The following is a 230,686-nucleotide window of genomic DNA, read 5'->3' as shown; positions in this document are numbered from 1 at the left end:
AGTTTCCGCTTAGTTCAGCCGCGCGTAACAGCTCGATGTATAACTCATCAAAGTGATGATGAATTTGGAAAGCCAGTGGTAGTGGCGTACCTGACTCAATTCTTTGCTTGAGTTGCAGTATCAGCGCTTTCATCGCTGCGGAGCGCGGATTGTCGCTGACTAAACTCAGTGCTTGAATCAGCGGAACACCGGTGGTGAGCATGGTGGCTAATTGGCGTGTGAGTAGGGTGATATCCTGAGCTTTGATTCGGTGGCGTATCTGGTGCCACCATGAGAGTTTTTTTCTTGATAAGTGGGTCAGACGAATATTGCCTTGTTTGAGCTGGGTACGTGCTTCCGTTTCCGTGAGCGCCATGATCATGCCGGAGCATCGCTTGCCCTGATGATCGATACCTTGCCAATAAAAATAATTCATCTGCGTGGTTAGTGCTTTTGCCACTTTATTCCCTCCAACCGAGTTGCCTGTCGATCTCAGATATCGAGGTATCACCTGCAATGAGTCGATTTACTGCCGACTGTTTGAGTGTCACCATGCCGTTCTCGATGGCAGATTGTTGTATTGCGTGGGTAGAGGTTTGAGCCAATATTAGCGCTTTAAGATTGGCGCTAAGTGGCAGGACTTCAAATAAAGCAATCCGCCCGTTGTAACCGAGATTGCAGTGTTGGCAGCCTGTCGGCGCGGCTTGGTACAGCACAATATTGTCTGTCAGTTGATGTTGTTGGCGCTCTGCGTCCGTTGGGGAATAGCTTTGTTTGCACATTGGACAGAGTCGGCGCACTAACCTCTGAGCGATAACTAGAGACAGAGAGGAGGCGAGGTTATACGCCTTAACGCCCATGTTTTGCAGCCGGGTTAAAGTCTCTGCAGCAGAATTGGTATGCAAGGTAGATAAGACCAGATGCCCAGTTTGAGCGGCTTTTACCGCGATGTCAGCGGTTTCAAAATCACGAATCTCGCCAACCATGATCACATCAGGATCTTGGCGTAAGAAGCTCCTTAAAGCACAGGCAAAATCAAAGCCAATTTGTGGTTGGATCTGTACTTGATTGATTCCGGGTAAGTTGATCTCGACCGGATCCTCCGCAGTGGCAATATTGATATGTGGCGTGTTGATCTTTTTCAGCCCAGCGTAGAGAGATAGTGTTTTACCACTGCCGGTTGGACCGGTGATCACGACTAATCCTTGTGGTTGGTTGAGCGCATCGTTGTAGTGCTGCAACTGAACGGGATCGAAACCAAGTTGGTCGAGATCCAATTGCACAGAACTCGTACCTAATAAGCGCAGGACGATCTTTTCACCCCATAACGTTGGTAGGGTTGAGATACGGATATTGATCTGTTGTTGGTTGCTCAATGTCAGTTTTGTGCGCCCATCTTGTGGTAGCCGTCTTTCGGCGATATCGAGCTGCGCGAGGATCTTAACGCGAGCGGCTAAGCGGCGTCCCAATCGCACTGGCGGGCTGTGGGTTTCTAACAATATGCCATCGCAGCGAATTCGAATGCGAAAGGACTCCTCATAAGGCTCGAAGTGAATGTCCGATGCGCCTCGATTAATCGCGTCCAACAATACTTGATGGATATAGCGACTGACAGGGGCATCATCACCACTGACTTGTTCTGCATCATTCATTTCCTCTTGTGCAAGTTCGACCAGCGTCTCGAGTTCAAAACCCTCAATCTCTTTATAAGCAGAAACACTCTGTGCTTGCCTGCGCCCATAGAGGGAGTGAATAGCGGTTTTTATTGCCTCAATATCACTCAGTACTAGCTTGGTTTGCAGCCCCGTGGCAAAGCGAAAATCAGTCTCGATGGTTTCGCTGCTGGGGTCATAGACCGCAATGGTGAGTGTGCTGCTTTCTAATTTAATCGGTAGCGCTTGATAGAGCAGGATCAGCGTTCGTAAATTGAGCTTACGAGACAACGCAATATAGTTATCGTTGTCGAGTGGAGCCATTTCAAGTTGAAATAGACGAGATAGCAGCAGAGTCAGTGGCTGACTATCGAAAATGCGATTTTCAATTAACCATTCGCACGGTGATTTACTGGCGCTTTGTGTAAAAGCGGTCAGTTGCTTAGAGGAGAGATAACCTTCTCTAAGCAACAGTTCGAGTAGGGGAGCTTTCACAACGGCGCTATTCACAACGATGTTATTGATTACTGATATTGGGCACAGTTACTGGCATCGTCGACGATATCCCAGGTCATGACGCCGCCACTGACCACATTGGGCTGATAAGCAAAGGTGTTGGTGGTCGCCGAGTTATTATCACAATCAATGTCGGGATTGAGCGCAATCTTGCCGTCCGTCACCCCAGTGACTCGAGATGCGGCACTCGGTACTGGGGATGTGCCAGCGTCACAATTGTCGAGTGCACCGTTCTCTGCAAAACAGACGCCAACCGCAGTTTTATATGAACCGGCTTCTGCCAGTGTGGCGACCACATTGGATTTCACGGTGTAGTCTTTGTAAATTGGGATACCAATGGTTGCCAGTACAGCGATGATGGCGACCACTACCATCAATTCTATTAAGGTAAAACCGCGAGTGAATTTGTTAGCGGAGCGAGTCATAACGATTTCCTTCTCTTTATAGTATGAGGCTGATTAGCTTAGGCTTGGATTACGCGCGAGAGTAGGCTGACTTGGCAGAGTTCTGATTGGCGCGGCATGATTAGCCACTTTTGTTACAAAGGCGGTGATGAGTAGGATTGATGCGGCTCGGCAACTCTAAGCCAGTCTGTGATGGCATGAAAAAGCCGCATCATGGATGCGGCTAGAAATCGGTAATTTGAGCGAATATCTGAGCGAAATAGTTACAGTAACTTCTTCAAGCGGTAAAGTTCTTCCAAAGCTTGACGAGGAGTGAGGTCATCAGGGTCAATATTGGCTAGTGCTTCTTCTACTTCACTTGGTTCAGGGATCAAGCTCAGTTGATTAGCGATATCAACGGCTGTGCTGCGCGGTGCGTTATTTTCCGTCGCTAGGCTAAGCTGCTCAAGCTGAGTCAATTTTGCTCGTGCTTGCTTGATCACGGTTTTTGGTACACCGGCAAGACCGGCGACCGCAAGACCATAAGACTTACTCGCCGCGCCCTCTTGCACTGCGTGCATAAAGGCAATGCTGTCACCGTGCTCTACCGCGTCTAGGTGAACGTTCGCGAGATGATCAATTTGGCTAGGCAGTTCGGTTAGCTCAAAGTAGTGAGTGGCGAATAGCGTTAATGCGCCAATCTGTTTTGCTAACCATTCGGCACTTGCCCAAGCCAGTGACAGACCATCATAGGTACTGGTACCACGACCAATCTCATCCATCAGCACTAGGCTACGCTCGGTGGCGTTGTGCAGAATGTTGGCAGTTTCTGTCATCTCAACCATGAAGGTTGAACGACCTGAAGCTAAATCGTCCGATGCGCCGATACGAGTAAAGATGCGATCGATAGAGCCGATATGCGCCGCTTCTGCTGGAACATAAGAACCAATGTGTGCCATTAGGGCAATCAACGCGGTTTGACGCATGTAGGTCGATTTACCGCCCATGTTCGGACCGGTGATAATCAACATTTTACGCTGCGCATTGAGCTCAATTGGGTTAGCAATAAAAGGCTCATCCATGACTTGCTCAACCACAGGGTGTCGACCTGCTTGAATTGAAATACCTGGCTCTTGGCTTAGGGTTGGACGACAGTAATCTAAGCTATCGGCACGCTCGGCTAGGTTTTGTAATACGTCTAACTGCGATACTGCGGAGGCGAGATTTTGCATCTGTTCTAGATGCGGCAATAGCAAATCGAACAGCTCTTCCCACAGTTTCTTCTCGACTGAAAGCGCTTTAGATTTTGAGTTAAGCACTTTGTCTTCGTGTTCTTTTAGCTCAGGAATAATGTAGCGCTCGGCATTTTTTAATGTTTGACGACGGACATAGTGCGCAGGCACTAAGTGGCTTTGCCCTCGGCTCACCTGAATAAAGAAGCCATGTACGGCGTTATAGCCGACTTTAAGGGTGTCGATATCGTGGCGCTCGCGCTCTTCACGCTCCAGTTTTTCTAAATACTCAGTTGCGCCATCTGCAAGGTTACGCCATTCATCAAGCTCAGCGTTGTAGCCAGAGGCAATCACACCACCTTCACGGATCACCACTGGAGGGTTTTCTTTGATCGCGCGCTCAAGGAGATCACACACATATTCAATTGGTGCGGCGTATTGTGCCAACTTAGCGAGGTAAGGGTGGTGAAGCGATGACAATACATCAGCCAGTTCAGGCAGTTGCTGCATCGCATGGCGCAGGCGTGCCAAATCTCGCGGGCGTGCTGAACGCAGTGCTAAGCGCGCCAAAATACGTTCGATATCACCAATCTGTTTCAGAACTGGCTGTAAGTCGCAGAACACGCTTTGCTCTTTAATATCGGTAATCGCATCTAGGCGTTGGTTGAGTGTATCAATACAGCGCATTGGTTGATGCAACCAGCGTTTGAGCATTCGGCTACCCATAGGCGTTGCCGTTTTATCTAACACGTCCGCTAGGGTGTTATCCAAGCCGCCAGCAAGGTTTTGGGTAATTTCTAGGTTGCGACGAGTCGCCGCATCCAAAATTACCGAGTGATCTTGGCGATCAAACGTCAGTGAGCGGATATGCGGTAGCGCGGTACGCTGAGTATCTTTGACATATTGAATCAAGCAGCCCGCTGCACATAGCCCGAGCTTGGCATGTTCGACACCAAAACCAACTAGGTCACGGGTGCCAAATTGCTGATTAAGTTGTTGCTTAGCTGTGTCAATTTCGAACTCCCATACCGGGCGACGACGATTACCGCTGCGCGAGGACATCAGATGCACTGGTTCGAAATCTTCTGGAAATAGCAGCTCGCGCGGTGAAGTACGTTGCAGCTCAGCTGCCATTGCTTCTTCGCTTTCCGGTTCAGTCAGTTGGAAACGACCGGACGTAATATCTAATGTGGCGTAGCCGAACTTACCATTGTGGTGGTAAATCGCCGCAATCAGGTTATCAACACGTTCAGACAGCAGTGCTTCGTCGGTCACCGTACCTGGCGTAACAATACGCACTACTTTACGTTCAACCGGACCTTTGCTGGTGGCAGGGTCACCAATTTGCTCACAGATCGCGACCGATTCACCCAGTTGAACTAGCTTGGCTAAGTAGCCTTCTACCGCGTGGTAAGGCACACCCGCCATCGGGATTGGTTCGCCAGCTGATGAGCCGCGTTTCGTTAATGAGATATCGAGCAGTTGTGAAGCGCGTTTCGCGTCATCATAAAAAAGTTCATAGAAGTCACCCATACGATAAAACAGCAAGATATCAGGGTTTTCAGCTTTTAACTTTAGATACTGCTGCATCATTGGAGTGTGTTTTTGTTCGGCTTTCACGGCTAACTTCTTTCGTTTATGACAATTGCGGCTTAGGATACGTGAATCGATAACGGGCGAAAAGTCACATTGAGGATTTTGAACATGGAATCACATCAATTATTGAGCATTGAGCTTGGTAAGTTATTGCTGCAACACCAACAGGTTCTCGCCACAGCAGAATCCTGCACTGGCGGAGGGGTCTCTGTGTCTGTAACGGACATCGCAGGCAGTTCGGCATGGTTTGATCGCGCATTCGTTACTTACAGTAATGAAGCCAAGATGGAGATGTTAGAAGTTCAAGCCCAAACGTTGGAGACGCATGGTGCCGTGAGTGAGCCGACCGTGGTTGAAATGGTAAAAGGTGCGCTAAAAAACGCCAATGCGACGATTGCTGTTTCGATTAGTGGTATTGCTGGTCCTGGCGGTGGCAGTGATGAAAAACCAGTGGGTACGGTATGCTTTGGTTTTGCCGATCACACAGGTTGGTTGAAGGTGAGCACGGAGCATTTTTCTGGTGATAGGGCAGAGGTGCGCTCGCAAGCGGTTGACTTTGCGCTTAAAACCCTGTGTGACTATTTGAGTGAGAGATCATAGTTTCACTGTTTGAGGTTTAAAATCCTTGCCAGATCAGTACTCTATCGAGCGAGTGCAAAAAAAATCCATACAGGTATAGACACTGTATGAATCAACAGTATAATGGCACTCATAAATTGTTCAGCTGATACTGAACAGCACCAATCAGATTTTATATTCATCAGCCATGGTGGATAGTTTGGAGAAAGTGATGGACGAGAATAAACAGAAAGCCCTCGCCGCTGCGCTAGGTCAAATTGAAAAGCAATTCGGTAAAGGCTCTATTATGCGCCTTGGCGACAACCGCACAATGGATGTAGAAACCATTTCGACTGGTTCACTTTCTCTCGATATCGCACTCGGTGCTGGTGGTCTACCAATGGGTCGTATCGTAGAAATCTACGGTCCAGAATCTTCAGGTAAAACAACCCTAACTCTTGAACTGATTGCCGCTGCGCAACGTGAAGGTAAAACTTGTGCCTTTATTGATGCTGAGCACGCACTTGATCCTATCTATGCGAAGAAGCTAGGTGTTGATATTGATGCGCTATTGGTTTCTCAGCCAGACACAGGTGAGCAAGCGTTAGAAATCTGTGATGCATTAGCACGCTCAGGTGCAATTGACGTTCTAGTGGTTGACTCAGTAGCGGCACTAACACCAAAAGCTGAAATTGAAGGCGAGATGGGCGATAGCCACATGGGTCTTCAAGCGCGTATGCTATCGCAAGCAATGCGTAAGCTAACGGGTAACCTCAAGCAGTCTAACTGTATGTGTATCTTCATCAACCAAATTCGTATGAAGATTGGTGTAATGTTTGGTAACCCAGAAACCACAACGGGTGGTAACGCACTGAAGTTTTACGCGTCTGTTCGTCTTGATATCCGCCGTACTGGTTCTATCAAAGAAGGTGATGAAGTGGTGGGTAACGAAACCCGCATCAAAGTGGTGAAGAACAAGATTGCTGCACCATTTAAACAAGCAGAAACGCAGATCCTGTACGGTCAAGGCTTTAACCGTGAAGGTGAACTGATCGATCTAGGCGTGAAGCACAAGCTCGTAGAGAAAGCAGGTGCGTGGTACAGCTACAACGGCGATAAGATTGGTCAAGGTAAAGCAAACGCTTGTAAGTTCCTTAAAGAGAACCCAGAAGCGGCGCAAACCATCGACAGCAAGCTACGTGAAATGTTGCTATCACCAGCTCAACCAGAAGAGCCTGAAACGGGTGAAATGCCACAAGAAGAAGAGTTTTAATCTCTCTTTGGTCGCTGAGCTAAATTGAATCCACAGCCAAGCCTCGCATCATGCGGGGCTTTGTTTTATCTTGTCTTTCTATCTTTCTATCTTTCTATCTTTCTATCTTTCTATCTTTCTATCTTTCTATCTTTCTATCTTTCTTTCTCTTATTCTTTTTTCTCACTTCTCACTTCTCACTTCTCACTTCTCACTTCTCACTTCTCACTTCTCACTTCTCACTTCTCACTTCTCACTTCACCTTTATCTCTTCTCGCTTCACCTTTATCTCTTCTCGCTTCACCTTTATCTCTTCTCGGATGACTTGCAGGAAGAACGAGTCTTTTTAGGCTAGTAGCCACAGCCACAGCCACAGCCACAGCCACAGCCACAGCCACAGCCACAGCCACAGCTAAAATAGTACGCTGACTCTCTTGAGTGGATTGTTAGCTAGTTTGGCTATCGTTTTCTAATGGTGGGGCGGAGAACGGTTGCAGCCATTTCACCAATAGGACGATGAAAGCCTTTGTACTGCCCCTTTAGTGACGAAAGCCTGTGATGTTAGCTGGTGCTAGCTGATGGCTGAACTTTTTCTGAGAGGTCGACTCACTGAGAATAGAACCGATATTATTTATCTATTTTAAAATGTGATCTAGAGCACTTTAATATTATATCTATAAATAATGCCAGGTATATTTGTAGCCTCTAGATTGCGTTTATTAATTAAATTGTTTTGATTTTGCCTTTTAATTTAACCCTGATTATTTGTTGATCGATTTAATTTAATTGCCACAGATATTAATTGTAATCATCGCAGGCTGATATTAATTATTTTTGTTTAATTAATAAATAAATACACCATTATTATTAACAAATGGAGTAATAAAACTGGCTATAAAATTAAATTAAATTTATAAATGAGATCTGGTTCAAGTTTGATTTGATGATATTTTGGACTAACTGCACCAAAGCAACCATTATTTTGCACTTTTTTGGGGGCTTTAAAGCCCTTTAAACATTAAATTATCTGGTTGATGTTGTTGCTGTGGTGTAAATATTGGTGCTAATTACGCCGTTTTGGGCTCTAATTGCTTGTGTGTAAATAATTCCGTACAGTTAAATGTACGTATTAAAGTGTTAACTGAATCTCATAATGGGTAATGGCTAACAAAATAAATGGTCTTGTACAATACCGATCCATCAAATAAATCAGAAAAACAACGTCTATAATATCTTGTTTTGGCAATAAAGTTGCCGTTTAGTTTTTTATACGAGAGCTCCAATTTATACCGCTTGAACAGCTATTCCCTTAATCCGGAAAAAATATTCTAATGGCTTCGAAGTTTGGGGATACACCCAATTAAATAAAGAATATGACCATTAAATAAATTGGAGTAAGAAAATGGAAAAACGTTACCCTGCTGAACCGTTTCGCATTAAAACTATCGAAAACGTTTCAATGATTGGTCGCGAAGAGCGTGCTGAAAAAATGAAAGAAGCTGGTTACAACACGTTTCTTCTAAACAGTGCTGATGTTTACATCGACCTACTAACTGACTCAGGCACATCTGCAATGTCTGACAAGCAGTGGGCTGCTCTAATGACTGGTGACGAAGCATACGCTGGTTCTAAAGATTTCTACAAACTAGAAGAAGCTGTTCAACGTCTATACGGTTTCCCATACCTAATTCCTACTCACCAAGGTCGCGGTGCAGAGAACATCCTTTCTCAAATCGCAATTCCTAAAGACAAAGGTCAACAATGGGTTCTTGGTAACATGTACTTCACAACTACACGTTTCCACCAAGAGCACAACGGTGCTAAATTCATCGACATCATCCGCGATGAAGCACACGATGCAGCACTAGATGTACCATTTAAAGGCAACATCGACCTAGACAAACTACAATCTGCTATCGCTGAGAAAGGCGCAGAAAACATTGCTTACGTATGTCTAGCAATCACTGTAAACCTAGCAGGTGGTCAGCCAGTATCTATGGCTAACATGCGTGCAGTAAGCGAAATCTGTAAAGCTAACGGCATCAAAGTATTCTACGATGCAACTCGTTGTGCAGAAAACGCATACTACATCAAAGAGCAAGAAGAAGGTTACGCAGACAAGACTATCAAAGAGATCGTTATCGAGCAGTTCTCTTACGCAGATGGCGCAACAATGTCTTCTAAGAAAGACGGTCTTGCAAACATCGGTGGTTTCCTAGCACTACGTGACGAGCACCTATTCGAAGAATCTAAAGAACTAGTAGTAGTATACGAAGGTATGCCTTCATACGGCGGTCTAGCTGGTCGTGACATGGCAGCTCTAGCTGTTGGTCTAGAAGAAGCTCTAGAATTCCCATACCTTGACCACCGTATCAAGCAAATCCGTTACCTAGGTGACAAGCTACGTGCAGCTGGCGTTCCAATGATTGAACCAATCGGTGGTCACGCAGTATTCGTTGACGCACGTCGCTTCCTACCACACCTAGAACAAGATCAGTGTCCAGCGCAAACTCTAGCTGCGTCTGTATACATCGAGACAGGTGTACGTACAATGGAACGTGGTATCGTATCTGCTGGACGTAACCGTGAGACTGGCGACCACCACCGTCCAGCTCTAGAAACAATCCGTCTAACTATTCCACGTCGTGTTTACACTTACGCACACATGGATGCAGTAGCTGAAGGTATCATCGAGCTTTACAAAAACCGCGACCAAATCAAAGGTCTAAACTTTGTATATGAGCCTAAGCAACTACGCTTCTTCACTTCTCGTTTCGAGTACATTGAAGGTTAATAGTTAGCTGTTAGCTGAGTTACTAAGCCCCCTAATTTAGGGGGCTTTCTTCGTTTTAGCCTACCATGAACCAAAAGCTCAAGGTGGGATTCTTTCGGTTGTGTCACAGAGGAGGGTTTTAACCCTAACAGCTTGGTCTTATAGCCGTTTTTTTAGTAGCTATTGTTGAAACAGAAACCCTTAGCAGAGTCGGGCACATCGCTCGTCAATACCACCACGATTTAACTTCCCTCTTATACATACCAAACCATGCATCTTGAGGTGAGATGGGTATAGCATCTAGCACACGCTTATGTGTACAATACAGCAAAATTCTATCTCGACTATTTTCAGGAAGAGCTGCATGTACATGAGCACAGATGAGGTTCGTAACGCGTTCCTCAAGTTCTTTGAAAGCAAAGGACACCAAATCGTAGAAAGTTCATCGTTAGTACCGCATAACGACCCAACCCTGCTTTTCACTAACGCAGGTATGAACCAATTCAAGGATTGTTTCTTAGGTTTAGAAAAACGCGCCTACACACGAGCAACTACGGCCCAACGCTGTGTACGTGCTGGTGGTAAACACAATGACCTAGAAAACGTAGGTTTTACTGCACGTCACCACACATTCTTCGAAATGCTAGGTAACTTCAGCTTCGGTGATTACTTCAAAGAAGACGCGATTGCTTACGCATGGGAATTCCTGACTGAAACGCTACAACTACCAAAAGATCGTCTACTAGTAACGGTATACGAGACAGATGATGAAGCGTTTGATATCTGGAACCAAAAAATTGGTATCCCAGCTGATCGCATCGTACGTATCGGTGATAAAGAAGGCGGCAAAGCATACGAGTCAGATAACTTCTGGCAAATGGGTGACACAGGTCCTTGTGGTCCTTGTACTGAAATCTTCTACGATCACGGTGAACACATTTGGGGTGGTCGTCCTGGCTCTCCTGAAGAAGACGGTGACCGTTTTATCGAGATCTGGAACAACGTATTCATGCAGTTCAACCGTCATGCAGACGGCACAATGGAACCACTTCCAAAGCCATCTGTTGACACGGGTATGGGTATCGAGCGTATCTCTGCAATCATGCAAGGCGTTCACTCAAACTACGAAATCGATGTATTCCAAACACTGATTAAAGCAGCGGCTGAAGTGACAGGTTGTGAAGACCTATCTAACCAGTCTCTACGTGTAATTGCTGACCACATTCGTTCATGTTCATTCCTAATCGTTGATGGCGTTATGCCTTCAAACGAAGGTCGTGGTTACGTTTTACGTCGTATCATCCGTCGTGCAGTTCGTCACGGTAACAAAGTCGGTGCTCAAGGCGCATTCTTCCACAAGTTGGTTGGCGTATTGGCAGAGATCATGGGTACAGCAGGCGAAGAACTAAAACGTCAACAAGCGGTTGTTGAAAAAGTTCTACGTATCGAAGAAGAGAACTTCGGACGTACTCTTGAACGTGGCATGACAATTCTAAACGAAGCTTTAGATAACCTAGACGGTAAAGTACTAGACGGCGAAACCGTATTTAAACTTTACGACACTTACGGCTTCCCAGCTGACTTAACTAACGACGTAGCTCGTGAGCGTGATTTCGCGATCGACGAAGAAGGTTTTGAGAAAGCGATGGAAGAGCAACGTCAACGTGCTCGCGAAGCTGGTCAATTCGGTACTGACTACAATGCCGCAATCAAAACTGACGCACAAACTGAGTTCTGCGGTTACGCAGCGACAGAAGGTTCAAGTGCAGTAGCAGCAATGTTTGTTGAAGGCAACGAAGTTGAATCTCTATCAGCAGGTGATAAGGCGATCCTTATCCTTGAAGAAACCCCATTCTACGCTGAGTCAGGCGGTCAATGTGGTGATGCTGGTGTGATCAAAACTGAATCAGGTTTATTCAAAGTAGAAGATACACAGAAACTGGGTAATGCGATTGCACACCACGGTGAGCTGACTGAGGGCGTGATTGCGAAGGGCGACAAAGCACAAACTCTCGTTGATGCACTGCGCCGCGCAGCAATTACATTGAACCACTCTGCAACACACTTGCTACACGCAGCACTACGTAAAGTATTGGGTGAGCACGTAACGCAGAAAGGCTCTCTAGTGAAAGCTGAAAACCTACGTTTTGACTTCTCTCACCTAGAAGGTGTGACAGCGGCTGAGCTAAAAGAAGTTGAGCGTCTCGTGAACGCGCAAATTCGTCGTAACCACAACATCGAAACCAATATCATGGATATTGAGTCTGCGAAGCAGAAAGGTGCTATGGCACTATTCGGTGAGAAGTACGATGATGAAGTTCGCGTACTATCTATGGGTGATTTCTCAACTGAGCTATGTGGTGGTATCCACGCGTCTAACACTGGTGACATTGGTCTATTCAAGATTACGTCAGAAGGTGGTATCGCAGCAGGCATCCGTCGTATTGAAGCGGTAACGGGTGAAGCAGCGCTAGATGCAATTGAAGCTCAGCAAGATAAGTACGAAGCGAAGCTTTCAGATGCAGCGAACAAAGCGAAAGCGCTAGAGAAAGAAATTCAGCAGCTGAAAGACAAACTTGCCTCTCAAGCGAGTGCTAGCCTAACTAGCCAAGTAAAAGAGATTGCAGGTGTTAAAGTTCTGGTTTCTCAACTAGACGGCGCAGATAACAAAGCACTACGTGGTATGGTTGATGAGCTTAAGAACCAACTAGGTAGCGGCATTATCATGCTGGGCAACGTAGCGGAAGGCAAAGTAGGTCTAATCGCTGGCGTAACCAAAGATCTTACTGGCAAAGTGAAAGCGGGCGAACTGGTTAATATGGTTGCTCAGCAAGTTGGTGGTAAAGGTGGTGGTCGTCCAGATATGGCGCAAGCAGGTGGTACTGATGCATCAGCGCTACCAGCAGCGTTGGAGTCAGTAGAAGCTTGGATTGCTGAGCGTCTATAAGACTTCTCCATTAGAGTAATTTACGCTCAACCAGAAATGGTTGAGCGTTCTTTTTTATGCGAAGCAAACATATTCAACATGTTTGATTAGATTCATCCCGCTTAATAAGTAAATTGAGCGGCACAATGAGACTTGGTCTTAGGAAGGTGAAGACTGGTGAAAAAGCCTCTTATCGTGCAGAAATTTGGTGGTACATCGGTGGGTTCAATAGAAAGAATTCATCAAGTTGCACAGCACATTATTAACGCTAAAAATTCGGACAACCAAGTGGTTGTCGTGGTTTCAGCTATGTCTGGAGAGACGAATCGCTTAGTCGATTTAGCTCAACAAATTGATAGCGTACCCAATGCTCGTGAATTGGATGTATTGCTTTCTGCCGGCGAACAAGTGTCGATGGCTCTATTAGCAATGACCCTGAATAAGATGGGTTATCCCTCTCGCTCATTAACGGGTGCGCAAGCAAGAATAGTCACCGATGAGCAACACAATGACGCGACGATAAAGCAAATAGATGTTTCGCCAATTCTGAAGCTGTTAGAGCAAGACCAAATCGTGATTGTGGCTGGGTTTCAAGGTATTACCGAGAGTGGTGACATTACTACCTTAGGTCGTGGTGGCTCAGATACTACCGCCGTTGCACTTGCTGGCGCACTACAAGCGGACGAATGCCAAATCTTCACGGATGTGGATGGTATTTATACTTGTGACCCTCGTGTGGTTGAAAGTGCGCACAAACTTGAAGTGATTGATTTTCCCTCGATGGAAAGCATGGCTAGACATGGTGCGAAAGTATTGCATCTTCCTTCAGTGTTACATGCATGGGAAAACCAGGTTCCTTTGAGAGTCTTGTCGACTTTCGATGTCAATCAGGGTAGTTTGGTCAAAGGTGATGAATGTTTGCACTCTGTTTGTGGCTTAGCGATTCAACGCGATATGTGTTTGATTAAAGTCGCTAAACCTGTACTCATTAGCGTAGAGAAACAGTGCCAACTTATCGGAATTGACATTTGGGATGTGATTGAACACCCAGAATGGTTCGGTATTGTTGTCAAGCAAGACGCTTTCTCTAAACTAGAATTGGTCTTACAGGGAAAAGTAGCCGATCGTCATCAGATTAGCTTGCTGACCGCTGTTGGTGCTAATACGCAAGAGCTCGCTGAATCTTTGAATTCATTGCTTGCCGAACACAAGATATCTGCTATCCACCAGAAAAGTGATGAGAGGTCTTTAACGACCGCATTGTTACCAGAGTGTGTGAATAGTGCAGCGAATTTATTGCATCAAGCGTATATAATGCCGAGCAAAGCACACGATTGCCTACAAAAACATGCATATCTAGGCTAGATTCGAATAAGAATTGAGTTTACGAAAATATAACTTTTGTTGGATAATAGCTGTGTAGCAAGAAATTTTAAGAGATTACTCAAGGAGCACAGAATGCTAATTTTAACTCGCCGTGTTGGTGAAACTCTAATGATTGGTGATGAAGTTACAGTAACAGTACTAGGTGTGAAAGGTAACCAAGTACGTATCGGTGTTAATGCTCCGAAAGAAGTGTCTGTTCATCGCGAAGAAATCTACTTGCGCATTCAGGCAGAGAAAGGTAACGGTAACGTTGCATCAGGCAATTACTAATTGCTAAGAAAAAGCTGACTACGGGTCAGCTTTTTTTGTGGGTACAGAGCAAGGAAAACTCTCAAAAAAGTGTGAATAAACACCGCTTTGGTTAAATTGACAACGGTTGGCGAGATTTTTCTCAAATTTGCCAAGAAAGTGTTTGACATATTTTTGGTAAATCGTAATATGTGCCTCCGCAAGACGGTGAGGTGGCCGAGAGGCTGAAGGCGCTCCCCTGCTAAGGGAGTATACGGCTTGATACCGTATCGAGGGTTCGAATCCCTCCTTCACCGCCATTCTTGCTTCTTCTTTTTTAGAAGAATTGCTCTTCGGAGCATAGCTTTGAAACAAAGCAAATGCGCGCTCGTAGCTCAGCTGGATAGAGTACCTGGCTACGAACCAGGCGGTCAGAGGTTCGAATCCTCTCGAGCGCGCCATTCTCTACTTGTAGAGAATAATAAAAAAACGGTGAGGTGGCCGAGAGGCTGAAGGCGCTCCCCTGCTAAGGGAGTATACGGCTTGATACCGTATCGAGGGTTCGAATCCCTCCTTCACCGCCATTTTTATTGACCGGCAGGTCAATTTTTTTGTTTCAAAACTAATATTTTGTGATATGCTTCACAATCTGCGCGCTCGTAGCTCAGCTGGATAGAGTACCTGGCTACGAACCAGGCGGTCAGAGGTTCGAATCCTCTCGAGCGCGCCATTATTAAGGGCTTTAGTCCTGATAGTGATTTAATCATTATCGAAACCCGTGCGTCCTTAGCTCAGCTGGATAGAGTACCTGGCTACGAACCAGGCGGTCGGAGGTTCGAATCCTCCAGGACGCGCCACTTTTCTTTTGAAAGCTTATTTAAGTTTTTCAAACAAGAAAGAAAGGTCGTTGACCTGATGTCAATTAACTATAATTGATATCGAAAACATTGCGCGCTCGTAGCTCAGCTGGATAGAGTACCTGGCTACGAACCAGGCGGTCAGAGGTTCGAATCCTCTCGAGCGCGCCATTATTAAGGGCTTTAGTCCTGATAGTGATTTAATCATTATCGAAACCCGTGCGTCCTTAGCTCAGCTGGATAGAGTACCTGGCTACGAACCAGGCGGTCGGAGGTTCGAATCCTCCAGGACGCGCCACTCTCTAGGTCATAGACCTGATGTTGGTTAACTTAATCAATATCGAAAACATTGCGCGCTCGTAGCTCAGCTGGATAGAGTACCTGGCTACGAACCAGGCGGTCAGAGGTTCGAATCCTCTCGAGCGCGCCATTATTAAGGGCTTTAGTCCTGATAGTGATTTAATCATTATCAAAACCCGTGCGTCCTTAGCTCAGCTGGATAGAGTACCTGGCTACGAACCAGGCGGTCGGAGGTTCGAATCCTCCAGGACGCGCCACTATTTAGGTCATAGACCTGATGTTGGTTAACTTAATCAATATCGAAAATATTGCGCGCTCGTAGCTCAGCTGGATAGAGTACCTGGCTACGAACCAGGCGGTCAGAGGTTCGAATCCTCTCGAGCGCGCCATCATTGAAAGCCTCGCAGAAATGTGGGGTTTTTTTATTAACAATTATTTAGCATAATTGTTACCCTTCATATACAAAGCCTTGTTTTTTAAGCGCTATTTTCAGAACTTTTAAGCCTATCGCAGTAAAGTCCCTAAAGTTGGAATAACGTGGGATAAACGCTAGTTATTTGTGCTTTTCATATCGAATATTCCAGCTTTATGTGATTTGTGTGACGAATATTTCCCTAGAAATGTGCAATATCATAAAGTGTGCCTTAAACAAAATTGACAAAATTTAATCAATCGAGATAATCCTAGTCCTCTTGTCGGGATCATAGGAAGCATCCAACGGCAATATTAGTACTGTGAAGTACAGCCACGATTAAGTGATAAGTTTCACAAAGTAACAGCTTGATCGCTGAGCCAATTGTCAGGATGACAAAGAAAGGACGCAAAATGGACAATATTGGAAGCCAATTATTTGATGCTGCCACCCTGATGGTTACAGGGATGTCGGTAGTATTCATTTTCCTCACAATTCTTGTATACCTCGTTCGGTTGATGTCTCGGTTAGTGCCAGAGGAAGTGCCAGAGCCGATTGCTACCCCAGTACAAAATAAATCAGTTCAATCATCTTCTGCTGTCAGCCCGAAGGTCGTAGCGGCTATCTCTGCCGCGGTACATCAGTACCGTACCTCTGCAGCTAAATAGCAATTAAAGGATTAAAAGGAGTTAATGAGCATGTCTAAACCACTAGCTATCACCGATGTGGTACTTCGTGACGCCCATCAATCATTATTTGCCACGCGTATGCGTATCGAGGATATGTTACCGATCGCCGCAGAGCTGGATAAAATCGGTTACTGGTCTTTAGAAACTTGGGGTGGTGCGACTTTCGATTCGTGTATTCGCTTCTTGGGTGAGGATCCATGGGAGCGTTTACGTGAGCTGAAAAAAGCAATGCCAAATACGCCAATGCAAATGCTATTGCGCGGTCAGAACCTATTAGGTTACCGCCACTATGCTGACGATGTTGTCGAGAAATTTGTTGAGCGTGCCCATACTAACGGCATGGACGTTTTCCGTATCTTTGATGCGATGAATGACGTTCGCAACTTCCAAAAAGCGGTCAAAGCGACCGTAGATGTTGGCGCTCATGCACAAGGCACGCTGTCATACACAACTAGCCCGGTTCATAATGTGGATACTTGGGTGGATTTGGCGAAACGTCTTGAAGATCTGGGTTGTCACTCGCTATGTATTAAAGATATGGCGGGTCTGCTTAAGCCATATGAAGCTGAAGAGTTAGTTACTCGTATTAAAGCATCGTGTGATGTACCTCTTGCTCTGCATTGTCACGCGACAACCGGGCTTTCAACGGCGACTGCGGTTAAAGCGGTCGAAGCGGGGGTAGACATTCTCGATACCGCGATTTCATCAATGAGTTGTACTTACGGCCATACACCAACAGAAACAGTGGTGGCGATGCTACAAGGCACTGAACGCGATACCAATCTACAACTGGATCAACTCGAGCCAATTGCGGCTTACTTCCGTGAAGTGCGTAAGAAATACGCCAAATGGGAAGGTCAGTTAAAAGGTGTTGATTCACGTATTCTGATTGCTCAAGTCCCTGGTGGCATGCTGACCAACATGGAAGGTCAGCTAAAAGAGCAAGGCGCTGCGGATCGTATTGATGAAGTGCTAGAAGAGATCCCTCGTGTACGCCAAGATCTTGGCTTTATCCCTCTAGTGACGCCAACGTCACAGATCGTCGGTACACAAGCGGTGATCAACGTGCTAACAGGCGAGCGCTACAAGAGCATCACCAAAGAGACTGCGGGCGTGCTGAAAGGTGAATATGGCGCGGCACCAGCTGAAGTGAATGCTGAGTTGCAAGCGCGAGTGCTTGATGGTGCAGAACCGATTACTTGTCGTCCGGCGGATCTTCTCAAATCTGAATTAGATAAGCTAACAGATGATCTTCTAGCGAAAGCCAAAGAAGAGGGGATCTCTCTGGCTGAAGATACCGTGGATGATGTGCTGACGTATGCGTTGTTCCCACAAGTTGGTCTTAAGTTCCTTAAAAACCGTCATAACCCTGAAGCCTTTGAACCTGCACCAGGCAAAGAAGTACCTGCTCCTGTTGCTGCCCCAGCAGCAGCGCCTGTCGCCGGTGGTATCGAGACCTACAGTGTCAAAGTAGATGGTCAAGTTTATGATGTTGAAGTTGGTCCTCAAGGGCAATTGACTTCGGTTACGCCTGCCGCAGCGCAAGCCCCTGCTCCAGCAGCGGCGCCAGTCGCGTCTGGTAATGCTGAAGCGGTTCCAGCGCCATTGGCGGGTAACATCTTTAAAGTGAATGTCCAAAGTGGCTCTGAAGTCGCTGAGGGTGATGTGTTGTTGATCCTTGAAGCGATGAAGATGGAAACTGAAGTACGCGCAGCTCGTGGTGGTGTAGTTCAGGATCTTCACGTCAAAGAAGGTGATTCAGTCGTTGTTGGCGCTCCGCTATTAAGCCTTGCGTAAGGGAGTACCATGGAAGGATTACTAACTCTCTGGTCTGAGACTGGTATTGCTAATTTTGAGTTTGGTCAGCTGTGCATGATTGCCGTTGGTTGTACTCTGCTTTATTTAGCAATCCGTAAGGGCTTTGAACCGTTGTTGCTATTACCGATTGGTTTTGGTGCCATTTTGGCCAATATTCCAGTGGTTGGTTTAGCAAACAGCGCCGTCGTTAACGCAATTGCTGCAGGTGATATTAACCTACTGACTCAGTTTGCTTCAGTACTTGGTATTAATGATATCTCAGCAGAAGCGGTAAAAGCTGCCTACAAGATGGCTGAGCCAGAGCAATTGACCTTACTGGAGTCATTAGCAAGTAACGCGAAGTTCACCGATGGCACACTTTATACTTTCTATAAAGTGGCGGTAGCCTCTGGTATTGCTCCTCTGCTTATTTTCTTAGGTGTGGGCGCGATGACCGACTTTGGTGCGCTGATCGCTAACCCAAAAACCTTGTGGTTAGGGGCAGCGGCGCAGTTTGGTATCTTTGCGACACTGTTTGGTGCGATTCTATTGAACTACGTGCCTGGTATGGAATTCTCCATGCCAGATGCCGCTTCAATCGCGATCATTGGTGGTGCGGACGGTCCAACGGCTATCTTCTTAGCAAGTAAGTTGTCGCCTGATTTGCTTGGTGCGATTGCTGTTGCTGCATACAGCTACATGGCATTAGTACCAATTATTCAGCCGCCAATTATGAAAGCGTTAACCACACCGGAAGAGCGCAAGATCAAGATGGCTCAGTTACGTCATGTGGGTAAGACAGAGAAAATTCTGTTTCCGCTGTCTGTACTGATGATGGCTATTTTGTTCTTACCATCAGCAACGCCACTGGTTGGGATGTTCTGTTTGGGTAACTTGATGCGCGAAGCGGGCGTGGTTGATCGCCTTTCTAAAACGGCGCAGAACGAGCTTATCAATATTGTCACCATCTTCTTAGGTTTAAGTGTCGGCTCGAAGTTGCAAGCCGAGGAGTTCTTAAACTTAGAGACTCTAGGTATCCTCGCTTTAGGTGCGGTTGCGTTTAGTATCGGTACTGCGGGTGGTGTGTTGATGGCGAAGCTGTTGAATAAGTTCTCTAAAGAAGACATTAACCCACTGATTGGTGCCGCTGGTGTTTCAGCGGTCCCAATGGCAGCTCGAGTGGTAAACAAAGTCGGCTTAGAAGCCAATCCGCAAAACTTCCTGTTGATGCATGCAATGGGACCAAACGTAGCGGGCGTGCTGGGTTCGGCGGTCGCGGCGGGTATCTTGCTTGCCCTGGTAGGGTAGTGACAAAAGGTTTTGTCGTTGCCCTTCACACTTGAGTGAGAACTTGGTTAATTTGCAAACAAGTGGTTAACCTAGGCAAACAAAATGTTATATATTCAAAGGGATGCTTCGGCATCCCTTTTTTTACATCAATAAGGATTGGTTGATATGGAAAATAAACAAGTTGTCATCCCTCAATTTGGCGCACCAGAAGTACTCTCTATTCAGACGGTTCAAATACCTGAGGCTCAGCCTGGCTACGTGGTAGTGAAAGTGGCTTTTGCCGGCGTCAATCCGATTGATGTAAAAACGCGCGCCGGGCTAGGTTGGGCAGCCGCTGAGAATAAAGATAATCTGCCTTGGGTGCTGGGCTATGACATTGCCGGTTCAGTACACAGCGTTGGTGATGGCACCGACAAATTTGAAATCGGTGATAAAGTCGCAGGTTTTATTGGTTTTCCTTTGCAAGGTGGTGGCTATAGCCAGTATGTGGCGGTGCCAGAACAAGCACTAAGCCGGGTACCTGATGCGGTTACTTTGGAAGCTGCTGCAGCGTTGCCATTAGCCGGACAAACTGCGGTGCAAGCGTTAGACACCGTCTCGATTCAAGAGGGACAACGTGTACTGATCCTTGCGGGTGCTGGCGGTGTTGGGCATATTGCAGTGCAGCTTGCGGTCGCAGCCAAAGCCGAGGTATTTACTACTTGCAGTGAAAGCAATCTTGATTACCTAGCGACGCTTGGTGCTCATGCGGTGAATTACCATTTTGCTCCAGTCTCTGAGCGTGTCGAAGAAGCCGATGTGTTAGTCGATCTTGTGGGTGGAGAAGCGGCGCTTGATGCGTTGAAGTGCCTAAAAGATGGTGCGAGAGTGGTGACGGTGCCGACATTAAGTGCCGAGCTCATTTGTGAAAAAGCCAAACTGTTAGGTTTTGAAGCCACGGGGATGCTGGTTGACCCGAATCCTGAACAGCTAGATGCCATGCTCTACATGGTTAGCGTGGGTCTGCTTAAAACAGAAATTTATCAAGTCTACCCGATGGATCAGGTAGTGGACGCCCATAAGCAAATGGAAACAGGGCACACACGAGGAAAAATTTTGTTGGATATGCAATGCTAGAAACGTTCAATACTGCGTTTCAATCTTTCGCATTATGGTTTTCTGATTCTGCACTTTGGGTTCTTTTTTTCAGTGGTTTTCTTAGTGCAACCTTATTACCCGGCGGCTCAGAAGCAGGATTAATTGCTACTCTGAGCCTAGATCAATATTCTCCAGCTATGGTTATATTAGTCGCGACTCTTGGTAACACCTTGGGTGGGCTGACTAATTATTGGTTAGGACTATGGCTACCTAATCGAACTCAAAACGAAAAACATGGTCATAAAGCCATACAGTGGCTGCAAAAGTATGGCTACTGGACGTTGTTTTTTAGTTGGTTACCTGTCATTGGTGATCCTTTGTGTCTTGCAGCAGGTTGGCTTCGCATGAAATTTTGGCCGAGTTTTTGGCTAATTCTTATCGGTAAAGCCTTTCGTTATTCCTTACTTGCTGCCTTGTTTTACGGTCTTTTCTAAGGAAATACGATGAGAAAGTTTCTAATCGGTGCTGTTTCTCTTACCGCGTTATTCGGTTGCACCTCAAATCTCGATTATTCCGTACCGTTTTTTTCCTCTCTTCCTCAAGGCGTGACGTTAGTTGAAGAGGTGAATGCTGTCGCAGGTAAGGCGACCATCCCTTACAGTAAATATAAACTCGATAATGGCTTAACCGTTATTCTTTCGCCAGATCACTCCGATCCTCTGGTCCATGTTGATGTGACCTATCATGTTGGTTCCGCTCGTGAAGAAATCGGTAAATCAGGTTTTGCCCATTTCTTCGAACATATGATGTTCCAAGGCAGCGAGCATGTTGGCGATCAAGAACATTTTCGCTTGATCACTGAAGCGGGTGGCACGCTAAATGGCACCACTAACCGTGACCGAACCAATTATTTTGAGACGGTGCCGGCGAACCAGTTAGAAAAAATGCTGTGGCTAGAGTCAGACCGTATGGGCTTTTTGCTGGATGCGGTTTCACAACGTAAGTTTGAAGTTCAACGCGATACGGTGAAAAACGAGCGTGCGCAAAATTACGATAATCGCCCTTATGGTTTGATGTGGGAGAAAATGGGCGAAGCGATGTATCCAGAAGGTCATCCATATTCATGGCAAACCATAGGTTATGTTGAGGACTTAGATCGTGTTGATGTAAACGATCTCAAAGCGTTTTTCCTACGTTGGTATGGCCCTAATAATGCGGTATTGACTATTGGTGGCGATATTGATGTTGAGCAGACGCTCGAATGGGTGAATAAGTATTTTGGTTCGATTCCTCGCGGTCCAGAAGTTGAGCAGGCAGACAAACAACCTGCTGTGCTTACTCAAGATAAGTACATCACTTTAGAAGATCGCATCAGACAGCCAATGGTATTAGTCGGCTGGCCGACGCAGTACAGTGGTCATCAAGATGAAATGGCGCTAAACGCACTCGCTTCAACACTAGGTAGTGGCGCAAATTCGTTGTTGTACCAAAAATTAGTTAAGACGCAAAAAGCCGTCGATGCTGGCGCGTTTCAAGACTGCTCTGAATTAGCATGTAATTTCTATATCTATGCGATGGCACCATCGGGTGATAAAGGACAATTAAAGCCGCTGTATCAAGAGATGATGCAGATTTTAGCTGGATTTGAAAAACAAGGTATCAGCCAAGAGCGCTTGGATGAAATTACCGGAATGTCAGAGTCATCGGCGGTATTTGCACTGCAAAGCGTTAAAGGCAAAGTATCACAGCTAGCAGCTAACGAGACTTTTTTTGGTCAGCCAGATCGACTACAAACTCAGTTAGAGCGTATTCGCGCAGTGACACCTGAGTCGGTAATGGCAGCCTACAAGCAGTACATTAATGGTCATCACAAAGTGACATTAAGTGTTGTACCGAAAGGGCGGGTAGATTTGGCGGTTGCACCAAGCACGTTTACTACGCCACCTCGCACGTTGCCTGAATATCAAAAAGTTAATGAAAGTGACTTAGTCTATCGCCGTGCTACGGATGATTTCGACCGTTCGGTGATGCCACAAGTGGCAGAAGCTGTTAAAGCCGAAATGCCTAAGTTGTACCGAGTTTACTTTGATAATGGCGCAGAGCTGTTGGGTACCGTGAGCGATGAGACACCCACAGTCCAAATGGATATTCGTCTACCTGCCGGTGAGCGTTATGCCGCGAAAGATCAAGAAGGCATTGCAAATCTAACCGCGGCGATGATGCAAGAGGGAACACAAAAGTCGACTTTGGAAGAGCTGCAAGCGCGTTTGGATAAACTAGGTAGTAGTGTGGCTATCAATGCGGGTAACTATACAACAACTATCTCACTGGCGAGTTTAGAGAAGAACCTGCCGCAAACATTAGCTATCGTTAATGAAGTCCTATTTGAGCCTGCGTTTAAGCAACAAGATTTTGACCGAGTAAAGAAACAGATGCTTGAAGGGTTAGTTTATCAGCATCAGCAGCCTAGTTGGTTAGCTTCTCAAGCCACGCGTCAGGTGCTGTTTAGTGGCTCACTCTATCAGCGTCCGAGTGATGGTACCTATCAATCGGTTAGTCAATTAACGCTTGAAGATGTGAAACAATTCTACCGCCAGCATTACACGCCGCAAGGTGCGCAAATTGTCGTGGTGGGCGACTTGTCGAAAACTAATGTGATTTCACAGCTTAAGTTTATTGAGAGCTGGCATGGTGAAGCGGCTCCACTTTTGAGTCCTCAATTGGTTAAGCCTGTTGAAGGTCGTACGATTTATTTAGTCGACAAACCGGGAGCTCCGCAAAGTGTGGTGCGTATGGTACGTCAAGGTTTGCCGTTTGATGCGACAGGAGAAGTGTATCTCACTCAATTAGCTAATTTTAATCTGGCGGGTAATTTTAATAGCCGTCTGAACCAGAATTTGCGTGAGGATAAAGGTTATACCTATGGCGCGAGTGGCTACCTTGCTGCCAGTCGTGAGGTTGGTGCGGTGGTGTTCTCTGCTCAAGTGCGCGCGGACGCGACTCTGCCATCGATTGTTGAAATGGAAAAAGAGCTTCAGCAATTCAGCGAAAACGGGATGACAGATGAGGAGCTCAACTTTATGCGTCTGGCGGTTGGTCAACAAGATGCGCTTAAGTATGAAACACCATCACAGAAAACGCAGATGCTTGGTGGTATCTTAACCTTTAGCTTAGATGAGGATTATCTACAGCAGAGAAATGAAATTGTCGAAACGGTCAACAAGGATGTGCTAGATGCGTTGGCGAAGAAGTGGTTTAATCCAAAAGATTACCAAATTATTGTTGTTGGTGATGCTAAAAGGTTAAAGCCACAGCTGGAATCGTTACAGATTCCTATCAAAGAGCTTGAAATTGTCCAGTAAAGGACACATAAAGAGAGCATGTTGGTAGGGCGGATAATTCCGCCCTACAGTATGTATTGAGCCAGTTCTTGCTATATCAGACCTATTATATAGCTATGAACCACAGATTAAGGCGACTCCGTTTTGACAGATTTTGCTGCGCGTTTAGAGAAAGTTGCCCGCAACCCAGAAGTATTTAAGAATTTTGGTCGCGGTGTAGAACGAGAAACCCTGCGCTATAAACAAGGTGGTAAGCTGGCAACCACCCCGCACCCAAGTGGCTTGGGCTCTGCATATTCCAATAACTGGATTACTACCGACTTTGCCGAGTCGTTATTGGAATTTATCACTCCCGTGTCACAAGATATTGATACCTTGTTGGCTCAGTTAGAGGATATTCATCACTTCACTCAAACCAAATTAGACGGTGAAAAGATGTGGCCGCTATCGATGCCATGCTACGTCTCTGATGAAGACATCATTAACCTCGCTCAATATGGCACATCAAACTCAGGCAAAATGAAAACGCTTTACCGTGAAGGTCTTAAGCGTCGTTATGGAAGTCTGATGCAAATAATCTCGGGTGTGCATTTTAACTTCTCTTTCCCAGATCAGTTTTGGGACGCGCTACATGGCGAGCAGGATGAGGAGTCGCGTCAGGCAACGAAGTCTGATGGCTATTTTGCATTGATCCGTAACTACTATCGCTTTGGTTGGCTAATTCCATTCTTCTTTGGTGCTTCGCCTGCGTTGTGTTCATCGTTTATTCAAGGTCGTGAAACCAAGCTGCCGTTTGAGAATATTGGTCATACGCTTTACTTGCCGCAAGCGACATCTTTGCGTTTAAGTGATCTTGGCTACACCAGCAGTGAACAAAGCGTGCTTAAGATCGGTTTTAACAGCATTGAAGAGTACCTAGAAGGTTTAAACAGTGCGATTCGCCTACCATCTGCTGAGTTCGCCAAAATTGGGGTGAAAGTGGATGGCGAGTATCGTCAGCTAAACAGTAATGTGCTGCAAATCGAAAACGAACTGTACGCACCCATTCGCCCTAAACGAGTGACGCAAAAAGGTGAAAAACCATCTGAAGCTTTAACTCGTGGTGGCGTAGAGTACATCGAAGTTCGTTCATTGGATGTTAACCCGTACAGTGCCATCGGTATCGACAAAGACCAAGTTCGTTTCCTTGATTTGTTCCTGACTTGGGCTGCACTGAGCGACTCTGAGCCGATGGATTTCTGTGAGCAAGCATGCTGGCGTGAAAACTGGAATAAAGTGGTGCTCGACGGTCGTAAAGTGGGTCTAGAGCTGCAGATCGGCTGTAAAGGTGAAGTTTTGACGCTGCAAGAGTGGGCGAAGCGAGTGTTCGTAGAGCTTGGCCAAGTCGCAGAGAAGATGGACCAAGTTCTGGGCGGGAATGAATATCAAGCAGTTTGCGATAAACTGATGACTTGGATTGATAACCCGGAACTCACACTTTCTGGTCAAGTACTTGCGGATACTAAAGCTCATCAAGGGCTAGGTAATCTAGGGCGCACTTTAGGGCGTAAATACATTGAGCAGCATCTTGCGCACCAATATGTTGAATATTCACAAGCTAAGATGGAAGCCGAAGTGGCGCGTTCGATTGAGGCTCAAAAAGCGCAAGAAGAATCCGATACATTGAACTTTGATGATTTCTTAACTGACTATTTCTCTTACTTAAAACAATAATGATGACCAAAGAAAGGATTCTAAAGCTCGCTCTATTAATTAGCGCAGTCAGCTTGGCAGGCTGCGCTACTCCACCGCCAGCCAATCAAAGTAACTTGTGTTCGATTTTTCGTGAAAATCCGGACTGGTTTGATGATGCGGTTGATATGCAAGAAGAGTGGGGCACGCCAATCAATGTGGCAATGGCATTTGTAAAGCAAGAGAGTAGCTTCAGGCACGATGCTAGACCGCCGAAAGATTACCTGTTAGGTTTTATTCCATGGGGACGCGTGAGCAGTGCTTATGGTTATGCACAAGCGCAAGATCCTGCATGGGAAGACTTTCAAAAAGCGACCAATCACGGTGGTTCACGCACCAATTTTGATGATTCACTGATGTTTATTGGCTGGTATACCTCTGAGACGCAAAAGCAATTGGGCATCTCAAAGTGGGATCCATACAATCAATATTTGGCGTATCACGAAGGCCGAGGTGGGTATAAACGTAAAACCTACCAAGGTAAGCCTTCACTTATTCGCGTCGCGCGTAAAGTGGAGCAGCAAGCAAAGGATTATGGTTGGCAACTGAAACAGTGCCGCCAAGAGTTGGAAAATAATAGTAGCTGGTTTTTTTAACTAGCAGGAGAGGGACGATGCCATTACTAGATAGCTTTACCGTTGATCACACGCGCATGAATGCGCCAGCGGTACGTGTAGCAAAAACCATGACTACGCCTAAGGGTGACACCATTACTGTGTTTGATCTGCGTTTTACTGCACCGAACAAAGATATTTTGTCAGAAAAGGGAATTCATACTCTTGAGCACCTGTATGCTGGTTTTATGCGGAATCACTTAAATGGTGATAGCGTTGAGATCATTGATATTTCACCGATGGGTTGCCGTACTGGTTTCTACATGAGCTTGATTGGTGCACCTGATGAGCAGCAAGTAGCAAGTGCGTGGCTGACCGCAATGCAGGATGTATTGAAAGTGGAAGATCAAAATAAGATCCCTGAGCTAAATGAATACCAATGTGGTACCGCGGCAATGCATTCACTCGATGAAGCAAAGCAAATTGCTGAAGCGATCATCGCTGCGGGTATTTCGGTTAACAAAAACGATGAATTGGCGTTGCCAGAATCGATGCTTAACGAATTACGCGTTGATTGATCATTCGATGAAAACAAAAAGGAAGGCATCATGCCTTCCTTTTTTCGTTCTAGAGTTGGTCATTACTGCGCTTTAGGCAGTACCACGACTTGTGTTTTTGCCCAAATATCGTGGAAGCCACGTTTTTGGGGATCGAGTGGCACGGTAAAGTTAGCCAAACCAAAGCCAGAGGTTGCTAAGCGGATAAGTGCTTGCGTGACCGTGATGCGACCACCTTGTAGGTTACGTACTTGAATTTTCCATGCGCGCATGCCCAGTGTTTGTCCTGCACGTGTCCAGAAGAAGACAAAGAAGTAAACCCAGACGGCGGCTAAGTAGAAAGTGTACAGTGGGCTCCAAACTGGGTGGTTGGTGAGTAAATCGCTCACATCAACGTAAGGCGCGATATGGATAAGGTTCATTGCCATCAGTGCATGTAAAACGGCGATTACGATACCGGCTGCCATCATTTCAATCGCAATAATAATTAGGCTGTCATAAAACAGGGCACCGAGGCGGCGCATTAAGCCCGCTGGTGGAAGTGGCTGTTGGGTACTCATACTAGTCACTCAATTTGGAAAATAGGCGTCAGGATAATGTTTCACATCTTATGTGAAAAGAGAGCTTGCGCACAGGTTAATGTTTTATGGCGAAATAATCAGCAAACGATAGTGGTTTCAGTCTTTTGCACTTGCACGATACGCGTTGTTACGTATAATGCCAAACATCAAGAGGCGATAGCCTTAAGATGCCGGTATGGTGAAATTGGTATACACGACGGATTCAAAATCCGTTGCCTTCGGGCGTGGCGGTTCAAGTCCGCCTACCGGTACCATATTCAAATGACAAAGCCTCGACGAAAGTCGGGGCTTTGTTGTATCTGAGGTTTGTGAATTTAAAATCCAGCGTGGCGTGTCGAACGTGACCCCGGTAAGTCCACCACAGGTTCCATATTTAGAAAGGTCGCTTTTATAGCGACCTTTTGTCGTTTTGGGCATTTGAAAATTAGTGAAATTCAATATCCAGCGTGGCGTCAGGTGTGCCTGCCCAGTCAAGTCGCCTACCGGTACCATATTTAAATGACAAAGCCTCGACGAAAGTCGGGGCTTTGTTGTATCTGAGGTTTGTGAATTTGAAATCTAGCGTGGCGTGTCGAACGCGCCCCCGGTCAGTCCACCACAGGTACTATATTTAGAAAGGTCGCTTTTATAGCGACCTTTCGTCGTTTTAGGCATTTGAAAATTAGTGAAATTCAATATCCGGCGTGGCGTCAGGTGTGCCTGCCCAGTCAAGTCGCCTACCGGTACCATATTCAAATGACAAAGCCTCGACGAAAGTCGGGGCTTTGTTGTATCTGAGGTTTGTGAATTTGAAATCCAGCGTGGCGTGTCGAACGCGCCCCCGGTCAGTCCACCACAGGTACTATATTTAGAAAGGTCGCTTTTATAGCGACCTTTCGTCGTTTTAGGCATTTGAAAATTAGTGAAATTCAATATCCGGCGTGGCGTCAGGTGTGCCTGCCCAGTCAAGTCGCCTACCGGTACCATATTTAAACGATAAAACCTCAGGCTTTTAAGGGTTTTTGTTGTACCTGCTCGAATATAAAAAGCCCTTCGTTGTTTTTTTCCTTATAATCCAATCGGATGATATTGATGGCTAACAAGATATAGCCTTTAGCTGAGCACAAAATGAAAAGTAACAGAGCACTATTAACTAAATTTATCATATTGATTGGACTACTCAGTTTTGTCAGCGTGGTGGGGTATAACTTCATCACGGAAGGCATACAAGATGCGGTGATTTTCACTCCAGTGGTGGATGATTTTATGTGGGGAATTCTTTGTTCGCTTTTTGGCGTGGTTAGCTTTGCTATTGCATGGAAAAGCAAATCCGTGTCTGGAAAACTTTGGCATGCAGTGAAAGGTATTTTCTTTTTAGTCAGTGGTCTAGCCATGCTATTTAATGGTATACAGGCATTATCCTGAAAGGGCTAGGTGTCCTTCTATCTAACTGGCAGTGGCGTTGACGACCGTATTGCGTCCGTTCTTCTTGGCTTGGTAGAGCGCTTTATCGACTCTATCTAGATAGTAGAGAAAATCATCTTCTGGTCGCGGAGTATGGTAGAAAACGCCAATAGAGCAGGAGAGTTGAACTTGTTGCTGCTGAGATTGATCGAAAATCGTCAGTTGCTGTACGGCAAGGCGAGTTTGCTCTGCTAGCTTTAAACTTCTATCCACTGTCGCATTACGGCTGACGACCAGGAATTCTTCACCACCCATACGAAAGACCAGATCTTCACTTTGTCTGAAGATCGAGTTTAAGCTCTGCCCTACCTTGGCAATCGCCTCATCTCCTTTCAGATGACCAAATGAGTCATTGAGCTTTTTAAAATGGTCTAGATCGATCGAGATAAAACTCAACATTGATTGCTGCAATTTAGCTTGCTGCAGTTCATTTTCGATCATCAACATAAAGTGGCGGCGATTGTATAAACCAGAGAGTTCATCGGTAATCGACAGCTTTTGTAATTGATGGTTTAAGGCAAGCAGATCTTTTTCTGCTTTGATGCGGCGATGTTTCTCGCGGATAAGTTCAATCGCGTGAGAAGAGAGCTCTTCATACATATTTAAAACGGTGTCAATTAAGACACCGACAGAGCCTTTCATTTTGAGCTGAGCTCGCTCTTTGGCTTGTTCCAATGAGTAGTCGCTGCGTAGCTCATCAACCACTAAACTCATCTTTTTGTCATCATCGAGAATATGCAACGCTAGCCAGCGAATAAGAAATTGCAGGATGCTCTCGATGGTTTCTTGCCAACTGGCGGTTTCTGCATTCTGCTTGATTTGATTGATGTCTGGTAAAAAAGACTGGTGGGTTTTGACATGCTGATTTGCCCAGTCATCTTGCTGGAAATACTCTGCCCAAACTCGTTCTTCTTCTTCGAAGTGATACACAGTATAGGCAGCGAGCTCATCGAATACTTCAGCGACTTCAATGCGATTTTCATGGACTAAGGTATTGGCGAGTTTATTCACCAAGCGAAACAAAATTTTGTGCTGTTCATCGATGCTTTCGATGCCTGTTTCAAAATTAGTATTCCAAGGAAAAACGACGATTTCGTGCTGGGGCATAAGTAACACTGAGGCTAGAACAATTCTTGGTTGATGTTATCGAACGACGTAGTAAATAAAAAGGCTTTTGCTTTGTGTATTTGATCTTCTGCTAAAGTAGTAAGTACTAATGCGATTTTTTTGGCAGTTTAAATAGAACAAAGCCTCGACAGAGTCGAGGCTTTAGCGTTAATAGAGATGATTATTTGTAGATGCGGTCAAAACCTGCTTCTAGGTCTTCGATTAGGTCACCCACATTTTCTAGACCAACGTGGATACGAATCAACGTGCCTTCGAAGTCTACTGGATTCGCAGGGCGAATCGCATTTAGCTCTTCTGGTTGGTTGGCTAGAATCAGTGATTCGAAACCACCCCATGAGTAAGCCATAGAGAAGTGCTTAAAGTTATCTAAGTAAAGCTCTAGCTCTTGTTGCGATAGCTTCTTGTTGAGTACGAAGCTAAATAGACCGTTACAGCCTTTGAAGTCACGTACATAGAATTCGTGACCTTTACAGCTTGGTAGTGCTGGGTGGTTAACCACTGCTACTTCTGGGCGATCTGCTAGCCAACGAGCCACTTCGATACTTGCTTTCTCGTGTTGAGCAAGACGAATACCCATAGTACGTAGACCGCGAGAGGCAACGTAAGCAGTATCGGCATCCACCATTTGACCCATTAGGTAAGAGCGCTCTCTTAGGCGATCCCAGCAACGTTCGTTACTTACAGCTGTACCTAGCATCGCATCTGAGTGACCGATGATGTACTTAGTACCCGCTTGTATAGAGATATCGATGCCGTACTCAAGTGCTGGGAATAGGATACCCGCAGCCCAAGTGTTATCGATCATGATGATGATCTCTTCATTGATAGCGCGAATTGCTTTAACAATCCCTGGGATGTCTTGTACTTCCATCGTGATTGAGCTTGGTGACTCAAGGAAAACCACTTTGGTATTGTCTTGTACTAGCTCGGCAATTTTTTCGCCCACACTTGGGTCATAATAAGTAGTCGAAACGCCCATGTCTTTCAGTACGATGTTACAGAAATCTTGGGTTGGTTCGTACGCGGCACCCGTCATTAGTACGTGGTCGCCAGACTCAACGAAGGCTAGAATCGAGTTAGAAACAGCCGCTGCACCACATGGGTATAGGTAACAACCCGCGCCACCTTCTAGCTCACACATTGCATCTTGCAGAGCAAAGTGAGTAAGGGTGCCACGGCGACCGTAGAACAGTTCGCCTTTCGCACGGTTTGCCGTTGCGTGTTTCTTCTGTTGCACACTTTCAAATACAAGAGACGATGCACGTTGAATCACTGGGTTTACTGAACCTTGCAGAAAGCGTGGTTTACGACCTGCGGTTACTAATTTGGTTTCCATGTTTTTACTAGTCATAAGATAACTCTCTTTGTATTTATTATGCTAACTGCTGTTCTGTGTTTTGTTGTGTTTGTGCTTCTTTCTTGCCCATGAAACGCTCGACGATTTGCGTCGCGTTTAGGTCGTGAATCACGTTTAGTAGTGTTGCTGGTGCATCAGTGATGGTGCCGATTACTACCAACATTGGGATAACTTCTAGAGGTAGACCTAGTGTGGTTACGATGAAGATCTCACCTAGGAAAGCGCCACCCGGTACACCGCCTACGATGATTGCTGATAGAACCGCGATGATCATAGTGGTAACGAATACGTCGAATGTGAAAGGCATGCCTAGTACTGCGTAGATGAAGACAATCTTCAGTGCAGCAATCATCGCTACGCCACCTTTGTTTAGGTTAACCAGTAGCGGTAGACAGATATCCGCGATCTCTTCTTTGATACCCATGTTTTTCGCCGCGCGAATCGTTACCGGCAGCGTACCTAGAGAAGAGCATGTACCTAGTGCTGTGATTGAAGGCTCTGCAGCGTTTTTCCAGAAAGCTTTCACGCCTTTTACGCCACCACCGATGTATGAGTACACAACTGAGCCAATTACGAAGTAAATAGCGGCTGTTACGAAGAACAGGATAGATGCGCTAGCAAAAGTGCTCAGTAGTTCAGTGTCTTGCTCCGCCATAGTTGCTGCGAAGAATGCGCCAAGACCGAGTGGTGCACCTTTCATGATCAAACCAACGATGTTCATTACGACTTCGTTCGCGCTCTTTAGTAGCTCAGCGATCACTTTGCCACGCTCACCCGCTTGACCAATCGCAATACCGCCAAGAACCGACATGATGATTAGAGCAAGGATGTTTGATTTAGATAGCAGACCTACAAAGTCGTTAGTAGTGAACATGCTTACGAAGTCCATGCCACCTTGGCCGCCGGTGAACTTCTCGTTCAGGTCAATAACTACGCCCTGTGCAGGGTCGAAGATAGACGCAACACCGATGATGCCTAGAGCCGGGATTGCAGCCATAGTGATTGAAACAACCAATACTAGACCAAGCAGTTTGCCTAGTTTTTTAAGGTCAGTCATTTCAGCAATAGATGACATTACGCTAATGCCCACAAGAGGCACGATGATCATAAATAAAAGGTTTAAGAAAATTTGCCCGATCGGCTTAACTTTTAGCGCAAGTTCAGGAGATACGATACCAAGCGTCGCACCAGCAACAAGTGCAAGCAGCAAGACGATTGATGAGCGGTAGGGTTCTAATTTTTTCCACATAATTTTTTACTCATTTTGTTATAAGACTAAAATGGTTTAGTGACTACACTAAAATGGTATATTCACTAAACTAAATGAGCAAAGCATCAATATTCAATTAGTGATAGAACTCTAAATAAACCAGTAAAGCGTGATCGGGCTAACATTTAACCGTTCACAGCTTTAATTACGAGCATTAACCTTGCTCAAATATCAGACGATGGTTTTTAACATTGAATGAATATTGGTCATCGAACTTGCGAAAAAGCCGGATTGATTTCTGGGGGGATTGGGGATTGTCGCTGGTGGAGAAAAGCTATACATTGCCTGCGCGAAAGATATGCCTTGAACCGTGTGAGTTTAGGTCTTAGCAATGGCAGTGCTGGTGTAATATGGGATTTTTGCTCGAGGCAGACTCAATTTACTATATTGAAGTTACTCAGGTATGGACTTATATTACTGAAAATTAATAAAAAAGTGAGAGTCGATGAAGGATCTGGAAGAAATCAGCCATTTAATGGATACGCTCAACATTGTCGCAGACAAAATCTCAGCGTATGGCAAAGTCAGTCGACCATATGGAACGGAAGATAACTTACTGGTCCATGAAGTGCATATTGTTGATTACATTGGCAGACATGAAATTGTTACCGCTTCAGATATTGTCGCAGTAACCTATAAGACCAAAGGTGCGATTTCCCAGACGCTAAACAAATTAGCTGAATTGGGGCTGATTGATCGCATTGAGCATCCTAATGATAAACGTAAACAGCGCCTCGTATTGACTGAAAAAGGCTTAGTGGTTTATGACCACCATAGAGAAAAAGACTTAGTTGCTTACTCTCGTTATCAAGACCGATTGTGCAATGTCACTGATGATGATTTACGTAAAGCCAATGAGATCATTAAAACGATTTTTAAACTTTAGATGTCGGAAATTTAGGGCTGACAATACCTAATAAGACTTTTATTTTTAAGCAAAAAGGCACAGTTCACTGAACTGTGCCTTTTGTTTCTAAGCTATCGAGTGGTGGTGCGAATTAGCTGTGTGCGCCGTTCCACACGATATCACGGTAACGTATTGGGTTGGTATCGCCTTCAGTACTAAAGATCATCACAGTCGAGTCAGCACCAAGTCCTAACTGCTCAGCAAACGCTTTGCCTTCATCAGTGGTCATTAGTCGGTACAGAATACCCATTGTGATAGCGCCAGATTCGCCACTGATGACTGCTTGGTCACCTTTTAGAGGGTTACCTAGGATACGCATACCTAGTGCAGCAATGCTGTCATCAGCCGATACACAAGCGTCAGAGCAGTCGCGCAGGATTGGCCAAGTAACAGGGTTTGGCTCACCACAAGCAAGACCTGCCATGATAGACGTTAAGTCGCCTGTTACTGGCGTCATGTCGCCAGCATCGGCTGAACGGAAAATACAGTCAGCAGCACTTGGTTCACCGATGATCGCTTTGAAATTGTCAGCACCTAATGCATCAGCAAAGTAACCAAGAACCCCACCCGCCATTGCGCCCACGCCAGCCTGAAGCATGATGTGCGTTGGCGTCATATTGTCAGCTTGCGCTTGTTCAAGTGCTTCATCAGCCATTGTGATGTAGCCTTGTGAAATCCAAGTTGGGATAGTTTCATAGCCTTCCCATGCTGTATCTTGTACCAGTGTCCAGCCATTCTCATCTGCTGTTTGGCTTGCTAAACGCACGGTATCATCATAATTCACGTCAGTAACGATGCACTCTGCACCTAAGCCACGGATTCGTTCAACGCTTGCTTGAGGTGAACCTTTTGGCATGTATACCACTGCTTTTTGTCCCATTTCACGAGCTGCCCAAGCGACACCTGTGCCATGGTTGCCAGCCGTCGCGGTAGTGAATACGAGAGGCTTTGGTAGTTTTTCTGATACTGTTTTTAAGTCGATTTCGCTGATGTCCACGTTTAGGTGATCGGCGAGCAGGCGACCTAATGCGTAAGAGCCGCCAAGAACTTTAAACGCGTTGAGACCAAAGCGTTTTGATTCGTCTTTAACCAGAATAGCTTTTACACCTAAGTGTTGAGCTAATGTCGGCAGTGAAACTAGCGGTGTCGGTTGGTAACCGTCAATTTGTTGGTGGAAAGCGCGCGTTTGTTTAGCGGCTTGATGGGTAAATAAAGGGCTAGTTTCACCGTTGTAATTTGAGTTCAGAGATAGTTTCAACATGGCAGCTACTTAAATTAAATTGCGTGGAGGAAGGGCGATGCGATAGCAACCGCCCTGAGCATCATTATTTGATGTAAGCGATCGCTTCTACTTCAACGAGAGCATCTTTTGGCAGGCGACCTGCTTGGATGCAAGAGCGTGAAGGAGCGCAATCTGTACCAAATACTTCTGTGTACACTTCATTGAATGCAACGAAGTCTTCCATATCAGCTAAGAAGCAGGTTGTTTTTAGAACAGTATCAATACCTGCGCCACTTTGTTCAAGAATGGCTTTTAGGTTCGCGAGTGATTGACGAGCCTGCTCTTTAATACCGCCTTCAGGAAATGCCATCGTCTCTGGATCGAGAGGCAGTTGACCAGAAGTAAATACTAACTCTTTAAATGCTAGAGCTTGTGAGTATGGACCAATTGCTGCTGGAGCTGATTCTGTATGGATTTGAGTTTTCATCTGTTCTTTATTCCATTATTCCGATTTGTATTCACGAATGTATTTGTAAATCGCGTGACGTGTAATGCCAAGACGTTCAGAGACAAATGCAGTCGCCTCTTTCAGTTCAAAAATGCCGTTATCAAGTAAGATTTTGGTAATGGCTTTGTTTTTACCTTTTAAGTTAATCGTTGAATCTCGTTCAACGTCTTTGATGGCATGTTCGAGAGCGTGCTCTATGACTTCTGTCGGTGAAGAGCCAAAGTTCTCATGCATGCCAACCAAGGCAGTATCTGGCATTAGAGTTTTGATGATTTCTGGAAATGGATGCGAAAGATTCATATTGATACAGAACAAGCCAATTGGCTTATTGTTATCACCTGCCACAACACAAGTTGTTGATTTAAGCAGAGAGCCATCTTTGCTAGTCGTAAAGTAACTTTTTGGTGTGACCTCGCCAGTACTTTCAAATACCCCAAGCATTTTCAATCCCATATCGGTAATCGGTGAGCCGACTTCACGACCGGTGTGATGACCATTAACGATCTTCACAACAGATTGCTCGAAACTATCGAATGAGTGAATAACCACCTCGCAATGTGGACCGATAAAGTCGGCAATGGTATCAGCTAAGCGAAAGTAAGATTGCAAACGCTCTCTGTCACTTTCAGTGAACTCTACATTAAAAGATTGGTATTTGGTTGCATTCATTTCGGGACACTACAGTTAACTTTACTTTAATCCATTCTCCGATTTTTAGTCGAAAAAATCAACTAACTCCGCAGTTCAAGATTAACTTTATGTAACTATAAAAACATTACCGCTTCGCCATTTCAATAGTAAAGTTAACTATAGTTTACCAAATGTAGATCTAAAGCACATTTTTAGGCGAATAAAGTTCATTTTAGTGCACGATAGTTAACTCTATGGCTTGGGTCACATTTTTTAACTGTAATCTAGTTAATACTTCGCTCCATAACGTAAACATTATTGAACTTTAGAGAGCTGAACTTCTCTCCCTACAAAATGATAGAGGTCACTATGCAAAACTATTTAAACCGTGGTTTTGAACAATCTGAATTTGAAATGCGCACTCAGCGTGCCCAAAAAGTCATGCATGAGATGAAACTTGACGCGATGTTATTTACAACAGAGCCAAACGTTCGCTATTTCACAGGTTTCCACACACAGTTTTGGCACAGTCCAACTCGTCCTTGGTTCTTAATTGTTCCTGCAGAAGGCAAACCAATCGCCATCATTCCTGAAATCGGCGCAAGCGGTATGGCAGGTACTTGGATCGACACTATTATCACCTGGCCATCACCACGTCCTGAAGATGACGGTATCAGCCTAGTAGCAAGCGCATTAAATAGCCTTCCTTGTCGCCATGGTCGTGTTGGTGCAACTCTAGGTATTGAATCGCATCTACGTATGCCAACGAACAACTATCTAAAACTGACAACGCTAGTGAAAAAAGACTTCGTTGACTGCTCTCTTGCGATGCACGGTCTTCGCCAAATTAAGTCTCAAGCTGAAATCGAGAAGACTCGTGAAATCTGTCGTATTACCAATGTGGGCTTCAAACGTGTGCCTGAATATGCACGTGCAGGTATGACAGAACGCGAAATTTGTAAGCAATTCCGCATTGATATGCTGCTAGAAGGTGCTGATGAATGTCCTTACATCATTGCAGGCTCTGGTCCTGACGGTTATGACAGCATCATTATGGGACCTACCGATCGCGTGATTGAAGAAGGTGATGTGTTGATCATTGATACCGGTGCAGTGCGTGATGGTTACTTCTCCGACTTTGACCGTAACTGGGCATTTGGTCATGCGAGTGAGCAAACTAAAGCTGCATATCGTGCGACTTATGAGGCAACTACCGCTGGCTTTGAAGCTGCGAAACCTGGAGCGACAACCACTGATATCTACAACGCTATGTGGAAAGTACTAGAAGCAAATGGTGCTTTAGGTAATGACGTAGGTCGTCTAGGGCACGGTCTAGGTATGGAGCTAACAGAGCGTCCTTCAAACACCGCAACAGACAATACAGTGCTAGTACCAGGTATGGTCATGACACTGGAGCCAGGCATGGTTTACGCACCAGGTAAGTCAATGGTGCATGAAGAAAATATCGTAATCACAGAGAACGGTGCGGAATGGTTATCAGAGCGCGCCGAGCCAGAACTGATCATCATCGATTAAATAATCGCTTTATAACATTGACTAAGTTGGCTGCGCTCACCGCAGCCAGCATTTACAAAGGATTTAAACAATGAATATATCAAGTAAAGATACGTTTTTGGGGTGGGTAGCAGCGATATCTGTGGCAGTTATTTGGGGGGTAACAGGTGTAGTATCTAAGCCTCTTTCAATGGCTGTTGATCCAATGACTTTAGTGTTTTTCCGCTATGTAACAGCGGTGATTGGTCTTTCTATCATTTTCTTTTTTACTTCTCGTAGTGAAAGCTTAAGTGCCGATTTAGGTTCATCGTTAACTATCGATAAAAAAGATATTCTGAAAATTGCCTTGTGCGGTATTGTGGGGCAAGGTGTTTTCTCTCTATTTAACTTCTTGTCGTTGTCTCATATTGGTGCGACGGAGAATGGTGTAATTCAAGGTATGCAGCCGTTTGCGACGGTATTCTTTGGCATGATGTTTATGAATTTCCGCATGAACAAAATTCAATGGGCTGCATTTATTGTATCAGCGATCTGTATCTACGCGATGAGCGTTGGTCCAACTAACCAGATCGAAGGTGGTACGCCGATGTTGGGTTACATCTACGTAACGGTTTCTATGCTTTCTTTAGCTTGGACAGCGCACTTACGTGCTAGCCTTGCTGAAAAATATGGTTCAGTAGTATCAATGCTTTATCAATACATCTCTGTTGCAATCATGGGTTTTGTGGTTGTACTGATGATGGGATTAGACTTGAGCCAAATCTTTATTATTCTTGAAAGCCCACTACTAATTGCACTGCTTGTGTTCTTGGGTACAGGTATCTCAGGTGGTAGTTACTTAATTCAGCTTTACTCTTTCAAACGTATTGGCGTTGAAAAAGCAACAATGGCTTTAAACTTGATGCCATTGGTTGGTTACCTTGTTGCGGTACTAACGCTAGGTGAGCAAATGGCGATGGGTAAAACAATTATCGTATCTCTAATTGTGGTTGCTCTGTACGTATTTACTAAATACGAAACAAAAGAAGAAACCAAAAAAGAAACTGAACTAACAGCACAAAAAGCTTAAGTAAAAAAATATCCGGCGTCGGCATTAGGTTCGACGTCGGATGGAGTCTAATATGTCTATCGAACTTAAAGCCATTGAATGGCGTCATCACATTCATCAACATCCTGAATTTGGTACGGAAGAACACCAAACAGCCGAATTTGTTGCCACTAAGCTTGAAGAGTTTGGTATCGAAGTCCACCGCGGTATTGGTGGTACGGGTGTTGTTGGTATTCTAAAACGTGGTACAAGCGATCGTTCGATTGGTCTGCGTGCAGATATGGACGCACTGCACATTCAAGAAGAAAATACATTTTGCTATGCATCAGTAAATGAAGGAGCAATGCACGCTTGTGGTCACGATGGTCACACTGCAATGTTGCTAGGTGCCGCCCATGAACTGGCGACCAATGGTAATTTTGACGGTACGGTTTACTTTATTTTCCAGCCAGATGAAGAACGCGGTACTGGTGCGAAAGCAATGATTGCTGACGGTTTATTTACTCGCTGGAATATTGATGCTGTGTATGCAATGCACAACTTACCAGGTATTGAAGCTGGTCACTTTGTTACTCGTCCACATTCTATCATGGCGAGTGAGAGCAGCTTTGAAATTGAGGTAATTGCGACAGGTGGTCATGCGGCTATGCCTCATATGGGCACTGACCCAATCGTCGTGGGCGCGCAAATTGTTACCGCGATGCAGACGATTGTATCTCGTAATTTGAGTGCGATTGATGAAACAGCGGTTATCTCGGTTACTGAGTTCGCGACTAACGGTACCGTTAACGTAATTCCAACTAAAGTGACGATAAAAGGTGATACACGCAGTTTTACCGATGTGGCGTTACATAAGATTGAAAAGGCGATTGAGCGAATCGTCGCTGGTCAATGCATGTCTGCGGGTGTGGACTACACATACAAGTTCAACAACAGTTTCCTATCTACGATTAATACGCCTGATGAAGCCGCTTATGCAGTAGAAGCCGCGACTAAAGTGGTTGGTGCGGAGCGTGTAAATGGGGCATGTCAGCCATTTACGATTAGTGAGGACTTCTCATTTATGCTTCGTGAAGCGAAAGGTTGCTATATTCTTGTGGGGAATGGCGTCGGTGAGTGCGGTGGTACTGCATTGCATAAGCCTCACTATGATTTCAACGATAACATCATTAAAGATGGTATTGGTTTCTGGAAGACATTAGCTGAACAGCAATTGGCGAACTAATTAAACTTTATCGCTTGGCTTGTCATATATTAAGCAAGAAAACAAAGCCCTAAGAGTCCTATTAGGGCTTTTGACATTTTACACTGTCATTTGAAGTTTGATTTTCTGATAGAGCAATTCAGCCAGTTTATGGCTAGCTAGGTTACGGGCGATGATTTGGCTATCGAGTTTATTGGCTCTGACTACCGCTAACCAATCTTTAAGCATGGCATCAAAGCCTTTGCTTGTGAGCATCGGGGTCCAATCCTTTTGCACCAGTTTTAATTCCCTATCTTCGGACAATACAGTTCCAGTGACAAAAGAATCAAATTCGTAGGTTTTATTGACCAGGCACACCTGCAGTCGTTCGCTGGTGGTGCCGAATTGGCGGTTCATTGATGCTTGAAGAATGGTTTCGCCATGCTGCCATTGAACATCAAGGCGAGTGAGTTGTTGTCCATGCTTTTGATGCGTAACATGGAGTTCATCAAGGTCGGATTTTCCCCCCATATTGATGCTGTCTAAAGGATGGATAAAGTCATCAAAAATGAACGTTTTAAGATCGCCAGGTAATTGATAGCGATTTTTTTCCCAGCGAACGCTAAGAATGTCGCTGAGGTTACCTCGCTGTAGGGTTGGCAAGTGTTGATTGTACAGCGGGATATGACGGCGATTAAAACCCACATAAAGGGGCACCGTGTTACGCTCTGCTAGTTCATGCAAACGCTCAACATCTTGATAGTTATCAACCAGTGGTTTATCGACAAAAGTGGCGATTCCATGACTTAAGAAAAACGCGGCAATGTCATAGTGAGTGGCGGTCGCAGAATGGATCATGACCGCATCGATATTAAAGCTGAGCAACTGTTGATAATCGGTGGTGAAGTGTTGTATTCGGTATTGATTGACAAGAGTACTCAGTACTTGTTCATTGCGCGTGCATAGAATGATCTCAATATCTGCCATTTGAGCGATTACCGGCAAATACGCTTTGGTTGCGATATCACCTAATCCAATTAATGCCACTCTCATTCAATTTACCTCAAACTATAAATATCGGCGTTAGATCATGCCGATTCCTGTCATGGGTAACTCTCGAACTAGTCACAAATGAGCATTCGTCGGTTAAATATTTCGTTTATCTACGGGTTCTTCATCTCATATGTGTGCATTAAATTGCGTTTAATATTAATGATAGAAATGTAATTAGTAGCTTGTTGATATAGGTGTCATTAACTAGGGTTCTAATATGTGTTGTGATCTAGATCTCAAAAGTAATGAAAGCCATTTATCTACTCACCTTATTCTTTTTACTGCTTGCTCAGGGGTGCACTGGTGCAAATGGTTTGCTTGAATATGGGGACAACAAAACACCCGAGGTAAACTACTTGCCGTTTGGTATCCCCCTGCTGTTGGGTGGGCATGGAACGAGTGTTCCTCTGACTGAGAATGTGAGTATCACGGCGAAACACGTTGCACAACTTCATCCTAGTTTAGTCATCGCTCATCATCCTGATTGTGACTTATCACTGATTAAGCAAGATAATTCAGATAAGCCGCTTCCCACGCTAGGCATCATTTTTTCTTATCAGCCAGTCACTACCGTCGGTACCAATATGTGGGGTGAGTCACTTGTCGGTGAGGGAATTTACTATCGTGATATCTTTTTACCAGGACATGAATTGTTTGCTCGCTGTCCTGCCAGTTTAGTTGATGCGCCAGTTCAATCCGGAATGAGTGGTGGAGGGGTGTATAACGCCAATCGTGAATTAGTGGGTATCATCTCTGCTAAAGCGTATGAAGTTCAGCTTGCCGATGGCACTATAATTGAAACAGACCGAGTTTCACTGTTCGTTCCGCTTTTATTTGCCCGAGATTGGCTGGTAAAAAATCTGGATAGTTACTACGAGCAAAATCCACACTTGGATTCAGACATGCAAGCTGCTTTTTCTTCTGCGTTCAATATTGATTTGAGTCCCTTTAAACCTTCTGCTCTAAGCCCTGAATCTGAATGAAAAATAGGTAAAAGTCGCATTTTTCCTATGCAAATTAGCGCAACGTGATTTTATTGCCCAAGCTTTGATGATGTTATGTTTGCTCGGTAAATGAATAATGCGACGTGGTAGTACAGAAGGTTTTACTCTAATCGAACTCATTGTTGTTATTGTGATAGTGGCTATTGTCGCTTTAACCGCTGCGCCTCAGTTTCTGAGTTTTCAGTCTGATGCAAGAAGTAGTGCGATTAAGGGGTTAAGCTCTGCATTGCGCACAGGATCAGATTTTGTACACAGTAAAGCTGTTATAGAGAGGTTAGATAGTGGCTCTACAGAGATGGAAATTAATGGCAAGTTAATACGCCTTCGAGGCGGTTATCCTAGAGTGGCGGCAAATTGTAATCGCTTTACGGCTGATCTCGAATATTGGGTTGATTTGACGCTTTCTGCAACTTGTTTGGGGAGTGAAAGTGATCAGGCTGATTGGCATGGCGTTGTCTCGGCAAATCAGTTTCACTTCTTTCCTCAAGGCTACGATGATGTGTCGCAAAACTGCTTTGTCACTTATACCACCGCTTCACAGAGAATTGATGAAGATGGCGATGGTGATTTAGAGTGGGTTGATACGGACTCAGCAAATATTGAATATGAAACGAGCGGTTGCTAACAACCAAAAAATCCCCAAATCTATAACTTGTATTTGGGGATTCGGAGCAGCTTAATGCACCAACTATAGGGGGGAGTTAACGCATTGAGTCATAGTTTTTACTTATGCAAGTTCTGGCCAGTAACCTTTGTTAGCTTCGATCAGTGCATCGAGCACTTTACGAGCTTTCTTCGCATCACCTACCGTGCGGTTTAGTGTCAGCGCTTGTAGTGCTTTGGTGTATGAACCTTCAAACCAAGCTTCAACGGTTAGACGCTCGTAAGCAAATTGATTTTCGATCATGCCTTTATAGAAAGTAGGGATCTTACCTACACCGTATGGGCGCGGACCGTTGATGCCAAGCTCTGCTGTCACCTCAACCATCACATCATTGTCTAGGTTTGCCACTAGACCGTTGTTCTCAAGGATCACCACAAACTTACGCTTCTGGTTAAAGGCGATGGATTCTGCTACTTCAACGATCATATCGCCATGCGCATCGTTGTGAACCACGCTTGAGTTCTTGGTGGTACCATCGAGAACAGCTTGACGACACTCGTCAAATACACGCTTTTCACGACCGTTCATGACTTCGTTAGCACGGGTAAACTCAGGATCCAGTTTAGACAGTTTGTACTCTGGGTATAGGTAGTACTGTAGGTACGTGTTTGGCAGATAATCTGGGAAGTCACGTAGCATGTCTGCCACAGCTGCATAAGTATCTAACCAAGATTGATCGCGCTGCTCTGCATCCACAGGAATAAAACCATTCTCGGCGATGTAGGCTTTCAGTTTTGGCGCAAGATCTTCACCTTGCTGGTTGTAAAGGTGAGTGAACCAACCAAAGTGGTTTAGACCGAAGTACACAGGATCAAACTCATTTGGATCTACGTTAAGTAGGCGACCGTAAGAGCGAAGTAGGTTCACTGGTTGATCACAGATATTGAGAATGCGATCATCTTGTGGGAAGCGCTTTTTCAGTGCATCCGCGACGATTGCTGCTGGGTTGGTGTAGTTTAAGATCCAAGCCTGTGGTGAGCGTTCACGCACATCTTCAACCATTTGAATCATGTCGCCAATTGAGCGCATGCCGTAAGCGAAACCACCAGGACCACAAGTTTCCTGACCGATAATGCCTAAAGATAGTGGAATCTTTTCGTCTTTTTCACGCATTTCGTAGCCGCCAGTACGCATTTGGCACAGTACGAAATCGACATCTTTGTACGCAACATTGACATCAGTCGTGTACTCAAACTCAAGCTCTGGGTAATCCTCAGAGAAAAGTAGCTTGGCATATTCACCAATGGTTTCTTGACGCTCAGCATTCACATCAAACATCACTAAGCGGTTTAATGGGAAGGTGTCTTTACGTTTACATAGTGCTTTTAATAGACCTGGTGTCCAAGTTGAACCGCCACCGACAAGAACAATATTGAATGCTTTTTTCATCTTACTTCTACCTTAAATCAAATCTGGGAAATAGCCCCTGCCACGCAGGGGCGATAATTAAATGGATTAAATTGCGAGTGCTTTTTTTACATCGTTGGCGATGCTTTCTACTTGTGGACCGTAGATAACTTGTACATCCACATCGCTTGCTCGCTTAACGCCTGAGGCGCCAGTTGTTTTTAGAAAGTCATCTTTAACTTTGCTGATATCGTTCACTTTTACACGCAGACGAGTGAAGCAGTTATCAACCAGTTGAATGTTGCTTGAACCACCTAGACCTTCGATGATGCGGGTTGCTTGTTCTGATGCATTACCAACCACTTCCGTGCTGGTTTCTTCTTTTTCACGACCTGGTGTTGCGACATTGAAGCGCGTGATCACCGTGCGGAAAACGAAGTAGTAGATAGGGAAGTAACAAGCGCCGACGAGAACTGCGAACCACCATTGAGTTTGCGCACCACCAAGAACACCGAATACAAATAGGTCAATCACACCGCCTTGTACGTTACCGATCATTACGCCAAAGACATGCATCAAGGCGAAAGATAAACCTGTCATGATAGCGTGGAAGATAAACAGCAGTGGGCTGACAAAGATAAAGCTGAACTCGAGTGGTTCGGTGATACCTGTAGTGAAAGATGCGAGAGCGCCAGCAATCACAAGGGCTTTAACGCGAGTTTTGTGTTCATCGCGTGCACAGTGGTACATCGCAAGCGCCGCACCTGGTAGAGCGAACATCATCACAGGGATCTTGCCTTGTGCTAGGAAGCGAGTGGCTTCTTTGACAATTTCGTTGTCGATGCTACCAGGGTGAGTTAGGGCATAGTTAAAGATGCTCAATGCACCAACTACGCTTTCACCATCTACGTTGGCAATACCACCAATAGGCGTAAAGCGTACCGTTTCATTTAGAATGTGGTGTAAACCGGTTGGGATCAGTAAGCGCTCAGCGAAGGCAAATAGGAAAGTACCAAAACTGCCTGCTTGACCAATGAACTCACCAATTTTTGCAATTGCCGCACCAATGGTTGGCCAAATCAACGACATTGCCACACCAACAAGCGGCAGCACAACGACGGTAATGATCGGTACAAAACGGCGACCACCAAAGAAGTTAATCGCAGTTGGTAACACAATGGTGTAGAAACGGTTGTGCAGCGCCACAGTGACGAGACCTGCAATCACGCCACCGAGAACACTCATGTGGTAAGAAAAGATACCTAACGTGTTACCAAATTCAGCGGCAAACATCATTGCAGCCGTCTTATCCATACCTTGCGAAACAAGGTAAGCAACCGAGGTGGTTTCTGGGGTTAATCCCTGAGCAAGTAGTGAGTAGTTCACCCCCACGTGCATTGAGATAAAACCAATAATTGCCGCAAATGCAGCGGTTGGTTTCTCTTGTTTTGCTAGACCGATAGCAGCGGCCACAGCAAAGAAGAGTGGTAGGTTACCGAACAAAGAGCCAGCAACTTTACGGATAAACCCAAGAACCAATTGAACCGCTTCAAGCTGGTTGAATGATTGTCCTGTGATATTTGGGTTTTGTAGGGCGGCGGCTAAGCCTAGGAAAATACCCGCGGCGGCGATAACCGAAATCGGCATCATCAGCGCTTTTCCTAGGTCTTGCAGCTTAGAACCTAAGTGTTTCATCGAGTGATATCTCCATATCATCATTGTTATTATGGAAGCGATTAAAGAGCTTTTAGGTATAGTTGTCTATACAACTATACTTTTTGTGTGAGGTTAATCACTAACCAGTTATCATGCGGCATCAATCACGAAATCATTTAACTTTAATTAACATTCTCATTAATAAGGGTTGTATAGTTGTGTATTCAAGTGCTGCAAGATAGGATAAGCCGTCTACAAACAAGGGGTAACGCATGATAGACAAAGAATCTCATGTTCCTATCTATCTCCAAATAGAGCGCATTCTTACTCAGCAGATTGAACAAGGGATCTTGCATCCTGGTGACTCGATTCCATCGGAAACAGTTTTGGCTGAGCAATATCAAGTGTCACGAATGACCGCGCGCAAAGCGGTCGACTATTTGGTTCGTCAAGGTGTGGTGGAAAGACAGCGTGGACGCGGCACATTTATTTGTCAGCCAACCCAAGAGCTTAAGATGGCTTTACCACTGGATAAGCACTTAACCTCTAGTGAAGTTGCTACTTCGCTTAATTCACCCATTAGCAATAAACTGCTGCATCTCGAGAAGATGGAAGCGCCAGCTCATGTTGTTCAAGAACTGGGTTTAGAGCCTGGTAGTTTGGTTTGGTATATGAAGCGGCTGCGTTTGGTGGGGGAAATCCCGTTTGTGTTTGAATCTTCTTACATGCTCGCAGATCCGATGTTTGCCGATTTAGAGTCGCGTCACTTAAATAGCTCTAAATACAGTTACCTTGCCGAGAAAGGGCAAATGGTCGGTGGTAGTCAAAAACGTATTCGCGCCGAGTTGCCATCAGAAGAAGTCCGCATGTTATTGGGATTGAAACGCGATGAGCCAGTGCTGTGCGCCCACAGTATTGCGCGTCTAGAATCAGGACAAGCTTTCGAAGCTTCCGATATCTATTATAATCAAGAGCATTATACGTTTACTTTAGAAGCTACAAGGTAATGCATATCTACCTTAATTAAAGCGCTATTTGCTAGCGCTTTAATTTCTTAGTTAAATAAAAAGTAAAACCATATTTAGCTATCCAATAAATATCAAATTCCATTAATTATAATTTAATCATTAGCAAATGATTGTTATATCTGTTTATTGAAAAATAAATCCATACTGTTTCATAAATGACGCTCAATGTTCCAAAATGGGATTCTGTTCACGCTTCGTGCAACCGGTTGCGCTTTTTTGGCTGGTTGATTTTTGTTAAAGTTTTCACAGGTTGATAAATAACCAATAACGGAGCTGGGTGATGAAAAAAATTCTACTATGTTGTAGTGCAGGCATGTCTACGAGCATGCTAGTAAAGAAAATGGAGCAAGCAGCAGCAAATCGTGGTCTAGAGTGCCAAATTGAAGCGCTCGCTGTGAATGCTTTTGGCGAAGCTATTAAAGAGTACGACGTATGTTTACTTGGTCCACAAGTGCGTTTTCAACTGGATGAGTTGAAGAAAATCGCCGATGACCACGGTAAGAATATTGCGGCGATTAACCCACAAGATTATGGAATGATGAAAGGTGATGCTGTACTTGATCAAGCACTCGCACTGATTAATTAATTCATTTAAAAACTAAAAGATAAATATTAAACACATAAGTATTTGCGCCATATTTAATATGTATGGTGTAGGGCTTTGTTGTGCCAAAAAATAAGGATGGACACTATGAGTCTTTATGATTCAATATTAGGATTTGTCGAAAGGCATATAGCGCCTCTCGCGGTAAAAGTGGGTAACCAGCCCCATGTTCGAGCGATGCGTGATGGCTTCATTGTTGCGATGCCATTTATTATCGTTGGTAGTTTTATTTTGATTTTTGCGTTTCCTCCATTTGACCCTGACACGCAAAATGCGTTCGGTCGTGCATGGCTAGATTTTGCGTCTAATAATTTTGACGCGATTATGATGCCATTCAATATGTCGATGGGAATAATGACAATTTTCATCTCACTCGGCGTAGCCTATAGCTTAGCTAAGGCGTACAAGATGGATGGCATTACCAGTGCAGCATTATCATTGATGTGTTACCTGCTGGTGGCTGCACCGCTAAAAGATGGTGGTCTTCCTACTGGTCACATGGGAGGCACAGGTGTATTTACTGGCGTACTGTGTGGTTTCTTTGCGGTTGAACTCTACCGTTTCATGAAGAAGCACAACATCACGATTCGTATGCCGGAGCAAGTACCGCCAGCGATCGCTCGTTCTTTCGAAGTGTTACTCCCAGTATTGGCGGTATTCGTAACGCTTTACCCTCTAAGCTTATTTGTTCAAGCTGAGTTTGGTATGTTGATCCCAGATCTCATTCTTGAAGCATTCAAACCTTTAGTAAGCGCATCTAACTCTCTACCTGCAATCATTGGCGCACTGCTACTTTGTCAATTGCTTTGGTTTGCTGGTATTCACGGCGCGGCAATTGTCGTTGGTCTACTTTCGCCAGTATTCTTAACCAACATTGGCGTTAACACTGAAGCCTTTATCGCGGGTGAGCCAATTCCAAACGTATTTACGCAACCATTCTGGGATTTCTATATCTTCTTAGGTGGCTCAGGTGCAACTTTTGCTCTGGTATTGCTCATGGCATTTAGCCGCTCAGCTCACCTTAAGAGCATCGGTCGCATGAGTGTGGTTCCTGGCTTCTTCCAAATTAATGAGCCTGTAATTTTCGGTACACCTCTAGTATTAAACCCAACGTTATTCCTACCGTTTGTCTTGGTACCTATGATTAACGCCACTATTGCTTACTTCGCCGTGCATATGGGGCTAGTCGGTATGGGCGTCGCTACGACACCATGGACAACTCCAGCAATCATCGGTGCTTCTTGGGGTAGTGGTTGGACGTTTGCGCCAGTACTCCTAGTTATTGCCTTGATGATTCTCGATATCTTCTTATACCTACCATTCTTCAAAATGTTTGAGAAGCAGGTACTTGCAGAAGAGACTCCAACAGAAGACAAGCCCGCTGTTCAGCAAGCTTCAGGTCAAGGCGTAACCGCATAATTTGATTATTTTCAGTATTGTATTTTTCGGGAGGGAACATGGGTCAAGAAATGGTTGTGATGGAAATTATCTGTAATGCTGGTGAAGCACGAAGCCTATGTTACGAAGCGCTTAAGTTGGCTCGCCAAGATGATTTCGACCAAGCACAAGAGAAACTGGCACTCGGTAAAGAGTGTCTAAATAAGGCGCATTTGATGCAGACTCAGCTAATAGAGGCTGATGAAGGTCAAGGTAAAGTGCCAATGACTTTGGTGATGGTACATGCACAAGACCATCTCATGACAACCATTCTTGCTCATGAACTGGCGACGGAAATCGTCGCCTTACATCAGAAGTCTGTTGGATAGTGGAGTGGTAATATGGCAAGAGGTGCCCTTAAACTCGCCATCATTGGCGGTGGCAGTAGCTACACACCTGAGCTTATTGAAGGTGTAATTAAGCGCCGTGATTTTTTGCCGGTACGCGAGATTCACTTGGTGGATATCGATGCGGGTAAAGACAAGCTTGAGACAATTCATGCGTTAGCAACACGTATGGTTAACAAAGTGGGTGCTGACATAGAGATCAAAGCCAGTGTGGATCGCCGTGAGGCAATCAAAGACGCTGACTTTGTTATGACGCAGTTTCGCGTTGGTGGTTTAAAAGCGCGTGCAAGTGATGAACGCATCCCACTGAAATATGATGTGATTGGTCAGGAGACGACCGGACCGGGCGGTTTTGCTAAGGCACTGCGTACCATCCCGGTTATCCTAGATATTTGTAAAGATATTGAAGAGCTCGCGCCTAATGCTTGGATGTTGAACTTTACTAACCCTGCGGGGTTAGTTTCAGAGGCGGTGAATAAGCACACTAAAGTGAAAAGTATTGGCTTGTGTAATGTGCCAGTTTCAATGCGAATGATGGTGGCAGAAATGATGGCATGTGAGCCAGATGAGTTGCAGCTCGAATTTGCAGGACTTAACCACTTAGTATGGGTTCATAAGGCTTGGCTACATGGTGAAGATATTACTGAGACCGTGATTGAAAAGGTAGGTGATGGCGCCAACTTCAGTATGAAGAACATCTTTGAGGAGCCGTGGGATCCAAACTTCCTTAAAGCATTAGGTGCGATCCCTTGTCCTTACCACCGCTATTTCTATCAGACCGATGCTATGTTGGCGGAAGAGAAAGAGAGTGCAGCGGAAAAGGGCACACGAGCTGAACAAGTGATGGTAACGGAAGAGTCGTTATTTAAGCTTTACAAAGACGTCCATCTTGATGTGAAACCGAAAGAGCTTGAAGAACGTGGTGGTGCCTATTATTCGGATGCGTCGTTGAATTTGGTCGATGCGATTTACAACAATCGCAACGGTATCCATGTGGTGAATGTACCAAACAATGGTGCGATCAACACCTTACCGGATGATGCGGTGATTGAGTGTAGCGCGGTCGTCGGTAACTGGGGGGCTAAGCCAGTTGCGGTCGGTCAGCTATCTGCCAATGTGCTTGGTTTACTTCATCAAGTAAAAGCCTACGAGCAATTAGCCATCGAGGCGGCAGTGTTTGGTGATTACGATAAGGCGCTTATGGCACTAGCCAATAACCCGTTGGTACCGGACATTAAACGCGCGAAAGCGATCTTAAACGATATCTTACGCGAGAATGCCGAGTACTTGCCTCAATTCAAACTAACCACGCTTTAAAACCGTCGGTTAAATCGGAACTTAGCTGGGGAAAAGATGAAAGTAATTTTTAATGCAGACGACTTTGGTTTAACGGAAGGGGTGAACAACGGAATTGCCGCTGCCTTTCGTCAAGGCGTTGTACGTTCAACAACGTTTATGGTTGATATGCCTGGTGAGGCGCATGCGGTAAAGTTGGCTGCGAGCATGCCCGACCTGAAAGTGGGCTTACACCTGCGGTTCACGGCAGGTAAACCACTGACCAATCATAAATCATTGGTTGATGAGCGCGGTCTTTTCCCCGCTATTCCGGGATTCTGGCAAAAACAGGACTTTGATTTAGAAGAAGTCTATCAAGAAGTCGTGGCGCAAGTAGAGCATTACTTAGCGCTAGGATTAGAGCTAAGCCATATCGATGGTCATCACCATGCTCATACTCATCCACAAATAGCCCCCGTGGTAAACCAAGTTGCTCAGAAATATGGTGTACCCGTGCGAGGGGTTGGATTTGTGGATCGCCAAGAGGTAGGTGGTCGCTACCTTTTTAGCGAACGGTTCTATGACAACAAAATATCGCTAGCAGACGCTAAGCAATTAATGTTGGACTACGAACACGAGTGTGAAGTGCTGGAAGTCATGTGCCATCCAGCGATAGTGGATACTCAACTACGGTCGATGAGCAGCTACTTAGCTCAAAGGGAGCAGGAGTTAGAGACATTAACTTCGGCAGCATTTGTCGCTTTTTTGCGAGAGCGTGATATCCAAGTCACGGATTATTCCGCACTCGCTTATTTATAGCATTATCCCTGTGTATCATGAACTGTCAGTTTCATTTCCCCCTAACGTTTGGATACTGACAGTTTTTTTTATTTCTACTCAGCATTAATGAAGGTTATATGGCAAGGATAAAAGATGTCGCAGCGCTTGCTGGCGTGAATCGTTCTACGGTATCAAGAATCATTAATGGTGAAGGGAAGTTTAAAGAAGAGACGAGAAAGAAAGTTGAGCAAGCAATGGCAGAGCTTAACTATCGTCCCAGCGCGATCGCACGTTCTCTGGCGACCTCTTCTAGTAACATGATGGGCTTACTTGTTACGTATTATACCGGTGGTTTTTTCGGAGCTATGATGGAACAAGTGCAAAATGAGCTCGATCTGCATGCCAAATTTTTGATCACCGCACAAGGGCACCATTCCAAGGAAGGGGAGCGACATGCGGTGGAGCGTTTTCATGACCTTCGCTGTGATGGTTATATCTTGCATAGTCGCCACCTAAGCGATCAAGATTTGGTTGAACTGGCGAAGCAGCATCCCCCCTTTGTTCTGCTTGATCGTGTGGTGCCGACGTTAGAAGAACGCTGCATTCGGTTTAATCATCACACTGCCAGTACAATGGCGGTTAATCACTTACTTAAACAGAATCATAAACTCATAGGATGTATTACGGGTCCAACATGCCGTGAGAACAGTCTGCAACGCAAGCAAGGTTATCTTGATACCATGAAAGAGGCGGGGATCGACGTGTCTGAATCGTGGTGTGAAGAAGGAAATTATGGTTCACGCAGTGGCTATGAAGCGACAGAGAAGTTGCTCAGTCGACACCCGGAGCTGACCGCTATTTTCTCTTGCAGTGAGGAGATGACTGTGGGGGCAATGCAGTACCTGCATGAACATGGTTTACGCGTACCGAATGATATATCGATTGTTAGCTTTGATAGTGTGGAACGATGCAAAGAGCTTTATCCCGCAGTGACATCAGTCTGCTTCCCAATTCATGATATGGCTCAGTCTGCTGTACAAGTGCTAATGGATTTGATTTCGGGTAAGGCGACTCAAACCAATCACGAATTTACACCTCAATTGGTGGTTGGTAAGGCTGATCGGTACTTAGCTTAGGACTAAAGTCCTAATTACTTCTTTACATACTTAGCTATTCTAAAGAAAAACAATATCTTTAAGGGTAGCTATGTATCAATTAACTCCATATCTTTTCTTTGCTGGACGTTGTGAAGAAGCACTAGAGTTCTATTCACGTACTTTTGAAGGCGTGGTACTTACCAAACAATACTTTCGTGACGCTCCTCAAACCATAGAGGGTGCCAATCCTGATTGGGTGATGCATTCTGAAATAGAAGCCTTTGGTCTCAAGTTAATGCTCTCTGACGGCATGATTGTGAATGAAGTCGCCGGCAATAATGTGGCGTTATCATTGGTTATTGATAGTTTGGATGACCAAGCTCGTCTTTTTGATAAGCTTTCACACGGTGGACATATCATGATGCCGCTGGAAGATACATTTTGGGGTGCGCGATTCGGGAAAGTAGAGGATCAATTTGGTGTCCGTTGGATGCTGCATTGTAATCACTGATTTATTGGTTAATCGCTATAAGTGTCTCACTTATAAGAGAATGAGATGAATTCATTACGCCTTTAACCTAGAATGTGTCGCGTTTTTGGTGATTGGATTTTATAAACGTGGCAAGTATCAAGATAACCGTTGACCGTATCCAGCCGGGATTGCACGTACGTCTGCCGGTGAAATGGAACGATCACCCGTTCTTATTCAATAGCTTCAAAATTAAAAACCACGAACAGGTGCGCATTATTCGTCACTTGGGGCTTAAGTACGTCTATGTGAACATGCAGCAAAGCGATACTTCGCCTTTACCGATCGATGAAACGATTGAAGCGACAGACTCTAGCCTGAATGAAGCAATGGACAAACGTGCAAAGCAGTTATGGGAAGAAAAGCAACAGCGCATTGAACGTATGAGTGCTTACCGCCGACGAGTTATTGAGTGTGAAAAAGAGTTTGAGCGTTCGCTAGCACGCATGAGAGCGGTGATGACTAAAATTCGTAATCGCCCCGAGTTGGCGGTGAACGAAGCGACTTTATTAGTAGAAGATATCGTTGATAGATTACTTGCAAATGAAGATGTCACACTGCACATGATGAATGGCAAAAGTGAATTTGAAGATATTTACTTTCATTCATTGAACGTAGCTGTAGTCTCTATGTTGATTGGCAAAGCGAAAAAGCTCGATGCCGATAGTATTAAGCAGTTAGCTTTTGCCGCTTTGTTCCATGATATGGGTAAAGTAAAGATACCTACTGCCATCCTACGTAAAACGACCCCTCTTAATGAACCAGAGCAGAACTATTTAAAGCTGCACACTAAGTACGGTATCGACATCGCTAACAATATAGAAAGCTTTCCCGCTAGCGCGTTAAAAGTGATAGCCGATCATCATGAGTTACTTGATGGTTCAGGATACCCGTCTGGCTTAAAAGGCGATGAGATAGATCAGTTTACCCAGATAATCTCTGTTGCAAACGCGTATGACAATCTTTGTCATAACTCTATTACCGCCAAGCAGAAGATTCCTTACATCGCGCTTTCTTATCTATATAAGAACTGCAAGCATCTTTATAACAATGAGAACCTCGGTATTTTGATTAAGTTTATGGGCGTTTACCCACCAGGGACCGTGGTACAGCTATCTAATAATATGGTCGGGATGGTGATATCAGTAAACTCTGCGAATTTACTTAACCCTAATGTAATGGTGTATGACCCATCAGTGCCACGCACCCAGGCGCCGATCATCGACTTGGCGGAGAAAGATATAAAGATAGTGAGTGCCATTTTACCTAATAAATTGCCAGATAAAGTAAGAGAGTATCTCAATCCTCGCTCGAGAATTTCCTATTTCTTTGACTCTGACGATTAGTTATGCACATGCATTTGTGCATAACTGGTGTGTAACTTGAGGGTAGTTTGGGTGTAAATGACGAGCTGATTACTGATTGCGCAGTTAAGCAGTTTTTATGGAAAAAAATGCAATTTGGACTTGCGCAAAAAATTCAGCTCCCTATAATGCGCATCCACTGACAGGGCAGACGCCATAAGGCTTCAGCGATAGTCAGAGAGGTGTAAAGCTTCTGAGAAAATAAATTGAAAAAGTGTTTGACTCTTTCAATAGTCTCGTTAGAATTCACCTCCGCTTTGAGAAAGTCTCGAAGCATAGCTCTTTAACAATAAGAACCTATCAATCTGTGTGGGCACTCGTTGATGATAATCCAATTAGATACTTCGGTATCAAATTTGATTTCAATGAACTGAGTGACCAATTAAGACTTCGGTCTTAGCACAGTCAATTCATTATCGTTCTGTTGGAATGATAATAGCTTTAAAATTACATTAGTAGTTTTGAAGTCAGTATTCATTGAGTCACCAAAATCTTAAATTGAAGAGTTTGATCATGGCTCAGATTGAACGCTGGCGGCAGGCCTAACACATGCAAGTCGAGCGGCAGCGACAACATTGAACCTTCGGGGGATTTGTTGGGCGGCGAGCGGCGGACGGGTGAGTAATGCCTAGGAAATTGCCCTGATGTGGGGGATAACCATTGGAAACGATGGCTAATACCGCATGATGCCTACGGGCCAAAGAGGGGGACCTTCGGGCCTCTCGCGTCAGGATATGCCTAGGTGGGATTAGCTAGTTGGTGAGGTAAGGGCTCACCAAGGCGACGATCCCTAGCTGGTCTGAGAGGATGATCAGCCACACTGGAACTGAGACACGGTCCAGACTCCTACGGGAGGCAGCAGTGGGGAATATTGCACAATGGGCGCAAGCCTGATGCAGCCATGCCGCGTGTATGAAGAAGGCCTTCGGGTTGTAAAGTACTTTCAGTAGGGAGGAAGGTTCATGCGTTAATAGCGTATGGATTTGACGTTACCTACAGAAGAAGCACCGGCTAACTCCGTGCCAGCAGCCGCGGTAATACGGAGGGTGCGAGCGTTAATCGGAATTACTGGGCGTAAAGCGCATGCAGGTGGTTAGTTAAGTCAGATGTGAAAGCCCGGGGCTCAACCTCGGAATTGCATTTGAAACTGGCTGACTAGAGTACTGTAGAGGGGGGTAGAATTTCAGGTGTAGCGGTGAAATGCGTAGAGATCTGAAGGAATACCGGTGGCGAAGGCGGCCCCCTGGACAGATACTGACACTCAGATGCGAAAGCGTGGGGAGCAAACAGGATTAGATACCCTGGTAGTCCACGCCGTAAACGATGTCTACTTGGAGGTTGTGGCCTTGAGCCGTGGCTTTCGGAGCTAACGCGTTAAGTAGACCGCCTGGGGAGTACGGTCGCAAGATTAAAACTCAAATGAATTGACGGGGGCCCGCACAAGCGGTGGAGCATGTGGTTTAATTCGATGCAACGCGAAGAACCTTACCTACTCTTGACATCCATAGAACTTAGCAGAGATGCTTTGGTGCCTTCGGGAACTATGAGACAGGTGCTGCATGGCTGTCGTCAGCTCGTGTTGTGAAATGTTGGGTTAAGTCCCGCAACGAGCGCAACCCTTATCCTTGTTTGCCAGCGAGTAATGTCGGGAACTCCAGGGAGACTGCCGGTGATAAACCGGAGGAAGGTGGGGACGACGTCAAGTCATCATGGCCCTTACGAGTAGGGCTACACACGTGCTACAATGGCGTATACAGAGGGCTGCCAACCAGCGATGGTGAGCGAATCCCAAAAAGTACGTCGTAGTCCGGATTGGAGTCTGCAACTCGACTCCATGAAGTCGGAATCGCTAGTAATCGTGGATCAGAATGCCACGGTGAATACGTTCCCGGGCCTTGTACACACCGCCCGTCACACCATGGGAGTGGGCTGCAAAAGAAGTGGGTAGTTTAACCTTTCGGGGAGGACGCTCACCACTTTGTGGTTCATGACTGGGGTGAAGTCGTAACAAGGTAGCGCTAGGGGAACCTGGCGCTGGATCACCTCCTTATACGATGATTATTGCGATGAGTGTTCACACAGATTGATGGTTTTGAAGCGAACGCTTCGAGCTATTATTGCTCTTTAACAATTTGGAAAGCTGACAAAACAACAATTTATTGTTGTTTGTAAAGTTCTCAAAGTATTCATTTATTGAATACACAAAAACACATTCAAGTGTTCTTGGAATTTGAGTCCGGCAAAATCGAGTCTGCATCATGTATAAAAATTGCAGACAACTTTGGTGATTTGAACATCAACTCGAAACTCCTTCGGGTTGTATGGTTAAGTGACTAAGCGTACACGGTGGATGCCTTGGCAGTCAGAGGCGATGAAGGACGTATTAACTTGCGATAAGCCCAGATTAGGCAGTAAAAGCCACTTGAGTCTGGGATTTCCGAATGGGGAAACCCACTAGCATAAGCTAGTATCGCTACGTGAATACATAGCGTAGCGAGGCGAACCGGGGGAACTGAAACATCTAAGTACCCCGAGGAAAAGAAATCAACCGAGATTCCGAAAGTAGCGGCGAGCGAAATTGGACTAGCCCTTAAGCTTTACACGCGTTAGACGAACGGTCTGGAAAGTCCGACGATACAGGGTGATAGTCCCGTAGTTGACGATGTGTGTTCAGTGAAATCGAGTAGGGCGGGACACGTGTTATCCTGTCTGAATATGGGGGGACCATCCTCCAAGGCTAAATACTACTGACTGACCGATAGTGAACCAGTACCGTGAGGGAAAGGCGAAAAGAACCCCTGTGAGGGGAGTGAAATAGAACCTGAAACCGTGTACGTACAAGCAGTAGGAGCAGGCTTTGTCCTGTGACTGCGTACCTTTTGTATAATGGGTCAGCGACTTATATTCAGTGGCAAGGTTAACCATCTAGGGGAGCCGTAGGGAAACCGAGTCTTAACTGGGCGTTCAGTCTCTGGATATAGACCCGAAACCAGGTGATCTAGCCATGGGCAGGTTGAAGGTTGAGTAACATCAACTGGAGGACCGAACCGACTAATGTTGAAAAATTAGCGGATGACTTGTGGCTAGGGGTGAAAGGCCAATCAAACCTGGAGATAGCTGGTTCTCCCCGAAAGCTATTTAGGTAGCGCCTCGGACGAATACTACTGGGGGTAGAGCACTGTTAAGGCTAGGGGGTCATCCCGACTTACCAACCCTTTGCAAACTCCGAATACCAGTAAGTACTATCCGGGAGACACACGGCGGGTGCTAACGTCCGTCGTGGAGAGGGAAACAACCCAGACCGCCAGCTAAGGTCCCAAATTATTACTAAGTGGGAAACGATGTGGGAAGGCTTAGACAGCTAGGATGTTGGCTTAGAAGCAGCCATCATTTAAAGAAAGCGTAATAGCTCACTAGTCGAGTCGGCCTGCGCGGAAGATGTAACGGGGCTAAGTAATAAACCGAAGCTGCGGCAATGAAGTTTACTTCATTGGGTAGGGGAGCGTTCTGTAAGCCGTTGAAGGTGTGTTGTAAAGCATGCTGGAGGTATCAGAAGTGCGAATGCTGACATGAGTAACGATAAAGGGGGTGAAAAACCTCCTCGCCGGAAGACCAAGGGTTCCTGTCCAACGTTAATCGGGGCAGGGTAAGTCGACCCCTAAGGCGAGGCCGAAAGGCGTAGTCGATGGGAAACGGGTTAATATTCCCGTACTTCTTACAATTGCGATGGGGGGACGGAGAAGGCTAGGTGGGCCTGGCGACGGTTGTCCAGGTTCAAGTGCGTAGGCTGAGAAATTAGGTAAATCCGGTTTCTCTTAAGGCTGAGACACGACGTCGAGCTACTACGGTAGTGAAGTCATTGATGCCATGCTTCCAGGAAAAGCCTCTAAGCTTCAGATTGTAAGGAATCGTACCCCAAACCGACACAGGTGGTCGGGTAGAGAATACCAAGGCGCTTGAGAGAACTCGGGTGAAGGAACTAGGCAAAATGGTACCGTAACTTCGGGAGAAGGTACGCTCTTGACGGTGAAGTCCCTCGCGGATGGAGCTATTGAGAGTCGCAGATACCAGGTGGCTGCAACTGTTTATTAAAAACACAGCACTGTGCAAAATCGTAAGATGACGTATACGGTGTGACGCCTGCCCGGTGCCGGAAGGTTAATTGATGGGGTTAGACTTCGGTCGAAGCTCTTGATCGAAGCCCCGGTAAACGGCGGCCGTAACTATAACGGTCCTAAGGTAGCGAAATTCCTTGTCGGGTAAGTTCCGACCTGCACGAATGGCGTAATGATGGCCACGCTGTCTCCACCCGAGACTCAGTGAAATTGAAATCGCTGTGAAGATGCAGTGTACCCGCGGCTAGACGGAAAGACCCCGTGAACCTTTACTACAGCTTGGCACTGAACATTGACCCTACATGTGTAGGATAGGTGGGAGGCTTTGAAGCAAGTACGCCAGTATTTGTGGAGCCGTCCTTGAAATACCACCCTTGTAGTGTTGATGTTCTAACGTCGACCCCTAATCGGGGTTACGGACAGTGCCTGGTGGGTAGTTTGACTGGGGCGGTCTCCTCCCAAAGAGTAACGGAGGAGCACGAAGGTGGGCTAATCACGGTTGGACATCGTGAGGTTAGTGCAATGGCATAAGCCCGCTTAACTGCGAGAATGACGGTTCGAGCAGGTGCGAAAGCAGGTCATAGTGATCCGGTGGTTCTGAATGGAAGGGCCATCGCTCAACGGATAAAAGGTACTCCGGGGATAACAGGCTGATACCGCCCAAGAGTTCATATCGACGGCGGTGTTTGGCACCTCGATGTCGGCTCATCACATCCTGGGGCTGAAGTCGGTCCCAAGGGTATGGCTGTTCGCCATTTAAAGTGGTACGCGAGCTGGGTTTAGAACGTCGTGAGACAGTTCGGTCCCTATCTGCCGTGGGCGTTGGAGAATTGAAAGGGGCTGCTCCTAGTACGAGAGGACCGGAGTGGACGAACCTCTGGTGTTCGGGTTGTGTCGCCAGACGCATTGCCCGGTAGCTAAGTTCGGAATCGATAACCGCTGAAAGCATCTAAGCGGGAAGCGAGCCTTGAGATGAGTTCTCCCTGATACTTTAAGTATCCTAAAGGGTTGTCGGAGACTACGACGTTGATAGGTCAGGTGTGTAAGTGCTGTGAGGCATTGAGCTAACTGATACTAATTGCCCGTGAGGCTTAACCATACAACACCCAAGGGGTTTTGATGGACTCAAAGAAAGAACAAAACTTGATTGTGTAGAGAACACACTCTTTATATAAGAGAAATCAGCTTTCCAGATTAAAGAATTTTTCTCGATGGCCATAGCGCTTTGGACCCACCTGATTCCATGCCGAACTCAGAAGTGAAACGAAGTAGCGCCGATGGTAGTGTGGGGCTTCCCCATGTGAGAGTAGGACATCGCCAGGTAACATTTTAGAGCCCTGACCAATCGGTCGGGGCTTTTTTCGTTTCAGCGAGTTATAACTTGGAGAGGCAGTGTGTGTTTGCGAAACGTCGATGTGTCGAACCATCGAAGTGTCGAACCACGCATCGCCCATGCAAGAGTAGGACATCGCCAGGTAATATTTTAGAGCCCTGGACTAGGCGTCCCCACCATTCGGTCGGGGCTTTTTCGTTTCAGCGACTAACGTTTTTCGTTAAGTGACCAGTCATACTCATAGTCAATTTTGCTTGGTGCACTTTGAAGCTGTGGGCGATATTGCTCTAGATGTGCTCTTACCCCACCATCCACCGTAAAGTCTTCCGCAAACCAATCATAAATTGAAGAGACGATGAGTTTGTTACCTTCAATCTGCGCGCCTTTGTTACTGTTGATGAAGCTTATCGCCGCCTTTTCAAGTAACTGCTCAGTGTTGTTTGCACTAAACGCTTGTTGCTGAAGGTTCGGGCAACCTAGGCTGGCGCAGTTTACAGCGTAATGAGTGCGCGGATCTTGCCAGATTGGGCGCAGGATACGGTGTTCAATATCATTAAGTGTGATGGTTTTGCCGTTAATGGTAATGACCTCCTCATCCCATGGACCAAAACTAAACAAACCACCAAGCTTGGTAATCGATTTCACCGGATATTCTTCTAAGATAAGGTCGACAGTGATCGCATTGTAGAGGTTAACCCAATAGGCATACTGCTCGTCTTTGGAGTATTGCAGTGGATTGAGTTGTGCCATTTGGTTTAAGTAACCGTCCAGTTTGGCATCATCATCTTGTGAGACTGCTGAATAGGCAAACAGATTGTGTTCACCTTGTTTTGATATATAGCGATTTAGGATCTCTTGCCAAGCTTGATGGGAGATCTCCGCAGAATTGCTTTCATTGCTTTGCTGCCAATAACTCCAAAGTTTCGCCTCTGGCGCGGCGTAAAGTGGCAATGAAAATAGTGCAAGGGTAACAATAGCGAATCTAGCCATGGATATTACTCAATCTTTTGAACACGTTATCTATTAGACCTACACCAAGAAGTAAATATTTCAAATGACACAAAAAAGGTTGGCAACTGCCAACCTTTTTACGTTCCACTTAAGCTAAAAAGCTTGGAATGTTACTTTCGTACTCGGCGATTTTATCTTCGTGCTGCAAGGTCAGCCCGATGTTGTCTAAGCCATTTAGTAGGCAATGGCGACGGAAGCTATCGATTTCAAAGCGGTATTCTTTGCCATTTGCTCTTACTACATTGGCTTCAAGATCCACTTCTACTTGCGCGCCTTCGTTAGCATCAACAAATTGGAAGATTTCATCGACTTCTTGCTCAGTCAAGCGCACTGGTACCATTTGGTTGTTGATCGAGTTGCCGTAGAAGATATCGGCAAAGCTTGGCGCGATCATCGCTTTTATACCGTAATCAGCAAGTGCCCATGGCGCGTGTTCGCGCGAAGATCCACAGCCAAAGTTTTCACGTGCAAGCAGAATTGACGCGCCTTGATAGCGTGGTGCATTCATTACAAACTCAGAGTTTGGTTGCTCGCCTGCGTCATCAAGAAAGCGCCAGTCATGAAATAGGTGTTTGCCGAAACCTAAGCGTGATACTTTCTGGAGAAATTGCTTAGGAATAATCGCATCGGTATCAACGTTCGCTGCATCTAGAGGAACAACCAAGCCTGTGTGCTGTTTAAAACCTGACATGTTTGATTCTCCTTAGTCCAACTCACGAATATCAACAAAGTGACCAGCAATCGCCGCAGCCGCAGCCATAGCAGGGCTGACTAGATGGGTGCGACCATCACGACCTTGGCGACCTTCAAAGTTACGGTTTGAAGTTGAAGCGCAGCGCTCATGAGGTCCTAATCGGTCGTTATTCATTGCTAAACACATCGAGCATCCTGGCAGGCGCCATTCAAAACCCGCTTCTTTAAATATAGTATCTAGACCTTCCGCTTCTGCTTGTGCTTTGACTTGCTCTGAGCCAGGAACAATTAACGCTTGTACATGTGACGCGACTTTACGTCCTTTGGCGACAGCCGCAGCAGCACGCATATCTTCAATCCGTGAGTTGGTACAAGAGCCAACAAATACTTTATCAACCGAGTAGTCAGACAGTGACTTACCAGCTTCCAACCCCATGTACGCCAGCGCTTTCTCTGCCGAAGCTTTTTCAACCGGATCAGCGAAACTGGTCGGGGCTGGAATTGGTGCATCTACTGCGATTACTTGTCCTGGGTTAGTACCCCAAGTAACTTGCGGTTTGATATCTGCTGCTTGTAGGGTAACGACTGCATCAAACTCAGCATCATCGTCAGTACGTAGGGTTTGCCAGTATTCAACCGCCGCATCCCAATCGGCACCGGTTGGTGCAAACTTACGACCTTTGATGTATTCAAACGTAGTGTCATCTGGTGCGATAAGACCCGCTTTTGCACCTAACTCGATCGCCATGTTACATACGGTCATACGACCTTCCATGGTTAAGTCGCGGATGGCTTCACCGCAGAACTCAACCACATAGCCAGTACCGCCAGCGGCAGTGGTTTTACCGATTATGGCCAGTACGATGTCTTTGGCCGTGATCCCCGCTGCAACTTTACCTTGTACTTCGATCTTCATGGTTTTTGCACGAGCTTGTTTAAGCGTCTGAGTCGCCAGTACGTGTTCTACTTCTGAGGTACCGATACCAAACGCCAGTGAACCAAAGGCACCATGAGTGGCAGTGTGAGAGTCGCCGCAGACGATCGTCATACCTGGTAGGGTAATACCTAGCTCTGGTCCCATAACATGGACAATGCCCTGGTATTTGTGATTGATATCGTAAAGCGTAACCCCGAACTCTTCACAGTTTTTAGACAGCGTTTCCATCTGGATACGCGCCATTTCCCCTGAAGCATTAATATCTTTGGTTGTGGTTGATACGTTGTGGTCCATAGTGGCGAAGGTCTTGCTTACTTGACGTACTTTACGTCCTTTTTCGCGCAGCCCATCAAACGCTTGTGGTGATGTCACCTCATGGACTAAATGTCGGTCAATATACAAAATCGGGTTTTCACCCTCAGCTGCGACGGCAACGTGCGCGTCGTAGACTTTTTGATATAGCGTTTTACCCATACTCATTTACTTCCGTGTAATTATTATGAATTTAGAATGTAGCTTGCGATCTTATCGCCCATCTCTGAGGTCGATAGTGCTGGATTATTGCCAGCGAGATCAGCGGTCAGTTCACCTGCCGCTAGTGCTTTACTTACTGCCACTTCAATATCTTGCGCCGCCGCTTCTTCACCTAGGCTGTAACGTAGCATCAGTGCCGCTGATAGAATTTGCGCGACTGGGTTAGCGATATTTTTACCGGCGATATCCGGCGCGCTGCCGCCAGCTGGTTCATATAGACCGAACTTGCTTTCGTTTAGAGAGGCTGAAGGAAGCATCCCCATTGAGCCAGTGATCATTGCGCATTCATCGGAAATGATGTCACCGAAGATGTTTGAACATAGCATGACATCGAACTGTGCCGGATCTTTAATCAGCTGCATGGTGGCGTTATCGATGTACATGTGTGAAAGCTCGACATCAGGGTAATCTTTGGCGATCTCTTCCACCACTTCACGCCATAGAATGGAGCTTTGTAGTACGTTGGCTTTGTCTATAGAGCAGACTTTTTTATCGCGTAGACGGGCTGATTCAAAGGCGATCTTCGCAATGCGCTCAATCTCGAAACGGTGGTAAACCTCGGTATCGAAAGCTTTTTCGTTAGCGCCTTCACCTTCACGACCTTTAGGTTGACCAAAATAGATACCACCAGTCAGTTCGCGGACTACAACAATATCAAAACCACGTTCAGAGATGTCAGCACGCAAAGGCGAGAAAGCTTCCAGCCCTGAATGGATTTGTGCTGGGCGAAGGTTACAAAATAGTTGGAAGTGCTTACGCAGAGGTAACAGTGCGCCACGCTCAGGTTGATCGTTGGGTGGCAGGTGTTCCCATTTTGGACCGCCCACAGAACCAAACAGTACTGCATCAGCGGCTTCACAGGCGGCTACAGTGCTTTCTGGCAGTGGCGTACCATGGTTATCAATCGCGATGCCACCGACATCATGCGCATCGCGCTCAAATTGAATCGCATGTTTCTTTTCAATTGCATCAAGCACCTTGTTTGCTTGAGCCATTACTTCTGGTCCAATTCCATCGCCAGCGAGTACCGCGATTTTGTATGTCTTGTCTGTCATGGTCGTCCTTTAACTTTTTTGCGTTGTGCTGCTTTTTTAATTTATTCAAACGCCGCGACAGGCAGCGTTTGGTTGTCATCCTATACAGTGGCGATCTTCTTTTGCTTCATCTGCTCGATTTCATCAGCGCGGTGGATGCTATTAATTACGTGTAGCAATGCTTGTCCTGATGCTTCAACGATGTCGGTCGAGACGCCGGTACCATGGTACTTACGACCTTTATAGTTAGCGATGATGTCAGCTTGACCTAAACCATCTTCACCTTCGCCTTTGGCGGTTAGATCGAACTTATCCAAAACAATGTCGTAGCCCGTCACACGATAAATACATTGGTAAAGAGCATCGACTGGACCATTGCCCACGGCTGCTTCACTCTTCTCTGTATCACCACATTGGATCTTGATGCTGGTTGTCGCCATCACACTACCTGACTGGACGCTTAGGTAGTTTAATTTGTAGAAGTCGTCTTCTTCACGCAGGTTAGAGAAGTGCATTAGCGCTTCTAGGTCGTAGTCGAACACTTGCCCTTTACGGTCGGCTAGTTTCAAGAAATCTGCGTATAACGCATCTAAGTTATATTCGTCTTCTTTATAACCCATTGCATCCATATGGCTTTTCACTGCCGCACGGCCACTACGAGAGGTTAAGTTTAGCGCCTGATTTTTCAGACCAATCGACTCTGGCGTCATGATCTCGTAAGTGTTTTTGTTCTTTAACATGCCGTCTTGGTGGATACCGGAAGAGTGGCTAAATGCATTGGCGCCAACAATGGCTTTATTACTCTGGATCGGCATGTTGCATAGTTGGCTGACCAACTTGCTGGTGCGGTGGATTTCGTCGTGTTTAATTCCGGTATGTACACCAAGTAGCTCTTGGCGAGTTTTAAGGATCATTGCGATCTCTTCTAGCGAGCAGTTACCTGCGCGTTCACCAATACCATTAATGGTGCCTTCAATTTGGCGCGCGCCCGCTTGAACGGCTGCAATTGAGTTTGCAACCGACATACCTAAATCGTCATGACAGTGAACCGAGATGATGGCTTTATCGATATTGGGTACGCGGTTAAATAGCGTTTCGATAATGCCGCCAAATTCATTTGGTACGGTATAGCCTACTGTATCAGGAATGTTGACTGTGCTTGCGCCAGCATTGATTGCGGCTTCCACCATACGACACAGATTGTCGATCGGTGTGCGACCTGCATCTTCACAGGAGAACTCGACATCATCGGTGTATTGGCGCGCATGTTTTACCGCTTTAACGCCCATCTCTACCACATCATCGTAACTGCGGCGTAGCTTATCTTGCACATGAACGGTCGACGTGGAGATAAAGGTGTGAATACGGAAGGCTTCGGCAACTTTTAACGCCTCTGCTGCCGCATCAATATCTTTAGCGACCGCGCGAGATAGTGCGCAAACACGGCTATTTTTGATATTACGGGCAATGGTTTGCACCGATTCAAAATCCCCTGGGGACGATACTGGAAAGCCTGCTTCAATCACGTCTACGCCCAGACGTTCTAAAGCATAAGCAATTTGCAGTTTTTCTTTAACCGTCAAACTGGCTGACAATGCTTGTTCGCCATCACGCAATGTGGTGTCGAAGATAATGACCTGATCGTTCATAGCTGCTTCCTTATACGTCGTTTATCCGCTTGTTACGGGGATTTAAACGTTTACTTCCTGTATTTGAACATAAAAAAACCCGCAATTTGTTGCGGGTTTTGTGTAATTCGTTGTGGTTATTTCTCTTCCACAGCCTACCCGCGCGATTGGTTCACGATCAGGAGGAGGCTTAGCAGGATAGAGAAATGATTTGTCATTGTTAACTACTTCCTAAGAGAGTTAATGAATCCACATATTTAAGTTAATAGAATTAGTACCGTACTCAGCATGATGAGTCAACCGTAAATGGCAAAATTGGTCATTTTTTTTCCACTCCTCCGCGCAGTGCAACATTTCATTGCGATGAATCTACTCCACCTATATTGCTAATTATTTGTTTTATAAATGTATCGCAGCGAAATGGTGGCTTAGGACTAAGTCCGTATTAGTCGTGTCATGGTAATCACCATAAAGCTTCATGGTGTTGTCATTGTTCTCTTTTAGTTTTAAATCAGTGCTATCAGAGAGAGGATTGCGCATGCGTTCAATCGAACCAATTGCCAAATTAGATTTGGCGTTTTCACTTTTTTGTCTGCAAAATCGCTTTAGTTATCCCATTTCCCGCATTAGCCGAGCGGTATCTCATACCGGAGATGGTCACTTATACGTGGTCATTGCGCTCTTAGCTTGGTGGCTTGGTGGAGAGAACGGGCAGCTATTGCTATTGGCGGGGTTGATGGCTTTTAGTCTTGAACTGCCCATTTACTGGTTGAGTAAAAACTTATTTAAGCGTCGTCGACCGCAAGAACTGAGCGCTTTAATCCCATCATTCATTACCCCTTCCGATCGATACAGCTTACCCTCAGGACACACTGCTGCTGCGTTTTTGATGGCAACTCTACTGGGTTGTTTCTATCCAAGCCTGGCTGAACTGACCTTTATTTGGGCGAGTTTAATTGCCGTGTCGCGCATTTTACTTGGTGTTCATTTTTTAACGGATGTACTGCTGGGGGCGGTGCTTGGAGTGAGCTGTGCTAAGGCTGCACTGCAGTGGCTAGGAGTGTAATGAATGAAGATTTTATACGGCGTGCAAGGAACAGGAAATGGTCATATTGCTCGAGCAAGGGCGATGTGTTTGGCACTCAAACAAAGAGGCGTAGAGGTTGATTTTCTTTTTTCCGGTCGACAGGCAGATAAGTATTTTTCGATGCAAGAGTTTGGTGACTATCAAACTCGGCGAGGATTAACCTTTGCGACCGAAAAGGGCAAAGTCAGCTACCTTAAAACGGCACTCAACAACAGTCTTAGCGAGTTCTATCGCGAAGTAAAACAGCTCGATCTGTCTCAATACGATCTTATTCTCAACGATTTTGAGCCAGTATCGGCTTGGGCTGCAAGATGGCAAGGTAAACCCGTGATCAGTATCAGCCACCAGAACGCTTTCCGCTATTCGGTTCCTTTACATGGGGCGAGCTGGTTAGATAAATGTGTGATTCGCTACTTCGCGCCAAGTCAGCGTCATATCGGTTTGCACTGGTATCATTTTGACCAGCCAATCTTACCGCCAATTGTGCACACGACTCGAGAGTCGGTTGAGTCACAGCCTTATGTCTTAGTTTACCTACCTTTTGAAAGCTTGGATGACATCAGTGATTTGTTACTGCGTTTCTCTCGTCAATCCTTTGTTTGTTTTCATCCACAAATTATCGCTGCCAAGCAGATAGATAACATCCTATTTAATCCATTGAGCCTTGAAGGATTCCATCATTATCTCAACCGCTGCTCTGGCATCATCGCCAATGGTGGCTTTGAACTGCCATCAGAAGCACTGACATTAGGCAAAAAACTGTTGCTCAAACCGTTAACCGGGCAGTTTGAGCAACTCTCCAATGTGGCTACGTTAGAGACGCTCGGCTTGGCGACGAGCATGGAATACCTCGATGCGTCGGTTGTACGCGCATGGTTAGATGAAGCGCCAGGTGAGAGTGTCGATTATCCCGACGTTGCCACTGCGCTGGTGGAGTGGTTACTGCGAGGTGAGTGGGATGATACTGCGCAGTTGACTGAGCGATTGTGGGGTAAGGTCGACTTTCCAAGTTATGTTGCCAACGTTTAAGTGAGATAGTGAGCCTTGTGGCGTTGTTACAACTATTTCAAACTGTTACAGAGCTAATTTATTGCCTGAAAACCTCAATTTAGCTTTTTTTATCTTTAACTCAAGGTGCTGATAATAAAGGAGTTAAATTCATTTATACTAAAAAATTATGATTAGTTCTCAATCTATTTGCTTGTAAGTATTTAATTGGTCGATAGTTTCAATCGATAAGTAATTATCACAATAACGAATAACTACTTCTGTTGAATTTAGCCGAGAGTGTGGTTGATTTTTCTTGGCTGCTTAACCGCATAAATAATTGGGATACGATTGATGACTGACACCAAAGACCTAGTAAATCCTCACTTAACCAATCGCATGGAATCTGTGCTTCGTGGCGTAGATCTTAACTTGCTAACTGTGTTCGATGCCGTAATGCAAGAACAAAACATTACTCGTGCTGCGCATAACTTGGGCATGTCACAACCAGCGGTAAGTAATGCGGTAGCACGTTTAAAAGTGATGTTTAGTGACGAACTCTTTATTCGCCAAGGGCGCGGTATTCAGCCAACACAACGAGCAAGACAGCTGTTTGTTCCTATTCGCCAAGCGCTACAATTGATCCGTAATCAGTTGCCTACCGCTGACTTTGCACCAGAAACCTCTGAGCGCCAGTTTAATCTATCGCTATGCAGTCCTTGCGATATGCGTTTTGCACCGAAGATCATGGCGTATTTGCAGCAGGTTGCCCCAGAAGTAAAACTGCATGTTGACGCGCAGTTTGATGAACAGATTGTTGAGCGTATGCGTAACCAATCTTTAGACGCGGTGATCGATTACCGTAGCTACAATGAACAGGGTGTACACAACGTTGAACTGTTTAAAGATGAGTTAGTGGTCGTTGCGAGCCAATCTCACCCACGCGTGCAGCAAACTATCTCAGCACAAGCATTACTAAATGAACGTCATGCTAAGCTTTCGCAAGGACATGGTCAGCAGAGTATTTCTGAGCAAGCGTACCAAGGGGTTGATGTGGTTGCTTACTATGAAGGCGCGAGTTTAAGTAACTTACTGTATGTGGTTGGTCAGTCAGAATTAGTCGCGATTGCACCGCGTTGGATGGTTGAAAACGCAGCCAATAAAGAGCAACTGCAGATCTTAGCAACGCCTTTTGCTAACAAGACGATTAGCGGTTACCTAAGTTGGCATGAATCGAATGAAAAAGACCAAGGACATATTTGGTTACGAGATCGCTTAGCGGAAGTTTGCCGTGACGCTGAGTAATGGCGTTTTACGATACAAATTATTGAAATTTAATTGGTTATTCACTAAGCAATTCTTTGCCATTGGTTAAGATAGCCTTTGAAACAGTACATAAAAGCCTCGAACGCGTTCTCGCTTCGGGGCTTTTTTATATAAGTTTGATACGTGTCAGTTGCCTTTTTTTGCTTGAAATGTACACTGTGCGCGCAAAAAGCTTACAGGTGTAAGCTTAAAGGTAGAAAAGATGGCCAATTTAGATTTTCACATCGTTAAACGAATTCGCGAACAAATTGCTAAAGGCAAAGAGCGCACGGCGCTTAAGCACAAAGTTGATGGCTCATGGCAAAGCATCAGCTGGGCGCAATTTGGTCAGCAAGTGGATGCAATGTCACTTGCGCTATTGGCTCAAGGATTGAGAGTTCAAGACAAGATAGGGATCTTCTCTAATAACATGCCGCAGTGGACTATCGCTGATTTTGCTGCGATGCAGTTGCGTGGTGTTATCGTACCAATTTATCCAACCAACACGGCGGATCAGTCTGCATATATTTTGCAAAATGCGGATGTAAAAGTGCTGTTTGTTGGTGAGCAAGCTCAATTTGACGCTGCGGTTTCTATTTTTGAACAATGTGAACAACTGGAATTGGTTGTCGCGATGTCGGAAGGCATTGATATTGCGGAGCATGAATTTGCCATTACATGGAATGAGTTCATTGCGAAAGGCGATCAATCACATCAAGCTGAGCTTGATGAACGCTTAGAGCAGGCGCGCCTTGACGATCTTTTGACCCTAATTTATACCTCGGGTACAACTGGTCAACCGAAAGGTGTAATGCTGGATTACGCAAACATTGCCGCTCAGTTGCAAGGGCATGATGAAAGATTGAGTCTTTCTCAAGAAGACGTATCACTATGTTTCCTTCCGCTGTCACATGTATTTGAGCGTGCGTGGTCTTTCTACGTACTCTACAAAGGTGCAACGAACTGCTACCTGCAAGATACGATGCAAGTGCGTGATGCGTTAAGTGAAGTTCGCCCAACCGTAATGAGTGCGGTACCGCGTTTCTATGAGAAAATCTTCTCTGCGATCCACGAGAAAGTAGCTAAAGCGCCATTTATTCGCAAAGTGATGTTCACTTGGGCGGTCAATATGGGCGCTAAAATGGCAGTTTGTCATCAAGAAGGACGTAAGCCTTCATTGATGTTGAAGAAGTCTCACAAGCTGGCTGATAAATTGGTACTGTCTAAACTGCGTGCATTGCTGGGTGGACGTATTAACTTTATGCCGTGTGGTGGTGCAAAGCTGGATGAGACCATTGGTCGCTTTTTCCATGCGATTGGCATTAACGTGAAACTTGGCTATGGCATGACAGAGACCACGGCAACGGTGTCATGCTGGGATGACAAATGCTTCAACCCGGACTCAATTGGTATGTCTATGCCAGGTGCGCAAGTTAAGATCGGTGAGAATAACGAGATCTTGGTGCGTGGTCCGATGGTGATGCGTGGTTACTACAAGATGCCAAAAGAGACCGCGGAAACATTTGATGAACATGGTTTCTTGAAAACAGGCGATGCAGGTCATATCGATGAAAACGGTAACCTGTTCATTACTGACCGTATTAAAGAGTTGATGAAAACGTCAAACGGTAAGTACATTGCCCCTCAAGTCGTTGAAGGTGCGATTGGTAAAGACCACTTCATTGAGCAGATTGCCGTAATCGCGGATACACGTAAATTCGTGTCGGCGCTGATTGTGCCATGTTTTGATAGCTTGGAAGAGTACGCGAAAGAGCTAAACATCAAATACCATGACCGCGTTGAGCTGATTAAGCACAACCAAATCATCGAGATGTTGGAAAAACGTGTGAATGATCTCCAGCAAGAGTTGGCTAAGTTTGAGCAGGTGAAGAAGTTTAAACTGCTACCAAAAGCCTTTTCTATGGATGAAGGTGAGTTAACGCCGACACAAAAGCTGCGTCGTAAAGTTATTCACGATAAATATCACAATGAAATCGAAGAGATGTACAACGATAAGCACTCTGACAAGTAGATATTGATCGAGCGATTGAATATGAGAGATCCCCAGTTTTACTGGGGATTTTTTTTACGTGTCATTTATGGTGAATAAAAATTATCCACCTTTTTTTGTCTGTTTGACATCATTTGATGCTGGAGCATTACTTTGCTCATGGTGGTTGAGCTAAGAAGTGTCCTTTTTATAGCATTGTGTAGATTATGCGATAAAAGTCGCAATAGATTCCTTGAAAATAAAACGTTACATTTGTTGCCGTATCTTGTGTTTTGTTATGACTGAGCACAAGGCATAGAGAAGAAGTGGAAGTTTTTCTAATAGGCTAAAAGTAAGCCCTAGACTATGTGACAACTACCCAACCTATTGACCCAATGGGCTGGCGTAGAGAAGGAGAATAATATGGCAGCAATGTTGTCCGGTAACGAGATGGTAGTGCAATCTCTTATCGAAGAAGGCGTTGAACAAATTTTCGGTTATCCAGGCGGTTCTGTTTTGGATATCTATGATGCTCTTCATGCTAAAACCGACCAAATCAAACATGTCTTAGTTCGCCATGAGCAAGCCGCTACGCATATGGCAGATGGTTATGCGCGCGCTACGGGAAAACCGGGTGTGGTCTTGGTCTGTTCAGGTCCTGGTGCAACCAATACCATTACCGGTATCGCAACGGCATACATGGACTCGATCCCAATGATTGTCATTTCTGGTAACGTACCAAACAATCTGATTGGTAATGATGCGTTCCAAGAGTGTGATATTGTCGGTGTCTCTCGCCCAGTGGTAAAACACAGCTTTTTAGTAAAGAAAGCAGAAGACATTCCTGAAACGGTTAAAAAAGCCTTTTATATTGCTACCACAGGTCGTCCTGGTCCGGTTTTAATCGACCTGCCTAAAGACGTCATTAATCCGCAGTTTAAATTCCCTTATGAGTATCCAGCATCAGTCTCGATGCGCTCATACAAACCAACCACTACCGGTCACAAAGGTCAGATTAAAAAAGCACTTAAAGCGCTATTAGAAGCGAACAAGCCGGTACTTTATGTTGGTGGCGGCGCGGTGATCTCACAAGCGGATGCTCCGCTGTTGAAACTCGCGGAAACGCTGAACCTTCCGGTTGTCAGTACGCTAATGGGCTTGGGGGCATTCCCTGGAACGCATAAAAACTCGCTGGGGATGTTAGGTATGCATGGTACCTATGAAGCGAATATGGCGATGCATGATGCCGATCTTATTTTTGGTATTGGGGTGCGTTTTGATGACCGTACTACCAATAACCTAGAAAAGTACTGTCCGAACGCACGGGTGATGCACATTGATATCGATCCTTCGTCGATCTCGAAGAACGTCAAAGCGGATCTGCCAATTGTTGGCTCTGCCGACAAAGTACTCGAAGCGATGGTGAACTTGCTGGTGGAACAAGGTGGCAGCAATGATGAGCACGCGCTGAACTGCTGGTGGGATGAGATTCAAACTTGGCGTGATAAAGAGTGCCTGAGTTATGAAACATCCCCAGAGCGCATCAAGCCACAGCAAGTGATTGAAACTCTGCATAAGCTGACTAATGGTGATGCTTATGTTGCCTCGGATGTCGGTCAGCACCAGATGTTTGCTGCGCTTTACTACCCGTTCAATAAGCCACGTCGTTGGATTAACTCTGGTGGTCTCGGCACCATGGGCTTTGGTTTACCTGCGGGCATGGGGGTTAAGTTCGCCAAGCCTGATGAGGAAGTGGTAGTAGTGACGGGTGATGGCAGTATTCAAATGAATATTCAGGAGCTATCGACTGCCATGCAGTACGATATCCCAGTGAAAATTATCAACTTAAACAACCGCTTCCTAGGTATGGTGAAACAGTGGCAAGACATTATTTATCAAGGTCGCCATTCTAACTCTTACATGAGTTCAGTGCCTGATTTTGCCGCTATTGCTGAAGCGTATGGTCATGTAGGTATTCGTATCGAAACACCGGATCAACTTGAGTCTGGCTTAAAGCAAGCTCTTGAGATGAAAGATCGCTTGGTGTTTGTCGATATTAACGTCGATGAAACAGAGCATGTATACCCAATGCAAATTAAAGGCGAGGGTATGGATAAGATGTGGCTAAGCAAGACGGAGCGTACCTAACATGAGACATATCATTTCACTACTATTAGAAAACCAACCTGGTGCTTTGTCTCGTGTGGTTGGCTTGTTTTCACAACGTGGTTATAACATTGAATCGTTGACGGTTTCTCCAACTGATGATGAGACCTTATCGCGTTTGAATATTACCACCATCTCTGATGATCTAGAGCTAGAGCAGATCCAAAAGCAGCTGCATAAGTTGATTGATGTACTCAAAGTGCAAGAAGTGACAGAGCTTGAGCATATCGAGCGTGAACTTTTGATGGTGAAAGTGAAGGCGAGTGGTTTTGCTCGTGCAGAAGTGAAGCGCACTGCGGATATTTTCCGTGGTCAGATTGTTGATGTGACGGCTGCGCAATACACAGTGCAACTTACCGGTACGAGCGAAAAGCTTGATGCCTTTATTCAGGCGCTCTCGGAAGTGACTGAAGTGATTGAGGTTGCCCGTAGTGGTGTGGTTGGTATTGCTCGTGGTGAGCGAGCACTGAAACCGTAGTAACTCAATTCAACTCTCTGAAATTAAAGCGCTAAGTAATAATAAAAAACCACCGCACTAGGCGGTGGTTTTGTGTTTTAAAGCGTTTAGATGCAATTAGTGCAGAATACGTGCGCGAATTGTGCCTTCGATTCCTTTCAGCTTCTCTAAGGCTTCTTGTGAGCGCTCTGTTTCAACGTCAATAACCACATAACCAATGTCAGCCGCTGTTTGCAGGTATTGACCAGCAATGTTAATGCCCTCTTCAGCGAAGATAGTGTTAATTTGCGTCAAGATACCTGGGCGGTTTTGGTGAATGTGCAGTAGACGTGAACAGTCGCGGTGCTCAGGCAGTGCCACTTCTGGGAAGTTAACACTTGATAACGTTGAACCATTATCAGAGTACTTCGCGAGTTTGCCTGCCACTTCGACACCGATATTCTCTTGCGCTTCTTGAGTCGAACCGCCAACGTGTGGTGTGAGGATCACGTTGTCGTATTTTTGTAGTGGTGACTCAAATGGGTCCGCATTGGTTTTTGGTTCGGTTGGGAACACATCGATCGCGGCACCAGAAATATGACCCGCTTCAAGAGAGTGACATAGTGCTTCAATATCAACCACTGTACCGCGAGCGGCATTGATAAAGATTGCGCCTGGTTTCATGCGGGCAAACTCGTCAGCCCCCATCATGTTCTTGGTTTCCGGTGTTTCCGGTACGTGTAGTGAGATCACATCACACTTGTTCAGTAGTTCGCTCATTGTGGCGACTTGAGTAGCGTTACCCAGCGATAGTTTATTTTCGATGTCGTAGTAGTAAACGCGCATACCTAAGTTCTCGGCGATAATGCCAAGCTGAGTACCAATGTGACCGTAACCAATAATCCCTAGACGTTTGCCACGAGCTTCGTAAGAGTTATCGGCGCTTTTTTTCCAAATACCGCGATGAGCCAGTGCATTTTTCTCTGGGATACCACGTAGCAGCAGTAGGATTTGTCCAAGTACCAGTTCCGCGACACTGCGCGTATTAGAGAATGGGGCATTGAATACAGGAATACCGCGGACCGCCGCAGCATTAAGGTCAACTTGGTTGGTACCAATACAGAAACAGCCGATCGCCACTAATTTTTCTGCGGCATCAATCACTTGCTGAGATAGGTTGGTGCGTGAACGAATACCAATAAAGTGCGCATCTTTTACCGCTTCTAATAGTTCATCTTCTGCGAGTGAACCTTTGTGGTATTCAATATTGGTGTAACCTGCTGCTTGTAGAACTTCGACTGAAGATGGGTGCAGACCCTCTAAGAGCAGTATTTTAATTTTATCTTTTTCCAGTGAAACTTTGGCCATTATCTTCGTCCTTAAAATGGGGGAAAGGGGGCTTAACTGGCGCACATTGCATCAAAGAGATAAAAACAGACCATTCATTAACCTCTTATAAGGAGCGCAAACGTTTTCCTTGTGCGTCTTCTGCTCATTAAGTTAACAAAAAAATTTGGCTTTGGGTAAGAAAATTACGGAATAATGAATAATTTTTAGGCAAGAAAAATACAAAAGCGACCCAAATAAGGGTCGCTTGTAATGAAATAACAGAAACTCGAGTTAGTGATTGTGCGATAAGTGATGCACTATTGGCGTCCAATCGATATCACTGACTTTGACTATTATTCTTCGATTTTTGCACCGTTTGGAGTACCTGTGATTACCACATCCGCGCTGCGAGCTGCGAATAGACCAACAGTCACTACGCCAGGGATAGCGTTGATAGCACGTTCCATCTCTTTAGGATTGACGATCTGCATGTTGTGCACATCTAAGATCACGTTGCCGTTGTCAGTGATAACCCCTTCACGGTAAGCCGGATCACCACCCAGTTTTACAAGTTCACGCGCGACGTATGAACGTGCCATCGGAATAACTTCAACTGGAAGTGGGAATTGACCAAGGATATCAACCGCTTTCGTGTCGTCGACGATACAGATGAATTTTTCTGAAATTGCTGCCACGATCTTTTCACGTGTTAGTGCAGCACCGCCACCTTTGATCATATCGCGATGAGCATTGATTTCATCTGCGCCATCAACGTAGATATCGAGTTTGATTACGTCATTGCAATCAAACACTTCAATGCCTAGATCTTTTAGGCGTTGCGTTGATGCTTCTGAGCTTGATACCGCACCTTTGATGTCATCTTTAATTGAACCTAGTGCATCGATGAAGTGATTTACTGTCGAGCCAGTACCTACGCCTACAATACTGTCTTTCTCTACATACTTAAGCGCAGCCCAACCTGCTTCTTTTTTCATCTCATCTTGAGTCATGCTCATCTCCTAACTGGATGGATAGTTAACGTTTGCGCGGCGGATTATATACCCTCAGAGATGACTTTCCCAATGCCAAACTCTGCTTGGTGTCACTATTTTTGGTAGTGGTACATCCCAAGACTCAATGGGTAAACGACTGACATGCTGGCAGTCGTGCGCTAAGCCAATCGGTTTGGCGCCTTGTCCATGCTTAAACCACGCTTCCAAAGTTCGATCGTAATAGCCACCCCCCATGCCAAGACGATGTCCGGTCGAGTCGAAGGCAACCAATGGCGTACAAATCAGGTCGAGTTTGGTGAGTGGTTGAATCAGCGGTTGTTTGAGTTTCGGTTCAAGAATGCGGTATTGATTCAATACCATTTCAGTATCAGCTTGGTAATGGAGGAAAAGTAGGTGACCTTTAGAGAAAGGGTGAATCACGGGTAGATAAACTTGCTTGCCTTGTTGCCATAACCATTCAATCAGTGGCTGAGTATCCACTTCGCCATCGGCACTGAGATAGAGGGCGATATGGTGTGCATTGGTTAATTCTGGCAGAGTAGCAAACTGTTCGACCAGCTCAAGTCCAGATTGATATTGAAATTGTGGTGAGAGTTGTCGTCTGAGTTGGCGAATTTGCTGACGAAATTCTTGTCGTGAAAGATTCATGCAGATACCCAAGTTAGAAAGGGTATCGAAGGATACCCCAGAGTGCCGTTGGAGATTTAGACCCTTGAACCAGCTGGTTCAAGGCGGATCAGCAATGATGACCGTAGGCTTCTCGGTACATGCCGAGCTTGCTCAATAGCCTTCAAGTACTAACCCTTAAGGATTGCTTATCGGCTCAGGGACATAATCCCACTAACGTACACTCCAGGGTAAATCTGGATCTTGATTGTATCGCACTGAGTAAGTTTAGTCAGTAACTCTGCAATCAAGAGATATATTTTTAAGCTAAAGGTGACGGCTTTCCTGGCTGTACTTTACTTAGCGCATCATCAAGTGATGTTGAGAGTTTCTCCATTCTCTCATTGAGCTGTTGTTGCAACTCAAGTTGTTCATTGGTAGAGCTGTCGCGAGTTTCCAAATCATAGCAAAAGTTAAGCGCCGCGATGGTCAAAAGATGCACCTCGTTGGTCACTTTGGTTTTGTCGGTCATGTCTCTCAAACGATCATTCAGTCGTTTGGCAGCTTGAAGCAGCGCTTCTTCCTGACCCGCTGGGCAGTTAACTCTGGTTAACTTACCTAAAATTTCAACTTCTACCGCTTGGCTACTCATATCCACTCTACACTTAAATTAAGGTGATAATGCAGACCATCACCGAGGGGGAAACTATAGAAAAAGCGTTGTTAAGATTCAAGTCTTTCCCGTGCAACAAAGCCAAAACAAAGGGCGATCACACAGTAATTGGGCAAATTGTGTAAAAGGCGCTCATTATTCGCTGCTTGTACATTTTCGCTAATCCATCTAAGTGGTAGGATTAAGTATTATTTTGCAAAATTAGGTTTATCCATGAGTAACATCACCCTTCCAGATTACTTAACCTTCGCAACTGAATTGCAATCTGCGGGCTTAGCCGTTAATCCATCAGAATTGCATGGTCTACTGACAGGCATGTTAAGTGGCGGTTTGAGTTTAAGTGATAAAAGCTGGCAACCGCTGATTTTTGACTACACCAGTGAAGGTATGGGATGGCCGGATAAAGTATTGAAGCTTGCACAGCAGACTTTAGATGTGACGACCAAAGAGATCACCGGCACCGAGATGGAGTTGGGGTTACTTTTGCCGGATGAAGAGGCAAGTGCCACCCTGTTTGACTTGGCGGATGGCGTTGCTGACTGGGTAAATCATTTTATTTCAGGTCTGGGTTTAGTCGCTGCGGACTTAAAGAAAGCGTCGACTCAAGCGAAAGAGGCTCTGAGCGATCTTGAAGAGATTGCTAAACTCGGTATCGATGAAGAAGATGATATGCAAGAGCAGGCAGTGTTGCTTGAGCAAGTGATTGAACATATTAAAGTGTGTGTGTTGACCATTCACGCGGAGTTTGGACAAAAGCCAGCTCCTCAAGAGCCAGCGCCAACCATTCACTAAGTGAGTTTGTAAAATGAAGCAGTTTGATGTGGTAATTGCTGGTGGTGCGATGGCAGGCATGACGCTTGCTTTAGCATTGGATACATTATCAAAAGGGAAGCTCAGCGTTGCAGTTGTTGAGCCGTTTCCGGTTGATCACCAAGCTCACCCGGGGTTTGATTCTCGCTCTATTGCTCTTTCATTTGGCACTGTACAGATTTTGCAGCAGTTGGAGCTGTGGCAAGATATTGCGCCGGTCGCGACAGCAATCAAACACATACATGTCTCTGATCGCTCTCATGCTGGTATGACGGAGATAGACCATCAGGACCTCAATGTATCCGCATTGGGTTATGTGGTGGAGTTGGCAGATGTTGGTCGTATTTATCAGCAGAAAATCGCTCAGCGTGATCAGATTGAATTACTCAGTCCCGAGGCGGTTGAAACGGTTGAGCGAACGCAAAACTATAATCTGGTCAGTCTGAAAAGTGGTCAGCAGTTACAGTGCAAATTGTTAGTGGCTGCTGACGGTGCGATCTCTTCTTGCTGTGAGGAACTGGGTATCACTCTAAATGAACATGACTTTGACCAAGTTGCCGTCATTGCCAATATCTGCACCGAACAAGCTCATCAAGGGCGTGCCTTTGAGCGTTTTACATCGCAAGGACCGGTGGCATTGCTGCCCATGAGTGATAATCGAATGTCTTTGGTATGGTGTCTTCGTCCTGATGCTGCCCAACAAGTGCTGCAAATGAACGATGAGGCGTTTCTCGAACAGCTGCAACACGATTTTGGTTGGCGTTTAGGGCGTTTAACTCAAGTTGGCACTCGCGCCAGCTATCCGTTATTACTGCGTTACCGTGAGCAGAATACTTCGCATCGATTTGCGATTGTCGGCAATGCTGCGCAAACCTTGCATCCTATTGCGGGTCAGGGCTTTAATTTAGGTATTCGTGATGTGGCGAGCCTAGCTGAACAGATGGTGGCGTCTTTAGAGGATGTCGGTGCCTATTCAGTATTGAGTGCGTTTAAGCAACGCCGAGAAAGCGATCGAGTTGGAACCATAACCCTGACATCATCCTTGGTACATCTGTTTTCCAATGATTATCTCTCGCTGCGAATCGGTCGCAATTTAGGTTTAGCGTTGATGGATAATCTTCCTCCGCTCAAAGCTCCATTACTGCAAAGAACATTAGGTTTAGTCGCGCGTTAGCGCTAAGAAGGATTCAAATACATGATGCAAAGCGTAGATATTGCCATTGTTGGCGGTGGAATGGTGGGTTTGGCACTCGCGGCGGCGTTAAAAGATTCTGAGTTGCGAATCGCGATTATTGAAAGCCGTGCTCCGGATGGCGAGCTGCAAGAGTTGCCAGATGTGCGCGTGTCTGCTTTAAGCCGTTCTAGTGAAACCATTTTACGCAACCTCGGCGCTTGGCAAGGCATTGTAGACCGTCGCGCGGCACCCTACATGGCGATGGAAGTGTGGGAGCAAGACAGCTTTGCACGCATTGAGTTTGATGCAAAGAAAATGGCTCAACCTGACCTTGGTCATATTGTCGAAAACCGCGTGATTCAATTGGCATTGCTAGAGCAGGTACAAAAGCAAAGTAATGTTACCTTGTTTATGCCAGCGCAATGCCAAACCATGGCAATTGGCGAAAGCGAAGCTTGGTTAACCTTAGATAATGGGCAATCACTCACAGCGAAATTGGTGGTGGGGGCGGATGGTGCCAATTCTTGGGTTCGTCGTCAGCAAGATATTCCATTGACGCATTGGGATTATGGTCACAGCGCTTTGGTTGCCAATGTTTGGACCCAAGAGCCACATGACAAAGTTGCGCGTCAAATTTTTACCCCACAAGGACCGCTTGCCTTTTTGCCAATGAGTGGCAGCCAAATGAGCTCTATTGTGTGGTCAACCGAGCCAAGCCGTGCTGAACGTTTGGTCGCGATGGATAAACTTGAGTTTAATAAAGCGCTGACGGCTGAATTTGGTGCTCGCCTTGGTATGTGTGAAGTGATTGGGGAGCGTTTCGCTTTCCCGCTGAAAATGCGCTATGCCCGTGATTTTGTCACTGAGCGAGTGGCGCTTGTTGGCGATGCGGCACACACGATTCACCCACTTGCGGGGCAAGGTGTTAACTTGGGTCTACTCGATGCAGCCAGTCTTGCTCAAGAACTGATGATGTTGTGGCAAGCAGGACAAGATATTGGTACTAAGCGTAATTTACGTGGCTATGAGCGTTGGCGTAAAGCTGAAGCGGCAAAAATGATCACCGCAATGCAAGGTTTTAAAGATCTGTTTGAAGGCGATAACCCAGCCAAGAAGCTGATTCGTGGTATTGGGATGAAGCTTGCCGGTCAATTGCCTGGTGCGAAAGATGAAATCATGAAGCGTGCATTAGGGTTAAAAGGCGATCTGCCTGATTTAGCCAAGTATTCGCTCTCATCGACACAATCTTAAAATAAAAAATGGGTTGGCATTGCCAACCCATTTTTCTAAATTCTTTATCAGGTTAAGCGTATGCGCAGCGCAACTTCATAATTTCCTGATTCACTTCTTTAACCGCTTGATAATGCCTTCGCTCTGCTCTCTCTGGCAGGATAAGTTTACCGTTATCAAACTCAAACTTTCCTACGCCGTAGATATAGATTCTTCCTTTAAATAGCCGACTTACGTGTTTAGCAATCATACTAGGTGTATAGCGCTTAAACAGTCTCATAAATGTGTCCTTCATGTTTAGCAAGCACTGAGATTATACGAATTCCCCGTTTTAAAAAGTGTGATAGTAATGGGGTAATGTGCAGTTATTTGTAACAAATTGGAGATTTGTGTTGCTGTAAGCAAATCTACCGACGTATCTCCAAATTAGCGTGACTTTTTCCTCATAATTGTTCTGCAACAGGAACTCTAGTTGTTTGTACGTTGGGGAAGTGGCAGTAGACCACTTTTAGATGACAGGAATAAGAATAGTACAACAAAGTGTTGTTTTGTTAACGAAAGGTAAATTTCTGGACAAAAAAAAGCCCGCTTCAGGCGGGCGAATAGTCACAGATGCATTACACAAAAGCGAATGTTCCGACTTACATCAGAGACTCGCTTTGTTACTGTCAACGCGATAACCGGGCAATGAGGGCCAGAAAATTGGGGGGCTTGTCTCACTGCGTTATCAATGTGTTAACAGTGTTGTCAGAATAGTATAAAAAATAGCCGGTGACTATATATGCTTTGATGGTGAATAAAAATTTGTGGCACAGATAATGGTTGTTGGGATTTTTATCTCAATTTTCGTGCTGTTTTCTGTTCAAATTAACAACAAAACGTGAAGCTTATCGGCATATTTTTGCAAAGGTTGGTTCGCAAAGCTTAACAAGATCTTGGCACTGGAGGGCGATTCCGGCCAGATTACTGCCACTGCTAATCGTGACTTCGGTTTCGTCTAATAAACTTGGGTCAAAAATGATGGGCATTGGTTGTTTAAGTAACAAAGGCGTCACGGTGCCAATTTGATAGCCAGTAATGGTTTCAACTTGGCTTAGATCGACACAGGTCATGCGTCGACACTCAAGCAGGGCGCGCACCTTTTTCGGATCGACGGATTGATCGCCTGGTACACATGCCAAGGCATACAAGTCCCCCATATCTCGGAGCAAGATTGCTTTGACCATTTGCGCTGGGCGAATGCCGCGCTGAGTGGCGGCATCTTCAATACTGACTGCTGGTCTGCTATGCATCAGCAGGCGAAATTCAACCTGCTGCTGTGCAAGGTAGCGAGTCAGTTTGGTACCAAAGGGGTTATTCGACATCAAGTTCGTAAGGCAGAGGTTGCATTGTCCACACCGATTCAGGTTGGCTGGTCAAACGTAGTTGAGTCTCTGGCTCAAGGTTGTTGGGTAAGATCACCAAACCAATGGTTTCGCCATCATTGAAACGATAGTGAGCCAATAGCTTACCTGCGCCACGCCAGTTATCACCCACCGCTCGTTCAAGTTCAGTTTGCTCGCCTAACTCGTTGGCGGTATGACCTTTGACAATGAACATGCTACGTTTGTTGATGCCACGATATTTGGCTCGGGCAACGGTTTCTTGACCGGTGTAGCAGCCTTTTTTAAAGCTAATACCGTGCAAAGCGTGTAGGTTTAACGCTTGAGGAATGTGTTCTGCTTGCTCTTCTTGCTCAACAATCGGCAGTGCAGCTTCAATATCGAAGCGGCGCCACAAAGATTCCGCGACTTTCACTGCTGCTGAATGTTCAACTAACTCAGTTGCTGCGTCAGGCGCAACAACCAGTAACCAACGTTGTTGATCGATGCGAACGGCCGTACCACCATTAATGGTGCGTACATCACCTTGCTCATCACTCAAGCCATCGATAAATTGCGTACTTTGATTACCCATGACACCAAGTAGAATCGCATCGCTTTTCTCAATCTCGACTTTAGAGAAGATGGCGTACTTTTTAATTTCGGCTAACTGCTTTTCAATGGCTGATTTGGGTTCAAATAAGGCATAGCCGCCTTGATGATGGAACACGCGGAAAATAGACCAGACTTTACCTTTTGCGTCGCAATGCGCACCAAAAGTAGAGTGCTCTTTATCAAGCTGTACTACGTCACACGTTACCTGACCTTGCAGGTAGGATTTCGCGTCATTACCGATCAGTGTCACAACGCCCCATGAATCTAGATGGGTTAGCATAAGTTCTGGAAGAGTATCGCTGGCTTGGTGCGATAGAGGAGCAAAGTCGTTAAGCCAATCCATAGTGTTTTCCTTGGTAGTGTTGCCAAAAAACAGATAATCGAATGTTACTTGTATCGCCAATTAACCTCAAGAAACTTGGCTTTACCTGCGCAAGTGCAGCATTAATTAAATGGGTACGGATAGCGCATATCACAAGGTGTGCGATCCCACACAAAGTGTGACAGTTGTGTGATTGAACTAGTAGAGCTCAATGGACTTGCTTGTTACACTCGGAACAAAGCAATATGTCGGGTGAGGAATGATAATGTACACCGCAGAAGAAAAAGCGCGCATTAAATGGGCATGTCGACGTGGCATGTTAGAACTGGATGTCGTCATTATGCCGTTTTTTGAAGAGTGCTTTGATGCACTAACAGAGACAGAGCAACGAGATTTTGTATCATTACTTGAGAGTGATGATCCGGATTTGTTCTCTTGGGTAATGGGTCATGGTCGCAGTGAGAACCTAAGCCACGCGTCTATGGTCGATAAGATTGTTGCTCACAACCTCAGCAAAGTTCGTTAAGCTTTCGAGCCATCCTAGTAATTCTTCTCCACAGGTCAATGCCAGTTTGTTGGTATTGACCTGTTGTTTTATTGCCGTCAGTTCACTGCCTCTTGTTGTTAGCGGCATCCTTATTGTGTGGTTGTTGCACTCCGGCTATCGGGTGGGACTGTTAGCGCCATCGTTAGTTGGCGAGCTAACCTTTTATCCGACAGGGAGGGTGGTGGTGAATGGTCACACTCGATACTTAAAAAATAGGGTGTTGATCTTTTCCGATCTACTGCTCTTGATTCGTTTGGATCGCCAGTGGTTTCTGTTATGGCGCGACAGTGTCGACCCCGACGGTTATTGGCGTTTGCTACTGCTATTAAAAAAGGAGCCATAGGCTCCTTTTTAGCGATATTGGCTCAGTCTATTTATGACTTAAGCTTTTCCGGTACTAAGATGGTTGGACCGCTGTTTTCCGCGAGCTCTGGATAATCGAGCGTGTAGTGTAGACCACGGCTCTCTTTACGTTCCATCGCGCAACGAACCATCAACTCAGCGACTTGCAGTAGGTTACGTAGTTCTAATAGGTTGTTAGATACACGGAAGTTACTGTAGTACTCGTGAGTTTCTTGCTGCAGCATTTGGATGCGGCGCAAAGCGCGTTCAAGACGCTTATTGGTACGCACGATACCCATGTAGTCCCACATAAACAGACGCAGTTCATGCCAGTTATGCTGGATGATAACTTCTTCATCGCTGTTGCTTACTTGGCTTTCATCCCAACAAGGTAATGCTGGTGGCATATCAACCGCTTGATATTTGTTGATAATATCACTTGCCGCCGAAGCCGCGTAAACCACACACTCAAGTAGCGAGTTTGATGCCATGCGGTTTGCACCGTGCAGACCAGTGTAGCTCACCTCACCAATGGCATAGAGGTTTTGCAAATCAGTGCTACCTGACTTATCAACCATAACCCCACCGCAAGTGTAGTGAGCCGCTGGTACGATAGGAATCGGTTCTTTGGTCATATCAATACCCAGATCCATCAAACGAGTGTAGATGGTCGGGAAGTGCTTCTCGATAAATTCTGCTGGCTTGTGGCTGATGTCTAAATACATGCAGTCAGCACCCAGGCGTTTCATTTCGAAGTCGATCGCACGCGCAACCACATCACGTGGCGCAAGTTCAGCGCGCTCATCGAAATCAGGCATAAAGCGAGAGCCATCAGGACGACGCAGGAATGCTCCTTCACCACGCAGTGCTTCCGTTAATAGGAAGTTGCGTGCTTCAGGGTGGAATAAGCATGTTGGGTGGAATTGGTTAAACTCAAGGTTCGCCACACGACAACCTGCACGCCAAGCCATGGCAATACCATCACCTGAAGAAACATCAGGGTTCGAAGTGTATTGATACACTTTAGAAGCACCGCCAGTCGCCAGCACGACAAATTTACTGCGCACGGTTTCTACGTGTTCTTGGTTACGGTTCCAGATGTAAGCGCCGACGACTTTTTTATTATCACCACCGATTTTGTCTTCAGTGATCAGATCAAGCGCATTATGGCGTTCAAGCACAGTAATGTTTGGGTGGTTATGAACATTATCTTGCAGTGATGTTTGCATCGCCATGCCCGTTGCATCCGCAGCATGTAAGATGCGGCGATGGCTATGACCACCTTCACGAGTTAGGTGGTAGCGAGGTTTCTCATCACTGTCATTTTCAACACGGTCAAAGGGTACACCACCATCGATCAGCCATTGCACACACTCTTTAGCGTTCTCTGCGATGAATTTAACTGTCTCTTCTTCACAGATCCCGCCACCGGCGATTAATGTATCTTCAACATGAGAATCGATACTGTCTGATTCGTCAAAAACGGCTGCGATACCGCCTTGAGCGTAGTAGGTTGCACCTTCACTGCGTGGTCCTTTACTTAACACAATGACTTTGCCGTGCTCGGCAACACGCAACGCTAACGATAGACCGGCAGCACCACTACCTATCACTAACACATCACACTGATGTTCACGGTTTGCGTTCATAAAAGTTTTAAAATCCTGAGTTATCGTAGAGTGGCCTCACTCTACCGAAGTCAAATCGGAAACAATAATAACACTCCATACACCGTAATTGTGTTTTATTGTCATTGCTTTTCGCTCACATCGTCCTCACAATCTAGCTAAAGACGGCGTTGACTTATCACTTCCTGAAGAAAAAATGAATTTTCTTTGAACTTTCAATTTTCCCCTTGGTCACAATAGTGCTCAAGTAAGCAGTGGTGTCAATACTACATTTTGCATAATTAATACTCATGCCTTTGTTGAGCATGGGTTGAAAACGATAGGAGTACCCGCTCGAATGAACGAGCAACTGACCGATCAAGTATTAATTGAGCGAGTTCAGAGTGGAGATAAGCAAGCATTCAATTTATTAGTTTTGAGGTATCAAAACAAAGTCTGCAATCTTATTTCTCGTTATGTCAGTAACCCAGGAGATGTGCCTGACGTAGCGCAAGAAGCATTTATTAAAGCTTATCGAGCAATACCTAGTTTTCGTGGCGAGAGCGCATTTTATACTTGGTTGTATCGTATCGCTGTTAATACTGCAAAGAACCACATCGTGGCGCAAAGCCGCAGACCGCCTGCGCAAGATGTGGATTCTGAAGAAGCTGAATATTACGAAAATGGCAGTGCACTAAAAGAAATATCGAACCCTGAGAACTTAACGTTGTCCAAGGAATTGAAACAGGTAGTTTTCAGTGCGATAGAAGCACTACCCGATGATTTAAAGACTGCGATGACTCTACGCGAGCTGGATGGCTTGAGTTATGAAGAGATCGCCGCAGTGATGGATTGCCCAGTAGGAACGGTACGTTCGCGTATTTTCCGTGCACGAGAAGCGGTGGAGAAAAAAATCCAACCCCTTCTGCAACGCTAGTAGCAACTTTAATGGTGAAGATAATGGCTGACAAAGAGAAACTTTCAGCACTCATGGATGGAGAGTTGGTCGATAAGGCTTTCATTGCGGAGCTAGAAAATGACCAACAAGGTTTAGAAGCTTGGAAGAATTACCATCTTATTGGTGATGTACTTCGTGGTGAAGCTCCTGCAAAACCTGAGTGGAATATTGCTGAAAGCGTTGCTTTAGCGCTAGAAAATGAGCCTGCTCATACGCCGTTTAGAACGGATAATGTTACTGATATCAATGACGCTCGTATTGAGTCTCAACCAACCCCTCAAGTAGCGAAACGTTACTTGCCAACGTGGTTAACTCAATTTGGCCAGGTCGGTATTGCGGCTTGTGTCTCGTTAGCGGTGATATTAGGTGTTCAGCAATATGGTGAGAATCCAAATGCTGAAGCAGACCAATTGCCTGTATTACAAACGATACCTTTTGCTGGTAGTGCTGAGCCTGTTAGTCTTACGCGTGAAAGCGTTGAGCCAGCAGCGAAAAGCGATCTTAATGTTCAAGAACAACGTCGCCGCATTAATGCGATGTTGCAAGACTATGAGCTACAATTAAGACTTCATAGTGGTGATTCTGTAGATCATAGTGTCGACCCAGATACGGTAGTTGAATGAAAAAAATCCTGATCAGTGCGCTGACACTGTTCAGTTTGACATCTCCAATGGCCTTTGCAGATGAAAAACCTGCAGAGGCTTTGTTGCATCAAATGAACGAAGCCAGTCAGCAACTTAATTTTGAACTCTCTTATATCCTGATTAAGAAAAACAGTATCGAACCTCTGCTTTATCGCCATGCGCGCAATGCCGAGGAACAGTTCGCTCACCTTGTCTATCTTAGTGGTCCTATCCGTGAGGTGATTCGTCGCGGTAATGAGGTGAGTTACATCGAGCCAGGTGTGGAACCGTTTACCATTGAGTCTGGTGAAATGGTGGCGCCAACCATTCCGATGCTGGACTCTGATGTTGACGAGCTCAGTGCGTACTACGACTTTATTCAGGTAGGGCGTGCGCGTGAAGCGGGCGCGGCTTGTCAGGTGATTCGCGTGGTGCCTAAAGATGGTTTGCGTTACAGCTACATCATGTGGGTGGATGAGAAGACCAAACTGCCACTGCGCGCCGATCTTATCGACCGTGATGGCGAAGTGCTCGAGCAGTACCGAACCATCTCTTATAACGTTAATGACCATCTTGCTGAGATGATGAGTGGCTTAAACGATGTGAAGTTGCCACAAGTGATTTCGCTGCCGAAAGGTCAAGTGAAAGACTCGTTCTGGACAGTGGGTTGGATTCCTAATGGTTTTGAAGCCAAAGATCTCAACCGTTATCGCATGGCGGTGACCGATCGTATGGTTGAAAGCCAAATGTACAGCGATGGTCTGTTTAGTTTCTCTATCTATGTTTCTCAGCGTGATGATCATTCATTGAAAGGTCAGATCGTCCGTCAAGGTCGACGCACACTGCACACGTTTGTGCGTGGTAATGCAGAGATTTCAGTGGTAGGCGATATTCCACCGGCAACGGCAAAGCGCATCGCACAATCTGTGAAGATCACTTCGCCACAAGAGAAGTAAGCTTATGATGACCGCATTGGCAACTGTTTCGGCAGTGACCCAAAAATCATCAGGGTATGATGTAGAGCTGAGTTGTGAGCAGCAGACCAGCTGCTCGAGCTGCTCATCACAAAAGAGTTGTGGAACCGGTATTGTATCGAAAGCCGTGGGAAATAAAGTGCTACGTTGGCATTTGTTTACCCAGCAAGTACTGAGAGTTGGTCAAGTGGTTGAGATTGGCATGGCGGAAAAAAGTTTACTGCAATCAGCAGCGATCGTGTACCTCACGCCTTTGTTTGCATTGATCCTAGGTGCAGCGCTTGCACATGTGGTTATTGCCCCTTTGTTAGGCTTTGGTGAAGGTGCGGTGATATTACTTTCAGCCGTGTTTGTCGCTGGGGGAATTGCCCTCGCGAAACGCTTGGCAGCGCGCATAGAGCGACAATCGTCGCAACAAGTCATATTATTAAGAGTATTGGGAGAACCTATCCAATGAAATACCCAAGTGACTTGGGGATCAAAATTGGATAGAATCTGCCAACTTGATTGAAATGCCGTCAAACGACGGCTTTCTTATGTCCTATTTTACAGAGTTTAGTCACCCCAAATCATGAAGCACATTCGTAACTTTTCGATTATCGCCCACATCGACCATGGTAAGTCGACCCTATCTGACCGTCTGATCCAAGTTTGTGGTGGTCTAACCGATCGCGAAATGGCAGAGCAAGTTCTTGACTCAATGGATCTTGAACGTGAGCGTGGTATCACCATTAAATCTCAGAGTGTGACTCTTAACTACACAGCGAAAGATGGTGAAATTTACCAGCTTAACTTCATCGACACTCCAGGACACGTAGACTTCGCTTACGAAGTTTCTCGTTCACTGGCAGCGTGTGAAGGTGCACTATTGGTGGTTGACGCAGGTCAGGGCGTTGAAGCGCAAACACTGGCTAACTGTTACACCGCAATTGAAATGGATCTTGAGGTTGTGCCAATCCTAAACAAGATTGACCTTCCTGCGGCTGATCCTGAGCGTGTAGCAGAAGAGATTGAAGACATTGTAGGCATCGACGCTGTTGATGCTACGCGTTGTAGTGCAAAAACCGGTCTAGGTGTTGACGATGTTCTAGAAACTATCGTAGCTAAGATCCCTGCGCCAGAAGGCGATGAGGATGCACCTCTACAAGCACTAATTATCGACTCATGGTTCGACAACTACTTAGGCGTAGTGTCTTTAGTACGTATCAAAAATGGCGTACTGAAGAAGAACGACAAGATCAAAGTAATGAGTACGGGTCAAACTTGGGGTGTAGACCGTTTAGGTATCTTCACACCAAAACAAGTCGACACTGACGTACTTCGCACAGGTGAGGTAGGCTGGGTTGTTTGTGGTATTAAAGACATCCTAGGCGCACCAGTAGGTGATACGCTAACGCTTGCGAAAAATGGCAGCGAAACACCATTACCAGGTTTTAAGAAAGTAAAACCTCAGGTTTATGCGGGTCTATTCCCAGTATCATCTGACGATTACGAAAACTTCCGTGATGCACTAGGTAAACTAAGCCTAAACGACGCATCGCTATTCTACGAGCCAGAAAACTCGGCGGCACTAGGCTTTGGTTTCCGTTGTGGTTTCCTTGGCATGCTGCACATGGAAATTATCCAAGAGCGTCTAGAGCGTGAATACGATCTTGACCTAATTACTACCGCTCCAACAGTAGTATACGAAGTTGAAAAAACGGACGGCGAGATTTTCTATGTAGATAGCCCAGCGAAACTGCCAGCGGTGAACGATATTGAAGAGATCCGTGAGCCAATCGCACGCTGTAATATCCTGGTGCCATCTGACTACCTAGGTAACGTAATCACACTATGTGTTGAGAAACGTGGTATTCAAGTAGACATGGTTTACCATGGTAACCAAGTGGCTGTGACTTATGACATCCCAATGGCGGAAGTGGTACTAGACTTCTTCGACCGCTTGAAGTCAACCTCTCGTGGTTATGCATCACTAGATTACAACTTCCAACGTTTTGAAGCATCGAACATGGTACGTGTAGACGTATTACTAAATGGCGATAAAGTGGATGCATTGGCATTGATCACTCACAAAGATCAATCGCAAACTCGCGGTCGTCAATTGGTTGAGAAGATGAAAGAATTTATCCCTCGTCAAATGTTTGATATCGCAATTCAAGCGGCGATTGGTAACCACATCATCGCTCGTTCGACCGTGAAACAGCTACGTAAGAACGTACTGGCGAAATGTTACGGTGGTGACGTGAGCCGTAAGAAGAAACTGTTGAAGAAGCAGAAAGAAGGTAAGAAACGTATGAAGCAGATCGGTAACGTAGAGCTGCCTCAAGAAGCGTTCCTAGCGATTCTTCATGTTGGTAAAGATTAATAAATTGAGCACACGCTCAGAATAATAATCAAAGTAAGTGAAAGGGTTTCGGCTCTTTCACTTTCGCGTTTTTGAAAGTAAGGGAAGTCAATGGCGAATACTTTTTCACTTATCCTCGTGCTGGTAACTTTGGTGACTGGTGTGGTTTGGGCGCTTGAGAAGCTCGTGTTTGCGAAAAAACGCCAGCTAAGGCTAGCGGAAGTGGAAGCTCAAACTAATGAGTTGGATGCGGCGACTATTGAGAAAGTCAAAGCTCAACCTTGGTGGATAGAAAATAGTGTTTCGATCTTCCCTGTAATTGCGGCGGTATTGGTGCTGCGCTCATTTATCTATGAGCCGTTTCAAATTCCATCAGGCTCAATGATGCCGACCCTATTAGTGGGCGACTTCATCTTGGTGGAGAAGTACGCATACGGTCTAAAAGATCCGGTATGGCGCACGCAACTGGTTGAAACGGGCAAGCCAGAGCGTGGTGATATTGTGGTATTTAAATACCCGCCACAGCCAAGCATTGACTACATCAAACGTGTGGTTGGCTTACCAGGTGATATCGTTCGCTATAGCCAAGATAAGCAAGTTTGTATTCAAAAACCGGGTGAAAATAGCTGTAAACCAGTCAAACTGTTTAATGTTGAAGAGAGCCCATTTGTACAAAATGGCGTGCCTATGATGCAGATGAGCGAACAACTAGGGCAGCAAGAACACCAAATTCTCGTCAATCCACTACGTCGTGACCGTATTGAAGCTTATCAGCCTCGTCCGGGTGTCAATGAGTGGGTTGTACCAAAAGGTCAGTACTTTGTGATGGGTGATAACCGTGACAACAGTGCCGACAGCCGCTACTGGGGCTTTGTTCCAGAAGCTAACTTAGTCGGTAAAGCCGTCGGTATCTGGATAAGCTTTGAATTTGAGCGTAGTGACGACAGCATTTTACCGACTTGGATTCCTACAGGTGTGCGTTTCAACCGCATTGGTGGGATTAACTAAATTTCGTTGATTTTGACGCTGCAATTAGGTGCCTTTTTATCTTATTGCAGCGGCAATGATCATTGAGATTACTAAATTGATTAATGAGAGAGTATGAATTCTCAAATCGCAATACTAGAGAAAAAGCTTGGTTACAGCTTTAAGCAAGCTGAGCTTATCAATCTAGCACTGACTCACCGCAGTGCTAATGGTAAACACAATGAACGTCTTGAGTTTCTGGGCGATTCAATTTTAAGTTTTGTTATTGCTGATGATCTCTATCACCGTTTTCCTAAGGTAAACGAAGGTGATATGAGCCGTATGCGTGCAACGCTTGTGCGTGGTAACACATTGGCTGAACTGGGGCGTGAATTTGTTCTAGGAGATTACTTAAAATTAGGTCCAGGTGAGTTGAAGAGTGGCGGTTTCCGTCGTGACTCAATTCTTGCCGATGCTGTTGAAGCCATCATTGGCGCTATCTATTTAGATAGCGACATTGAAACGGTACGTGGCATTGTGCTGAGCTGGTACCAAACTCGCCTAGATGCAATTAAGCCTGGTGTATCACAGAAAGACCCGAAAACTCGCCTTCAAGAGTTCTTGCAAGGTCGCAGAAAACCGCTGCCTGTCTACACAGTGACTAATATTAAAGGTGAGGCACACAACCAAGAGTTTACTGTGTCGTGTGAAGTTGCAGGTATTGGATCGCCTGTAATTGGTAAAGGTACCAGTCGTCGCAAGGCAGAACAGGCGGCTGCGGAAACGGCATTAGAGCAATTGACCAATGGCTGATTCAGATAACAACGAATTTGATATCGATGCATACTTTGCGTCGGGTACAGAGCAAGTAACAAGCTCACCAGAAAACCAACACTGTGGCTTTGTCGCGATTGTTGGTCGTCCTAACGTAGGTAAATCAACGCTACTGAACCGTATTTTGGGTCAGAAGATTTCGATCACTTCACGTAAGCCTCAAACCACACGTCACCGTATTATGGGCGTGGATACCGAAGGCGATTACCAAGCGATCTACGTGGATACCCCAGGGTTACACATAGAGGAAAAACGTGCGATTAACCGTTTGATGAACCGCGCGGCAAGCTCATCGCTGAGTGATGTCAACCTCGTGTTCTTCTTAGTGGATGGTACACACTGGACTAACGACGATGAAATGGTGTTGAACAAACTGCGCAACGCAAATTTCCCAGTTGTTTTGTGTGTCAACAAAGTCGACGTGGTCTCTGACCGTAACGACGTTATGCTGCACATGATGGACATGTCGAAGAAGATGGACTTCGTTGACGTAGTGCCAATCTCAGCAAAACAGGGTAAGAACATCGACGTACTGCGTAAGCACGTACGTGATCACCTACCAAAAGCGGTACATCACTTCCCTGAAGAGTATGTGACTGACCGTTCTCAGCGTTTTATGGCGTCGGAGATTGTACGTGAAAAGTTGATGCGCTTTACTGGTGAAGAACTGCCTTACTCGGTGACGGTTGAAATCGAACGTTTCGACTACAACCCAGAAACTGACGGTTTCCACATCAACGCGCTGATCTTAGTTGAGCGTAGTGGTCAGAAGAAGATGGTGATCGGTAAAGGTGGCGAGAAAATCAAAACCATCGGTCGCGAAGCTCGTCTTGATATGGAAGAGTTGTTCGGTCGCAAGGTTTACCTAGAAACTTGGGTGAAAGTGAAATCGGGCTGGGCTGACGATGAGCGTGCTCTGCGTTCTCTAGGCTATATCGACGATTTATAATAGAGTGAAGCACGAGTGCTTCGCTCCGAATTGAAACGAAAGGAGCCGTAAGGCTCCTTTTTGTTTATCTGATATTTATTGCTACTTAATTTAGGCACCTATGTCCTCAGAAGGTTTACAGCGTTGTTTTGTGTTGCATCGTCGCCCTTACAGTGAGTCGAGTTTAATTCTCGATGTCTTTAGTGAGGAGTACGGTCGCGTCACCATTATGTCCAAAGGTGCGCGCAGTAAGCGCTCAAACCTTAAAGGGGCACTGCAACCCTTTACGCCGTTGCTCTTGAAATGGTCGGGTAATGGTTCGATGAAAACCTTGCGCCAAGCGGAACCAATCAGTTTAGGCTTACCTCTTACCGGCATTAACCTCTACTCAGCGATGTACGTCAATGAGTTGATTGGGCGCGTATTAATGGCGGAAGTGCCCATGCCAGGGTTATTTCATGACTACCTTCACGCGCTCACAGAACTGGCTCAAGCGGAGAATCCTGAGCCAGCACTAAGACGCTTTGAACTCGCCCTTTTGGCGGCAATGGGCTACGGTGTCGATTTTTTGCACTGCGCAGGCAGCGGAGAACCGATAGATCCGACAATGACTTATCGGTATCGTGATCAGAAAGGGTTTATTGCATCGGTCAGGCTTGATAACCTCACGTTCAAAGGTGATGAACTGATCGCGATAAGCGAACGTAGATTTATAACCAAGCAACAATTACAAGCCGCAAAGCGCTTTACTCGTATCGCGTTGAAACCTTACCTCGGCGGCAAACCTTTAAAAAGCAGGGAGCTATTCATTTCAATGGTTCCCCGAGCACGGAGTATTAGAACATGAGCTCAATTTACCTAGGTGTTAACATCGACCACATCGCTACGCTACGTAATGCACGCGGAACTAAGTACCCAGATCCTGTGCATGCGGCTGAAATTGCTGAGCGTGCTGGTGCCGATGGTATTACAGTGCACCTACGTGAAGACCGTCGCCACATTAAAGATCGTGATGTACGCATCCTACGTGAAACCCTACAAACGCGTATGAACCTAGAGATGGCAGTGACTGATGAAATGGTTGCAATCGCCCTTGAGACTCAACCAGAGTACGTGTGCTTAGTGCCAGAAAAGCGCGAAGAGCTCACCACTGAAGGCGGTTTGGATGTGGTTGGTCACTTTGACAAAGTGAAAGCCGCGACGGAAAAACTGACGGAAGCGGGCATTAAAGTGTCACTGTTTATCGATGCTGACCGTGCACAGATTGATGCAGCAAAAGCGTGTGGCGCGCCATTCATTGAATTGCATACAGGTCACTATGCTGATGCAGAAACGGAAGCTGAGCAACAAGCTGAGCTGAAAAAAATTGCAGCAGGTGCAAGCTATGCAGCAGGTCTTGGCATTACGGTTAACGCAGGTCACGGCTTGACTTACCACAACGTGCAAGCAATTGCGGCAATCCCTGAGTTTTACGAGCTAAATATCGGTCACTCAATCATTGGTCGTGCGGCGTTTGATGGTCTTGAAAAAGCGGTGCGCGATATGAAAGCGCTAATGGTAGAAGCGCGTAAGTAAGCGATGGCAATTGTAGGCTTAGGTACTGACATCGCAGAAATTGAGCGCGTGGAAAAAGCCCTCGCTCGAACGGGTATTGCATTCGCGGAGCGTATTCTTACTGCTACAGAGATGGCGCGCTTTGCTCAGATAAAACAGCAAGGGCGTTTTTTGGCTAAGCGATTTGCCGCTAAAGAAGCCGCCTCTAAAGCGTTGGGCACCGGCATTGCCATGGGGGTGACTTTCCATGATTTTACCATTGCCAATGATGAGCTTGGTAAGCCTTACCTGACGCTGAGCAATAAGGCGCTTGAGTTGGCAACTAAGATGCAGGTGAATCATATTCATCTCTCAATCTCGGATGAGCGCCAGTATGCGGTCGCGACAGTGATATACGAGAGCTAGCCTAACAGACCGTCCATTGATAGCAAAAGAGCGCGATATTCGCGCTCTTTTTTATACCTGCGTTTTTCCACTAACGCTTAGGCTTGCTGTTCTAAATAAGGTTGTGCACTGGCGCTGACTTTTTCCATCTCATCTTGCAGTTCAAACAGCTCAGGCTCGATATCTTCAATGCTTTGTCCAGAACGCAGCGCTTTCTCGATGGTCGCGCACACTTTCTTCAATCGTGGCACACCGGAGTAGGAACAGCTACCATGCAGTTTATGCACGTGATGGATAAGTTGCTCGATATCGAATTCAGACTCTTCAAGCGCCTGTTCTACGATGTCACTGACTTCAGGAATGTATTCAATCAGCATTTTCAGCATATCACGTGCGAGATCTTCTTTGTTGGCTGCCTGCTTAAGGGCTAACTGCCAATCAATGATCATGTTGCTGTGTTCGGCATTGTTATTATGTGTTTGCACAATCGGCTCACCTTGCGCTGGAAGGTTGAGTTTCTCGAGCTCATTAGCCTTGGTGTGCGGATTCCAGTGCATCAATACTTGTTGCAATACATGCTCTTCAATTGGCTTGGTCAGGTAGTCATCCATCCCCGCCTTGAGTAGACGATCGCGTTCACCACTCATCGCATGTGCCGTTACCGCTATCACCGGTGTTTTAGCATTGAATGAGGTGTTTTTGATCTTGCTACATGCCGTCACCCCGTCCATCTGCGGCATTTGAATATCCATCAGAATAATATCGAAGTGGCGTTGCTGAGCTTGGCGCAATGCATCCTGACCATTGGTGCAAGAAATCACCGTCTCAACGCGCTCTTCTAATAGTGCGCTGATCAGCTTCAAGTTAGCTGGGTTATCGTCGACCGCCATCACGGTCAGTGGCAGTCTTTCGCTATACACTACCTCTTGCTTGATCTCTGGCAAGCTCTCTTGGTTAGCTGCGAGTGTTTGCAACAGTTTCTTATGCGACAGTGGTTTGGTAATGCAGTGGATCTGATATTTCTGGATTAGATGATCCGACAGCGCCAGCATGGTACTTGGCGTACCTACCACCACATGTGGTGCACATTTCAGCGCTCTTTCAACCAGCGCTTCCACCTTCGTCACTTCGTTCGAGCGATTTGGTGCCAAGTTGAGTAGCACATAATCAAATTTCTCGATTTCATCTGGCATTGAGGAGCGATAGGTGACCACTAAACCATATTGCACTAGCATTTGGCGCGTAATTGAAGCCGCTTGCATGTTCGGCTCGACTAACAGCAGTGAGCGTTGGTTGAGCACTTCCGCTTCAATCAGATCGCTCATCGGCATGTCAGCTACATGCAGACGCAGGGTAAACCAGAACGTTGAACCTTGGTGTAGGCGGCTGGTTAGGCTGATTTCGCCCCCCATTTGGCTGACCAGTTTTTGCGTGATAACCAAGCCGAGACCGGTACCACCATAGCGGCGAGAGATACTCGCATCAGCTTGACTAAAGGCTTGGAATAACTGGGCTTGTTGACGCTCAGAGATACCGATACCCGTGTCGCGCACCATAAATTGCAGCTCAATGACATCATCTTTTTGTGAGCGTAGTTCAACGCTGATATCGATGTTGCCGCGTTCGGTAAATTTAATCGAGTTACCGACGAGATTCGTCAATACTTGCTGGATGCGCAGTGGGTCGCCAACCACGCCTTTTGGCACTTTCGGATCAATCTTAAGCGTAATTTCCAACCCTTTCTCGTGAGCGCTGGTGGCTTGTAGGCTAACCACTTCTTCCAAGGTGTCTTGGAATTCAAACGGAATATTTTCCAGTGCCAGTTTACCTGCTTCGAGTTTCGAGAAGTCGAGGATGTCATTGATGATGGTCAGTAGGTTGTTGGCTGACTTTTCGATGGTCTGCAGGTAATCCGCTTGGCTATTGGTCAGCTTGGTTTTGAGCATTTGACGAGTAAAGCCAATCACGCCGTTAAGCGGGGTACGCAATTCGTGTGACATGTTAGCTAAGAACTCGGATTTCACGCGAGCTGCTTCTTGAGCACGCTTTTTAGCGATATCGAGCTCAACGTTCTGGATTTCAAGCTGCTCAAGGGTTTCGCGCAAATCGGAAGTCGCTTGGTCGATACTGTGCTGCATTTCGACATGGTATTCGGAGAGCGAGACCGCCATGGCGTTGATACCGTTTTTCAGCTGATCAAGCTCACCATGCATTTTACCTTCGATACGCACATCGAGGTGACCGCGGCGAATTCGGTCAACCATGTTTTTCATGTGACGAATTGGGCGAGTGACGTCATGCATTAAGCGGAAGGCAAAGAAAGCCGATAGACCAAGACCGGTTAACAAGACTAAGAATGACGCGAAGATTTCTTGATATTGCTGCAGGCGTAATGATGAGAGATCCAGTTCGATAGAGATGTAGCCCAACGCTGGGTTGTTCTCCTTGCCACGTGGGCTAGACAAAATGCCCGATTCACTAATGATCGGGGCGCGCAGCACAAGCGTGTTGTCAGTCAGATTCGATGTGACTAACAGCGGAATGGGTTCGTTACGCGGAAAGGTCAACGACTCAAAGCTAGGGTGAAAGTTCGAGGTTACGAACAATTCGTGGTTGTAATCAAACACCGCGATACTGCGGACAAACTTGGAGTTCTTACGGTGTGCATAGCTGATAATACGGCGCACAGATTCGCGGCTGTTATTTTTCAAGCCTTCTTCACTGGCGATCGCCAATGGTTCAATAATGCTTAGACCTGAGTTGATAACCTGTCTTTCCAAATCATGGTAGCGGTTAAAAGAGAAAATCGCGCTCAGAAGTAAGCCAATGATGAGCGTTGGCGCTAGAGTAAGAGTAATAACGCGGGCGCGTAAGCCATATCTGGTCATTATTGTCTAAACATCGTGGTGTGGATGTGGGAAAATAAGCAAAGTTTGATTCAAACCATTAACAAATTGTGGTGATGAACTAAACTCGCCGTCAAAACGATAAGCATAATCAACCCAAGCGGCACAAACAATGACTCAGACGTGAAAAGGTGACGTCTGAGGAGCAAATCAAGTTATTCATTACAGGCACAGAGCATGGCGCGTTTTTTCCAACCAAAGAAGAAGACTCAATTAGATACTAAACACCAGTTAGTGACGGTGGAAAAACTCGATCACCAAGGTGTCGGCATCGCTTATCCGTCCGGTAAGCCGATGTTTATCCAAGGCGCACTGCCAAACGAGCAGGTAGTAGTGCAACTGACAGAATCTAAGAGTAAGTTCGCTCGTGCTAATTTGATTAAAGTACAAACCAGCAGTGACGAGCGTGTCAAAGCGTTTTGTCCACACTACCATGAATGTGGCGGCTGTAATCTGCAACATCTTGAAGAGTCAGCCCAGCTTAAATACAAGCAGCAAGCGCTGTCTGGTTTGATGCGCAAGTTTGCCGGACAAACCTTGGAGTTGAGCGCTCCGATCACAGGCGAAAGCTTGGGCTATCGTCGCCGTGCACGTATTAGCGTGATGTTGGATAAGAAAACGCGCAAACTGCAGTTTGGCTTTCGCCGTAAGCAAAGCAAGCAGATTGTCACGGTAACTAATTGCCCAGTATTGGATAATGACCTTAATGCGATGTTGCCTGAGCTGTATCAGCTACTACAAGGCTTTACCCGCCAAGAATCGATTGGTCACGTAGAATTGGTCAAAGGCGATAACACCAATGTAATGGTGTTGCGCCACTTAAAGCCGTTGACCAACAAAGAGCAGCAGCAACTAGAAAGCTTTGCCTCACAACACAATGCTGCGCTTTACTTGATGCCGCAGGCGGAACAGTTGGATTTGGTGGTGGGTGAAGAAGCCCATTACCTTGAGGCGGGTGTGACGATTCCGTTTGCGCCGAATAACTTTATTCAGGTCAACCAAGTGGTGAACCAGAAAATGGTGGCACAGGCATTGGCATGGCTGGAACTGGATAAACAAGACCATGTACTCGATCTATTCTGTGGTTTAGGTAACTTCAGTTTGCCTATGGCAAAGCAGGTAAAATCGGTGATCGGCGTGGAAGGCGTCGATGCGATGGTGGAAAAAGCGACACAAAACGCCCAACTCAACCAGATTGATAATGTATCGTTCTATCAAGCAAACTTGGCAGAAGATATGTCAACACAGCCATGGGCAAGTGAAAAATTTGATAAGATACTGCTCGATCCAGCTCGAGCGGGTGCAAGTGGTATAGTAGAGCAGCTTTCTTGTTTGGGCGCACGCCGTGTAGTATACGTTTCTTGTAACCCAGCTACATTGGCGCGAGATAGCCAAAGCTTGTTAGAACAAGGCTACCAGTTGGAGAAACTCGGTATGCTAGATATGTTCCCTCACACGGGACACCTTGAGTCAATGGCATTATTTGTCATGCGCTAGGTAAAATAAAAAGTGAACTAACACAGGCTGTAATAGCCTATAAGACATGGTTAGTCGGTAAATAAAATCACTACTAGGACGAAAAAAGATGGTTGCGGTAAGAAGCGCGCATTTAAATCAAGATGAACAGTTTGAGCTAGATAAGTGGATTACTAGCTTAAAGCAGGAACAACAAACTGCTCAGCGCTTAACACAAGTTTATCATCAGTGTGAACAATACCTTCAAGGTAACGAGAACGCTCCACTGCTACTGTGGCGTGGTCGAGAGATGATTGAGATCTTGATTACGTTATCAATGGATAAACCAACGTTGATTGCAGCGCTGCTGTTCCCGTTGGTTTCCAGCGGTGCATTGCAGCGTGAGAAACTTGAAGAAGATTTCAGTAACGAGATCATCAAATTGATTGATGGTGTCGAAGAGATGGCGGCACTAGGTCAACTAAACGTGACCCTAGAGGGTAGTGCTGCCTCTGCTCAAGTCGATAACGTGCGCCGTATGCTGCTAGCAATGGTTGATGACTTCCGTTGCGTGGTGATCAAGCTGGCAGAGCGTATCTGTAATCTTATCGAAGTGAAAAAAGCGCCAGACGAAGTGCGTCGTGCAGTAGCAAAAGAGTGTGCCAATATTTATGCGCCACTTGCTAACCGCCTCGGCATTGGTCAGCTTAAATGGGAAATCGAAGATTACGCTTTCCGCTACCAGCAGCCAGAAACCTATAAGCAAATTGCCAAACAGCTTTCTGAGCGTCGTATCGTTCGAGAGCAGTACATCAAAGATTTCGTTGACGACCTCGTATCAGAAATGAAAACTTCAAGCATTAACGCAGAGGTGAGTGGTCGTCCAAAACACATCTACAGTATTTGGCGCAAAATGCAGAAGAAAGGCTTGGAGTTTGACGAGCTTTTCGATGTGCGTGCCGTGCGTATCATCGCGGACAAACTGCAAGATTGTTATGCCGCACTTGGCGTAGTGCATACCAAATACAAGCATCTACCGAACGAGTTTGATGACTACGTTGCCAACCCTAAACCCAATGGTTACCAATCGATTCACACTGTGATTCTTGGTCCGGAAGGTAAAACCATCGAAATCCAAATTCGTACCAAGCAGATGCATGAAGATTCTGAACTTGGTGTGGCGGCGCACTGGAAGTACAAAGAAGGTGGCAGCGGTCGCAGTGGTTACGATGAGAAAATTACTTGGCTACGTAAGCTACTGGATTGGCAAGAAGAGATGTCTGATTCAGGTGAAATGCTTGATGAAGTTCGTAGCCAAGTCTTCGACGATCGCGTCTATGCCTTTACGCCACGCGGCGACGTAGTCGATCTGCCAATGGGCGCAACGCCACTCGATTTTGCTTACCACATTCACTCGATGGTTGGTCACCGTTGTATCGGTGCCAAGGTCGGTGGTCGTATCGTGCCGTTTACTCACAAACTGCAAATGGGCGATCAGGTTGAAATCATCACCCAGAAAGAGCCCAACCCATCACGTGACTGGTTAAACCCATCAACAGGGTTTGTTACGTCAGGGCGTGCACGTGCCAAGATCAACGCTTGGTTCCGTAAGCAGAGCCGTGAGAAAAACCTCGAAGCAGGGCGTGAAATCCTTGAGCATGAGTTGGCGAAAATCGGTGCGACGCTAAAAGACGCAGAGCAGTATGCGCTCAAGCGTTTCAACATGAATACCTCTGATGAGCTATTCGTCGGCGTCGGTAGTGGTGACCTGCGTATTAACCAGATCATCAACCACATCAACGCGCTGGTAAATAAACCTACCGCCGAAGAAGAAGATCAGCAAGCACTAGAAAAATTGCTTGAAGCGGAAAACAAACCTTCAACCCCAACACGTCCAAATAAAGACGCCGTGGTGGTGGAAGGGGTAGATAACCTAATGACGCACCTAGCACGTTGCTGTCAGCCGATTCCAGGTGATGAAATCAAAGGTTACATCACTCAAGGTCGTGGTATCTCAGTGCACCGCGCCGACTGTGAACAGCTTGATGATCTGCGTCATCACGCGCCAGAGCGTATCATTGATACCGTCTGGGGCGCCGGTTTTGCCGGTACCTACATGCTGACACTGCGTGTCGAGGCAATGGAGCGTAGTGGTCTACTCAAAGAAATCACCACTCTGTTTGCCAACGAGAAAGTGAAAGTGAACAGCATGAAGAGCCGCGTCGATTACCGCAATCAATTGTCGATCCTAGATTTTGATCTAGAGGTCAGCAATATCGAGGTGGTGAATCGTTTGATTAGTCGGGTTGAGCAGATTAAAGATGTGATGCTGGTGAAGCGCCTCGGCTAAATTTTTCGTCGTATTTGGCTGTATCTCGTTGTTGTCTGCGTTGATTTCGCTCCATCACATAGTGGACTATGCTCAGGAGTCGAAATCAACTTGCCGCCTAGAGCTAGCAGCCAACTACTTAGAAAAATAGACATTTAGGCTAAGTTCTGATGGTTGCAGGGAATATCTCCATCGCATAGTAGGCTATGTTCAGGAGCATATTTTTACTGGCTGCCTAGCTACGACGCCAAATCTTTAGCGAAAAAGTTGTAGTGTGCGAGCTAACAGTCAACTACTTAGAAAAATAGACATTTAGGCTAAGCTCTGATGGTTGCAGGGAATATCTCCATCGCATAGTAGGCTATGTTTAGGAGCATATTTTTACTGGCTGCCTAGCTACGACGCCAAATCTATAGCGAAAAAGTTGTAGTGTGAGAGCTAAGAGTCAACTATTTAGAAAAATGGATAGTTAGAGTAAGCACGCGAGCCCCTGTATTGTCATTCCCTACAGTGAGGAACGAACGTGATAGGGAATCTCGCTTTTAAAAAAACATGCGGCTACGACTTAACGTTACGCGATAGAAAAAATTCAAGGTGAGTGGTTTGTGCTGCTCACCTTTTTGTTTATTAGCTGCTCGTACAACAGACGAGCAGAGGAGAAAAGTAATGAGTCATCCAATTGAACAGTTAGAACAGATCATGGCGACGCTGCGTGACCCGCAGAAGGGCTGTCCGTGGGATCGTAAGCAGACGTTTGACACTATTGTGCCGCACACGCTAGAAGAGACCTATGAAGTGGTTGATGCTATTCACAACCAAGACTGGTCGAATCTAAAAGAAGAGTTGGGCGACTTATTGTTCCAAGTTATCTTCTACAGCCAGCTAGCAAAAGAGCAGGGACTGTTTGACTTTTCTGCGGTGGTTGAGACAGTGAATGAAAAGCTAACACGTCGCCATCCGCATGTATTTTCCGATGTTGAGTTTGAATCCGATGAAGCAATCAACGCCAATTGGGAAGCGGAGAAAGCAAAAGAAAAGGCAGAGGCAGGCAAATCAGAGCAAAGTATTCTAGACTCAATACCAAACTCTCTACCTGCTTTATTACGTGCTACAAAGATACAGAAGAAGTGTGCTCGTTTTGGTTTTGATTGGGACTCATTAGGACCTGTGGTCGACAAGGTGCGTGAAGAGCTGGATGAGGTGCTTGAAGAGTCGATGCTTGCTGACAGCAAACAGGAGAATATTGAGCTGGAATTAGGCGATTTAATGTTCGCTGTGGTCAATTTAGCACGACATTTGGATACCAACCCAGAGGTGGCGTTAGCGAAAGCAAACCTAAAATTTGCTCGTCGTTTTGCCGGGGTGGAAGAAAAAGTTTATCAAGACGGAAAAAATTTATCGGACTGTAGCTTAGATGAACTTGAGCAATATTGGCAAAAAATTAAGCAAGAAGAACGGGGTATCGCGCTGTAATTAGGCTTATTTGGGATAAAATTGACTCATCCTATTTACAAGTTTAATTAATCTGAATCATTCACTTTGATTTGAAGCAAAAAATAATTAATAGTGGTGTGATAGATTTCACGTTGTGGCGGTAAGGGGCTTCTGGTATATTTACATCCCGTCCAGAAGAAATCCATTTTCCCTCATTCAACCAATTTCAGGTTAAACATGACGACAAATTACATTTTTGTTACTGGCGGGGTTGTATCCTCTCTAGGTAAAGGTATTGCAGCAGCATCTCTTGCAGCTATTCTTGAAGCTCGTGGTCTTAAAGTGACTATGATGAAGCTTGACCCTTACATCAACGTTGACCCAGGTACTATGAGCCCAACTCAACACGGTGAAGTGTTTGTTACAGAAGACGGCGCAGAGACAGACCTTGACCTTGGTCACTACGAGCGTTTCATCCGCACTAAGATGACTAAGCGTAATAACTTTACAGCAGGTCGTGTTTACTCAGACGTTCTAGCTAAAGAGCGTCGTGGTGACTACCTAGGTGCAACTATCCAAGTTATCCCTCACATCACAAACGCAATCAAAGACCGCGTGATCAATGGTTCTCAAGGCCATGACGTAGCGATCGTTGAAGTTGGTGGTACGGTAGGTGATATCGAGTCACTACCATTTATGGAAGCGATTCGTCAGCTAGCGGTTGAAATCGGCCGTGAACGCGCAATGTTCATGCACCTAACTCTAGTTCCTTACCTTGCAGCAGCAGGTGAAGTGAAAACTAAACCGACTCAGCACTCTGTAAAAGAGTTGCTATCAATCGGTATCCAACCAGATATCCTAGTTTGCCGCTCAGATCGTATGATCCCAGCGAACGAGCGCAAGAAGATTGCGCTATTCTGTAACGTTCCTGAGAAAGCGGTAATCTCAATGAAGGACGTAGATTCAATCTACAAGATCCCTCAACTTATCAAGTCTCAAGGTCTAGACGACCTAGTTTGTGCTCGTTTCGGTATCAACGCACCAGAAGCAGACCTTTCTGAGTGGGAACAAGTAATCTACGAAGAAGCGAACCCAACGGGCGAAGTAACTATCGGTATGGTCGGTAAATACATCGAACTACCAGATGCTTACAAGTCAGTAAACGAAGCATTGAAACACGCGGGCTTGAAAAATCGTCTAAGCGTCACTATTAAGTATGTAGACTCTCAAGATGTAGAGACTAAAGGTACTGAAGTTCTAGAAGGTCTAGACGCAATCCTAGTACCGGGTGGCTTTGGTGACCGTGGTATTGAAGGTAAGATCCTTGCTGCACAATACGCACGTGAAAACAAAGTTCCTTACCTTGGTATCTGTCTAGGTATGCAAGTGGCACTGATCGAATACGCGCGTAACGTTGCGGGTATGGAAGGCGCACACTCAACAGAATTTAATAAAGACACTAAGTACCCAGTGGTTGGTCTAATCACTGAGTGGGTTGATGCTGAAGGTAAAGTTGAAGAACGTACTGAATCATCAGATCTAGGCGGTACAATGCGTCTTGGTTCACAGCTATGTCACCTAGAGAAAGGCACTAAAGCTCGTGAACTATACGGTAACGCGACGATTCACGAACGTCACCGTCACCGTTACGAAGTGAACAACAACCTTCGTCCGCAAATCGAGAAAGCGGGTCTGAAAGTATCAGGTCTATCAGCGGACAAGAAACTAGTGGAAATGATTGAGAACCCGAACCACCCATGGTTTGTAGCGGCTCAGTTCCACCCAGAGTTCACTTCGACTCCTCGCGATGGTCACCCATTGTTTGCAGGTTTCGTAAAAGCTGCGGGAGAAAACTCGCGCGGTGAATTGAAGTAAGAAGTAAAAAGGATACGGGCAGTTGCGAAGGTTTGCGACTGCCCTTTAATTTCGACATTTATATTTATACGAGAGGAAACATTAATGTCTAAGATCGTTAAAGTTCTAGGTCGTGAAATCATCGACTCACGTGGTAACCCAACTGTTGAAGCTGAAGTACACCTAGAAGGCGGTTTCGTTGGTATGGCAGCAGCTCCATCAGGCGCTTCTACTGGTTCACGCGAAGCTCTTGAGCTACGTGACGGTGACAAATCACGTTTCCTAGGTAAAGGTGTTCTTAAAGCTCTTGAAGCTGTAAACGGCCCAATCGCTGAAGCTCTAGTTGGTAAAGACGCTAAAGACCAAGCTGCAATCGACGCAGTGATGATCGAACTAGACGGTACTGAAAACAAATCTAAATTCGGTGCTAACGCTATCCTAGCGGTTTCTCTAGCAAACGCTAAAGCAGCAGCTGCTGCTAAAGGCATGCCTCTATACGAGCACATCGCTGAGCTAAACGGTACTGCTGGTCAGTTCTCTATGCCTCTACCAATGATGAACATCATCAACGGTGGTGAGCACGCTGACAACAACGTTGACATCCAAGAGTTCATGATCCAACCAGTTGGTGCTAAGACTCTTAAAGAAGCTCTACGTATCGGTGCAGAAGTATTCCACAACCTAGCTAAAGTTCTTAAGTCTAAAGGCTACAGCACTGCAGTTGGTGACGAAGGTGGTTTCGCTCCAAACCTTAAGTCTAACGCTGAAGCTCTAGAAGTTATCGCAGAAGCTGTTGCAGCTGCTGGTTACGAACTAGGTAAAGACGTTACTCTAGCTATGGACTGTGCAGCATCTGAGTTCTTCGACAAAGAAGCTGGCATCTACAACATGAAAGGCGAAGGTAAAACTTTCACTTCTGAAGAGTTCAACCACTACCTAGCTGACCTAGCTAGCAAGTTCCCAATCGTTTCTATCGAAGACGGTCTAGACGAGTCTGATTGGGCTGGTTTCGCACACCAAACTCAACTTCTAGGTGACAAGCTTCAACTAGTTGGTGACGACCTATTCGTTACTAACACTAAGATCCTAGCTGAAGGTATCGAGAAAGGCATCGCTAACTCTATCCTAATCAAGTTCAACCAAATCGGTTCTCTAACTGAGACTCTAGCTGCAATCAAGATGGCTAAAGACGCAGGTTACACAGCTGTAATCTCTCACCGTTCAGGCGAAACTGAAGATGCAACTATCGCTGACCTAGCGGTAGGTACTGCTGCAGGTCAAATCAAGACTGGTTCTATGAGCCGTTCTGACCGTGTTGCTAAGTACAACCAACTTATCCGTATCGAGGAAGCTCTAGGTGAGCGCGCTCCTTTCAACGGTCTTAAAGAAGTTAAAGGTCAATAATTTAGATTTCTAAGTTATTAGCTTAATGCTTTGAAACGCTCCACCTCGGTGGGGCGTTTTTGTATTTGGAGGAAAGCTCACGGTGAGCGCGCTCCCCCATATTTCAAAGAAGCGGTCTTAAAGAAGTTAAAGGTCAAGCTTAATCATAAGCTTAGCTAAATAGCTTTTTAGAAAGGCTCCACTTCGGTGGGGCCTTTTGTTTTTCTCGAGACAGAGAATCGGGAACGCTGCGCTTCGAGAGGCGGGAACGGCTTCGCCTTACGGAACGCTTTGCTCCGGGATGTGGGAACGGGCTTCGCCCTCCGGAACGCTTTGCTTACGGATATGGGAACGGGCTTCGCCCTATGGAACGCTTTGCTTCGGGATATGGGAACGGCTTCGCCTTACGGAGCGCTGCGCTTACGGAATCTGGCTTTTCTGGAGTCTAAGGTAGATCCCCAACTCGCTCGTATCTCGCTCTTGAGGATGGTAAGGTTTGAGGCTCACTCTCAATTAGTAAAAACCATTGACTCAACTTGTTCTCTAAAAGACAAAATATCCCGCATCCCGCATCCCGCATCCCGCATCCCGCATCCCTATGCGCTCGCTATCGCTTCGACCCTGCGCTTTTCCATCTCTTCGCGAATCGCGGCGCCTTTAAAGCCATCAGCGATGATCTCTTGTACTTGCACGCTTAAACCGGCTTGATAGGCAGCTTCAAAAATCGCTTTTTGTGGATAGTCGATATGCTCAAGACCTTTGCGACCCTGATGATCGGCCATACAGCAGAGCAAGATATCATTGAGGCGCTCTGGTTTACGCCACACGTCGAATTTGTTGAGGATCTTGAGCTTAGTCGCAGGTTTCAGTTCCGCTGCTCGGTGGATGTTAGAGTGCTGCTCACACACCATTAGCGCGAGATCTCGGTAGTCGTTAGGTACTCGCACACGCTCACATAACGCTTTGATGATCTTAAGCCCGGTATGGCAGTGCATTTTATGGCTTGGCCATTCGCTTGGTGGTGTAACACCTTTACCCAAATCGTGCACTTGCGCGGCAAATCTTACCGTAGTCGATTCAGAAAGTAGTGAGGCTTGTTTCGCCACCATTAAGGTATGAACACCAGTATCAATTTCTGGATGCCACTTCTCAGGTTGTGGTACGCCAAATAGACGGTCAATTTCCGGCAATACCACTTTGAGTGCACCGCATTCGCGCAATACCGAAAGGAATACTTGCGGATCTTGTGTCGAGAGGGATTTATGCCACTCTTGCCACACACGTTCAGCAGTGAGATGTTCGAGTTCTCCATCCGCAACAATTTGAGCCATTAATGCCATGGTTTCTGGCGCGACGCTAAAACCGAGATGTGTGAGTTTAGCGGCAAAGCGGGCGACGCGAAGTACGCGGAGTGGGTCTTCAACAAAAGCTGCCGAGACATGTCTTAGAATGCGATCGTTTAGGTCTTTTTGACCATGATAGGGGTCGATAATGTTGCCTTGCTCATCTTGCGCCATCGCGTTGATGGTCAAATCACGGCGCATGAGGTCATCTTCCAATGTGACATCGGGTGCAAAATGACATTGAAAGCCAGTGTAACCCGCGCCCGTTTTGCGTTCAGTTCGCGCCAGCGCGTGCTCTTGTTTACTTTTCGGGTGCAGAAATACCGGAAAGTCTTTGCCGACCGCGGTGTAACCAGCAGCCAGCATTTGCTCAGGGGTTGCCCCAACGACTACCCAGTCTTTGTCATACACTGCTAGATTAAGCAGTTGATCGCGCACCGCACCGCCCACAAGATATTTTTGCACTTTGTTCTCGCTCACTATCATCATTGCCTATTGTAGTAGGCAATGGTACTTTCGTTACCAATAAATTCCCAGCGACTAGTGTCATGTATAACCATCATTTCGGGTTTGTCGAGTTACCTTTTTCCATTGTGCCCAACTCACGTTTTCTCTATTTAAGTCAGCGTCATAAAGAAGCGATGCATCACCTGCAGGCTGGGTTAGGTGATGGTGGCGGTTTTGCCATGCTGACAGGGGAAGTAGGGACAGGTAAAACTACCGTTTCCAAAGCGATGATTAAGGCACTTGATAGTTCGACTCAGATTGGCTCGATTCTCAATCCGACGTTTTCTAGCCTAGAGCTTTTACAAGCGATCTGTGATGAGTTTGGTTTGTTCTACGCCGAACAAGCATCGATCAAACAACTGACGGATACAATTAAGCAGTTTCTATTGGAGAGCTACCGCGACGGTAAACAGACCCTAGTCATTATCGATGAAGCGCAACACCTGTCAGCCGAAGTATTAGAACAGCTTCGCCTGTTGACCAACTTAGAGACCGAACAACGAAAGTTACTCAAGGTGCTGTTAATTGGTCAGCCTGAGTTGCAGCAAAAATTGCAGATGCCCCAATTGCGACAACTCGCCCAGCGTATTACTGGTCGTTATCATCTACTGCCTTTAGACAGTGATGAAACCGCGAAATATATTCAGTTTCGTTTGCAGCTTGCTGGTGGCAATAGCGAACTATTTTCTACTAAATGCTTAAAACAGATTGCTCAAGCGACTTTGGGTATCCCGCGCCTGATTAATTTGGTGTGTGATGCGGCATTAAAGCGCGCCTATCAAGTTGGTGAACTACAACCAAGTACACAGTCAGTCAATGAAGCGTGTGAAGAGGTGATGAGTTTTCAGCCCGCTTTCTATCAAGCTCATGTGACTAAAGATCGTCAGGCTAGCCAGAAGTGGAAGTATGCTGCTTCAACCGCGCTAGGTTTGGCATTAGCCAGTGCGAGCTGGTTCTACTTACCCGGTTATATTTCTGCGCCAATTCAAGCACAAATACAGCAAACCTACCCTGAGCAGCCGCTAGTGGTGGAGCGCAAAGAGGTGTTCCCTAGTGAATTAACCAACCTTTTAGCAAAACCTTCTTCGCTTGCTGATGGATTAAATGAGCTCTACTACGCATGGGGCTACCGCGCATCTGTGGTGGATAAAATGTGTGAAACCAGTGAAAGCTCCGTATTTAATTGTCAGCGATTACAAGGTGATTTCGATCAATTGCTTGAGCGCAATTTACCCGTCGTCTTAAGTTTAGAGTTTAACGGTGAACCACGTTTTGCGGTACTGTACCGTGCGACTCCAGAGAGAGTACAACTGCTGATTGATAGCCAGCGAGTCGAGTTTGAGCGTCGTTGGCTCAACCAGATATGGCATGGTGAATATCATCTAATTTGGCAGCGCTTATGGAGCGAAACGCTGAAGCCAGGGATGACGGGCAATCAAGTAAAAACTCTCGATACTGAGTTATCGAAAGTATTGGAAATGCCGACGTCTAACGAGAGTGCCTATGGTAATAGCCTGAGAGACAAAGTGAGCCTGTTCCAGCGCTGGCAAGGTTTGAATGTGGATGGTATTGCCGGAGCCAATACCTTGAGAAACCTAGAATGGTTGGCTCAAAGTGACAATGCGCCACATTTAACCGTTTTGGAGGGTATCTAATGGCGAACTTAATTCAATCGTTAGAAGCGTCCCAGCAAGGCTATCAAGCGCATCATGCCGATGGCGCCGTTTATCATGCTAATCAAACGATTAAACCGAGTCGGGGATGGGGCAAGTGTGCGGTTTTAATTGCGCTGCCTGCCGTCGTGGTGTCTCTCGCTGTCACGACAATTACCTATATTGAAATGCGTGACAGCTGGTTAGCAAGCAATACTGGCGGGGTGGAAGTGGTGGGATTTTCTCAACCCATTCAATCGCTAAGTTATCCTGATGTTGGGGTGTTACTTGATACTCAACGATTGCCGATTGCGCCTGCTGTGATGAAACCTGTTGAGCCTACAGCCACAACGCAGATTCAAGATGGGTTTAATACGCCATCGAATCGAGAAGGTGAGCCAGAGCAGGGGGCTGAAGAGCAAGATGACTTGTTGCAAGGCATCGATTTTTCGACCTTATCACCGGATGTCGCGCAATTGCTTCAATCGGCGATGGAGTCCGAATCACCCGAGACAGTGACAGATGACGAATTTGCCCAATCCCTTTTAACCAGTGATGTGAATCTGTGGACAGGGCGTTTACCTGCGTTGAATTTTCAAACCCACGTTTATTCATCTAATCCGAATAAGCGCTGGGTAAAAGTCAACAACACCGAATTCCAAGAGGGGAGTTGGTTAGCTGATGGGGTGAAATTGATATCGATAGAGCCACAAGCTTGTGTTATCGAGTTTGATAATCAGCGTATCCAAGTGCCTGCGCTGTATGACTGGCAAGGTTAGCTAGAAAGTAATAAGGTCACCATTGGTGACCTTATTGATATTTTGCTTATGCCCAGCCCGCTGGAGAGCGTTTTCTGCGTGGGATAATGTGTGGCAGAAGTAAACCAAGTAGTAGACCGATACCCGCAACACCACCACCGTAAGTAAAGTACTTCATCAGCAGATCATCTTTTTGTGTGTCGAGCTTAGCACGTAGGTCACGAACTTCCGATTGCGATGCTAGCAACTGTTGGTTCATTTCTGAGTTGCTTTTTTTCAGTTGGGCAATCTGGCTATTGCTTGTTTCTAGTGAGTCGACCAAACCTGCTTTTTCTTTGTCTGCGTTCTCATTGGCATTCGCCAGTTTTGATTTTACGTCCGCTAGCTCTTTTTCTAGGCGTGGTAGACGAGTCGTCATACTTTCTTGCACAGTAACGAACTTGGTTGATACCCAGCCCTTACGACCACGATCATCAACAACTTCGCTAAAGCCATTTTCTTTGTTAGTCGATAGCAGTTTTACTTTTTCACCTGCATTTACGCTGCCAATAATGCGGTACTGATTACTCGGACCGGAATGCATGTAGGTGAATAGATTATCAGAGATATAGCGATCTTGCGCCATTGCAGAAGGTGCTGCAATGATGAGGGCAAAGATCATTAGAACCAGTTTTTTCACGGTAAATCCTTTAACAGTCATCAAGCTTTCAGGGAAGGGTTAACCCCGAGGAGCAAATAGTATGAAGTTTCTATTTATGGTGCAACAAAGAAGGGAGGCTAAGCCTCCCTTTCTGCGTGTTTGAGTCAATAATGACAGTCAGCTTACATTTCGCTGACTTATACTTGATTAACTAAACGAAGCCTGAATTGCATAGAAGAACACAACAGCAAGTAGAGCACCAGCAGGAAGTGTCACAATCCAAGATGCAACGATGTTACGTACAACGCCAAGGTTAAGTGCTGCGATACCACGAGCAAAACCTACACCAAGAACCGCACCAACCAGTGTTTGCGTGGTTGAGATAGGTAAACCAGTACCAGAAGCCAGTACTACGGTACATGCGGTTGCTAGCTGCGCTGCAAAGCCACGGCTTGGTGTTAGTTCAGTAATACCTGTACCTACCGTCGCCATTACTTTATGACCTAGGGTCGCTAGACCAACAACGATACCAAAACCACCTAGCGGTAGAATCCACCATGCGATAGTGCTTTTCGCTGTTACTTCGCCTAGGTGTTCAACCGTTGATACAACGGCAGACAGAGGACCAATCGCGTTAGCTACGTCGTTTGAACCGTGTGCAAACGCCATCGCACATGCAGTGATAACCATTAGTACGCTGAAGATACCTTCTACGCCAGAGAAACCATGGTCGTCTTCACGATCAGCAAATTTCTTCTGAATGTAGATGTAGCCACCAACCATAACAAGCGCTGAAACACCAGCCGCCCACATCCAAGCTTCAGTGTTGCTTAGGTGCAGACCAACGTGCTTAAGACCTTTTTTGATGGTTACTAGTGCGATAACCATCGTGGTGATGAACATGTAAACAGGTACAAAGCGCTTAGCATTAAATAGCGGCTTCTCTGTATCAAAGATCAGTCGTTGTGCACTGACGAAGATTACATAAGCGAAGAAACCTGAGATAACAGGGGTAATAATCCAGCTACCTACGATACCTTGAACGCTGCTCCAGTCCACTGCTTCAGTACCCACTGAAACACACGCAAAACCGATGATTGCACCGATGATTGAGTGAGTGGTTGATACCGGCCAGCCCATGTATGACGCTAGCAGTAGCCATGTACCTGCTGCAAGAAGCGCAGACATCATGCCGTAAACAAGCACATCTGGTTGAGAGGCAAATAGAGAAGTTTCGATAACGCCTTTACGGATTGTATCGGTTACTTCGCCGCCAGCAAGATAAGCACCAGCAAATTCGAAAATCATCGCAATGATGATTGCTTGTTTAACAGTCAGAGCTTTTGAGCCTACTGATGTACCCATAGCATTGGCTACATCGTTAGCACCAATACCCACAGCCATCATAAAACCAAAAATAGCTGCAACAATAATCAGGACAGTGCCATAGTTCGCAAGGATATCCATCGTAATACCTAGTTGTTTGATAATAAGCGGAGCCAAATTTTAAACACAACAAAACCCCTTAAGCGTCGAAATACTCATCGCCTAACTGGGGTGTGTCTTAAAGATGTGCTCGTTATTGAGTTAACTTACATTTATGAGCGGGAAAGCATCACTTCTAATCGAGCACCTACACGCTGTGCTTGATCGGCAATACCGCCTACCCATTCTAAAATCTTGTACAAGAACATCACGTCGATTGGATTCAGATCGTGCTCAATCGCCATCAATTGTTGGCGAAGTTGGATCTGCATCGCATCGGTGTCATCTTCAATCTTATCTAGTTGGTTAATCATTTCCGCAACTAGAGTGACTTCACGACCTTTAAATCCTGTTTCCAACAGTTCATCCAACTCGCTGATCACTTTCTGCGCTTGTTGAGCGGCGTCTAAACAGCGCTTAACGTATGCGATAAAGTTTTCTTGAAGAGGAGCAGGAATTGCTAGTTGGCGGCCATAAACTCGACCGGCAATGTCTTTTGCTAGATTTGCAAGTTTGTCTTGCTGTGTCAGTAGTTCCAACATGTCACTACGGTCGACAGGCATGAACAAACCTCGAGGAAGTTTGATACGAATTTCGCGCTTGAGTACGTCAGCTTCTTTCTCTAGATGAGAAATTTGTGCACGAATTTCTGATGCTTTCTCCCAGTCTCCTTGAGCACAAACCTCAAAGAAGTTAACGAGATGAGAGCAACATTCGTTTACGCACACTACGTGACGTTGCAAAGGCTTAATAGGGGACTTTGCAAATAACCCCATAATTGTATTTACTGGCATGGTCATTCAACCTACTAAATATAACCCATAAGTAACAATACACCCTTTACGGGCGAAATGTTGTGCGATGGCTATAAAGGCGCGCATGGTAACGCATTAAATCCATCATTAAAACTGTTTTAGATCATCAATTGAGCGATATTTCTCTCTTGCCGAGTGCGAATTATCGCAATATCCTGTCTCTATCTGCTTTGAAAGGTATAACTATGGAAACCGAGATAGAACTGAAGTTTTTTGTTTCTCCAGATTTTTCAGAAACTTTACGCCAAAAAATTTCTGAAGCAAAGATACTTCAGCATAGCTGTCGTGAGCTGGGTAACACTTATTTTGATACACCAGAAAACTGGCTAAGACAGCATGATATTGGTCTGCGCATTCGCCGTTTCGATGAGGTTTATGTTCAAACGGTAAAAACCGCGGGACGCGTGGTAGCTGGTTTACATCAGCGCCCTGAATATAATGCTGAGCATACCAGCAATGAACCTGATTTATCTTTGCATCCTGGTGATATTTGGCCAACAGGCAAAGATGTTGAAACATTGCAGGCAGAACTTGCGCCGCTCTTTTCGACCAACTTCACGCGTGAGCAATGGCTCATTGCGATGGCTGACGGTAGCCAAGTAGAAGTCGCGTTTGACCAAGGTGAAGTGATCTCCGGTGAAGATAGAGATACTATTTGTGAAGTAGAGCTTGAGCTTAAATCAGGCCAAACCGATGCCTTGTTTACTTTGGCGCGTAGCTTGAGTGATAACGGTGGTATGCGTTTAGGTAACTTAAGTAAAGCGGCTCGAGGTTACCGTCTTGCTCATGGCTATAAAGGCGATGAAGTCAAACCGATGGAACTTGTGGCGACAGATAAGTACGACACGGTGGAATCTTGTCTGATAACGTCTTTAGAGCATGCCCTATCGCATTGGCATTACCATGAACAAATCTATTCTGAGCGTGAGTCGATCGATGCGCTGCATGAAATCAAGAATTCGATTAGCTTCATCCGCCAAACCTTGACTATCTATGGTGATATTGTACCGCGTAAAGCGAGCGCGCTGATTCGCCAAGAGCTAAAGTGGTTAGAGCAAGACCTTGGATGGATCAAGCAATATGACTACCTCGACGATTTACTCGAAGACAAAGGTCATGCGTTACGCAAGTTGGACGCACGCAAGTTCTTAATCGCTGAACTGACTGAGATTCAGCGCGAATTACCAGAACGTGAAGAGGTATTAGAGCAGTTTAATTCTGCTCGCTATACCGGGTTACTTTTGGACTTGAGCCGCTGGATTCTGAGTCGAGGTTGGCAACCTTTCTTAGACGATAAATCTCGCCAAGCGATGGCACAAAACATCCAACCATTCTCTGTGGAGCAGCTAGAGCGCACTTGGCATGAGTTGATGGAAGCTTTTCCGCCAGAGAAAGTGATGAACCCGCAAGATTACATTGAGCAGCAATACCGCCTGATGCGCAATCTCTACACTGGCGTTGGTTTCGCTAGCTTATATGACGCTGATGAACGCAATAGCTTCCGCTTACCTTGGGCTGACTTGTTACAAGGTACTGATGACCTACTGACGCTGAAGCCACTAGAGCTATTGGTTGATAAGCTGGAAGGGGAAGAGCGTGAGCAGCTAGAGCGCTGGTTATTCCGTCAAGAGACCTCAATATTGCATGCGATGGAACAAACACGTGTGATTTGTATTGAAGCTGAGCCTTATTGGCAAGACTAGTCACGACGTACTCATCGTTATAAGCAAAAGAGAGCCTCGGCTCTCTTTTGTTATTCTCAGTCTTAAATGTGGTTTGTATCGTTATCACTAGGCTTTGATGTCGCAGAGTTACCCTGATGCAACTTATCAATGTCTTTGCTCATTTTTCTTTCGAGCTTTTCAAGGCGCTGCAGAATCACCTGTTGTTGCTCGAGTAGCACCAGCATTTGCTTCTCTTTTTGCTCTGCCTTGAGCGCTTGCATTTTACTCGGTGAAGTGATCACTGATGTAATTAAACCTGAGATCATACCAAACAGCCCCACGCCACTCAGGATGATCGCGGCTGCAACCACTTTACCAACTTCGGTCACTGGGTAGTGATCGCCATAACCCACAGTGGAAATGGTCACTAGAGCCCACCAAAGCGCATCCCCACCGGTTTTGATATTTGCCTCTGGCGAATGTCCCTCAACAAATAACATCACACTGGATCCTAGGGTTAAGAGCACCACCAGCAATAGCAAAATAGATGCAATAGTGGTTTCTTTACGGTTACTAAGAAGTTGCTTAATGATGTTGCGGCTTGAACGAATCACTAGGATGACTCGCAAAATATGAAAAATGCGCGCGAAGCGTAGAGGTTCGATCATTGGCACACTGGCAATGAAATCAATCCAATGTTTTTTCATAAAACCGGCTCGATTTTCGGCGCGGATCAAATCAATCGTAAGTTGTAGAAGAAAAATACTACAAACAACGAAGTCTAAGCCGATAAGAATCTGACGTGTCTCGGAATTTATTGGTAAAAACAATAGGGCTGAGATCACAAATAGCGCCATAAAAGAGAGAATTAGTGACAGCAAGCTCATCGGCTTGGTTTCGTCTTTGTTATCATTTCTTTTCATACGAAGCTCGAAATAAATGTAGGTGCTAGTACAAAAGTACCATTTCTTTTTGAAGGCTCTTTCCGCCGCTGTAGAAAGATTATATGACTTAGTGGAGAACTAACAATGACGACAATGGCATTTAAGCCATGGGAGCGAGTGATTACGGATATTCGTCTCGTTCCTAAAATGGCCATGCTGATGGTGTTCAGTACCTTACTGATCGTCGGCAAGCAATTATGGGACGCAGAAACGTTCTACGATTCACTTTTAGCAGTCACCAACGATACCGAAGTTGCTCGCCAACATTATGAAGCCTATCTGGTGGATATCGTTTGGCAAACCATCGGTTTGATCGCCATTTTTATTTGCGTATTGTTGTTCGCAGCACGGGTCATGCTACGTCAAACAAACTATATCAATGAGGCAATAAAACGCATGGCAAGTGGCGACTTGAGTTCACCAATTCGTCTTGAATGTCGTGATGAGTATGGCGACGTGGCGCGTGAGTTAGAAAAAACGCGTACTCAGTTGCAAGATTTGATCAAAACGCAGGTTAGCTCTTCTCAAGAACTGGCGGGTCTAACGGAAGTGATGACGCTCAGCATGTCAGAAACCAAAGAGTCGGCAATGGAAGAGTTTCAAGAGATCGACCAGTTGGCAACTGCGATGAGTGAAATGACCTCGACAGTTCAGACGGTGGCAGATCATGCGCAAAATGCTTCCTCTTTAACGGAGAGTGCCTCTGGACAAGCGGTAACCGGTCAACGTTTTGTTCAGGATACTGTGGGTAAAATCAGTGAGCTTTCTCAAGATATCGCAGCATCAGCGCAAGCGGTAAACCAAGTGGAAGAAAGCGTTGAACAAATCGGCAGTGTGGTGGGTACCATCCAAGGTATTTCAGAACAAACCAATTTGCTTGCTCTTAATGCCGCGATTGAAGCGGCACGTGCGGGTGAAGCCGGGCGTGGTTTTGCTGTAGTAGCGGATGAAGTGCGTAACCTAGCGCAACGCACACAACAAGCGACGGTGGAGATTCAGGAAATGATTTCTCAGTTGCAAAGCAGTGCAAATTCAGCAGTAGAGCTGATGGAAAAAAGTGTGGTTGAGGCAGCGGAAGGGGTCGAACTGGTGACGAATGCCGGTAGTGAGTTGGATGGCATTGTTTCACAAGTTAACCAGATCAACGACATGAACTTCCAAATCGCGACGGCAGCCGGTCAGCAAAGCAGTGTCGCAGAAGAGATGAGTCAAAATCTTACCAACGTACGTGAGTTGGTGGAAGCATCGGTAACCGTTGTCTCTGAACTACTAGAAACATCCGAAATTATGCAGAAAAATGCTGAAGAGTTAGATAAGAAAATCACCGCATTCAAAGTGTGATCTCACAGAGTGACTGAATAAACGCCCGCACATATTTCGCGGGCGTTTTTTATTGGGTAAAGTTTGTTATATATATTCAAAAACATTTGTGGCTCCAGGAATAAGATCCTCAGTCGCCCTGATTAATGAGCCAAGTCATCTCAAATATTTGGCTTTTACAAGGAAGAACCATGCCGTTGCCAACCCAACTTACATCGCTATCACAGTCTGCATTGGATAACTTAGCTGAGTACCAATTAGCACAACAATGGCCAGAGACAGTTTATCAACAGCTCGAGCATGTTGCCGGGTTAAGTAAATTCGTCTTGGAAGTGCTGGCAAAAGATGAGCAGCTGCGTAATGAGTTACCCACTATGCTGGAGCAAAATGAGCGCGTTAGTTTGTATCGCGATGTATTGGCTAACCAGTTGAGTGATTGCTTTGATGAGATGAGTGGTCAGCGAGTGTTGAGGCAGTTCCGCAACCGCGAGATGGCTTATATTGCTTGGCGTGACTTTTGTGGTAGTTGGTCACTTGAAGAGAGCTTGGAGCATTTGTCCCAACTTGCAGAAGCAATGATCTTTGAAACTTATCAGTGGCAATACAAAGCTTGTTGTGAGCTATGGGGGACACCTTGCAATGCCGAAGGCGAAGCACAGCCGATGTTGATCATTGGTATGGGGAAGCTGGGTGGTGGTGAACTCAATTTCTCTTCCGATATTGATCTGATTTTTACTTACCCAGAAAACGGTGAGACGCAAGGCGCTCGTCGCAGCATTGCGAATGCGCAATTCTTTACTCGTCTAGGTCAACGCATTATTAAAGCGCTCGATCAGCAAACCTTTGATGGCTTCTGTTATCGCGTTGATATGCGTATTCGTCCATTTGGTGATAGCGGTCCATTGGTGATGAGTTACGCGGCCCTTGAAGATTATTATCAAGAGCAAGGACGTGACTGGGAACGCTACGCCATGATCAAAGCGCGTGTGATGGGGCGCGAGATGTACCCTGAATACCAAGAATTACGCCAGATGCTGCGTCCATTTGTATTTCGTCGTTATATCGACTTTAGTGCCATTCAGTCTTTGCGCCGTATGAAGTCGATGATCAGCAGTGAAGTACGCCGTCGCGGCTTGAGTAACAATATTAAGCTAGGGGCTGGTGGCATCCGTGAAGTGGAGTTTATTGCTCAGGTCTTTCAGTTGATCCGTGGTGGACGTGAGCCAAGCCTGCGTCAGCGCGGCTTATTGGTCACCCTCGAGGCAATTGATGAACTTGAATTGTTGAATAAGCAAGACGTGACGCATTTACGTGATGCCTACAAGTTCTTACGACGCCTTGAGAACTTGTTGCAAGCCATGGCCGATAAACAAACCCAAACGTTACCTGATGGTGAGATTGAGCGTTTACAACTTGCGGTCGCGATGGGCTACCAAGATTGGCAACAACTGCATCAGCAAGTGCAATTAAATATGAATAATGTGCACGCAGTGTTTACTCATTTGATCGGTGATGATGAAGAAGAGCAGAGCGAGGTTGCCAAACATTTTAATGAATTGTGGGACATGGCGCAGCACAGTGATGTGATTGAAAACATTCTTATTAATGATATCCAAGCGGTTGAGCCAGAGAAGATGGCGCAAACCATCATTAATTTCAAACAAGACTTGGCAAAGAAAACCTTAGGTCCTCGTGGGCGAGAAGTGCTTAACCGTCTGATGCCAAAAATATTTCAAGCGATCTTTGCCCATCCAGATGCACAGTTTGGTTTACCACGAGTCCTGCATTTGTTGCACCGCATCGTGACACGAACCACTTACTTAGAGCTATTGGATGAACATGGTGCCGCTTTGACTCAACTTGTGCGTCTATGCACCGCGAGTCCAATGATTTCTGAGCAGCTTGGGCGTTACCCAATTCTGCTTGATGAGCTGATTGACCCGCAGCATTTGTATAACCCAATTCCTCTTGAATCGTATCGTACCGAGTTACGTGATTACCTTGCTCGTATCCCTGAAGATGACATGGAGCAGCAGATGGAAGCGCTGCGTCAATTCAAGCAAATCTGTATCTTACGCATTGCCGCTGCGGATATCGCAGGTGTGTTGCCTGTGATGAAAGTGAGTGACCACTTAACGTATTTGTCGGAAGCGATTGTTGAGTGTGTGGTTAATCAAGCTTGGCTGCAGATGGTGGCGAAATATGGCCAACCTAACCATCTGAAAGATCGCGAAGGTAAAGGCTTTGCCGTTGTTGGTTACGGTAAAGTCGGCGGTTGGGAGCTGGGCTACAATTCCGATTTAGATATCGTATTTATGCATGACTGCCCTATGAGTGCTTATACCGATGGCAAGAAAGATATTGATGGGCGTCAGTTCTATCTGCGTCTTGCTCAGCGCATTATCCATATTTTCTCAACCCGCACAGCATCAGGCATTCTGTACGAAGTGGACACTCGCTTACGTCCATCGGGTGCTTCGGGGTTATTAGTCAGTCCAACGGATGCGTTTGACGAGTACCAACGCACGGAAGCATGGACCTGGGAGCATCAAGCATTAGTGCGCGCTCGTATGATCTATGGTGATGAACCGCTACAACGAGCGTTCCATAAGATTCGTCACGGGATCTTGTGTCTGTCGCGTGAAACCGAAGAGTTGAAAAAGCAAGTGGTTGATATGCGAATTAAAATGCGCGATCACTTAGGTGGAAAAAAAGCCGGTCGTTTTATGTTGAAGCAAGACCCAGGCGGGATTACTGATATTGAGTTTCTCGCGCAATACTTGGTGCTTAATTACAGCCATGATAAACCGAAGCTGACGCGATGGTCGGATAACGTGCGCATATTCGAATCGCTCATCGCTCAGGGAATCATGGATGAACATCAGGCAATGGCGGTGACCAACGCCTATACTTCGATGCGTGACCAAATTCATCACCGTAATTTACTTAACCTAGATGCCGATGTTGCTGACGATAAATTTACGCAAGAGCGCCAATTAGTCGTGGACGTTTGGCAGCAGTGGTTAGTATCTTAGTGGTTAAATAATCAAAAGGTTTTGACCCTTCTGGGGCTATGATAAACTTTGCCCAGAATTAAATAGTGGAGTTCCATGATGAAACCAATCCTACCTGACTACAGTCAAGCGGGTGTGCTAATTGTTGGTGACGTAATGCTAGATCGTTACTGGTATGGTCCAACCGGTCGTATTTCGCCAGAAGCACCTGTACCAGTAGTGAAAGTAGAAAACAACGAAGAGCGTCCTGGTGGTGCTGCTAACGTAGCAATGAATATCGCCTCACTAGGTGGACACGCTCACATCGTGGGTTTAACAGGGATTGATGAACCAGCTAAAGTGTTGAACGAAACATTATCAGCACTAAAAGTGAAATGTGATTTCGTTTCACTGCCAAATCTACCAACCATTACCAAGCTTCGTGTATTGAGTCGTGGTCAGCAACTCATTCGTCTTGATTTCGAAGAACCGTTTGAAGGTGTCGATCCAGAGCCGATCCTCGATCGCATGGAGCAAGCACTGCCAAAAGTCAAAGCCGTGGTTTTTTCCGACTACGCTAAAGGCGCGCTAGAGCATGTGCAGCAGTTTATTCAAAAAGCTCGCGCAGCCAACGTCCCTGTATTTATCGACCCGAAAGGTGCTGATTTCGAACGTTACCGTGGCGCGACACTGCTGACGCCAAACATGTCGGAATTTGAGCACGTGGTTGGTAAAGTGAAATCAGAGCAAGACCTGGTCGAAAAAGCCTTGGGTCTAATCGAACAGTTTGATTTTGATGCGCTGTTGGTCACGCGCAGTGAAAATGGTATGACACTGATCCGTCGCGATCAAGAACCGTTCCATTTGCCGACTCAAGCCAAAGAAGTGTTTGACGTGACAGGTGCGGGCGATACCGTGATTTCTGTACTTGCGGCTTCAGTATCAGCAGGCAAACCACTCGATCAAGCTTGTGCGCTAGCCAATGCAGCAGCAGGTGTCGTAGTAGGCAAACTGGGTACTTCAACGCTATCAACGATTGAATTAGCGGAAGCGATTCATGGTAGCCATGACACGGACTTCGGTGTGATTTCAGAATCAGCTTTGATCGAGGCGGTGAAGAAGGCACAGGGGCGCGGCGAGAAAGTTGTCATGACCAATGGTTGTTTTGATATTTTACATGCGGGTCATGTCTCTTACTTGAACCACGCGGCAGAATTGGGTGATCGCTTGATTGTCGCGGTGAACACTGATGAGTCAGTGAAGCGCCTAAAAGGTCCTGGTCGTCCGGTTAACCCAACAGATCGCCGTATGGCTGTGCTAGCAGGTTTAGGTGCCGTGGATTGGGTTGTCCCGTTTGCTGAAGATACGCCGCAGCGTTTGATTTCGGAAGTGCTACCAGACCTATTGGTCAAAGGTGGTGATTACAAACCAGAAGAGATTGCTGGTGGAAAAGAAGTGATTGCCAATGGTGGTGAAGTCAAAGTATTAAACTTTGAAGACGGCTGCTCAACCAGTGAAATCATCAATGCGATTAAAGGTGGCAAAGGTTAACTCGCTCTGCTAACCCAAATGATTAGACGCTCATCTTTGATGGGCGTTTTTTTTGCTCGCTAGGTGTGTGGTAGACGTAAAAACAAAAAAAGGAGCCTAGGGCTCCTTTTTTACAATTCAGCTGAAGATCAGTCTTCTAGCTCACCACAGAAGCGGTAACCTTCACCGTGGATAGTTGCGATGATCTCAGGTGTACCAGACACTGATTCAAAGTGCTTACGGATACGACGGATTGTTACGTCAACCGTACGGTCATGTGGCTTAAGCTCACGACCAGTCATCTTCTTCAGAAGATCGGCACGCGTTTGGATCTTACCTGGGTTCTCACAGAAGTGAAGTAGAGCACGGAACTCAGAACGAGGTAGTTTGTAGCTATCGCCATCAGGGCTCACTAGAGAGCGGCTGTTGATGTCTAGAACCCAACCGTTGAACTGGTATTTCTCAACGCTACGTTTCTCTTCTTGAACTGAGCTAGAGTTCATTGAACGGTTTAGTAGGTTGCGAGCACGGATAGTCAGTTCGCGAGGGTTAAATGGTTTAGTGATGTAATCATCTGCGCCGATTTCAAGACCTAGGATCTTATCAACTTCGTTGTCACGACCAGTCAAGAACATCAGTGCCACGTTTGCTTGCTCGCGTAGTTCACGTGCTAGCAATAGACCATTTTTACCAGGTAGGTTGATGTCCATGATCACCAAGTTGATTTGACTCTCAGTCAAAATCTGGTGCATCTCTTCACCGTCACTGGCTTCGAAAACAGCGTATCCCTCTGCTTCAAAAATACTCTTAAGAGTGTTACGAGTTACTTGCTCATCTTCAACGATAAGAATCTGCGGGGTTTGCATCGGCGTTACCTAAACTTGTGAAAAAAATGTGCTAATAGAATAAATTCTAGGCAAAAACATTACTTACAGGTAATTGATTTTGACAATATACCAAAGACTATAAAAAAACACTTCTTTACATGCCCGCCATCCTTGGTGTTACTTTCTTTCAAAAGAGGTTCCGTATCCTCATTCATACTATTAAGCGTTTGGTTCGGATTTTATAGAGTTAACAGCATGCTAACAATGCTCAAATGTTAATTCCATTCACTTTGTTGATTTATATCAAGAGATTCTTTGTAACAGATATTAATAGTAAATGACAGTTGTAAATTTATTGGTTATATGATGATTGATGCTCATTTTTGGCGATCTTACTGTGATCCATACTTCAAATTTGAAAATAGAATTCCAACTGGCGATTTTGTGATTATTACGGCGAATAATCCAGCGAGTCACAAGTTGTCAGAACAAGAAAACCTTATAAGAAATAAATGTTTGCAGTGTGATCTCGTACCATATATTTCACATGAAGTTTTGGTAGGCAATGCGGATTTTTCGTGGGCAGAAATGAGCTTTGCGTGTGCGATTTCTGTGCCACAAGCTATTGAGCTTGGGCTAAAATATCAGCAAAATGCTATCTACTTTGTTCAAGATGAACAGCTCAATTTGTTATCTTGCCTGCCAGATAGAACAAAAATCAACCTAGGGAATTGGCGGCATAGGATCAGATAAGGACTACAAATTAAGTTCATGGAGGAAGACATGAGAGACATAACCCCGGACATTTGTGACAAATTTGAACGTCACGTTAATTACGTAAATTTACCACTTTGCAACTTTGGTCAACGTGCTGCTTTTTGGGGCGAAATTGTTACCATCCGTTGTTATCACGATAACTCTAAAGTTCGCGAACTGTTAGGTCAAGATGGGCGCGGAAAAGTGTTGGTCGTGGATGGTAATGGTTCGTCACAACGCGCTTTGCTTGGCGACCAATTAGCGATTCTTGCCATTGAGAATCATTGGGAAGGGATCATCATCAATGGCGCCATTCGCGATGCGGCTGCGATTGCGGAGATGGATATCGGGGTGCAGGCTTTAGGCACTTGTCCGTTTAAAACTGAGAAGCGTGGGGCGGGTGAAGTCAATGTCATGCTTACCATTCATAACCAGATGATACGTCCTGGGGATTATATCTATGCCGATTGGAATGGCGTATTGACCTCAACAGAGTTACTCAACTGGAATTAACGATTAATTAAAATCGGAAACCAATTCCGACTTCAAAGCCTTGCTGCCACTCTTGATAATCGAGGGTGGCATGCAAATCAAGATGCTCAGTGAGGTGAACGCGGCTGGAAACTTCAGCGGCGATACCACTTTCTTGCCCTTGCGGAGCCTTATCATCGCTGTATGAGTGTAGTGAGCTCTTCACAGACAAACGGGGTGATACTTGATATTTGACCCCACTGAGAAAACCGCTTTCATTGTTCTGATCCAAGCGAGTACCCACATAAACATCCACTTTATCAAATAGGCTGTAGGTATAACCACTATCGATGGTCCATGAATCAAAGCTGTGTTGATTGCTTTCACTGGATAAGAATAGGCGGTGTGGTGAGTCACTTTTGTCGTCGAGCAGTTTTGGAAGATCGGCAGCAGACACCCCACAACTTAGAAGGGTGAGAGTTAGGCTAATTAGTCTTTTCATAAGCCACCTCAATCCTAAGGGTTATATTTATTATTCCACTGCATGCACAATTAAAGCACAAAACTTAAAGGCGAGTCGTACTTTTTAACTAAACACGATCAAATTTGCTATATCCGTTGTGTTTGTGAGCAAGTTTTGCTGTTAAAACTGCCGTTAATGATGGATTTGTAGGCTTGAAAAAACAAAGTTTTCGTTGACTAAATGTTGTGAAATAGGGTAAACGTAGAGGTAAGCAAACATATACCAGCTAAATCACTATGCAAATTGACAGCCGAAACGTAATGACCACAACCATTATTATTACCGACACTACGCGCGTTGGGGCAGGCTGCTAAGCGTAAAAAATCAAAAAAAAGGCCTGTATCCCAAACGGACACAGGCCTTTTTTTATACCAATTTATCGAGAATTCGGAGGAAGGGATGCGAGTTTTAAAATTTGGTGGTTCATCACTGGCAGATGCTGACCGCTTTTTACGAGCGGCGGATATTATTGCTAATAATGCTCAACAAGAAGAAGTTGCTGTGGTGCTTTCAGCTCCGGGTAAAACGACCAATAAATTAGTCGCTGTGATTGAAGCGGCTTTGAAGGGCAGTGATGCCGAATCACAAATTGCCGAAATCGAAGATCTATTTCGTGGCTTGTTGGCTGAAATTCAGCAGTCACTTCCAAACCTAGATGCCAATGGCTACAACCATCAAGTTAAAGCGTCTCTGACCCAGTTACGTCAATTTGTTAGCGGCATTAGCTTGCTCGGGATGTGCCCTGATAACGTTAATGCTCGTATCATCAGTAAGGGAGAGCGCGTCTCGATTCAACTGATGAAAGCGGTGTTAGAAGCCAAAGGACAGCCAGCAAGCTTAATCGACCCAGTTGAATATTTGCTTGCGCGAGGTGACCACCTTGAAGCTATGGTCGATGTCGAAGTGTCTACCGAAAACTTCCGCGCTAAGCCACTGCCGTTAGGGCATGTAAATATCATGCCGGGCTTCACGGCTGGCAACGCAAAAGGCGAGCTTGTTACTCTTGGTCGCAATGGTTCCGACTATTCGGCAGCGGTGCTTGCTGCGTGTTTACGTGCAGAGTGCTGTGAAATTTGGACGGACGTAGATGGTGTCTATAACTGTGATCCGCGTTTAGTGGATGATGCGCGTTTACTGAAATCACTGAGTTACCAAGAAGCGATGGAGCTTTCTTATTTCGGTGCATCAGTGCTGCATCCAAAGACCATTGCACCGATTGCTCAATTCCATATCCCATGCTTGATTAAAAATAGCTTTAACCCGCAAGGGGCTGGTACTTTGATTGGTCAAGACACTGGTGAAGACAAGTTAGCGATTAAAGGCATCACGACTTTAAGCGAGCTGACGATGGTCAACGTCTCGGGCCCTGGAATGAAAGGGATGGTCGGGATGGCAAGTCGTGTATTCGGTGCGATGTCATCTGCTGGCGTATCAATTGTGCTTATCACCCAGTCTTCGTCGGAATACAGCATCAGCTTCTGTATTGAAGCAGAAGATAAAGCTTTAGCCGAGCAAGCGCTAAAAGATGCCTTTGAATTGGAACTCAAAGATGGCTTGTTAGAGCCAGTTGAGTACATCGATAACGTTGCTATCGTCACGCTAGTTGGTGACGGTATGCGCACCTCTCGTGGCGTAGCTTCACAATTCTTCTCATCACTAGCTGAAGTGAACGTTAACATCGTAGCGATTGCTCAAGGTTCATCAGAGCGCGCAATCTCGGCAGTAATCCCAGAAGATAAGATTTCTGAGGCGATCAAAGCGTGTCACGAAAATCTATTCAACTCTAAGCACTTCCTCGATGTGTTTGTGGTTGGTGTTGGTGGCGTTGGCGGCGAGTTAGTCGATCAAATCCAGCGTCAGCAAGCCAAACTGGCAGAAAAAGGCATCGTCCTACGCGTATGTGGTTTAGCAAATAGTAAAGGTGTACTACTTGATGGTCAGGGCTTGCCATTGGAGCATTGGCGTGATCGCCTCAATGGTGTTTCAGAGCAGTTTAGTTTGGCGAGTCTTAAGTCTTTAGTTCAGCGCAACCATATTATTAACCCTGTGCTGGTGGATTGTACGTCAAGTGAGGTCATCGCCAATCAATATGCAGATTTCTTAGCGGCGGGTTTCCATGTGGTAACGCCAAACAAGAAAGCCAATACCGCTAGCATGTCTTACTACCATCAATTACGTAATGTTGCTCGTAGCTCGCGTCGTAAATTGATGTACGAAACCACAGTAGGTGCGGGCTTGCCTGTGATTGAGAACTTGCAGAACTTAATTTCAGCGGGTGATGAGCTAGAACGCTTTACGGGTATTTTGTCGGGCTCGCTCTCTTATATCTTTGGCAAGTTAGATGAAGGCATGACGCTTAGCCAAGCAACGAATATTGCTAAAGATAACGGCTTCACTGAACCAGATCCGCGCGATGATCTATCTGGTATGGATGTCGCTCGTAAGCTGCTTATTCTTGCCCGTGAAGCTGGTATGGCACTTGAATTAGAAGATGTTGTGGTTGATCAAGCATTGCCACCAGGCTTCGATGACTCAGGCAGTATCGATGAATTTATGCAGCGCCTACCGCAAGCCGATGCGTACTTCCAAGAGCAAGTGGCTAAGGCTAAAGCGGAAGGCAAAGTCTTACGTTATGTTGGTGAAATTGCCGATGGGCAGTGCCGTGTAAGCATTGCGGCAGTGGATGAAAATGATCCAATGTTTAAGATCAAAGATGGTGAAAACGCTTTAGCCTTCTACAGCCGTTACTACAACCCAATTCCATTAGTGCTACGTGGCTATGGTGCTGGTACTGAAGTGACAGCGGCAGGCGTGTTTGCCGATGTGATGCGTACACTTGGCTGGAAACTGGGGGTATAACCATGACACGAGGTATGGATGTAGTGGTTTATGCGCCAGCATCAATCGGTAACGTCAGTGTCGGTTTCGATGTGTTGGGAGCTGCCGTGTCGCCAATTGATGGCACTCTACTTGGCGACCGCGTGTTAGTCAGTCAAGGTACAGAGGCGTTCACGCTTAGTACCGCAGGAAACTTTGTTTCTAAGTTACCCACCGATCCCAAGGAAAACATCGTTTACGATTGTTGGCGAGTGTTTGCGCGCGAATTGGATCGTAAAGGTGAAGCGTTATTGCCAGTGGCGATGACACTGGAAAAGAACATGCCAATTGGGTCAGGTCTTGGCTCAAGTGCTTGTTCGATTGTCGCGGCACTGGATGCGCTAAACCGTTTCCATGGTGAACCATTAGATGAGATGGAACTGCTTGCTCTAATGGGGGAGATGGAAGGGCAAATCTCTGGTGGCATTCACTACGATAACGTGGCGCCATGTTATCTTGGTGGCTTACAGCTAATGCTAGAGGAGTTGGGAATCATCAGCCAAGAAGTGCCATGTTTTGATGAATGGTATTGGGTGATGGCTTATCCGGGTATTAAAGTCTCAACTGCGGAAGCACGCTCGATTCTACCTTCACAATACCGTCGCCAAGATGTGATTGCACATGGGCGTAACTTGGCAGGTTTTGTCCATGCATGTCATTCGAATCAGCCGGAACTTGCTGCAAAAATGATCAAAGACGTGATCGCTGAACCATATCGTGAGAAACTGTTACCTGGGTTTGCCGATGCGCGTAAATACGCCACTTCAGCAGGCGCTCTTGCGACAGGCATTTCAGGTAGTGGACCGACACTATTTAGTGTCTGTAAAGAGAAAGACATTGCTGAACGTGTAGCTCGATGGCTCGAACAAAATTACGTACAAAATGAAGAGGGATTCGTTCATGTTTGTCGTTTAGATAAACAAGGTTCGATCGTTACAGGAAGTAAGCTATGAAGCTGTACAACATAAAAGAAAATGATGAACAAGTATCCTTTGGCCAAGCGGTTCGCCAGGGGTTGGGCCGCAACCAAGGTCTATTTTTTCCATCGCAACTGCCACAGTTTGACGATGTCGATGCGCTGTTAGATGAAGATTTTATCGCGCGTAGTACCAAAATTTTATCAGCATTGATCGGTGATGAGCTTGCCTCGGAGCAAGTCAATGCCATGGTTGATGCTGCATTTCAATTTCCTGCACCGATTAAACAAGTCAAATCGGGCGTCTATGCCTTAGAGTTGTTCCATGGTCCAACTCTGGCGTTTAAAGACTTTGGTGGTCGTTTTATGGCGCAGTCTTTGGCGGCAGTTTCCAATGGTGGCAAAATTACCATTCTAACCGCAACTTCAGGAGATACTGGTGCGGCAGTCGCTCATGCTTTCTATGGTATGGAAGACATCAATGTGGTGATCCTGTACCCGAAAGGTAAGATCAGCCCACTACAGGAAAAGCTATTCTGTACACTAGGTAAGAATATCCACACTGTCGCGATTGATGGCGATTTTGATGCTTGTCAGGCGTTGGTGAAACAAGCATTTGATGATGCAGCACTGCGTGAAGAGATTGGCTTGAATTCAGCGAACTCGATTAACATCAGCCGTTTAATGGCACAAATCTGTTACTACTTTGAAGCCGCATCACAGTTGACTAAGCAGCAACGTGAAAACTTAGTCGTGTCTGTACCAAGCGGTAACTTTGGTAACCTAACCGCAGGTCTACTGGCGAAAGCGATGGGGCTACCAATTAAGCGCTTTATCGCAGCAACCAATGCTAACGATACCGTTCCGCGTTACCTAGAAACGGGTCAGTGGGATCCTAAACCGACCGTGGCAACCACATCGAACGCGATGGATGTTAGCCAACCAAATAACTGGCCACGGATTGAAGAGTTGTGCCAAATTAAAGGTTGGGGATTAGATTCACTAGGCAAAGGTTCAGTGACTGATAAGCAGAGCGCAGAATCGGTGCAAGAGCTTCACCAACTGGGCTATCTATGTGAGCCACACGGCGCGATTGCCTACCGAGTTTTAGGCGATCAATTGGCGGAAGGCGAGACAGGTTTATTCCTATGTACCGCGCACCCAGCGAAATTCAAAGAAGTGGTGGACGATATCCTTGGTAGCGATATCGAGTTGCCGGGTCCACTTGCGAAACATGCGGCAATGGAGCTTCTTTCAGAAGATCTGGCCAATGACTTTGAAGCCTTAAAACAAGTGCTGAGAAAAGTGCAGAAATAGCAAAAAGGTCGCGAAAGCGATCTTTTTAATGGATGCGGGAATAGGGAACGCCAATAAATGGCTTACGGAGCACAAAGCGGCAAGCCGCTTTGTACGAACTTTTGTTCCTACTTCCCGAAGCTCAGCTAGGCTGAGCGTTCTCGCAACGAGGCATTTGCCGAGTGTTCCCGCCTCCCGAAGCACTGCGTTTACGCAGTGCGTTCTCTTAATCTCTTCGAGATTAACGATTCAATGCAAAAATAGGCAGTGACAAGTGCCAGCGAATTGCGCCCAAACGAATCACCAGTGTTGAGATCACCCCAACTAAGAAAGCGGTGTCGTTGCTGCATCCCATGGTGAGTGCGGTGGTATGGAATGCGCCGCCAATGATACAAGCCGTCGCGTAGACTTCACTTCTTAGCACCATCGGCACTTCTCTGGCTAAAACGTCACGGATAATACCGCCCCCACAGCCAGTGATCACGCCCATGATGATGGCAACAAGCGCTGAATCTTGGAACATCATCGCTTTTTCAACACCAATGCCGACAAACACCGCTAAGCCCACCGCGTCACAAACCGGTAAAATCCACCAAGCGAGACGTTTAGGTCGACGAACAATCAACATAGTCAGCAGACAGGTAACAAAGATAACCCACAAATAGTTAGTATCTGTTATCCAAAATACAGGAGTGGCGCCAAGCGACATATCACGGATAGTCCCCCCACCGATGGCGGTTACGCTGCCGAGTACCACGACACCAAAGGGGTCCATTTTGAGACGACCCGCAAGTAAAACCCCAGAAATAGCGAAGATGGCAGTGCCAAAAAGGTCAATTAAATAAATTAACAAGGAATCCATGTTTTTAGGATCTCAATACTTATAATAAACGTTGTGTTGATCCCCAAGTTCTCTCGCTAGGTTTGATTACTTGGGTATAGTGGCTCGCGAAAAGCACCGATGAAAAATCGGCGCCGCATAGTAAGAGATTATTGGCGCAACCGTTAACGCTTTTGTCTCACTGTTTCGAAGAGCTCACAAACTTGTTCAATCGCGTGTAAAGTTCGCGGGGTTGGGCGGTTTAACCAATCCGATTGTAAAACCCAAACTTGTTCTTTTTGTAGTGCTTGCAGTTGCTCTGCCCATGGTTGCCACATTCCGGCGTTTTCAGTGGCGTGTCTCGAGGTAAAAATGACTTCAGGGTTGGCTAATATCACTTGCTCAAGTCCCACTTGTGGGTAGGAAGCCGAGCTTTCTTCAAACACATTGACCCCGCCACAAAATGCAAACACCTCACTTGGCCAATTGCCATTCGCAACCGTAATAATTGGCTTCTCACTCAATTGATAGAAATAGCTTACAGGCTCGTCGGTGTTGTATTTCTGTTTGAGCTCTTTTAGTGCTTGGCGAAAATCATTTGCTGATTTTTGACCAATAGACGGGTCATCAGCAAACTGACTAAGATCGTCGATGTTTTTTGCGATCTCAGCTAAAGAGGTGGATTGGGCGTCATAAAAAGTGAAGCCAAACTGACGCAGTTTGGCTAAATCTTTAGCCGGGTTACCTGATGGCCAAGCAATGATGAGATCTGGCTGAAGGGTGATGATTCTCTCGATATTAATGCCCTGATGGTTGGCGACTTTTTCAAGTTTTTTCGCATATTCGGGGTAATCGCTATATTCGCTTACCGCGACAAGCTTATCGCCTAAACCTGCGGCATCGGCAAGTTCGGTGGCTGAAGGTGCTAAACTGACCACGCGGTTAATCGTTTGCGCATGGAGAGGGAAACTGGCTATCAATAGCAGTAGAGCTAATCGAAACATTACAATCCTTGGTAAATAGTGCCCATAACGAGGCTTTGAATGAATACCCAAAGCCATAAACGTCCGAGTAGAAGTTTACGCAATTGAGCAAAATGAAAGGCGGCAGGAGCAATACGCCCGCCAAGTTTAGCGCGCACAGATTTTTTACCGTTATAAATCGCGGGACCTGCGAGTGAGAGTTCGAGTTTAGCACCGCAAGCGATCAGCAACCATGACGGTCCAGGTAACGGCCACGAAGCCGCTTGTTGTTTCAGTAGTGTCAGTGAAACTTGAGCGCGATTGCCGAGTAAAATCATCAAAGCAAACAGGCGCAAAGGGATAAAGTCCAGCACTGCAAGGATTCTGACGGCAGGTATGCCAAACGGCATAAACTGCTGGCGTGATGGCGACCAGGCGCGTGCAAGTTCCATTGCCATGCGATACATAAATGCGCCAATACCACCTGCTAACGCATACCAAAACAGAACGGCGACCACATTGCGACCCAATCCCATGATGAGCGTTTCACTGCCCGCTTTGCCAAGTCCGAGTAAAGAGAGTGAATCGGTGCTGCGATTCACTAGCGGGGCGAGCAGTTTTTTTGCTGCGCGGCTATTTTCATCGGCAAGTAATTGGGTAAATTGAGTGGCAAAGCTTTGATTGTTGCGCCAATCCAGAGAGAGCAGCAGAAAAGCTAACTCGTACAGTTGTGGTTGCCACACTAAGGGTTTTAGCGCCCATAGCACAATCAGCATTGGCAGCATCATTAACAGCCAAGCGAGTGTGCCAGACGTGAGGCTTTGTGAATAGCTACTTTGAACGTTAACTTTATTCGCTAACTGTTCGGCAAACTTGTGCCATAAAATTGCAGGATGGGCTTCTCGCGGGATAGGAAGAACCCAATGACAGATTAGTGCACCCCACATAACGAGGAGCGCACCATTAGCAAATAGCTGAGTAAAGAGTTCTTCCATGATGGCTCTGTGATTATGCTTTTAGCAATTCAACCATCTTAATCACCATTTCTGATGAGCTTTGTGCTGCAAGTGGCAGGAACTCATCAAAGCTCATGGTTGCTTCTTTGTCTGCTACGTCAGAGATAGCGCGAACCACAACAAACGGTACTTTAAATTGGTGACAAGTTTGTGCAATCGCCGCGGCTTCCATTTCTACTGCAACAACAGAAGGGAAGTGCTTGCGGATAAACTCTTGACGTTCTGCACTTGCTACGAACGCATCACCAGTACAAATCAAACCACGTACCGCGTGTTTGTCTTCCATTTGTGCTAGGGCTTGTTCCGCGATGTCCATCAATTTAGCATCAGCAATGAATGCTGCTGGCTGTTGAGCCATTTGACCGATTTCGTAACCAAATGCTGTTACGTCAGCATCGTGGTGGCGAACTTCAGTTGAGATAACCACGTCACCTAGGTTTAGGCTTGAATCAAAACCGCCAGCAGAACCGGTGTTGATCACTACGTCTGGTTGGTACTCATCCAGCAGAATAGTGGTACCTACTGCCGCAGAAACTTTACCGATACCTGATTGAAGCAGAACAACGTCAACATCGTTTAGTTGACCAGAGAAGAAAGTACAACCTGCTTTTGTTACTTCTTGGCAGTTGTCGATAGAGCCTTTAAGGATGGCAACTTCTTGTTCCATCGCACCGATGATACCGATTTTCATAGGAAATCCTGTTTATTCCAATAGCTAGCTTTTGATGGCGTAAGTGTACCAGAAACGGTGGGAATGGGAACGTTCAGCAAACGAAGCGAGCTTCGTTTGTGGAACGCACAGCAAGGCTGTGCTCACGGATGCGGGAACGTTCGGCAGCGCCTCACTGTGGGACGCTTGCTAAAGCTTCGCTTACGGAAGTGAAGGTGGGCGACGCTTAATGTACATTGATAATAGAGAGTCGAGAAATCAGTGCGGCGGGTTGCCTTTTCGCATAAAGGCACCCCATCTACCTCCCGAAGCCCAGTGATAATGGGCGTTCTCGAAGCAAAGCTTTGCTTTGCGTTCCCGTATCCGTAGCGAAGCTCGCTTCGCGTTCTATTTGCCAAGCTTCGTTTGTGGAACGCACAGTAAGGCTGTGCTCACGGATGCGGGAATGTTCGGCTGCGCCTCACTGCAGGACGTTCAATGAACTTCGATAGTAGAGAGTCGAGAAACAAGCTAGGCTGCTTGTCTTTTCGCATAAAAGCACAGCATTTACTTCCCGAAGCTCAGTTATACTGGGCGTTCTCGAAGCAAAGCTTCGCTTTGCGTTCCCGTATCCGTAGCGAAGCTTGCTTCGCGTTCTTTTTGCCAAGCTTCGCTTTGCAAAAGCTATTGCTTAACCTCTATACATACCCTATAATTCGCGCTCCTCGTACCGGCTGAATCAGAGATTGGCTGGTACAAATATTAACCTACTCTTATTAGGAGAGAATTATGTCTCTGAATGCAGAAACTAAAGCAGCAATCGTTGCTGATTACGCACGTGGCGAAGGCGACACTGGTTCACCAGAAGTACAAGTAGCACTACTAACTGCTTCTATCAACCACCTACAAGGTCACTTCAAAGCTCACAAAGGCGACCACCACAGCCGTCGTGGTCTACTACGCATGGTTTCTCGCCGTCGTAAGCTTCTAGACTACCTAAAAGGTAAAGATCTAGGTCGTTACCAAGACCTAATCGCTCGTCTAGGTCTACGTCGCTAATAGCGACTGCTTAGCAGTTTGTCAGAAAAGGGGCTTTATGCCCCTTTTTTGTTGGCTAAATTTAGCCAAATCCAACGAATGCCGTTATACTACGCACGGCTGAACCTCGTTTCGGGGTTTTCTCTATAGTTCATTGCATTACAGTCAACCACGTCGACCAAAAGGTCGCGACTATTAAAAGGAAACTTACAAAAGTTTCTTTTCACTAGTCGCGATTCGTAGTGCCTTGAGCTTTTATTTATATATTCTGAGCGCAGCTCAGAGACAAGGATTAACAATGTTCGAAAAACCAGTTGTTAAAACGTTCCAGTACGGTAACCACACGGTTACTCTAGAAACTGGCGTTATCGCACGTCAAGCTACTGCAGCTGTTATGGTTACTATGGACGATACTGCGGTATTCGTTTCTGTAGTAGGTAAAAAAGAAGCGGTTGCAGGTCAAGACTTCTTCCCGCTAACAGTAAACTACCAAGAGCGTACTTACGCGGCAGGTAAAATCCCTGGTGGTTTCTTCAAGCGTGAAGGTCGTCCTTCTGAAGGTGAAACGCTAACGGCTCGTCTAATCGACCGCCCAATCCGTCCTCTATTCCCAGAGGGTTTCACTAACGAAGTACAAGTTATTGCAACTGTAGTTTCTGTTAACCCAGACGTACAACCAGATATCCCAACAATGATTGGTACATCTGCAGCGCTTGCTATCTCTGGTATCCCATTCAATGGTCCTATCGGTGCAGCACGTGTTGGTCACATTGACGGTCAACTAGTACTAAACCCAAGCAACACTGAACTAAACGCATCTCGTCTAGACCTAGTGGTTGCGGGTACTGAATCTGCAGTTCTAATGGTTGAGTCAGAAGCTGACAACCTAACTGAAGAAGAAATGCTATCTGCAGTTGTATTTGGTCACGACCAACAACAAGCTGTGATCAAAGCGATCAACGAATTCGCAGCAGAAGTTGCGACCCCGTCTTGGAACTGGGTTGCGCCTGAAGCGAACACAGCTCTAAACGAGAAAGTGGCAGATCTAGCAGAAGCTAAACTAGTAGAAGCTTACCAAATCACTGAAAAGATGGCTCGTTACGACCGTATCCATGAGATTGCGGCAGAAGTTAACGCAGTTATCCTTGCTGAAGATCCAGAAGCAGATGCGAAAGAAATTCACACTATCTTCCACGATCTAGAGAAGACAGTTGTTCGTCGCAGCATCATCGCTGGTAACCCACGTATCGACGGTCGTGAAAAAGACATGGTTCGTGCACTAGACGTACGTACTGGTGTTCTTCCACGTACTCACGGTTCTTCGCTATTCACTCGTGGTGAAACTCAGGCACTAGTAACGGCGACTCTAGGTACTCAACGTGATGCGCAAATCATCGACGAGCTAACTGGTGAGAAGAAAGATTACTTCCTACTACACTACAACTTCCCTCCATACTGTGTAGGCGAAACTGGTTTTGTAGGTTCTCCTAAGCGTCGTGAAATCGGTCACGGTAAACTAGCGAAGCGTGGTATTGCAGCAGTAATGCCATCAATCGATGAGTTCCCATACACTGTACGTGTAGTATCAGAAATCACTGAATCTAACGGTTCATCTTCAATGGCTTCTGTATGTGGTACTTCTCTAGCGCTTATGGACGCTGGTGTGCCAATCAAGGCTTCTGTTGCGGGTATCGCAATGGGTCTTGTTAAAGAAGGCGATGACTTCGTTGTTCTTTCTGACATTCTTGGTGATGAAGACCACCTAGGTGATATGGACTTTAAAGTAGCAGGTACAAACACTGGTATCACTGCACTACAAATGGACATCAAGATCGAAGGTATCACTAAAGAGATCATGCAAATTGCGCTTAACCAAGCTCAAGGTGCACGTAAGCACATCCTATCTGTAATGGATCAAGCTATCTCTGGTGCTCGTGACGATATCTCTGAATTCGCTCCTCGCATTCACACAATGAAGATCAGCGCAGAGAAGATCAAAGACGTTATCGGTAAAGGTGGTGCAGTTATCCGTGCTCTAACGGAAGAAACTGGTACAACTATCGAAATCGAAGATGACGGCACAATCAAGATCGCAGCAACTGAAGGTGCAGCGGCGAAAGAAGCTATCCGTCGTATCGAAGAGATCACTGCTGAAGTTGAAGTAGGCCGTATCTACACGGGTAAAGTTGCTCGTCTAGCTGACTTTGGTGCATTCGTAACAGTACTACCTGGTAAAGACGGCCTAGTACACATTTCTCAAATCTCTGAGAAGCGTGTTGAGAAGGTGTCTGACTACCTAACTGAAGGTCAAGAAGTTCAAGTTAAAGTACTTGAGATTGACCGTCAGGGTCGTGTACGTCTAAGCATGAAAGAAGCTGTTGAGAAGCCAGCAGAAGAAGCTGAAAAGCCAGCTGCTGACGCTGAGTAATCTGGTATCCTATTAGCCTAGTCGGCTAAAAGCATGCTATAAAGGGAGCGGTGAGCTCCCTTTTTTTATGCCCAATAAACTATCTGGCATTAAATTGGGTTGGAGTAATGCTAGCGAGCGAGTGAACTTCCGCTAGACGTGTGACTCTTAGGGTATAGACTCATAATAAGTAGGAAATAGGAGTATGTGTTCGTGAAATGGTTTCAAACCGTAACGCTAGGCTTAAGCATGTTAATTGCGACGGGCTGTGCTACAACAGCGGATAAACAGCAGTGGTTTTATCCACCAATGGCGGTGCCCTTGCAAGCAAGTATGCAGCAAGAAGTACAGATTGCGCGTTTGTCTCAATTACTCCTTCGTCCTAATCTTTCTGACGAACTGCGTGCGAAAATGTTGTATGAGCGTGGTAGCTACTATGACAGTGTTGGTCTACGTGATCTGGCTCGCTTAGACTACAGCCAATCTTTGCAAATTAACCCAGCTCAATCGGAATTGTTCAACTTATTAGGTGTTTACTACACCCAAGTGGGTGAGTTTGATGCCGCGTATGAAGCGTTTGATTCGACGATTGATCTTGACCCAAGTAACTCTTACGCGGTACGTAACCGAGCGATAGCACTTTACTATGGCGACCGGATCGATCTCGCTTTAGAGGATATTGAAGCGCATTATGCAGAAGATCCAAGTGACCCTTTCCGTGCATTGTGGCTCTATCTCGTTAAGCTGGAAAAAGACCCGCAAGCGGCTCGTAAGCAATTACTCGATCTTTACCAAAAGCGCGACAACCAATGGGGTTGGGTGCTAGTGGCGATCACTCTCGGTGAAGTGTCAGAAGAACAAACCTTTAAAGCGATTTTTGCTGGCACGCGCGATAACACAGTATTGGCACAGCGTCTGACAGAAGCGTACTTCTATTTAGGTAAGCGTTATCAACATCAAGGTGATTTCGCCAGTGCAATTTCGATGTACAAATTGGCCATATCACTCAACGTTTACGAGTATGTTGAACATCGTTATTCATTCCTTGAGTTGACCAGAATCTTTAATGAAGTGAAAGCAGAGCAAGTTGCCAAAGCGAAGCTTGAGCAAGCTAAACAGCAATAAAGTCACTTTTATAGAAGAGCTTGAATATTTTAAACCACCTGCGGGTGGTTTTTTATTGCACAATTTTCGATAATCACTAAAATAGTTAGCCTTGCTAACTAATGGGATCCTAGTATGCATTTAGAAGAGAGTTTGATGGACTTAGAACGCTTTTGCTCTAAGGCTTGGCGACAGCATGGCAATGATGATCCTATGTGCCAGTTGAGCTTTAATGAGTTCGATTACTTAAAAGTTATCCAGCAGTACCCTCAAGGTGTGCGGATTACTGATTTAGCACAAGAGCTCTGTGTATCTAAGCCCTCGGCTTCGAATATGGTCACTCGATTAGCGAAAAAGAACTTGGTTGGCACCATTGCTTGCAGTGAAGATGCACGAGCTAAGCGCGTGGTGTTAACCGACTGGGTGATTGAAAATATGTCGTTTGAGCGGGTGGTATACCAACAAATTGCGACCGATTTGAATGCTCAATTGAGTAAACAGGAAGCGAAGCAATTGGTGCAATTGCTGAATAAAGCACTTAAAAAATAAAAATTTATCCATTTAGTTAGCTATGCTAACTAGTGTCGCAGGACACATTTTCTTGGTGAGAAGATGCAAGTATCTATTTATAAACAGTTTTGGCGTTATGCCATCCCTACTGTCGCTGCTATGTTGGTCAACGGCCTCTATCAGGTGGTTGATGGGATTTTTATCGGTCGTTATGTTGGTGCGGAAGGCCTCGCGGGGATCAACGTAGCTTGGCCTGTGATCGGTTCCATTTTAGGTATCGGTATGCTGGTGGGGGTTGGTACCGGGGCGCTTGCATCAATCAAGCAAGGTGAAGGTAATCAAGCCGGTGCAAGAGCAACACTGGCGACCGGTTTGCTACTACTGCTAGTGCTTGCGCCTGTGGTGTCGTTTGTGTTGTACATGTTTGCCGATAGCTTTTTACTTTGGCAAGGTGCACAAGGTCGTGTACTTGAGCTTGGTTCACAGTACTTACATATTTTGATTTTTGCCTGTGTATTTTCATTGGGGTCGATTGCTGCGCCGTTTCTATTGCGTAATGACGATAGCCCTAATCTAGCCACACTGTTAATGGTGGTGGGTGCAGTGGTGAACATCATTCTTGACTATGTATTTATCGCTCACCTTGGCTGGGAGTTGGAAGGGGCCGCTATCGCGACTGCAATTGCGCAGATGGTGGTGACGACACTGGGTGTCGGCTACTTCTTCTCAAGCAAGGCTAAGATGCGCTTGAGCTTGGCTGACTTGCGTATCCAGTTCGGTGAGGTACCACAAATTGCGGCTATTGGTGTTTCAAGCTTCTTTATGTACGCCTATGGTTCGATGATGGTGGCGTTGCACAACAGTCTGTTTGCTGAATACGGCAGTTCGGTACTCATCGGTGCGTATGCGATTTTGGGTTATATCGTGACGGTTTACTATTTGGTTGTCGAAGGCTTTGCTAACGGTATGCAGCCTTTGGTTAGCTACAACCATGGGGCGCGAAATCAAGACAATATCCGCAAACTGCTTGGTGTGGCGATGGGCAGTGCCGTGTTTGGCGGTTTGGCGTTTGTTATCCTGTTGAACTTGTTCCCACGTGAGTTTGTTTCGGTATTTAACTCGAGTGATGCCACGTTGATGGACAATGCCGTGATTGGTATTCGCCTACATATGTTTGCCATGTTCTTAGATGGCTTCTTGGTGGTGGCGGGTGCTTATTACCAATCGATCAACAAGGGCAGCAAGGCGATGTTTGTTACTGTGGGTAATATGGTCATTCAATTGCCATTCTTGTTTATTATGCCAAAACTAATGGGTATACCGGGTATTTGGATTGCCTACCCATTATCGAATGTGGCATTAAGCGTCGTGGTGGCTTGGATGCTATGGCGTGATGTGAAGCGCATGATTTTGCCACCAACACAGCCGCCAGTTGAGCCTATGACTCTAGCCAACTAACAATCAACAGGGGATAAGGTTACTTATCCCCTGTTGCTATTTTCAATCGCAGCATTGTTCAACTGCTCCACTATCGCGGAGATAGAGTGGGCTGAAGCTGCTAGTGACGAGTTAATTCTTGGGCTATCCACCAGTAAGTAGTTGTGCAGGTAGCGGTATATCGTTTGCCACTGCTGAACTCGGGTGACACTGAGTTTGCTGGCGTAGCTATCAGGTAGCCATAACGTGAACTGCTGACAAAACTGCTCAGCCACATTGAGATGGCGTGGCAGCAAAGGTGTGAGTTGTTCCTGAGTTTTATCAGTGTGTGACGTCAGCACCCCGATTCCCACTTGATGTGTTGTCTGTTTATCACTGACGAATAGTTTGTGCCATTTTTCATTCCACCAACTTAAAGTGCGCTGTTGATTGATTGACTCAGTTTGCTGACTATTGAGCGTATGGTGATAGTAGTAAAGTGCCGTATCGCCGGCTTTGACACGGGCACTAAACGAGGTAATGGCAGCACCACGAATAAAGCTCTCATGTTCGAGTAGCCAATTCAATGCGACGTGACTTGGCAGATGTTGATATAAGTTTTGCATATGCGCATGGGCGGCATAAACCGGGCGTAGTAATGCATTATGTGTGCTTTTTTCAAGTCTTAGTTGCCCATGCTGTGGCTCACAATAGGCAATCTGATCAAATTGACTACGGGCTAAAATTTTTTGATAGGTTTGCTCGGCGCGATTGAGTACATCAGGTTCATGGCTTAGTGACGACTCTTTTGTCTTTGCTTGATACTGAGCATCTGCCTGCCAATTCGCGGCTGGATTGGCATGACCTTGGTTATTGATCAATGCGTTGTCGGAAATGAGATAAACATAACCGCTGTGGCTATCAAGGGTACAAAGAGTCCATAGATGAGCAGCATGCTGCTTGGCATTTGAACTTAAGCCAGAGCGGCAGCGTTGCCGATAAGTGAAGCTGTACCAATTGAGAGTTGTTGTGAGTGTTAATTCCTTTTGTTCAATCCAACGTGAATATTGGTTAAGTAGTTGGCAAAGTTGCTGCAAATGCTGGCTGAAGACCTTATTTGTCAATCCAAGTTGGGACTGTAACTTGTCCGGTGTGATACCCGATAGAAGCGCATCTAGCCAAGGTTGTAACCGCTTTGCCTGTTGGTTGGGATTGGTTAAGGTGTGGACCTGCATGCAGTGTTGGCATTGGATGCGTTGACTGCCTGTTGGTGTATGACCATAGCGCAGCCACGATGCTGGCTTGCAATCACAGTTCTTATTCGGGTAATGATGGAATTGGTACTGTTGAAGTTGCGCAGCCAGCGTTAAGATTGGCTCGTTTAACAGCACCGGCGGGAAGGCACCACATAAATTGCAGTGCCATGCCAGATAGCCGAGTCGCTCGGAGAATTGATATAGGTTTTGATCTGGGTTACCGCAATTGCGGCAACCAAATGTCTTACAACCGTTATAGTTCTGGCGAAAGGACAAGGCTCATATTCTCTATAGATTACTCTTGGCGGCTGATATCCACTTGGCGACCAAGTTTCGGTACGGTGATGCTCTCACGTTGTTTAAACTGCTCAATCAACACTTGCATCACTGGCTCACCCTGAGACAGTGGCTTGCCTTCGGCAAACACATGATAGCCATCACCACCGCTTGCTGCATATGAATAGGTTGCTACGCTGTACTGGCGGTTGTCATCAACTGGTTTGCCATTGATATTGAGGCTAATTAAACGCTGGTTTTCTGGCTTAGTGCTGTCGTATTTTGCTTCGATTCCAGAGAATTGTGCTAGACCGTAAGGCAGAGTGTAGCTGTATTCCAGCAGCTGTTTTACTTGCTGACCGCTGATCGACACGACCGCAAGTTTATCGGTAAATGGGAACACGTTCATTACATTTTCCAAAGTGACATCACCTTGGTTTAGATCGACACGAATACTGCCTGAGCTCATCATGGCGATATCAGCTTTACCCGCATCGCGCATCATATCCGCGACTAAGTTGCCAATATTTGATTCACGGTAGTAACGACGAAACGCTGTATCGTCGATGGTGGCGATAGTTTGGTTTAGCTCTGGGAATTGCTGACGTGCATTATCGATAAGCTCACCGGTTTTTTCATCACGTTTGAGTTTATCGGCTTCAACAGGGATCAGTTTACCGTTGAGGAATTTCACGCGGTTACTGTCAGTATCCACTTCAAACTTGGTGTAGCCAAGGTACTTGCCTTGACCAAAAGTCAGACCCACCACAGTACCTGTTTCTGGATGCACCACAGGTTTCCACAGACCATGATCAGAGTGACCGCCAAAGATGACATCAACATTTTTTAGCTGACCTGCCATGGCGTAGTCTTCATCAAAACCGCGTTGCACTTCAGGATCGGCTTCCTTGTCGGTTTGCATTGGCGCGGTTTTATTTTGGTGAGTCAGTACCACGATCATATCGACGTCGTCATGGATTTTATCCACCCAGAACTGCGTGACAGCAATTGGGTCATCAATGGTCAAACCCTTACGATTGCCTTTCCACATGGTGTTGTAGAACGCATCAATCCCCATAACACCAACCACACCAATACGTACACCATCACGCTCAACGATAGTGTATGGCTGAGCGAATGGTGCATCGTTTTGCTCAAATTTGATGTTGGCATTCAATACCGGATAAGCCGCACGTGGCATGGTTTCTTTTAGCGTTTTCCAACCATACTCAAATTCATGGTTACCTAAAGTAATCGCGTCATAACCCATTGCACTGTAGAGATCGAACGCCAGTTTGCCTTGCGTTTTCTTTGACAGTGAACCGGTAAAGATATCACCAGCATCAAATAGGAAGCTGGTCTCTTCTTCAGCTTGCACTTGTTTAATCAGTGAAGCTAAGTAAGGGATACCGCCAATACGGGTAATATCAGGATTCCAGAACGCATCAACCGGTTCGTAAACGCTTTCGATATCGTTGGTGTGTAATAGGGTGATCTCCTTTACTTCAGCATGTGCAGAAAAAGAGCTTGTCATCATAAGCGCACCTAGGGACAAGGCTAGGCGAGTTTTGGTTAGAGTTTTCATGGTTTTAAACTAAGAAATTGCAAGCGGATGGAATGGCGCAGAATATAAATAACCCGCCAGGCTTAATTAGTGAGTAAAGTCACAATAAAGAGCAAACGTTTGCTTGGCTTTCAGTAAAGTTTCCATATTTGTTGGTAAGGTAAAGAAAGCGAGAAATGAGAGTTAAGAATTGAGAAGCAGGAAAAGAGAGCAAAAAACCAACCCGGAGGTTGGTTTTTGTATCGAATAAGTACAAGCTTACGACTGGATTTCAAGACCTGCTAGACGGTGCCAGTAGCCATTACATTGGCGATCAGCAATCTTAATTGGGTTTTGACCTTGCTCGTTGGCGCGGAAACGATCCAGCTCTGAGAAGGTATCTAAACCAAGTGGGCTTAGGCGAACGACATCAACTAAACCTTCCATACTTGGGAGATCGTTGATCAGGTTGTAGCAGTAACCAGACTGAGTTTGGATGCCGTTAAGGTTAAACACTTCCTGACCTTCTTGGCTGCTTACTTGAATGCCCGTTGGGTATTTAATACAGCAAGTTTCGCAATCGTCTTTGGCTTTGTTTTCTGCGCGCGCAGTAAAGCAGCGTGCTGAGTAAGCCAATGGTAGGTAGCCATGGCTAAACACTTCCACTTCAAACTTATCGCGAATACCCAGAGTTTCACACTGCGTCATGACGTTACTTAGCCATTCACGAGAAAGCTCGACAGGCATACACCAACGTACCATACCTTGTTTTAAAAACAGGTTTAGGGTGTGGGCGTTGTAAGTGTTGATCGCCGGACCAACCACGAAAGGTACTTTGTTTTCAAACGCCAGTTGTACGCCAGATACATCGTTAGCTTCAATGGTGAAGTCACCATTGTCGATGTACTTTTTCATCACGTTAACTTCGCTTGGTGCTTCTAAAAGCGCCATGGTCGAAAGCACAACTTGCTTGCCTGAATCTGCCAAGTCTTTGGCGATCTCAAACCAATGCGCAGGTTTCATCTCACGACGTTTAGAGCACACCGTCTCACCCAAGTAGATGATATCAGCAGAACTCTGTTTTGCTTGTTGGTAAAAGCTTTCTACATCTTGTTTTGGCCAAAAGTAGAGAAGTGGACCAAGTGCGTATTTCATCAATATCTTCCTAAACTTTTATTGCCATTTACGATGGTAAGCGCCAAGGGTGGTTTGCGTACCTTCTGATACGTTAGCCAGTGCTGCATCCCAAGCAGCATCAACATGATACGCTTCTGGGTTCGCTTGGTAACGATCAATCGCCGCACGCCAAGTACGCGTTACTTGCTCGACATAAGCCGGGCTGCGTTGACGACCTTCAATTTTCACTGATGCAACATTGGCTGCGAACAGCTCAGGTAGCAGTGATAGGGTGTTTAGGCTGGTTGGTTCTTCAAGTGCATGGTAACGCTTAGCTTCGCCTTCAATATCAGCCACAAAACGACCCTTACACAGCGTAGGATAGCCAGTGTTCTCGCCGTCACTATAGCGATCGATAAGGATATCGTTTAGGCGTGTTTCAAGACCTTGCGGAGTCTCTTGCCAGCGCACATATTTGGCTGGAGAACAAGCACCAACAGTGTTTGGCGACTCGCCTGTCATGTAAGACGACAGGTAGCAGCGACCTTCAGACATAATGCACAGGCTACCAAAAGCAAACACTTCCAACTCAACATCGCTGGTCATGTTACGCGACAGCTGTTTTACCTGGTGAATTGATAGTACGCGCGGCAGTACCACACGTTTAACATTGAAGTTGTTCTTATAGAAATCAATCGCCGCAACGTTAGTTGCAGAAGCCTGAACTGAAAGGTGAAGCTCTAGGTCTGGGTATTTACGTGATGCGTAATCCAGTACCGCGATATCGGCTACAATCAGGGCATCTACGCCAACATCAGCAGCGCGGTCAACCGCATTGGTCCAACGTTCAAAACCATCTGGATGCGCAAAAGTATTTAACGCAACATGGATTTTTTTATTGTTGTCGTGCACATACTGCACCGCTTTATCCAGTTTCTTACCGGTAAAGTTCAGACCAGCAAAGTGGCGGGCGTTGGTATCATCTTTGAAGCCGATGTACACCGCATCAGCACCGCAATCAATAGCGGTTTTTAAAGCAGGTAAATTACCTGCAGGGCATAGGAGTTCCATTGCTTACAAAATTCTATTACTTCTGTGATTGTCCGCATTTTATGAAGGATTGTGAATGGCAAATTTGATGTAAGGCAGGTTTAAGTGAGTTAGCCGACCAGCAAGTTAAAAAAAGTCGGCTAAAAGTTAAATTAATTCTTATGACGACGGTTTTGCACAAACAATTCTTCTACTTCTTGTTTCGGTTGCGGACGATAGAAATGGAAGCCTTGAATCGAGTTACAGTTGAGATTAGAGAGTAGCGTCGCTTGTTGTTGGGTTTCCACCCCTTCTGCTACCACGCTCAAATTGAGCGATTTGCCCAAGTTAATAATGTTCTCAATCACCGTAACTTGTTTGGGAAGGATATCGATTTCATTGATAAACGCGCGGTCAATTTTTAGCTCGTCTAGTGGGAATCGTGCCAGATAAGCCAAAGACGAATAGCCCGTGCCGAAGTCATCAATAGAAAGCGCAAAACCAAGCTTTTTAATGGCGTTGAGCATTTGTAAGGTGTGGGCACTGTCACTCATCACCGCACTTTCGGTGAGCTCAAAAGTAATACAGCTTGGATCCAGCTCAGTGCTACGCAGCAGCTTTTCCATGTAATCGATAAGCTTTGGATTGCCGAACTGTTCTGGTGATAGGTTAATCGCCACACGACCAGGAAGAATGCCTTGTAACTTCCAACGCTTAACCGTGGTGAATACTTCGCGCATCACCACGCGACCAAGGTTCTCAATAAGACCGGCTTTTTCCGCGACAGGAATAAACGCTCCTGGACTGATGTAGCCTTCGACAGGATGTTTCCAGCGAACCAGTGCCTCCGCGCCGTTAATACTAAAATCACGCGCGTTAACTTTTGGTTGATACCACACCTCAAGGCCATTTTGCTGTAAGGCTTTTTGTAGCTCAATCTCTAGCCATAAACGCATGCGCGCTTCTTTATTCATCTGATCGTTGAATTTGATCAGACGATTGCGCCCACGTTCTTTGGCTTCATACATTGCTGTATCTGCATTTTGCAGCAGAATACGAGCGTCGTTGCCATCACCAGGGTAACTCACACTGCCGATAGAACAAGCAAGACGTTTACTGAAATGGTGCAGATCAAACGGCTGGTTAATCAGTGAAATAATTCGGTCGGCTAGGGTTTCTGCCATGCGCGCATTTTCAGGCTCAGGCAAGACCAAACCAAATTCATCCCCTCCTAAATGCCCAAGTACCGCTTGTTGCGGCAGTAGACGCTTAAGACGTGATGAAACTTCTTTGATCACTTTGTCGCCGATATGGTGACCGAGAGAATCGTTAATGTTTTTGAAGTTGTCGATATCAAGATAGAGCATGATCAATGGCGTTTCATTTTTGACCATTTGCTCTAGGCGTTTGGTGAAACCAAAGCGGTTATATAATCCCGTCAGCGAGTCGATATGCGCATCTTCATGAATGGAAGTACTGATCTTCTTCGGCGATTTCTCGGCATCTTGAATCAACACCAGTAGTGAATCATTGCCTAATAATGCTGCTTTTGCTGATTGCAGTTGTACTTTACGCTCAAAGCTGCAGCGAGGTCCGGTTAGACAACGCAGTGGTGTTTCTTGGAGCAAATGCGAAAGTTTGTTGTTGAAAATGGTTTTGCTATTTTCATCAATAAACAGGCGTGACAGTTCTTCACCTAATAAGTCGTTGACCGAATCAAAGCCCAATAAACGAATTGCCGCAGGGTTGGCGGATATGATGCAGTCATTTTCGACCAGTAACAGACCGTCAGGCAATAGATGGGTTAGGGCGGTGAATTTACTTTCCGATTCTTCCAGCGAGCGGACTAGCAGCTGCTTTTCAGAGGTATCTACCGCATGAAAAGCGACATACTGAACTTGCTCATCGTATTGAATCGGTGAAAATGTGCATGACAGGCTGGTTTCGATCTCGAGATTGAGCAGTGAAATTTCGGTTTCAATGTGCTCACCTGAAAAAGCGAGTTCATAGTAAGGTTTGAACTGTTGGTAGAGTTGTTGACCTAAAATTGCCGCATCATTCATGCCGATGAGTTCATCGTTACTTAAACCTGATATCTCACAGTAACGATCATTCACCATCACATAATTGTGTTGGTTATCGATAATGGCCGAGAAAAATGGTCCTTTGGCCGTGATTTGTTGAAACCAATGCTGAAATTGTTGCGATGGCATTAAAGGGCTACCAATTCTCCAAAGATAGAAACAAAGCGCGACAGAGTCCTTGTGGCGTAAGTACTAATATAACTTTGATCTCAGCGAGATGAAAGAGTTAGCGCCATGTGGTCATTTATTGATTCACAACAGGTATCGCAAGCGTGGGTTCTATTATCATCCTGACATCATTTACAAAGTAACGGATAACCTGCGTGATTAACAAGATTCGCACTCAATTAGTTCAAAATGCAGCATCAATTTTGCGATCTCCAGTCCACTTATTGCCTCAATCTGTTCAAAAAAAAGCCTTGCTTGATGGGCTTAAATTGGTATTCAAAGAAGCGCTTGAAGATGGCGACTTTGAGTTCCTTGAAGACAAGTGGTTAAAAGTTGAAATCAAAGATATGAAACTGGCTTGGTACATTAGCTACCAAGATGAAAAACTGGTTGTAGCGGATAGCCCAGTGGCTGAAGATGTTTCGTTTAGTGGTAATCTAAACGACTTAGTGCTTATTGCGGGTCGTAAAGAAGATCCAGATACACTTTTCTTCCAACGTCGCCTGTCTATTGAAGGTGATACTGAGCTAGGTCTAGAAGTAAAAAACCTCATGGATAGTGTTGACCTCGAACTTCTGCCTAAGCCAATGCAAATTTTGCTTAATCAACTGGCTGACTTCGTGCATAAAGGCGTACAATCGCCAGCAATGCAAAAAGAGGTAGCACATGCTTATACGAACTGAAGCTCCAGCGGACATTCTGGTTATCGATCGCTTGCTCAAAGAAACCTTTGAGACTGAAGCGGAAGCAAACTTAGTCATGTCTTTACGAGAGAACGGCAAATTAACCTTGTCGTTGGTCGCTTGCAATGATGAAGGCGAAGTCGTCGGTCATGCAATGTTTAGCCCAGTAACACTCGAAGGTGAAGACCTCAATTGGCAAGGATTAGCGCCAGTAGCGGTGCGCGAGGATGTTCGTAAACAAGGCATTGCCGAGAGCATGGTGCGTGAGGGGTTGGAGTCACTGCGTGACTTTGGCTACCCAGCTTGTGTGGTGCTGGGTGATCCTGCTTACTATTCACGCTTTGGTTTCAGTGCCGCAGAACAACACAACTTCCGTTGTCAGTGGGATGTGCCTGCGGGTGCATTTCAAGTGCTTGCCATCGCGGCTGATGAGTTCGCCGAACGTGGTGGTCTGATTGAGTACAGCCCGGAATTTACTGATCTATAGGTCGGTAAATTGAATGATAAAAAGGGACTGCGGTCCCTTTTTTGTTGTGTGTTGATTTGTGGTAGCATTAGCGACCAATTTTTAGAGAACAGCACTCATGCAAACAGATCCGATGGCATATTTATCCGAAATGGGTATCGACCAGTATCAGTTGATGCACGCACAACGGTTGACTGGTTACCAAACCGTGTCTATTAGCTTGCCGTCTGATTGTAAGTTGCTGTTGATCTCACCGGTGTTACCTCAAGGTAGCCAAGCCGAGTTTTTACAACGTGTACTGAAAAGCATGCAGTTAACTCTTGAGCAAGTTCGTCACCTCTATCCACAGCAGTTCTCGCAACTGGACGCGTCTCAGTTAGAGCAGTCGGTGGAATGGGCATGGTTTGCGGGTTGCTTGAGTTCTGAGCTGACTGGTACGCAGCCAATAACGAAAGTACTTAACTCGCCGCTGTTAAGTGATATCGACGGTAACAATGAGCAACGTAAAGCGTTGTGGCAGCAAATCTGTTCATACTCTTAGTTTATTATGACATTACAATTTCTTTCTCTTGCCGCTGAACATCTTGATGATGTTTGGGCAATCGAGCAGCAGGCGCATAGCCACCCATGGGCAGAATCGATGATTCGTGATTTAAACAGTCGCGGTGCTGCACATCATGTCTTGCTCGATGATCAGCAAGTCGTGGGCTATTTTTATGCGCAGAATATCGTTGGTGAAGTCACTTTACTGAATATCGCCATTGCCCCGCAGCATCAAGGCAAGGGGTATGGTAAAGCCTTGTTAGAGCACTTTCTTGAAGTGTGTGAAAATGCGCAAGCAGAAAGTGCCTGGCTGGAAGTTCGTGAGAGTAATAACAAAGCTTTTTCTCTCTATGAATCCGCCGGTTTTAATGAAGTGGACCGCCGTAAAAATTACTATCCAACCGCCAGCGGTAACGAAGATGCGATTATCATGAGCTATTTATTCCTTTTCTGATTTGCCCCGCAAAGGAATATAAGCGAAAATACCGCGCAAAATTGAATCAAATCCCGTTTGTTTAGAGTTTAAACAAGCATCCAGACAGAAAAGAAGACCAGTTTCATGTCAACGACACCATTTATTGGCGAAGTTTCTAAACGTAGAACGTTCGCAATTATCTCGCACCCGGATGCGGGTAAAACCACCATTACCGAAAAAGTTCTGTTATTCGGAAACGCGATCCAGAAAGCGGGTACAGTTAAAGGTCGTGGCTCTAACCAGCACGCGAAATCTGACTGGATGGAGATGGAAAAAGAACGTGGTATCTCGGTTACTACGTCTGTGATGCAGTTTCCATACAATAACTGCCTAGTTAACCTGCTCGATACACCGGGACACGAAGACTTCTCGGAAGATACTTACCGTACTCTAACCGCAGTAGACTCATGTCTAATGGTTATCGATGCGGCGAAAGGTGTCGAGGATCGTACTCGTAAACTGATGGAAGTTACTCGCCTACGTGACACGCCTATCGTTACGTTTATGAACAAACTTGACCGTGACGTTCGTGATCCAATGGAAGTATTGGATGAGGTAGAAAACGAACTTGGTATGATGTGTGCGCCAATCACATGGCCAATCGGCTGTGGTAAAGAATTTAAAGGCGTATACCACATCCACCGTGATGAAACGATTCTGTATGAATCAGGCCACGGTCACGAGATCCAAGAAGTACGTATCGTTAAAGGTCTTGATAACCCAGAACTTGATGAAAAAGTGGGTGCGGATCTAGCAGCAAGTGTACGTGAAGAACTTGAGCTAGTAATGGGCGCATGTCCTGAGTTCGATCTAGAGATGTTCTTAACTGGTGAACTAACGCCAGTTTACTTCGGTACCGCACTAGGTAACTTTGGTGTTGACCATATGCTAGACGGTCTGACTGAGTGGGCGCCAATGCCAAAAACTCGTCAAGCGGTTGAGCGTGATGTTGAAGCGACTGAAGACAAGTTCACTGGCTTCGTATTTAAGATCCAAGCGAACATGGATCCAAAACACCGTGACCGTATCGCATTTATGCGTATCGTATCGGGTACTTACACGCAAGGCATGAAGATGAACCACGTTCGTCTTGGTAAGCAAGTGAGTATCTCTGATGCAGTAACCTTTATGGCGGGTGATCGTTCTCGTGCAGAGCACGCGTACGCAGGCGACATTATCGGTCTACACAACCATGGCACGATTCAAATTGGTGATACTTTCACGCAAGGTGAAGCACTGAAGTTCTCAGGTATTCCAAACTTTGCACCAGAGCTGTTCCGTCGTATTCGCCTAAGAGATCCTCTAAAGCAGAAGCAACTACTAAAAGGTCTAGTACAGCTTTCTGAAGAGGGTGCAGTACAGGTATTCCGTCCGCTGCAAAACAACGACCTTATCGTTGGTGCGGTCGGTGTTCTACAGTTCGACGTAGTTGTGGCTCGCTTGAAGTCAGAATACAACGTAGAAGCCATCTACGAAGGTGTAAACGTGGCAACGGCTCGTTGGGTTGAGTGTGGCGACGGTAAGAAACTGGATGAGTTCCAACGCAAGAACCAAGCAAACCTAGCGCTAGATGGTGGTGATAACCTAACGTACATCGCGCCAACGATGGTGAACTTGAACCTAGCGCAAGAGCGTCATCCTGATGTTCAGTTCCGCGCGACTCGCGAACACTAATATTCTTCGTATTTGGTGTGATAACTGCGTTGACTGCGTTAATTCACACCAATCACATAGTTGACTATGCTCATGGCGATGAATGAACTTGTCGCCTTGTTCTAACACCAACTACTTTGAATATTGCTGGATACAAAAATACCGTCCTTGGGGCGGTATTTTTTTTGCGAACGCATCGCGCTAGCGATGCTTATGGATGCGGGAACGCATTGTTTGACAATGCTACGGAGCTGAGAAAAAATTCCGTATTCCGTATTCCGTATTCCGTATTCCGTATTCCGTATTCCGTATTCCGTATTCCGTATTCCGTATTCCGTATTCCGTATTCCGTATTCCGTATTCCGTATTCCGTATTCCGTATTCCGTATTCCGTATTCCGTAAAAAGGCTGATGTTTTCACATCAGCCTCTCTATTATCTCAAAGCGTAGCGCTCTCAATTCTTAAAGCGCAGCGTTCTCAATTACTTCTTCTTCGAAGTTTTCTTTTTCACTTTCGCTTTAGTTGCCGACTTTTTCTTGTCGTCTTTTTTCTTTTTCTTAAACACAGGTTTTTTGTGTGTTGGACGCATTTCTTTGATAAAGCGCTCTTTGATGTCTTCTTTCACGTAGCGTGCTACGCGGTCTAACATTTGTTGGTCATGCGCTTCAACAATTGAAATTGCGTTACCTTTTTTACCTGCGCGAGCGGTACGACCGATACGGTGTAGGTAAACATCTGCGCTACGAGGCATATCGTAGTTAATAACGTGGCTGACGTCTGGTAAGTCGATACCACGCGCAGCAACGTCAGTGGCAAGTAGTACGTTTACTGTGCCATCGCGGAAACGTGCAATTGCGTTGTTACGGCGATCTTGTGGCATTTCACCTTGAATCCATGCACAAGGGATTTGTGCTTTTTCAAGCTCAGTGCGCAGTTCAGCAAGACGTTCACGAGTTTTTAAGAATACGATCGAGCGCTCTGCTTGCTCAGTAATAATTTTCTTCAATAGTGCCAGTTTGTGCTCAGCATTGTCAGCACGGTGGTACCACTGAGTGATCTTTTTACGTTCGCTGCGAGATGGTTCAGCATCAATTTCTGCCGGATCTTTCAGTAGATCTGCGGTAAAGCCTTCAACCCCTTTACCCTCAAGCGTTGCTGAGAATAGTAGGGTTTGTTTACGCCAGCGACACTCTTGAGATAGGCGGTCTACAGTAGGACCAAAGCCCATATCTAGCATACGGTCTGCTTCATCTAGGATCAGCCATTCGATCGCGCGGCAGTCAAAACGTTCCGCTTGAATGTACTCCATTAGACGACCTGGAGTTGCCACCACGATGTCTTGTGTTGTTGCAAGAATATCGGCGTGTTCTTGGTACTGCACACCACCTGTGATAGTGAAAATGTTCAGCTTAGTGTTTTTCGCTAACGCACGCGCTTGGTCAGCAACTTGCATCGCAAGTTCGCGAGTTGGCGTCAAGATCAGTACGCGCGCAGGTCCTGGCTTACGGCGAGGGAAATCTTGAAGGTATTGTAATGCTGGCAGTACAAATGCCGCTGTTTTACCCGTACCAGTTGGCGCAGAAGCTAGGATATCTCTGCCGTCAAGAGCTTGAGGGATCGCTTGAGCTTGTACTTGAGTTGGGCGTTTGAAACCCATTTCTTCGATAGCACTAAGCAGGTTTGGATCTAAATCGAGTTCTGCAAAATTTTTGATCACAGTGAGTTCTCCGCAAGCCTTTCGGCGAGATTAACAATAGATGAGAGGCAGACAAAATACTTAGTCCCAGCGGACTAAGTCAAAAATTAGACCGCATAGTATAGTTGTATTGGTGATTAGGATCACACCTTATTTCTACATCTTTAAATAAAAGTCTTTAGTTAGGGCAATAAAGTCGTCGCTATAGTCCGACTGTTCACGAATTGTTAGCTGTTGTGATTCGCCTTGGCATACTTGCAAACTGAGTTCAATTAGCAGGCGGTTTTCGGTTTTGTTCTTTGTTGGTTTGACTCGGCAAAGACGTGAAAGCGACCAACCTTGTTGTTGAGCAAGCTGAACAAATGCTTCCCCTTCGACCACTGGCAGAATAAAACTTGCCCGCCCTTGTGCTGAAAGTAGAGCTTTACAACGAGAGAGTAATGACAAGTGGCTTAGACTATCGGTATGGCGAGCGGTAGCACGCTGCTGGGTTTGCGACTGTTCACCACTATTGAAGTAGGGTGGATTGCAGATAATCACGTCAAATGGGGTTGGATAAGTGACGGCATTGATGTCACCTAATTCGACATGAATGCGTTCAGCCCAAGGTGAGTTTGCGACGTTAAGCTGTGCCGTTACAGCTGCGCTTTCTTCAATATCGACTGCCCAAATGGTTGCTTTCTTTTGGCGTTGGGCACACATCAGAGCCAGTAAGCCAGTACCCGTGCCGATATCCAAAATAGTTGAAGCATTACTTACGTTACACCATGCGCCTAACAACACGCCGTCGGTACTGACTGGCATGCCACATTCACCACCTTCGATGGTGAACTGCTTGAAGCTAAATCCTTTGGTTTTATGAATTTTTTTGTTCATTAAATATCCGGTTAAACTTTATAAATACAGAGGTTTTTACTGTTGTATATAAATTGTATAAAACATTGCTCTATATATAGATGGTATTGTTAATAATTTTATTGAATCAATGTTCTGTTTTTTGTTTTAAAACTGGTGTTATCAACTGGTTTTGAACTGTCTGGATAAATTTATATGGTGTTTTTCGCTTTGCTGTTGCGAATAGTTGAGTATTTGGTCATTATTCGGTTCTAAATTAAATAGTCCAGAGAGTGATCTAGCTCATCTGAACAGACACAACATCAATCATCAGTACAAGGGTAATTCTGTGAAGCAGTCGTTAAAATTAACAGATATCACAGCGTTAGGCTTCATGCTTTTCGCCTTCTTCTTGGGTGCAGGTAATATCATATTCCCACCGCTAGCTGGTCAGCTTGCGGGTGAGAACGTGCTACCAGCTATGTTTGGTTTCTTATTAACAGCAGTAGGTCTTCCTCTTGTTACCATTATTGCTATTGCTGTTGCTGGTGGCTCTTGGGAAAAGCTAACCAAAGATTTGCCAGTAAAAGCGGCAACCATTATGGCCGTTCTAATTTTCATCATTATCGGTCCTGCATTTGCTGCCCCTCGTACTGGTCTCGTTGCTTATGAGATGGCCGTGAAGCCATTCTTTGCTCATGCCGAACAGATTCACTTAACGATCTTTTCAATTGCCTTCTTTGCCATCGCGATGTTCTTCGCATGGTCACAAGGTAAATTGATCGACATTATCGGTAAGGTACTAACGCCAGTACTCTTTATTGGTCTGATCGTGCTTGCTGGTGCGGTGTTCTTCTTCCCTCAAGGTGATATTGTTGCTGCGCAAGGTGAATACCTAACGCACCCGCTACAAAAAGGTTTCCTTGAAGGTTACAACACCATGGACACGTTTGGTTCATTGATGTTTGGTGTACTGATTGTTGACGCACTACGTGGTAAAGGCATCACTGAACATAAGCCAACAACTAAATATCTGATTTGTGCAGGTCTGATTGCTGCAGTAGGTTTAACATTTGTTTATGTATCACTATTCTATCTAGGTGCAACCAGCTCAACGATTGCTGTGGGTGCTGACAACGGTGGTGTGATCCTAAGCCAGTATGTACAAGCGCTGTTTGGCTCTTACGGTCAAATCGTATTGACTATCATTGTACTACTAGCGTGTTTGACTACGGCGATCGGTCTGATCTCAGCATGTTCTGATTACTTTAGCTCACTGACTAAACTTTCTTACAAACAGTGGGTAGTGATTAACGGTGCTGCATGTGCGTTTGTTGCTAACGTGGGTCTAGCTCAGCTAATCGCGCTGTCTGTTCCAGTGTTATTTGCTCTATACCCGGTTGCTATCGCTCTAGTGGTACTGACGTTCCTACGTAATAAACTACCAAACCCACGCATCGCTTATCGTGCGGTTATCTCGGTATCATTGGTATTTGCTTTAATTGATGCTGCGAAAGTTGCGGGTGTTGATGTGTCAGCGTTTAACTTCCTACCACTATTTGAGGTAGGCATGGGTTGGTTACTACCAACAGTTGCGGCAACCGTTGGCGCATTCTTCATTGGTAAATCTAGTCAGCCAACGTTAGTGGAAGATGCAGCTTAAGCTAAGTGCAAACTAAGCTAAGTTTCTGATAACAATCCCTCGTTATGCATAGCATGGCGGGGGATTTTTTCTATATATGGGTTCTATGTTTGAGCCAAAAAAATTCCTGTATCTCCGTCACACTTTTCAGTACAATTCTGCGGTTAAATTCTACTCATAAATATTGAGCAAGCATGTTTGAAATCAATCCAATTAAAAACCGTCTACAGGATGTGTCTCAGCGCACAACAATCCTGAGGGGGTATCTTTGACTACGACGCTAAGCAAGAGCGTCTAGAAGAAGTAAACGCAGAACTTGAACAACCAGATGTATGGAACGAACCTGAACGTGCACAAGCGTTAGGTAAAGAACGTGCATCACTTGAAGCGGTTGTTGAGACTATCGATCAACTAGAGCAAGGTGTGGAAGACGTAGAAGGTCTTTTAGAGCTTGCAGTTGAAGAAGAAGATCAAGAAACGTTTGACGAAATCGAACCAGAGTTAGCGGAGCTAGAAGACAAGCTGGCTAAGCTTGAATTCCGCCGTATGTTCTCAGGTGATCACGATGCGTCTGATTGCTACATCGACTTGCAAGCAGGTTCGGGTGGTACAGAAGCGCAAGACTGGACCAATATGCTACTTCGTATGTACCTACGTTGGGCTGAAGCGAAAGGCTTCAAGACCGAGGTTATCGAGGTATCTGAGGGTGAAGTTGCCGGTCTTAAAGGCGCAACAGTGAAGATCTCTGGTGAGTATGCTTATGGTTGGTTACGTACAGAAACCGGTGTTCACCGTTTAGTACGTAAATCACCGTTTGACTCAAGTGGTCGTCGTCATACGTCGTTCTCATCTGCGTTTGTTTACCCAGAAATTGATGACAATATTGCAATCGATATTAACCCTGCCGATCTACGTATCGACGTATACCGCGCTTCTGGTGCCGGTGGTCAGCACGTAAACACCACAGAATCGGCGGTTCGTATTACGCACGTACCAACTAATACAGTGGTACAGTGTCAGAATGACCGCTCTCAGCATAAGAACAAAGATCAAGCAATGAAGCAGCTACGTGCAAAACTGTTTGAACTAGAAATGCAAAAGCAGAATGCTGAGAAGCAAGCGAATGAAGATGCCAAATCTGACATCGGTTGGGGTAGCCAGATCCGTTCTTACGTTCTGGATGACTCTCGTATCAAAGATCTACGTACTGGCGTTGAGAACCGCAATACCCAAGCGGTACTTGATGGCGACCTAGATAAATTTATTGAAGCTAGCCTTAAATCTGGCCTTTAAGCTTTTCACCGACCAAAACAGGATACATCGAAAATGACTGATGCTGTTCAAAATGAAACCGTACAAGAACCTTCTGCACAAGAAGAGAATAAGCTAATTGCTGAGCGCCGCGCGAAACTGGACGCGATCCGAAAGAGCTGCAAAGCAAATGGTCACCCAAATGACTTCCGTCGTGATGCACTAGCGGGCGACCTGCAACAAGAGTTCGGTGAAAAGTCGAAGGAAGAGTTAGAAGAGCTGAACCACGTAGTGGCAATCGCTGGTCGTGTAATGGCTAAGCGTGGTCCATTCCTGTTGCTACAAGAAACGTCTGGCAACATCCAAGCTTACGCAGACAAAGAAGTACAAAAAGTACTGAAAGATCAATACCACGGTCTTGATATCGGTGACATCATCGGTGTTAAAGGTGCACTGCACAAGTCTGGCAAAGGCGACCTATACGTAAACATGGAAGAGTTTGAACTGCTAACTAAAGCACTTCGTCCACTACCAGAAAAATTCCACGGTCTAACTGACCAAGAGATGCGTTACCGCCAACGTTACGTTGATCTAATCGTGAACGAAGATTCTCGTAACGCGTTTAAGATCCGCTCTAAGCTAGTATCTGCGATTCGTCGTTTTATGGAGTCAAAACGCTTCATGGAAGTAGAAACGCCAATGATGCAAGTGATCCCTGGCGGTGCATCTGCGCGTCCATTCATCACTCACCACAATGCACTGGATCAACAAATGTTCCTACGTATTGCTCCAGAGCTATACCTGAAGCGTCTTGTGGTAGGTGGTTTTGAGCGTGTATTCGAAATCAACCGTAACTTCCGTAACGAAGGTCTATCTCCTCGTCACAACCCAGAATTCACAATGATTGAATTCTACATGGCTTACGCAGACTACAAAGATCTGATGGATCTGACTGAAGAGATGCTAAGCAGTGTGGCTCTAGAGGTTCTAGGCGCAACTTCAATGCCTTACGGCGACCAAATGGTTGAATTCGGTGGTCAATACGCACGTATGACTATGCTTGAAGCTATCAAGCACTACAACCCAGAGCACGAAGTAATCCAAGCGCTAACAGAAGAAGGCGTTCAAGATCGTGACCTAATGGTGTCTATCGCGAAATCTCTAGACATCTACGTAGAGAAATTCTGGACTTGTGGTCAGCTTCTTGAAGAGATCTTTGGTGAAACAGCTGAACCAAAACTGATTCAGCCTACTTTCATCACGGGCTACCCAGCGGATATCTCTCCACTAGCTCGCCGTAGCGATGACAACCCGTTCTTTACTGACCGTTTCGAATTCTTTATCGGTGGTCGTGAAGTGGCGAATGGTTTCTCTGAGCTTAACGATGCAGAAGACCAAGACAACCGCTTTAAAGCACAGGTTGACGCGAAAGACGCTGGTGATGACGAAGCGATGTTCTACGATGCAGACTACATCACTGCACTAGAACACGGTCTACCGCCAACAGCAGGTCAAGGTATTGGTATCGATCGTCTAGCGATGCTATTTACTAACACTCACACTATCCGTGATGTGATCCTATTCCCAGCGATGCGCCCTCAAGCGTAATCCTCAAGTAAATAAACTTGAAATGACTTGCAAAACCACCTTCGGGTGGTTTTTTTTTGTCCGTATTTTTTTGTTAATGAATGTGACATTGGAAAGTTAGCACAATGGTTTAGTGTTTTAGTGAACAATAAGATTAGATATGCATTAAATTTCACTCTTTTTTTAATGCTAATCGCATAAATATTTGTCGTATTTTAGCAATAGTGTCTAATCTTACTTTTGAGACAGATTATCTAAGCCAGCTCTATTAGTGTATGCGCAAATTAATTTTTTGTGCATCCAGTGGAATATATAACTATAAATTTCTACGCAAAATAAAAGGAAAAGCTTAATGGGTAGTCAATTCCGAATGGATTCTGTCCCGGGGTCATTGGTGGTAGTAGGTGGTAGCTACGAGCCATGGCTTTCTGTTCTTGAGCAAGTGGGGTGGCGTTGTACCCAGTGTGCAGATTTACGTAAAGCGAATGCTTTATTTACAGAAACGGGACCATGTATAGGCGTCGTCGATCTTAGTCACGATGAGTTCAGTTTAAATGGTATCGCCAACTTAGTGAGTTCTCACAAGCAAGTACGATGGATTGCGTTCATTCGTGAGCATCAACTGAGTTCTGATACCATTTGCCAGTTCATTGTAAACTTCTGTATCGACTTTTTTACTGCGCCTATTCCAGATGCGCAGCTCCTGAGTTCGATCGGTCACCAACTCGGCATGCTCAAGCTTGAGAAAAAAGTGTGGCCACATTACGGTAGTAATAATGATATGGGTTTGGTCGGTGATTCAATTCCGATGAAACGTCTGCGTGATCAGATTAAACGCATTGGACCAACGGATGTGAGTATCCTGATTTATGGTGAAAGCGGGACAGGGAAGGAGACGGTTGCAAGAGCGGTCCATAAGACTTCTGCTCGTGCGCACAAAGAGTTTATTTCGGTAAACTGTCGAGCGTTATCTGAACGTCGTATCGAAAGCGATTTATTCGGTATCAACCGGGATCAATCCGATGAACCTTGCTTACTAGAGCAAGCCCACGGCGGTACGTTGCTGCTTAACGACATTTTAACTCTACCCAAATCTCAGCAGATTAACTTATTGCGCTTTCTACAAGAAGGGATGGTTGAAACCAAAGATGGCCCTAAAGAAGTGGATGTACGTGTTTTAGCGGCAAACTCGGCAGATATAGAGAAGGCATTGATTGATGGCGACTTTAATGAAGAGCTCTATCACTACATCAATGTACTTCGTATCAATGTACCGAGTTTGAAAGAGCGTGCGGGTGATATTGCTATCTTGGCGCGCCATTTTCTAATGGATTATTCGCGTGAGTACAATGCTCAAGCGCGTAGCTTCACCGAAGAAGCGGTTAGAGCACTGACGCGATATCATTGGCCGGGTAACGTGCGTGAATTGATGAACCAGATTAAACGTGTGGTTCTTATGTCTGATAGCGTGATGTTAGATGAAGATAACCTAGATTTGCCGAAACGCAGTGATGGCAAACGAAGCTTGAAAAGCATCCGTGAACGTAGCGAACGCGATGCGTTGTTATTGGTTTTGGAATCTCATGCTGGGCAAGTCTCTATGGCAGCCAAAGAACTTGGGGTTTCACGTGCGACTATGTACCGATTGCTCAACAAACATAATCTGATTACTGACGGTGCAATCTAAGTTAACACGCTAATTAATCGACTAAAGCCATGGCGAAGACCATGGCTTTTTTGAATGGTGAATTGCGGTGGAAACGCCTACTTTTGGCTCCAGTAAATTGAATCAGTATACATCGCGGACATAGCGTTTCTGTTTTTTCAGTTGGGCAACGTAGTCGCTGGCGCTTTGAACATCCATATTGCCGTGTAAAGCGATGACATCATGTAGGGCTTTATCGACATCTTTTGCCATGTGGTAAGCATCACCACAAACAAAGAAGTAACCGCCACGTTCAAGCCATGCGAATAGCTCGGCACCATTTTCACGCATTTTATCTTGTACGTAGACCTTTTCCGCCTGGTCGCGAGAGAAAGCGAGATCTAATTTGGTTAATACTTCCTTTTGCTGCAAAGCTTCAATCTCTTCTTGATAGATATAGTCACTCGCCGCGTTTCTATCACCAAAAATTAACCAATTATCACCAGGTGCCGCGATAACTTCGCGCTCTTCGAGAAAGGCGCGAAATGGTGCGATGCCAGTGCCAGGACCGACCATTATCATTGGCGCCTTGTCATCCTGAGGAATTGCAAAATTCTTATTGGGAGCAAAATAACAAGGGACTTTTTCACCTTCGTTAATGATATCTGCAAGCCAAGTTGAGCAAGTTCCATGATATTCACGGTCTTGCTTTTGGTAACGTACACTACCAATGGTTAAATGCACTTCGTTTTGATGCTTATTCAAGCTAGAAGAGATAGAGTAAGCGCGAGGTGCGATAGGTTTAAGCAGTGATAATATTTCCGCCAAGGATAAACTGACATTTGGGTAGTAGCGCAAAATATCGAGAATATCTTTACCCCAGAGAAAATCGCTCAGCGGTGTTGTATCGTCATTGGCAATCATCTGTAAGACGTGATGATCACTAGCCGCTTCAGCAACAGCCTTAAGCAACTCTTTTGCTGGGGTGCGAATGTCAAGGTGATGAGTGAAAATTTCACGCAGGCTATGACTTTCACCATTCCAAGACGGACGCTCATCACCGTTATAACCGAGTTGTTGGAGTACATCTTCGACCAAGTCCGGTTGATTTTGTGGGATGACATTGAGCGCATCCCCTGGTTTATAAAACTCACCAGAGCCTTCTAAACAGAGTTCATAGTGCATGATTTCTTTTGAAGAGCTTGCTTTAGTCAATACTCGTTTATGTTTTAGCGTTGCGAGTAAAGGGTTCTTTCGATTGAACTTAGACTTTTGCTTAGCAGGCGAAGAGGCTGTTTGGCTCTGCTCTTCGTCATCATCACCTTGAGCGGCGATGCTTGGTAATGTTGCTACCATCCAATCTTCGGCCAGTTGCTCAAAATCAATGTCACAGTCGATTCGATCGGTGACACGAGTGGCGCCTAACTCTGACAAACGCTCATCCCAAAGTTTACCTGCTAGGCAGAACTCATCGTAACTCGTATCACCTAGTGCGAGTACGGAGAAGAAGGTGCCGATAAGGTTCGGTGCATTGTTACTACTCATAGTTTGCCAGAGTGATTCGGCGTTATCAGGCATTTCACCTTCACCGTAGGTACTGGTGACAATTAGTATGCGTGAGGACTTAACAAAAATCTGTGCGTCGACATCATCCATGTCAAACACTGAGGCTGTCATGCCATACTCTTTGGCTTTCTCTGCGGCTTCGTAGGCGACGCTTTCGGCATTACCTGTTTGGGAACCGTATAGAATGGTTAAGCCTTTTACTTGCGGTTTAGTTTCTGCATGAACCACAGACTCTTGCTTAACCAGCAAGCGTGAGTGTAGGCCTGAAAAGAAGCCAGCCAACCAAGTTTTTTGGTCATCATTAAATGGAATGTCTTGTGGCAAATGAGGTACTTTCATTGTATTTCCTATTAATTTACAGCGCCTTTCCTTAGGCTGGTTTAGCTTCTTTCTGATTTTTCTGTGCTTGCTCTATTTCATCACGAATCACATCGGAAAATAGCTGGCAGTAAAGTGTCGCTAGCCGTTGACTCAGTGGTTCGACGTTGGTCATCTGCTGAGCAATCTCCGCTTCACGAGTTATGATCCAAACGCTGGTGCCTCGCGAGTGGGTATCCCAAATGTCACGGCGATTAAGAGAATTTTTGTAGTCACTAACGCGTTTGTCTGCAAGCAACACCGATAACTCTTCGTCTTGATAGGTAGAGATGGCCTCTTTGACATCTTTACTGATCGCATCGAGTAACTTTTTATCTTTTAACTCGAACAAGCGACGCAAGCTTGGGTTTTGTTGTGGGTCATTAGGAGTCTGCAGTTGACTTAATTGTTTCGCGCGATGTAAGACACCGCTTTGGGTCAGCAGTTGGCAGATTAAGCTACTATCCATTTCACCGTATTGAGGGCTTAGACCGTTAGCGAGCGGCTGATTATCTCGGTAGGCAAAGTGGATTTGCTCAATGAGGCGGCTTGCCTCACCTTGAATCATCTCTTCCAACATCTTTTTACGCGAGTGAGTGGTGAGAATGCTTTGTGGGTGCTGGCTCTGGGTTAGGGCTAATGGCAATACCAAGGTAAATAGCGTACGACTGGTTGCCCAATCGGCGAGCAATTGCGCCGCTTTCTCTGACCCTGTAAAGCGCAGATGTTGCTCTAGATGCCATTTAAGCGCTTGCTCGTAACCATCATCTTGCTCGATTAGTGGCAAGGTTAGCACCGAATCTTTACTGCAGCTTGCAGCAAATTGACCATCAATATCGTATTGATAAGCGATGCCGCCGGACATGCCATTACCGAAGCCTTTACCATAATTTCCGAGGTTGATAACCGAACCATTGGTCATGTACTCACAACAAAAGTCACCAACACCTTCGACCACAGCAACCGCACCAGAGTTACGTACGGCAAAACGGTCACCTGCTTCACCTTGAATAAAGGTTTGACCGCCAGTGGCGCCAAATAGCGCAAAGTTGCCAATCAAGACATTGTTGCCCTGAGAAAGGCTTTGAGCATGAGGTGAACGCACCACGATGTGTCCACCACTTGCCCCTTTGCCTACGCCATCATTGCAGGTTCCGGTATGGTGCATGACCACACCGCTGTTATTGAATGCGGCGTAACTTTGGCCGGCACTGCCATGGCTGTTTACCGTGATAGATTCAGCGTCAAAGAAGCGACGTCCGTTGCTGGCGGTTTTCACGGCAGGGTGGTAGCGTGCTTTATCTTGATAGTTAAGTGCTCGTTCAATATCAATCGATAGCTGTCCACCCGTGGATTTGTTGCGGTTGTTGAGTTTGCCTGCCGATAAAGTGATTTGTTGATCTTGTGATTCAAAATATTGATCAAGCAATTGCTCAATCAGTTGATCATCGGGGGTAAAGTCTGCTTCAAGGTATACGGGTTGGGTTATTTTGATAGCATCAACGGGTTTGAGTAATCCGGTGACATCAAGACGACCAACGATACTGTGGTGATTCGCAAGATGTAACAGCTCTGTTTTGCCGCGAATCTCACTTAAACTGGTATAGCCAAGTTGGGCTAAAATCTCTCTGACTTCGTGCGCGACATTAAGGAAGTACTGCGCTAGTGCTCTAGGGTCACCTTGATACAACTCTGGATTGGTGGTTAAGCCAGCAGGGCATTTGATATTACAGTTTTTCGCCATCACGCACTTCAGCATCATGAGTGCAGTCGTGCCAAATTCAAATGAATCCCCCCCCATAATGGCTGATTTAATCACATCCATGCCAGTCTGATGAGCATTTGAACAACGTAGCGTAATTTTATCGCGCAGGCCATTCTCGCTCAGTGCTTGATGAACTTCTGCAATACCTATTTCAGCCGCGCGACCGGTGTTTTTCAAACTGGTTACAGCCGCAGCGCCTGTGCCACCAGTATTGCCCGCGACGTTAATGATATCCGCACCTGCTTTCGCTACACCAACGGCTATAGTGCCAATACCTTCTGACGAAACCAGTTTTACGATGACTCGCACACGCGCCGCTTTTGCGTCATGGATAAGCTGACCTAGATCTTCGATAGAGTAGGTGTCATGGTGCGGAGGTGGACTCACCAGTTCTACTCCTGGCGTGCCACCACGCGCGGCGGCAATTTCGACGGTGACTTTTGGCGCAGGTAACTGACCGCCTTCACCCGGTTTAGCCCCTTGAGCTATTTTGATTTCAATTTCTTCGAGCTGAGGATCGGCCAAATAACCTACCCAAACGCCAAATCTTCCTGAAGCAAATTGTTTGATTTTGCTGGATTTAATAGAGTTAAAGCGAGATGAGTGTTCACCTCCTTCCCCTGAGTTACTCATCGCTCCTGCGATATTGGTGCCCTGAGCAACGGCTTGGTGGGCGTTAGCATTGAGTGCGCCGTGACTCATCGCGCCAGAGGCAAAGCAAGGCATAATTAAATGAGCGGGTGTCACTTGGTCCAAACTAATCGCTTTTGGCGTAGATTTGACCCGATTGAGGAAGTGATTAAGTGCTGGTTGTACGATGACTCGAACCGAGTCATTAATCAGTTCAACGAGATCGATTTTATCGCCCCAAACCAGCTCAATTGCTTCTTTCAGCGCATGGCGCACATCTGGATTGTCGAGGGTTAAAAAGTACTCAGGTTGATTATTTTCAACGGTGATACCTCGCCATAAGTAGTCATTATTTCCATCAAAGTGATAACGATCCAGTAAGTGTACGAACTCGGCTTGAGTTGTCGCAGCGCTAAAATCTAATGGCAACAATAAAATGTCACGTAATGTCGCAGGGCGCGTTTCACGTTCCAGATACAGATTTTGGGCAAATGTTCGGTAAGCGGGTGTTATCGAAAATGTATCGATTTGTTCTGACGTAAGTTTCTCATAGCCAGTTTGCTTGTAGGCAAGGTCTTGCTCTTGTACCACCGTTGACTCAAGTAGTTTTGCTTCCGGTGAAGCCTCCACATAGCTTACTGGTTCTTGAGTCATATTGATGTACTCGCGTACCGCGGTATTACCAAAACTGTGTCCAGCACCATCTTGGCGTTCTTTAAAAAGCCCCAATAGTGGAATTTGATTCTCTTCATTAATCGCTAGTGCTTTGAAATGCCACTTTGCGGCGCTCCAAGCGATATCCGCCAATCGAGCTCCGCCTACAGGTGAGGCAATATTGGGAAAGTACTCTTTCAGGCATTCGGAATCTGTGTCGATAAAGTTAGACTCAAAGAATTCACCACCTATATAGCTTTCCGCGGTACAAAGACCGAATTTACCCATGGTTTTCATCAGCGATTTTTCACACGCTTTTTGGAAGTTTTTTAGACCGACTTCAACACTCTGGTTGTTGGCTAGAGTTTGGGCGCGATAGTAGACTGAAAGTGGACAAACCGCAGAGATACCAAAACCGAGTAGGCATGCAAGATCATGGCTGCTGGCAGCCTGACCGGTTTGATAAACCAAGCTGGTATCAAAGCGCAACCCGCGTTGAATTAGGCGTTGATTCGCTGCGGCCGCGACCAAGATAGCGGGCAGGGAGGCTTGATCGTTGGCAATGGCTTTATCGGTTAAAACGACAATGCCATTGCCCGCTAGCGCGGCTGCTTCAACTTGTTGGCAAATGCTTTCTACTGCATTTTTGACGCGCTGGGTATTATCATCGCGGTTGTTGATCGTTGGGGTAAAGAGTGTAGCAACCGTTGCTACCTTAATGCGTTTCTGCTGCAATATTTGCTCTAATTGCTGCGGCTGAATAATTGGAGATTCAAGTACCAACTGAACAGTATCTTGAGGAGTGAAGTTGGGTTTTGCACCCAAAGCAACACGCAGTGTCATGCCATCAGACTCGCGCAGAGAGTCTAGTGGTGGGTTGGTAACTTGAGCGAATCTTTGGCTGAAATATTTCGCCATGCCACCTTCTTCATCGGTCAGCACGTTTGGTGCGAGTCCAAAGCCCATTGCGGATATTTTTTCTGCGCCAGATTCAAGCATTGGGTCGAGGAAGAATTTAAAACTTTCTTGGTTGAGTGAGTAAGCGACATGGCGACTGTACGCACTAAAGTGATGATTATCTTCAATATCGTCTAAGTGGCTGGGTTCAATATCAGCAAGAGTAAAGCGTGCCGATTCAAGTAGTGCAGGGTAATTGCGCTGGCAGGCGAGCTGCTCGAGAATTTGATTGGTTTCATAGCTTTGTCCAGTCGCATGATCAAAGTAAATCATACCTCCGGCTTGGATACGACCAAAGCGAGTGATCTCTTCGGCTGGAAAGTCGATTTGCCCCGCTTCGCTCATTACGGCTAAGTAGCGGTCTGTTTCAACACTTCTTAGTGGGCGAAGTCCTAATCGATCGAGGCGAGCACCAACTTTTTGTCCATCAGAGAAGATGAGCGCGGCAGGGCCATCATTTTTTTCTTCTGAGAGACTGAAATACTCGAGCATGGCTTTGACGTTTTTCGATAGCTTAGTGTCGTTTTCCCATGCTGGTGGCATCATGGCAATTACCGCTGTCACGATATCCATTTGGTCTTCCACCACCCGGCGAGCCAAGGTTTGGTCTAGCCTTGCTGAGTCTGACTGTCCTTTAGGAAATACGACGGATTTGTGCTGCTGACGAGCGATGGCATCCTCACTGAGCCGGTTTTTCTTATCAGTATTGAGCTCACCGTTATGGGCCATACGTCGAAATGGCTGCGCCATCATTGTCGCAGGTGCTGTGTTGGTCGAAAAACGGGTATGGAAAAAAAGCGTGGTAACTTGATGTTCTGGGTGAGTGAGGTCGGCAAAATAAGGCATCACCTCCCAAGAGTTTAAACGTCCTTTGTAAACCTGAGTCTTTGAACCCATTGAAAGAGGGTAAAAACCATGCAAGCTATCATCAGTGAAAGCGATGGATTCGAGTTTGTTTAATGCGAGATTAATATCAAGTTCAAACTGTTGATGACTGCGAGCGATTTGCGCGTCAGTGAATACGTATTGGTGTATGGTTTGTTGAACCTGCTGAGAAGCGAGGTTAACCGCACCTAGGTTAACGGGAACCTGACGATAGAGTTCAAGATCCAAATTAAACTCATTTAAAGTACTTTCAATGAGTGACTTGGCGCGCTGAGATTGCTCGTTATCATAGGGGAAGAAAAAGTTGGCAACACCAAACTCGCCGAGTTGCAGGTGAGGCTTGTTCAACAGGTGTCGATAAAAATTACGGGATATATCAATATTGATCCCGGCACCATCGCCAATACCTTCCGCGTTCATACCGCCACGATGAGGGATGGTACAAAGTGCTTGATGAGCGAGGGATAAAAGTTGGTGAGTTTGTTCGCCTGTTTTGTCCGTGATGAACCCCACTCCACAGCTCGAGTGTTCATGCTCGCGATCAAACAGCGAGCGACATTCCTGATTCATTCGATCTTTTCCTTGATTGCTAGCAGCTTGATTGCTGCTGAGTCCATTGGCTTGTATCACTACAGTGCCATTATTTGTTGTTATTTTTAGTAAGAATAATTCCCATTCTCTTTTGTGAGTAATTATAATTATCATGAGAGGTGGTTTATCGCAAGTGTCGCGTGATAAAGATCGCCTAATGATTGGTCACTGTTAGAGCGTGAATCAATCCGTTTGAGGGGGAGTTACAGGAGGGGAATTAACTTAAACGCCTAATCAAAAGTAGGCGTTTTTCGGTATCAGGTGGTTGTTATTGAGCGATTAGTTTTCGAGCAATCCAGCTTTCTCGAGCCCAGTTCGAAGCTGTTCACCTCGCTTGCGATTGACGCCAAAATCAGAGTAACCCACGCGAGATTCTGAGCGGACGAGTAATTGGTTGCCTCTTATTTCTAGCTCTAAATCATCAACAAAGCGCATGATTTTTGAGGTGCACTCAATACGTAGATAATTGCCTTCATGAGCGGCTGTTTTCGCACCTGGTAAGCTTAGTGCCACGGTTTCAATTTGCTCAATGGTCACATTGTCTTTGATCGTGAATGGAGCGAGTTGAAATTTCTCTCGTTGATCTAAGGTTGAAACACAGTTGGGTTTATCAGCGCAGACTTGATCAATTTTTTTCGTCATGGCTCTGGCTCCTTGGCTGCATCCTGAAAGTACGACAGTGGCGATAATGACTGCGAAAGTAGTTTTCATTTTACTCTTCCGAATGGTTTAGTGTGATTACTCTATACGCAACTATAGTCAAACTGATCACTATAACCAAGTGTATAAAGAGTTTGACGGTGTGGCATGTGATGAGGGCGAAAAAAGACCAGCGCTAGGCTGGTCAAACTAAAATGGAAGGTAAATGGCGAGAAATGGTAGCTTCTCGCCAAATTTTATTAAGCAGAAAGCATCAGTGATTTTGCTTTCGCTTCTAGGTTGGTGCCACCCATTAGGTACTCGTCAACAGCGCGAGCAGACTCACGACCTTCGTTGATACAACGTACAACCAACGATTGACCAGTACGCATGTCACCAGCAGCAAACACGCCAGGTTGGTTGGTCGCAAAGTCAGTGGTTGCCACGTTGCCGCGATCATCCAATGCGATGTCAAGTTGTGCAAGTACACCATGTGGCTCAGGGTGTAAGAAGCCCATCGCGAGGAACGCCATATCACAAGGGATCACACGCTCACTGCCTTCAACTTCTTTAAAGCCTGGACGCTCACCTGGTTTTGGATCTTCCCATACGATGTCAGCGATACGCAGACCGGTTACTTCACCGTGCTCGTTACCGACAAACTCTTTAGTTAAGATGTTCCAGTGACGATCAACGCCTTCTTCATGAGATGTTGAAGTGCGCATGATCATTGGGTATTGCGGCCAAGGCATATTCGCTGGGCGCTTCTCTGGCGGGATCGGCATGATTTCAACTTGAGTGATGCTCTTCGCTCCATGACGGTTTGAAGTACCCACACAGTCAGAACCCGTGTCACCACCACCAATCACCACGACATGTTTATCTTTAGCGTGAATTTCTTCCGTCTTAAGATCCATGTCGTTAGCACGGCGGTTGTTTTGCGAAAGGAACTGCATCGCAAAGTAGACACCATTTAGTTCGCGGCCAGGAACAGGTAGATCGCGCGGTACCGTAGATCCGCCAGTCAGTAGCACCACATCAAACTCTTGACGCAGTTGCTGTGCGTTAACATCGACACCGATATGTTGGTTGACTTTGAACTCAACGCCGGCTTCTGCCATTAAGTTGATTTTACGGTCAATGATGTCCATACCTAGCTTAAAGTCTGGAATACCAAAGCGCAGTAGACCACCCACTTTTTCATCACGCTCAAACACAGTGACTGAGTGACCAGCACTATTAAGCTGCTCAGCAGCAGATAACCCTGCCGGACCTGAGCCGATGATTGCCACGGTTTTACCCGTGCGAGTACGTGGTGTTTTTGGTTTCGCGTAGCCTTCACGGTACGCGGTCTCAACAATGGTTTTCTCAATGTTACAGATAGTGATTGGATCTTGGTTAATCCCAAGTACACACGCACTTTCACATGGAGCCGGGCAAACACGACCAGTAAATTCAGGGAAGTTATTGGTCGAGCTTAGAATGTTCCAAGCTTCTTCCCAGCTGTCACGGTAAACCGCATCGTTAAATTCTGGGATGATGTTGCCGATAGGGCAGCCGTTATGACAAAACGGCACGCCACAGTCCATACAGCGAGAAGCTTGCGTGTTGATCTTGTCACCAAATTCCTCATTGAGAACGAACTCTTTGTTGTTCTTAATACGCTCTTGCGGGTCGATTTTCTGCGGGAGTTCACGACCATGCTCTAAAAATCCAGTAGGCTTACCCATTACACTGCCTCCGCTTCTTTTTGTTCTGCTTCAGCCTTACGCTTTTGAAGTACGGCTTTGTAGTCACGTGGCATTACTTTCACCATGCTCTCTAGGCTTACTTCAAAATTGTCTAGGAAAGACTGAGCCACTTCACTTCCTGTGAACTGAACATGCTTACTCAGCATGTCGAGTAGTAGGTCTTTGTCTTCTTGCTCGATTGGATCGAGGTCAACCAGTTCAGGGTTGAGTTTTGATTCAAAATCACCTGATTTATCCCAAACGTAAGCTACACCGCCACTCATACCCGCAGCAAAGTTACGTCCAGTCGAACCAAGGATAATCGCCACACCACCGGTCATGTATTCACAACCGTGGTCACCCACACCTTCAACCACGACTTTCGCGCCGGAGTTACGTACACAGAAACGCTCACCAGCAAGACCGCGGATGAAAGACTCACCTGAGGTTGCACCGTAGAAACATACGTTACCGACCACGATGTTATCTTCCGCGACAATGCTTGAGTTGGCGTCTGGGTAAAGTACTAGCGTACCGCCAGAAAGGCCTTTGCCCCAGTAATCGTTGGCATCACCTTCCACTTCGAACTTAACGCCCTTAGCAAGGAAAGCACCGAATGATTGACCCGCAGAGCCTTTGAACTTGACGTTCATTGGCTGAGGTAGACCGTTATCTTTGTATACTTTCGAGATTTCATTCGACAACATTGTGCCCGCCGAGCGGTCCGTGTTGACGATTGGGAACTCAGCCGTGACCGCTTCGCCTTTTTCTAGCGCAGGAATTGCGGCTTGAATAAGCTGGCGATCCAGTACCGACTCAAGGTTATGGTTTTGTTGGGTTTGACAGAAGATACCGTCTTCCGCACGCGCTTCTTCAACGTGAAGCACTGGCGTTAGATCTAGGTTCTTGTATTTCCAATGTGATACGTCTTGGCGAACTTTCAGTTTCTTACCTTGACCGACCATCTCATCGATAGTGCGGAAGCCAAGTTCTGCCATGATTTCACGCAGGCCTTCAGCCATGTATTGGAAGAAGGTCACAACATCTTCTACGCGACCATCAAAGCGTTCACGTAGCGTCTTGTTCTGCGTTGCGATACCTACAGGACAGGTGTTCTTATGACACTTACGCATCATGATACAGCCTTCAACCACAAGTGCTGCGGTTGCTACGCCCCATTCTTCCGCGCCTAACAGTGTTGCAACAGCAAGGTCACGTGGTGTCTTCATCTGACCATCTGCTTGAACAACGATGCGGTTACGTAGACCGTTTTTCAGTAGCGTTTGGTGAGTTTCAGCTAAACCAAGTTCCCAAGGAAGACCGGTATGACGGATTGAAGACATTGGTGATGCGCCTGTACCACCATCAAAACCAGCGATCAGTACTACGTCAGCTTTCGCTTTCGCTACACCTGAAGCGATGGTACCTACACCTGCTTCTGAAACTAGTTTGACGTTAACGCGACCTTTACGGTTAGCGTTTTTCAAATCGTAGATGAGCTGTGCCAAATCTTCGATTGAGTATATGTCGTGGTGTGGCGGTGGAGAAATCAGACCTACCCCAGGAGTGGAGTGACGAGTCGCCCCGATCCAGTCATCGACTTTATCGCCTGGTAGCTGACCACCTTCACCTGGCTTCGCGCCTTGAGCCATTTTGATTTGTAGCTCTTCAGCGTTGGTTAGATAGTAAGAGGTTACGCCGAAACGACCTGATGCTACCTGTTTGATTGCTGAGCGTTCCCAGTCACCATTTTCTTTTGGTTCAAAGCGGATTGGGTCTTCACCACCTTCACCTGAGTTCGACTTCGCGCCAAGGCGGTTCATCGCTACAGCAAGGGTTGAGTGCGCTTCGTAAGAGATCGAACCAAACGACATTGCGCCAGTGGCAAAGCGTTTTACGATGCTCTCAATTGGTTCAACTTCAGCAAGTGGAACCGAACCGGCTGGGTTTTTAATAAACTCTAGCTGGCTACGTAGGGTAACGGCATTGTCACCTTGCTTATCAACGGCGGCAGCGTATTGCTTGAACTGATCGTAGTTCTTATTACGCGTTGACTCCTGCAGCAAAGAGATGGTTTCTGGGTTAAATAGGTGTTTTTCACCACGCTGTTTCCACTGGTAAACACCACCCACATCCAGAACTTGGATTGGGATGTCACGTTGCGGGTAACCAAAGCGGTGGCGGATCAGTACTTCTTTGGCGATATCATCCAGAGTGAGACCTTGGATGCGCGATACCGTACCTGTGAAGTATTTATCGACCACGGATTTGTGAATACCAAGCGCTTCAAAAATCTGTGCACCATGGTAAGACTGCAGCGTAGAGATACCCATCTTCGAGAAGATTTTGAGTAGTCCGCCGTTGACTGCTTTACGGTAGTTGTCGAACAAATCACGCGGGTTCGCTTGTGGATCAAGTTTCTTAGTGCGTTGCAGCTCAATGATGGTTTCGATAACCAAGTAAGGGTTAACTGCGTTCGCACCGTAGCCTAGTAGTGTCGCAAAGTGGTGTGTTTCACGTGCATCACCGGTTTCAACCACGATGTCACACTTGGCACGTAGACCTTTGCGGATTAGATGGTGGTGCACTGCACCGACCGCCAGCATCGCTGGAATAGCCGCGTGGTTTGAGTTCACCGCGCGGTCGGTTAGCAAGATGATAGAGTAACCATCAATAACCGCGTCTTCTGCGTATTGGCAAATACGTTTTAGTGCACGCTCAAGTTTGCCTTGATCTTCACTGGCTTGGAATACGATATCCAGCGTTTTCGCTTGCAGGTGCTCGTTATCAATTGCACGTAGCTTCTCTAGTTCAGAGTTAGCCAGTACTGGTGATTCAAGCTCGACTTTTTGACAATGCTGCGGCGTTTCGGTTAGTAGGTTCTGATCCTTACCTAGGTAAGTATTCAGCGACATTACCATACGCTCACGAATCGGGTCGATCGGTGGGTTGGTAACCTGCGCAAACAACTGCTTAAAGTAGTTAGATAGGTGCTGTGATTGATGCGAAAGTACCGCTAGTGGCCAGTCGGCACCCATTGCGGATAGAGGCTCTTTACCATCGTTAGCCATTGGCACGATGATCTCGTTCACTTCTTCCGAGCTCACACCAAACGCTTGTTGACGGTGCAATAGGCGCTCAGGCGATGGTTGGCTGAACTGATTGCTTGCGTCTGGTAGTTTTTTCAGGCTAAGCAGGTTCTCTTCAACCCATTTCTCATAAGGTTGAGCGGTTGCGATAGAATCTTTGACTTCTTCGTCAGAGATTATGCGACCTTGCTCAAGGTCCGCAACGAAGATACGACCTGGTTGCAGGCGACCACGGAACTCAACGTTTTCTGGCGCGATATCTACTACACCAGACTCTGACGCCATGACGAGGAAGTCATCTTTGGTCACTGTGTAACGTGATGGACGCAGACCGTTACGGTCAAGCGTAGCACCTACTTGTACGCCGTCAGTAAAACATACTGATGCAGGGCCATCCCATGGTTCCATGATGTTCGCGTGGTACTGATAGAATGCGCGACGCGTTGGATCCATGTTTTTGTTTTCTTGCCATGCTTCAGGGATCATCATCATTAATGCGTGCGGCAAGCTACGACCGGAAAGCACCAATAGCTCTAGTGCCATGTCGAAGTTTGATGAGTCTGAACTGCCTTCTTGACAGATAGGCAATAGCATGTCGATTTCAGCTTGAGTGAACAACTCTGATTCAAGAATTGCTTCACGCGCTTTCATCCAGTTTAAGTTACCGCGAACAGTGTTAATTTCACCATTGTGGGCAATGTAACGGAAAGGCTGCGCTAGACGCCATTTAGGGAATGTATTGGTTGAGAAGCGAGAGTGAACTAACGCCAGTGCCGTCACCATGGTTGGGTTCTGCAAATCTAAGAAGTACTGCGGTACTTGCTCAGTGGTTAGCTGACCTTTATAAACCAGAGTCTTGTATGACATTGAGTTGATGTAGAAATCATCACCAATGTTGGACACGCTCTCTAGACATACGCGAACCGTGTAGTTACGTAATACATACAGCTTACGTTCTAACTCTTCTGGCGTTGTGCCTGGACCACCAGTAATAAATACGTGTTCAAATTGTGGCTCAGTACTTAGCGGGTCGGCACCGATCATTGAGTTATCGGTTGGCAACACTCGGTAGCCAATCACTTCAAGATCTAGGCGCTTCGCATTACGCTCGAGAATATCTCTGCATTGTTCGCGTTTGTGCTGATCTTTCGGGAAAAGTACCACACCTACACCGTATTTTTCAAAAGAAGGGAGCTTAATCCCAAGCTTAACCGCTTCTTCTAAAAGAAATTCATGAGGTTTTTGCAGTAGGATACCTGCGCCGTCGCCGCTGCATGGATCGCAACCTTGACCGCCACGGTGTTCCATTCGAGCAAGCATATCGAGTGCTTGAGTTACTACTGCGTGTGATTTACGGTTTTTGAGGTGAGCAACAAAACCGATACCACAAGCGTCATGCTCCAACTCAGGAGTGTACAGACCTTGGGTGCTCTGCTCTCTATCTACCATAGATACATCCTTCCAATCTAATTTGGACGCACTGTCGTCAAACGAACTTAATCGCGCGTCACTTCCTTTTATAGTTTTAATTCGCACCTGCTCGAGGTTGACCAGGTTTGATTCCCTTCTTTTCTCACAGGAAAAATGTTGCGAGAAAGACAATCCTTGGTGATATCCAATTTACAGCATCACTTTTGTAGTGATTTATTAGGTGGGGTCTGGCTATCACCGTTCTCCTTGCCGATAGTTTTGTTATTGGCGAATACGCCGCGCAAGTGAGATCTGTAAGTATCCTACAATTTCTTCGGGTTAAAATGCAATCAAAACGCGGCGTTGTTGCGCAATTTTTTCGCGCGCAAAATAGGATTTATGTTTGTTTTCTGCCTAAAATTCAGTTTGAAGCACGTTTAATTGCATGTTTATTGATTTGTGATAGGGATCAAATTGGCAGTTTTGGTTAAATTGCACTCATTTCAAAATCAACAAATTGTGTAATTTAATTACACAAATCTTAATGATTGTCATTCTCATTAGTGGTTAATATGCAGTTACATGAATTGGTCAATACAATAGGTCAGGATTTACATCGCCGTTATGGAGAGAAGGTTCACAAGCTTACTTTGCATGGTGGATTTAGCTGCCCAAACCGCGATGGCACTATCGGTCGTGGTGGTTGTACTTTCTGTAACGTAGCTTCTTTTGCTGATGAAGAAACGCAAGTTAAAAGCATTCAAGAGCAGCTTATCGATCGGGCGGGTGAAATTGCTCGCGCGAAAAAATACCTCGCTTACTTTCAAGCCTACACCAGCACTTATGCGGAAGTTCAGGTTCTGAAAAACATGTATGAAGAAGCATTAAAGGCAGCCGATATCGTTGGCTTGTGTGTCGGCACTCGTCCTGACTGTGTGCCTGATGCGGTACTTGAATTGCTGTCTGATTATGTCAAGCAAGGTTACGAGATTTGGCTCGAGCTGGGCTTACAAACTGCTAATAACGACACCTTGAAACGCATTAATCGCGGGCATGATTTCGAGTGTTATGCCGAAATTACCCAACGCGCTCGCGCGCTAGGGATTAAAGTCTGCACGCATTTAATTGTCGGCTTACCGCGCGAAACTCGTGAAGATAACGTGAAAACCATGCAGCAAGTGCTGGAGGTTGGGACGGACGGTATCAAACTGCATGGTTTACATATCGTTGAAGGTAGCACTATGGCAAAAGCTTGGCGTGCGGGTAAATTGGAAGCGCCTGAGCTAGAAGAATACGTAGCCATTGCGAGTGAACTGATTCGTATGACACCACCTGAGGTGGTTTATCATCGCGTTTCATCAGCGGCGCGTCGCCCAACTCTGCTTTCGCCATTATGGTGCGAGAACCGTTGGTTAGCTATGACTGAAATTGGGCGTGCACTCAACCGAGAGGGGGCTCAAGGTTCACTCGTCGGACAGCCATTCCACTATATTAAGCCTGAGTAACACTTATCTCTTGACTCCAAGCACCATCAACACCCACTGATGGTGCTGTTATCTTCCCCGTTTTCTTTTCGTCCCTGGCGTATCATTGCCTGACGATTGAGCTGTCATCAACAGATGGTTTGCTTTTTCGACAATCACTTATCGACATCCATCCTCATTTCCAATAGGCAAGCCTGCTTAGGTCACACATCCAATAATTAAGCCTAATGTTGTTGGGGATTACTTAGCTGTGTTTCATTAAAGCAGGTAATATGTTGCTATATATCGCTATTTACTATTCTAAATCCAGCAGCGGAACTTTATGGCGATAGCTGCTGCCCTTTTGTCGCTCGGAGCGCTTAATGAAAACCATCAAGAACCTTGCTCAATACTACGTTGACCTATTGGTCAAGCTCGGTATTTTGCGTTTCTCTATTCTTCTGGCTCTTGCTCTTATCTCGCTTGCAGTAGTTGTTCAAGTCGGGATCACCCTGTTTTTAAGTGGCTCTGTCGATAATATCGATATTGTCCGTTCTGTTTTCTTTGGCTTAGTGATTACGCCGTGGGCGGTTTACTTTCTTTCCGTGGTGGTTGACCAACTTGAAGAGTCGCGTCAACGCTTGTCTAAGTTAGTCTCGAAACTGAAAGTGATGCGCTCGCGTGATTTGGAACTGAATCAGCAATTGCAGCTCAATATTGAAAAGCTTAATCAGGAAATTGAGGAGCGCATTAAAGCAGAAGAGGGACGCGAAGAAGCGATGAAAGACCTAGAGAATGAGGTTTATCAGCGCGAGCGTACTCAAATGGAACTCGCCGAGCGTACCGCACTGCTGCGTTCATTTATCGATGCTTCACCAGACTTGATTTATTACCGTAATGCGGAAGGTGTTTTCTCGGGTTGTAACCGCGCCATGGAAGAGTTGACGGGCAAAAAAGAATCGCAACTTGTCGGGCTCACGCCTTGGGAGGTCTATAGCAAAGAAGTGGCGCAACAAATTGTCGAGACCGATGATGCGGTATTTGCTGACAACCAAGCGATAACTTACGAACAATGGCTAGAGTACCCTGACGGTCGTAAGATTTATTTTGAACTGCGGAAAGTGCCGTTTTACAGCAAAGATGGTCGTCATTTAGGTCTCGTCGGTTTTGGACGCGATATTACCGAACGTAAACGCCATGAAGAGTCATTAGAGAAGGCGAGTCGTGATAAGACGACGTTTATCTCGACAATTAGCCATGAACTTAGAACTCCGTTAAACGGTATTGTTGGTTTAAGCCGTATGTTGCTCGATACGCCGATGACCGATGAGCAGCGCAAACACATGCAAACCATTAATGTCAGTGCTATTACCCTAGGTAATATTTTTAATGACATTATTGATATGGATAAGTTTGATCGCCGTAAGTTAGAGCTTTATCCAGCCCCGCTTAACTTTGAAGATTTTGTGGTTGAAATTGAGAGCATTGCTGCCTTGATGGCAGAACAAAAGGGGCTGCGTTTTAATTTAGAGCGACTCAATGATCTGCCAACAGCGATTAGCGTTGATGCAACGCGACTGCGCCAAGTACTGTGGAATTTGATCAGTAATGCGATGAAGTTTACCAAAGAAGGCGGTGTCGTACTTTCGGTCAGTTCATACGTTGAGAATGAGCATGCTTATATCACTTTAGAAGTTGAAGATACCGGGGTTGGTATTCCTGATTCTGAATTAGACAATATTTTTGCCATGTACTATCAAGTGAAATCTGACAAAGATAACTTGCATGCAGTAGGTACGGGTATTGGCTTAGCGGTGTCGAAACAACTGATTGAGATGATGCATGGTGATATTACGGTGAGTAGCGAAGAAGGATTTGGTAGCACCTTCACCGTCACCATTTGTGTGCCGCTTGCGGAAGAAACTGAAATCGCCAAAGTCGAAGTTCAGCTATCAGAGCGTGAATTGAATATCTTTATGGTGGAAGATATTGAGCTGAATATTACGGTTGCACGCTCTTTGCTGGAAAGCATGGGGCATGAAGTATCTGTGGCGATGACTGGGCAAGAAGCGCTCGAGATGTTTGATCCGGAATTGTATGATCTAGTGTTCTTAGATATTCAACTGCCCGATATGACCGGGTTTGATGTTGCAAGGCATTTCCGCGAACTCTACTCGCAATTGCCACCGCTGGTGGCATTAACCGCTAATGTGGTGAAGAATAAGCAAGAATATTATGAGCAAGGCATGGATGAGGCTCTGAGTAAGCCACTTTCAGTTGCCGCAGTGCAAGAGGTTATCGCTCTGTTTGGTGACCATAAACCCTATGAGCCTATGCCGCATTTGCCAGAGCCTGAACACGTTGTGGATACAGGAGAGGTTTATCAGACCATTCTCGATCTCGATATGCTAGAGTCTTATGTTGGCATTGTGGGCACTAAGCCTGTGCTTGAGAGCATTGCTATGTTTGAAGATATGATGCCAGGTTATATTGAATTACTTGATTCCAATATGGTTGCCAAAGATCAAGAAGGCATTGTCTCTGAAGCGCATAAAATAAAAGGTGCCGCCGGCTCAATTGGTCTAAAACATATTCAAAGTGTGGCGCAAAAAGCGCAGTCACCGGATCTGCCAGCGTGGTGGGAGAATATTGATGATTGGGTCGATGAAATTAAGAAAGAATACCAAAGCGATATTCAGATACTCAAAGAATGGCTAGCCCAGAGGTAAGATTATGAAAAAATTTGCTGCTGTTTCACTGACTCTTGCCCTATTAGCAGGTTGCTCTTCGCCTCAAGTGGGGTGGGAGCAAGATGAGCAAGTGACGATAAATAATGCTCAAGTGCAACTAACCAGTAACTTGTGGCTCAACAAGATGCCAACAATCGGTGAGTTACAGGAACAGAACTTACATGGTGCACTTTACTTAGAGTCATCTTCAGCGTTACCAGCAGATTTAGAGATAAAGAGTATCACTCTGCGTCAAGGTGAAGAGACTTGGTTGATTGATGGCGATGACCTAGAACTCCGCACTCACAATGAAAATCAGTGGGAATTGGTGTTTGTTTGGCAGTTTGAATTAGATCCGACTCAACCAGTTGATGTCGCAGTGCAGACCGAGCACCAAGATAAGCAAGAGTGGATGGTTGAGAAACAAGTTAAGATCGACACTGTCTACTAGAAAGTCTCTTTTCTCGCTGAAAGTTAAGCCAACCGATAAGGTTGGCTTTTTTGTTTATAAAACAATTGGGTTGGTTGTTGCATATTTCCAAGAGGAATATCTTATAAACTTACATGCAATTAAGTTATTTTTAGGTTAAAAATTTGTTTTGGTTTTAATTGTTAAAAGTTGGTTGAATATTAATCTCATTTGCTTAGAATTTAACCATGAGTTTCGGCTCATACCCATTCGAAATTGGATTAAATAATTGTAAGGAGGCGCACGATGAAACCATTGATTGTTATGCAAAATCTGTGTGCCCCTGTTGCCCCAGTAAACACCACTATTGTGGTTAAGGGCTCTGCGACCAACGCCTTAATCTGTCAAGGCGATCGCAAACCCGCGCATGCAATTATCTAATCCGTAACCTGTTTTTAATTGGCTGCGGAAAAAGTAGCCGATTACCTCAATAGTTAGATTTTTCTCGGTTGCTATTTTCCCAGCTCTAATCTTGACTGGAGAAAACCATGAACCAATCAATTTACCTAAAAGTTGCCACTTTACTTGTGAGAGCAGACATACGTCGTGAAGAACGAGCTTGGCGAAAAAAGGTGCGTCGTAGTGCCCACGAACTTCCGTGGATGAATGAGCATCTGTTGCGAGATATCGGTTTAGATACCGAAGGGCGTCCACTAGGTAACAGTGTCGCACCTAAAGTAAAAGCTGAACGTCGTATTCGTCATCTTCGTCGGGTTTTAACGCTGCGAATACCGACGTAAGTTTTGGGAGGGAAGTGATATCTCCCTCCCAGCAACTTATTACGGACAGGGGTTGGAATAAGTGGTACCAACCTCCTGGATATCTTTTAGTAATTCATCACTTAACGTTATTTCGATACTATCGATATTATCTTTCAGTTGCGCCATCGTTGTCGCGCCAATGATATTTGCGGCAACGAATGGACGCTGGTTAATAAAGGCGAGTGCCATCTGTGCAGGATCGATTCCATGACGATGGGCTAAGTCGACATAAGCTTGTGTTGCGGCAATTCCTTGCGGAGTAAAGTAGCGCACAAAGCGTTCAAACAACGAACAGCGCGCACCTTCAGGGCGCTGACCATTGAGATATTTACCACTCAGGCAACCAAAAGCAAGTGGTGAATAAGCCAGTAATTCCACGCCTTCATAGTGGCTAATCTCAGACAGACCGACTTCAAAACTGCGATTGAGTAAATTGTATGGGTTTTGAATCGAAACAATTCTTGGTAGATCGTGTTTCTCTGCTAATTTGAGCAGGCTCATTACCCCCCAAGGTGTTTCATTTGAGACGCCAATGTAGCGAATTTTCCCTGCTTTCATTAATTCCGCCATCGCTTCGAGCGTTTCAATTAACGTCACTTCTTGCTGGCTATCAGGGTAAGGGTAGTTTAGCTGACCAAATGTATTGGTTTCACGTTGTGGCCAATGGATTTGATATAAGTCGATATAGTCGGTTTTTAGCCTTGCCAAGCTATCATCAATGGCTTGATGAATATTGCGGCGGTCGAGCTTCATGTTGTCACGAATATAAGGCACATTGCGTGGTCCGGCGACTTTGGTGGCAAGGATCACTTTTTCTCGTTTGCCAGACTTTTCTAACCAGTTGCCAATGTACGCTTCTGTCGCGCCTTGGGTTTGTTGTTTTGGTGGTACCGGATACATCTCTGCGGTATCAATGAAATTGACCCCACGTTCGAACGCATAATCGAGTTGATTGAATGCATCAGATTGTGAGTTTTGTTCACCAAACGTCATCGTGCCTAAACAGATTTTGCTGACTTCTAAACTAGAATGCGGGAGTTTGTGATATTTCATAATCTTCCTTGCTTTGATGTGCTCAGCCAGTGAGTAACAATTACCTAATGATCCAATATAAGCGAGCATTTACCGCGATTAAAAGTGCACAGAACACAAAATAACGCTCTGTAACTATAATAGTGATATGGCTCGTGAGTTATCGACAATAGAGCTGAGGGGGAGATATGCACCGAAAGCAATTAGATAAGTGGATTCATGGCTTTCACAAGAAAAGCTATCAGCCACCAAAAGTGTTTGTGATCAGCTGTTCCGATCTTTCACAGTACTTATTAGCGGTGGAGTATAAACACAAATTAGAACCGATTTGTGAGGATGGAGAGCCGGTTCATTATGCCTCACTCGATCAAGTGAAAGAAGAACTGCATCGACTTGATGTTGAACGCGCTTATTTGCGTTTACACAATAGCTACGATGAGTTTGGTTCAGAAGATGTGCCTAGATACCATGATATTGAACTCGCGGTAACTAAGCACTAGTGAATCCGTCTATGCAAAGTTCTGCTCTAGGATGCGTGCGGTAAATTGGGTACGCAAATAAAAGCCTCGCGGTAAGGTTTTTATTAGCTTACCACTGGCGCCGTAAGCTTCGGTAAGTACACGGCTGTTAGCCGCTTTTGGTCGAAGTTGTAGCACTTCGCCATGTCGAGCGGTAATTTTCTCAACCTGACCAAGTACGATGAGCTCCATCAGTTCTTCCCAATCCGTTTGCAGTTGTCGCTCTTCTTCCTCGCTTGGTGACCAAATCAGTGGAGAACCAACACGACGCTCTGCCAGAGGGATTTCGCGCTCACCTTCAACCGGTATCCATAACACGCGAGAAAGCTTGTTACGGACATGACTGTGTTGCCAAGTTAAGCCATGCACACCTGTCAGCGGAGCAACGCAAACAAAGGTGGTTTCTAACGGCTTACCGTTGTAACCAATTGGAATCGTTTTGAGCTCAATACCCAGTTGCTCAAAGTCTTGTTGAGGTTTGCTGCCTGCTGTGGCGCCTAAATGCCATTCTAGTAACTGCCCAACCCAGCCTTTATCGCGGCGTAAATCTGCAGGTACTGTTATCCCTGCTTCTTCAGCTAATTCAAGGAATGTGAGTCCGGCAATATCGGTGGCGCGTTGCAGGAGTTCTTGTTCTGACTTCGGTTCAGCTTTCATTGGTGACACTTATTGGCTTATTGGCGGACTATTTTAACGCAATCTCACCAAATGTGGAGCTGGTGAAAGATCGTACAGAGTGATGAAAAGATCTTCATTAATAGGTTATCCACAGATATTGAATGAAAAATAGCTAATTTTGCAACTTATGTATGAATTAACAGGGGTTTTGGCGGGGGATTTTGCTTGAATTTTCAGAGTTTAGCTTTTTTTGCTTGAGGTGGTGTGGATAAATAAATGAGTGGTTGATCTTTGAGCAGTTTGGTTGGGCTTAAAATACATGCTGATGAACAGTATGGTTTGTTACTTCTTATTTTATTTAACTATATGTATTGCATGGTTTTTTGTTGGGTTGTGAACGTGGTTGTTTGTTGCGCAAATAACCTATGATGAATAAATGATCGCTTGTTTGGTGTTTTTTCACATACTTATACACAGAAAAGGTGAATAAATGTGGAGTAGGTCTCATCGCGTTGTGAATAACGGCGTTTTTGGTCGATAGTTATTCAGAATGGCAAGATTCGGCGATAATTTCTGTGCTAGTCACACTAGTAAGTTTGCTCCGCTTGGGGATATGTGGAAAAATTACTGCAATTAAGAATTTATTAGAGGTTGGCCAGTGATAGATGGCGATGGTTACCGCTTAAATGTGGGTATTGTAATCTGTAACAACCATGGTCAGGTCTTCTGGGCTAAGCGATACGGACAACATTCATGGCAATTTCCTCAAGGTGGGATTGATGACGGTGAAACACCTGAACAAGCCATGTTTAGAGAGTTGTATGAAGAGGTGGGTCTTACTAGTAAAGACGTGAAAATCATAGCGACAAGCCGACATTGGCTAAGGTATAAATTACCGAAACGACTTGTCCGTTGGGATTCAAAACCTGTTTGTATCGGCCAAAAACAGAAATGGTTTTTACTGCGCTTAGATTGTGATGAAGCTAAGATCAATATGCAGCGTGGTAATTCCCCTGAATTTGATGGTTGGCGTTGGGTGAGTTATTGGTATCCAGTGCGTCAAGTGGTCTCTTTTAAACGTGATGTTTATCGTCGCGCAATGAAAGAGTTCGCGTCCATGGCAATGCCGTTTAAAGAGCGTCGAGTTAAAGGCAAACGTAAATCACGAAGAGGGTAGAGATGCTTTCTCAACTAAGGGACATAGTTGAACAAGTTTCACGAGTTGAAAACGTTCATGCAGCGTTGCAACTTTTGGTTAAGCAAACTTGTCTTGCTATGCACACGGAATGTTGCACGATTTACCTTGCGAATGAAGAGATGCAGCGTCTTGAGTTGATGGCGACTCAAGGCTTGCGTTTTAAAGGCAATAAAATACATATCAACTTTAGTGAAGGTTTGGTGGGGTTAGTTAAACGCAGCGCTGAACCATTAAACCTTGCTGAAGCCTCAAAACATCCCAACTTTAAATACTTTTCTCAACTTGGAGAAGAGGTCTACCAAAGCTTTTTAGGTACCCCGATCATTCACCGCAAGCAGGTTCTTGGAGTGCTGGTGGTACAGCAGAAAGAGCCACGTCTGTTTAATGAGATGGAAGAGTCCTTCTTGGTGACGTTGGCCGCTCAGCTAGCGGTGATTATTGCGCATGCTCAGACTCAAGGGCAATGGCGACTAGAAAAGACTCAACAAGCAATTCGAGGCATTCCTGCGTCATCAGGTGTAGCGATAGGTCAATTCTGGTGGGACGATAGCCAGCCTTTACTTTCGGATGTTAGTCCTGCCTCGACGTTAGATATCGAACGTGAACAGGAGTGGCTGCTTCTTGCTATCGAAGCGGCGTTGAATGATTTTCGTCGGATGCGTAAGAAACTCGACAGTGAAATCAATAAAGATACGCTAGCCATATTCGATCTGTTTACTCACTTGCTTAATGATCCCATGCTACGCAAAGATCTTAAAGTGCAGATTCAGAAAGGCGATCGCGCAGATTGGGCTGTGCGTCAGGTAGTCGAAACCTATTCGAGCCGTTTTGCTCGCATGTCGGACAGTTATTTGCGTGAACGCGCGCAAGATGTGCGTGAGTTAGGTCAACGACTGCTTTACTTCCTCAATAATACCGAGCAAGAGCAACAAACTTTTGATCAGCCAGTGATTTTAGTCGTGCGTGAGTTAACCGCCTCGTTATTAGCATCGATTCCTAAAGATCAGCTACTTGCTGTGATTTCATTGGAAGGTGCAGCGAATTCACATGCGGCTATCTTGTCACGTGCGCTTGGTATTCCTGCCGTAATGGGGGTTACCCTTAACCTCAGCACCATCAATGGCAAGCAAGGTATTGTCGATGGTTACAGCGGTAAGATTTTAGTCTCACCAAGCCGTCAGCTACTCAAAGAGTACCGAGCTCTTGCCAATGAAGAGCGTGAGTTAGCCAATATGGTTAACCAGCGCATTGAAGAGCCTGCGCAAACCAGTGATGGTCAGCGTATTGAAGTGTTGCTCAATGCAGGTCTCAGTGCCGATGCTAACATTGCGGTTAACCAAGGTGTTGATGGGGTGGGGTTATACCGCACCGAAATTAGCTTTTTACTTCAACATCGCTTCCCGTCGGAAGATGAGCAGACCCAGCAATACAATTCGGTATTAACCACTTACCCAGATAAAAGAGTGGTGATGCGCACTTTAGATATTGGTGGTGATAAACCGCTACCATATCTGCCGATTGAAGAGGACAATCCATTTTTGGGTTGGCGTGGGATTCGCTTTACGCTCGATCATCCCGATATCTTCTTAATGCAAATTCGTGCGATGATGCGCGCAAGCTCAACTACGCAAAATTTAAGTATTCTGCTGCCGATGATTTCTGGTGCGCAAGAGCTGGATGATGCTTTGGTATTGATTGAGCAAGCCTATTCGGAAGTTTTGACACTTAACCCGCAGTTGCTTCGACCACAAGTCGGCATCATGATCGAAGTGCCATCAATGCTCTATCTTCTGCCATTGGTGGCAGATAAGATCGATTTTGTTTCGGTGGGAACCAACGATTTAACCCAATATTTACTCGCGGTAGACCGTAATAATTCACGGGTATCTGATGTGTATGAGAGTATGCATCCGGCGGTCATTATGGCGTTGAATCATATTTATCAAACTTGTCAGCAGTTAAAGTTACCTGTCTGTATTTGTGGTGAGTTGGCGGGCGATCCGATTGGTTCATTACTTTTAGTGGGTTTGGGGTATCGTAGTTTAAGTATGAACACCTCAAACGTGGCTAAGGTAAAATACTTACTGCGTCACACCAGTGTGGAAGAGCTGAGTCAATTAGCGACTCAAGCTTTAACTCAACCGTATGGCAACAACATTTATGCGATGATGGAAGATTTCTTTGAATTAAAAGGCTTCTCAGGCTTTATCCGCGCTGGTAAAAAATAAGGAAACAGGGTGTCTATTGAATTGCTATTGTTAATGCTTTTACTCGGCGCATTTGTAGGTGTAATGGCAGGGTTATTAGGTATCGGTGGTGGTTTAATAGTGGTCCCTGCTTTGGTCTTTCTTTTACCACAAGCCGGAATTGATCCGAGCATCACGATGAACATTGCTTTGGCAACCTCCCTTTCGACCATCATCGTCACTTCAGGTTCTTCTGCGTTTAATCACCTCAAGTTGGGGAATGTCGACATGTTTGTCGTCAAGTGGTTGATGCCCGGCGTTGTTATTGGCGGTTTTGTTGGCGCTAACGTCGCGGAGTGGATACCAAGTGAATACCTACCGAAAGTCTTTGGTGTGATTGTGCTACTGCTTGCGTTGCAGATGTTACTGTCGATTAAAAGTACCACTGAGCGCAGTATGCCTTCGAGTGGTGTGACCATGGGGTATGGTGCTGGAATTGGCATTATTTCTAGTTTGGCAGGGATTGGTGGTGGCTCTTTATCGGTGCCTTTCCTTAATCGCCATGGCGTTGAGATGCGAAAAGCGGTAGGCTCTTCCTCTGTGTGTGGCTGTGTGATTGCCATTTCAGGTATGACAGGCTTTATTTTGCATGGTTACAGCGCTGATAACTTACCAAGTTATAGTGTGGGTTACGTGTATTTGCCCGCACTGGCAGCGATTGCATCAACCTCAATGTTGACGACAAAGATTGGCGCCAAATTGGCGACATCTTTACCGACGGCGGCATTGAAAAAGATTTTCGCGCTATTTTTGATGTTTGTAGCAGGAACTATGTTGCTGTAGTGCAATCTCATCTAAATCATTATTAAAAGAGTAGTCTTCTTATGTCTCAGGGATACTTTGAATTTCCTAATATCGATCCTGTATTAGTCTCAATTGGCCCACTATCTATTCGTTGGTATGGCTTAATGTACTTAATCGGTTTTGCCTTTGCCTTGTGGCTGGCGAATCGACGCGCTGACAAACCGGGCAGTGGCTGGACTCGCGAACAGGTGTCTGACTTGCTCTTTGCTGGTTTCTTAGGTGTCGTGATCGGCGGTCGTGTCGGTTATGTTTTGTTTTATAACTTTGAGTTGTTCCTACAAGACCCACTTTACCTGTTTAAAGTCTGGACCGGTGGTATGTCATTCCACGGCGGTCTGCTGGGTGTGATCACCGCAATGTTCTGGTATGCGCGTAAAAATGGACGTACTTTCTTTGGTGTGGCGGATTTCATTGCTCCACTGGTGCCGTTTGGCTTAGGTATGGGGCGTATGGGTAACTTTATGAACAGCGAGCTGTGGGGACGTGTTACTGACGTGCCTTGGGCTATCGTATTTCCTAATGGTGGTCCGCTGCCGCGCCATCCTTCACAGCTATATGAGATGGCTCTTGAAGGGATCGTACTGTTCTTTATTCTAAACTGGTTTATTAAAAAGCCACGTCCACTTGGATCTGTGTCAGGTCTGTTCTTAGTCGGTTATGGTACATTCCGTTTCCTCGTCGAATATGTCCGTGAACCAGATGCACAATTAGGCTTATTTGGTGGCTTTATCTCTATGGGTCAAATCTTATCAACACCAATGATCATTGCTGGTGGTTTGATGATGGTATGGGCCTACAAGCGCGGTCACTACAAAGACGAATTACCCCAACAGAAAGCGAAGTAAGGAATTGGTGTGAAACAGTATTTAGAACTCTGTCAGCGTATTGTTGACCATGGTGAGTGGGTTGAAAACGAGCGTACCGGCAAGCGCTGCTTAACGGTAATTAATGCCGATTTAACTTACGATGTGGCTAACAACCAGTTCCCGCTAGTGACTACACGTAAGAGCTTCTGGAAAGCGGCAGTCGCAGAGTTACTGGGCTATATCCGTGGGTATGATAATGCCGAAGATTTTCGTCAGCTCGGCACCAAAACCTGGGATGCGAATGCGAATTTGAACGAAGCTTGGCTGAATAACCCATACCGCAAAGGCGAAGATGACATGGGACGCGTATACGGCGTTCAAGGTCGTGCATGGGCAAAACCTGATGGCGGCCATATTGACCAACTACGCAAGATTGTGGATGACTTGACTCGCGGCGTTGATGACCGCGGTGAGATCTTAAACTTCTACAACCCAGGTGAGTTCCATATGGGTTGTTTGCGTCCATGTATGTACAGCCATCATTTCTCGCTACTGGGCGACACTTTGTACCTCAACAGTACTCAGCGTTCGTGTGACGTGCCGCTAGGGCTGAATTTCAATATGGTTCAAGTGTATGTGTTCCTTGCTATCATGGCGCAAATTACCGGTAAGAAGCCTGGTGTGGCGTATCATAAGATTGTTAATGCACACATCTACGAAGATCAGCTTGAGTTGATGCGTGATGTACAGTTACAACGTGAACCATTAGCACCTGCAACGTTCCACATTAACCCTGAGATCAAGTCACTTGAAGACTTGGAAACATGGGTAACCTTGGATGACTTTTGGGTTGAAGGCTACGAATGCCACGAGCCGATTAAGTATCCGTTTTCGGTGTAAGCGATAGATTGAATGAAAAAGACTGACCTAGTGTCGGTCTTTTTTTTGGATGCGGGAACGCGTTGCTACGGAACGTTGCGCTGCGCTTAACTTACGGATGCGGGAAGGTGTTGCTACGGAACGACGGATGCTGGAAGGTGTTGTTACGGAGTGTTGCGGTGCACTTCACTTACGGATGCGGGAACGCATTGCTACCGAACGTTGTGTTGCACTTTACTTACGGATGTGGGAATGCGTTGTTACCGAATACTTTTTCCGTGAGCGAAGCGTTCCGTAAACGCAGTGTTCCTATGTTTCCGTAGCTTGCGTTCCTTGCAAAAAAAAGCCCCTGACCGAGGTCAGGGGCTTAGCAAGCGATGGTGTGTTACTTTGTTATTATACTGTCAGTGCTAGGATTGCACCTGGTAGCACGATGAACACTGATAGTAGGTATGCTGCTACAACTGCTTTGTTCTTAACTGCTGTTGCTGCTAGGTATTCAGCACACTTCACTGGAATCTCACGTAGGAACGGGATACCAAAGATAAATACAGTTGCCATTAGGTTGAACACTAAGTGTACAAGTGCGATTTGTAGTGCGAACACTGCGAACTCGCCTGATACTGCTGTTGCTGCTAGTAGCGCGGTAATACAAGTACCGATGTTAGCGCCTAGAGTGAACGGGTAAACGTCACGAACTTTAAGAACGCCAGTACCTACTAGTGGAACCATTAGACTAGTTGTCGTTGAAGAAGACTGAACTAGTACTGTCACGATAGAACCCGATACGATACCGTGGATTGGACCACGACCGATTGCGTTCTTAAGAATATCACGTGCACGACCAACCATTAGACCTTTCATTAGCTTACCCATTACGGTGATAGCTAGGAAGATTGTCGCGATACCGATAGCGATCAGCAATACGCCACCAACAGTGTTACCAAATGTACCTAGAGGACCTTGCAGTGCACTGATTACTGGTTTAGTGATTGGTTTGATAAAGTCAAAACCACCCACGCTCATGTCACCAGTGTTTAGTAGTGGTGAAACCAACCAGTGAGACACTTTGTCTAGAATACCGAACATCATCTCTAGCGGTAGGAAGATCATTACAGCTAGTAGGTTGAAGAAGTCGTGAATCGTCGCACTTGCAAATGCGCGTTGGAATTCTTCTTTGCAACGAACGTGACCTAGAGAAACTAGAGTGTTAGTTACTGTTGTACCAATGTTTGCACCCATAACCATAGGGATTGCAGTTTCAACTGGTAAACCACCAGCCACAAGGCCGACGATAATAGAAGTTACTGTACTTGAAGACTGGATAAGTGCTGTAGCCACAAGACCGATCATTAGACCAGCAATTGGGTGAGCCGCAAATTCAAATAGAACTTTAGCTTGGTCGCCCACTGACCACTTAAAACCAGTACCTACCATTGATACCGCTAGAAGCAGTAAGTACAACATGAATGCCAAGTTAGCCCAGCGTAACCAGCGAGCTGTGCTCGAAATAGGTGCTGCTGTAGTAGTAGCTTGGTTCATAAATATTTTCTCCGTTGGACCGTTTACTCGTTGATTTGGTCTGTAAGTTGAATCTGAGGGCGATAGTAGAGAGGAAATATTTCAGTAATATTACAGTTGGGTGTAACAATGATTTTTTTTCTCTTAGTAAGCAAATATGTCTGTATTTTTTGTTTTACATTTAATTTAAGTGTTTGATATTTAATGATTAAATCTTGCTCTTAATGATGTTGAAATCAGTCACAAAAATGTCAGAAAAGTCAGGGTAGAGTGAAATTTGGCACTATTTTATGACAGTGTGTTGTCATAAATGACAAGATAGTTATCGGTAAAAATAGTGTATTTGTGGCTTTTGTATCGGTTTTATCGAATCGTTGTTGTCATCTAGGGCATCTGTTATAAAATAGAGATACCAATTGACCAGTGAAACTCACAATGTCTCATCTAAATTACAATCATCTCTACTATTTCTGGATGGTTTGCAAGCAAGGCTCGGTAACCAAAGCGGCAGATGCCTTATTCCTCACACCGCAAACTGTCACCGGGCAAATTAAAGCGTTAGAAGATCGTCTCGACGGCAAATTGACCAAACGCAATGGTCGCAGTGTTGAGCCTACCGAACTTGGTCAGCTCGTTTTCAAATATGCGGATCGTATGTTTGGTCTTAGCTATGAGATGCTTGATATTGTTAATTACAGCCAACATTCGAATATATTATTTGATGTCGGTGTGGCTGATGCATTATCGAAACGTTTGGTGAGTAAGATTTTGATGACCACAGTGCCTGAGGACAACAGTATCCATTTGCGCTGCTTTGAGTCGACGCACGAAATGCTACTGGAACAACTGGCGCAACATAAACTGGATATGATTTTGTCCGATTGCCCGGTCGATTCGAGCCAAAGCCCGGGTCTCTTCAGTAAGAAGCTCGGTGAGAGCAGCATGAGTTTCTTCTGCTCTGGTCAAGTTGAAAAAGTGAAGTTCCCTGAGGTGTTAGAGCAGCGTAAATTGCTGATCCCTGGCAGTCGTACGGCGATGGGTCGTAAGGTTATTGAATGGTTTGATCGCCAAGGTATTACCGTCGACATTCTTGGCGAATTCGATGATGTGGCGTTAATGAAGGCATTTGCTCGTTATCACGATGATGTCATCTTTTTAGCACCGACACTCTACAGCCAAGAGATTCAAGAAGATCAAGCTTTGCAGTTACTTGGTCATGTTGATGAGTTGAAAGAAGAGTATTACGTGATTTTTGCTGAGAGAATGATCCAGCATCCCGCTGTAAAAAATGTATGTGATGCGGATTTTAGTAAACTATTTAATTAAGGTCTTTTACACATTGCGTCAAATCGCTTAACATCCACATTTAGTAAGTGTATATAATACAGACTAATAAAGGTCTCAAAACCTCAGGTGAGATGTTTTGCTGTTCCAAGGAGGCGTACTGATGAATGTGCTAGAGATGGAGAAAAACTCTGCTCAAGCGGTAGTGCTATTAAAAGCGATGGCCAATGAAAGACGCTTGCAGATATTGTGTTTGCTACATAACCAAGAACTTTCAGTTGGAGAGTTGTGTAGCAAGTTATCGCTGAGCCAGTCGGCGCTTTCACAGCATTTAGCGTGGCTACGTCGTGATGGTTTGGTCGATACGCGTAAAGAAGCACAAACGGTTTACTACACACTGAGTAGTGATGAAGTGAAGGCATTAATTCACTTATTGCACAGTTTATATTGCCGACCAGTTGGTGAATTGCAACCCAGTTAACTAGGGTAGGCTTGTTGAGCTTTAAAATGGCTTAGCATTTAAATTTGACAGATTTTAGATATAAAAAAACCGGCCAAGGCCGGTTTTTTCTTCACTGGAAATCAGAGTTCTATTATAGAGCTTTGATTGCAGCAGCGAAACGAGACTTATGACGTGCAGCTTTGTTCTTGTGAACAAGACCTTTAGTCGCCATACGGTCTAGGATTGGTGTAACTGCAGCGAATGCAGCAGTTGCAGCTTCTTTGTCGCCTGCTTCGATAGCAGCAACAGTTTTCTTCATGTAAGTGCGCATCATAGAACGACGGCTAGCGTTGTGCTGGCGACGTTTCTCAGCTTGGATAGCGCGCTTCTTAGCAGATTTACTATTTGCCAAGGGTCTAACTCCCAAAAACTTTAGTTCGGTGACAATTTAAGGGCAGGGAATATCCCCTATTTGCACCCAAATGTCAAATGATTTGTGCAAAAACCAGTCTGAGCCAAACAATTTTTGGATTCGACGAGTCATCGCGGTTAAGATGGCGTGGATTCTATCAGTATTCTTTTTTTAATGCTAATACTTATCTGCCCTGAAAACGACTTTCCTTTATCTATTTTGGGTAGATTAACCAAGTATTGCTGTTATTTGAGGTAGTTGTGAGTAAACGTCTGCTTAAGTCTGGCATGATCGTCAGTGCAATGACTTTGATTTCCCGCGTGTTAGGTTTAGTTCGTGATGTGGTGGTTGCTAACCTCATGGGCGCAGGTGCCAGCGCGGATGTATTTTTCTTTGCCAATAAAATTCCTAATTTTTTGCGCCGTCTATTTGCTGAAGGTGCGTTTTCACAAGCTTTTGTGCCGGTATTAACCGAAAGTCATGCTGCTGGTGATATGGATAAGACGCGCGAGTTGATCGCTAAAGCATCCGGTACGCTGGGTGTGATTGTTTCGATTGTGACCTTATTAGGTATTCTTGGCTCCGGTGTGGTGACTGCACTATTTGGTTTTGGTTGGTTTTTAGATTGGCTCAATGATGGTCCTTCGGCGGGAAAATTTGAATTGGCGAGCTTTATGCTCAAAATTACCTTTCCTTATTTATGGTTCATCACCTTTGTCGCCTTGTCGGGGGCCATTCTTAATACCTTAGGCAAATTCGCAGTCTCGTCGTTTACACCCGTTTTTCTCAACGTCATGATCATCTTTTCTGCATGGTTTATTGCCCCGCAGCTGGCGCAACCAGAAATTGGCTTAGCGATTGGTGTTTTCTTAGGTGGTTTAGTTCAGTTCTTATTCCAAATCCCTTTCCTTATTAAAGCGGGCGTGATGGTGAAGCCTAAGTGGGGCTGGCGCGATCCGGGTGTGGTGAAAATTCGCACGCTAATGATCCCGGCTCTGTTTGGTGTTTCGGTTAGCCAAATCAACCTACTGCTTGATACCTTCATTGCCAGTTTCTTACAAACCGGCTCAATCAGTTGGTTGTACTACTCTGACCGTTTACTTGAATTTCCACTCGGGCTATTTGGTATCGCGATTGCTACCGTTATTCTACCTGCGTTGTCGCGTAAGCATGTTGACGCTCATAGTGAAGGGTTTGCCAGCACGATGGATTGGGGCGTGCGAATGGTGCTGTTATTAGGTCTGCCTGCCATGCTGGGTTTGATGGTATTAGCCAAACCGATGTTAATGGTGCTATTTATGCGTGGTGAATTCTCTCCTCATGATGTTCATCAAGCCTCCCTTTCCTTACTTGCCTACTCGTCAGGGTTGCTTAACTTTATGTTGATTAAAGTGCTCGCCCCTGGCTACTACTCACGTCAAGACACTAAGACACCAGTGAAGTACGGTATTGTCGCGATGGTGACCAATATGGGCTTTAACGCGATCTTTGCTTATTTCTATGGCTATGTTGGTTTAGCAATGGCAACGGCGCTATCAGCACTGGTTAATATGTCTCTTCTATATAGAGGGCTGCATATTCAAGGTGTGTATCAAATCAGTAGACGCACGCTACTATTTATTGCCCGCTTGGTGATGGCAGGTGGCGCGATGGTGGCGGCTATTTTGTGGCAGTTAGAAGAGATGAGCGTTTGGCTGACTTGGAGCTTTGCAGAGCGCGTTATGTGGCTGGCTGCGTTGATTGGCTTAGGCGCTGGCGTTTACCTAATTTGCCTGCTGGTTTTAGGCGTTCGTTTAAAAGATTTAAAAGCAGCGACAGAGTAGCCGCGATTAGTATATAATCCGTCGGTTTCACGCAGTGTAAAATAAAGGCATTAAGCAACTCCCAATGGAATTGATCCGAGGTATTCACAATATTTTGCCGCAACATCAAGGTTGTGTGCTTACCATAGGAAACTTCGATGGTGTTCATTTAGGGCACCAAGCTGTGTTAGAGCAAGTGGCACACCAAGCGCAAACATTAGGTTTGCCGTCGATGGTGATGACGTTTGAACCACAGCCATTGGAGTTGTTTGCAAAAGAGAAAGCACCGGCGCGTTTGACGCGTTTGCGAGATAAGTTTGTCCAATTAAGCAAACTTAACTTAGATCGCTTACTTTGCGTCAGTTTTAATACCTATTTCGCCAATCTAAGCGCGGAAGAGTTTATTACTGACTTGTTGGTCAAGCGATTGGGTGTTAAGTTTCTCGTAGTCGGCGATGACTTCTGCTTCGGTCGTGGTCGTAAAGGTAACTTTGCGATGCTGCAGCAAGCGGGTAAAGAGTATGGTTTTGAGGTGGTCAGCACCCAAAGCTTCTGTTTACAACAACTGCGAGTGAGCAGCACTGCGATTCGTAATGCTTTAGCGGAAGATAACTTACCGGCAGCGGCTGAGATGTTAGGTCGCGACTACAGTATTAGTGGGCGCGTATCTCATGGACGCAAATTAGGTAGAACCATAGGTTTTCCTACTGCAAATATTCCCCTCAAGCGCTGTGTATCACCCGTTTCTGGTGTGTATGTCGTTCAAGCTTTAGGGCTTGGCGGGCAAGCGATTGGAGGAGTGGCGAACATTGGTCAAAGACCAACAGTAAATGGTGTTCGCCAACAGCTAGAAGTACATTTATTCGATTTTCAAGGCGATTTATACGGCAAACAGCTCGAAATTGTACTTCTGGAAAAACTTCGCAATGAACATAAATTTGAGTCGTTCGAAGCGCTTAAACAGCAAATAGAATTGGATGCTGAGGCAGCAAGGGTGTGGCTGCGTCAGTTTAAGGGTTAATCGGTTTATTCCACCGATTAGCATAATGTCTAACTTTCGCCCAATATAACGGAATTAAGAATCGATGAGTGAGTATAAAGATACCCTGAACTTACCTGAAACAGGGTTTCCGATGCGCGGCAATCTGGCACAACGTGAGCCAGAAATGCTTAAGCGTTGGTACAAAGAAGATCTTTACGGTGAAATCCGTAAAGCTAAGAAAGGCAAAAAGTCATTCGTGTTGCACGATGGTCCTCCATACGCGAACGGTGACATTCACATTGGCCACGCACTAAACAAGATTCTTAAAGACATTATTATTAAATCCAAAACACTTTCAGGTTTTGACGCACCATACATTCCTGGTTGGGACTGTCACGGTCTTCCTATCGAGCTAATGGTAGAGAAGAAAGTAGGTAAGCCAGGTCAAAAAGTGACGGCAGCTGAGTTCCGTGAAAAATGTCGCGAATACGCAGCGGGTCAAGTTGAAGGTCAAAAAGAGAGCTTCAAGCGTCTTGGTATCATGGGTGAGTGGGACAAACCTTACCGCACAATGGATTTTGCTACCGAAGCAAACATCATTCGTGCACTGGGTAAAATTGCCGACAAAGGTCACCTACTAAAAGGTTTCAAACCAGTTCACTGGTGTACGGACTGTGGCAGCGCACTTGCTGAAGCAGAAGTTGAGTACAAAGACAAAGTTTCTCCGTCTATCGACGTACGTTTTAAAGCCGCAGACGAAGCAGCACTGCTAGCTAAGTTTGAGCTAAACGAAGGTCATGAAGGTCACGGTGACGTATCTATCGTTATCTGGACAACCACACCATGGACACTGCCAGCGAACCGCGCAGTATGTCTACGTGATGATCTTGAGTACGTATTAATCCAAGTTGAAGGCGACAACCCAGAACGTATCATCGTTGCATCTGAGCTAGCGAAAGATGTGATGGATCGCGCGGGTATCGAACACTTCCACAACCTTGGTTTTGCTAAAGGTGCCGATCTAGAGCTTGCTCAGTTCAACCACCCATTCTACGATTTCAGCGTTCCTGCGATCCTAGGCGATCACGTAACGACTGACTCAGGTACAGGTGTGGTTCACACTGCCCCTGGCCACGGTCAAGAAGACTTCGCAGTTGGTCAAAAATACGGTCTAGAAGTTGCAAACCCAGTTGGTTCAAACGGTGTTTACCTACCTGACACTGAGCTATTTGCTGGTCAACACGTATTCAAAGCAAATGATGCGGTTGTAGAAACGCTAAAAGAAAAAGGCGCGCTACTGCACCACCACGCTTACGAGCACAGCTACCCACACTGCTGGCGCCATAAGACACCAATCATCTTCCGTGCAACACCACAATGGTTTATCTCTATGGATCAAGCGGGTCTACGTGCTAAAGCACTAGAGTCAATCAAAGGTGTTCAATGGATGCCAGAATGGGGTCAAAGCCGCATCGAAGGTATGATCGAAGGTCGTCCTGAGTGGTGTATCTCTCGTCAACGTACATGGGGTGTGCCAATCGCTCTATTCGTTCACAAAGAGACAGCTGAACTGCACCCTAAATCACTAGAGTTGATTGAGAAAGTAGCACAGCTAGTAGAGCAAAAAGGCATTCAAGCTTGGTGGGATGTGGATAACGCAGAACTGCTAGGCGATGACGCTGACCAATACGAAAAAGTACTGGATACGCTAGACGTATGGTTCGACTCTGGTGTAACACACTCTGCGGTTGTTGACGCTCGTGAAGAGTTCAACGGTCACAGTGCTGACCTATACCTAGAAGGTTCAGACCAACACCGTGGTTGGTTCCAATCGTCACTGATTTCATCGATCGCGATGAAAGATGAAGCACCATACAAGCAAGTGCTAACACACGGCTTCGTGGTAGATGGTCACGGCCGTAAGATGTCAAAATCTATCGGTAACGTTGTTGCACCAAAAGATGTAACCAACAAACTAGGCGCAGACATCCTTCGTCTATGGGTTGCATCAACAGACTACACTGGTGAAGTAGCGGTTTCTGACGAAATCCTAAAACGCTCAGCAGATGCGTACCGTCGTATCCGTAACACGGCGCGTTTCTTCCTAGCAAACTTGAACGGTTTCAACCCTGAAACGGATCTTGTTCCTGCGGAAGAGATGGTTGCGCTAGATCGTTGGGCTGTGGGTCGTGCATTTGCAGCACAAGAAGAGATCATCAAAGCTTACGACGAGTACAACACGCACGCAGTAATGCAGCGTCTAATGCACTTCTGTTCAGTAGAAATGGGTTCATTCTACCTAGACGTGATTAAAGACCGTCAATACACAGCGAAACTGGGCGGTCACGCACAACGTAGCTGTCAAACAGCACTTTACTACATTGTAGAAGCACTAGTTCGTTGGATGGCACCAATCATGTCGTTCACTGCAGACGAAATCTGGAACGAAATGCCAGGTGCGCGCGACAAGTTTGTCTTCACAGGCGAGTGGTTCGATGGTCTATTCGGTCTTGCAGAAGGCGAAGAGCTAAACAACGAATTCTGGACTGAAATCCAAAAAGTTCGTGGTGGCGTGAACAAACTGCTAGAAGCTGCGCGTACTGATAAAGTTATCGGTGGTGCGCTACAAGCTGAAGTGACGCTATACGCAGATGATGCACTAGCAGCGCAAATTAACAAGCTTGAAGATGAACTACGTTTTGTTCTACTGACTTCAGCAGCGGTAGTGAAGCCTCTAACTGAGAAAACTGACGCAGCCAAAGCCACTGAGCTTGAAGGTCTGTTTGTTGAAGTGAAAGCGACGGAAGCTGAGAAATGTGACCGTTGTTGGCACCATACACCAGATGTCGGCACAATCGCAGGTCACGAGACAGTGTGTGGTCGTTGTGTGTCGAATATCGATGGTGAAGGTGAAGTTCGCCGTTATGCTTAATCCGTCTCGCAGAATGACGTTAAGCAAAGATTGAACTTTTTAATAACCAAGCAGCCCCAGTATTTACTGGGGTTGTTTTTAGGTACGAATATGAGTGAAAAAGCACTAACACTGAAAGAGTCTGGGGTTCGCTGGCTTTGGTTAGCCTTAGTGATTTTTATTGCTGACATCGCGATTAAGCTCGTGGTAATGAACAATATGGGGTATGGCTGGAATAACCGTATTGAAATTCTGCCATTCTTTAATTTGCTTTATGTTCATAACTACGGTGCGGCATTCAGCTTTTTAAGTGATCAAGCGGGTTGGCAACGTTGGTTATTTACCGGTATTGCGTTCGTAGTAACGGCGATGTTGACTTATTGGATGAGCAAATTACCGGCGAAAGAGAAGTGGAATAACATTGCTTATGCGATGATCATCGGTGGTGCGATTGGTAATGTCTTTGATCGTGTAGTACATGGTTTTGTGGTCGACTACCTCGATTTTTACTGGGGTACATATCATTGGCCCGCATTCAACTTAGCCGATACGACAATCTGTATTGGTGCGGCGATGATTATCCTCGATGGCTTTCTTAGTAAAGAGAAAACCACCGCATAAAAGCGAATAACCCTAAACGCTGTCTGTTGATTCGACAGCGTTTTTTCTATATACCTGCATATAAAAATTAAGATAGTTCGCGACGTATTGAAACTAAGCGTTTTTTTGTCTAGCTAAGGTCTATCTTGGAATAATAATAACCACAAGGAAGCTGTATCGTGACATCAATAACCCAAGACTCTACTGTAACTCTTCACTTTACCATTAAAATGAAAGATGGTTCGGTTGCCGACAGCACCCACAATATGGGGAAACCAGCCAAATTGGTGATTGGTGATGGTAGTCTGAGCGATAACTTTGAACAGTGCTTACTCGGTTTAAGCGCTGGCGAAAGCAAAGCAATTGAACTGGCCGCTGCCGACGCATTTGGTATGCCTAATCCAGATAATATCCACTATATGGATCGTGCGAAGTTTGTTGGTGACGCTGAAGTAGAAGTCGGCACCATTATGGCGTTTAGTGGTCCTGATGGTATGGAGATTCCAGGAATTATTACCGAGATTGCTGGCGATTCAGTCACGGTTGACTTTAACCACCCTCTAGCAGGACAAGATGTGACTTTTGAAGTTGAAATTTTGTCAGTAGAATAACGCCCCGAAGAAGAAAACACCCCATGAGCAATGAAATGAAAATCCTGTTAGCTAACCCACGTGGTTTTTGTGCCGGTGTAGACCGTGCCATTAGCATCGTAGAACGCGCTTTGGAACTTTACCAGCCACCAATTTATGTCCGTCACGAAGTGGTACATAACCGTTTTGTGGTGGAAGGGTTAAAGCAGCGTGGTGCGGTGTTTGTCGAAGAACTGCATGAAGTGCCAGATGACAATATTGTGATTTTCTCAGCTCATGGTGTATCACAAGCTGTGCGTCAAGAAGCGAAAAAGCGCGCCTTGACGGTATTTGATGCTACTTGCCCATTGGTGACCAAAGTTCACATGGAAGTCGCGCGCGCGAGTCGTCGTAATATGGAAGTGGTGCTGATAGGTCATGCTGGTCACCCTGAAGTAGAAGGCACTATGGGGCAGTACTCCAGCGAAACTGGCGGCATGTATTTGGTCGAGAAACCAGAAGATGTCGAGAAGTTGCTGGGTGTGGTGAAAGATCCAACGGAACTTCATTACGTAAGCCAGACCACGCTGTCTGTAGATGAGACTGCGGATGTGATTGCGGAACTGCGTCGGGTATTTCCAGAGATCCAAGGTCCACGTAAAGATGATATCTGCTACGCGACCCAGAACCGTCAAGATGCGGTACGTGAAATCGCGACTAATGTAGATGTTGTCATTGTAGTTGGCTCAAAGAACTCTTCTAACTCAACTCGCTTGAAAGAGTTGGCAGAAAAACTGGGTACACCGGGTTATCTTACTGACTGCCCAGAAGACATCAAAACCGAATGGTTTGATGGTAAGCGCAAGGTCGGTGTGACGGCGGGGGCATCTGCGCCAGAAGAGCTTGTGAACCAAATTATGGAACGTATCAAAGTATTGGTTGGTACGCGCTCGGTTGAAGAAGTGACAGGTCGTGAAGAGAACATGTTCTTTGAAGTGCCGAAAGAATTACAAATTAAGCAAGTTGATTAAAACGGTTTGATTTTTATATAAACAAAAGGCTCCTTGCGGAGCCTTTTTCGTACTATATCCAATGTGAAGTTTAAGCGGTTTCAGCGTTGCCGCTTGGTTTCTCTTCATCAGCTAGCTCAGTTTCACCTTTGCCTTGTGACGTTTTAATCACGTAACCCAATACCGCAACAGCGAATACGACACCGACGATAGTCGAGATTTGCATTGGCAGGCCAAAGCCAAGCGTGCTGTTGTTAAGAATAAAGGTCACACATACCGTTGTCATAAACACTGCTGGGATAGAGGTAATCCAGTGCAGTTTGTTGTGGCGCAGTAGGTATGCTGAGGCTGTCCAAAGCATCATTACTGCTGTGGTTTGGTTAGCGAAACCGAAGTAGCGCCAGATAATACCGAAATCAACTTGAGTTAAGATGCCACCAATAACGAATAGTGGTACAGCCATCAGTAGGCGGTTGCGTAGTGTTTTTTGCTCCATGTTGAAGTATTCAGCTAGGATCAGACGGCTAGAGCGGAATGCAGTGTCACCAGAAGTGATAGGGAGGATAACCACACCTAGGAAAGCGATAACACCACCAAACACACCCAGTAGACCAAATGATGATGCGTATACTACGTTACCAGGACCGCCATTGCTTACTGCTTCTTGCAGCGCTTCTAGTGAGCCGAAGAAAGATAGAGCGATAGCACACCAGATAAGCGCGATAACACCTTCACCAATCATTGCCCCATAAAATACGAAGCGACCGTTTTTCTCGTTTTCCATACAACGCGCCATCAATGGTGATTGAGTCGCATGGAAGCCCGAGATTGCACCACAAGCAATGGTGATAAATAGGGCTGGCCACAATGGCATATCATTTGGATTTAGGTTACTGAACATATCGGTGACTTGGAAGTCGCCCATCACAGTGTGTTCGCTAGAGAAGGCAACGGCAGTCATTAGACCAACCGACATAAAGATCAGAAGGGCACCAAATAGTGGGTAGAAACGACCAATAATTTTATCAACCGGTACAATTGTCGCGATGATGTAGTAAGCAAAAATCACCACCACCATCGCTGTCATGCTGACAGTGAAGTCGGTCTGGTCATTGATTAGGTTGGTGATCATGCCAGCAGGAGCCGAAACGAATACCACACCCACAAGAAGCAATAGGACAATGGCAAAGATGTTCATAAAGTGTTTTGCGCCATTGCCTAGGTAGCGACCTGTGATGGTCGGTACTGATGCACCGCCGTTGCGGACAGATAACATACCTGAGAAGTAGTCATGCACTGCACCAGCAAAGATACAACCAATCACGATCCAAAGCATCGCTGCAGGACCGTATAGCGCGCCCATGATTGGACCGAAGATTGGACCAACGCCTGCGATATTGAGTAGTTGAACTAGGTAAACTTTTTTAGTCGACATGGGTACGTAGTCGACACCGTCTGTTTTAGTATGTGCGGGAGTTTGACGTTTTTCGTTGATACCAAAAACTTTCTCAACGAAGGCGCCATAAATAAAGTAACCACCGATTAATGCGGCTACACAAGTTAAAAACCACAACATAGCTCTTGTCCCCTGATCTTAGAATTCATCATGCATACTAATCAGTCGCAGATCGAGAATCATCCGGATTTACCGTGAGTGGTCGTATGCCAATTTAAGTGGCAAGCTCACCATTTAAGTGGTTTTGCTTGAAGTTAAGTGGTCAAATTGCGAGGTAAGTGGTTAAACTAATACTGCTAAGTAAATCACAAGGAAAAATAATGAAAAAGCGACTCAGCGTTCTGTTGCTAGTGGGGTTGGTTGGTTGTGCCAGCAGTGTCGAAGAGTTAGCACAAGCCGGCGATTGGTATCAAGTTGGCTATCAAGATGGTGTCACGGGGAATACATCTCGTACCATGCGTGAGCTGACGAAGATGGGCAATGTTAATATTGCCGATTACGACCAAGGTTATCTGACGGGAGTGAACGAATATTGTAACCCTGATTTCGCTTACCAAATTGGTTTATCGGGCCAGTATTACGAAGGCGTCTGCGAAGGGACAGAAGATGCGCAACGTTTTCGTATGGAATGGCAACGCGGTTGGGATGCTGCGCGTAATACTTATTGATCGCTAAAAGGCTTGGTTGGTGTCACCAAGCCAATGCTTTCATCTAAGTTTAGTCTGGCTGATGATCTTCAACGGCGCGGCGCAGAAAACCCTCCTTGGAGGCGAGTTGCACTTTGGCGGTATAGAGATCCATACCGGTCAAAATCATCAGGATCGCGAGCTTAACATCATACTCTGTTTGCTCGAGAGTTTGTGTCGCAAGTTGGTTATCACATTCGGTGGCTTGCATAACAATGCGAGCCGCTCGTGCCACTAGTTTTTTATTGGTCGCCTTTACATCAACCATTAAGTTTTGATAGCTCTTACCAATGCGAATCATACTCGCAGTCGTCAGCATGTTAAGTACCAGCTTCTGCGCCGTGCCCGATTTTAAACGTGTTGAGCCTGTTAAGGCTTCCGGACCGACTACCGGGCTAATGGCAATCTGAGCTTCTTCGGCAATCGCCGAATCAGGGTTGCAAGATAGCGCGACGGTGGTGGCGCCGATTTGGTTAGCGTAGCGCAGTGCTCCAATTACATAAGGAGTGCGACCGCTGGCAGCAATGCCGACAACAACATCTTTGTCGCTAAAGTGGATGTTTTTCAGATCTCGCTCGCCTAACTCAAAGCTATCTTCTGCCCCTTCTTTGGCTTTAAGAATCGCTTCTGGTCCACCCGCAATCAGACCAATCACCATTTTGTCTGATACCCCAAATGTTGGCGGACATTCGGAAGCATCTAACACGCCTAAACGACCACTGGTGCCAGCCCCCATATAGATCAAACGACCACCTTGCTTAAATGCCTCGGTGATCTTATCAACGGCTAGGGCAATGTCCGGTAACACCATTTCAACGGCAAGGGGGACTTGTTTATCTTGCTGGTTAATGCGTTTGACGATATCCAATGAAGAAAGCAGGTCGATATCCATGGTTTCGGGATTTCGACCTTCAGAAACCAAATGGGCAAGAGCAGCAATTAGAGCATCGTTAGTCATATATTCCTCATTGCTCACGACTGAGCGAAATAAAGTACACCCAATGAAGCAAGCTGGCTGGCGCCCGTCACTTCAGGTAAGTTGCTTGGTAAATTATCTAGGCGTCGCTGTGCAAGCCAAGCGAATGCCATTGCTTCCATATTGTCACTGTCGACGCCCTTGTCATTTGTGGTCATCACCGACCATAACGGGAGCAGTTCCGCTAAGCGCGACATTAATAGTGGGTTATGTACGCCGCCACCACAAACCAGCAGTTCAGGCTTTGTGCCGGCTTGGTACTGTGCGACCTCCTTGGCGATGGTGATGGACGTGTATTCACAGAGCGTGCGCTGCACATCTTCAGCGCTCAGGGTAAAGCGTGTTAAGTGTTGCTCTAGCCATGGAAGGTTAAACAGCTCTCTGCCGGTACTTTTAGGTGCGGACCGCTCAAGGTAAGGCTCACTCATCAGTGCTTCGAGAAGCTTATGGTTCACTTCGCCTTGCAAAGCAAACTGGGCGTCTTTATCGAACTTGTGTTGGCGATGTTTAGCGCACCACGCATCCATCAGCATATTGCCTGGTCCCGTGTCGTAGCCAATCACCCGGTGATTAGGACGTAGAACCGAGATGTTGGCTATTCCACCAATATTGAGCACCACCACGCTTGAGTCGCTGGCGGCAAAAATGGATTGATGGAAAGCGGGTACCAAAGGGGCGCCTTGACCACCTAAAGCCATATCTTTGCGGCGAAAGTCGGCAACCGTATCGATACCGGTTTTGGTCGCAATGATATTGGCGTCACCAAGTTGGATAGTAAAGGGTGCGTCCCCATCAGGGCGGTGGAATACCGTTTGCCCATGGTTGCCAATCGCGCTAATAGCACTTGCTGGGCAGTTGGCGTGTTCAAGTAGTGCATTTACCGCATCGGCGAAGAGATGCCCCAGTTGATGATCTAATTCACCCACTTCCGCAAGGTTAGTTTGTTGACCGAGACAGATTGCCAGTAAGCGCTGCTTAACCGATTCAGGGAAAGGGAAGTCGAGTGAGGCGACCAATTCAATTTGATTGCCTGAGATTTCCACTAGCGCGGTATCGACTCCGTCCATGCTAGTGCCTGACATCACACCAATAAAGCGTCGTTTAGTATACATATCCAATTTTTGCCAATAGGTTCACTTATCCATTGTAAACCTAGAATAATCAGAATAACCTCAAAGCCAAAGCGAAATCAGTGCGCAATTAGGAGAAATTATGGGTCCGTTATGGGTAGACGTGGCTGGGTATGAATTAACAGCAGAAGACAGAGAAATTTTGCAACATCCAACCGTGGGTGGCTTAATCTTATTTGCCCGCAACTATCATGACAGTAAACAATTGGTGGCGCTTACTCACGAGATTCGTAAAGCGGCAAAGCGACCAATCCTGATTGGTGTGGATCAAGAGGGCGGACGAGTACAACGCTTTCGTGAAGGTTTTTCCCGTATTCCGGCACCTAAGCTGTATGCTGAGCAAGCAGAAAGTGAGCGCATGGCAGAACTGGGTGGCTGGTTGATGGCTGCTGAGTTGATCGCTCATGATATCGATTTAAGCTTTGCCCCGGTGTTGGATAAAGGCTTTGAGTGTAAAGCAATTGGCGATCGCGCTTTTGGTGATGATATCGATACGATAATGCGCCATAGTAGCGCTTATATGCGTGGGATGAAATCGGTGGGAATGGCGACGACGGGTAAGCACTTCCCAGGTCACGGCGGGGTAATCGCGGATTCTCATTTAGAAACCCCTTACGATGAGCGTCAAACCATACTTGAACAAGATATGGCGATTTTTAAAGCGCAAATAGAGGCTGGTACGTTAGATGCGATGATGCCTGCGCACGTCATTTATCCGCAATATGATGATCAACCGGCGAGTGGCTCTCAGTTTTGGTTGAAGAAAATACTGCGGGAGCAACTTGGTTTTAAAGGCATTATATTCTCTGACGATTTGAATATGGAAGGGGCGGCAATCATGGGCGGTCCAGCGGCGCGTTCACATCAAGCGCTGGTGGCGGGCTGTGACATGCTGTTGTTGTGTAATAACCGTGATGGTCAGGTTGAAGTGCTCGATAACTTGCCGATCCTTGAGTTCCCACAAGCGACACGTTTGCTTAAGCAGCAATCTTTTACCCTAAGCGACCTGCAGCGCAGTGAGAAGTGGCGTGAAGCTTCTGAAGCGATGAAACGTATTCTCGATTGCTAATCATCGGTTAGCGGTAATTTAAGAGCCACGTCAGTGGCTCTTTTGCTATTTACTTTGCGGACTAATCAGTGAAAACCGAGTAGCTCTTTGAGGGTTTTCAGGTAGCGGCGACTGACGGGAATCGGGTGGCCACTGGAAGAGATGATTTCCGCCAAACCATTTTCCAGCAGCTTGATCTCTTTAATCGCTTTTATGTTCATTAAGTACTGGCGATGACAGCGTACCAGTGGCGTTTTTTCTTCCAATACTTTCAGCGTTAACTGGCACGTTGCCACTTGCTCAGCAGTCTGCACATGTACGCCACTGATATCGCTATAAGCGAACTCAATGTCCTTGGTTGGGATAATCACAATGCGGTTTAAGCCCACGCACGGCACCTGATCTAAATTGGTCGGCGCGATAGGTTGATATTGTTGTAGATTTTTCTGCTCTGACTTAAGTAAGCGACTAATAGTGACATTGAGTCGTGCTGTGTCGACAGGCTTGAGCAGATAATCAAAGGCGTTCTCTTCGAACGCTTGTACCGCAAATTGGTCGTAGGCGGTGACAAAGACCACCCGGGTTTGAATATCTGGGTCTAACATCGCTAAGAGTTCTATACCGGTGATTTGCGGCATATTGATATCGAGAAATACTACATCGGGTTTGAGTTGGTTGATCTTCTTTAAACCTTCGATGGCATTACTGGCTTGGTCGAGAACGGTAATGTGTCCCGTTTCTTCAAGTAGCTCGCTCAGTTCCTCGCGAGCAAACAGTTCATCATCTATCACTAAAGCGGAAAGCATGATTTATCCTTAACGATCTTGATGGGGAATGATAAAACTCATTCTCGTATATTGATTTGGTTCGACTTCGATAGTCAGTTGACCGATGTTGCCAAACTTATTACTGAGACGCTTGGCAACGATTTGCATGCCAAGCCCTTCATGATCCTGTTTTGGTGCTTGGTAGCTACCGGCATTATCTTCAACAGTAATTTTGCATCCTTGCTCAACGTCTTGGCTATAGATGCGGATCACGCCACCTTCTAGTAATTGCGATGTGCCGTGTTTAATCGCATTTTCCACCAAGGGTTGCAGCGTGAATGTTGGCAATCTGCGCGCCATCCAGGCTTGGTCAATATCCATCTCGACTTCGAGTCGATCAGTAAAGCGCGCTTTTTCTATGGTGAGGTAAGCATTAACGTGCTCAAGCTCATCTTGCAGCGATACTTCCTCAATGTCCTGTTTAAGGTTACTGCGGAAAAACTGCGACAAATGTTGGATGAGTTGACGTGCTTTGGCAGGGTCGCGCCGAATAACAGCACTGATGGTGTTCAGTGCATTAAACAAGAAGTGCGGGTTTACTTGCGCATGAAGCAACTTGATCTCTACTTGCGCCAGCAGTGATTGTTTTTGTTGTAACTCGCCATACAGGATCTGGCTAGACAGCAGCTGGGCGATACCTTCAGCCATCGACATATTAATGGTGGAAAACAGCTTACGTTTCGGTTCGTACAACTTAATCGTACCAATCACTTTATCGCCCGCCCGCAGTGGAATGATCAGTGCTGACCCTAACTTACAATGATGCGATATCGAACATTGGTAAGGCTTATCTTTACCATCGAGGTAAATAATGTCGTCTTGGCTAATCGCATCTAGAGTGCTTTGCGAAGAAATGGGGGTTTCAGGCTTATGATGATCATCACCAATGCCGACAAAGAAGCCAACCACAGGTCCACCGAATAACCCTCCCATCACGGCACCGATAGCTCGAGTATTGGCAATGGCATCATTGATTTGTAGACCAAAATAGGTGCCCAAAATGCAAAAAAGCGAGAACAGGACATAAATTGCGATTTTATGACTGAGGCGGTGCGAGATGTTAAGTAGCGGGAGAAATATAGGCGTCTTGCTCAACATATAGGCGAGCACTAAATAGACGCACATTTGCTGCAGTAGCGAGAGGATCAAATCCATGTTGCTCAACCTATTTCCTTACGTGGTTTATGCCTATTCTAAAGACTTTGCTAATCAGAAAACATGCTTTCAGCATAGATTTGTAACTAAGCGCGATTAAATTGGCGTTGTAAATTAAATTTTACACTGATGTTTATTTTAATTTACGGTTGAAATATTAATTACGCCTGTTATCTTAATGGCTAAGCAGTGCCTTAATGAAATGGAATTTAAGGTGTAAATTATTATTTACAGAGTGTCGATTATGCAGAAAAGTGAATTGAGTAATATCAACATCATTGATGAACAAGTACTGATTACGCCAGATGAGTTAAAGGCGAAGTTACCATTAAGTGATAATGCTCGTCGATTTATTCAGCAATCTCGTCAAGAAATTGCCGATATTATTCACAAAAGAGACCATCGCCTACTGGTAGTGTGTGGTCCTTGTTCTATTCATGATGTGGAAGCCGCTAAGGATTATGCGCGTCGACTCAAACAACTGTCTGAACAACTGAGCGATCAGCTTTACATCGTGATGCGTGTTTACTTTGAAAAACCGCGTACCACCGTTGGTTGGAAAGGTTTGATAAACGACCCTCATCTTGATGGCAGCTTTGATATCGAACACGGCTTGCACGTGGGGCGTCAATTGCTGGTGGAATTAGCCGAGATGGAAATTCCTTTGGCAACCGAAGCGCTGGACCCAATTAGCCCGCAATACTTAGCGGATACGTTTAGCTGGGCGGCGATTGGTGCTCGAACAACAGAATCACAAACTCACCGTGAAATGGCCAGTGGCTTGTCGATGCCGATTGGTTTTAAAAATGGCACCGATGGCAACCTAGCGACCGCCGTCAACGCGATGCAGGCGGCTTCCTCTAGCCACCGCTTCATGGGTATTAGTCGCGAAGGGGAAGTGGCACTGCTGACGACGCAAGGCAACCCTAACGGTCACGTGATTTTACGTGGTGGTAAGCAGACTAACTATGATTCAGTGTCAGTGGCTGAGTGTGAAGAAGAGATGGCAAAAATGGGCTTAGATGCTTCATTGATGGTGGATTGTAGCCATGCTAACTCACGTAAAGATTACCGCCGTCAACCGCTGGTTGCGGAAGATGTGATTCACCAGATCCGTGAAGGCAATAAATCGATTATTGGTTTGATGATTGAAAGCCACATTAACGAAGGCAACCAATCGTCAGATTTAGCGCTAAGTGAGATGCAATACGGTGTTTCTATCACAGATGCCTGTATTAATTGGCAAACAACTGAGACACTACTGCGTCATGCGCACGAAGCTTTAGTGCCATTCTTACAAGATCGTTTACAAGCTTAAGTAGTAAGGTATAGGGATATTCATGGCTGAACAGTTAAACCATCTGCGTGATCAGATTGATGCAGTAGATAAGCAGATCCTCAATTTGTTGGCTCAGCGCTTAGCGCTGGTCGAGCAAGTTGGCGAGGTGAAAAGTGAGCACGGTTTGCCGATTTATGCGCCGGATCGCGAAGCGGCAATGCTTGCTTCTCGCCGCGCGGAAGCGGAGAAAATGGGTGTGCCACCACAGCTGATTGAAGACATTTTACGCCGCACGATGCGCGAGTCTTATGCCAGTGAAAAAGACTCAGGTTTTAAGTGCTTGAATCCAGAATTGCGCTCAGTCGTGATTGTCGGTGGTAAAGGTCAATTAGGTGGTTTGTTCGGTCGTATGTTCAGCTTATCAGGCTATCAAGTGAAGGTGCTGGGTAGCCAAGATTGGCATCGCGCTGATGAGATCCTTGAAGATGCGGGGTTGGTGGTGGTCACGGTGCCAATTCACCTAACCCAAGGGGTGATTGAGAAGCTGGGTAATCTGCCAAGTGATTGTATCTTGTGTGATTTGACCTCAATTAAATCTAAGCCGTTAGCGGCGATGATGCGCGTGCATCAAGGTCCGGTTGTTGGTCTACATCCAATGTTTGGTCCAGATGTGCCAAGTCTGGCTAAGCAGGTCATTGTTTACTGCGATGGTCGAGGAGAAGAGCATTACCAGTGGCTATTAAAGCAGTTTGCTATTTGGGGTGCGAGTCTGTGCCAGATTGATGCCAGTGAGCATGATCATGGTATGACCCTTATTCAAGCATTACGCCACTTCACTTCTTTTGCTTACGGTTTGCATCTGAGTCAAGAAAACCCAAGTATCGATAAGCTGTTACAACTAAGCTCGCCAATTTACCGTCTCGAGCTGGCGATGGTTGGGCGTCTGTTTGGACAAGACCCGAATCTGTACGGCGATATTATTTTCTCTTCGCAAGAGAATATCGAGATGATCAAGCGCTTCCATCAGCGTTTTGGTCAAGCGTTAGATATCTTAGATAGCCAAGATAAACAGAGTTTTATCAATAATTTTAATCAAGTCAGTGATTGGTTTGGCGATTACTCGCAGCAGTTTATGGTGGAGAGTCAGAATTTGTTGAAACAAGCCAATGATTCGATTCATCGCGGTTAAGCAGGTTATGCTTTTCCAATACGCAAAAAGCTGCCTTAGGCAGCTTTTTTAGTTTCATCGCGTGATAACTCTTTATTTGCTTACGTCGCGCTGTTATTGCACCGAGATAGTATCGTTGCTACTTGCCGCGTTGTTTACGGTATTCACAGAGTTATCAGTATAAGGATTGTTAGTTAAGTTAACTTGCAGACGAACGTTGTCATCAATCAGTTTTACCAACGGTGCCCATTTAACCTTTTTCTCTTTCTCAAATAGATAGTTAAAGTTATCGGGTGTCCAATCCATGGTGTATTGCGGATTGAGTGAGCGACCTAAAAAGCGCACCTCATAATGTAGGTGTGGTCCGGTGGAGTTACCTGAGTTACCACAAGTTGCAATCACTTCACCTTTAGATACGAATTGACCACTTTTCACTTTAAAGTATTGCAAGTGAGCGTAGGAGGTCATAAAACCAAACGAGTGACGTAAGGTCAAAAAGTTGCCGAAGCCTTTTTTACTTGGTCTTACCGTTTCGATGACACCATCCGCTGGGGCCACAATTGGCGTACCACGCTTACAGGTTAAATCGATACCCGTGTGAGTATGACGTTTGCCTGTGATTGGATTGGTTCGGCGACCATAAGAAGATGAAATTCGATTGTAGTCCAATGGCGAGTCGTTAGGGATCATACGGAACATGGTTGCGCGGACAGCAGAGTCGACGGCAGCCGCATCTAAGCGATCTTCCAGATTTTGCTCATCCAGTGGCGCTTCATCGGATAAACCTAATACCGCTTCCACATCGTAAACTCGCTTGCCGAGCACATGTAACTGGTCACGCTTTTGCTCTAACTCTTGGGATAGCGTGTGAGTCGCATCCATTTGCTCCTCATACAATTGCTCAAGTGTGGCATTTTGTTCTTGAGTCATGCTGAGGGTTTGATTAAGCGTCAAAATATTTTGGTTTAACGCCACTACTTCATTTTGTTTGTGATAGATAAAGCCTGCACTTGCACCGATGACGGTAAAACTCGTAGCAATGGAGAGCAGCAAAAAGCGTCTACTGATAGAGAAATGCTGGGCTTCAGTTCCAGTAGGAATCGTAATTGTTATTTTTCTTTTGGACATACAACTGTGTTAGGGAAATTCTGCTAGGTCAGATAGCTGTTCGATTTCTCGATGCAATAACTGATCATCGCCAACATTAAGTTCAATAATGCGTTTAATGTGACTGATACTTTCAATATCAATATGTTCGATGATAACTCGAGTAATTCCTTGGACTTCATTGATGATTCGTCCTTCAAGCTCGATAGCGATATCGCTATCGGTCAGTTGGAATTTTATTAAAATGGTTTTAGAGCTATCGAGTTGCTGGCTCTGCGGGCAGTCAAGGAGTAGTCCATGTAGAGATAAGTCTTTTACACTGGCTGTCACTTGAGTGTCATTTTGCATCACGTCCGCTTGAGCTTGGTATACGATGCGTGAAAATCGACGACGTTCAATCATGTATTGTTCTCTTTAAAATCCATTTGGCTTCAGCTTACCAGAACTCGTTTGCTCGCCATTTGGAATTATTTAAAGTTAGTGATGGAAGTCGTTTTTGTCTTACTAACTATGCAAACCGTATAACAATAAAGGCCGCTATATTAGCGGCCTTTGAATGAATTTCAAGCAGAGATATCATCGATTCTCTGCTGAACACATCATGATTACTTAGAAATACGCTTGTACTTGATGCGGTGTGGTTCTGCCGCTTCAGGTCCCAACGTCTTCTTCAGCCATTCCATGTACTCGGTGTAGTTACCTTCGTAGAAGTTAACTTGACCTTCGTCACGGTAGTCGATGATGTGGGTTGCGATACGGTCTAGGAACCAACGGTCGTGCGAGATGACCATGGCACAACCTGGGAACTCTAGTAGCGCTTCTTCAAGTGCACGCAGAGTTTCAACGTCTAGGTCGTTGGTTGGTTCATCGAGTAACAGTACGTTACCGCCTGCTTTTAGCAGTTTCGCTAGGTGAACACGGTTACGCTCACCACCAGACAGTTCGCCAATCACTTTTTGTTGATCTGAGCCTTTGAAGTTGAAGCGAGAGCAGTAAGCACGTGCTGGGATTTCAAAGTTATTGATCTTGATGATGTCAGCGCCTTCCGAGATTTCTTGGAATACGGTGTTCTTATCGTTCATCGAGTCACGGAACTGATCAACTGATGCCAGTTTAACCGTGTCACCCATCTCGATAGTGCCTGAGTCAGGTTGTTCTGTGCCACTTAGCATCTTGAACAGAGTCGATTTACCTGCACCGTTGGCACCGATGATGCCAACGATCGCACCTTTAGGCATGCTGAATGATAGGTCATCAATCAGAACGCGACCATCGAATGACTTAGTTAGGTTGTTAACTTCGATAACCTTGTCACCTAGACGCTCACCTGGCGGAATGAACAGCTCGTTGGTCTCATTACGTTTTTGGTGGTCAGTGCTTTGCAGTTCTTCAAAGCGCGCCATACGTGCTTTCGATTTTGCTTGGCGACCTTTAGGGTTCTTACGTACCCACTCAAGTTCTTTCTCGATGGTCTTTTGACGAGCGCTTTCTTGTGATGCTTCTTGCTGTAGACGTGCATCTTTTTGCTCTAGCCAAGAGGTGTAGTTACCTTGCCATGGAATACCTTCACCACGGTCAAGTTCAAGGATCCAGCCCGCAGCGTTATCTAGGAAGTAACGGTCGTGCGTGATAGCCACTACAGTACCTGTGTAATCCACTAGGAAGCGTTCTAGCCATGCAACAGACTCAGCATCCAAGTGGTTGGTTGGTTCGTCTAGTAGTAGCATGTCTGGCTTTTCTAGTAGCAGACGACAGATAGCAACACGGCGACGTTCACCACCTGACAAGTGTTGGATTTTTTGATCCCACTCAGGCAGGCGTAGTGCGTTTGCTGCACGCTCAAGAGCATTATCTAGGTTGTGACCATCTTTCGCTTGAATTAGCGCTTCCAGTTCACCTTGCTCTTTTGCTAGTGCATCGAAATCTGCATCTTCTTCAGCGTAAGCTGCATATACCGCGTCTAGGCGTTTAAGAGCACCTGCTACATCAGATACGGCTTCTTCAACGATCTCACGAACAGTCTTAGATTCATCGAGTACTGGCTCCTGAGGTAGGTAGCCTACGTTCAGACCTGGTTGTGGACGAGCTTCACCATCGATATCAGTATCGATACCCGCCATGATACGTAGCAGTGTTGATTTACCTGCACCGTTCAGACCAAGAACACCGATTTTTGCACCAGGGAAGAAGCTTAGAGAAATGTCTTTTAGAATTTGACGCTTAGGTGGCACAATTTTGCTCACCCGCGACATGGTATATACGTATTCAGCCATTGCCGATCGTTCCTAACTTTCTGTATACATAAACAAGTATTTTACACCAACCGAACAAGCTTTGTTACCGATCCTGACAATTGGTGCTGATAGAGAAAGCATACTAACGAAATTTACTCGATAGGGAAGTGCAATTGATTAAATGTGTCACACTTGTATGAAATAATTTCTATTTACAACCGCATGCTTTACAGAAGCGATTAGAATAGTTTTATATAGCCTTTTATTAAAATCGTTTCTCACTAGGACGAGATGACATGACGCCAAGGTCTTCTAAGACGCTGTATCGCCTTCCTTCATCGCTATTGGCATTGTCGACGATGATATACAGCGCAGCAGGTTTCGCTGCTACTCCTTTATCGGAACAAAGAGAACTTTATGATCAAGCGCAGCAACTGCTTGATAGTAAACAAGTGGATAAATATCTTGAGTTACGACCGCAAATCGCAACTTATCCGCTTACTCCTTATGTGGATTACCGCACCTTTTTACTCCAGTTGGGCGATAAGTCCCCTCAGCAAGTGGATGCGTTTATTGAGCAATATCGAGACTTTCCATTCTCGAAGCGGATTCGAGCGCCGTATATTGACTCTCTAGCTCGCAACAAACAGTGGCAAACACTATTGGCGTTTCAAACGGAACTGCCTCGTGGAGAACAGTATCAGTGTCACTACTACAACGCACAGTTACAGACCGGTAATCAGCAACTGGCGTTTACAGGTGCGCAAGAGTTGTGGTTGAAAGGTCGCAGTGTGTCCGACGCTTGTGATCCGCTCTTTTCTGCTTGGGACAAAGCTGGACTCAGAACTGATCAGCAGATACTTGATCGTATGTTGCTGGCGTTTGATGCCCGAAACGGCAGCTTACTCAAATATCTATCGAAGCAAGTTGGCTCAAGCGAAGCCAAAAAACAAGCGCAGCAGATGAAGGCACTATTTGATAAACCAAGTAGCGTCGCTAATTTTGCCAAACAGCAACCTGCTAATGCGTTTTATCGTCAACAGAGCGAGATGGCATTAGAGAAGCTGGCAAGGATGGATGTCAAACAAGCCCAACAAGCTTGGTCTGAAGTGGTTGCCGGACAAAAAATGTCATCGCCTCAAGCGCAAGCGCTTGCTGACTATATTGCACTGCGCTTAATCAATACTGACTCTGCCGAGCTGATAGAGTGGCGTGACACACAAATTGATCAATCAAGCAGCACCAAGCTGATTGAACGTCGCATTCGCTTAGCCATTCAACACGCTGATTGGCAAGGTGTGGAGCGTTGGATTGGAGTACTGACTGAAAAGCCACAGGCTTCATTACGCTGGCAATACTGGTTAGCTCGCGCTGAACTAGAGCAAGGACAAAACCAGCAAGCAAAACAACGTTTAGAAAAAATTGTCGGTAAGCGCAATTTCTACAGTGTTGCGGCGGCAAAAGAGCTCGGTCGTTCAGTGGTTTATCCCCAAACTACGCTTCAGCTTGATCGCAGTGTCGTGAAGCCGTTTGATCAATCATTGGCTCGCATTGATGAACTGATCGCGCGTGACAAAATTGCTGCGGCGAAGAGTGAGTGGCGTCATTTGCTTAATCGTGCCAGTAAAACGCAGCAAGAGCAGCTAACCGCTTATGCCGCGTATAAGCGTTGGCATCATCTGACGGTGACCGGCAGTATTGAAGCGAAAATGTGGGACAACCTAAAGCTGCGTTTTCCGGTCGCTCATCGCTGGTGGTTTAATTTTTATGGGGACAAGCACAGTATCGACCCGATCACTTTAATGTCACTCGCTCGCCAAGAGAGTGCCATGGATGTGGAAGCGAAATCACCAGTTGGTGCACGTGGGATCATGCAAATCATGCCTTCGACAGCCAAGTATACTGCGCGTAAATATGAGTTGAGCTACGACGGCAGCCATGATTTGTATCAGGTAGGTAAAAACATCGAGATTGGCAGTCGTTACTTGCAGAGTTTGTTGGATAAATACGATAACAATCGAATTTTCGCGTTTGCCGCGTATAATGCAGGTCCTGGAAGAGTGAAAACCTGGCGTGAGAGAACGCAAGGTAAATTAGATGCTTATGCGTTTATTGAAGCCATTCCGTTCAATGAAACTCGCGGTTATGTCCAAAACATTTTGATGTTTGAGATGTACTATCGTGAGCTATTGAGCGCCGATGGTGCTTTCCTCAAGCCAAATGAAATGAAAACCAAGTATTAAGCGAGCACTCAAATCATGGCACAACAACCTGAGTACACTGACTGGCAACAGATCTTAGATTTGATTAAACATAGCACGGCAACGGAACAGCATGAAATGTTGCTCACCATGCTGTTGACCCCAGATGAAAGAGACTCGCTTGTTGCCCGTGTGAACATTTTGCGTGAACTGCTTAAAGGTGATTTATCGCAACGCCAAATCAGTCAAATGCTGGGGGTGGGTGTTGCGACCATTACTCGCGGCTCAAATGAACTAAAGTCGAAAAGTTCAGAAGAGAAACAAGCTATTACTGAGTTGCTTGAACGTTAATAAGATAAAGGTGCCCAATGGCACCTTTATTGTTTTCAGTGGCTTAGATATTTGCCGCGTAGTGATTGGGGTTGCTAAATGGAATGAGCGCCAAAATCAACGCTTGATGGTAAACCGAACTGCGGGTCAACTGATGTTGAGTCAGTAAGCCAATAGCTCCGCCTTTTTGTTTGATATTCTCGGTATTAAATTCTTTATCCATAATGTTGCCGAGTTCGACATCGTGACTTAATTGTTCAGCCACTTTGGGTGGCAACATCATACTTGCCGAGCGAGACTCGCCGCGCTGAGTATCTGATTCAATCACCATCCAAGCGAAAGTAATCCCATTTTCTACCCCGGCTTCTAAACCAACATAGTAATCGCCGGAGGCAGATTGTTTGGCGTTAGCGACACGATTACGCGCCCCTTGATACGTTTCTTGGTTACTCATTGGCTGATCTGCAACACCACTCGGCACGTTTACGCCTTGGAAATGAAACTCTTGTTGTGGAAACACAGCGTTAAATGCGCTTTTTACCGCGTCTATCTTGGCGGGATTTAGTGATGCGACAATGACAGTCTTAATAGACATCTTCCAATACCTTTGGTTTGCTCGCGAACTCTTTTAACTGAGAAAGCTTTACCGGTGGAGAGAGGTAATAGCCTTGCATGTAATCGCATTGATTATCGGCTAGCCAATCATGCATCTCTGCTGATTCAATCCCTTCTGCTGTCACGATCATTGATTGTGAATGACACAAGTCGACAAGTGGTTTTACAACTTTACGATTGTTGGTTTTGATCAGGGTCGCTAAGAATTCACGATCTAATTTAATTTTTTGTACTGGGTATTCTACAAGCTGTGTAATAGATGTATAGCCTGAACCAAAATCATCGATGGCGAGTTTGAACCCCATGCTAGAGAGCTCATCAAGCAAGGTGTAGTTGTGTGAATCGGTAGCGAAGGTTTCGGTGATCTCGAAATCGATTAAATCTGGTTGAACTTGATATTGCTGCGCCATCATATGAATAAAAGTGGCGAGTTGTTTTGAATCTAATTCAGCCGCAGAAAGATTAATGGAGAGTTGAATCTCGTGGTTAAACGTCTCCTGAAGATCGACAAAATCACGAAATGCCTGCTCTATTACCCAGCGGTCGATATTACCGAATAAGCCGGTTTTCTCTGAGATAGGGATGAACTCTTCCGGTGGCACGTTGTTGAGCTTAGGTGAATGCCAACGAAGTAAGGCTTCTACGCCGACAACATGACTGCCTGAGCGATCAAAGTAGGGCTGATAGAGTAAACGAAACTCACGGTTAAAATCGCCATTTCTGAGTGCTCGTTCAATCTGAGTTTGGCGACGTACTGTGTTATCGAGCGCTTGCGAGTAATAAGAGAGCTGGTTTTTTCCTGCGCGTTTCGCTTGATACATTGCAGTATCGGCATTCGATAGCAGGTGTTCTAGGGTTTTGCCATCGGTTGGGTAACTGGCAATACCAATACTGGCGGTAATGGGTAAGCGACCTAGCGGAGAGGTGGAACTTGCAACAAAAGGGTCAAGAATTGCTTGGGCGAGAGTTTCAGCGGGTTTGCTATTGGTTTTGGTCGCAATAAAGATGGCAAATTCATCCCCTGATAAGCGGGCGGCTAGACACTTTTCCTGATTGACCACTTGCCAATCGTGGCACAACGTACGTAAGTGGGCGGCAAAGTTAGTCAGTAAACTGTCTCCAGCATTATGCCCATATTTGTCATTCACATATTTAAAGTTGTCGAGGTCGATATAGAGAATCCACGCGTATTTACACTGGTAGCGATTGGTTAAACATTGGCTGGCATAGTTTTGAAATTGGTAGCGATTGGCTAAACCCGTGAGATGGTCATTTTCAGCCAGTGCCTTGGTTTTTTGATACGCCTGCTGCAGCTCTTGATACAGACTTTGAAAACGATATGACAAACGACCTATTTCATCTTTATTCGGTAAGGTTTCGATATTCAGGCGCTGCTTGTTCTCAACTTCTAATAGTTGACGGTCGAGTTTAGCCAGTGGGCTGGTGACATGACGATACAAAAGTAGCAATAAAATAACTAAGGTCAAAATCGAAGAACCCGAGTAAAAAAGCAATAGCTTTCCTTTGATTTCACTTAGTTTATCTTCAAGCAAATAGCTCGCGGGATCTAAGGTGGCGAACAGACCAGACTGTAACTCTATCGACTGATTCAAACCGTTTTTTTGTACAGGGTGAGGGGTATAGAAAATGGAGCTGTCGTTATCAAATTCAATGATCCGTTGCAGTTGGTCAAATTGATCCAACGTCATATACACCAGAAAGATCGCTTTGTTACTTTGGTTATCATTCAATGAAATTTGCCAAGAAATAGGGTCCACCACTTTATAGTGAATAAGTAGGCTCTGCCCCTTTTGATTTTTGCTAAAGCCAATATGCTCGTCTAGCTTGGTCTTAGAGTATATGGATTTAACGTATTCCAGTGCTTGAATATCGATGTTAGAAAAAGGATCTTTTTGGTTATCGGCGAAGAAGCGTGGGGTTTGCTGATGATCGAGAATTGCGATACCAATTTCATCTTGGGAAAGGGACTGGAAGCTATTAATGATGCGTTGCATATTGCTCAGAATCTCCATTTCAATAAATGGATTTTCTTGGTTGCGCAGATACTGTAAGACTATTTCGCTGCGTGACAGGGTTAACGCATAGCTATTGATTAATGAATAAGACTGGCGAAAGTGACCAGCGAGCTTCTCCATCGTGAGTTGCAAATAGCTCGTTTCCCGCTTAATCAATGCCTCTTTTTGGTTTTGGAATATGCCATAACTTGATATGGCAGCGCTGATCAAAATGACCGGCGCGACAAGTAAAAGGACTCTAGTGTTGAGTTTCATGTTCTATTAATAGCTGGCTGAGTATTTTGGCTCGAAGGCTAATATTTTTAGCGGAGAGCGTCTGCTCTAACTGTTCGAGGCGAAAATGGGTTGTATCAGCGTTTAATAGTGCATCATTTGCATACCAATCAGGGACTAGTTTCAAGGCACTTCGGTTGGTCGTTGCAGCTTTGATTTCGGTTGCATTGATTGCAGCGACTTTGGGATCTGAAATGTAGTCAATAAAGCTTAGGGCAAGAGGTTGTTTATCAGACTTTCGGTTGATGGCTAAGCAGTCGAGCCACAAATTTGGCTTTTCAGTGAGAGTTTTATATTGCCAGTGTTTAGTATGCTGTTGTTGATTGAGTAAGTGCTGATCACCACTGTAAGCCATGGCAATATAGAGTTGATCGCTCTCCTCGGCTTGCGCAATAAAGCTTAATGGGTATTGGTAGGTCAAGATGTGTTTGTTGAACTCTCGCATGGTCTGATAGCTTTGGTGCAGCACATCCGGGTTACTTGTGCCAGGTGAGATCCCTAAGCTAAGTAGAAACGGTAAAAAACTATCCGTCGTATCATTGAGCAAACCGATATGCCCTGAAAGGGTTTCGTCAGGAGTGATAAATTCCGGCCAGCTTGACGGGGGCGTTTTGACTATGTCGGAACGATAAACGACACCAATTGATCCCCAAAAATAGGGTTGACCATACTCGCCACAGGCATTGTTCCAGAAAGCATCATGATGCTTACGGTTGTTTACGCCAGTGATGTTAGTGAGCTTGCCTAGGTTACCAAAGACATTGGTTGAAATATTATCAAGCACCATTACATCGAAGAGCAGACGTTCATTGCTGCTGAGTAACGTATCTCTCTCATCATTGCTGTCGAAATGGGTAATTTTGAGGGTTATGCCTGTCTCCTGTTGCCATTGTTCAATGACCTGCTGAGAAAGCGTGTTTTCCCACATTAAGATATTGAGTTGTTGAGCGGCGAGCGTAAAACTGACACTTGGCAATAGCCAGAGTGAGCAGTAGAGGAATTGTCTTATTGTCATGCGGAGTTACCGAGTCCTTGGTTTAAATTGGATAACACCGAGCTATGTAAGAGAGGAGGGGCTTACACAAAAGCATGCTCAAAGAGATGAGCATGCTAGAGAGTTTTATACAGAGTGTCAGCCACAGATGGGCTGTTTTTTGAACTGTGTGGCGAATCCTTACACTAGTTTTACTTGAGTTGGCTTCACATTCTCACTTGGGTAACAACCCAATACCTTTAAGTGTTTAGTAATGCGAGTCAGTTCAGAAAGTGCGTTTTGCATATTCTCCGCATCTAAGTGAGCATCAACATCAACATAGAACATTTCTTCCCATGGGTTACCCATGATTGGGCGCGACTCAAGCTTGGTCATGTTGATTTCGTAACGTTGCAGCACCAGCAGTGTGGCAACCAATGAGCCAGTCTCTTGTGATGTAGACATGATGAGCGTGGTTTTCGCCGGGATCTGCGGAGAGACTTCAACTGGCTTGCGTGCCACAACGATAAAGCGTGTATGGTTTTCGGTTTGGTTGGCGATGTTGCCTTGGATCGGTTGTAAACCGTAGATTTTACCCGAAGAGGCATTGCCAATGGCTGCCACATCAGAGCGATTGAGCTCACGTACTTTTTGCATCGCATCTGCGGTGCTTGCACAGGTTTTAAGTTCAATGTTTTTCAAGCGTCCAATGAACTCACTGCATTGCTGATGAGGCTGAGGATGTGAGTAGAGAGTCGTTAGGTTTTCTAGACGGATCTCTTCGGTTGCCACTAAGCAATGTTCAATCGGTAAGGTGATTTCGCCGACGATGTATAACGTGGTGTGTTGCAGCAGGTCATAGACTTCGTTGATAGAACCGGAACTGGTGTTTTCAATCGGTAGCACACCAAAATCTGCATGACCAGATTCTACTGTGCTTGCTACCTCTTTAAAGCCTTCGCAATTGAGTTCGATTAATTCAGTATTTTTACGACTGAAATATTCACGGCTTGCCAGATGTGAATAAGAGCCTTTTGAACCAAGAAAGGCGACGCGAGCCAGAGGTTTGCGGCTCAGTTCTGGGTTAGCAAGGTTTTGTAAGTATGACTGCTGTAGAAGTACCGAGTCTTCAATAATCGCATGGAATAGCTTAGTGATGTACTGGGCATCCAGTTGGTATTTATCGAGACCGTTGTTGATTAGTTTGACGAGTAGTTGTTGTTCACGCTCAGCATCACGCACAGGCTTGGCGGTGTGTACTTTACTTTTTGCCACTTCAATACTCATCTTACGACGTTCGGAAAGTAGTTGTAGCAGTTTATCGTCTAGCTCGTTAAGGCGTAGACGAATTTCGTCAAGAGAGTATTGTTGTTCTGTCATCCTAATAATCCTTACATAAAAAAACCTCCCGTTGGGGAGGCTTTCTGTTCGTTTTTGACTTATCTTCCGAAAACGAGTCAGCCTCCAAAGCTATTGGAGAAAAAATAAGTCGAAAAAGAACAGATGAGTGAGTTGCATAATTTTCATTCATTTAAGAAGTTACTCAACACAATAAGCAACCGTGTTTTCAGCGTCAAGCAAAAAAATAGCGCCCTGAGGCGCTATTTTCTAAATATCGATTTGGTTATTCCGCTTCTTCGACTTCTTCAAGCTCCGGCTTTTCGCTGCGGCGAGCTTCTGGTTTGTGGCGTAGTTTGTTTAGCTGACGTTCTAGTTTTTGTTCTACCTCGTTAACGGCAGCGTATAAATCTTCATGTAATGCTGAAGCGACAAGTTTTCCTTTTGGTACCGTGATGACTGCTTCAAACTTCATTTGTTTGTTTGGCTCCTCGCTGAATGTCGCTTGGCAGCCAATGATATCTACTTGCCACTTTTCGAGCTTTTTAAATTTGCTCTCAATGTGATTGCGGATTGCAGAGGTGATGTCGATATTTTTACCAGTGATGTTTACTTTCATAGATGTTTTCCTCTGTTGCATCCCTCATGGGTTAACTCCAGATTACTGATTCAACCAAGAAAGAATGTGATCTGTATCACTATTTTTGCCTGATATTTCTTGCTCAAGACCATTTGTGATCTCACTCAAACACTGTTGGAATTAATCTACGAAAAAGCTTGTGAAACAAAAAAAACGCGTTAGATTGGTAAGGGTATCTAGCTAAAAAGCCACTGTTTTTTAGGGCTCTTATACGACCTAAAGAAACAGGTTGCTCATTCCTTGCTCACCCTCTATTTGTGATTCCCCTCTCAAAAAAAATCTGCCATCTGCCAAATTCGCTTTTATCTTCAGTTCTGCTCGAACGGGATTTATTTTTCTTTAACTTCAATCGGGAAGACCAAAGGGTTGGTGACTGAGTGGTCGGGTTGGTTGCGGCTTTGCTGCAATAACGATAGCTGCGTATAGATAATAAAGTAGCGATTAATATTCGTGACATATTGCACCGGTTCGCGACCAATGTTGCGCCGGGTGACGACTTCGACATGTTTAAACCACTTGTTTGGGTTATATCCTTGCTGACGAGCGATGCGGCGCATCTTGCGAATATTACCCGGACCGGCGTTATAAGAGGCGAGGGCGAAATAGACTTTGTTTTCGGCGCTGATGTTGGTGTCGTTAAAATAGCGGTCTTTAATAAAGCGCATATATTTCACGCCAGCATGAATGTTGTTGTCGAGTTTGTAGATGTTTGCAATGTTGACGTTGGGATCTCTGGCTGTGCTAGGCAGCACCTGCATAATACCGACAGCCCCCATGCGCGATACTTTTCTTTGATCGAGCCCTGACTCTTGATAACCCTGCGCGGAAATCATTAACGGATCGAAGCCATATTGATTGGAGTAGTGGCTAAAGGTATCCGCGAGAGACTCTAACTTACGGATGTTTTTCGGATCGAGCACTTCACGTAGCCAGCGAGTATTTTCCAGATATTTACCGTAAATCACATTGCCCATCATGGTGCCTGAGCGATGTTTGGCAAGATATTGATCAACCGCACGCTTAAGTTGCGGACTCCCTTTTCTCATTGCCCAAGCGATCACCCCATTTTTGCGCAGCGGCAGTTTTCTTTGCGCTTGGATATTGTTCATGACAGTTAGCCAAAGTTCGGCTTTGTGACTATCGAGAACGGTCGCTTTAATGTGCCCTTGATTGACCATCTCCATTACTTCGTAGTCTTGGATGGTTTCATGCAAAAAGCGGATTAACACCGGAGGTTTACCGAGTTTATTGAGCTGGTGGTTGAGCTTCTGCAAGCTCTCAAAGTAACTAGAGCTAGCACGCACCCAAAACTCTTTACCGCTCAACTGTTTGATATTGGTGTATTGGGTTTTCTGTTTGGGGGTGATGATCCATTCTTCTACCCCCCGTCTTACTGGAGCACTAAATTCGACCTTTTCTTGCCGTTGTTTGGTCACGGTTAGGTTGGCGACAACAAGATCGCCATAACCCTGTTCAAGTAAAGGCAGAAGATCATCGCGATCAACAGGGATCACTTGCAGATTGAGTTTGGCATGGCTGCGTTTGAGCTGCTTTTCAAAGTGATAGAGAAGTTCCGCCAGTATCCCCTTCGGTTGACCTTGCTCTATGTAGTAGAAACCCAGATCAGCGGATACCAGAACACGAATGACGCCTTTTTTTTCGAGTTTATCTAAGTCGCCAAAATAGGGCGCTCTATCTAGGGGAGTAAGCGATAACGCCAGTGCATGAAGTGGCAATAAGATCAAAGACAAGCAAAGCGCTTTAAACATGAGGTAGCCTTTTTAGGTAACTCTATTAAAGGTAGCTTTTGTTAGGCAGTAAACAAGGTTGAGTTAAATTGAATAGCAGCAATAAAAAAGCCGCGTTGAAACGCGGCTTTGATAATCATAACAACTTAGATTGGATTCAATTTCATTAACTGACGAGTTCGTTCCGCTGGTTCTTCAAGCCCTAACTCTTCGTAAGCTTCTAGTTGAATGCTTAGCGACTTACGTGCTGCTTCTGTGTTCGGGTAAGTTTTTTGCAGTTCTTGGCAGCGATTGATTGCGGCGATCCAAGCTTCGCGGCGTAAATAAAAATCGGCAGTTGCAAGATCATATTCAGCCAAACGGTTTTTCAGTGCAATCATGCGTTTTTGTGCATCTTCTGCATACGGGCTATTTGGGTAGCGCTCTAGCAGTTTCTTAAAATCTGCAAATGCGGATTTGACTGGCTCTGGATCGCGATCACTTCGATCGATATTGAAAATGTCGTGCATGAAGTTGCGATCTTGTGCCATATGAGTCAGACCACGCATATACAGTACCCAGTCTAATTTTTCATTGGTTGGGTTTAAACGAATAAAACGCTCGATAGTCGCAAGACCTAATGCGAGGTCATCGTTTTTATAATATGCGTAGATAAGATCAAGTTGTACCTGTTCTGAATAAGCGCCAAATGGGTAGCGAGAATCGAGAGCTTCTAGCTTATCAATTGCGGTGGTCCAGCTACCTTGCTGCAGTAATACTTGAGCTTCAGAGTAAAGCTCTGATGGCGGAACATCTGGAACAATCTCTTCGCTGCTGGTACATCCGACGAGTAAACTGAGTGCTAATAATCCAGATAAAGTATGCTGTTTCATGTCAGGATTCGATTCCTTGAAGTAAATAATTCTCTCGCTTCCGTTACTTTCTTCTCGGTAGCAGATACAATGGAGCAATATTCTTCCATACTAGTGACAATTAGTCTCACAGTTTTTAAAAAAGTTCGATATGGCTCAGCAGATTGAATTAACCAATACAGTAAAAGATAGTCAATTAGGTCAACGTCTTGACCAGGCTATCGCAGAAATTTTTGCCGACTTCTCTCGCTCGCGACTCAAAGAGTGGCTTCTTGCGGGTAAAGTACAAGTTGACGGCGAGGTCGTAACCAAACCGCGTACTAAAGTGATGGGCGGCGAAGTCATCACACTGCAAGCGGAACTTGAAGATGAAGAGCGCTGGGAAGCGCAAGATATCCCATTGGATATCGTCTATGAAGATGATGACATCATTGTAATCAACAAGCCGCGTGATTTCGTGGTACACCCAGGTGCAGGTACACCAGATGGCACAGTGCTAAACGCATTGCTACATCATTACCCTGATATCGCGGAAGTACCTCGTGCGGGTATCGTGCACCGTCTAGATAAAGACACCACTGGTTTGATGGTGGTGGCGAAGACTGTTCCAGCGCAAACGCGTTTAGTACGTGCGTTGCAAAAACGTAATATCACGCGTGAATATGAAGCGATTGCAATCGGTCGTATGACGGCGGGCGGTAAAGTTGACAAAGCGATTGGTCGTCACTCGACTAAGCGTACTTTGATGGCAGTAAGCCCAATGGGTAAACCAGCTGTAACGCATTACCGCGTGGCGGAGCACTTCCGTGAGCATACACGTATCCGTCTACGTCTAGAAACGGGTCGTACTCACCAGATCCGTGTGCATATGTCATACCTACAGCATCCACTGTTAGGTGACACAGCGTACGGTGGTCGTGCACGTATTCCTTCAGGCGCGACGCAAGAACTCACCGAGATGATCCGTGGTTTTGACCGTCAAGCACTGCACGCCGTGATGCTACGTTTTGAACACCCAATCACAGGTGAAGAGCTAGAGTTCCACGCTCCAGTACCTGCTGATATGGTGGCGATGACAGAAGCATTGCGCCAAGATGCTCAAGAACACGGATTAGAAGAAGAGTACTAATATGTCGCTAATTATTCCTAACTGGAAAGTGCCTAAGCAGGTTAAAGCTATCTCGACGACACGTTTGGGTGGTCACTCTGCTGCACCATATCAAGGTTTGAACCTTGGTAGCCATGTTGGGGATGAATTAGCCACGGTACTTGAAAATCGTCAGGTTTTGGTTGAGCTTGCAGATATGCCGAGTGCGCCAATTTGGCTCAATCAAACTCATTCGACGCGCGTTGAAGTTGTCGATAAACCGACATCAAGCACGCTTGATGCGGATGGTTTATTTACCACGCAGCGTGGCGTGGTTTGCTCGGCAATGACGGCGGATTGTTTGCCTGTGTTGCTGACTAACACGCAAGGCACACAAGTGGCTGCGGTTCATGCTGGTTGGCGTGGGCTCGCACATGGCATTGTCGAAAATGCGGTTGAGATGTTTGAAGGTGAGGTGATTGCCTGGCTGGGTCCTGCAATTGGTCCGAGCGCCTTTGAAGTTGGTGATGATGTACTGCAAGCATTCTGTGATTTTGACGCACAGGCGAGTCGTGCATTTAAACCGACAGGCGCTACGGGTAAATGGTGGGCAAATATGGATCAAATTGCCATTCAACGCTTGCTTAAACTCGGCGTAAGCCAAGTGTACGCCAGTGGTATGTGTACTTACTCTGACCCTGAACAATTCTACTCCTATCGTCGTGATGGGGTGACCGGACGACAAGCCAGTTTGATTTGGCTTGAATGATGTTCTGAACAATATAAGGTTGACTATATGTCAGCCTTTTTTCATTTTTGCGCCCTTGAAAATCACACCATGCGTAGCCATCTTTGTTAGTGAAATAGAATTACCTCAGTTGAGTTTAGGAAGGTTGAAATGCGTCTAGACAGATTTACTAGCAAGTTCCAAATCGCTATTTCTGACGCGCAGTCTTTGGCGTTAGGTCGTGATCATCAATATATTGAACCTGTGCACCTGATGGTGGCACTGATGGATCAAAATGGTAGCCCGATTCGCCCACTACTGACGATGTTAAGCGTTGATGTTTCTCAATTACGTTCTAAGTTAGGAGAGATGTTAGATCGCTTACCGAAAGTGAGTGGCATTGGTGGTGATGTTCAGCTCTCGGGCAGCATGGGCACTCTTTTTAACCTATGTGACAAAGTGGCGCAAAAACGCCAAGACACCTATATCTCTTCAGAGATTTTCTTGCTGGCGGCAATTGAAGATCGTGGACCTTTGGGCGCGTTGCTGAAAGAGTTTGGCATTACCGAGCAAAAAGTGACCGAAGCTATCGATAAGATCAGAGGTGGTCAAAAGGTCGATGACCCAAATGCAGAAGAGATGCGCCAAGCACTCGAGAAATTTACTGTCGATCTTACCGAGCGAGCTGAGCAAGGTAAATTGGACCCTGTGATTGGTCGTGATGATGAGATCCGTCGAACGATTCAAGTGTTGCAGCGCCGTACCAAGAATAACCCAGTTATCATCGGTGAGCCTGGGGTGGGTAAAACCGCGATCGTTGAGGGTCTTGCCCAGCGCATCATTAATAATGAAGTACCGGAAGGCTTACGTGGTCGCCGCGTATTGTCTCTCGACATGGGCGCATTAGTCGCAGGTGCTAAATACCGAGGCGAATTTGAAGAGCGCCTAAAATCAGTCCTGAATGAACTGTCTAAAGAAGAGGGCAATATCATCCTCTTTATTGATGAGATTCATACTATGGTTGGAGCAGGTAAAGGCGAAGGCTCAATGGATGCGGGCAATATGCTCAAGCCAGCCCTTGCTCGTGGTGAACTTCACTGTGTCGGGGCGACGACTTTAGATGAATACCGTCAGTATATGGAGAAAGACCCTGCGTTAGAGCGTCGTTTCCAAAAAGTGCTGGTGGATGAGCCAACAGTAGAAGATACCGTTGCGATCTTACGTGGTCTTAAAGAGCGTTATGAATTGCACCACCATGTTGAAATTACCGATCCGGCGATTGTTGCTGCAGCAACGCTTTCACATCGTTATGTCTCTGATCGCCAATTACCGGATAAAGCGATCGATCTTATTGATGAGGCGGCGTCGAGCATTCGTATGCAAATGGACTCGAAACCGGAAGCGCTTGATAAGCTAGAGCGTAAGATCATTCAATTAAAGATCGAGCAACAGGCGCTAAGTAACGAGCAAGATGAAGCGAGTGAAAAACGCCTAGATATTTTGAATCAAGAACTGCAAGAGAAAGAACGTGACTTTGCTGAGCTTGAAGAAGTGTGGAATACAGAGAAAGCTGCACTGTCAGGTACGCAACATATCAAGACTGAACTTGAACAAGCGCGTCTTGATATGGAGTTAGCCCGTCGAGCGGGTGATTTAAGTCGTATGTCAGAGCTGCAATATGGACGTATTCCTGAGCTAGAGAAACAACTCGACTTAGCGACGCAAGCTGAAATGCAAGAGATGACGCTGCTGCGTAACAAAGTGACCGATGCAGAAATTGCCGAAGTTCTGTCGAAACAAACCGGTATTCCAGTTTCTAAGATGTTAGAGGCAGAGAAAGAGAAGTTGCTGCGTATGGAGCAAGTGCTGCATAAGCGTGTTATTGGTCAGAAAGAAGCGGTTGAAGTGGTGGCGAATGCGATTCGCCGTAGTCGAGCTGGTCTTTCAGATCCAAATAAACCGATTGGTTCTTTCCTATTCTTAGGTCCAACCGGTGTGGGTAAAACCGAACTGTGTAAAACATTGGCAAACTTTATGTTTGATAGTGAAGACGCCATGGTACGGATCGACATGTCTGAGTTTATGGAGAAACACTCTGTGGCTCGCTTGGTTGGTGCGCCTCCAGGCTATGTTGGCTATGAAGAGGGTGGCTATTTAACTGAAGCGGTGCGACGTAAACCATACTCAGTGATTCTATTAGATGAAGTTGAGAAGGCGCATCCGGATGTATTCAATATTTTGCTACAAGTATTGGATGATGGACGCTTAACGGATGGTCAAGGTCGTACGGTTGATTTTCGCAATACGGTTGTGATCATGACGTCGAACCTCGGTTCTTCACGTATTCAAGAGAACTTTAATACCCTAGATTACCAAGGTATTAAGAATGAAGTGATGGAAGTGGTAACGAAACACTTCAGACCTGAGTTCCTTAACCGTGTTGATGAAAGTGTCGTTTTCCATCCACTTGGTCAGGATCATATTAAGTCGATTGCGGCAATTCAGTTGTTACGTCTATCTAAACGTATGGAAGAGCGTGGTTTCCATATGGAAGTATCAGAGAAAGCGTTGGACTTGATTGCCCAAGTTGGCTTTGACCCAGTATACGGTGCGCGACCACTAAAACGCGCGATCCAACAAAGTGTCGAGAACCCGTTGGCGAAAGCGATACTTTCAGGACGAGTGGTGCCGGATAAAACCATCAAACTGATTGTGCACAATGACCAAATTGTTGCTCACCAGTAAGCATAAGTAGAGAGAAAAGGGGCTTTTAGCCCCTTTTTTGCTGCTGTTTTAACTGTTTTGTTTAAAATCCGTGCAAACAAACCGAAAGTCGCAAAAAAACTATTGCCAGTTAAAATTATCTCCCTATAATTCGCCTCCGTTGTCACGACAAACCAAGCGGTTTAGCGAAGCAACAAGACGGTGAAAGTTAACAAACTAACTTTCAGAGAAATAACGAAAAAAGTGTTTGACACTGAAAGTTATCTCGCTAAAATGACCGTCCGCTTTGAGATGAAAGCTTAAAGCAAAGCTCTTTAACAATATAAACCTATCAATCTGTGTGGGCACTCGTTGATGATAATCCAATTAGAAGCTTAGGCTTCAAATTTGATTTCAATGAACTGAGTGACCAATTAAGACTTCGGTCTTAGCACAGTCAATTCATTATCGTTCTGTTGGAACGATAATAGCTTTAAAATTACATTAGTAGTTTTGAAGTCAGTATTCATTGAGTCACCAAAATCTTAAATTGAAGAGTTTGATCATGGCTCAGATTGAACGCTGGCGGCAGGCCTAACACATGCAAGTCGAGCGGCAGCGACAACATTGAACCTTCGGGGGATTTGTTGGGCGGCGAGCGGCGGACGGGTGAGTAATGCCTAGGAAATTGCCCTGATGTGGGGGATAACCATTGGAAACGATGGCTAATACCGCATGATGCCTACGGGCCAAAGAGGGGGACCTTCGGGCCTCTCGCGTCAGGATATGCCTAGGTGGGATTAGCTAGTTGGTGAGGTAAGGGCTCACCAAGGCGACGATCCCTAGCTGGTCTGAGAGGATGATCAGCCACACTGGAACTGAGACACGGTCCAGACTCCTACGGGAGGCAGCAGTGGGGAATATTGCACAATGGGCGCAAGCCTGATGCAGCCATGCCGCGTGTATGAAGAAGGCCTTCGGGTTGTAAAGTACTTTCAGTAGGGAGGAAGGTTCATGCGTTAATAGCGTATGGATTTGACGTTACCTACAGAAGAAGCACCGGCTAACTCCGTGCCAGCAGCCGCGGTAATACGGAGGGTGCGAGCGTTAATCGGAATTACTGGGCGTAAAGCGCATGCAGGTGGTTAGTTAAGTCAGATGTGAAAGCCCGGGGCTCAACCTCGGAATTGCATTTGAAACTGGCTGACTAGAGTACTGTAGAGGGGGGTAGAATTTCAGGTGTAGCGGTGAAATGCGTAGAGATCTGAAGGAATACCGGTGGCGAAGGCGGCCCCCTGGACAGATACTGACACTCAGATGCGAAAGCGTGGGGAGCAAACAGGATTAGATACCCTGGTAGTCCACGCCGTAAACGATGTCTACTTGGAGGTTGTGGCCTTGAGCCGTGGCTTTCGGAGCTAACGCGTTAAGTAGACCGCCTGGGGAGTACGGTCGCAAGATTAAAACTCAAATGAATTGACGGGGGCCCGCACAAGCGGTGGAGCATGTGGTTTAATTCGATGCAACGCGAAGAACCTTACCTACTCTTGACATCCATAGAACTTAGCAGAGATGCTTTGGTGCCTTCGGGAACTATGAGACAGGTGCTGCATGGCTGTCGTCAGCTCGTGTTGTGAAATGTTGGGTTAAGTCCCGCAACGAGCGCAACCCTTATCCTTGTTTGCCAGCGAGTAATGTCGGGAACTCCAGGGAGACTGCCGGTGATAAACCGGAGGAAGGTGGGGACGACGTCAAGTCATCATGGCCCTTACGAGTAGGGCTACACACGTGCTACAATGGCGTATACAGAGGGCTGCCAACCAGCGATGGTGAGCGAATCCCAAAAAGTACGTCGTAGTCCGGATTGGAGTCTGCAACTCGACTCCATGAAGTCGGAATCGCTAGTAATCGTGGATCAGAATGCCACGGTGAATACGTTCCCGGGCCTTGTACACACCGCCCGTCACACCATGGGAGTGGGCTGCAAAAGAAGTGGGTAGTTTAACCTTTCGGGGAGGACGCTCACCACTTTGTGGTTCATGACTGGGGTGAAGTCGTAACAAGGTAGCGCTAGGGGAACCTGGCGCTGGATCACCTCCTTATACGATGATTATTGCGATGAGTGTTCACACAGATTGATGGTTTATAAAGTTTAAGAGACGATACTGGGTCTGTAGCTCAGGTGGTTAGAGCGTTCGCCTGATAAGCGAGAGGTCGGTGGTTCGAGTCCACTCAGACCCACCAATCTTCCTTCCCAAGAAGATTGGCACACAGTATCACACACTGATGGGGCTATAGCTCAGCTGGGAGAGCGCCTGCCTTGCACGCAGGAGGTCAGCAGTTCGATCCTGCTTAGCTCCACCATCTTTAAGCGCATTTGCTTAAGTGTTCTTAAAAATGGTTTCGAAAGAAACATGCTCTTTAACAATTTGGAAAGCTGACAAAACAACAATTTATTGTTGTTTGTAAAGTTCTCAAAGTATTCATTTATTGAATACACAAAAACACATTCAAGTGTTCTTGGGTTTTGTCTTACTGTTTTAAGTAAACAAAACATATTTGAGTCCGGCAAAATCGAGTCTGCATCATGTATAAAAATTGCAGACAACTTTGGTGATTTGAACATCAACTCGAAACTCCTTCGGGTTGTATGGTTAAGTGACTAAGCGTACACGGTGGATGCCTTGGCAGTCAGAGGCGATGAAGGACGTATTAACTTGCGATAAGCCCAGATTAGGCAGTAAAAGCCACTTGAGTCTGGGATTTCCGAATGGGGAAACCCACTAGCATAAGCTAGTATCGCTACGTGAATACATAGCGTAGCGAGGCGAACCGGGGGAACTGAAACATCTAAGTACCCCGAGGAAAAGAAATCAACCGAGATTCCGAAAGTAGCGGCGAGCGAAATTGGACTAGCCCTTAAGCTTTACACGCGTTAGACGAACGGTCTGGAAAGTCCGACGATACAGGGTGATAGTCCCGTAGTTGACGATGTGTGTTCAGTGAAATCGAGTAGGGCGGGACACGTGTTATCCTGTCTGAATATGGGGGGACCATCCTCCAAGGCTAAATACTACTGACTGACCGATAGTGAACCAGTACCGTGAGGGAAAGGCGAAAAGAACCCCTGTGAGGGGAGTGAAATAGAACCTGAAACCGTGTACGTACAAGCAGTAGGAGCAGGCTTTGTCCTGTGACTGCGTACCTTTTGTATAATGGGTCAGCGACTTATATTCAGTGGCAAGGTTAACCATCTAGGGGAGCCGTAGGGAAACCGAGTCTTAACTGGGCGTTCAGTCTCTGGATATAGACCCGAAACCAGGTGATCTAGCCATGGGCAGGTTGAAGGTTGAGTAACATCAACTGGAGGACCGAACCGACTAATGTTGAAAAATTAGCGGATGACTTGTGGCTAGGGGTGAAAGGCCAATCAAACCTGGAGATAGCTGGTTCTCCCCGAAAGCTATTTAGGTAGCGCCTCGGACGAATACTACTGGGGGTAGAGCACTGTTAAGGCTAGGGGGTCATCCCGACTTACCAACCCTTTGCAAACTCCGAATACCAGTAAGTACTATCCGGGAGACACACGGCGGGTGCTAACGTCCGTCGTGGAGAGGGAAACAACCCAGACCGCCAGCTAAGGTCCCAAATTATTACTAAGTGGGAAACGATGTGGGAAGGCTTAGACAGCTAGGATGTTGGCTTAGA

General features: G+C 45.8%; 180 protein-coding genes, 13 tRNA genes, 5 rRNA genes, 1 other RNA gene and 2 other annotated features (2 of these 201 only partly in view). Of the genes, 128 read left to right on the top strand and 71 right to left on the bottom strand.

Annotated elements, in window-relative coordinates; genetic code table 11:
- The 4 genes from GZN30_RS11005 to mutS form a co-directional block, all read right to left on the bottom strand.
- On the bottom strand, window positions 1-439 hold the beginning of the coding sequence (locus tag GZN30_RS11005; protein ID WP_232060476.1) for a type II secretion system F family protein. 785 nt of this gene lie to the left of the window's left edge; the window shows 439 of its 1,224 coding nt (coding positions 1-439); it begins with the start codon at window positions 437-439; its stop codon lies beyond the left edge, outside the window.
- A 1-nt stretch (window position 440) separates the two neighbouring features.
- The gene (gene pilB, locus GZN30_RS11000) at window positions 441-2,126 is read right to left on the bottom strand and encodes a type IV-A pilus assembly ATPase PilB (RefSeq protein ID WP_075649783.1); all 1,686 of its coding nucleotides are present in this window, start codon (window positions 2,124-2,126) and stop codon (window positions 441-443) included.
- Window positions 2,127-2,155: 29 nt separating this feature from the next.
- Window positions 2,156-2,572, bottom strand: a complete 417-nt coding sequence (locus GZN30_RS21450; RefSeq protein WP_075649784.1) for a pilin — start codon at window positions 2,570-2,572, stop codon at window positions 2,156-2,158.
- 242 nt (window positions 2,573-2,814) lie between these two features.
- Entirely contained in the window at window positions 2,815-5,382 is a 2,568-nt protein-coding gene (mutS, locus tag GZN30_RS10990) for a DNA mismatch repair protein MutS (protein WP_075649785.1), read from the bottom strand.
- Window positions 5,383-5,466: 84 nt separating this feature from the next.
- Here mutS and pncC point away from each other — a divergent pair, with 84 nt between their 5' ends.
- From pncC to luxS, 25 genes are all read left to right on the top strand, one after another.
- Window positions 5,467-5,958, top strand: coding sequence for a nicotinamide-nucleotide amidase (pncC, locus tag GZN30_RS10985; protein WP_075649786.1), 492 nt, complete (start codon window positions 5,467-5,469; stop codon window positions 5,956-5,958).
- Window positions 5,959-6,148: 190 nt separating this feature from the next.
- A complete protein-coding gene (recA, locus tag GZN30_RS10980; RefSeq protein WP_075649787.1) occupies window positions 6,149-7,189 on the top strand; it encodes a recombinase RecA in 1,041 nt (346 codons plus the stop codon).
- 1,381 nt (window positions 7,190-8,570) lie between these two features.
- Entirely contained in the window at window positions 8,571-9,962 is a 1,392-nt protein-coding gene (locus GZN30_RS10975) for a tyrosine phenol-lyase (protein ID WP_075647669.1), read from the top strand.
- Between the two features lie 343 nt (window positions 9,963-10,305).
- Window positions 10,306-12,888: an alanine--tRNA ligase gene (gene alaS, locus GZN30_RS10970; RefSeq protein WP_075647668.1), complete on the top strand. Its 2,583-nt coding sequence runs from the start codon at window positions 10,306-10,308 to the stop codon at window positions 12,886-12,888.
- Between the two features lie 156 nt (window positions 12,889-13,044).
- On the top strand, window positions 13,045-14,232 hold the full coding sequence (locus GZN30_RS10965) for an aspartate kinase (RefSeq protein ID WP_075647667.1): 1,188 nt from the start codon (window positions 13,045-13,047) through the stop codon (window positions 14,230-14,232).
- A 93-nt stretch (window positions 14,233-14,325) separates the two neighbouring features.
- Window positions 14,326-14,523: a carbon storage regulator CsrA gene (gene csrA / locus GZN30_RS10960; RefSeq protein ID WP_075647666.1), complete on the top strand. Its 198-nt coding sequence runs from the start codon at window positions 14,326-14,328 to the stop codon at window positions 14,521-14,523.
- 185 nt (window positions 14,524-14,708) lie between these two features.
- Window positions 14,709-14,801: transfer RNA gene (locus GZN30_RS10955), tRNA-Ser, on the top strand.
- A 64-nt stretch (window positions 14,802-14,865) separates the two neighbouring features.
- Window positions 14,866-14,942, top strand: a tRNA-Arg gene (locus GZN30_RS10950).
- Between the two features lie 30 nt (window positions 14,943-14,972).
- Window positions 14,973-15,065: transfer RNA gene (locus GZN30_RS10945), tRNA-Ser, on the top strand.
- Window positions 15,066-15,134: 69 nt separating this feature from the next.
- Window positions 15,135-15,211: transfer RNA gene (locus GZN30_RS10940), tRNA-Arg, on the top strand.
- Between the two features lie 50 nt (window positions 15,212-15,261).
- Window positions 15,262-15,338 (top strand) — tRNA-Arg (locus GZN30_RS10935).
- Between the two features lie 94 nt (window positions 15,339-15,432).
- A tRNA-Arg gene (locus GZN30_RS10930) sits at window positions 15,433-15,509 on the top strand.
- 50 nt (window positions 15,510-15,559) lie between these two features.
- Window positions 15,560-15,636, top strand: a tRNA-Arg gene (locus tag GZN30_RS10925).
- 55 nt (window positions 15,637-15,691) lie between these two features.
- Window positions 15,692-15,768: transfer RNA gene (locus tag GZN30_RS10920), tRNA-Arg, on the top strand.
- Window positions 15,769-15,818: 50 nt separating this feature from the next.
- Window positions 15,819-15,895, top strand: a tRNA-Arg gene (locus GZN30_RS10915).
- 55 nt (window positions 15,896-15,950) lie between these two features.
- Window positions 15,951-16,027: transfer RNA gene (locus GZN30_RS10910), tRNA-Arg, on the top strand.
- A gap of 436 nt (window positions 16,028-16,463) precedes the next feature.
- The gene (locus tag GZN30_RS10905; protein ID WP_075652681.1) at window positions 16,464-16,718 is read left to right on the top strand and encodes an oxaloacetate decarboxylase subunit gamma; all 255 of its coding nucleotides are present in this window, start codon (window positions 16,464-16,466) and stop codon (window positions 16,716-16,718) included.
- A 30-nt stretch (window positions 16,719-16,748) separates the two neighbouring features.
- Window positions 16,749-18,536: a sodium-extruding oxaloacetate decarboxylase subunit alpha gene (gene oadA, locus GZN30_RS10900; protein ID WP_075652682.1), complete on the top strand. Its 1,788-nt coding sequence runs from the start codon at window positions 16,749-16,751 to the stop codon at window positions 18,534-18,536.
- 9 nt (window positions 18,537-18,545) lie between these two features.
- The gene (locus tag GZN30_RS10895; protein ID WP_075652683.1) at window positions 18,546-19,844 is read left to right on the top strand and encodes a sodium ion-translocating decarboxylase subunit beta; all 1,299 of its coding nucleotides are present in this window, start codon (window positions 18,546-18,548) and stop codon (window positions 19,842-19,844) included.
- Window positions 19,845-19,991: 147 nt separating this feature from the next.
- Window positions 19,992-20,942, top strand: a complete 951-nt coding sequence (locus GZN30_RS10890) for an NADP-dependent oxidoreductase (RefSeq protein WP_075652684.1) — start codon at window positions 19,992-19,994, stop codon at window positions 20,940-20,942.
- Complete coding sequence (locus tag GZN30_RS10885) at window positions 20,936-21,397, top strand: YqaA family protein (RefSeq protein ID WP_075652685.1); 462 nt, start codon at window positions 20,936-20,938, stop codon at window positions 21,395-21,397. The genes GZN30_RS10890 and GZN30_RS10885 overlap by 7 nt, the downstream gene beginning before the upstream one ends.
- A 9-nt stretch (window positions 21,398-21,406) precedes the next feature.
- Window positions 21,407-24,265 (top strand): M16 family metallopeptidase, encoded by a 2,859-nt coding sequence (locus tag GZN30_RS10880; RefSeq protein ID WP_075652686.1) that lies wholly within the window; start codon window positions 21,407-21,409, stop codon window positions 24,263-24,265.
- Window positions 24,266-24,388: 123 nt separating this feature from the next.
- A complete protein-coding gene (gene gshA / locus GZN30_RS10875; RefSeq protein WP_075652687.1) occupies window positions 24,389-25,957 on the top strand; it encodes a glutamate--cysteine ligase in 1,569 nt (522 codons plus the stop codon).
- A 2-nt stretch (window positions 25,958-25,959) separates the two neighbouring features.
- A complete protein-coding gene (locus GZN30_RS10870) occupies window positions 25,960-26,571 on the top strand; it encodes a transglycosylase SLT domain-containing protein (RefSeq protein WP_075652688.1) in 612 nt (203 codons plus the stop codon).
- A gap of 17 nt (window positions 26,572-26,588) precedes the next feature.
- Window positions 26,589-27,107, top strand: coding sequence for an S-ribosylhomocysteine lyase (gene luxS, locus GZN30_RS10865; protein ID WP_075652689.1), 519 nt, complete (start codon window positions 26,589-26,591; stop codon window positions 27,105-27,107).
- Between the two features lie 62 nt (window positions 27,108-27,169).
- On the opposite strand, the gene GZN30_RS10860 is transcribed toward luxS, so the two are convergent.
- A complete protein-coding gene (locus GZN30_RS10860; protein ID WP_075652690.1) occupies window positions 27,170-27,646 on the bottom strand; it encodes an RDD family protein in 477 nt (158 codons plus the stop codon).
- A 190-nt stretch (window positions 27,647-27,836) separates the two neighbouring features.
- Here GZN30_RS10860 and GZN30_RS10855 point away from each other — a divergent pair.
- Together GZN30_RS10855 and GZN30_RS10850 are read left to right on the top strand one after the other, a co-directional pair.
- Window positions 27,837-27,921 (top strand) — tRNA-Leu (locus tag GZN30_RS10855).
- Window positions 27,922-28,774: 853 nt separating this feature from the next.
- Window positions 28,775-29,071 carry a hypothetical protein gene (locus GZN30_RS10850; protein ID WP_075652292.1) on the top strand — a complete coding sequence of 99 codons (297 nt, stop codon included), beginning with the start codon at window positions 28,775-28,777 and terminating at the stop codon, window positions 29,069-29,071.
- A gap of 21 nt (window positions 29,072-29,092) precedes the next feature.
- Here the strand turns inward: GZN30_RS10850 and GZN30_RS10845 are convergent, their stop codons facing one another.
- The 3 genes from GZN30_RS10845 to GZN30_RS10835 all read right to left on the bottom strand — a co-directional run bounded on the left by GZN30_RS10845 (window position 29,093) and on the right by GZN30_RS10835 (window position 32,844).
- Window positions 29,093-30,217, bottom strand: coding sequence for a GGDEF domain-containing protein (locus GZN30_RS10845; protein WP_075652293.1), 1,125 nt, complete (start codon window positions 30,215-30,217; stop codon window positions 29,093-29,095).
- Between the two features lie 181 nt (window positions 30,218-30,398).
- The gene (gene metC, locus GZN30_RS10840; protein ID WP_075652294.1) at window positions 30,399-31,589 is read right to left on the bottom strand and encodes a cystathionine beta-lyase; all 1,191 of its coding nucleotides are present in this window, start codon (window positions 31,587-31,589) and stop codon (window positions 30,399-30,401) included.
- A 22-nt stretch (window positions 31,590-31,611) separates the two neighbouring features.
- Window positions 31,612-32,844: a dicarboxylate/amino acid:cation symporter gene (locus GZN30_RS10835; RefSeq protein WP_075652295.1), complete on the bottom strand. Its 1,233-nt coding sequence runs from the start codon at window positions 32,842-32,844 to the stop codon at window positions 31,612-31,614.
- A gap of 466 nt (window positions 32,845-33,310) precedes the next feature.
- On the opposite strand from GZN30_RS10835, the gene GZN30_RS10830 reads away from it, so the two are divergent.
- Window positions 33,311-33,751 carry a MarR family winged helix-turn-helix transcriptional regulator gene (locus GZN30_RS10830; RefSeq protein ID WP_075652296.1) on the top strand — a complete coding sequence of 147 codons (441 nt, stop codon included), beginning with the start codon at window positions 33,311-33,313 and terminating at the stop codon, window positions 33,749-33,751.
- Window positions 33,752-33,863: 112 nt separating this feature from the next.
- Here the strand turns inward: GZN30_RS10830 and dpaL are convergent, their stop codons facing one another.
- The 3 genes from dpaL to GZN30_RS10815 form a co-directional block, all read right to left on the bottom strand.
- Window positions 33,864-35,033 carry a diaminopropionate ammonia-lyase gene (dpaL, locus tag GZN30_RS10825; RefSeq protein ID WP_075652297.1) on the bottom strand — a complete coding sequence of 390 codons (1,170 nt, stop codon included), beginning with the start codon at window positions 35,031-35,033 and terminating at the stop codon, window positions 33,864-33,866.
- 64 nt (window positions 35,034-35,097) lie between these two features.
- On the bottom strand, window positions 35,098-35,481 hold the full coding sequence (locus GZN30_RS10820) for a RidA family protein (protein ID WP_075652298.1): 384 nt from the start codon (window positions 35,479-35,481) through the stop codon (window positions 35,098-35,100).
- Window positions 35,482-35,496: 15 nt separating this feature from the next.
- On the bottom strand, window positions 35,497-36,171 hold the full coding sequence (locus tag GZN30_RS10815) for a helix-turn-helix transcriptional regulator (protein WP_075652299.1): 675 nt from the start codon (window positions 36,169-36,171) through the stop codon (window positions 35,497-35,499).
- Window positions 36,172-36,501: 330 nt separating this feature from the next.
- On the opposite strand from GZN30_RS10815, the gene GZN30_RS10810 reads away from it, so the two are divergent.
- From GZN30_RS10810 to GZN30_RS10800, 3 genes are all read left to right on the top strand, one after another.
- Window positions 36,502-37,668, top strand: a complete 1,167-nt coding sequence (locus GZN30_RS10810) for a M24 family metallopeptidase (RefSeq protein WP_075652300.1) — start codon at window positions 36,502-36,504, stop codon at window positions 37,666-37,668.
- Between the two features lie 70 nt (window positions 37,669-37,738).
- On the top strand, window positions 37,739-38,716 hold the full coding sequence (locus tag GZN30_RS10805) for a DMT family transporter (protein ID WP_075652301.1): 978 nt from the start codon (window positions 37,739-37,741) through the stop codon (window positions 38,714-38,716).
- Window positions 38,717-38,768: 52 nt separating this feature from the next.
- Window positions 38,769-39,920 (top strand): M20 aminoacylase family protein, encoded by a 1,152-nt coding sequence (locus GZN30_RS10800; RefSeq protein WP_075652302.1) that lies wholly within the window; start codon window positions 38,769-38,771, stop codon window positions 39,918-39,920.
- Between the two features lie 78 nt (window positions 39,921-39,998).
- Here the strand turns inward: GZN30_RS10800 and GZN30_RS10795 are convergent, their stop codons facing one another.
- The gene (locus GZN30_RS10795) at window positions 39,999-40,931 is read right to left on the bottom strand and encodes a Gfo/Idh/MocA family protein (protein WP_075652303.1); all 933 of its coding nucleotides are present in this window, start codon (window positions 40,929-40,931) and stop codon (window positions 39,999-40,001) included.
- Between the two features lie 245 nt (window positions 40,932-41,176).
- Here GZN30_RS10795 and GZN30_RS10790 point away from each other — a divergent pair, with 245 nt between their 5' ends.
- Window positions 41,177-41,914, top strand: a complete 738-nt coding sequence (locus GZN30_RS10790) for a serine protease family protein (protein ID WP_075652304.1) — start codon at window positions 41,177-41,179, stop codon at window positions 41,912-41,914.
- A gap of 97 nt (window positions 41,915-42,011) precedes the next feature.
- Window positions 42,012-42,560 (top strand): prepilin-type N-terminal cleavage/methylation domain-containing protein, encoded by a 549-nt coding sequence (locus GZN30_RS10785; protein WP_075652305.1) that lies wholly within the window; start codon window positions 42,012-42,014, stop codon window positions 42,558-42,560.
- Between the two features lie 102 nt (window positions 42,561-42,662).
- Here the strand turns inward: GZN30_RS10785 and GZN30_RS10780 are convergent, their stop codons facing one another.
- Both GZN30_RS10780 and GZN30_RS10775 read right to left on the bottom strand, forming a co-directional pair.
- Window positions 42,663-43,988, bottom strand: a complete 1,326-nt coding sequence (locus tag GZN30_RS10780; RefSeq protein ID WP_075652306.1) for a 6-phospho-alpha-glucosidase — start codon at window positions 43,986-43,988, stop codon at window positions 42,663-42,665.
- 66 nt (window positions 43,989-44,054) lie between these two features.
- The gene (locus tag GZN30_RS10775; protein ID WP_075652307.1) at window positions 44,055-45,641 is read right to left on the bottom strand and encodes a PTS transporter subunit EIIC; all 1,587 of its coding nucleotides are present in this window, start codon (window positions 45,639-45,641) and stop codon (window positions 44,055-44,057) included.
- 233 nt (window positions 45,642-45,874) lie between these two features.
- Here GZN30_RS10775 and GZN30_RS10770 point away from each other — a divergent pair, with 233 nt between their 5' ends.
- From GZN30_RS10770 to rrf, 12 genes are all read left to right on the top strand, one after another.
- Window positions 45,875-46,609, top strand: coding sequence for a GntR family transcriptional regulator (locus tag GZN30_RS10770; protein WP_075652308.1), 735 nt, complete (start codon window positions 45,875-45,877; stop codon window positions 46,607-46,609).
- 301 nt (window positions 46,610-46,910) lie between these two features.
- Complete coding sequence (locus GZN30_RS10765) at window positions 46,911-47,216, top strand: PTS sugar transporter subunit IIB (protein ID WP_075647642.1); 306 nt, start codon at window positions 46,911-46,913, stop codon at window positions 47,214-47,216.
- Between the two features lie 105 nt (window positions 47,217-47,321).
- Entirely contained in the window at window positions 47,322-48,653 is a 1,332-nt protein-coding gene (locus GZN30_RS10760) for a PTS sugar transporter subunit IIC (RefSeq protein ID WP_075647643.1), read from the top strand.
- A 38-nt stretch (window positions 48,654-48,691) separates the two neighbouring features.
- Complete coding sequence (locus GZN30_RS10755) at window positions 48,692-49,000, top strand: PTS lactose/cellobiose transporter subunit IIA (protein ID WP_075647644.1); 309 nt, start codon at window positions 48,692-48,694, stop codon at window positions 48,998-49,000.
- A gap of 12 nt (window positions 49,001-49,012) precedes the next feature.
- Window positions 49,013-50,335, top strand: coding sequence for a 6-phospho-beta-glucosidase (locus GZN30_RS10750; RefSeq protein WP_075647645.1), 1,323 nt, complete (start codon window positions 49,013-49,015; stop codon window positions 50,333-50,335).
- A gap of 36 nt (window positions 50,336-50,371) precedes the next feature.
- On the top strand, window positions 50,372-51,112 hold the full coding sequence (chbG, locus tag GZN30_RS10745) for a chitin disaccharide deacetylase (RefSeq protein WP_075647646.1): 741 nt from the start codon (window positions 50,372-50,374) through the stop codon (window positions 51,110-51,112).
- Window positions 51,113-51,210: 98 nt separating this feature from the next.
- Window positions 51,211-52,209: a LacI family DNA-binding transcriptional regulator gene (locus tag GZN30_RS10740; RefSeq protein WP_075647647.1), complete on the top strand. Its 999-nt coding sequence runs from the start codon at window positions 51,211-51,213 to the stop codon at window positions 52,207-52,209.
- Window positions 52,210-52,279: 70 nt separating this feature from the next.
- Complete coding sequence (locus GZN30_RS10735) at window positions 52,280-52,681, top strand: VOC family protein (protein WP_075647648.1); 402 nt, start codon at window positions 52,280-52,282, stop codon at window positions 52,679-52,681.
- A 107-nt stretch (window positions 52,682-52,788) separates the two neighbouring features.
- Window positions 52,789-54,045 (top strand): HD-GYP domain-containing protein, encoded by a 1,257-nt coding sequence (locus GZN30_RS10730; protein WP_075647649.1) that lies wholly within the window; start codon window positions 52,789-52,791, stop codon window positions 54,043-54,045.
- A 513-nt stretch (window positions 54,046-54,558) separates the two neighbouring features.
- Window positions 54,559-56,113: ribosomal RNA gene (locus tag GZN30_RS10725) — 16S ribosomal RNA — on the top strand.
- A gap of 273 nt (window positions 56,114-56,386) precedes the next feature.
- Window positions 56,387-59,277 (top strand): 23S ribosomal RNA (locus GZN30_RS10720).
- 108 nt (window positions 59,278-59,385) lie between these two features.
- A 5S ribosomal RNA gene (rrf, locus tag GZN30_RS10715) occupies window positions 59,386-59,501 on the top strand.
- Together the 16S, 23S and 5S rRNA genes form the textbook arrangement of a ribosomal RNA operon.
- Before the next feature lie 217 nt (window positions 59,502-59,718).
- Here the strand turns inward: rrf and GZN30_RS10710 are convergent.
- From GZN30_RS10710 to leuA, 5 genes are all read right to left on the bottom strand, one after another.
- Window positions 59,719-60,501: a DUF547 domain-containing protein gene (locus tag GZN30_RS10710; RefSeq protein ID WP_075649662.1), complete on the bottom strand. Its 783-nt coding sequence runs from the start codon at window positions 60,499-60,501 to the stop codon at window positions 59,719-59,721.
- Between the two features lie 109 nt (window positions 60,502-60,610).
- Window positions 60,611-61,213, bottom strand: coding sequence for a 3-isopropylmalate dehydratase small subunit (gene leuD / locus GZN30_RS10705; RefSeq protein ID WP_075649663.1), 603 nt, complete (start codon window positions 61,211-61,213; stop codon window positions 60,611-60,613).
- A 12-nt stretch (window positions 61,214-61,225) separates the two neighbouring features.
- Entirely contained in the window at window positions 61,226-62,626 is a 1,401-nt protein-coding gene (gene leuC / locus GZN30_RS10700; RefSeq protein WP_075649701.1) for a 3-isopropylmalate dehydratase large subunit, read from the bottom strand.
- A 23-nt stretch (window positions 62,627-62,649) separates the two neighbouring features.
- Window positions 62,650-63,741 carry a 3-isopropylmalate dehydrogenase gene (gene leuB, locus GZN30_RS10695; protein WP_075649664.1) on the bottom strand — a complete coding sequence of 364 codons (1,092 nt, stop codon included), beginning with the start codon at window positions 63,739-63,741 and terminating at the stop codon, window positions 62,650-62,652.
- Window positions 63,742-63,821: 80 nt separating this feature from the next.
- A complete protein-coding gene (gene leuA, locus GZN30_RS10690) occupies window positions 63,822-65,369 on the bottom strand; it encodes a 2-isopropylmalate synthase (RefSeq protein ID WP_075649665.1) in 1,548 nt (515 codons plus the stop codon).
- A 517-nt stretch (window positions 65,370-65,886) separates the two neighbouring features.
- Here leuA and GZN30_RS10685 point away from each other — a divergent pair.
- The 6 genes from GZN30_RS10685 (at window position 65,887) to ilvN (ending at window position 73,361) form a co-directional block, all read left to right on the top strand.
- Window positions 65,887-66,414 carry a phosphatase PAP2 family protein gene (locus tag GZN30_RS10685; RefSeq protein ID WP_075649666.1) on the top strand — a complete coding sequence of 176 codons (528 nt, stop codon included), beginning with the start codon at window positions 65,887-65,889 and terminating at the stop codon, window positions 66,412-66,414.
- Window positions 66,415-66,417: 3 nt separating this feature from the next.
- Entirely contained in the window at window positions 66,418-67,464 is a 1,047-nt protein-coding gene (locus GZN30_RS10680; RefSeq protein WP_075649667.1) for an MJ1255/VC2487 family glycosyltransferase, read from the top strand.
- Window positions 67,465-67,776: 312 nt separating this feature from the next.
- Window positions 67,777-68,727 (top strand): transcriptional regulator LeuO, encoded by a 951-nt coding sequence (gene leuO / locus GZN30_RS10675; RefSeq protein WP_075649668.1) that lies wholly within the window; start codon window positions 67,777-67,779, stop codon window positions 68,725-68,727.
- Between the two features lie 223 nt (window positions 68,728-68,950).
- Window positions 68,951-70,759 carry an AMP-dependent synthetase/ligase gene (locus tag GZN30_RS10670; protein ID WP_075649669.1) on the top strand — a complete coding sequence of 603 codons (1,809 nt, stop codon included), beginning with the start codon at window positions 68,951-68,953 and terminating at the stop codon, window positions 70,757-70,759.
- A gap of 381 nt (window positions 70,760-71,140) precedes the next feature.
- Window positions 71,141-72,865: an acetolactate synthase 3 large subunit gene (locus GZN30_RS10665; RefSeq protein WP_075649670.1), complete on the top strand. Its 1,725-nt coding sequence runs from the start codon at window positions 71,141-71,143 to the stop codon at window positions 72,863-72,865.
- Window position 72,866: 1 nt separating this feature from the next.
- Entirely contained in the window at window positions 72,867-73,361 is a 495-nt protein-coding gene (ilvN, locus tag GZN30_RS10660; RefSeq protein WP_075649671.1) for an acetolactate synthase small subunit, read from the top strand.
- A 96-nt stretch (window positions 73,362-73,457) separates the two neighbouring features.
- Here ilvN and serA read toward each other — a convergent pair whose 3' ends face one another.
- From serA to GZN30_RS10635, 5 genes are all read right to left on the bottom strand, one after another.
- Window positions 73,458-74,687 carry a phosphoglycerate dehydrogenase gene (gene serA / locus GZN30_RS10655; RefSeq protein ID WP_075649672.1) on the bottom strand — a complete coding sequence of 410 codons (1,230 nt, stop codon included), beginning with the start codon at window positions 74,685-74,687 and terminating at the stop codon, window positions 73,458-73,460.
- Between the two features lie 314 nt (window positions 74,688-75,001).
- The gene (rpiA, locus tag GZN30_RS10650; RefSeq protein WP_075649673.1) at window positions 75,002-75,658 is read right to left on the bottom strand and encodes a ribose-5-phosphate isomerase RpiA; all 657 of its coding nucleotides are present in this window, start codon (window positions 75,656-75,658) and stop codon (window positions 75,002-75,004) included.
- A gap of 54 nt (window positions 75,659-75,712) precedes the next feature.
- Window positions 75,713-76,309 (bottom strand): 5-formyltetrahydrofolate cyclo-ligase, encoded by a 597-nt coding sequence (locus tag GZN30_RS10645; protein ID WP_075649674.1) that lies wholly within the window; start codon window positions 76,307-76,309, stop codon window positions 75,713-75,715.
- A 30-nt stretch (window positions 76,310-76,339) separates the two neighbouring features.
- Window positions 76,340-76,523, bottom strand: a non-coding RNA gene (ssrS, locus tag GZN30_RS10640) — 6S RNA.
- A gap of 66 nt (window positions 76,524-76,589) precedes the next feature.
- Window positions 76,590-76,919 (bottom strand): cell division protein ZapA, encoded by a 330-nt coding sequence (locus GZN30_RS10635; RefSeq protein ID WP_075649675.1) that lies wholly within the window; start codon window positions 76,917-76,919, stop codon window positions 76,590-76,592.
- 234 nt (window positions 76,920-77,153) lie between these two features.
- On the opposite strand from GZN30_RS10635, the gene GZN30_RS10630 reads away from it, so the two are divergent.
- From GZN30_RS10630 to GZN30_RS10620, 3 genes are read left to right on the top strand one after another with little or no spacing between them, the layout of a single operon-like run.
- The gene (locus GZN30_RS10630; protein WP_075649676.1) at window positions 77,154-77,732 is read left to right on the top strand and encodes a YecA/YgfB family protein; all 579 of its coding nucleotides are present in this window, start codon (window positions 77,154-77,156) and stop codon (window positions 77,730-77,732) included.
- A gap of 13 nt (window positions 77,733-77,745) precedes the next feature.
- Window positions 77,746-78,924, top strand: a complete 1,179-nt coding sequence (ubiH, locus tag GZN30_RS10625; protein ID WP_075649677.1) for a 2-octaprenyl-6-methoxyphenyl hydroxylase — start codon at window positions 77,746-77,748, stop codon at window positions 78,922-78,924.
- A gap of 21 nt (window positions 78,925-78,945) precedes the next feature.
- The gene (locus GZN30_RS10620; RefSeq protein ID WP_075649678.1) at window positions 78,946-80,175 is read left to right on the top strand and encodes an FAD-dependent 2-octaprenylphenol hydroxylase; all 1,230 of its coding nucleotides are present in this window, start codon (window positions 78,946-78,948) and stop codon (window positions 80,173-80,175) included.
- Window positions 80,176-80,227: 52 nt separating this feature from the next.
- Here the strand turns inward: GZN30_RS10620 and GZN30_RS10615 are convergent, their stop codons facing one another.
- From GZN30_RS10615 to ygfZ, 3 genes are all read right to left on the bottom strand, one after another.
- A complete protein-coding gene (locus GZN30_RS10615) occupies window positions 80,228-80,434 on the bottom strand; it encodes a DUF1107 domain-containing protein (protein WP_075649679.1) in 207 nt (68 codons plus the stop codon).
- Window positions 80,435-81,041: 607 nt separating this feature from the next.
- Window positions 81,042-81,518 (bottom strand): aminoacyl-tRNA deacylase, encoded by a 477-nt coding sequence (locus GZN30_RS10610; RefSeq protein ID WP_075649680.1) that lies wholly within the window; start codon window positions 81,516-81,518, stop codon window positions 81,042-81,044.
- Window positions 81,508-82,473, bottom strand: a complete 966-nt coding sequence (gene ygfZ / locus GZN30_RS10605) for a tRNA-modifying protein YgfZ (RefSeq protein ID WP_075649681.1) — start codon at window positions 82,471-82,473, stop codon at window positions 81,508-81,510. The genes GZN30_RS10610 and ygfZ overlap by 11 nt, the downstream gene beginning before the upstream one ends.
- Before the next feature lie 244 nt (window positions 82,474-82,717).
- On the opposite strand from ygfZ, the gene GZN30_RS10600 reads away from it, so the two are divergent.
- Window positions 82,718-82,978: an FAD assembly factor SdhE gene (locus tag GZN30_RS10600; RefSeq protein WP_075649682.1), complete on the top strand. Its 261-nt coding sequence runs from the start codon at window positions 82,718-82,720 to the stop codon at window positions 82,976-82,978.
- Between the two features lie 395 nt (window positions 82,979-83,373).
- On the opposite strand, the gene nadB is transcribed toward GZN30_RS10600, so the two are convergent.
- Entirely contained in the window at window positions 83,374-84,990 is a 1,617-nt protein-coding gene (nadB, locus tag GZN30_RS10595; protein ID WP_075649683.1) for an L-aspartate oxidase, read from the bottom strand.
- Between the two features lie 316 nt (window positions 84,991-85,306).
- Between nadB and rpoE the strand changes: the two genes are divergently transcribed.
- The 11 genes from rpoE to acpS all read left to right on the top strand — a co-directional run bounded on the left by rpoE (window position 85,307) and on the right by acpS (window position 94,534).
- Window positions 85,307-85,885: an RNA polymerase sigma factor RpoE gene (gene rpoE, locus GZN30_RS10590; protein WP_075649684.1), complete on the top strand. Its 579-nt coding sequence runs from the start codon at window positions 85,307-85,309 to the stop codon at window positions 85,883-85,885.
- A 23-nt stretch (window positions 85,886-85,908) separates the two neighbouring features.
- Window positions 85,909-86,529 carry a sigma-E factor negative regulatory protein gene (locus GZN30_RS10585; protein WP_075649685.1) on the top strand — a complete coding sequence of 207 codons (621 nt, stop codon included), beginning with the start codon at window positions 85,909-85,911 and terminating at the stop codon, window positions 86,527-86,529.
- Window positions 86,526-87,485 carry a sigma-E factor regulatory protein RseB gene (gene rseB, locus GZN30_RS10580; RefSeq protein WP_075649686.1) on the top strand — a complete coding sequence of 320 codons (960 nt, stop codon included), beginning with the start codon at window positions 86,526-86,528 and terminating at the stop codon, window positions 87,483-87,485. The genes GZN30_RS10585 and rseB overlap by 4 nt, the downstream gene beginning before the upstream one ends.
- Before the next feature lie 4 nt (window positions 87,486-87,489).
- Window positions 87,490-87,960, top strand: coding sequence for a SoxR reducing system RseC family protein (locus GZN30_RS10575; RefSeq protein ID WP_075649687.1), 471 nt, complete (start codon window positions 87,490-87,492; stop codon window positions 87,958-87,960).
- Window positions 87,961-88,074: 114 nt separating this feature from the next.
- On the top strand, window positions 88,075-89,868 hold the full coding sequence (lepA, locus tag GZN30_RS10570) for a translation elongation factor 4 (RefSeq protein ID WP_075649688.1): 1,794 nt from the start codon (window positions 88,075-88,077) through the stop codon (window positions 89,866-89,868).
- Window positions 89,869-89,958: 90 nt separating this feature from the next.
- Window positions 89,959-90,855 carry a signal peptidase I gene (gene lepB, locus GZN30_RS10565; protein WP_075649689.1) on the top strand — a complete coding sequence of 299 codons (897 nt, stop codon included), beginning with the start codon at window positions 89,959-89,961 and terminating at the stop codon, window positions 90,853-90,855.
- A gap of 93 nt (window positions 90,856-90,948) precedes the next feature.
- The gene (gene rnc, locus GZN30_RS10560) at window positions 90,949-91,626 is read left to right on the top strand and encodes a ribonuclease III (protein ID WP_075649690.1); all 678 of its coding nucleotides are present in this window, start codon (window positions 90,949-90,951) and stop codon (window positions 91,624-91,626) included.
- Window positions 91,619-92,596 carry a GTPase Era gene (gene era / locus GZN30_RS10555; protein ID WP_075649691.1) on the top strand — a complete coding sequence of 326 codons (978 nt, stop codon included), beginning with the start codon at window positions 91,619-91,621 and terminating at the stop codon, window positions 92,594-92,596. Before rnc ends, era begins: the two co-directional genes overlap by 8 nt.
- A 100-nt stretch (window positions 92,597-92,696) precedes the next feature.
- On the top strand, window positions 92,697-93,422 hold the full coding sequence (gene recO, locus GZN30_RS10550; protein WP_075649692.1) for a DNA repair protein RecO: 726 nt from the start codon (window positions 92,697-92,699) through the stop codon (window positions 93,420-93,422).
- Entirely contained in the window at window positions 93,419-94,150 is a 732-nt protein-coding gene (gene pdxJ, locus GZN30_RS10545) for a pyridoxine 5'-phosphate synthase (protein WP_075649693.1), read from the top strand. The genes recO and pdxJ overlap by 4 nt, the downstream gene beginning before the upstream one ends.
- Window positions 94,151-94,153: 3 nt before the next feature.
- Window positions 94,154-94,534, top strand: coding sequence for a holo-ACP synthase (gene acpS / locus GZN30_RS10540; protein WP_075649694.1), 381 nt, complete (start codon window positions 94,154-94,156; stop codon window positions 94,532-94,534).
- Window positions 94,535-94,611: 77 nt separating this feature from the next.
- On the opposite strand, the gene barA is transcribed toward acpS, so the two are convergent.
- Window positions 94,612-97,401 carry a two-component sensor histidine kinase BarA gene (gene barA, locus GZN30_RS10535; protein WP_075649695.1) on the bottom strand — a complete coding sequence of 930 codons (2,790 nt, stop codon included), beginning with the start codon at window positions 97,399-97,401 and terminating at the stop codon, window positions 94,612-94,614.
- Between the two features lie 195 nt (window positions 97,402-97,596).
- On the opposite strand from barA, the gene rlmD reads away from it, so the two are divergent.
- From rlmD to eno, 5 genes are all read left to right on the top strand, one after another.
- Entirely contained in the window at window positions 97,597-98,916 is a 1,320-nt protein-coding gene (gene rlmD, locus GZN30_RS10530) for a 23S rRNA (uracil(1939)-C(5))-methyltransferase RlmD (RefSeq protein ID WP_075649696.1), read from the top strand.
- A gap of 88 nt (window positions 98,917-99,004) precedes the next feature.
- Entirely contained in the window at window positions 99,005-101,224 is a 2,220-nt protein-coding gene (relA, locus tag GZN30_RS10525; RefSeq protein WP_075649697.1) for a GTP diphosphokinase, read from the top strand.
- Between the two features lie 645 nt (window positions 101,225-101,869).
- A complete protein-coding gene (gene mazG / locus GZN30_RS10520) occupies window positions 101,870-102,676 on the top strand; it encodes a nucleoside triphosphate pyrophosphohydrolase (RefSeq protein ID WP_075649698.1) in 807 nt (268 codons plus the stop codon).
- Window positions 102,677-102,874: 198 nt separating this feature from the next.
- Window positions 102,875-104,512, top strand: a complete 1,638-nt coding sequence (locus tag GZN30_RS10515) for a CTP synthase (protein ID WP_075649699.1) — start codon at window positions 102,875-102,877, stop codon at window positions 104,510-104,512.
- Between the two features lie 84 nt (window positions 104,513-104,596).
- Window positions 104,597-105,895 carry a phosphopyruvate hydratase gene (eno, locus tag GZN30_RS10510; RefSeq protein WP_075649700.1) on the top strand — a complete coding sequence of 433 codons (1,299 nt, stop codon included), beginning with the start codon at window positions 104,597-104,599 and terminating at the stop codon, window positions 105,893-105,895.
- 575 nt (window positions 105,896-106,470) lie between these two features.
- Here the strand turns inward: eno and GZN30_RS10505 are convergent.
- Window positions 106,471-107,682, bottom strand: a complete 1,212-nt coding sequence (locus GZN30_RS10505; RefSeq protein WP_075651535.1) for a multifunctional CCA addition/repair protein — start codon at window positions 107,680-107,682, stop codon at window positions 106,471-106,473.
- An 83-nt stretch (window positions 107,683-107,765) separates the two neighbouring features.
- Here GZN30_RS10505 and GZN30_RS10500 point away from each other — a divergent pair, with 83 nt between their 5' ends.
- Window positions 107,766-109,379 carry an ExeA family protein gene (locus tag GZN30_RS10500; RefSeq protein WP_075651353.1) on the top strand — a complete coding sequence of 538 codons (1,614 nt, stop codon included), beginning with the start codon at window positions 107,766-107,768 and terminating at the stop codon, window positions 109,377-109,379.
- Window positions 109,379-110,155 carry a general secretion pathway protein GspB gene (locus GZN30_RS10495; protein WP_075651355.1) on the top strand — a complete coding sequence of 259 codons (777 nt, stop codon included), beginning with the start codon at window positions 109,379-109,381 and terminating at the stop codon, window positions 110,153-110,155. The genes GZN30_RS10500 and GZN30_RS10495 overlap by 1 nt, the downstream gene beginning before the upstream one ends.
- A 46-nt stretch (window positions 110,156-110,201) precedes the next feature.
- Here GZN30_RS10495 and GZN30_RS10490 read toward each other — a convergent pair whose 3' ends face one another.
- The 3 genes from GZN30_RS10490 to GZN30_RS10480 form a co-directional block, all read right to left on the bottom strand.
- Entirely contained in the window at window positions 110,202-110,813 is a 612-nt protein-coding gene (locus tag GZN30_RS10490) for a TIGR04211 family SH3 domain-containing protein (RefSeq protein WP_075651357.1), read from the bottom strand.
- Window positions 110,814-110,981: 168 nt separating this feature from the next.
- Window positions 110,982-112,241 carry an inorganic phosphate transporter gene (locus tag GZN30_RS10485; protein WP_075651359.1) on the bottom strand — a complete coding sequence of 420 codons (1,260 nt, stop codon included), beginning with the start codon at window positions 112,239-112,241 and terminating at the stop codon, window positions 110,982-110,984.
- Between the two features lie 131 nt (window positions 112,242-112,372).
- Window positions 112,373-113,053 carry a TIGR00153 family protein gene (locus tag GZN30_RS10480; RefSeq protein WP_075651361.1) on the bottom strand — a complete coding sequence of 227 codons (681 nt, stop codon included), beginning with the start codon at window positions 113,051-113,053 and terminating at the stop codon, window positions 112,373-112,375.
- 206 nt (window positions 113,054-113,259) lie between these two features.
- Here GZN30_RS10480 and GZN30_RS10475 point away from each other — a divergent pair, with 206 nt between their 5' ends.
- Window positions 113,260-114,777: a CYTH and CHAD domain-containing protein gene (locus tag GZN30_RS10475; RefSeq protein WP_075651362.1), complete on the top strand. Its 1,518-nt coding sequence runs from the start codon at window positions 113,260-113,262 to the stop codon at window positions 114,775-114,777.
- Window positions 114,778-114,839: 62 nt separating this feature from the next.
- On the opposite strand, the gene GZN30_RS10470 is transcribed toward GZN30_RS10475, so the two are convergent.
- On the bottom strand, window positions 114,840-115,661 hold the full coding sequence (locus GZN30_RS10470; protein ID WP_075651364.1) for a potassium channel family protein: 822 nt from the start codon (window positions 115,659-115,661) through the stop codon (window positions 114,840-114,842).
- Between the two features lie 105 nt (window positions 115,662-115,766).
- On the opposite strand from GZN30_RS10470, the gene GZN30_RS10465 reads away from it, so the two are divergent.
- The 3 genes from GZN30_RS10465 to hldE all read left to right on the top strand — a co-directional run bounded on the left by GZN30_RS10465 (window position 115,767) and on the right by hldE (window position 121,546).
- On the top strand, window positions 115,767-117,023 hold the full coding sequence (locus tag GZN30_RS10465) for a methyl-accepting chemotaxis protein (RefSeq protein WP_075651366.1): 1,257 nt from the start codon (window positions 115,767-115,769) through the stop codon (window positions 117,021-117,023).
- 170 nt (window positions 117,024-117,193) lie between these two features.
- Window positions 117,194-120,037 carry a bifunctional [glutamate--ammonia ligase]-adenylyl-L-tyrosine phosphorylase/[glutamate--ammonia-ligase] adenylyltransferase gene (glnE, locus tag GZN30_RS10460; RefSeq protein WP_075651367.1) on the top strand — a complete coding sequence of 948 codons (2,844 nt, stop codon included), beginning with the start codon at window positions 117,194-117,196 and terminating at the stop codon, window positions 120,035-120,037.
- Between the two features lie 78 nt (window positions 120,038-120,115).
- Entirely contained in the window at window positions 120,116-121,546 is a 1,431-nt protein-coding gene (gene hldE, locus GZN30_RS10455) for a bifunctional D-glycero-beta-D-manno-heptose-7-phosphate kinase/D-glycero-beta-D-manno-heptose 1-phosphate adenylyltransferase HldE (RefSeq protein ID WP_075651369.1), read from the top strand.
- A 128-nt stretch (window positions 121,547-121,674) separates the two neighbouring features.
- Here hldE and arcA read toward each other — a convergent pair whose 3' ends face one another.
- Entirely contained in the window at window positions 121,675-122,391 is a 717-nt protein-coding gene (gene arcA / locus GZN30_RS10450) for a two-component system response regulator ArcA (RefSeq protein WP_075651371.1), read from the bottom strand.
- 327 nt (window positions 122,392-122,718) lie between these two features.
- Here arcA and GZN30_RS10445 point away from each other — a divergent pair, with 327 nt between their 5' ends.
- Window positions 122,719-123,105, top strand: coding sequence for a DUF3293 domain-containing protein (locus GZN30_RS10445; RefSeq protein WP_311732189.1), 387 nt, complete (start codon window positions 122,719-122,721; stop codon window positions 123,103-123,105).
- 30 nt (window positions 123,106-123,135) lie between these two features.
- Window positions 123,136-123,621 carry a putative 4-hydroxy-4-methyl-2-oxoglutarate aldolase gene (locus tag GZN30_RS10440; RefSeq protein ID WP_075651375.1) on the top strand — a complete coding sequence of 162 codons (486 nt, stop codon included), beginning with the start codon at window positions 123,136-123,138 and terminating at the stop codon, window positions 123,619-123,621.
- Between the two features lie 7 nt (window positions 123,622-123,628).
- Here the strand turns inward: GZN30_RS10440 and GZN30_RS10435 are convergent, their stop codons facing one another.
- On the bottom strand, window positions 123,629-124,081 hold the full coding sequence (locus GZN30_RS10435; protein WP_075651377.1) for a ribonuclease regulator: 453 nt from the start codon (window positions 124,079-124,081) through the stop codon (window positions 123,629-123,631).
- A 270-nt stretch (window positions 124,082-124,351) separates the two neighbouring features.
- Window positions 124,352-124,471: a sequence feature (Thr leader region), on the top strand.
- Window positions 124,472-124,501: 30 nt separating this feature from the next.
- On the opposite strand from GZN30_RS10435, the gene thrA reads away from it, so the two are divergent.
- The 3 genes from thrA to thrC are packed head-to-tail and all read left to right on the top strand — an operon-like array spanning window position 124,502 to window position 129,212.
- A complete protein-coding gene (thrA, locus tag GZN30_RS10430) occupies window positions 124,502-126,961 on the top strand; it encodes a bifunctional aspartate kinase/homoserine dehydrogenase I (RefSeq protein WP_075651379.1) in 2,460 nt (819 codons plus the stop codon).
- Between the two features lie 14 nt (window positions 126,962-126,975).
- Complete coding sequence (gene thrB / locus GZN30_RS10425) at window positions 126,976-127,932, top strand: homoserine kinase (RefSeq protein ID WP_075651537.1); 957 nt, start codon at window positions 126,976-126,978, stop codon at window positions 127,930-127,932.
- On the top strand, window positions 127,929-129,212 hold the full coding sequence (thrC, locus tag GZN30_RS10420; protein WP_075651381.1) for a threonine synthase: 1,284 nt from the start codon (window positions 127,929-127,931) through the stop codon (window positions 129,210-129,212). Before thrB ends, thrC begins: the two co-directional genes overlap by 4 nt.
- Window positions 129,213-129,432: 220 nt before the next feature.
- Here thrC and GZN30_RS10415 read toward each other — a convergent pair whose 3' ends face one another.
- The 4 genes from GZN30_RS10415 to mtnN all read right to left on the bottom strand — a co-directional run bounded on the left by GZN30_RS10415 (window position 129,433) and on the right by mtnN (window position 132,680).
- Complete coding sequence (locus tag GZN30_RS10415; RefSeq protein WP_075651383.1) at window positions 129,433-130,053, bottom strand: TRIC cation channel family protein; 621 nt, start codon at window positions 130,051-130,053, stop codon at window positions 129,433-129,435.
- Window positions 130,054-130,196: 143 nt separating this feature from the next.
- Window positions 130,197-131,015 (bottom strand): vitamin B12 ABC transporter substrate-binding protein BtuF, encoded by an 819-nt coding sequence (btuF, locus tag GZN30_RS10410; protein WP_075651385.1) that lies wholly within the window; start codon window positions 131,013-131,015, stop codon window positions 130,197-130,199.
- The gene (locus GZN30_RS10405) at window positions 131,015-131,968 is read right to left on the bottom strand and encodes a cobalamin biosynthesis family protein (RefSeq protein ID WP_075651387.1); all 954 of its coding nucleotides are present in this window, start codon (window positions 131,966-131,968) and stop codon (window positions 131,015-131,017) included. The genes btuF and GZN30_RS10405 overlap by 1 nt, the downstream gene beginning before the upstream one ends.
- A 13-nt stretch (window positions 131,969-131,981) precedes the next feature.
- A complete protein-coding gene (mtnN, locus tag GZN30_RS10400) occupies window positions 131,982-132,680 on the bottom strand; it encodes a 5'-methylthioadenosine/S-adenosylhomocysteine nucleosidase (RefSeq protein ID WP_075651389.1) in 699 nt (232 codons plus the stop codon).
- Window positions 132,681-133,427: 747 nt separating this feature from the next.
- Here mtnN and rpsO point away from each other — a divergent pair.
- The 5 genes from rpsO to GZN30_RS10375 all read left to right on the top strand — a co-directional run bounded on the left by rpsO (window position 133,428) and on the right by GZN30_RS10375 (window position 139,155).
- Window positions 133,428-133,697 carry a 30S ribosomal protein S15 gene (gene rpsO, locus GZN30_RS10395; protein ID WP_075651391.1) on the top strand — a complete coding sequence of 90 codons (270 nt, stop codon included), beginning with the start codon at window positions 133,428-133,430 and terminating at the stop codon, window positions 133,695-133,697.
- Between the two features lie 277 nt (window positions 133,698-133,974).
- Complete coding sequence (pnp, locus tag GZN30_RS10390; RefSeq protein ID WP_075651393.1) at window positions 133,975-136,104, top strand: polyribonucleotide nucleotidyltransferase; 2,130 nt, start codon at window positions 133,975-133,977, stop codon at window positions 136,102-136,104.
- 192 nt (window positions 136,105-136,296) lie between these two features.
- The gene (gene nlpI, locus GZN30_RS10385) at window positions 136,297-137,208 is read left to right on the top strand and encodes a lipoprotein NlpI (protein WP_075651395.1); all 912 of its coding nucleotides are present in this window, start codon (window positions 136,297-136,299) and stop codon (window positions 137,206-137,208) included.
- Between the two features lie 114 nt (window positions 137,209-137,322).
- A complete protein-coding gene (locus tag GZN30_RS10380; RefSeq protein ID WP_075651397.1) occupies window positions 137,323-137,736 on the top strand; it encodes a MarR family winged helix-turn-helix transcriptional regulator in 414 nt (137 codons plus the stop codon).
- Window positions 137,737-137,799: 63 nt separating this feature from the next.
- Window positions 137,800-139,155: an MATE family efflux transporter gene (locus tag GZN30_RS10375; protein WP_075651399.1), complete on the top strand. Its 1,356-nt coding sequence runs from the start codon at window positions 137,800-137,802 to the stop codon at window positions 139,153-139,155.
- A 23-nt stretch (window positions 139,156-139,178) separates the two neighbouring features.
- Here GZN30_RS10375 and GZN30_RS10370 read toward each other — a convergent pair whose 3' ends face one another.
- From GZN30_RS10370 to GZN30_RS10350, 5 genes are all read right to left on the bottom strand, one after another.
- Entirely contained in the window at window positions 139,179-140,645 is a 1,467-nt protein-coding gene (locus tag GZN30_RS10370; RefSeq protein ID WP_075651401.1) for a hypothetical protein, read from the bottom strand.
- A 19-nt stretch (window positions 140,646-140,664) separates the two neighbouring features.
- Window positions 140,665-142,182, bottom strand: a complete 1,518-nt coding sequence (locus GZN30_RS10365; RefSeq protein WP_232060475.1) for a bifunctional metallophosphatase/5'-nucleotidase — start codon at window positions 142,180-142,182, stop codon at window positions 140,665-140,667.
- A 285-nt stretch (window positions 142,183-142,467) separates the two neighbouring features.
- The gene (locus GZN30_RS10360) at window positions 142,468-143,343 is read right to left on the bottom strand and encodes a U32 family peptidase (RefSeq protein ID WP_075651405.1); all 876 of its coding nucleotides are present in this window, start codon (window positions 143,341-143,343) and stop codon (window positions 142,468-142,470) included.
- Window positions 143,344-143,361: 18 nt separating this feature from the next.
- Window positions 143,362-144,375, bottom strand: coding sequence for a ubiquinone anaerobic biosynthesis protein UbiU (gene ubiU / locus GZN30_RS10355; RefSeq protein ID WP_075651407.1), 1,014 nt, complete (start codon window positions 144,373-144,375; stop codon window positions 143,362-143,364).
- A gap of 131 nt (window positions 144,376-144,506) precedes the next feature.
- Window positions 144,507-146,546 carry a bifunctional diguanylate cyclase/phosphodiesterase gene (locus tag GZN30_RS10350; RefSeq protein ID WP_075651409.1) on the bottom strand — a complete coding sequence of 680 codons (2,040 nt, stop codon included), beginning with the start codon at window positions 146,544-146,546 and terminating at the stop codon, window positions 144,507-144,509.
- Window positions 146,547-146,740: 194 nt separating this feature from the next.
- On the opposite strand from GZN30_RS10350, the gene ubiT reads away from it, so the two are divergent.
- From ubiT to prfC, 5 genes are all read left to right on the top strand, one after another.
- A complete protein-coding gene (gene ubiT / locus GZN30_RS10345) occupies window positions 146,741-147,268 on the top strand; it encodes a ubiquinone anaerobic biosynthesis accessory factor UbiT (RefSeq protein WP_075651411.1) in 528 nt (175 codons plus the stop codon).
- Window positions 147,252-147,755 carry a GNAT family N-acetyltransferase gene (locus GZN30_RS10340; RefSeq protein WP_075651413.1) on the top strand — a complete coding sequence of 168 codons (504 nt, stop codon included), beginning with the start codon at window positions 147,252-147,254 and terminating at the stop codon, window positions 147,753-147,755. Before ubiT ends, GZN30_RS10340 begins: the two co-directional genes overlap by 17 nt.
- Window positions 147,756-147,852: 97 nt before the next feature.
- Window positions 147,853-148,275: a DNA polymerase III subunit psi gene (locus tag GZN30_RS10335; RefSeq protein WP_075651415.1), complete on the top strand. Its 423-nt coding sequence runs from the start codon at window positions 147,853-147,855 to the stop codon at window positions 148,273-148,275.
- A gap of 6 nt (window positions 148,276-148,281) precedes the next feature.
- Window positions 148,282-148,731, top strand: a complete 450-nt coding sequence (rimI, locus tag GZN30_RS10330) for a ribosomal protein S18-alanine N-acetyltransferase (RefSeq protein WP_075651417.1) — start codon at window positions 148,282-148,284, stop codon at window positions 148,729-148,731.
- 105 nt (window positions 148,732-148,836) lie between these two features.
- Window positions 148,837-150,426, top strand: a complete 1,590-nt coding sequence (gene prfC, locus GZN30_RS10325; RefSeq protein WP_075651419.1) for a peptide chain release factor 3 — start codon at window positions 148,837-148,839, stop codon at window positions 150,424-150,426.
- A 461-nt stretch (window positions 150,427-150,887) separates the two neighbouring features.
- Here prfC and srmB read toward each other — a convergent pair whose 3' ends face one another.
- Both srmB and GZN30_RS10315 read right to left on the bottom strand, forming a co-directional pair.
- Window positions 150,888-152,123, bottom strand: coding sequence for an ATP-dependent RNA helicase SrmB (gene srmB, locus GZN30_RS10320; protein ID WP_075651421.1), 1,236 nt, complete (start codon window positions 152,121-152,123; stop codon window positions 150,888-150,890).
- A gap of 135 nt (window positions 152,124-152,258) precedes the next feature.
- Window positions 152,259-152,978 (bottom strand): tRNA1(Val) (adenine(37)-N6)-methyltransferase, encoded by a 720-nt coding sequence (locus GZN30_RS10315; RefSeq protein WP_075651423.1) that lies wholly within the window; start codon window positions 152,976-152,978, stop codon window positions 152,259-152,261.
- A gap of 307 nt (window positions 152,979-153,285) precedes the next feature.
- On the opposite strand from GZN30_RS10315, the gene brnQ reads away from it, so the two are divergent.
- The 4 genes from brnQ (at window position 153,286) to vpsR (ending at window position 159,103) form a co-directional block, all read left to right on the top strand.
- On the top strand, window positions 153,286-154,599 hold the full coding sequence (brnQ, locus tag GZN30_RS10310) for a branched-chain amino acid transport system II carrier protein (protein ID WP_075651425.1): 1,314 nt from the start codon (window positions 153,286-153,288) through the stop codon (window positions 154,597-154,599).
- A 173-nt stretch (window positions 154,600-154,772) separates the two neighbouring features.
- Window positions 154,773-155,871, top strand: a protein-coding gene (gene prfB / locus GZN30_RS10305) for a peptide chain release factor 2 (protein ID WP_123783482.1) whose coding sequence is annotated in 2 segments (ribosomal slippage) — window positions 154,773-154,847 and window positions 154,849-155,871 — 1,098 coding nt in all. Because the reading frame shifts where the segments join, the coding sequence is not laid out codon by codon here.
- 33 nt (window positions 155,872-155,904) lie between these two features.
- Window positions 155,905-157,437 (top strand): lysine--tRNA ligase, encoded by a 1,533-nt coding sequence (gene lysS, locus GZN30_RS10300; protein WP_075651429.1) that lies wholly within the window; start codon window positions 155,905-155,907, stop codon window positions 157,435-157,437.
- Window positions 157,438-157,768: 331 nt separating this feature from the next.
- Window positions 157,769-159,103 carry a cyclic-di-GMP-binding transcriptional regulator VpsR gene (gene vpsR, locus GZN30_RS10295; protein ID WP_075651431.1) on the top strand — a complete coding sequence of 445 codons (1,335 nt, stop codon included), beginning with the start codon at window positions 157,769-157,771 and terminating at the stop codon, window positions 159,101-159,103.
- A gap of 102 nt (window positions 159,104-159,205) precedes the next feature.
- Here the strand turns inward: vpsR and GZN30_RS10290 are convergent, their stop codons facing one another.
- The 5 genes from GZN30_RS10290 to gltB form a co-directional block, all read right to left on the bottom strand.
- Window positions 159,206-160,966 carry a diflavin oxidoreductase gene (locus GZN30_RS10290; RefSeq protein ID WP_075651433.1) on the bottom strand — a complete coding sequence of 587 codons (1,761 nt, stop codon included), beginning with the start codon at window positions 160,964-160,966 and terminating at the stop codon, window positions 159,206-159,208.
- Between the two features lie 31 nt (window positions 160,967-160,997).
- Window positions 160,998-166,445, bottom strand: a complete 5,448-nt coding sequence (locus tag GZN30_RS10285) for a glutamate synthase-related protein (protein ID WP_075651435.1) — start codon at window positions 166,443-166,445, stop codon at window positions 160,998-161,000.
- A 300-nt stretch (window positions 166,446-166,745) separates the two neighbouring features.
- Window positions 166,746-167,177, bottom strand: a complete 432-nt coding sequence (locus GZN30_RS10280; protein WP_075651437.1) for a DUF1499 domain-containing protein — start codon at window positions 167,175-167,177, stop codon at window positions 166,746-166,748.
- A gap of 188 nt (window positions 167,178-167,365) precedes the next feature.
- Window positions 167,366-168,835 carry a glutamate synthase subunit beta gene (locus GZN30_RS10275; protein WP_075651439.1) on the bottom strand — a complete coding sequence of 490 codons (1,470 nt, stop codon included), beginning with the start codon at window positions 168,833-168,835 and terminating at the stop codon, window positions 167,366-167,368.
- Window positions 168,835-173,373 (bottom strand): glutamate synthase large subunit, encoded by a 4,539-nt coding sequence (gene gltB / locus GZN30_RS10270; protein WP_075651441.1) that lies wholly within the window; start codon window positions 173,371-173,373, stop codon window positions 168,835-168,837. Before gltB ends, GZN30_RS10275 begins: the two co-directional genes overlap by 1 nt.
- 533 nt (window positions 173,374-173,906) lie before the next feature.
- On the opposite strand from gltB, the gene GZN30_RS10265 reads away from it, so the two are divergent.
- The 5 genes from GZN30_RS10265 (at window position 173,907) to GZN30_RS10250 (ending at window position 178,735) form a co-directional block, all read left to right on the top strand.
- The gene (locus tag GZN30_RS10265) at window positions 173,907-174,839 is read left to right on the top strand and encodes a TIGR01212 family radical SAM protein (RefSeq protein ID WP_075651444.1); all 933 of its coding nucleotides are present in this window, start codon (window positions 173,907-173,909) and stop codon (window positions 174,837-174,839) included.
- 341 nt (window positions 174,840-175,180) lie between these two features.
- The gene (gene arcB / locus GZN30_RS10260; RefSeq protein WP_075651446.1) at window positions 175,181-177,526 is read left to right on the top strand and encodes an aerobic respiration two-component sensor histidine kinase ArcB; all 2,346 of its coding nucleotides are present in this window, start codon (window positions 175,181-175,183) and stop codon (window positions 177,524-177,526) included.
- 4 nt (window positions 177,527-177,530) lie between these two features.
- A complete protein-coding gene (locus GZN30_RS10255) occupies window positions 177,531-177,977 on the top strand; it encodes a hypothetical protein (RefSeq protein WP_075651448.1) in 447 nt (148 codons plus the stop codon).
- A gap of 264 nt (window positions 177,978-178,241) precedes the next feature.
- The gene (locus GZN30_RS21445) at window positions 178,242-178,376 is read left to right on the top strand and encodes a hypothetical protein (protein ID WP_260338231.1); all 135 of its coding nucleotides are present in this window, start codon (window positions 178,242-178,244) and stop codon (window positions 178,374-178,376) included.
- A 107-nt stretch (window positions 178,377-178,483) separates the two neighbouring features.
- A complete protein-coding gene (locus tag GZN30_RS10250) occupies window positions 178,484-178,735 on the top strand; it encodes a DUF1127 domain-containing protein (RefSeq protein WP_075651450.1) in 252 nt (83 codons plus the stop codon).
- Between the two features lie 39 nt (window positions 178,736-178,774).
- Here GZN30_RS10250 and GZN30_RS10245 read toward each other — a convergent pair whose 3' ends face one another.
- Window positions 178,775-179,809 carry an NADP(H)-dependent aldo-keto reductase gene (locus GZN30_RS10245; RefSeq protein WP_075651452.1) on the bottom strand — a complete coding sequence of 345 codons (1,035 nt, stop codon included), beginning with the start codon at window positions 179,807-179,809 and terminating at the stop codon, window positions 178,775-178,777.
- A 167-nt stretch (window positions 179,810-179,976) separates the two neighbouring features.
- Here GZN30_RS10245 and GZN30_RS10240 point away from each other — a divergent pair, with 167 nt between their 5' ends.
- The gene (locus tag GZN30_RS10240) at window positions 179,977-180,288 is read left to right on the top strand and encodes a DUF6482 family protein (protein WP_075651454.1); all 312 of its coding nucleotides are present in this window, start codon (window positions 179,977-179,979) and stop codon (window positions 180,286-180,288) included.
- 9 nt (window positions 180,289-180,297) lie between these two features.
- Here the strand turns inward: GZN30_RS10240 and mutH are convergent, their stop codons facing one another.
- Window positions 180,298-180,963, bottom strand: coding sequence for a DNA mismatch repair endonuclease MutH (mutH, locus tag GZN30_RS10235; protein WP_075651456.1), 666 nt, complete (start codon window positions 180,961-180,963; stop codon window positions 180,298-180,300).
- A 619-nt stretch (window positions 180,964-181,582) separates the two neighbouring features.
- Between mutH and rppH the strand changes: the two genes are divergently transcribed.
- The 5 genes from rppH to GZN30_RS10210 are packed head-to-tail and all read left to right on the top strand — an operon-like array spanning window position 181,583 to window position 186,878.
- Window positions 181,583-182,101: an RNA pyrophosphohydrolase gene (gene rppH, locus GZN30_RS10230; RefSeq protein WP_075651458.1), complete on the top strand. Its 519-nt coding sequence runs from the start codon at window positions 181,583-181,585 to the stop codon at window positions 182,099-182,101.
- Between the two features lie 2 nt (window positions 182,102-182,103).
- Complete coding sequence (ptsP, locus tag GZN30_RS10225; RefSeq protein WP_075651460.1) at window positions 182,104-184,350, top strand: phosphoenolpyruvate--protein phosphotransferase; 2,247 nt, start codon at window positions 182,104-182,106, stop codon at window positions 184,348-184,350.
- Between the two features lie 33 nt (window positions 184,351-184,383).
- Window positions 184,384-185,151 carry a sulfite exporter TauE/SafE family protein gene (locus tag GZN30_RS10220; RefSeq protein WP_375732267.1) on the top strand — a complete coding sequence of 256 codons (768 nt, stop codon included), beginning with the start codon at window positions 184,384-184,386 and terminating at the stop codon, window positions 185,149-185,151.
- 41 nt (window positions 185,152-185,192) lie between these two features.
- A complete protein-coding gene (gene lgt, locus GZN30_RS10215) occupies window positions 185,193-186,017 on the top strand; it encodes a prolipoprotein diacylglyceryl transferase (protein WP_075651464.1) in 825 nt (274 codons plus the stop codon).
- 9 nt (window positions 186,018-186,026) lie between these two features.
- Entirely contained in the window at window positions 186,027-186,878 is an 852-nt protein-coding gene (locus GZN30_RS10210; protein WP_075651466.1) for a thymidylate synthase, read from the top strand.
- A 375-nt stretch (window positions 186,879-187,253) separates the two neighbouring features.
- Here the strand turns inward: GZN30_RS10210 and GZN30_RS10205 are convergent, their stop codons facing one another.
- On the bottom strand, window positions 187,254-188,399 hold the full coding sequence (locus tag GZN30_RS10205) for a Na/Pi symporter (protein ID WP_075651468.1): 1,146 nt from the start codon (window positions 188,397-188,399) through the stop codon (window positions 187,254-187,256).
- A gap of 414 nt (window positions 188,400-188,813) precedes the next feature.
- Here GZN30_RS10205 and nhaR point away from each other — a divergent pair, with 414 nt between their 5' ends.
- Both nhaR and GZN30_RS10195 read left to right on the top strand, forming a co-directional pair.
- Window positions 188,814-189,704, top strand: a complete 891-nt coding sequence (gene nhaR / locus GZN30_RS10200; RefSeq protein ID WP_075651470.1) for a transcriptional activator NhaR — start codon at window positions 188,814-188,816, stop codon at window positions 189,702-189,704.
- A 121-nt stretch (window positions 189,705-189,825) separates the two neighbouring features.
- Entirely contained in the window at window positions 189,826-190,143 is a 318-nt protein-coding gene (locus GZN30_RS10195) for an ArsR/SmtB family transcription factor (RefSeq protein WP_075651472.1), read from the top strand.
- Between the two features lie 112 nt (window positions 190,144-190,255).
- Here the strand turns inward: GZN30_RS10195 and rpsT are convergent, their stop codons facing one another.
- The gene (gene rpsT / locus GZN30_RS10190) at window positions 190,256-190,516 is read right to left on the bottom strand and encodes a 30S ribosomal protein S20 (protein WP_075651474.1); all 261 of its coding nucleotides are present in this window, start codon (window positions 190,514-190,516) and stop codon (window positions 190,256-190,258) included.
- A 260-nt stretch (window positions 190,517-190,776) separates the two neighbouring features.
- Here rpsT and murJ point away from each other — a divergent pair, with 260 nt between their 5' ends.
- From murJ to ispH, 6 genes are all read left to right on the top strand, one after another.
- Window positions 190,777-192,339 carry a murein biosynthesis integral membrane protein MurJ gene (murJ, locus tag GZN30_RS10185; protein ID WP_075651476.1) on the top strand — a complete coding sequence of 521 codons (1,563 nt, stop codon included), beginning with the start codon at window positions 190,777-190,779 and terminating at the stop codon, window positions 192,337-192,339.
- Between the two features lie 64 nt (window positions 192,340-192,403).
- Entirely contained in the window at window positions 192,404-193,339 is a 936-nt protein-coding gene (gene ribF, locus GZN30_RS10180; RefSeq protein ID WP_075651478.1) for a bifunctional riboflavin kinase/FAD synthetase, read from the top strand.
- Between the two features lie 64 nt (window positions 193,340-193,403).
- Complete coding sequence (gene ileS / locus GZN30_RS10175) at window positions 193,404-196,232, top strand: isoleucine--tRNA ligase (RefSeq protein ID WP_075651480.1); 2,829 nt, start codon at window positions 193,404-193,406, stop codon at window positions 196,230-196,232.
- A gap of 90 nt (window positions 196,233-196,322) precedes the next feature.
- Window positions 196,323-196,832, top strand: a complete 510-nt coding sequence (lspA, locus tag GZN30_RS10170) for a signal peptidase II (protein ID WP_075651482.1) — start codon at window positions 196,323-196,325, stop codon at window positions 196,830-196,832.
- A gap of 158 nt (window positions 196,833-196,990) precedes the next feature.
- The gene (fkpB, locus tag GZN30_RS10165; RefSeq protein ID WP_075651484.1) at window positions 196,991-197,422 is read left to right on the top strand and encodes an FKBP-type peptidyl-prolyl cis-trans isomerase; all 432 of its coding nucleotides are present in this window, start codon (window positions 196,991-196,993) and stop codon (window positions 197,420-197,422) included.
- Window positions 197,423-197,445: 23 nt separating this feature from the next.
- Entirely contained in the window at window positions 197,446-198,411 is a 966-nt protein-coding gene (gene ispH, locus GZN30_RS10160) for a 4-hydroxy-3-methylbut-2-enyl diphosphate reductase (RefSeq protein ID WP_075651486.1), read from the top strand.
- A gap of 70 nt (window positions 198,412-198,481) precedes the next feature.
- On the opposite strand, the gene GZN30_RS10155 is transcribed toward ispH, so the two are convergent.
- Window positions 198,482-199,966: a carbon starvation CstA family protein gene (locus tag GZN30_RS10155; protein ID WP_075651488.1), complete on the bottom strand. Its 1,485-nt coding sequence runs from the start codon at window positions 199,964-199,966 to the stop codon at window positions 198,482-198,484.
- Between the two features lie 200 nt (window positions 199,967-200,166).
- Between GZN30_RS10155 and GZN30_RS10150 the strand changes: the two genes are divergently transcribed.
- Window positions 200,167-200,514, top strand: a complete 348-nt coding sequence (locus GZN30_RS10150) for a DUF2799 domain-containing protein (RefSeq protein ID WP_075651490.1) — start codon at window positions 200,167-200,169, stop codon at window positions 200,512-200,514.
- 49 nt (window positions 200,515-200,563) lie between these two features.
- On the opposite strand, the gene murQ is transcribed toward GZN30_RS10150, so the two are convergent.
- Together murQ and GZN30_RS10140 are read right to left on the bottom strand one after the other, a co-directional pair.
- A complete protein-coding gene (gene murQ, locus GZN30_RS10145; protein ID WP_075651492.1) occupies window positions 200,564-201,490 on the bottom strand; it encodes an N-acetylmuramic acid 6-phosphate etherase in 927 nt (308 codons plus the stop codon).
- Window positions 201,491-201,504: 14 nt separating this feature from the next.
- Complete coding sequence (locus GZN30_RS10140) at window positions 201,505-202,620, bottom strand: anhydro-N-acetylmuramic acid kinase (RefSeq protein ID WP_075651494.1); 1,116 nt, start codon at window positions 202,618-202,620, stop codon at window positions 201,505-201,507.
- Window positions 202,621-202,720: 100 nt separating this feature from the next.
- Between GZN30_RS10140 and nagZ the strand changes: the two genes are divergently transcribed.
- On the top strand, window positions 202,721-203,707 hold the full coding sequence (gene nagZ / locus GZN30_RS10135) for a beta-N-acetylhexosaminidase (RefSeq protein WP_075651496.1): 987 nt from the start codon (window positions 202,721-202,723) through the stop codon (window positions 203,705-203,707).
- A gap of 65 nt (window positions 203,708-203,772) precedes the next feature.
- Here nagZ and btsR read toward each other — a convergent pair whose 3' ends face one another.
- Complete coding sequence (gene btsR / locus GZN30_RS10130) at window positions 203,773-204,492, bottom strand: two-component system response regulator BtsR (protein WP_075651498.1); 720 nt, start codon at window positions 204,490-204,492, stop codon at window positions 203,773-203,775.
- 9 nt (window positions 204,493-204,501) lie between these two features.
- Window positions 204,502-205,668 (bottom strand): histidine kinase, encoded by a 1,167-nt coding sequence (locus tag GZN30_RS10125; RefSeq protein ID WP_075651500.1) that lies wholly within the window; start codon window positions 205,666-205,668, stop codon window positions 204,502-204,504.
- Window positions 205,669-205,912: 244 nt separating this feature from the next.
- On the opposite strand from GZN30_RS10125, the gene GZN30_RS10120 reads away from it, so the two are divergent.
- Together GZN30_RS10120 and tyrA are read left to right on the top strand one after the other, a co-directional pair.
- Window positions 205,913-206,986 carry a 3-deoxy-7-phosphoheptulonate synthase gene (locus GZN30_RS10120; protein ID WP_075651503.1) on the top strand — a complete coding sequence of 358 codons (1,074 nt, stop codon included), beginning with the start codon at window positions 205,913-205,915 and terminating at the stop codon, window positions 206,984-206,986.
- A gap of 22 nt (window positions 206,987-207,008) precedes the next feature.
- Window positions 207,009-208,136: a bifunctional chorismate mutase/prephenate dehydrogenase gene (tyrA, locus tag GZN30_RS10115; protein WP_075651505.1), complete on the top strand. Its 1,128-nt coding sequence runs from the start codon at window positions 207,009-207,011 to the stop codon at window positions 208,134-208,136.
- A 93-nt stretch (window positions 208,137-208,229) separates the two neighbouring features.
- Here tyrA and GZN30_RS10110 read toward each other — a convergent pair whose 3' ends face one another.
- The 3 genes from GZN30_RS10110 to ettA form a co-directional block, all read right to left on the bottom strand.
- On the bottom strand, window positions 208,230-209,243 hold the full coding sequence (locus GZN30_RS10110; protein ID WP_075651507.1) for a M23 family metallopeptidase: 1,014 nt from the start codon (window positions 209,241-209,243) through the stop codon (window positions 208,230-208,232).
- Between the two features lie 9 nt (window positions 209,244-209,252).
- Complete coding sequence (locus GZN30_RS10105) at window positions 209,253-209,624, bottom strand: PilZ domain-containing protein (RefSeq protein ID WP_075651509.1); 372 nt, start codon at window positions 209,622-209,624, stop codon at window positions 209,253-209,255.
- Between the two features lie 203 nt (window positions 209,625-209,827).
- Window positions 209,828-211,495 carry an energy-dependent translational throttle protein EttA gene (gene ettA / locus GZN30_RS10100; RefSeq protein ID WP_075651511.1) on the bottom strand — a complete coding sequence of 556 codons (1,668 nt, stop codon included), beginning with the start codon at window positions 211,493-211,495 and terminating at the stop codon, window positions 209,828-209,830.
- A 257-nt stretch (window positions 211,496-211,752) separates the two neighbouring features.
- On the opposite strand from ettA, the gene sltY reads away from it, so the two are divergent.
- Both sltY and trpR read left to right on the top strand, forming a co-directional pair.
- Entirely contained in the window at window positions 211,753-213,699 is a 1,947-nt protein-coding gene (sltY, locus tag GZN30_RS10095) for a murein transglycosylase (protein ID WP_075651513.1), read from the top strand.
- A gap of 15 nt (window positions 213,700-213,714) precedes the next feature.
- Window positions 213,715-214,008, top strand: coding sequence for a trp operon repressor (gene trpR, locus GZN30_RS10090; RefSeq protein ID WP_075651515.1), 294 nt, complete (start codon window positions 213,715-213,717; stop codon window positions 214,006-214,008).
- A gap of 43 nt (window positions 214,009-214,051) precedes the next feature.
- Here the strand turns inward: trpR and yjjX are convergent, their stop codons facing one another.
- The 7 genes from yjjX to GZN30_RS10055 all read right to left on the bottom strand — a co-directional run bounded on the left by yjjX (window position 214,052) and on the right by GZN30_RS10055 (window position 222,482).
- The gene (gene yjjX / locus GZN30_RS10085) at window positions 214,052-214,582 is read right to left on the bottom strand and encodes an inosine/xanthosine triphosphatase (protein WP_075651517.1); all 531 of its coding nucleotides are present in this window, start codon (window positions 214,580-214,582) and stop codon (window positions 214,052-214,054) included.
- Window positions 214,572-216,893: a putative bifunctional diguanylate cyclase/phosphodiesterase gene (locus GZN30_RS10080; protein ID WP_075651519.1), complete on the bottom strand. Its 2,322-nt coding sequence runs from the start codon at window positions 216,891-216,893 to the stop codon at window positions 214,572-214,574. The genes yjjX and GZN30_RS10080 overlap by 11 nt, the downstream gene beginning before the upstream one ends.
- Window positions 216,877-217,926, bottom strand: coding sequence for a polyamine ABC transporter substrate-binding protein (locus GZN30_RS10075; RefSeq protein ID WP_232060474.1), 1,050 nt, complete (start codon window positions 217,924-217,926; stop codon window positions 216,877-216,879). Before GZN30_RS10075 ends, GZN30_RS10080 begins: the two co-directional genes overlap by 17 nt.
- A 159-nt stretch (window positions 217,927-218,085) precedes the next feature.
- Complete coding sequence (gene pheA, locus GZN30_RS10070; RefSeq protein ID WP_075651521.1) at window positions 218,086-219,264, bottom strand: prephenate dehydratase; 1,179 nt, start codon at window positions 219,262-219,264, stop codon at window positions 218,086-218,088.
- 14 nt (window positions 219,265-219,278) lie between these two features.
- Window positions 219,279-219,400: a sequence feature (Phe leader region), on the bottom strand.
- A gap of 108 nt (window positions 219,401-219,508) precedes the next feature.
- Window positions 219,509-219,841 (bottom strand): ribosome hibernation-promoting factor, HPF/YfiA family, encoded by a 333-nt coding sequence (gene hpf / locus GZN30_RS10065; protein WP_075651523.1) that lies wholly within the window; start codon window positions 219,839-219,841, stop codon window positions 219,509-219,511.
- Window positions 219,842-220,191: 350 nt separating this feature from the next.
- Window positions 220,192-221,631: an MltF family protein gene (locus tag GZN30_RS10060; protein ID WP_075651525.1), complete on the bottom strand. Its 1,440-nt coding sequence runs from the start codon at window positions 221,629-221,631 to the stop codon at window positions 220,192-220,194.
- 125 nt (window positions 221,632-221,756) lie between these two features.
- On the bottom strand, window positions 221,757-222,482 hold the full coding sequence (locus GZN30_RS10055) for an outer membrane protein assembly factor BamD (RefSeq protein WP_075651527.1): 726 nt from the start codon (window positions 222,480-222,482) through the stop codon (window positions 221,757-221,759).
- Window positions 222,483-222,612: 130 nt separating this feature from the next.
- Here GZN30_RS10055 and rluD point away from each other — a divergent pair, with 130 nt between their 5' ends.
- From rluD to GZN30_RS10020, 7 genes are all read left to right on the top strand, one after another.
- On the top strand, window positions 222,613-223,590 hold the full coding sequence (gene rluD / locus GZN30_RS10050) for a 23S rRNA pseudouridine(1911/1915/1917) synthase RluD (RefSeq protein WP_075651529.1): 978 nt from the start codon (window positions 222,613-222,615) through the stop codon (window positions 223,588-223,590).
- A gap of 1 nt (window position 223,591) precedes the next feature.
- Window positions 223,592-224,317, top strand: coding sequence for a peptidoglycan editing factor PgeF (gene pgeF / locus GZN30_RS10045; RefSeq protein ID WP_075651531.1), 726 nt, complete (start codon window positions 223,592-223,594; stop codon window positions 224,315-224,317).
- A gap of 129 nt (window positions 224,318-224,446) precedes the next feature.
- On the top strand, window positions 224,447-227,020 hold the full coding sequence (gene clpB, locus GZN30_RS10040; protein ID WP_075651533.1) for an ATP-dependent chaperone ClpB: 2,574 nt from the start codon (window positions 224,447-224,449) through the stop codon (window positions 227,018-227,020).
- 505 nt (window positions 227,021-227,525) lie between these two features.
- A 16S ribosomal RNA gene (locus tag GZN30_RS10035) occupies window positions 227,526-229,080 on the top strand.
- A gap of 65 nt (window positions 229,081-229,145) precedes the next feature.
- Window positions 229,146-229,222 (top strand) — tRNA-Ile (locus GZN30_RS10030).
- Between the two features lie 44 nt (window positions 229,223-229,266).
- A tRNA-Ala gene (locus GZN30_RS10025) sits at window positions 229,267-229,342 on the top strand.
- Window positions 229,343-229,630: 288 nt separating this feature from the next.
- A 23S ribosomal RNA gene (locus GZN30_RS10020) occupies window positions 229,631-230,686 on the top strand; it runs 1,835 nt beyond the window's last position.

This window comes from Vibrio ponticus, from assembly GCF_009938225.1.
GTDB classification, from domain to species: Bacteria; Pseudomonadota; Gammaproteobacteria; order Enterobacterales; family Vibrionaceae; genus Vibrio; species Vibrio ponticus.
Note: the sequence above shows the minus strand (reverse complement) of the source record. Positions and strands in the feature narration are given on the sequence as shown.

What these genes read in the sequence shown, in the direction of transcription:
- GZN30_RS21450 (WP_075649784.1), bottom strand. Translation starts at nt 2,572, where the DNA reads ATGACTCGCTCCGCTAACAAATTCACTCGCGGTTTTACCTTAATAGAA.
- pncC (WP_075649786.1), top strand. Translation starts at nt 5,467, where the DNA reads ATGGAATCACATCAATTATTGAGCATTGAGCTTGGTAAGTTATTGCTG.
- recA (WP_075649787.1), top strand. Translation starts at nt 6,149, where the DNA reads ATGGACGAGAATAAACAGAAAGCCCTCGCCGCTGCGCTAGGTCAAATT.
- GZN30_RS10975 (WP_075647669.1), top strand. Translation starts at nt 8,571, where the DNA reads ATGGAAAAACGTTACCCTGCTGAACCGTTTCGCATTAAAACTATCGAA.
- alaS (WP_075647668.1), top strand. Translation starts at nt 10,306, where the DNA reads ATGTACATGAGCACAGATGAGGTTCGTAACGCGTTCCTCAAGTTCTTT.
- csrA (WP_075647666.1), top strand. Translation starts at nt 14,326, where the DNA reads ATGCTAATTTTAACTCGCCGTGTTGGTGAAACTCTAATGATTGGTGAT.
- GZN30_RS10905 (WP_075652681.1), top strand. Translation starts at nt 16,464, where the DNA reads ATGGACAATATTGGAAGCCAATTATTTGATGCTGCCACCCTGATGGTT.
- oadA (WP_075652682.1), top strand. Translation starts at nt 16,749, where the DNA reads ATGTCTAAACCACTAGCTATCACCGATGTGGTACTTCGTGACGCCCAT.
- GZN30_RS10895 (WP_075652683.1), top strand. Translation starts at nt 18,546, where the DNA reads ATGGAAGGATTACTAACTCTCTGGTCTGAGACTGGTATTGCTAATTTT.
- GZN30_RS10890 (WP_075652684.1), top strand. Translation starts at nt 19,992, where the DNA reads ATGGAAAATAAACAAGTTGTCATCCCTCAATTTGGCGCACCAGAAGTA.
- GZN30_RS10885 (WP_075652685.1), top strand. Translation starts at nt 20,936, where the DNA reads ATGCTAGAAACGTTCAATACTGCGTTTCAATCTTTCGCATTATGGTTT.
- GZN30_RS10880 (WP_075652686.1), top strand. Translation starts at nt 21,407, where the DNA reads ATGAGAAAGTTTCTAATCGGTGCTGTTTCTCTTACCGCGTTATTCGGT.
- GZN30_RS10870 (WP_075652688.1), top strand. Translation starts at nt 25,960, where the DNA reads ATGACCAAAGAAAGGATTCTAAAGCTCGCTCTATTAATTAGCGCAGTC.
- luxS (WP_075652689.1), top strand. Translation starts at nt 26,589, where the DNA reads ATGCCATTACTAGATAGCTTTACCGTTGATCACACGCGCATGAATGCG.
- GZN30_RS10860 (WP_075652690.1), bottom strand. Translation starts at nt 27,646, where the DNA reads ATGAGTACCCAACAGCCACTTCCACCAGCGGGCTTAATGCGCCGCCTC.
- GZN30_RS10850 (WP_075652292.1), top strand. Translation starts at nt 28,775, where the DNA reads ATGAAAAGTAACAGAGCACTATTAACTAAATTTATCATATTGATTGGA.
- GZN30_RS10845 (WP_075652293.1), bottom strand. Translation starts at nt 30,217, where the DNA reads ATGCCCCAGCACGAAATCGTCGTTTTTCCTTGGAATACTAATTTTGAA.
- metC (WP_075652294.1), bottom strand. Translation starts at nt 31,589, where the DNA reads ATGACTAGTAAAAACATGGAAACCAAATTAGTAACCGCAGGTCGTAAA.
- GZN30_RS10835 (WP_075652295.1), bottom strand. Translation starts at nt 32,844, where the DNA reads ATGTGGAAAAAATTAGAACCCTACCGCTCATCAATCGTCTTGCTGCTT.
- GZN30_RS10830 (WP_075652296.1), top strand. Translation starts at nt 33,311, where the DNA reads ATGAAGGATCTGGAAGAAATCAGCCATTTAATGGATACGCTCAACATT.
- dpaL (WP_075652297.1), bottom strand. Translation starts at nt 35,033, where the DNA reads ATGTTGAAACTATCTCTGAACTCAAATTACAACGGTGAAACTAGCCCT.
- GZN30_RS10820 (WP_075652298.1), bottom strand. Translation starts at nt 35,481, where the DNA reads ATGAAAACTCAAATCCATACAGAATCAGCTCCAGCAGCAATTGGTCCA.
- GZN30_RS10815 (WP_075652299.1), bottom strand. Translation starts at nt 36,171, where the DNA reads ATGAATGCAACCAAATACCAATCTTTTAATGTAGAGTTCACTGAAAGT.
- GZN30_RS10810 (WP_075652300.1), top strand. Translation starts at nt 36,502, where the DNA reads ATGCAAAACTATTTAAACCGTGGTTTTGAACAATCTGAATTTGAAATG.
- GZN30_RS10805 (WP_075652301.1), top strand. Translation starts at nt 37,739, where the DNA reads ATGAATATATCAAGTAAAGATACGTTTTTGGGGTGGGTAGCAGCGATA.
- GZN30_RS10800 (WP_075652302.1), top strand. Translation starts at nt 38,769, where the DNA reads ATGTCTATCGAACTTAAAGCCATTGAATGGCGTCATCACATTCATCAA.
- GZN30_RS10795 (WP_075652303.1), bottom strand. Translation starts at nt 40,931, where the DNA reads ATGAGAGTGGCATTAATTGGATTAGGTGATATCGCAACCAAAGCGTAT.
- GZN30_RS10790 (WP_075652304.1), top strand. Translation starts at nt 41,177, where the DNA reads ATGAAAGCCATTTATCTACTCACCTTATTCTTTTTACTGCTTGCTCAG.
- GZN30_RS10785 (WP_075652305.1), top strand. Translation starts at nt 42,012, where the DNA reads ATGCGACGTGGTAGTACAGAAGGTTTTACTCTAATCGAACTCATTGTT.
- GZN30_RS10780 (WP_075652306.1), bottom strand. Translation starts at nt 43,988, where the DNA reads ATGAAAAAAGCATTCAATATTGTTCTTGTCGGTGGCGGTTCAACTTGG.
- GZN30_RS10775 (WP_075652307.1), bottom strand. Translation starts at nt 45,641, where the DNA reads ATGAAACACTTAGGTTCTAAGCTGCAAGACCTAGGAAAAGCGCTGATG.
- GZN30_RS10770 (WP_075652308.1), top strand. Translation starts at nt 45,875, where the DNA reads ATGATAGACAAAGAATCTCATGTTCCTATCTATCTCCAAATAGAGCGC.
- GZN30_RS10765 (WP_075647642.1), top strand. Translation starts at nt 46,911, where the DNA reads ATGAAAAAAATTCTACTATGTTGTAGTGCAGGCATGTCTACGAGCATG.
- GZN30_RS10760 (WP_075647643.1), top strand. Translation starts at nt 47,322, where the DNA reads ATGAGTCTTTATGATTCAATATTAGGATTTGTCGAAAGGCATATAGCG.
- GZN30_RS10755 (WP_075647644.1), top strand. Translation starts at nt 48,692, where the DNA reads ATGGGTCAAGAAATGGTTGTGATGGAAATTATCTGTAATGCTGGTGAA.
- GZN30_RS10750 (WP_075647645.1), top strand. Translation starts at nt 49,013, where the DNA reads ATGGCAAGAGGTGCCCTTAAACTCGCCATCATTGGCGGTGGCAGTAGC.
- chbG (WP_075647646.1), top strand. Translation starts at nt 50,372, where the DNA reads ATGAAAGTAATTTTTAATGCAGACGACTTTGGTTTAACGGAAGGGGTG.
- GZN30_RS10740 (WP_075647647.1), top strand. Translation starts at nt 51,211, where the DNA reads ATGGCAAGGATAAAAGATGTCGCAGCGCTTGCTGGCGTGAATCGTTCT.
- GZN30_RS10735 (WP_075647648.1), top strand. Translation starts at nt 52,280, where the DNA reads ATGTATCAATTAACTCCATATCTTTTCTTTGCTGGACGTTGTGAAGAA.
- GZN30_RS10710 (WP_075649662.1), bottom strand. Translation starts at nt 60,501, where the DNA reads ATGGCTAGATTCGCTATTGTTACCCTTGCACTATTTTCATTGCCACTT.
- leuD (WP_075649663.1), bottom strand. Translation starts at nt 61,213, where the DNA reads ATGTCAGGTTTTAAACAGCACACAGGCTTGGTTGTTCCTCTAGATGCA.
- leuC (WP_075649701.1), bottom strand. Translation starts at nt 62,626, where the DNA reads ATGGGTAAAACGCTATATCAAAAAGTCTACGACGCGCACGTTGCCGTC.
- leuB (WP_075649664.1), bottom strand. Translation starts at nt 63,741, where the DNA reads ATGACAGACAAGACATACAAAATCGCGGTACTCGCTGGCGATGGAATT.
- leuA (WP_075649665.1), bottom strand. Translation starts at nt 65,369, where the DNA reads ATGAACGATCAGGTCATTATCTTCGACACCACATTGCGTGATGGCGAA.
- GZN30_RS10685 (WP_075649666.1), top strand. Translation starts at nt 65,887, where the DNA reads ATGCGTTCAATCGAACCAATTGCCAAATTAGATTTGGCGTTTTCACTT.
- GZN30_RS10680 (WP_075649667.1), top strand. Translation starts at nt 66,418, where the DNA reads ATGAAGATTTTATACGGCGTGCAAGGAACAGGAAATGGTCATATTGCT.
- leuO (WP_075649668.1), top strand. Translation starts at nt 67,777, where the DNA reads ATGACTGACACCAAAGACCTAGTAAATCCTCACTTAACCAATCGCATG.
- GZN30_RS10670 (WP_075649669.1), top strand. Translation starts at nt 68,951, where the DNA reads ATGGCCAATTTAGATTTTCACATCGTTAAACGAATTCGCGAACAAATT.
- GZN30_RS10665 (WP_075649670.1), top strand. Translation starts at nt 71,141, where the DNA reads ATGGCAGCAATGTTGTCCGGTAACGAGATGGTAGTGCAATCTCTTATC.
- ilvN (WP_075649671.1), top strand. Translation starts at nt 72,867, where the DNA reads ATGAGACATATCATTTCACTACTATTAGAAAACCAACCTGGTGCTTTG.
- serA (WP_075649672.1), bottom strand. Translation starts at nt 74,687, where the DNA reads ATGGCCAAAGTTTCACTGGAAAAAGATAAAATTAAAATACTGCTCTTA.
- rpiA (WP_075649673.1), bottom strand. Translation starts at nt 75,658, where the DNA reads ATGACTCAAGATGAGATGAAAAAAGAAGCAGGTTGGGCTGCGCTTAAG.
- GZN30_RS10645 (WP_075649674.1), bottom strand. Translation starts at nt 76,309, where the DNA reads ATGAATCTTTCACGACAAGAATTTCGTCAGCAAATTCGCCAACTCAGA.
- GZN30_RS10635 (WP_075649675.1), bottom strand. Translation starts at nt 76,919, where the DNA reads ATGAGTAGCCAAGCGGTAGAAGTTGAAATTTTAGGTAAGTTAACCAGA.
- GZN30_RS10630 (WP_075649676.1), top strand. Translation starts at nt 77,154, where the DNA reads ATGAGTAACATCACCCTTCCAGATTACTTAACCTTCGCAACTGAATTG.
- ubiH (WP_075649677.1), top strand. Translation starts at nt 77,746, where the DNA reads ATGAAGCAGTTTGATGTGGTAATTGCTGGTGGTGCGATGGCAGGCATG.
- GZN30_RS10620 (WP_075649678.1), top strand. Translation starts at nt 78,946, where the DNA reads ATGATGCAAAGCGTAGATATTGCCATTGTTGGCGGTGGAATGGTGGGT.
- GZN30_RS10615 (WP_075649679.1), bottom strand. Translation starts at nt 80,434, where the DNA reads ATGAGACTGTTTAAGCGCTATACACCTAGTATGATTGCTAAACACGTA.
- GZN30_RS10610 (WP_075649680.1), bottom strand. Translation starts at nt 81,518, where the DNA reads ATGTCGAATAACCCCTTTGGTACCAAACTGACTCGCTACCTTGCACAG.
- ygfZ (WP_075649681.1), bottom strand. Translation starts at nt 82,473, where the DNA reads ATGGATTGGCTTAACGACTTTGCTCCTCTATCGCACCAAGCCAGCGAT.
- GZN30_RS10600 (WP_075649682.1), top strand. Translation starts at nt 82,718, where the DNA reads ATGTACACCGCAGAAGAAAAAGCGCGCATTAAATGGGCATGTCGACGT.
- nadB (WP_075649683.1), bottom strand. Translation starts at nt 84,990, where the DNA reads ATGAACGCAAACCGTGAACATCAGTGTGATGTGTTAGTGATAGGTAGT.
- rpoE (WP_075649684.1), top strand. Translation starts at nt 85,307, where the DNA reads ATGAACGAGCAACTGACCGATCAAGTATTAATTGAGCGAGTTCAGAGT.
- GZN30_RS10585 (WP_075649685.1), top strand. Translation starts at nt 85,909, where the DNA reads ATGGCTGACAAAGAGAAACTTTCAGCACTCATGGATGGAGAGTTGGTC.
- rseB (WP_075649686.1), top strand. Translation starts at nt 86,526, where the DNA reads ATGAAAAAAATCCTGATCAGTGCGCTGACACTGTTCAGTTTGACATCT.
- GZN30_RS10575 (WP_075649687.1), top strand. Translation starts at nt 87,490, where the DNA reads ATGATGACCGCATTGGCAACTGTTTCGGCAGTGACCCAAAAATCATCA.
- lepA (WP_075649688.1), top strand. Translation starts at nt 88,075, where the DNA reads ATGAAGCACATTCGTAACTTTTCGATTATCGCCCACATCGACCATGGT.
- lepB (WP_075649689.1), top strand. Translation starts at nt 89,959, where the DNA reads ATGGCGAATACTTTTTCACTTATCCTCGTGCTGGTAACTTTGGTGACT.
- rnc (WP_075649690.1), top strand. Translation starts at nt 90,949, where the DNA reads ATGAATTCTCAAATCGCAATACTAGAGAAAAAGCTTGGTTACAGCTTT.
- era (WP_075649691.1), top strand. Translation starts at nt 91,619, where the DNA reads ATGGCTGATTCAGATAACAACGAATTTGATATCGATGCATACTTTGCG.
- recO (WP_075649692.1), top strand. Translation starts at nt 92,697, where the DNA reads ATGTCCTCAGAAGGTTTACAGCGTTGTTTTGTGTTGCATCGTCGCCCT.
- pdxJ (WP_075649693.1), top strand. Translation starts at nt 93,419, where the DNA reads ATGAGCTCAATTTACCTAGGTGTTAACATCGACCACATCGCTACGCTA.
- acpS (WP_075649694.1), top strand. Translation starts at nt 94,154, where the DNA reads ATGGCAATTGTAGGCTTAGGTACTGACATCGCAGAAATTGAGCGCGTG.
- barA (WP_075649695.1), bottom strand. Translation starts at nt 97,401, where the DNA reads ATGACCAGATATGGCTTACGCGCCCGCGTTATTACTCTTACTCTAGCG.
- rlmD (WP_075649696.1), top strand. Translation starts at nt 97,597, where the DNA reads ATGGCGCGTTTTTTCCAACCAAAGAAGAAGACTCAATTAGATACTAAA.
- relA (WP_075649697.1), top strand. Translation starts at nt 99,005, where the DNA reads ATGGTTGCGGTAAGAAGCGCGCATTTAAATCAAGATGAACAGTTTGAG.
- mazG (WP_075649698.1), top strand. Translation starts at nt 101,870, where the DNA reads ATGAGTCATCCAATTGAACAGTTAGAACAGATCATGGCGACGCTGCGT.
- GZN30_RS10515 (WP_075649699.1), top strand. Translation starts at nt 102,875, where the DNA reads ATGACGACAAATTACATTTTTGTTACTGGCGGGGTTGTATCCTCTCTA.
- eno (WP_075649700.1), top strand. Translation starts at nt 104,597, where the DNA reads ATGTCTAAGATCGTTAAAGTTCTAGGTCGTGAAATCATCGACTCACGT.
- GZN30_RS10500 (WP_075651353.1), top strand. Translation starts at nt 107,766, where the DNA reads ATGTATAACCATCATTTCGGGTTTGTCGAGTTACCTTTTTCCATTGTG.
- GZN30_RS10495 (WP_075651355.1), top strand. Translation starts at nt 109,379, where the DNA reads ATGGCGAACTTAATTCAATCGTTAGAAGCGTCCCAGCAAGGCTATCAA.
- GZN30_RS10485 (WP_075651359.1), bottom strand. Translation starts at nt 112,241, where the DNA reads ATGGATATCCTTGCGAACTATGGCACTGTCCTGATTATTGTTGCAGCT.
- GZN30_RS10480 (WP_075651361.1), bottom strand. Translation starts at nt 113,053, where the DNA reads ATGCCAGTAAATACAATTATGGGGTTATTTGCAAAGTCCCCTATTAAG.
- GZN30_RS10475 (WP_075651362.1), top strand. Translation starts at nt 113,260, where the DNA reads ATGGAAACCGAGATAGAACTGAAGTTTTTTGTTTCTCCAGATTTTTCA.
- GZN30_RS10470 (WP_075651364.1), bottom strand. Translation starts at nt 115,661, where the DNA reads ATGAAAAGAAATGATAACAAAGACGAAACCAAGCCGATGAGCTTGCTG.
- GZN30_RS10465 (WP_075651366.1), top strand. Translation starts at nt 115,767, where the DNA reads ATGACGACAATGGCATTTAAGCCATGGGAGCGAGTGATTACGGATATT.
- glnE (WP_075651367.1), top strand. Translation starts at nt 117,194, where the DNA reads ATGCCGTTGCCAACCCAACTTACATCGCTATCACAGTCTGCATTGGAT.
- hldE (WP_075651369.1), top strand. Translation starts at nt 120,116, where the DNA reads ATGAAACCAATCCTACCTGACTACAGTCAAGCGGGTGTGCTAATTGTT.
- arcA (WP_075651371.1), bottom strand. Translation starts at nt 122,391, where the DNA reads ATGCAAACCCCGCAGATTCTTATCGTTGAAGATGAGCAAGTAACTCGT.
- GZN30_RS10445 (WP_311732189.1), top strand. Translation starts at nt 122,719, where the DNA reads ATGATTGATGCTCATTTTTGGCGATCTTACTGTGATCCATACTTCAAA.
- GZN30_RS10440 (WP_075651375.1), top strand. Translation starts at nt 123,136, where the DNA reads ATGAGAGACATAACCCCGGACATTTGTGACAAATTTGAACGTCACGTT.
- GZN30_RS10435 (WP_075651377.1), bottom strand. Translation starts at nt 124,081, where the DNA reads ATGAAAAGACTAATTAGCCTAACTCTCACCCTTCTAAGTTGTGGGGTG.
- thrA (WP_075651379.1), top strand. Translation starts at nt 124,502, where the DNA reads ATGCGAGTTTTAAAATTTGGTGGTTCATCACTGGCAGATGCTGACCGC.
- thrB (WP_075651537.1), top strand. Translation starts at nt 126,976, where the DNA reads ATGGATGTAGTGGTTTATGCGCCAGCATCAATCGGTAACGTCAGTGTC.
- thrC (WP_075651381.1), top strand. Translation starts at nt 127,929, where the DNA reads ATGAAGCTGTACAACATAAAAGAAAATGATGAACAAGTATCCTTTGGC.
- GZN30_RS10415 (WP_075651383.1), bottom strand. Translation starts at nt 130,053, where the DNA reads ATGGATTCCTTGTTAATTTATTTAATTGACCTTTTTGGCACTGCCATC.
- btuF (WP_075651385.1), bottom strand. Translation starts at nt 131,015, where the DNA reads ATGTTTCGATTAGCTCTACTGCTATTGATAGCCAGTTTCCCTCTCCAT.
- GZN30_RS10405 (WP_075651387.1), bottom strand. Translation starts at nt 131,968, where the DNA reads ATGGAAGAACTCTTTACTCAGCTATTTGCTAATGGTGCGCTCCTCGTT.
- mtnN (WP_075651389.1), bottom strand. Translation starts at nt 132,680, where the DNA reads ATGAAAATCGGTATCATCGGTGCGATGGAACAAGAAGTTGCCATCCTT.
- rpsO (WP_075651391.1), top strand. Translation starts at nt 133,428, where the DNA reads ATGTCTCTGAATGCAGAAACTAAAGCAGCAATCGTTGCTGATTACGCA.
- pnp (WP_075651393.1), top strand. Translation starts at nt 133,975, where the DNA reads ATGTTCGAAAAACCAGTTGTTAAAACGTTCCAGTACGGTAACCACACG.
- GZN30_RS10380 (WP_075651397.1), top strand. Translation starts at nt 137,323, where the DNA reads ATGCATTTAGAAGAGAGTTTGATGGACTTAGAACGCTTTTGCTCTAAG.
- GZN30_RS10375 (WP_075651399.1), top strand. Translation starts at nt 137,800, where the DNA reads ATGCAAGTATCTATTTATAAACAGTTTTGGCGTTATGCCATCCCTACT.
- GZN30_RS10365 (WP_232060475.1), bottom strand. Translation starts at nt 142,182, where the DNA reads ATGATGACAAGCTCTTTTTCTGCACATGCTGAAGTAAAGGAGATCACC.
- GZN30_RS10360 (WP_075651405.1), bottom strand. Translation starts at nt 143,343, where the DNA reads ATGAAATACGCACTTGGTCCACTTCTCTACTTTTGGCCAAAACAAGAT.
- ubiU (WP_075651407.1), bottom strand. Translation starts at nt 144,375, where the DNA reads ATGGAACTCCTATGCCCTGCAGGTAATTTACCTGCTTTAAAAACCGCT.
- GZN30_RS10350 (WP_075651409.1), bottom strand. Translation starts at nt 146,546, where the DNA reads ATGCCATCGCAACAATTTCAGCATTGGTTTCAACAAATCACGGCCAAA.
- GZN30_RS10340 (WP_075651413.1), top strand. Translation starts at nt 147,252, where the DNA reads ATGCTTATACGAACTGAAGCTCCAGCGGACATTCTGGTTATCGATCGC.
- GZN30_RS10335 (WP_075651415.1), top strand. Translation starts at nt 147,853, where the DNA reads ATGCAAACAGATCCGATGGCATATTTATCCGAAATGGGTATCGACCAG.
- rimI (WP_075651417.1), top strand. Translation starts at nt 148,282, where the DNA reads ATGACATTACAATTTCTTTCTCTTGCCGCTGAACATCTTGATGATGTT.
- prfC (WP_075651419.1), top strand. Translation starts at nt 148,837, where the DNA reads ATGTCAACGACACCATTTATTGGCGAAGTTTCTAAACGTAGAACGTTC.
- GZN30_RS10315 (WP_075651423.1), bottom strand. Translation starts at nt 152,978, where the DNA reads ATGAACAAAAAAATTCATAAAACCAAAGGATTTAGCTTCAAGCAGTTC.
- lysS (WP_075651429.1), top strand. Translation starts at nt 155,905, where the DNA reads ATGACTGATGCTGTTCAAAATGAAACCGTACAAGAACCTTCTGCACAA.
- vpsR (WP_075651431.1), top strand. Translation starts at nt 157,769, where the DNA reads ATGGGTAGTCAATTCCGAATGGATTCTGTCCCGGGGTCATTGGTGGTA.
- GZN30_RS10290 (WP_075651433.1), bottom strand. Translation starts at nt 160,966, where the DNA reads ATGAAAGTACCTCATTTGCCACAAGACATTCCATTTAATGATGACCAA.
- GZN30_RS10285 (WP_075651435.1), bottom strand. Translation starts at nt 166,445, where the DNA reads ATGAATCAGGAATGTCGCTCGCTGTTTGATCGCGAGCATGAACACTCG.
- GZN30_RS10280 (WP_075651437.1), bottom strand. Translation starts at nt 167,177, where the DNA reads ATGAAAACTACTTTCGCAGTCATTATCGCCACTGTCGTACTTTCAGGA.
- GZN30_RS10275 (WP_075651439.1), bottom strand. Translation starts at nt 168,835, where the DNA reads ATGGGTAAGCCTACTGGATTTTTAGAGCATGGTCGTGAACTCCCGCAG.
- gltB (WP_075651441.1), bottom strand. Translation starts at nt 173,373, where the DNA reads ATGGTAGATAGAGAGCAGAGCACCCAAGGTCTGTACACTCCTGAGTTG.
- GZN30_RS10265 (WP_075651444.1), top strand. Translation starts at nt 173,907, where the DNA reads ATGCAGTTACATGAATTGGTCAATACAATAGGTCAGGATTTACATCGC.
- arcB (WP_075651446.1), top strand. Translation starts at nt 175,181, where the DNA reads ATGAAAACCATCAAGAACCTTGCTCAATACTACGTTGACCTATTGGTC.
- GZN30_RS10255 (WP_075651448.1), top strand. Translation starts at nt 177,531, where the DNA reads ATGAAAAAATTTGCTGCTGTTTCACTGACTCTTGCCCTATTAGCAGGT.
- GZN30_RS21445 (WP_260338231.1), top strand. Translation starts at nt 178,242, where the DNA reads ATGAAACCATTGATTGTTATGCAAAATCTGTGTGCCCCTGTTGCCCCA.
- GZN30_RS10250 (WP_075651450.1), top strand. Translation starts at nt 178,484, where the DNA reads ATGAACCAATCAATTTACCTAAAAGTTGCCACTTTACTTGTGAGAGCA.
- GZN30_RS10245 (WP_075651452.1), bottom strand. Translation starts at nt 179,809, where the DNA reads ATGAAATATCACAAACTCCCGCATTCTAGTTTAGAAGTCAGCAAAATC.
- GZN30_RS10240 (WP_075651454.1), top strand. Translation starts at nt 179,977, where the DNA reads ATGCACCGAAAGCAATTAGATAAGTGGATTCATGGCTTTCACAAGAAA.
- mutH (WP_075651456.1), bottom strand. Translation starts at nt 180,963, where the DNA reads ATGAAAGCTGAACCGAAGTCAGAACAAGAACTCCTGCAACGCGCCACC.
- ptsP (WP_075651460.1), top strand. Translation starts at nt 182,104, where the DNA reads ATGCTTTCTCAACTAAGGGACATAGTTGAACAAGTTTCACGAGTTGAA.
- GZN30_RS10220 (WP_375732267.1), top strand. Translation starts at nt 184,384, where the DNA reads ATGCTTTTACTCGGCGCATTTGTAGGTGTAATGGCAGGGTTATTAGGT.
- lgt (WP_075651464.1), top strand. Translation starts at nt 185,193, where the DNA reads ATGTCTCAGGGATACTTTGAATTTCCTAATATCGATCCTGTATTAGTC.
- GZN30_RS10205 (WP_075651468.1), bottom strand. Translation starts at nt 188,399, where the DNA reads ATGAACCAAGCTACTACTACAGCAGCACCTATTTCGAGCACAGCTCGC.
- nhaR (WP_075651470.1), top strand. Translation starts at nt 188,814, where the DNA reads ATGTCTCATCTAAATTACAATCATCTCTACTATTTCTGGATGGTTTGC.
- GZN30_RS10195 (WP_075651472.1), top strand. Translation starts at nt 189,826, where the DNA reads ATGAATGTGCTAGAGATGGAGAAAAACTCTGCTCAAGCGGTAGTGCTA.
- ribF (WP_075651478.1), top strand. Translation starts at nt 192,404, where the DNA reads ATGGAATTGATCCGAGGTATTCACAATATTTTGCCGCAACATCAAGGT.
- ileS (WP_075651480.1), top strand. Translation starts at nt 193,404, where the DNA reads ATGAGTGAGTATAAAGATACCCTGAACTTACCTGAAACAGGGTTTCCG.
- lspA (WP_075651482.1), top strand. Translation starts at nt 196,323, where the DNA reads ATGAGTGAAAAAGCACTAACACTGAAAGAGTCTGGGGTTCGCTGGCTT.
- ispH (WP_075651486.1), top strand. Translation starts at nt 197,446, where the DNA reads ATGAGCAATGAAATGAAAATCCTGTTAGCTAACCCACGTGGTTTTTGT.
- GZN30_RS10155 (WP_075651488.1), bottom strand. Translation starts at nt 199,966, where the DNA reads ATGTTGTGGTTTTTAACTTGTGTAGCCGCATTAATCGGTGGTTACTTT.
- GZN30_RS10150 (WP_075651490.1), top strand. Translation starts at nt 200,167, where the DNA reads ATGAAAAAGCGACTCAGCGTTCTGTTGCTAGTGGGGTTGGTTGGTTGT.
- murQ (WP_075651492.1), bottom strand. Translation starts at nt 201,490, where the DNA reads ATGACTAACGATGCTCTAATTGCTGCTCTTGCCCATTTGGTTTCTGAA.
- GZN30_RS10140 (WP_075651494.1), bottom strand. Translation starts at nt 202,620, where the DNA reads ATGTATACTAAACGACGCTTTATTGGTGTGATGTCAGGCACTAGCATG.
- nagZ (WP_075651496.1), top strand. Translation starts at nt 202,721, where the DNA reads ATGGGTCCGTTATGGGTAGACGTGGCTGGGTATGAATTAACAGCAGAA.
- btsR (WP_075651498.1), bottom strand. Translation starts at nt 204,492, where the DNA reads ATGCTTTCCGCTTTAGTGATAGATGATGAACTGTTTGCTCGCGAGGAA.
- GZN30_RS10125 (WP_075651500.1), bottom strand. Translation starts at nt 205,668, where the DNA reads ATGGATTTGATCCTCTCGCTACTGCAGCAAATGTGCGTCTATTTAGTG.
- GZN30_RS10120 (WP_075651503.1), top strand. Translation starts at nt 205,913, where the DNA reads ATGCAGAAAAGTGAATTGAGTAATATCAACATCATTGATGAACAAGTA.
- tyrA (WP_075651505.1), top strand. Translation starts at nt 207,009, where the DNA reads ATGGCTGAACAGTTAAACCATCTGCGTGATCAGATTGATGCAGTAGAT.
- GZN30_RS10110 (WP_075651507.1), bottom strand. Translation starts at nt 209,243, where the DNA reads ATGTCCAAAAGAAAAATAACAATTACGATTCCTACTGGAACTGAAGCC.
- GZN30_RS10105 (WP_075651509.1), bottom strand. Translation starts at nt 209,624, where the DNA reads ATGATTGAACGTCGTCGATTTTCACGCATCGTATACCAAGCTCAAGCG.
- ettA (WP_075651511.1), bottom strand. Translation starts at nt 211,495, where the DNA reads ATGGCTGAATACGTATATACCATGTCGCGGGTGAGCAAAATTGTGCCA.
- sltY (WP_075651513.1), top strand. Translation starts at nt 211,753, where the DNA reads ATGACGCCAAGGTCTTCTAAGACGCTGTATCGCCTTCCTTCATCGCTA.
- trpR (WP_075651515.1), top strand. Translation starts at nt 213,715, where the DNA reads ATGGCACAACAACCTGAGTACACTGACTGGCAACAGATCTTAGATTTG.
- yjjX (WP_075651517.1), bottom strand. Translation starts at nt 214,582, where the DNA reads ATGTCTATTAAGACTGTCATTGTCGCATCACTAAATCCCGCCAAGATA.
- GZN30_RS10080 (WP_075651519.1), bottom strand. Translation starts at nt 216,893, where the DNA reads ATGAAACTCAACACTAGAGTCCTTTTACTTGTCGCGCCGGTCATTTTG.
- GZN30_RS10075 (WP_232060474.1), bottom strand. Translation starts at nt 217,926, where the DNA reads ATGACAATAAGACAATTCCTCTACTGCTCACTCTGGCTATTGCCAAGT.
- pheA (WP_075651521.1), bottom strand. Translation starts at nt 219,264, where the DNA reads ATGACAGAACAACAATACTCTCTTGACGAAATTCGTCTACGCCTTAAC.
- hpf (WP_075651523.1), bottom strand. Translation starts at nt 219,841, where the DNA reads ATGAAAGTAAACATCACTGGTAAAAATATCGACATCACCTCTGCAATC.
- GZN30_RS10060 (WP_075651525.1), bottom strand. Translation starts at nt 221,631, where the DNA reads ATGTTTAAAGCGCTTTGCTTGTCTTTGATCTTATTGCCACTTCATGCA.
- GZN30_RS10055 (WP_075651527.1), bottom strand. Translation starts at nt 222,482, where the DNA reads ATGAAACAGCATACTTTATCTGGATTATTAGCACTCAGTTTACTCGTC.
- rluD (WP_075651529.1), top strand. Translation starts at nt 222,613, where the DNA reads ATGGCTCAGCAGATTGAATTAACCAATACAGTAAAAGATAGTCAATTA.
- pgeF (WP_075651531.1), top strand. Translation starts at nt 223,592, where the DNA reads ATGTCGCTAATTATTCCTAACTGGAAAGTGCCTAAGCAGGTTAAAGCT.
- clpB (WP_075651533.1), top strand. Translation starts at nt 224,447, where the DNA reads ATGCGTCTAGACAGATTTACTAGCAAGTTCCAAATCGCTATTTCTGAC.